This is a genomic window from Lactococcus sp. FSL W8-0209 (assembly GCF_038006585.1).
Lineage (GTDB): Bacteria > Bacillota > Bacilli > Lactobacillales > Streptococcaceae > Lactococcus > Lactococcus lactis.
Genome location: NZ_JBBOVN010000001.1, coordinates 922,247 through 1,152,932, shown reverse-complemented (window position 1 = coordinate 1,152,932; position 230,686 = coordinate 922,247). Strand labels below are relative to the sequence as shown.

Sequence of the window (230,686 nt, the reverse complement as noted above, 5' to 3'; positions counted from 1 at the left end):
TGTTGAATAAGATGTTCCGTAAACAGGGTCAGTATTTACTGTTAACATCAAATCACGCACACCACTTGCTGCATCATTAGAGACCGGATGTCCAACAACTTCTGCTTTAGAAGTCAAACTTGTTTTTGTATTCGGATCTACTACTTTGCTGACAATATGTGGCTCAAGCATTGTTCCATTTCCAGCAATAGCCGTCCAACCTCTAATCAATTGAAGTGGAGTAACCGCAACCCCTTGACCAAATGAAGATTGAATTTGCGAAACGGCATTTGATGAAGGAAGGGCTCCCGGATTTTCACCATCTAAACCGGCTCTTACTTTAAGACCAAATTTAAATTTATTAAGATAACTTCCCCATAAAGCATCTCCCATATTCATTTCAATTTTACTCATCCCAATATTTGAAGATAAAGCAAAACCTTGAGCATAGGTTACGGTTTCTGGCAAAGTATAACTTTTATTTTCTGTTACATCCCAGTCATTAATCGTTGTATCATAAACTTGAAGTTTCCGTTGGTAAGTTTCATTAAGATTTACTTTTCCACTATCAAGCGCTCCAGCCATCAAGAAAGTTTTAAATGTTGAACCCGGTTCAAAGGCTGATTGTGAGAGCAAACTGTTCCAAGTGAAATACTTTTGTTTCTCAGCATCATTGATCGTTGTTGCCGTATAGGTTGGACGTTGACTTGTTGCTAAAATCTCACCGGTATGAGCATCAACTAAAGTTCCTGAAAGTTGTTGTGCTCCAGTATCCGTAGCCGCCTTGTCCATATATCCTTCAAGATTTCTTTGAAGTTGTGCATCAAGTGTAGTATAAACGTCTTGACCATTTTTAACAGGTTCAATGACTTTAGTTGTTCCTGGAATTGGGCGACCATAGATATCTTTTTGATAAGTTTCTTTACCATTTTCACCACTCAAAACATTATTGAAGGCTTTTTCCAAGCCCATATCACCCTTGAGAGCTTGCGTCCCATTTTCATCTTTAGGACGAGCAATACCAATAAATTGAGAAGCAAAATTTCCAAAAGGATAAGAACGAGAAATATTTGCCGTGAAACCAAGTCCAACAATTTTTTCATTCTCAGCCGCTTTTTGAATATCCTTCATCTGTTCAAGAGTGATATCACTCCCTTTATTCCCAAATTGAACTTGTTTCAATTTAGAATTGAGCTGCTTTTTAATTAAATCACGGTCAATTTTAAGTTTACTATTCAAGAAATCTTCAACTTTGGTAAAATCTTTCTTATCAATATAAAGAGGATTTCCGTTTGAATCAACCTGTGTTTTATCAATTACAGCATAAATTGTATAGGTACTTGAGTCTACCGCAATGGCCGCACCTGTACGGTCATATATTGTCCCACGCTTCGCCTGAACCGTTACTGTGCTTTGATAGTTGCTCTTGGCCATCGTTGTAAGATTGGTTCCACCGACATGATTGACGGTAATTAGCCAGACAAAACGAAATATAAAAACCGTAAACAGCGCAATAGCTAGGAAAAACAGGCTCTTACCTACTCGTTTACGATTTCTTTCTGTACTCCAATTCGTTTTTCGGGCATTTCGTGATACTTTTCTAAAAGGAAAGAAAATTAGTTTTTTTAAAAATTTTATCATTTCGTTGCTTTCAATACATTAGAAGGATTTTGTTTTAAATCAGCTTTATTCGCCGTATCAAGCACTTTAGTACCTGATGTTAAATCTAAAATTTGTTGATCATACTCAGTTTTTCGGGTTGTTTCTTGAGAAATTTTTGAACGTAAGTCCATTGTATTCCCTTGAACTTCAAGTGTCTTAGTCTTAACATAAAGTAGACCAACAGCCAACACTAAAGCAGCAACTACCATTGTCAGATAGAATACCTTTTCAACACCAGAAAACTTTTTAAACTTACTTGCTAGAACTTCTGGCGCTAAAGTTTCTGTATCAATAAGATAACTATCTTTTTTCGCCGCAGTTTCTATATCGAAGTATTCTTTAGGCTGTGCTGCCATCTTTGCCTCCACTCGTTTATCTTACTAAAGAAATTCAACTTACTCTATTCACCATTGAAAAGAGAAAAGCTAAATATTGTTATTTCATTTATATAAGACATCCAAAAACAATCCTCAAGTGGGAAAACCCTCTTTATTAGACCAACTTGTTATTTGATTAATCTCTTTGTTTTTGCGCTACTCTTAATTTTGCACTATGAGCTCGATTATTAAATTCGAGTTCTTCTTCGCTTGCAAGAACTGGTTTGCGATTAATCAATTTTAGTTTAGCTTCCATATCTTTAGGAAGCATCGGTAATCCCTTAGGAACATTAACTGTACTATATTCTTTGAAAATTGTTTTTGTTAAACGATCTTCTAAAGAATGGAAAGTAATTACCGAGATTCGACCATCAACTTTTAATAAATCAATGGCTTGTTCGATTGATTCTTCCGCTGCTCCAAGTTCATCATTTACTTCAATACGAATCGCTTGGAAAATGCGTTTGGCTGGATGCCCTTTTTTCTTGAGTTCTTTTTGAGGCAATGCAGATTTTATTAAATCTGCAAGCTCAATTGTTGTCTCAATAGGTTTAATTTTTCTTGCTTGTTCAATCTTACGAGCAATTTGTTTAGAGAATTTATCTTCGCCGTAGCGGAAAAAAATGCGAACTAATGCTTCGTAAGGGTAATCATTTACAACTTCATAAGCAGAAAGAGTTTGATTTTGGTCCATCCGCATGTCTAATCTTGCCTCTTTTTTATAAGAGAAACCTCGTTGACTATCATCGAATTGTGGGCTGGAAACTCCTAAATCATAAAGAATTCCATCAATTTTCGTGACTCCTAATTCAGCTAAAGCTGATTTAAGATAGCGAAAATTACTTTTAATCAATGTTACTTTATCTTCTGCAAGTTGCTCACTTAAGCGTACCTTTGCGTTTTCATGAGCAGTTTCGTCCTGGTCAAATGAATAAAGATGACCATCAGTCAGTTTACTAAGAAGATACTCACTATGTCCTGCGCCACCTAGTGTCGCATCAACATAAATTCCATTTGGCTTTACTTCAAGCATATCTACGGTTTCATGTAGTAAGACTGTATCATGCTTAAATGCTATTGTTTTTGGCAAGAGCGCCGTCCTCCTTGTATACTTACAGTTTATTATATCACTTTTTTTCTATTTTTGTAGTAGTTTACATGATTATGTAAAGATTTTTTTAATGAAAAGGCTTACGCGAACTGCATTTGTATCTATTACTGACTTCTTTGATGTCAATTCAATTTACAAGTTGTGTAAACGTGACTTTTTATAGTTTAACAATTAATACTAAAAATAGACTGAAATTAATCAGTCTATTTTTTCAAATAAAGAATTTTTTTTATTTGTTTTTAATTCTCCTGTCGCCATTACTTCTACAAGAATTAAACTCAATACTGCAATCATTACTAGTAAAAATAAGAGATATTGAACTAATTGATAGTGACCAGTTGTATATGTTATTTTTAATGTCTTCGTGAACATTTGATAAAAAATTAATATTCCACTTGTTCCACCTAACAAAAGTGATAGTCCTAAATTACTCAAACCAGCATCTCTTAAGCGTCTTACATGAATCGTAAGTTGTGGGAAAAATGTTCCTAAGATAAATAGGAAAAATAATAAACGTAGTACCATACTACCAATAAAATTGTAGCCAAACATTATTTGTTCAAATTGATTGAAAAGATAGATTAAAAACAGAAAAATAATAACGGTCAGCCCCCAAAACAGTTGCATCCACCAAAAATTTCTTCTTGTCGTTCTTCCGCGAAATTCAAAGTAATTTTTAAAATAGTCCTTGAATATACCTGATAATGTCTTTGTCTCTGGTAAATTATTAAATTCTTGAGAAGAATTAATCTCGTATTCCTTGAATTTTAAAGCGCTAGGCGAACTTGGAAATAGGTTAAATATCAAGAGCACAAGAGTTCCTAGACCAAGGATAAAATTAAGAAAAATAAGTCCCCAAGGTAAATCTGCATCATTTAATCTCCGAACAGTTAGAGCAATGAAGGACAATAAACTTCCAAAGAAATATAGATTAAATATTAATTGAAAGAATGAAGCAAAAGTTTGCCATAAAGTCGTTAGTTGATAAAAATCTAGTAGATTAAAGAAATGATAAGCTTTAAACAAGATGACAAATATTATGATATGAGTTAATAAGGCTGACCAAAAATCTTTACGACTGGTTTTTTTATTGAAAGTGAAAGCTCCCAGCCAAAATTTTTTATAAGCTTGAACCATATTTTACCTCTCTATTTTTTTAATTATTCATAAGTTCTTGAATCATCTTCTTCGTCAATGCCATATTTGGTTGGAAAAAGGCAAAGAATATAAATAATGAAATTGATAAATCCAACAAAATAACCCATTTTTGCTAGAAGATCTTGATGAATAAACATTGTAACCAGCCCATAAATTGCAGCTACTCCAAAAACAAGAGCAATCCACCAAGGAAACCTAGCATCACGTAAACGACGAGCTGTCAAACTGATATTAGGAACAAGAATAGCTAGACCAATGAGAGCTGTAACAATAATTATTACTAATGCTCCACCCGTGGGCTTGGCATATAAGTCTGTCACCTGTTGAATAATTTCTTTTTGTGATAAAGTTGCAGATTGGCTCATTATTTTACCAGCTTTTGGGATTGTCACCATAAAGTTTAAAATGCTGAGAATCGCAAATATGATTGAATTAGTCAAGAAAACCCACCAATAATCCGAACGATTTGAATAAGATTTTAAATCTCCTGCTTTTTTCCAATATTTGATGTATGCTTTAATCATTGTTATTCCTCTTTACTTATAATATTATTTACTGACAGAAGGTCAGTTATTTATTCCAAACTTTTTTATTAAGTAAACTCATATTTTTATTAAAAGATTATTTAAACATTTTTTCAATATTTTTATCTGGAATCACCCACATTGAAAAAATTAAGGCTGAACCAACAAGCATGATTACTGGAGCTATAAAATAACCTAATAAAATGCTGACAATATTGAGCACAACACTTAGGATATTTTTTCTAATCGTTGTCTCAGACGTTTTACGATGTCCATTGATTTTCAATAATTCTCTTGTCAAAAGTAGATAAATAAAATTCCCGAAGAAAAAGATAATCACATAGCCTAATTCTGGGATAAATGAATTAGGATAGATTGATACCCAGTTAGAAAAAATAGGAATAAGTGATAAGACAAAAAGAAAACTAATATTTATCCATAGAACTTTTCCATTAATTCTTTTGATGCTTTGAAAAAGATGATGGTGATTGACCCAGTAAATAGCCAATATAAAAAAACTTACAAAATAGACACCCAGATGCGGAAGTAAAGCAATAAAACTTTGTAAGCTATCTGAATCTGGACGGACCAATTCTAAAACTAAGACAGTCATGATAATTGCGATGACAGCATCCGTAAATGCTTCTAAACGTGTTTTACTCATTTTTAACTCCTAAATTATAAAATACGACTTCAGTTTTTAAATTACAAACCTCTCCTTTCAGTACTATGGTTGATATCTCATTATAACATATTGAGTTTAATTCATAAAAGAACTTTAACAGAAGTTCTTAATGGTAAAAAATCTAATTTTACTTCATAATATCTCCTTTGGAGATAAAAAGCCCCAATAAATTGAGGCTTCAAATTTATAATAAAAACGCCCTTATCTTATATAGGAGAAGGCGTTTTTATCTATGGCTCTCTGACTTGGAAGTTGGCACATAGTATATAAAGATATTCTAGCCTTTTTCAAAAGGCTTGTCAGTAACATTTGCTAACAAATCAAAGAAATTTATCGAAAACTAGCTTTTTAAAATTTATTTTTTTATCTTTTGATTTCTAAGAATTTGGATCAGCATTTCGCATAACATACAGATTATTCCCGCACAGGCACCAACAATACCTACGAACAAGAAAAAATAATTTTGATTATAATGCCCATAAATTGAAAAAAACAAACAGACCAAAATGATTAAAAGCCAAATTTTATTTACTTTCACATATACTCCAATATTTTTAATAGTGTAACTACAATTTAATTTTAACATTTATTATTTTCGGTATATACACATTTGTGGTTGCAATTTTACACAAATTATGATTTTGTCATCTAAAAGATAAAAAGCCCTGATTAAAAATCAAGACTTTTTCTTAATAATATTCGATTTATTTGCTCAATAAACGTTTAGCCTGAGCTAAGGCTTCTTTAGTTAAATCTTCACCAGCAAGCATTTTCGCAATTTCATTTACTCTTTCTTCAGCGTTTAATTTTCTAACTGTGGAAGTAGTAATGTCATTGGTTGAAGCTTTTTCAATATAAAATTGTCTGTCGGCAATGGCCACAACTTGTGGAAGGTGAGAAATTGCAAGAACTTGTCCATGCCTAGCAATTTTATATATTTTATTAGCAATCGCTTGAGCAACACGACCAGAAACACCAGTATCGACCTCATCAAAAACAATGGCTGTTTTATTTTCCCGTCTTGAAAAGCTTGATTTTATGGCGAGCATTAAACGTGAAAGTTCACCACCCGAAGCTGTTTTTGCCAGTGGTTTAAATCCTTCTCCCGGATTGGTTTGAATAAAGAATTCAACATGCTCATTCCCGTTTGGCGAAAACTTTGCCCCTTCAAAACTAACTTTGAAATCAGCTTTTTCCATATAAAGCTCAGAAAGTTCGTGTTTAATATCTTTTTCAACTTCTTTGGCAATTTTATGGCGTGCTTCATTAAGTTTTTTACTTGCTTCAATGAGTTGAACTTGTGCAACTTTAACTGAATTTTCTAGATTTTCTGAGTCATTTTCTGAACCCGTCAGTTCTGAGAGTTCGAGTTGGACTTTCTCTAAATAGTTCATCACATCGGACAGTTCTGGGCCATATTTTTTTTTCAAAGTGGTCAAGGTCATAATCCGGTCTTCAATTTGTAAAAGTTCAGCTGGATTAAATTCTAAATCACTCATGATTCTTTGAATTTGATTAGCAACTTCTTCTAATACATAATAACTTTCAGCTGTCTTGTCAGCAAGTTCTTGATAGTCATTATCAAAATTACTAATTTTATCCAATTCTGTCATTGTTGTTCGGATATTATTAAGACTTGAATAATCATTATCTTCATCATCAAGCGCTAGATAAGCACTACTAAGCGAATCAGCAATATTTTTAATATTATTTAACTTTTCTCGGCGATTAACTAATTGTTCATCTTCTTCAAGATTAATTTCCGCCGCTTCAATTTCTTCAGCCTGAAATTGAAGAATTTCAATTCTTTGAGCAAATTCTTGCTCATTTTTTTGTCGTAGATTGAGCTGTTGACGCAAATTTTTGAAGTTTTCAAATTTGAGTTTGTAATTATTTTTTATCTGATCAAAGACTTCGTCACCAAATTCATCAAGTAAACGAAGATGGCTTTTCGGATTCATCAATTCTTGGCTATCGTGTTGACCATGAATATCAACTAATAATTCACCCACTTGTCTTAGCGTAGCTAAATTAACCATTTGACCATTGATTCGACAAACGGAACGACCATTAGCAAAAATCTCACGTCTTAAAATAATTTCAGAATCTACTTCTTCAAAGCCAAGTTCTAATAATACCGCCTTCAATTCTGGAGTTTTATCAAAGAAAAAGAGACCTTCTATTTCGGCTTTGTTTGCCCCATGTCGCACAAAATCACTCGAAGCACGCCCACCTAATAATAAAGACATTGCATCAATAATTATTGATTTTCCCGCACCAGTTTCCCCAGTTAAAATCGTCATTCCACTCTCAAAGGATAGATGAATTTCTTCAATAATTGCAAAATTTTTGATTGAAATCTCTTGTAACATCAAAATTTCCTTTCTCAAAAATAAATGACAAGGCTATCAGTAACCTAATAACCTTATCTTTCCTACTTTGATTCTTTTTTTACTGACAGCTATTAATTCGCTCAAAATATTCAGCAGAATTTTGTCACAATATTCTTGTCAGTAAATTATAAAGATTTTTAGCATCTTCTTCCATTTCAAAAATAACTAAAGCACTATCATCATCAATAATGATTGAAAAAATATCATCGCTATATTCTTCCAAAAGATAATTTTTCACAAGACTTGTTGTCCCTGGATTAGCAAGAATCCAGAGCATATTATCTTTGATTTTTGTTCCCGTAATTGCATCAAAAGCTAAGGCTTTATGAAGGCTTGACTGTAAAACTTCCTTGTTTTTTGGTAAATCATAACGATAACCACCAGATTCAGCTGGCACCTTGATTAGGGCAAGTGATTTAATATCGCGGGAAACGGTCGCTTGAGTAACGTCAATTCCATGAGTTAAGAGGGTATTCACAAGTTCTTCTTGCGTTTTAATTTCGTTTTCACGGATAAATTGAGCAATAAAGTTTAATCGGTCTTCTCTTTTCATAGTTCTTCACTTTCTTTTTGTAAAACTGATTCAATATTAACCTGCTGAGCAATTTCTGCTTTTCCATCTTTAAGTAAATGGACAAGAAATTCAACGTTTCCAGCCCCACCCTTGATTGGCGAAAAGGTCAAACCTTTTACTGAAAAACCAAGTTGAGTGGCTGTTTTTAAAACTTTTTCAATAGTCATTTGGTGAACTTTAGGGTCACGAATAATTCCATTTTTTCCGACTTGTTCACGTCCCGCTTCAAACTGCGGTTTAATAAGAGCTGCTACTTCGCCATTTTCCTCCAAAATTTCATAAAGTGGTGGTAGAATTAAATCTAAAGAAATAAAACTAACATCTATACTAGTAAATGACGGTCTTCCTTGTTCAAAGTCAGCTAAAACAGCATTTCGGAAATTAAATTGTTCCATAACGACAACGCGTTCATCTGAGCGAATTTTCCAAGCCAATTGATTGGTTCCAACATCTAAAGCATAGACTAATTTGGCACCATTTTGAAGCATTACATCAGTAAAACCACCAGTTGAAGAACCAATATCAAGACAAGTTTTTCCATTAATTTCTAAATGGAATTCTTTAAGAGCCTTTTCTAATTTTAACCCTCCTCGACTAACATATCTTAACTTTTCACCTTTAAGACGAAGTTCTGTTCCATCATCAATTTTCTGACCAGGTTTATCGTAACGTTCTCCTGATTTACTATCAACAACTAGACCAGCCATTACTCCTCTTTTGGCCTGCTCTCGTGTTTCAAACAAACCTTGATTCGTGGCAAGTACGTCAATTCTTTCTTTCATGTAGATCTTTCTTTATAGTAATTATACGTATTTTTCTTAGAAATGTAACTAATAATTTCTTTTTATATTTCTATTTTTTTATTTCACTTCCAATTGCTCAATAATTTTAAAAATTTCAGAGCTGTCAGTAACTGATAAGTCTGTCAGTAATTTTTTAACTTCTGACAAATTTCCTGTCAGTGATTTTTTTGCTCCCTCAAGTCCTAAATGAGCAACATATGTTGATTTCTCCTCTAAAATATCCTTACCTGGTGTTTTTCCAAGCTCAGCAAAAGTTGCTGTGACATCTAAAATATCGTCTCGAATTTGAAAAGCCAATCCCAAAATTTGCCCCACTTGACGAAGTTTTTCAACTTCATCCGTTGATTTTTGAGCAACAATTCCAGCAGCTACAAAAGGAAAAGTTAAAAGTCGCCCAGTTTTCAAGCGATGAATCTGCTCAATTTCAGCCAATATCAACTCTTTTCCTTCACCAGCCATATCCAAGATTTGACCCGCAACCATTCCATAAGAACCTGAAGCAAAGGCCAATTCACGCGTCAACGCTACTATTATTTCTGCGGATAAATCAGCAGTTGAAAGGATAAAGAAAGGGTCAAAAAATAAAGTATCACCAGCTAAAATTGCAGTTGCCTCGTCAAATTTCTTGTGATTAGTTAACTGCCCTCGACGATAATCATCATTATCCATTGCTGGTAAGTCATCATGGATTAAAGAACCCGTATGAATCATCTCAAGTGCGGCTGCCACATGATAATGAGCCTTACTCAATTCTAAATCAAAAGCCTCTAATAGGTTTAAAAAAAGGAGGGGGCGAATTCGTTTACCGCCTGCCAATAAAGAATATTTTGCTGATTCGGCTAAGCCAGTTGGAAATTCAGCGCTTTCATAAAATTCAGTTAAAAAGTCTTCTAACTTTAGTATCTTCGTATCCATTACCCTAATTATACCAAAATTCACGGCTAAAAACCGTGATGATTTGAGGAAATTTTTTTATTTTTTAAATCCATTCCATTTTTATAAGTGAGCCTTTTGCTCATTCATTGCTAATACTCTTGTAATATTTTCACTCGTTCGCTCAACGTTCTTTGCGCCGTCAGCCAAGGCATCTGACAAAGATTGTGCTTGACTCAAAACACCAAAAATAGCGGTCATTCCTTCGTCATAAAGAACATCTGCTCCATCCCCAATATATCCTGCCAAGGCAAAGCAAGGTTTTTTGTATTTTTTAGCAATTTTACAGACGCCATAGGGTGCTTTACCAAATTTTGTCTGATAATCCATTCCACCTTCACCTGTAAATACATAATCAGCTTCTTTAATTTTATCTTCTAAGTATATTGTTTGTGCAACAAGCTCAATTCCTAATTGCATTTTTGCATTGGTAAAAGCAAGCAAACCTGCTCCCAAACCACCTGCTGCACCAGCTCCCGGTTTATTTTTAACATCTTTCCCCAGTTCATTATGAACAATTTCTGCATAATGCTTCAAGTTTTCATCCAATACTTTGACCATTTCCTCAGTTGCTCCCTTTTGTGGTCCAAAAACATAAGAAGCGCCATTATTTCCGGTTAAAGGATTGGTAACATCAGTAGCAATTAATATTTCAATTTCTTCCACTCTTGGGTCAAAATCACTCATATCAATTGTTCTAACTTCTTTAAGGAAACCTCCACCAAGTGGAATCTCTTCTTGGTCTTTATTTAAAAATTTAGCTCCCAAAGCACGAGCCATTCCAGAGCCACCGTCATTAGTCGCACTTCCACCAATGCCAATGATGATTTTATCTACTCCTTCATCCATTGCAGCCTTAATTAATTGTCCTGTTCCATAGGTTGATGTAATCAATGGATTTCTATCTTCCAAAGCAACCAATTCCAGACCATTTGCCTTTGCCATCTCAATGACCGCCGTATTTGAGTTTCCCAAAATACCAAAATAGGCCTCTACATTTGTATTTGCAAATGAACCTTGTACTTTTTTATATACCCGTCGTCCACCCGTTGCATCAATCAAAGCATCTGTTGTTCCCTCACCACCATCAGCCATTGGCATAGAAATTATTTCAGCCTTAGGAAATACTTTTTTAATTCCTTTTTCCATTGCTTGACAAACTTCCAGCGCACTCAAACTTTCTTTGAAAGAATCTGGCGCTAATACAAATTTTTTCTTCATTTAATCTACTCTTTCTATAAAAGACTTGACCATAACTCTATCTACTATTAGTATATAATAAATAAGATTGATATTAGAATAATAGGCTTTTTTGTCAGTAAAATTTTGTTTAAAATAAAAAACCTTGAAAAATCAAAGGTTTTTTATTTTAGTAGTCTTTCTGTTCCGGAGAGAAATCACTCTCCTGATCATTTTTTCCAACTATTTTTACTAATGTTTCTTCCGCTTCATTGAGTGTTTTTTTCAAAGTTTCCGAAATTTTCATTCCTTTTTGAAATTCAGCAATAGCATCTTCCAACGCTACATCACCAGATTCTAACTTACGAACAATATTTTCTAACTCTACCAAATTATCTTCAAATTTTACATCTTCTTTTTTGGTTGCCATTATTTTACCTCCACTATTACTTTTCCGTCAGTCAATTCAACATCTAAAGTCTGACCTTTTTTCACATCACTTACGGATTTAATAATCTTTCCCTTTTCGTCAGTAACGAGGGAAAAACCACGCGCTTTTATTTTCGAGATATCTAATAAAAGTAAAGACTGATAAAGTTGCTCTGTCTTATTCTTTTTAGCTTCAACTATCTTTCCGTAAGTCGGAATTAATTTCCCAGCTGACAGCTCATAACGGTGTTTCATATTTGCAACTTTATTTTCCGTCAGCACTGACAAACGTTCACACAGACGGTCAAGTTTTTGTAAGTGTCCATCGTACAAGCGTTCTGGCTGTCTAAAAACTACTGACTGGCTTAATTTATCTACTCGTTCACGCCTTATTTTAATTAAATGTGTTAAGCGGTTAAAAAGTCGTTTTTCCTGCTCATTCGTCCAATTTATTAAATCAACCTTCGTATTTGGTGTTGCTAATTCGGCTGCTGCAGTTGGAGTCGCTGCACGACTATCAGCAACAAAATCGGCTAAAGTCACATCTGTTTCATGCCCAACCGATGAAATAATTGGAATACGTGATTCAAAAATTGCTCGAACCACAATTTCTTCATTAAATCCCCATAAATCTTCGATAGAACCGCCACCACGACCAATAATCATGACATCAAAATCACCACGTTCATTAGCTCGACGGATATTTCCAGCAATTTCTTCAGCCGAACCTTGTCCTTGAACTTTTGTCGGATAAAGAATGATTTGACTCATCGGAAAACGACGTTGAACCGTCGTAATAATATCTCGAATGACCGCTCCTGACGGGCTAGTTACCACAGCTATTTTCTTAGAAAATTGTGGCAAAGTTTGTTTCCAACGTTGTTCAAATAGCCCTTCAGCAGTCAGCTTTTTCTTCAACTGTTCAAACTTAACCGCAAGAGCTCCAACGCCATCTGGAACTAAACTTTCAATATTTATAGAATAAGAGCCAGAAGGTGGATAAATACTGATTCGACCAACAGCCAAAACTTTCATCCCCTCTTCTAATTCAAAGTCTAATTTGCGAAATTGTCCCGCCCACATCGTAGCTTGAATCACAGCGCCCTCATCTTTAAGTGCAAAATATTGATGATTTGGTCTTCTTCTAAAATTTGAAATTTCTCCTGTCAAATAAACCCGTTCAAGATATGGATCACGGTCAAATTTCGCTTTTAAATATTTTGTTAAGGTTGATACTGATAAATATTCTGTCATTCCCTCACTCTTTAGTTCTCAATTAATCTTTTTACTAATTATTCTGTTAATAAAATTTCTACTGCTAAAATCGAAAAAAAGTAAAAAGTTTATCTTCAAAAAACTTCTAACTTAAAAATAAGTCCTTAGAAATTACTATAAACTTAGTTACTCTTTTATTAATTAACTATTTATTTTCATTCATTTTTCTACTTGCTGCACGAACTGTCTGTTCCATGAGCATTGTAATCGTCATCGGACCAACTCCACCAGGAACAGGGGTAATCAAACTTGCAACATCTTTTACTTCATCAAAATCAACATCGCCATGAAGTTTTCCATCTTCATCACGGTTCATCCCAACATCAATTACAACTGCACCTTCTTTGACATCCTCAGCTTTAATCATCCGGTCACGGCCAATAGCAACCACCAAAATATCAGCTTCCTTAGTCAATTCGCGCAAGTTTTCTGTTTTTGAATGAGCAATTGTCACAGTAGCATCAGCCATCATTAATAATTGCGCCATTGGTTTTCCGACGATATTTGAACGACCAATCACAACTGCACGTTTACCAGAAAGTTCCACATTATATTCACGGAACATTTCCATAATACCGGCTGGAGTTGAGGGAATCATCAAAGGATTCCCAGACCACAAACGTCCCATATTCATTGGGTGAAAACCATCCACATCTTTTTCTGGATCAATAGCTAGTAAAACCTTTTCTTCAGAAATATGTTCTGGCAATGGCAATTGTACCAAAATACCATGCCATTGTTCTGACTGATTATACTGTTCAATTAAATCTAACAGTTCTTGTTCTGACACAGTTTCTGGTAGACGAACCACACTAGAATTTAAACCAATTGCTGTGGCTTGTCGTGCTTTATTTCGGACATAAATTTGACTCGCAGGATCTTCGCCCACAAGAATAACGGCAAGACCTGGAACATTGTCCGCTTCTTTTAATTTATCGACTTTAACTTTCAACTCAGCTTGCATTTTAGCAGCAAGTGCTTTTCCATCTATCAAGTTCATAGAACTATTATACCATAAGCTAACTTTCAACCTCTAATCATCATCATTCATTTTTCTTTATTTATTTTAAATTGTTCGTAATTTTTAATAAATGAAGAATTTCCAAATTAAAAAGAAACTTCTTTCCAAAGAAAAGAAGTCCTTAATTAAAATATACTACTCAAAACCTTTTTTTATATTTAACTTTTCCAATAGTTAACGTTGCCACTAAGCCTATTCCCAACTCTGCTAATACTAAACAGCACCTGTTTTGGGAAGCTCTTCTTTCGTTACAGTTGGTACAATTTGCAAGCTCGTTGCGCTTAATGAACTTGAAAGACTTGGACTACTTGATACCTTAGAAATTAAAGTCGAAACTTTTGCTTCATTCGAAGGTAAATTTGAATCACTCAAGTTATTTAGTTTCATTTCTGAAGTATACGAACTATTTGAAGTTAGACTTGAGCCATTTTTATCATTAGATTGTAAATTTGGATTAGTCAACATACTTGAAGATGTTGTTGAACCACTTGACTCAGATGAAGTCAAACTTGCACTACTTGATTCATTTGAACTCAGACTCGATTGACTTGAATTTTCAGAAGATGAACTTGTAGTACTAGTTTGACCAGTGTTTGAATTTGAATCACTTGTCCCACCAGAACTTGTCATACTACTTTCGCTTGAACTTAAGCTTGAAGCACTTGAACCTTCTGAGGTTGAACTTGAGCCATTTACTCCAGCTGAACTTGATTGACTTGAGTCCACCGAAGATGAACTGGCAATACTACTTTCACTGGAATTTGAATTATTTACTCTAGCTGAACTTGTTTGACTTGAGTCTACCGAAGACGAACTAGCAATGCTACTTTCACTAGAATTCGAACTTAAAGCGCTTGAGCCCTCTGAGGTTGAACTTGAGCCATTTACTCCAGCTGAACTCGATTGACTTGAGTCCACCGAAGATGAACTAGCAATGCTACTTTCACTAGAATTTGAACTAAAAACGCTTGAACTCTCTGAGCTTGAACTTGAGCCATTTACCCCAGCTGAACTCGATTGACTTGAGTCTACCGAAGATGAACTAGCAATACTACTTTCACTGGAATTTGAACTCGAAATGCTTGAAGCTTCTGAGCTTGAATTTGAACTATTTACCCCAGCTGAACTCGATTGATTTGAGTCTACCGAGGATGAACTTGTGGCACTACTTTCGCTGGAATTTGAACTTGAAGAACTTGAACCCTCTGAGCTTGAGCTTGAAGCATTAGAAGTCGAACTTGAAGTATTTACTTCACTAGAATTAGAACTCGTGTTGCTTGATACATTTGAAGATGAAGTTGAACTACTAGCTGCACTTGATGAAGAACTGGCACTACTGCTTGATTGGCTACTATTAGCACTAGAATTTGGATTAACTGTTGAAGCACCAACACTTGGAGTTAAAGAATTGATAATTGTCGTTATTCCATTAAGTGCATTATTAACGAAATTATTAATATTATTTTGTATTTGACTAATAGTGTTCGAAAGACCATTTTCGATAGCTCCAAGACCTGGTAAATTATTTACAATCCCCGTCGCACTTTCAACAATATTATTGATAGCATTTTGCAATTGATTGAGCACTTGGTTAAGAATATCCGAAGCACCAGCAGGAAGATTACCAAGTGAGTTTAGACTATTTTGGACTTTGTTCTCAATAGTGGCTAAGGCTGTTGAACCAAGGCTTGTAAGATTACCCAAACTATTATTTACTTGGTCAAGAAGGCTGGAAACTCCCGTTAAATTCGCAACTTCACCCAAAGATGCTCCAGTAAGATTATTTAATATTGGGCTTAAAACATTATTAACTGTAGTACCTACAAGAGGAATATTACTAATAGTTGGAGATAATTGACTCCAAGCAATTTGACCTACTCGATTAATCGCTGAATTAACTACTAAACCAGCCAAGTAGTTGACAAGATCATTTCCTTGAAGAGAGACAAGTGTGTCTAAATCAAAATTAACACCACCCAAGGCATTGGAAGTTGTCGTATTAAGTTGATTAACAATCCCACTTGTTACAGTACTTATTGCGCTAAGTACTGGACTTAGTACTAGACTTGCCCCCGGAATACTTGAAAGTCCTGGAATTGTTGGATTTTCAAGAAAAGTAAGCATAGCAGCAGGGCTCATTGATGGGATAGCATTAAATGCTGCCACAATCTGCCCTCCAACTAATGGAATTTGGCTAACATCTAAACCTGCAGATTTCATTCCACTTAATAGAAAGGCTCCAGGATTAGCAGCTGCTTCCTGGATATTTCCAACAATATTGACGATTTGTTCAACACCATTAAGAGCTGCCGCAGCTGTAGTCATTCCTGGAATATTAAAAGTTCCAAGTGTGCTAAAAATATTTGCTAAACCACTAATTCCTACTGTTGAAATTGCTTGATTTACAAGATCTCCGAGTGTTGTGTTAAGAATAGCTGAACTACTTGTTGTAGCAGGCGCTGCTGCAGCTAGTGCCTGAGTAAGTATTGGTAGTACCATAAACGAATTAGTCGCTAGAATAGCCGTAAAAGAAGCAACAGCAGCACTTGAAGCATTAGCACTACTATTTCCCGCAAGATTCATTTCCGAACTTTGAGAAGTTGATCCAATACCACTATCAATTGCTGAACTTTCACTCAAAATTACTGATGAACTTGTTGAACTTTGAGAGACAGCTGCCGAATCAACGCTGTCTGCAGCATTAGAAGAACTTAATATAGAATTGCTGCCATTATCATTTGATGAGCTTGAATCTGCAAGCGATACGATATTGTTTGTAGGAGTTTGAATAACCGCTGTACTTGTCGTATTTTGGCTTTCATTAATTGAATTGCTACTATCTGACACATTTGAAGTTATTCCCTCAGTATCAGTTTCTACTGTGTTAGCCAGTGAATTATTAGAACTTTGGTCACTAGCTTGTTCATAAGCAACTTGATTTTGACTAGCAGCTACATCACTATTTGTCGATGAAGCTAGTGCTGAATAACTTGTTACCTCAGTAATACCACTAATTTGCTGACTACTGTCAACTGCTGTGTCCGCTTTTACATTTTGGTCAGTAATCGTTCCTGAAACGATAATTATAGCTAATGCTGAAGTAGCAAATAACCAACTTTTCCCTGATTTCCAAGTTCGAAAATGAGACTTGGAGGTAACCGTAGTCACTTCTGGCCGTATTTTTTTCATTTATTCTCTCCTTGCCGATACTTTTTTATTGAGTATCGCTATAAATATATATTATAATATCACATTTAGGTCACAAAGATAACCTTTTAGTTATTGTTTTGTAATATTTATAGAATACAGCTTTTCCCTTGACTTTGATAGTTTACAATTGTAAACTGTATATAGATAGAAAATTCAAAGCATTCATTTAGGAGGAAAATATGTCAAATAAAACTCATTCGTCTAATCACGATGAAATGATGTCTGAGCATCATCATAGTCATGAAATGATGGATATGGAGCACGAAAACCATGAGATGCACAATATGGATAATATGCATGATATGGACAATATGGATATGATGAATCATGGAGGACACATGATGCATATGGGTGATATGAGTAAAAAGCTCAAAGTTGCCATTATTCTAATGATTCCGCTTCTACTCATTTCACCAATCGCGGGCTTTACAATCCTTAAATTTCCTGGAAGTGAAATTTTGCAACTCATCCTTGGTACAATTATCTTCTTTTACTCTGGGACTCCTTTTTTTAGCGGAGCAAAAGGTGAATTAAAAAGCCGTAAGCCAGCCATGATGATGCTGATTACAATGGGAATTACCGTTGCCTATGCTTATTCTGTTTATGCCACAATCATGAGTCTTAACGGACATATGGGCATGAACTTCTGGTTTGAACTGGCAACTTTAATTGTCATTATGTTGATTGGTCACCTGATTGAGATGAAAGCAATCATGGGTGCTGGCGATGCATTGAAAGATTTAGCAAGCCTTGTTCCCAAAAAAGCTCACTTAAAAAGTGGGAAGGATGTGGAGCTTTCAGAACTAAAAGTTGGCGATTTACTTTTAGTGAAAGAAAATGAGAAAATACCTGCAGATGGCCTTATATTAAGTCAAGCGCTCGTTGATGAGTCAATGATTACTGGTGAAAGCCGAGCAGTCAATAAAAAAACAAATGACCTTGTTTATGGAGGTTCCCTCAATCAAAACCAACCATTTGAGATGAAAGTCACAACCCTTGGAAAAGATTCATTTCTCAATCAAGTGGCCGAATTAGTCAAGAAAGCCCAAGCTCAAAAATCTAATTTGGAAAATATGGCAGATAGAGTAGCTGGTTACCTTTTCTATGCCGCACTTATTGTCGGTATCTTCTCATTAATTTTTTGGACAATTAGTTCTAACTTTAGTTTTGCTCTACTTCTTGCGGTTTCTGTTTTTGTAATTGCATGTCCACACGCTTTAGGTCTTGCGGTTCCACTTGTTGTTTCTCGCCTAACCAGTATTTCTGCTAAAAATGGTTTATTAATTCAAAACAGAACTTCTCTAGAAAAAATAAATACAATTAAATATGCCTTAATGGATAAAACGGGAACATTAACTGACGGTAAGTTTATTGTTCGTAATGTTGTTGATTTTACTGATGAAACAGACATTCTCCAAATCATGGCAGCACTTGAAGGAAGCTCCACTCACCCGATTGCTCAATCAATCGTTGCAGCTGCTAAACCTCTTGAAAATCTAAAAGTTGAAGCGGTTGAAAATATTCCAGGAGTTGGAATTAAAGGGCAAGTTAATCAAAACTTTTATCAAATTGTTAACTATAAATATCTTCGTGAAAATCAACTTTCTTATGATGAACAAAAGATTGCTCAATATTTAGATTTAGGTTTAACTGTATCTTTCCTAATCAATGAACAACAAGATGTTTTAGGATTTATTGCCTTAGGAGATTCTCCTAAAGCAGACGCGAAAGCCTTTATTAATGGTTTATTAGCCCAAGGAATTACCCCTGTTATGCTCACGGGTGATAATAAAGAAACTGCTCAAAAAATTGCTAGTGCACTAAATATTCCCGAATTTAGAGCGGAATTAAAACCTGAAGATAAAGCAGAAATTGTGAAAGAGTACCAAAAGAAAGCCGGCGTGCTTTTCATTGGTGATGGTGTCAATGATTCCCCAGCTCTTGCAACTGCTACGATTGGTTTTGCGATTGGAGCAGGAACTTCGGTTGCTATCAGTACCGCTGATGTCGTCCTAGTTAACTCCAATCCAAGTGACGTCTTGGATATGATTAATATCTCCAAACGCATGCTTAGAAAAATGAAACAAAACCTCTGGTTTGGAGCAGGCTATAACATTATTGCTATTCCTGTTGCAGCGGGTATTCTTTATCCATTTACAGGAATTTATATTGACCCTCTCATTGCAGCAGTCCTGATGTCAATCTCAACCGTGATTGTCTCAATCAACGCGATGGGATTGAGGTATGATAAAAAATAGAAGAGCCTATGCTCTTCTATTTTTTTCATATTCATTATAAATCTTTTATCACTTAAATATACTTAAAGATTAAGTATGTTATCACACAAATACTAATGATTGTAATGATATTTTTTAAATATGGTTTATTTTTAAATGATTTTAGAATCTTTCGTTCATAATCATTTAATTGACTCCCTTTATGAACTAAAAAATAAATATTACCTCTAAGATAACGATTAGCATCAAAAACATCAAAGACTCCTTGAAGTAAATAATCTTTAGTATCTTGAAGCAGTTTTTTTATTTCTAATCTAACCTCATTAGAATCAAGATAAATATCTATATTTTCCATAAACACTTGATAGCTTTTTCCTCTTTTAATTTTTCTTGGCTTTTGTTTAGTAAGGCTTTCAAATCTAACGAGTCCATTTCTTTCATAGTGAACTTCATTCTTCTGTTCTTCGTTCCATCTCTTTCCAGGCTCTTGCATCTTTTTAAGATTATCCACAATTTGATTGGTTTCCCTTGCTTTTTCTTCACTGCTCCTTTCTTTATTTGCTTTAGGTTTATTTTTATCTTTGATTAAAAATATATCGTCTAAATTTTCTGAGCTATCATTGTACGCGATTTTCTCATTTTTTCTATCCTTCATTTATTTTTTTAGAAACTCTTTTCCAATTCTTTTCATGTGTCTTCTCTTTTTTTCTTTCTTTTTCCCCTTATTTTTTGCTCGCTTTCTATTTTCCTTTTTCCTCCTATCCTCTGATTCAAAGCTAATTTTATTAAAATCTATATATTCATAAATCATTTTATCTGCTAAATCATTGTTTAATTCACTATTGAACTCCCTGTCTTCTTGCCAATCTACATAATCATAGAGAAAGAGCGTTAAATATTGTAGCCAATCACAGACCGCATTTTCTTTTCCTCTACGAGATATTGTCCTAAAAATATCTCCAAGCGGAAAATAAAGTGACGGAATAATTGATTTATCAAAAGGTCCGAAAAAGTTTCCTTCTCTTTTTCTAGCACTAGAATCGTAAACAAATTTAGCATTTGTAAGAAAGATATTTATTTCTCCATCAAAAATTTCTTTTTTTATTATCCAATCCAAATATTGAGATATTTCTTTAACAAGCCACTTTGTATTTGTTGGTTTAGTCCATAGTTTTGGCTCAAACATCTTATTTTCCTCCGTTATGTTTCTTACTTGGTGTATGTTTTTTCATTGCTCGGTTAGAATTCTTGTTGGGATTTCCCTTCCACTTTGGATCATTTTTCTTTTCTTCATTTAGTTCCCTTCCTTGCTTCTTTCTATTTGGTTTATTTATAGGACCTTCTCTATCACTAAATAACCAAATTCCTCCTGCAACTACCAAAGATACCAGAGCAACGACTCCAAGTCCAATCGCTACAGGTGGCACTTCTAAACTTTCTCCCGCATCTTCGGCTGTCAATAGTCCAAAACCTAATGCTGGCGCCCAAGCTGCACCCTTATTCCCGGTTTTTGGCAGTGAGTATGTACTGGCTCCACTATAATAATTTTCTTCTGATACAAGTTGAGCTTCTTTAGAATAATAAGCAAATTGTGGAACATAAGTCGGATAGTAAGCACCACTAGAATTACTATATCCTCCTCCTGATGAATAACCATTACCGCCTGAGTAAGAAGTGCCTCCACCGTAATAGCCATAAGTTGGTGCATAATAAACAACTGGCGCAATGTAATTCGGTACATATTCATAACCATTGACATAGTAAGTCGTCGCATAAGGATTGCTTGTATTATAATAAACGATTGGTGGGACGTATTTATAGTAAACATTAAGCGTTTCATCGTATTTTGGATAAAATCCTGACCGTGTCGTGCTTCCTTCGATATAGTAATTGCCAAATCGATAAGGCACATTGACCGAATATGGCTTGTTATAAAGTCCCGTGGTTAATTGTTGTCCTAGATAGGTACCGTCCGTACCATAGTAATCATAAGTGACGGTACTTTGGATGTGATAATAATCACCGACTATTATTGTGTTCCCATTTCTATGCTGACTTTCTTGCCCATAAGCATAATGTGGGAATTTACTGGCTGGAACATTCCAAGAAACATTTGGAAACCAGATAAATTGATGTTGGGGAACGATAAGCTGATTGTTTTCGTCCGCATCATAATAGTTAAGATAAACAATATCACGAACTTGTGTGGTTAAATGCGCTTGAAGCGCCGAACCAAAGAGGTCATAGCGAACCCCTTGCGAATATTGATAAGAATCTCCACTACGTACTGGTGCTGGGCTGTAAAAATCATAGTCAAAGTTTGACAGAAAACCGACACCCAGATAACCGCCATAAGGGAGACTAGCTTGACCATTCAAGTCGGTATCAGGGCTTGTCGTATCATAAATAACACCACTTGAATCGGTCGCAAGATTAGTGGTCTTTGGAATGACCGTTAAAAGGTTGGCAAGATTGGTCTTGAATCCTTGTGCCATATCAATATCCGTTGTGATAAAAGAGGCGAGAACAGGGATTTGAAAATTCGTGTTATGGGCGACGATTTGATAATTGAGGTTGACATTATTTGCCCCGTAGTAGAGGGCGACAATCGAGTTTCCGTCGGAGTTGGCAATGTTTTGTTCGCCTGTAAAAGCCAATCCAATCGGACAGTCAGACGTACTTTCTTTGGGGGCTTGCCAGCTTGATTCATCTGTTGAAATGACTTTGTAGATCAAATCTAGATTGGTTCCGGCTAGGGTCCTTCCAACATTAGTAATTCGTCCAGAATCTCCTGCATTCATAGTATAAGTGGTCGCAGGTATGGTCGGGCCATCCGTTTGTCCAAAGTTTTCAGTACTGATTTGATCTGTTACCTGACCTGTGATTGGAATAACCTCTGTATTTGCCGACCAATGAAGACCATCAGGCGTTAAAAAGTTATTTGGCACAAGGTTGTTAGCCTTGATTGTAATACTGACATCATCCAGTGTGGACGGACCCGTAATATCATTGGCGACTGAACCTGTCGCAGAAATCGAGCTTATGACAGGGTCTTGACCATTGGCTTGGCTGGCAATTGAACCATTTGTGAGAGCAGGACTTATGATTTTTCCGCTCGCCGATAGGCTTGAAGCAATTGTGACATTTGCTTTTGATGAATCAAGAGGAACACTTGGGGCTTTTGAAGTTAAGGCCTTTGAACTCAATGAAGCTGAAACCTCTGAAGAATTAGAGCTTGCTTCTACACTTGAAGTCTGAGCCGAACTGGTTGAAGATGATGAAACTGAACTGGCATTTGGAGCGGTGCTTGCCTGTGAAGTGATTGAGCTTGCCGCTTTAGTTTGCATTTCTGCCTGTGAACTTTCTGTATTTCCTTCGGTTGTCGAATCAGACACGGCAAGAGAAGAATTTACAGTTGGATTGGTGACAGCTTCTGTTTGGTTTGGTGGGGTAACAGCCGAATTTTCATCAGCCTTTACTGCTAAAGGGTGACTAATCACTAACAAACTTAAAAGAATTCCAGTGCTAAGTAACCCAAATTTACTTGATGACTTCATCTGAAAGTGCTTTTTCTGATTTTCCAATGCAAAACCTCCTTTTAGTGAATATTTTTTGTTTTCTGATTATTTAATATTATACGCTTAATTAGAAACTTTGGTAAAAATAAAGTAATCATTTTAACTTAATTTAAAAACAATACTTTTAGAATACAAAAAAAGCCTACAAAAGTGGTAGGCTACTATTTCACTAAAGCACCAAAACATCATATTCTTGCACTTTTACACGCGCTTTTAGATTTTCTTATCATCTAAAGCAAAAAAGCCATTATAAAATGACTTTTTCTTTTAAATCAATCCTTTAGCTTTCAAATATCTTTCTGCTACTTTTGCAGCATCTTCTTGTTTGACATTAACATCATAATTCATCTCAATCATCTCTTGGTCAGTAATTTTTCCTGACAGTTTATTGAGAATCTTTTTGAGTTCAGGATATTTTTTTAATAAACTTTCTTTCATCAATGGTGCTGCTTGGTAAGGTGGGAAAAGATTTTTATCATCTTTCAGGACAGTCAGATTATATTGCTTGATTTGACTATCAGTAGAATAAACCTCAGCGACATTCACAGCACCAGAATTTAGTGCTTTATAAATTAAACTATTTTGCATGGTTTTGACATTTAAATCAAGACCATAAAGTTTTCTCAAACCAATATTTCCATCTGAACGATTAGCAAACTCAACGTCAAAGCCTGCAGTTAAACCTGAAACATTCGCTAAATCAGAAATTTTGGTGAGCTGATGCTCTTTAGCAAAATCAGATTTGACGGCAATTGCATATGTATCTTGAAATTTCATTGGGGACAGATATGTAAATTGATTAAGTTTTTTTATTCCTTCTTCTGCCTTTTGCCAAACGACATTAGGATCAGTTGAACTCACTGGATCTTTCAAAAATGTTGAAGTAATGGTTCCTGTGAATTCAGGATATAAATCAATTTTTCCAGCTTTCAAAGCATTATATAAGAAAGTGGTATCACCAAAATTAGATTTTAAGTTCACGCGAATATTACTATCTTTTTCAATCATTAGTTTATACATGTTAATCAAAACATCAGGTTCTGCTCCCAATTTACCAGCAATTGTAATTTGTGGATGATTAGAAGTTTGAGGTCGATAATAAGAGCCTCCAAGAACGAGTAAGCCAATGAAAAAACTGATGAGAATTGTTTTTATCTTGGCTTTTTCTAAAAATTTTAAAAGACTACTGAAAATAATCGCTAAAAGTGCTGATGAAATTGCTCCAATTAAAATCAATGAAACATCATTCATATTGATTCCGAGCAGAATAAAGTTCCCTAAGCCTCCAGCACCAATCAAAGCAGCTAGTGTTGCGGTACCAATGACCATAACTGTACTCGTCCGAATTCCTGCCATGATAAAGGGCATCGCTAATGAGAGCTCAAATTTCATCAATCGTTCTCTTCGATTCATCCCAAATGCTGTTGCAGCTTCGATTAAAGAAGGTTCAATTTGCTCTAAACCAGTATAAGTATTTTGAACAATAGGGAAAATCGCATAAACAACAAGAGCGACAATTGCTGGTAAACTTCCGATTCCGATGAATGGAATCAAGAGTCCTAGCAGTGCCAAACTAGGTATAGTTTGAAAAATTCCAGTGACTTGCAAAACTGGTTCAGCAATTTTGGGAAGACGTCGTAACAATAAAGCTAAAGGAATCGAAATCAGAATTGCAATAAAAATTGAAATTAATGAAATCTGGATATGTTCTAAAAGCGCCTGCCAAAATTGGCCTTGCTGGCTTTGAAAAGTTGAAATTAGCTGATTCATTTGTCACCTCCTGCGATATAGCATATAATATCATCTGAGGAAATTGACTTGCCCTTGTATTTTAAAACTTCCTTATCAGAAAGACGATTAATTATTTCCGAAATAGCCGTATTGTCAGCAACTTCTTGCGCTTCTGGATTTACTGACAGCTCTGTCAGTAATAAATTTTCAACAGAAACCGTTGATAAATTCTGACGGTATTCTTTAAAAAATGTTTTAACAAAATCATTTGCCGGATGTTGATAGATATCTGCTGGTTCAGCAATTTGTTGGATTAATCCATCATTCATTACAGCGACTCTGTCAGCTAAATAGAGCGCTTCATCTAAGTCATGTGTCACAAAGACCACTGTTAAATTCATTTTTTTCTGTAAGTCTTTGATAAATATTTGTAACTGACGTCGTGAAATTGGGTCAAGTGCTGAAAAAGGTTCATCCATTAAGACAATTTTGGGATTTGCGGCAATGGCCCGTAAAATTCCTACCCTCTGTTGCTCACCCCCTGATAATTCACTAGGTTGGCGTTGAGCGTAATCTTTAGGATTCAAACCAACTAAATCAAGTAGCTCATTGGTTCTATCAGCAATTTTTGCTTTATCCCACCCCTTCATTTCAGGAATTAAAGCAATATTTTCTGAGACAGTCAAATTAGGAAAGAGAGCGATTTGCTGCAGCACATAGCCCACAGATAAGCGCAATTTTCGTAAATTTGCCGTTGATATTTCTTCATTATTGATTAATATTTTTCCCTCACTGTGAGTGACTAATTGATTAATCATTTTTAAAGTGGTCGTTTTCCCACTTCCACTCGGCCCCACTAACACAAAAAACTCTTGGTCTTTAATTGTAAAATTAGCATGATCAAGAATTTTTTTGTTAGCAAAAGCCTTGGACACATTCTGGAATTCAATCATGAATGTCCTCATTTCTATCAGTAAAATTTACTGACAGCTTGAAAATAAAGTCTGTCAGTAAAAAATTTATTCTGCCGTAACTTATTGTTTCTACTATTATAATGTCGGTAGTAATTTATTTTCTGTCAGTAAAAATATTCTAAGTCACTAGCCACTGTTGGATAAGTGAAAATCATTTTTTCAACATCCGCCAAAGTCATTTTTTGTTGAATTAAAATATTAATTAAATTAATCACTTCATCAGCCACTGAACTCACCGTTGATGCCCCCACGATTTCTCGCTTTTCATTGAGTGCAACTTTTAATTTTGCCAAGGGGTCATTAATTCTTTTATAAGTATACCAAGAACTTAAATCTAAAGTCTTAGTATGAATCCCCTCATCTGCCAAATGGCCAACCTCAGCCAGTTTTGCCGTTCCAAAAATGATTGTAGGAATTGCTGGATAAGCAATTTTTTGCGGTTCATCCTTAACTAAAGTTTCACCTAAATAAGCTCCTTCAAAAGAAGAAACAGGCGTCAAATGAGGTTGATTTTTAGAAAGTACATCTCCCATCGCATAAATTTTAGAATTGCTTGTTTGTAAATATTCGTTTACCTTAATGCCTTTAGCATCCGTTTCGACACCTACTTTTTCTAAATTTAGCTTATCACTATTTGGCTGACGGCCTACTCCCGCAATCACTAAGTCTGTTTTATGTTCAAAATCAGTCCCGTCAGTCAGTATAAATCCGTCAGCAACTTTTTCGACTTTATCTACAGAAATATCCTCGATAAATTTAATACCTTGAGCTTTGAGGTAATTAATAAATTCTTGCCCCATTTCTTCATCAAAATGAGCAACTTTCGCTTTTTTACGTGAAATAATAGTAACATCGCTTCCAGCCGCTTTAGCAATTTGAGCCAGTTCTAATGAAATTGGCCCACTCCCTAAAAAGCTGATTTGAGCGGGAAATTCTTCAAGCGCTAAAAAATCATTACTTGTTTTTAAAAATTCTTTTCCAGCAATATCTAAAAGACGTGGACGGCTTCCTGTTGCGATAATGTAAGTTTTAGCTTGATAAGTTTTCCCTTCAACTTCAAGCTCTCCTTGGTCATTAAAAGCGGCACTGCCATATATTGTTTCTATCCCAGCATTTTTCAAACCAGCAAAAGTTGATTTTTCATAAGGGTCAGTAATATTTAGTTTACGACTTTTCAGCCCTTTCCAATCAATGTTTAATTCACCAGAAATACCCTGCCCTTTTAACTGTTCGACACGACTTTTGGCTTCGACAACTGCCATCATCATTTTTGTTGGGTCACAACCATAGTTTGGACAAGTTCCTCCCCATTTATCATTCTCAATAATTCCGATTTTGTTATCTTTAGTTTTTAAACGATAAGCTAATCCTAGTCCACCAGGTCCGGCACCAATAATAATATAATCAAACATTCTTTAGCCTCCTAATTATTAATAAATCTTTAAAATGTACTCATGATACAACACTTTAGCTTAATTCTACTTTTTTTCTCTAAAATAATAAACTATTTTGCTTTATATCGAAAAAATTCAGTAGCCTAACTACTGAATTATCCTTCATGAAATTGTTCTTCAATGTCCAAATTATAAGAAGCTTCTGTTGCGACTTTAATTTGAATCTCTCTCTTTTTTCTTGGTAAAAATTTTCTAATTTCATCATCATTGTAACCAACTTGTAGTCGCTTATGATCGACAATTAAAGGTCGACGTAAGAGCGTTGGATTTTCTTCAATTATTTGAATCAAATCATTTAATTTAATCGTTTCAAAATCAATATTTAATCGTTGATAAGCTTGACTTCTTCTAGAAATGATATCTCCAGTCCCTTCCTCAGTCAATGCTAAAATTTCTAATATATCTTCCTTACAAATTTGACTCGTAACCAAATTTATTTCTTGGTAAGCAAGATTTTGTTTCTCCAACCATTCTTTTGCTTTTTTACAAGAGCTACAAGATGCTACTGTGTATATTTTTATCATAGTGTTCACCTCATTTTTTTCTTATGGCTTTCTCATTTATATCTTAATTATATTTTACCATAAAAAGACAATTTGTAAAGGGTATCATGAGGAAAAGATTAGGGATTAATTTATTTTTAACCCAAATGAAAAAAACTGCAAAAATACAGTTTCTTTCATTTTATTTATAAATTCGTTTGATTCTATCAGAAAGTAAACAAAGCACTTCATAATTTATCGTTCCACGCCAATCAGCAACATCTGTCGTCGTGATTTCATTAGTCTTATCACGACCAATCAAGGTAACTTTTGTTCCTAGAGGATAAGATTTATCAAGTTTTATCATCATTTGATCCATACAAACTCGACCAACAATCTCACAAAATTCTCCATTTACCAACACTTTGAAGCCTTGCATTTGACGAGTCCAACCATCAGCATAACCAATTGGAACAGTTCCAATCCATGTTTCTTCACTTGTTTCATAAGTTGCACCGTAACCAACTGTTTCGCCTGCCGTTATTTTTTTAATATGAGTCAATTCAGAAACTAAAGAGAGAGCAGGTTCGATTTCGAAAGGAAGTTCCAAAGTTTTACCACTTGGATTCAAGCCGTACATTGAAATACCTAAGCGTTCAATAGCTTGAACCTGTTCCTTATGCCATAATGCGGCGGCCGTATTAGTTGAGTGAACAAATTTTGGTATACGTGATAAGCCGGCCATAATTTTGTTAAATCTTGCCTGTTGATCTTTAAATTTTGTATCATCAGCCATATCGGCGGTCGCAAAGTGAGTGAAAATCCCTTCAAAATTAATCGCATATTTATCAGCAAGTTCAATCATCTGATTCGCTTCTTCAACATCCCGAATCCCAATCCGCCCCATACCAGAATCTACACCAATATGAATTTTTAAATCTGAAAGTTCTGCTTCTTCTTGAACAACCAATTTTAACCATTCTAAACTTGGGGCAGTAAGACTGATATTAAGAGCAGCTGCAATATCAACATCTTCTGGAACAATTCCTGATAAAACTAAAATTGGTTTAGTTACCAAATGATTCCGTAATTCAATTGCCTCATCAAGGTTTGATACACAAAAACCGCCTACCAAATCGCTCACCGCTTTAGAAACCTCAACCGAGCCATGACCATAAGCATCTGCTTTCACTGCTGGCCAAATCTCCGCGTTAGGGTGAATATGCTTTTTAAATTTTTCAATATTATTTCTAATCGCCTTTAAGTCAACAATGGCTGACGTATTGCGATGTGGAGAAGTTTTCATCTTTTAAACCTTCCTCTAGTTTAAGCAAAAATTTTTATTACTTCTTAATTCTTTTCCAAAACAACAAAAGCAACAGCTTCTAAATTACTATGCGAGATAGATAAATGAACCTGTCCATCAAAAGGATGTTTAGTAAAAAAGGGTTTTCCTAATTCATCATTTTTGATTTCAAGGTCATGCATGCCCAAAGCCTTACCAAATCCCGTACCGTAAGCTTTAGAAAAAGCTTCTTTTGCTGCCCAACGTCCCGCAAGAAATTCAGTTTTACGAGCGGTAGATTGAAAACTATTATATTTTTCTAATTCCACTGCCGTAAGAACCTGTTCCACAAAACGTTCAGAACGTGTCAGTGCTTTTTGAATTCGAGAAAGCTCTACATTATCAACACCTGTTCCAAAAACCATTTTTCCACCTCTATTTATGGAATAAAAGGTTAAAATCTGGCAAATTATGCCAGATTTTTAAACCCTTAAAAGTTTAGTAACTAAACTCTTTAATTTTATAAATTACTTTGTAAGTTCATAAATTGCTTCAGCATAAATTACTGCCGCTTTATAAATATTTTCAACAGGTTTCATTTCATTAGCTTGGTGCATTGAATCAGGCTCCCCTTCAAACATCGCACCATAAGCAACACCACGTTCTAAAAGACGACCAAAAGTTCCACCACCAATGATTGTTTCATAACCTTTGAGGTCTGTGTGTTTTTCATAAACATCAATCAATGTTGATACAAGTGGGTCTGACATTGGAACATAATGTGGAACATGAAGATGTTTTGAAAGTTCAACTTCAACAACACCATCAAGTTTAGCAAGAATTTCTTGCATACGTTCTGGACTATTTCCTTGTGGGAAACGGAAGTTAAGCGCGATTTTACCTTCAGAATTCTCATCAAATGACCAAACACCAGCGTTCATTGAAGTATTACCCATTAATTCATCAACATAAGCTGTTCCCAATTTTTCACCTTCATGGTCTTCAAGAAGTTTTTCAGCTCCAACTTTAATGAAAGCAGCAGCACCATCAGCAAAATTAAATTGGTTCAAGAATAAAGTAAGGTAAGTTGCTCCATTTACACCTTTTTCTGGCATCGCACCATGTGCTGATTTACCATAAAGTGTAATTGTCGCTTTTCCAGCACTTTCTTCAAGGTCAAAACGAAGATTTTTGCTTGCATGTTCAGCTACGAATTTTTCAAGTGCAGTTTGTAAATCTTTAGCACCTGAAATTATTGCAGTTGCAGATTCTGGAACCATATTTTCGGCAAGACCAGCTTTAAAACTGTGAAGAACAACTTCTCCAGCATTTTTACCTGCAAAATGGAGATATTCTGTAATATTTCCTTTTTCACCATTGATAATTGGGAATTCAGCATCAGGTGAGAAACCAAAGTCAGGCAATGGCAATTCACAATGTTCAAAATAGTAATCCATATCTGCCCAACCAGTTTCTTCGTTTGTTCCAACGATAAAACGGATTTTTTTGCTTAATGGAAGATTGAGTTCTTTCAAGATTTTAAGGGCATAGTAACATGCAACAGTTGGACCTTTATCATCAGATGCTCCACGAGCATAAAGATTTCCATTACGAATTTCTGGTTCAAATGGATTTGAGTCCCAACCAGAACCTGCAGGAACAACGTCTAAGTGACCGATAATTCCAAGAACTTCTGCATCATCGCTTGCACCATTTTCGTATTCAAAATGTCCAACATAATTATCATAATTTTTAGTTGTATAACCATCACGTTCAGCAATCTTCAAGAATGCATCCAATGCTTTTCTTGGACCAGGACCAAATGGATTTTCAGCATCTGCATGTTCCATATCCATTGCAGAATCAATGCGCAAAAGGCTAAATAAATCTTCCATCAAAGCGTCTTTACGCTTTTCAACTTCGGCTTTAAAATCAATAGTTGTCATAATCTTCTCCTTGAAGTAGTATATTTATCTATTATACCAAAAATTTGGTTTCGATGGTTACTCCACTATTTTAGCAGATCAATTTTCTTATTCTTCTTATCTAAAATCTCAAACATCTTCACTTGTGGCCCAGCAAGTGGAATTTGTGAACGACTTACTTTTGGTTGGCCATTTTCTGTCAGTACTTTTGAATCAAAATGAACCCACATTTTGTCTTCTGATAATAATTCGTCAGCAACTTCAAAAGTCTCTTCTGGTTTTAATTTAATGATTGCCAAATGCCATTTTTGATGAGAAAAAATGTGAGTAAAATTAGCTACATATTCCATTTTTGAAATACTTTCCGGAAGTTCTGGAATGACAATATTTTTACTGACAGAGCCGTCAGTAACCATTTTTTCAAAATCTGCTGCTGGTAATTCTGTCAGTGGAAATGTCCACATGTCTGCTAACAAGCCTTTTGATGGACGCTTTTCTAAATAATATTCACCTAATGAATTTTCTAAGGCAAAGGCTGTAAAATACAAATCTTTTTGTTTTATCTTTTTTGTTTTTACTGGATAATTTAATTGTTTTCCTGACGCTGCTGCTGCACAATAGTTTAGTAAGGGACAAACTTCACATTTTGGACTCTTTGGGCTACAAACTAAAGAACCTAAATCCATCAACGCCTGATTGAAATCACCTGGTCTTTTTTTACTGATGAGCTTTCTTAGATAGCCATCAAAAATTTTCCTTGAACTGCTTTTAGAAATATCACAATCTAATTCAAAAACTCTACTGGTCACGCGCATTAGATTTCCATCAATTGCAGGCTCAGCGAGTCCAAAAGAAATTGAAGCAATTGCAGCGGCTGTATAAGGTCCAATTCCTTTTAATGATAATATATCGGCTAGATTGTCAGGAAATTTTCCATCATATTTATCAACAACTTCTTGCGCTGCGATTTTTAGATTACGAGCGCGAGAATAATAGCCCAAGCCTTCCCAAAGTTTTAGCAGTTCAGCATCATCAGCTTGAGCTAAAGTTTCAATCGTCGGATATTTTTTCATGAAACGTTCATAATATGGCATGACAGTTTCAACCTGTGTTTGTTGGGACATGATTTCTGAAATCCATATTTTGTAAGGTTCAGTTGTTTTTCGCCAAGGGAGTGGCTTTTTATTATCATCATACCAAGAAAGTAAATCTTGCTGAAATTCCTTTATTTGATTCTTAGACCAGTCCATCGATTCTCCAATTACTTTCTTAATTCCTAGTTTGTCAGTAAATATTTACTGACAGATTTTCAATAACTACTTTATTTTACTGACAGAATTTCTGTCAGTAATTTTTATGTTTTTTCAAGAATCAAAAGAACTGACAGATTTACTGACAATTCTTTTGATTACTTTATTTTTTACCTTCTAAAAGAGGAACATTATCCTTGAGTGATTCCCAATTTTCATTTTCTTGAATTGGTCCAGACAAAGTTGTTTTCACACGTTCTGCTACTTCATAAGGAATGCCAGCTTCTGCCACTTCTTGTACACTTGCCTCTTCAATTGCTTTCAAATTTTTGAAAGTTGTCAGTAACTTTTGTTTTCGTTTTGGACCAAGTCCAACAATACCGTCCAATTTACTTGAAAATGTATTTTTACCACGTAGTTGTCTATGGAATGTAATCGCAAAACGGTGAACCTCATCTTGAATTCTTGTCAGCAAAAAGAATTCTTGAGATTGTCTCGACAAGGGAACCACGTCTAAAGGGTCACCAAAAAGTAATTCTGACGTTTGGTGCTTATCATTTTTTTGCATCCCAGCAACCGGAATCGATAGCCCAAGCTCTTTTAAAACTTGCTTGGCAATGTTAACTTGACCAGCTCCACCATCCATTGCAATCAAATCAGGAAGAGCTGTTTCTTCTTTTAAAGCTCGTGAATAACGTCTCGTCATCACCTCGCGCATTGAAGCATAGTCATCAGCACCAACCACTGTTTTAATTTTATATTTCCGATAATCTTTTTTTGAAGGTTTTCCATCAATAAAAACAACCATTGCAGATACTGGTGAAGTCCCCATAATATTTGAATTATCAAAAGACTCAATTCTTACAGGTTTTGGTATTCCCAAAATTTTACCCAAGTTTTCAACTGCTTTAGTCGTTTTCAAAATATCACGCTCAGCCACATCAAATTTCAATTGTAATTGACTTTGAGCATTCTTAGTTGCCATATTAACCAATTGCTTTTTCTCACCACGACTTGGTTGAACAATCTGTGTTTTAGCTAAAAGTGATGATAAACGTTTTTCGGCTGATAATTCTTTATCAAGTTTAACAATTGATTGCTCAACATCTTTTTGATCAGAAAATTTAAGCGTCTTGGCCGTAAAAACTTTTGCATCGACTTCTTTAGCTTGAGCTTTAGTTAATAAATTTCCCTCTTGGCTAGCTGCAACTACTGCTTCCACAGATTCCTTATCGATGTCTTGCGGAATAAAAATTTCCCTTGGCATCATATGATTATTATCTTGATAGAATTGTCCAATGTAAGTTAAAAAATCCTCTTCAGCATCATTGTAGTAAGGAAACATATTCACATCACGCTGAATCAATTTTCCTTGGCGCACAAAAAATACTTGGACACACATCCAGCCTTTATCAACATAATATCCAAAAACATCGCGGTCTTTCAAATCTTGATTCATCACCCGTTGTTTTGTTCTTAAAGTTCCAATTGCCTTAATCACATCCCGATACTCAGCAGCTTGCTCAAATTCCATATTATCAGAAGAAATCATCATTTTTGCTTCAAGTTCTTTAACAATTTTTTTATCAGAACCTGTCAGAAATTCCTTCACTTCTTGAGTCATATCCTTATAAACTTGAGGATCAACATGATTAACTACTGGACATAAGCACTGATGAATATGAAAATAGAAACATACTTTTTTCTCGTGTAAGCCACATTTTCTAAATGGAAAAATTCGGTCTAAAAGGCGTTTAACTTCATTGGCAGCTTTGACATCTGGATAAGGTCCAAAATAAGTCGCACCATCTTTTTGAACTTTACGGACGACCAACAAACGAGGATATTTTTCATTTGTTATTTTTAGGAAAGGATAATATTTATCATCCTTAAGCATAATATTATATTTAGGCTTATAACGTTGAATGAGATTGATTTCCAAAACTAAGGATTCAATATTTGAACCTACAACAATCCATTCCAAATCTTCAATTTCAGAAACTAGTAATTCTGTCTTGGTATTATGAGAACCATGAAAATAAGAGCGCACTCGATTTTTAAGATTCTTTGCCTTTCCGACATAAATAACTGTCCCATTTTTATCTTTATGTAAATAACAGCCAGGACTATCTGGTAATAGTTCTAACTTTGCTTTTATCGTTTGATTCATATTGTTTATTATAGCAAAAAAATGTAGGAGCTGCTCTTGTTTTGGACGTTTATAAAACAAAAAATGACCCATTTACTTGAGTCATTTTCACTTGTTATTTAGTTCCACCTTCATTATCAGCTTCACCACTTGCCCAAACTCGATTAGCGTAGATTGCATTGAAGAGCAGGGCTCCTTGTAAGGCAACCTGCGATAAATACATTCCTAACTGCCCTTGGGTGTTTACTCCCATAATAAATTGTACCGTTAAAATTGTCCAATAAATTACTGCTGCCGTGTTAACCACAATCCACAGCGACCAATTTTCTTTATATTTCAAAATATACAATACTTGTGCAATGAGTGGAATAATTAAATTTAGAGCATCAAAATAAGGAAGTTGCCCATTTAATAGGGCATCTATGCCCCAAACGACCAACCAAGCAATAAAAGCACCTAGAAAAATTAGACGACGAGTTTTTGGTCTAAATTCATGGATAGCATCATCCTGTCCCCAAAAAAACCACCCCACAGGTTGAGATAAAACATAAAAAATTCCCATAACAAAACTCATCCATGAGTGAGTCTGATAAGCAATTAAAGTCATCGCTAAGGTCTGAACTAAACCAAATGCAAAATTAATTTTACGACCTTTCATCCCATAAATGAGACAAAGTACACCAAATACACCAGATATCATTCCAATGAAAGAATCAGGGGCAATGATATAAACAATCACTTGTAAGAACAATAAAATTAAGATATATGTGATTTCAAATTTCTTCCAATTTGCAAAAAGTTGCTTAAAAAGCCAAGAATCTTTTGTCATTTTTTCTCCTTTTTATCCTAACGCTTAAATGCAGTCAAGAATATCGCTTACCGCTTTATTAATTTAAAATATGATGGTAATTTCAGTTCTATTTTTCAACTCTAATCAATTTACAAGTAATATTTATATTAGCGATTTAAAACTTCTAGAGCAATCTCAATTGTCCGAAGCTCACCTTTATTAACTTTATCATTTCCTGAAACTAAATCATTGACTCCCGCTTGTAAATCTCCTCCGTAAGCAACAACATTATTCAAAATAGATAAAGTTTCTATTCCTCGTAAACGTCCGACTGTAAACAATGCACCAGATTCCATATCTTCGCCCACAATTCCAAATTTAGACCAATATGCTTGAGTTTCTTCATGATTATCCATATAAAAACCGTCATGAGAACGAATAATTCCATAAATAGCATCAGGAGCAATTTCTTTTGCTTTATTTAACAAATCAGTAGATGGAACTGCTGGATATTGTTCGGGTACATACATTTTTGTCAAACCGTCATCTCGTACTGCTCCTTCTCCAATAATTGGACTTCCTAAATCGATCCCTAACTGCAAAGCACCCGCAGAACCTACTCTGATAATTCTCTTAACTCCAATATTATGAAGCTCTTCAATCGCAATAGCAGCTGACGGTGCACCTACACCTGTTGACAAAACTAATAGTTCCTTACCTTTATAAGTTCCACAGATTGAGCGAAATTCTCGATTGTATTTTAAATTTTTTACATCGGTCAAAAATTTTGCGACCTGATCTATTCGAGCTGGATCACCGACAATAATTGCATCAAGTCTAGCATCATTTTTCTTTAATTGAATATGCGCTTGTCCTTTTTCCATTTTTTTATCCCTCTATTTATTTAAAAAGTTGAACCTTATCTATAAAACAATTAAATTATACCAAATATTCCGAACAATTTAAAGTCGACTTGACTGACTTTATGTACAAAAAAAGATCTAAATAGACCTTTTTAAATTATTAGCTAACTCCACTTTCATCTTCAAAATTAATATGAAAGATTGAACCTTCTGGAAGATTGTCAGTAATGAAAATTTTAGCTTTTATTATTTCTGCATATTGTTGAGCTATTGCTAAGCCAATACCATTTCCAGTATGGCTTCCCCTTGATTTATCTACTTGATAAAAACGATTGAAGACTTTTGTTTTTTCACTATCAGTAATCCCAACTCCTTCATCAATAATTTGAATTTCTTTTTTATTATATTTAATAAAAACTCTTGTTCTATCGGGAGAATATTTTATTGCATTTTCAATTAAAATGGTCAAAATTTCTCGAAGAGCAAATTTACTCGTTTTAATGTATAGCTCTCCACCTCCTTCAATATCTATCTCGTTAGACGAATCAAATTCAAAAGTAGCCTTAACTTCTAAGAGTAAACTCTCAATTGTGAAAATCTCTTCTTGATAATTAATCTGTCCATTTCTTGATAAAGTTAAAAAATCTTCTATTAGTTTTTTCAGTCTCTCCGATTCTTTTTCCAAATAATCCAGTGCATTTTCAACAATTTCTGGATGCTCAACTCTTCTTCTTTTGAGCAATGAAATATAGCCAGAAATTGCCATTACAGGTGTTCTTAATTCATGGGATAAATTTGTCGTAAATTCTTTTTCAGATTCAATTTTCTCTTGTAATCTTTCAACTAAGTCATTAAAATTTATTGCAAGTTCTCTTATTTCCATTGGTGAATCAGGAACTTCCAATAAATTATTATTCTGACTTGCCTCAAAAGCCAATTTTTGAATTGGCCCATTTATTTTCTTGGAATAATGACGTATTAGTAGTAAACCAATCAAATAATTTAAAAGTAGAATAACAAAGGCACTTGTCAATAAGGTTTCACCTTCTTCAAATATATCCTGAAGAGAAAGCCAAATTTCATAGGTGATTCCTTTTTCTTTTTTATAAACAGTATCATATAATTTTCCATTTGATACCGTAATTTTACCAAAATGAAAAGTCCGATTTTCTAAAAAACTATCAGTTCCTTTGCTCATTATTGTTTTTTTCGATTCTGAACTTACACGAATAAAATTATCTTCCTCATGGAAGCCACTTATATCTTGAAAGTTCATGTCACTAAGGTCCGAAACATTTTTCATTCCTGTCATAATAGCACTTGTCTCTCTATCACTTACTTGAAACAAGCTATAAGTAATAAAGGTCAACCCACTAAACGTTAATAATAAAAGAAAGATGCGCTGAAAAATTCTTCTAATTAATAATTCATTTGTATATATTTTCTTTTTTTTATTATTATTTATTTTTTTTAAGTCTATATCCTAAACCTCTTATTGTTTCTATCATATTTTTATCTAATTTTTTTCGTAAATAGCGTATGTAAGTATCCACAGTATTTAGCTGACCACCAAAGTTCATTCCCCAAACTTCATCAAGGATATCATCCCTTGAGATAATCTCCCCCTGATGTTCAAATAAAAAAAGTAATAGAGCAAACTCTCTCTGGCTTAAATTAATCGGTTTTCCACCATATTTAACAATATGTTCACTCTGACTAAGAGAAATCTCACCATAAGCATATTGCGTTGGTTGTGTATGTTTTCTAAAAATCACTCGCAACCGAGCCATGAGCTCCTCAATGCTAAAGGGTTTTGTTAAGTAATCATCAGCCCCTGCATCCAAACCTGCAACTTTATCTCCCACATAGTCTCTCGCAGTTACAAATATTACTGGAACTTCTTTATTAATTTTTTTCATACGTCGTAAAACTTCAAGACCATCAAGTTTTGGAATCATCCAGTCAAGTATAACCAGATCCAATTGTTCTTGTTCAAAAATTTTTAATCCTGAAATTCCATCAGCTGCAGTGTTAATTTCATATCCTTCAAAGGAAAGTTCAGTCTTTAATAAATTAGAGAGACTTTCTTCATCTTCAATTATTAGTATTCGTTGTTCCATATTCACAGTATATCAAAAAATATTAAAAAATATCAATTTTCTGACATTACATTTCATCTTCATAGCATAAAAGACTTAAAAAATATTTTTAAGTCTTTTCCTAAAACTAAACAAGTCTATGTCTTAAACTATTTTGTCGCATAAAATGCAATTCCTTCTGATTTCCAACCCGCTTTAACCAAACTATCTCGTTCATAGGAACTCATCGTCAAGAAATGGGCTCCCAGTTTTGCATTAGGATTGTAGAGACGATAAACTGGTTTTCCACTATTTGAATCAGAATAGAAAGCAACTCCTTCTGATTTCCAACCGTTTTGATGCACTAGGCTATTCATTTCATATGCTGATTCCGTATAAAGGTGTTCACCTGAGTTTGGATTATAAACTCTATATACATTATTGCCAGATTTTGGTGCTTTCCAAGCTACTCCTTCTCCTAACCAACTACTGTTCATTGTGTTGAGTGAGTTATACTCATAATTACTTGTGGTATAGAGATGCTCTCCACTCACTTTATTGTACAAACGATAGACAGATTGACTAGAAATCGTGCTTTGTTGTTTAGTTAAGTTTACATGTATCATTTTTGTAGCAACTGTTCTGCTTGTATTCGCCGTGCCTGAAGCATTGGCTGCATAAATTTTAACCGTTGCATCATAAATCTTTGTTCCATTTGCACGTAATAAATCAAGTAAATTTTGACCTGTTGCTCCATTTGTACCGGCTAAATCAACTTCATAGAAATATTTTCCAGATTCAAGACCTGAAATTGGTGATAGGGCAGGATTTTTTGCTGTTCCATTATCCGACCATGGTGCCTTGCTTGAGGAATTAAGTAAGAGACGAGTCAACATTCCGTCTCCCCCAAAAGCTTCAAAAGGAATAACCTGATTTACTCCTGCTGTAAATGGACCTGGCACTTTTGCATTGGTTAATTCTGATGCCGATACTGTAGTTGTAGTATTAATATTATCAGTCAAACCAGTCAAATTAACTTGTACCATTTTTGTAGCAACCGTTTTACTTGTGTCTGCCGTTCCTGAAGTATTAGCGGCATAAACTTTGACTGTTGCTTCATAACTCTTTGTTCCATTAGCACGTAATACATCAAGTAAATTTTGGCCTGTTGCCCCATTTGTACCGGCTAAATCAACTTCATAGAAATATTTTCCAGATTCAAGTCCTGAAATTGGCGATAAAGCTGCATTTTTAGCTGTTCCATTGTCCGACCATGGTGCTTTACTTGCGGAATTAAGTAAGAGACGAGTCAACATTCCGTCCCCTCCAAAAGCTTCAAAAGGAATAACCTGATTTACTCCAGCTGTAAATGGACCTGGAGCTGTTGCATTAGCCAATTGTGCTGCAGTAACAGTAGTTGTGGCATTAATATTTGCTTGCAGTCCCGTGGTAATCTCTGAAGTCGATGTCATTTGACTACTTTGCGTTCCTGTTGTATCAGCCAGAACTTTTATTTGATTGGCTGATATCCCTGAGCTCAGGAGTAAAGTTCCCAAGACTAATGATGAATAAAGCCATGTTTTACCAGACTTCCATGTCCGAAATGAATTTTTTGTTTTCATATTGTAGTTCTCCTTTACTTTTACATACTTATTATAAAAAAAGTTTTCCAAGAGAACTACTCATTTTTATGTTAGATTTCTGTGAATTTCCCATTTATCTCAAATGATTAATCTGATACATTTCTAAACAAAAAAAGACCCAGCGGGTCTTTTAGAGGATATTTTTGAATTTTTCTTACAAATCGTTAATATCGAAGTCTTCCCCGAGGAAATCAGCAAGTGAGAAGCCTTCTTGTGTTTCAGGCAAATCGTATGAAGGTTTAGCTGCTTTACGTGGTGCGCGTGGTTTGCGATCACGTTTTTCACCGTCGTTGTCGTTGTTACGAGCTGGACGAGCTGGAGCTTCTTCAAGCGCTTTGATTGAAAGTGAGATACGTTCTTCAGCAGGTTTCACGTCAAGAACTTTTACGTTCACAACTTGACCAACTTTAAGAACATCTTTTGGATTTTCAACACGTTCCCATGAAATTTGTGAAACGTGAACAAGTCCTTCAACACCTGGGTAAAGTTCAACAAAGGCACCGAAGTCTGTCAAACGTTTAACAGTTCCTTCAACAGTTGATCCAACTGGTGCTTTTTCTTCAACTTGTTCCCATGGTCCAGGTTGTGTAGCTTTAAGTGAAAGTGAAAGACGTCCAGCTTCTGGGTCGAGTTTCAAAATCTTAACGTTAACAACATCGCCAGGTTTTACTGCGTCTGATGGACGTTTGATACGGCTATGTGAAAGTTCAGAAACGTGAACCAATCCGTCAATACCACCAAGGTCAACGAATGCACCGAAGTTAGTTACGCGTGAAACTGTACCTTCAACGATATCGCCTTCTTGAAGTTGTGCAAAAGCTTCTTTACGCATTTCGATTGCTTCAGCTTCAACAACTGCACGACGGCTAAGGATGAAGCGGTTTTCTGAAGCGTTAACTTCGATAATTTTAGCTTCGATTTCTTCGCCAACAAATTTCTTAGTATCTTTAACAAAGTAAGTGTCAATCATAGATGCAGGGATAAATCCACGAACACCGTTATAGTCTACTGAAAGTCCGCCTTTAACGTCTTTAGTAACTTTAACTGTTACGATTTCGCCTTCTTTGCCTTCCAATTGAGTCCAAGCTTTACGAGCTTCAAGACGTTTCAATGAAAGGAGATATACGTTTGCACCTTCGGCTTCTTTACCAACGATTTGTTTGATAACAAGCAAATCAAGAACATCTCCAGGTTTAACGAATGTATTGATATCAGCATCTTTATCGTTAGTGATTTCGCGAAGTGTAAGGACACCCTCAACACCAGTTCCTACGATGGCAACAGTTGCTTGCCCGTTTTCAACTGAAAGGATTTCACCCTTAACGACGTCACGTACTTTAACGTCTTCAACGCTGTTTAATAATGTTTCAAATTCGTTCATTTGTAAAAAAAATTCCTCCAACAATTTGGCTGGTACACAGCCTTACAAAACATTATACCATAAAAAATCGCTTAGGGAAAGCATTTTTCTCGATTTATATTAAAAAAGTTATAAGTATTTTATTATGTACAGAAATATTATCAACAAGTTATGAAAACCATTTCTTTTTTGTTCAAAAAAACCTGTCAGAACTTTGACAGGTCAATATTTTATTGATATTGCATTACTTTTTGTGCTTTGTAGGCTACGTCAATCATCGCACCACCAAGGCACTCTTCTCCATCATAGAAAACAACTGCTTGTCCGGGAGTAATTGCTCGAACAGGTTCGTCGAAATCAACGGTTACTTTATCACCATTAACGTGAATAGTTACTCCTGTATCTTCTTGGCGATAACGGAATTTTGCTGTACAGTGAAGGTCAAAAGTTTCTGGAATTTCTCTGGTAAAGCTCAAATCGCTTGCGTCAAGACTTGTTGAATAAAGGTGTTCATGATGGAAACCTTGTCCAACATAAAGGGTATTAGTAGTTAAGTCTTTACCAACAACAAACCATGGGTCACTTGTTAATTGGCCGTGTTGTCCACCGATACCAAGACCACCACGTTGACCGATTGTATAATACATCAAACCGGCGTGATTTCCCATTTCGATACCGTCAAGTGTCATCATTTTACCTGGTTGAGCTGGTAAATATTCTCCAAGGAACTTTTTGAAATTCTTTTCACCAATGAAGCAGATTCCTGTTGAATCTTTCTTCTTAGCAGTTGCAAGTCCTGCTTTTTCAGCAATCTTACGTACTTCAGGCTTTTCCAAATGTCCCAATGGGAACATTGTTTTCTTGAGTTGTTCTTGGGTCAATTGACTTAAGAAATAAGTTTGGTCTTTGTTGTTGTCCGCACCACGTAACATATGAACGATACCATTTTCATCTGTACGAACTTGGGCATAATGACCTGTTGCGACGTAGTCTGCTCCTAATTCCATAGCATAATCTAGGAAAGCTTTAAATTTAATTTCCTTATTACACATGACATCAGGATTTGGGGTACGTCCAGCGCGATATTCAGCAAGGAAGTATTCAAAAACACGGTCCCAGTATTCTTTTTCAAAATTGACTGAGTAATAAGGAACGCCAATTTGATCAGCTACTGCAGCTACATCTTTGTAGTCTTCAGTGGCTGTACAGACACCATTTTCGTCGGTATCATCCCAGTTTTTCATGAAGACACCAATAACATCATAACCTTGTTCTTTAAGAAGCAAAGCTGTGACTGAGCTATCGACACCACCGGACATTCCGACAACGACACGTGTTTGTGCTGGACTCTTACCAGACATAAGTTGAGTATTTGTGTTATCCATTAATTTTTCACCATCTCTTTCTATTTTGATTTTGAAAAGAAATAAAAGTGCTGACGAAAAAAACTAGACGATTTCGTCAGTAAATTTTTTCTTTTCAAGTTAGACAAAATATCAGTTGAAGGCTGACTTTTGTAAATGTTGCAGTTGAAGGCTGAACATTAATAGGTAACTGGAATATTATAACACATTGCCTAAGTAAAAACTAGCCTTTGAATAAAAAAAGTAGTCAAAAAAAGTGGTATAATGTCATAATGATTAAACATAGTGAAAATCCTTTAGTTTTCAATACAGCTATTGGAACAAAAAAACGTAATGAAACAGTCGTACCTAAGGAAGTTCTTTGTCCTTTTTGTGATGTGGAAAATCTGACAGGTATTTTAAAAACTTCTGACCATAAAATTTGGTTAAAAAATAAATTTCCAACACTCAAAAATTCAATGATGACTGTGATTATTGAGTCTGATGGACATTTAGGTGATATTTCTACTTATGGTGTGGAAGAAAATCGTGAGGTTTTTTCTTTTGCTTTTGAATGTTGGGATGAAATGATTCAATCTGGCAAATATCAATCCGTTTTGATGTTCAAAAATTTTGGGCCTCGCTCTGGCGGAACATTGCGTCACCCTCATTTGCAAGTTGTTGGCTTAGAAGAAACTGACGGTTATGCTCAAATTGCAAAAGAAAATTTTGAAGGAGTCGAAATCAGAAAGAATGGTCTGACTGTCACTTTGTCTACTCGACCTATTATGGGCTTTGTGGAATTTAATGTTATTATTTCTGAACTTGAAAATGTTGAAAAATTGGCTGACAATGTTCACGGGATTACCTCTTATTTAATGACAGACTATATGAATGGGCGTTGTGATTCTTATAATCTCTTTTTCCATCATTTCGATGATAAATATATTTGTAAAATTGTTCCTCGCTTTATTACTTCTCCTTATTTTATTGGTTATAAAATCCCGCAAGTCAATGGAATTGAAGCATTAGAAGAAATTGCTGACGAGATTAGAAATCGTTTAGATAAAAAGTACTGACAGGTTTGTCAGTATTTTTTTAATACACTTAATATAAGTTTGATTTTTGTATCTTTGGTATAATAGAAATATGAAATTTATCAAGAAAAATAAATGGGCACTTCTTGCAAGTTTTTTTATTCCATTATTATTAATGGTTATCGTTCTTGCAATAACTGGGATTTATTGGGGGAGTTCACGGTCAATTTTGGCTGGGGATGCATATCATCAGTATGTCGCCATTCATTCTCTCTATCGTAATATTTTACATTCGGGCGGTTCTTCTGGTTTCTTATATACTTTTACCAGTGGTCTCGGCCTCAATCTTTATGCTTTTTCGGCTTACTACATGGGAAGTTTTCTCATGCCACTTACATTTTTCTTTGATGTAAAATCAATGCCTGATGCTTTATATTTACTGACCATACTAAAATTTGGCTTGATTGGTCTATCAGCATTTGTCAGTTTCAAAAACATGTATCAAAAACTTTCTAAATTGATTGTTTTGTCAATAAGTACTGCTTTCGCACTGATGAGTTTTTTAACCTCACAGCTTGAAATTACGATGTGGTTAGATGTTTTCATTCTCTTGCCTCTAATTATTTGGGGACTTCATCGCTTAATGGATGAACGAAAACGCTGGCTTTATTTCGTTAGTTTATTGATTCTATTTATCCAAAATTATTATTTTGGCTTTATGGTGGCTATTTTCTTAGTGCTCTATTTCTTGGCACGGATGACTTACGAAAAATGGTCTTGGACAAAAGTGCTTGATTTTGTGGTTTCTTCTGCTTTAGCTGGTCTGTCCAGCCTAATCATGCTCTTACCCATGTATCTTGATTTGAAGTCTAATAATTCCGATGCTCTTTCAACTTTGTCAGGTGTCTTTACAGAAAATTCTCATCTTTTTGACCTTTTCGCTAAGAATTTTGTTGGCACTTATGATACTACTCAATTCAATGCCATTCCAATGATTTATGTTGGAATGATGCCTTTAGCTTTGGCTATTCTCTTCTTTTTCACTAAAAGTATTCGTCTCAGAAGTAAATTTGCCTTTCTAGGAATCATTGCTTTCTTTGTTGCTTCATTTTATCTTCAAGCTTTAGATTTACTATGGCAAGGGATGCATTCACCAAATATGTTCTTGCACCGCTATGCTTTCTTATTTAGTTTGTTTCTTGTTTTAATGGCTTTGGAAACTCTATCTCGCTGGGAGGAAATAAAGACTTGGCATATTTTGACTATTAGTCTTTTTCTAATTACAGGTTTTCTTGCTACTTTAATTTTTGGACACTATAAATATGTAATGACTTCTCAAGTTATGTTGACTTTCTTATTCGGTCTTGCTTATTTAATCTTGTCTATTAATTCTGTTAGGAAATGGATTTCAGCTCATCTATTTGTTATTATCCTCTTTGTTTTCATGACTGTTGAATCTGGTGTTAATGCCCTTTATCAGGTTCAAGGAATACAAAAAGAGTGGAATTTTGCTAGTCGTGATTACTATAATACCCAAGTGAATTCTATAGAACCGATTGCCAAAAAGGTGAATGAGCTTACTGGTTCTGGTTTTGCCAGAATGGATAACACTGTTCCTGATACAGCAAACGATGGCATGAAGTACAATTTTAATGCACTTTCCCAATTTTCATCTGTTCGTAACAGCAACGCCAGTTCAATCATGCGTCAATTAGGATTTCACACTGACAGTACTTATTTGAATTTACGTTATCCGGGGAATACATTACTGATGGATTCGATTTTTGGAATTAAATATAATATAAGCCAAGCTCAACCTCCAAAATTTGGATTTTCACCAGTTTCCAATGCTCTCAGTAATTTGAGCAAAAACTCAAATGCGATGGGTCTTGGTGTCTTCGTTCCCAATGGATTTGAAGATGCTAAATTCACTGATAAAGCTCAAGCTAGCAGCTTTATTAATAATCAAACAGCTTTAGTTAACGCTTTGACAAAATCGAAAACTACATTCTTTACTCCATTTTACACGACCAGTGAAGAAACTGCTGATAAAATCACGGGTGCTGGCAATTCTGTTACTCTGACTCGGCCAAAAACTTCTACAGCTACTGATGTTTCAGTTACCTACGGAATTACCGTGGCGGCAAATAGTCAAATTTATTTATCTGTTCCCAATATTACTTATCTAAATAGTAATGCTGAGAATACATTGATTACTATTTCTGATGTTTCCAATCCAAAAATGACACGTTCTCTCAATAGTTATTACGTTGGTACAAACGATACTGGCTCCTTCTTGAATTTAGGAAGTTTCAGTAAGGAAACTAAGCTAAAAGTGACCTTAGCATTTCCTGAAAATTCACAAGTTACTTTTGATACCACTTCATTCTGGCGTCTGGACACTACAGCTTACCAAAAAGAAATGGCTCTTCTACAATCTCGTAGTCCTAAAACAGAAATGATTAAAAACGGGGTTCGCATGACTTATACGGAAAAAGAAAAGGGCGATATTTTCTTGACAATTCCTTATGATAAAGGCTGGTCAGCAAAAGTTGATGGAAAAAAAGTGGCTGTCAGTAAAGCTCAATCTGGTTTTATGAAAGTTAGCGTTCCTGCTGGCAGTCATCGTCTTGAACTAAAATTCTTCCCTAATGGACTAAAAGAAGGAATCATTTGCTTTATTTTAGGAATTCTGTTATTTATTGGTTACAACTATTTTACTAATAAACCTAAAAAATCTGGAGGAACAAAAAATGAAAGCTAAATCAATTATCCCCTTTACGCTCGGAATCCTAGTTGCTGTCAGCATCCCTGTTTCCTATTCTTTAAAGACCAAACATTTTGAAGTCAATTTCAAAAAAGGTGGCTTGCTTGACCCAGAATTGTATAAAAAATAAGGCAGATTGTCTTTAAAAAATTCTATCAGTAAATTCTAAATAAAAAAACGTTGATTATTCAACGTTTTTTATTTTTGTTTTTGTCAAAAGTAAGGAATTCAAAATAACAGAAACTGATGATAAACTCATTGCTGCTGCAGCGAGCATTGGATTGAGTAATCCAAAAGCTGCAAGCGGAATGCCAATGACATTATAAACGAAAGCCCAAAAATAATTTTGCTTAATTTTGGAAATTGTTTTTTTAGCTACTTCAAAGAAAGTGGAAATTTTATGAATCTGACCGCTAGTAACAGTCACATCACCAGCTTCCATAGCTATATCTGACCCAGTTGCCATTGCCAGCCCGACGGTTGCTGACGCTAAAGCAATAGCATCATTGATTCCATCACCAACCATCATTGAATTTGAGCTATTTTGCACAATTTCTGCTTTTTCTTCAGGTCTTAAACCACTTTTAACTTCATCTAAATGAACAAGTTTTTGAATTTTTGCTGCCGAATTTTGATTATCTCCTGTCAACATAACAGTCTTTAGACCACGTTTTTGCAAGGTCTGAATTGTCTTAAGCGCATCATCCTTTAGACTTGAACTAAAAACAGCCATCGCTAATAATTTTTCCTTATTTGCCAAATAAATGACCGTATCATCTGTTTCTGGGACTGACAGATTTAAGTCTGTCATTAATTTATCATTGCCAGCAAAATATTCCTGACCATTAATTTTAGCAGAAAGTCCACGACCCGCAAGTTCTGATAAATCTGTCAGTTCATATAAATCACCTTGAAATTTAAGAGATTTAGCCAAAGGGTGATTAGAGTGAGCTTCTAGACTAGCCAATAATTTAAACTCATCACTTGCCATTTTTTCTTCAATAGAATTAAAGCTGTCAGTAACTTTTTCACTTTCTGTCAGTAATTTAAAATCTGTCAGTTCAAATTCACCTGTTGTAATGGTCCCAGTTTTATCAAAAAATACTGTTTTAACTAATCCGGCAAGTTCCAAAGCATTGGCATTTTTAATCAACAAACCATTTTTAGCAGCCAAACCAGTCCCAGAAATAATGGCAGTTGGTGTAGCTAAACCAAGCGCACAAGGACAAGCAATGACCAAAACAGCTACTGAATGCATGATTGCTGTCAGTAAAATTCCACTGACAGCCCAAGTCGCAATGAAAGTTATCAGAGCAATAACTAACACAACTGGCACAAAAATCCCTGAAATCTTGTCAGCTAATTTTTGAATGTTTGGTTTTGAGCCTTGTGCTTCACTCATCATTTCAACCATTCTTGAAATTGTTGAATCATTTAAATCATGAACAACAACCGCTTTAACTTCACCATCTAAATTAATTGTTCCTTCAAAAATGACTTCATCATCCATTTTTACAACAGGTAAGGCTTCACCTGTCAAAATAGATTCATCAAAAGATGCTTTGCCAGAAAGAATCATCGCATCCAAAGGCACTTTCTCTCCTGGCAAAATGCGAATCACTTGTCCCATTTGAACTTCTTCAATCGCTAAATCAGTCGATTCCGTATGAACAAAAGTTGCTCGACTAGACATTAATCCAGTAATTGCTTGCGTTGTTTTCTCTTTTGCATTATGTTCTAAAAGTTTACCCATGACCACCAAAGTGATAATTACCATCGATGATTCAAAATTCAAAGCATTCGCTTGGCTCATAAAAACAGCCAAAATCAAACTCGAAAAGTATGCAACCGAAGTTCCTAAAGCCACTAAAACATCCATATTTGCCGATTTATTTCGCAAAGCATGATAAGCCCCAACATAAAAGCGCCAACCAATAATGAATTGTACTGGAGTTGCCAAAATCAATTGTACGATTGGTTCATGTAAAAACATGACCCAATTTGCATGTACTCCGAAGATATCAGCAAACATTGCAACTACTAAAGGTAAAGTCAAAATTAAAGCAATCCAAAAAGACAAAGCCAAATTTCTTGCTTTTTTTGCAGCTTGACGTGCAATTTTTTCCTGATGAGCTTTGTCATTAACAATGGCTCCATAACCCGCTTTTTCCACTAAGTTAATAATTTCTTGGTCAGAAATATTATCGTCAGCAACAATTTTGGCTTTCTCAGTCGCCAAATTTACCGTTGCTTCCATAATTTTATCTGACTGATTCAATGTTTTTGAAACTGTATTTACACAATTTGCACAGGTCATTCCTGTAATTACAAATGATTGACTCCGCATTTTTACCTCTTCTATATTTTATCTCTAAATATAGTTTACAATTGTAAACGAAAAAAGTCAAGAAAAAATCATCTTCATTTGGGGAATGAAGATGACCTGTTATTATTTAGTAAAACAATATTTGGGGTTTGCTTTACCAATTTCATTCTAGCAAATTTAAATTCAATTCACAAACGAAGTGTTTTTTAAATTACTTTATAACCAGCCTCTGCAACGGCAACAGCCATTTTATCCATATCTGCTGGGGCAGAAAATTTAACTAGTGCTTCTTTTTTTTTCAAAGAGACTTTCGCTTTTTCAACACCATCAATAGCTTCCAAAGCATTTGTCACATGCATTACACAGTGGTCACAAGTCATTCCCTCAATTTTTAAAGTTTCTTTCATTTTATATTCTCCTTTTTAAGCAGAAATCTGCTCATGTTCATGTTTACAAGCACAAAGTCCACTTGTTTCTAAGCAATTACAATGTTTTTGTCCTACCACTTCTTTGGCATTAAGTGATTCTTGCAAAAGTTCAATATCCCTTGCCGTCAAAGTCGATTTTTCAATCATCTCTTGCAAAACATTGACATGTTTCGTTTCACAAACTTTTTGGATCAGACCATCGGCCATTAAATTTATAGCCGTACATTCTTCCATCAATGGACGATAAACAAATTTTCTTCCTTCTTTTTCGGTAGAAAGCATTTCTTTTTTTACCAGTCGACCAAGTAAAGTCTTAACAGTGGCCAATGACCATTCTAATTCTTGGGGGATTTGCGCATAAATTTCATCAACTCGCGCTTCTCCTAGAGACCAAATTACACGCATAACGATTAATTCGGCATTTGATACATTAAATTCTACTTCGTTCATTTTTTCTCCTTTCCCTATTCATTTTCATAAGATAAGTTTACACGTGTAAACACTAAAAGTCAAGTATTCAACCTAAAAAATAAAATTCGAATTTTATCATTCGAATTTTTAAGTTTAATCTTAACCAAATAATTCTTCCATAATTTTACGTCCAGTGGGTGTTTGGGCCAAACCACCCTCAGCTGTTTCTCTAAAAGCAGCTGGTAGAGACCGTCCCACATTATACATGGTATTGACCACCTCATCAACTGGAATCACTGTTTTAACCCCTGCCAAAGCCATATCAGCTGAAATCATTGCTTGTGACGCCCCCATTGCATTACGGTGAACACAAGGGATTTCAACCAAACCAGCAACAGGGTCACAAATTAAGCCTAACATGTTTTGCAAGACAATAGCAATCGCATAGCCTGCTTGTTCTGCAGAGCCACCAGCAGCTAAAACGAGTGCAGCTGATGCCATTGCCGAAGCAGAACCGACCTCTGCTTGGCAACCACCCTCTGCTCCAGAAATCGTTGCATTATTTGCAATCGCAAGTCCAAAGGCTCCTGCTACAAATAAAAATTCCACTTGCTGTTCATGACTCAAGTCTAAAGTTTTAATAGCCGAAGTTAAAACACCTGGCAAACAGCCGGCTGATCCGGCAGTTGGTGTCGCACAAATGAGCCCCATTTGGGCATTCACTTCATTGACGGCAACCGCATCACGAGCTGCTCCTAAGATGAGCTCACCCGAAAGTGCTTTGCCTGATTTAATATAATCATCCATCAACTTTGCATCGCCACCAGTAAGACCTGTAAGTGATTTTTTACCAGCAAGCCCCTTTTTAACAGAATCAAGCATCGTTTCTAGGTTATGTTCCATCATTTCCCAAATTTGTTCACGATTTCGTCCAGTTTGTTCCATTTCAATGGCAATCATTAATTCTGTGACCGAGGAATAATTTTTAGAATCCTCGATTAATTCTTCTATATTTTTAAACATATTTATTCCTATACTGCTTTTAATTAAAGAAATTAACGGCGTGCAAACGAGGAATAAGTTTCATTTCCTCAATTACTTCCTTAACATTTGGTGTATCAACTTCTAAAATCATAATCGCTTTTTCACCCTTAGCTTCTCTGGTTACATTCATTTGTGCGATATTAATTTGATGTTCTGAAAGGACACTAGAAACTCTAGCAATCATCCCTGGAACGTCTTCATGAATGACCACAAATGTCGGAACACCAGCTGAAATTGCGATATCAAAGCCATTCAATTCCGTTACTTGAATCATTCCACCACCGATTGAAATTCCAGTCACGGTCATTGTTCGATCTCCTTTTTTGGCGATTAAACGTGCGGTATTGGGATGTTCTGCTTTTTCTTCTGGATGTGGAACATAAGAAATTTCCATTCCTTGTTCAAAAGCAAGCTGAGGCGCCATTGGCAGACGTTCATCATCTGTATCCATTCCTAAAACACCTGCAACAAGAGCAACATCTGTTCCATGACCCCGATAGGTTTTAGCAAAAGATTCATAAAGATGAATCTCCAATTTTTCTGGAAGTTCACCGAAAATAGAACGTACAATTTTACCAATTCGAGCAGCACCAGCTGTGTGCGAGCTTGAAGGTCCAATCATCACTGGACCAATGATGTCAAAGACACTTTTATATCTTAAATTATCCATTTAAACCTCAGTTCTTACAAAGATAGTTTTTAAACTATCTTTTATCTTCAAATATCATAACATAATTTTCAAGCTTTTTCAGGCAAAAAAAATAGCTCCGCAGAGCTATTTTCTATTGACGTCCTTTGTAAATTGAACGCGATTGACCATACCATATTTTGGTTAGCCATCTTTGAATCCAAGGTTGAACCCATTTATCTAAACCAAATGAACGACCTGAACCATTCATAAGTGCAATTGCCACTGGAATAAACCAAATGTTAACCCAGTAGAACATTCCTGAAAGTGAGAACATAACAGTCAATGCGGCTGTTGCTGCCGCTGCAATCCAAGTGAACAATCCAAAAATAAGGGCAAGTGCAAGGAAGATTTCAACAATTGACATGAATTTTTGCATAAACAATGCGACTTCACGGTTTGGAATCATAAACTTAAAGATAGGTTCCATCCAATGTGGCACTTTGTCAAAAACAGTCATTGGGTCATGACCGTAAGCGTACGAGAGGCCCCATTCAGTTGCTTTATGAGCAGCTTCACCACCACCACTTGAAGCGGCTGTTGTTGCTGCGCCTGTAGCACCTGCGGCTGCATCGGCTACACTAGAACTTGATGAAGCGGCTGTTGAAGCGCCTGCGGCTGCGTCAGCTGCTTTTGGTGCTTCTTGCAACCATGAGAATGGGAATTTAAGGTCATTTGTAAACCAAGAACCCTTACCAAACCAAGTCGTTGGGTTGAAGTATCGACCATCACCGACAATTTTCTTAATTGCTTCGGTAAACCAAACCACACCATAGAAAATACGAAGTGGAACAGCCCAAAGTACATTTCCTTGACGTGAAGTATGACCACGCATAAAGTTACGATTATCTTTTACGCGGAAGACTTCATCCAAGGCATAACGCCAGAAATAATGTGCTGAACGAATTTGCAAAGTATAGATAAAGTAAACAATATTCTTCATCAACATTGCCCAGAAACCAGTTAGACGCATGCTACCGATTTTGGCAACTCCCCAAGTTGAACCAATTGAAACCATTGTTCCTTGGTATTTACTTTCATGTTTATGTTTGCTTCCGCCATTGATGTCTGCAAGAATATTTGCCGCTGCTGTGTGTGCTGTTTGTTCCGCAGCTTCAACGATTTGTGGTGTTGGACGACCAGTATCTGGTTCAATATATCCTGAAACGTCACCAGCAACATAAATCCCTTTTCCTTCAAAACCAACAGCTTCCATGTATTCATTTGCTTGAAGACGATGTCCACGTTCTGTTTCATTAAGGTCTGTTTTTGCAGCTGTATTTCCTTGAACACCAGTTGTCCAAATTAATGTGTGAGTTGGAAGTTCTTTGGCAACTTTTTCTTCGTCACGCCCACCAACATTCACTTTGATATGATCTTTTGCTACTTCAACAATACCATGGTTTGTTAAAACATGAACATTTTTCTTTTCAAGATAAGCATGAGCTTTATCTGCTTGTTTACGGTCTAAAGTATTAAGGATTGTTGGCATCATTTCAACAACGTTGATTGTGATTTCTTCTTCAGGAATCTTCCAATCTGTTGAAACTTTTTTACGCCAATCAATCAATTCACCTGCCATTTCAATCCCAGTAAATCCTGATCCGGCAACTGAAATTGTTAAAAGAGCACGGCGTTTTTCATCATCAACTTCTGTTGATGCATATTGGACGATTTTTTCCAAATGACGTTTGATTCGCATTGCATCTTCAAGTGACCAAAGTGTAAACCCGTGTTCTTTAACACCAGGAACTCCAAAGTCATTTGGTTCGCCACCAAGGGCAACAATGACATAATCATAGCTATAACGACCATGTTTTGTGATTACTTGTTTGTTTTCTTTGTCAAGACTGACGACAGAGTCAGTGACAAGACTAACGTTTTTACGTTTTCCTAAAAGCTTTTGGAAATCATATTGTACAGTTGTGAATGGAACACGTCCTGCTGCAACTTCGTGAAGTTGAGTCATGGTTGTGTGGTAACTATGTTTGTCAATCAGTGTGATGTCAGCATCTGCTTTGAGCTTTTTAGAAAGCTCACGCGTCGCATGTACTCCTGCAACACCACCACCGATGACTACGATTTGTTTCTTAGTCATTTAGAATGGTTCTCCTACTAGTAATATAATAATAACGTCAGGCACTATTATATCCTTTTTAGAGCAATTTGTAAACTGTTACACAAGAAAAACTTTTCCAAATTTTTTTATGGAAAAGTTTTATATTTATATTTTGTTTTAACTTAAATTGCACCTTTGTGGAAAAGTTGGTCATTGATATATTTGAAGAAATAATGACCAGAACGAATTTCAAAGGTATAAACAAGATAAACCATGTGTTTCATGAATGTTGCTGAAAAACCACTTAATTTTGTTTTTCCAACTGTCCCAACCGCATAGCCTGAACCAATAGAAACCAGTGTTCCACGATAATTTCCAACAAATTTGGTTTTTTCGCCACCTTTAATATCTGCAATGATATTTTTAGCGGCCGTGCTTCCTGTTTGTTCTGCTGCTTCTACAATTTGAGGAGTAGGGCGACCATTTTCGGGAACAATATAACCTGATACATCTCCTGCAACATAGATGCCATGATTTTCTTCGCCAATCGCTTCCATGTATTCATTTGCTTGAAGACGATGACCACGTTCTGTTTCGGAAAGTTGACAAGCTTCTGCTTCTGTATTTCCTTGTACCCCTGTTGTCCAAATTAAGGTATTTCCTGGAATTTCTTTAACAACTTTTTCCTCGTCACGTCCACCAACATTAACAGTGATATGATCTTGTGCTACAGCTGTAATTCCATGATTTACAAGAACATTGATGTTTTTATTTTGAAGGTAAACGAGTGCTTTATCTGCTAAACTACGGTCTAAAATATTCATAATTGTTGGCATCATTTCAACAATATTGATTGTAAATTCAGATTCTGGAATGCCGTATTTTTTAGATGCTTTTTTACGCCAATCAATCAATTCTCCGGCCATTTCAATTCCAGTGAATCCTGAACCAGCCACGCTAAAGGTTAACAATTTTTTGCGTTTTTCTGAATCAGCTTCTTTAGCTGCTGCTTGAACCATTTCTTTCAAATGTGCTTTTATTTTCAAAGCATCTTCAAGTGACCAAAGTGTGAAGCCATATTCGTTAACACCTGGTACACCAAAGTCATTGGGTTCTCCACCCATTGAAACGACTAAATAATCATAGTCATAGCTATTTTTATCTGTAATCACCTTTTTGTTAGCTTTATCAAGTTCAACAAGTGACTCTTTTACCACTTTAACGTTATTAAATTTTCCAATTGTTCGATTCAAATGATATTGAACAGCATCTGCCTCAACACGACTTGCTGCAACTTCATGAAGTTGGGTCATTGAAGTTTGAAAATCATGTTTATCTATAACTGTAATTTCTGCATCATTTTTCAAATTTTTTGCAAGTAAGCGTGTGGCTGAAACTCCAGCAAATCCAGCACCTACAATAACGATTTTTTTCTTAGCCATTTCTCTTGGCCTCCTACTAATAATAATTCCAAAAAATATTATACCTCTTATCGAAATAAATATACATTTTTCTGTTTATAAATTTACTTTCTGTAATTTTTAAAATAAAAAACCGCAGTATACGGCTTTTTTAAATAATTTAATAATTTTTCATGGCTTGCCCTTCAGATACACCTAAACATTTCATGAAAGGAAGTATATAGTCAATGTCTTCAATATTTTTCTTTTGCATCAGTGAAATTCGGCTAATGCCTTGACTAACTTCTACTGTGACTTTATGGTCGTCGTTAATAAAAAGGTGAATACTATCACATGCTCCTTGATGAATACTGACGCCTAAAATTTTTCCTTTTTGAACTTCACAGGTTTGAGCGCCATGGAGATAGCTATCTACTACTAATTTCATTACGGTTGTTTCAATTTTAAAATTCTTTGGTTTTTGCTGATCATCAATTTTTGAATCTTGGGCAAATTCCATGTTGTTATTTTTCATGGTTTAGCTCCTTTCCATTTCTTAATTCTATTTTATCAAGTTTTATTATGAAAAAAAAATGATATAAAAATAAAATTTATTTAATACTTTTAAGACTATAATACTGCCTTTCTTACTAGTTTAAATTTTACTGACGGTCAGCAAAAAAGACTGACCACATCAGTCTTTTTTTATTTTGTTGAGAAAATCAATGACTGCTTGGTTGAATTTCTCAATTTCTTCTAAATGTAAGATATGCCCACATCCTTCAAAAATTTGAACTTCTGAATTTGGATTGTTTTGTAATTCACGCGCTGCTTGAGCATGAATTGCTGGAAAAATCGGAGATTTCTCGCCGGCAAAAAATAAATGTGGTTTTTTTTCTTGCCCAAGCTCAGGACGCCAATCTTGCAAAATAACATTTTGCAGTAAAGGACGATAGCGTTTGAAATCAAAAGGTTTCATTCCATGTCCCAGTGTTCGTTTTACACTATCTGACAACTTTTTTTGTGTCAAACGAGTTTTTGGAAAATCATCAATAAATACTGACAGCTCTGTCAGTGTTTTCCCATATTGACCATTGAGCCAATCTGCCGATTTGAAGAAAGTTGGGGCCTGATCTTCTGTAATTATTGCTGATACATTTTCGTCAGTAAATAATTCTTCATAAGCCATAATTGTTGCCGCACCCATCGAATGGCCAATTAAGACAACATTTTTTAATTGCAAATAGTCAATTAATTCTTTTAGGTCCATTGCCAAACGGTGTAAAGTCAAGCCATAATCTACTTGTTGTGAATCTCCATGTGAGCGATGATCATAAGTAATCACCCGATAACCAGCATTTACAAATGTTTCTATTTGGGCAAACCACGTAACTTCACTGGACGAATAGCCACCAATTAGAATCAGAGGTTGATTTAACTGAATACCATAATCATGAAAATTTATTTTTACTAAATCATTTGTTGTAAAAAAAGACATTTTTGTTTCCTCTCAAGCTTTTTCCAATGTTTTCATTGTAACAAAAATTCTGTCAGCACTGACCAATTATGATTTCTAGTAACTGATTATTCTTCAGCCAGATAAAAATACTGACAATAAGAAAAAAATTTCTGTCAGTAAAATTTTTTAATGATGAATTTAAAAACTGACAGCTTAGCTATCAGTTTAATCACGAGATATGAGTAAATCATAAGTTTTCTATCATTATTTCATTTTTATCACTGATTATTCTAATCCAAATGATCACCATTTGAAGCAAAAACATTTTTAAACCAATGAAATGATTTTTTAGGAATACGTTTATGACTTTTTGGATCCACATAAACAGCACCGTAACGTTTATCAATAGCACCAGACGACGCAGGAATATCAATCAATCCCCAACCAAGATAACCCATAACTTCTACCCCGTCAGTAAATATTGCCTTTTTCATGGCTTCAAGATGTTTCTGATGATAAGAAATTCTCAAGTCATCAGCAATTTCTGTTTGCACATCCCAGATTTCTGACTGACCAATGCCATTTTCAATAGGAAAAACAGGCAACCCAAATTCATTATATAATCTACTTATAATTCTTCTAAAGCCTTCTGGGTCAATGGACCAATCCCATTGATTATGTTCAAGCAACGGATTTAATTTCATCCCTTTAGTCAAATAAGAATTTGGTGCATCATTTTCTGTCAGCTGACTTGCATCAAGTAAAATTGAGCGATAATAAGAAAAAGAAATAAAGTCAGAAATTCCATTTTTTAAAATTTCTTCATCTCCTTTTTGAAAATCCATTTGGATGTTCTGATTTTTAACATAGGTCATAACCTCATGCGAATAATGACCAAAAGCATAAACATCACAGAGATTTCGATTATAAAATTCATCAAATTTTCTAAGATATAAATTATCTTTTGGTGAAAAAGTTGCGGGATATATTTCCGTAGTCGCCAACATTCCTCCTATTTTTGCTTCAAAATTTTCATGCAAAAATTGGGTTAATTCGCAATGAGCAAGCATGGTATGATGAAAAACAGTATACATATCAGAGAGTGTCAGCTCTTTTTTCAAAACTCCCGAATAATGCTCGAAACCGTCAGCAAAATAAAGATTATGCTCATTAAAAACAATCCAATATTTGACTTTGTCAGCAAATCTTTTCATCATTTCTTGTCCAAATCTTACAAATGCTTCTTTCACTTTTCGACTCAAAAATCCATTGTACTTTTCAGCCAGATTTAATGGCATATCGAAATGATAGAGACATATCATAGGCTCAATTCCACGAGCCAGCAAATCATCAATCAGATGATTATAAAAAGCAATTCCTTCCTCATTAAATTCACCATCGCCGTCAGGAACAATTCGTGACCAAGAAATTTGGAAACGATACATATTCATATTCATTTCTTTCATAAGATCTAGATCTTGTGAATAATGATGATAATTATCATTTGTTACTTGCCAATCTTTGGCAGAACGTCCAGCGGTATTCACATCATAGACAGAGGGCCCTTTTCCTCCTTCATTCCAGGCGCCTTCGGTTTGCATTGACGAAGTTGAATTCCCCCAGAAAAAATCTTTTGGCATTTTATTTTCCATTTTGTCCCCTTTTATCTTTAATTTTATAAAAAGAAATCCCGAAGAAAAAGTTTCTCCGGAGTTTCTAATCTCCTTATTCAATTACTAAGCAATAACTTCTTCAGCTTCAGCATTTGCTTCTTGTTCTAACAACATTTTGTCATATTTTTTAGCAAATGGAAGATAAATCAAAATTGATTCTAAAAGCGCAATAACTTGCAGCACAGCATATTGCCAACCTCCGATTAAAAAGCCAGAAATAATTGGTGGAGTGGTCCAAGGCGCGGCAACACCATTCATTGGCGGAACAATGTGAAAATAAATCGCTCCGTAAACCGTAGCCGAAACGACTACTGGAACAAGAAAGAATGGCAGAGCAAGAACTGGATTTAAAACAAGTGGCAATCCAAATAAGAAAGGTTCATTGATATTAAATAAACCTGGGACTAACTCTACTTTACCAATTGACTTCATCTGTTCTGAACGAGCAAAGAAAATCGTAAAGATAATTAATCCAAAAGTAATTCCTGAACCCGAAAGATTAATAAAGTTATTATAGAATTCATTGGTCACAATATGAGCACCATTAGCTAAACTCAATTTGTGAGATTGATAAAGGGATGCATTGGCAAAGGTATTTGGAATCAGAAAGGCAGAGGTAATTGCTCCCATGATAATTCCACCATGAACCCCAAAGAACCAGAAGAATGGAACTAAGAGTGAGATAATAATAATTCCACCAAATGAACCGCCTAAACCTTGTAGAGGGACAGATAACCAATGATAAATAAAGGTTACTGCATCGGTATGACCAATCTTATCAAATAAAGCATAGACAACCGTAGCAGCGACGACAATTACTCCTGTTGGAATCATTGAAGTGAATTGATTAGCAACATTTGATGGGACTTGTTCAGGAAGTGTAATCTTCCAGCCTGCTTTCATCATTGCTGAATAAGCCCAGCCTGATAGAATACCAATAATAATGGCCGCAATCATTCCTTGACCACCGTTCCAAGTTAAATTGAGCACTCCTGTCACTGGATTATTTAGAAATACTTGCATGGCATGAGGAAGCTTTTCAAAAGCAGCCGTTGCTTGTGTTCCTGTGAGATTCCCAATGCCTGAGGCTTCTTTCCCAGTAGCTAGTGCCGCTGTGATTGGATTTGCAATACTTAGAGATTGAACAATGAAAAATGCAGAGAGAGAAGTTAATCCTCCTTGTAAAGCAACATCACCAAATCCAGCTTCTTTGACATAAGAATAGCCAATACCGACTGCTGCCCAAATCGCTAAAATACCGAATGATACGTTAAATGCTTGGGTAAAAATTGCTGACCAGCCATTGTCTGATAACCATTTTGCCACAGGTGGAATTGGAATATTCGCCAGAATCAAGAAAATTGACCCAACAATGATAAATGGCATGGCAAAAAGCATTCCATTTTTCAAAGCAGTCATCGCTCGTGTATTCACGAATTTCATAATTGGCGGTAAGACTTTATTATTTATGAAGCCATTCATAAATAAACCTCCTTTAAGATGTGAGCCCGACTGTTCTGAAATGAAGAAAATTATCTTTTGTGCTGGCGTTTTGCCCCACCAACAAGTGCTTTAGCACTTAGCTGGAATGCTCAACGTATTTTATCTATCTACGCAGCAAGCTGCTACGCTGTCCATTCGCTCTAAGCGACTAAAGTCGCAAGTCGAATCGCATTTTCACTTATTTCAAGAAGGTCGAACTCAATTTGTTAAGACAGTTCAGATACTTTGAAGACTGTACTCTTTTAATTGAACCGCTTACAATATAATAATACCCCTTACAATTTTTTTTGCAAGGGGCTTTTCTATCTTTGTTACCTGTTACAGGATTAGTTACATTTATCAGCTTTTTCCATTGCCTGATGAGCTAGTATTTCAATAAAAGCAATGACTGGGAGCTGAGAAGTCAAATTTTCAAGTGGGTCATAGGCGGAATATTCCGTTTGGAATCCATAGGTTAAATTTATATTTGAAAGTTTGGATAAGGTCGTTTCTGGATGATTTGTAATTGAAATAATCTTTGCTGGTGCTTCCTCTCTTAGTTTGACAACTCGTTCAATAATCTTGTCTGTTTCGCCCGAAGCGGATAAGACAATGCTTAAAACATCTGGTGCACCTTTGCCTTTAACGGCTTGATAAGGATCAGAAATGGCATAAGATTCTAAACCAATATTTGTAAAATAGCGGGCACCATATTCAGCTAAAGCTCCTGAAGAACCTACTCCAATAAAAATAATATAACGAGCTTCTCGAATTAGTTTGACAGCTTCTTCTAATTTTCTTCCCGCTTCCTTAGAGGTTATTTTTCGTAAAAATAGGTCGAGTTGTAATAAATTTTCATAGTAATTAACTGGAATTTCTGTCAGTTGATTTTGGTTTTTAAGATAATATTTTAGTTCTACCCATCCCTCAAATCCAAGTTTTCTGGTCATGCGCATAACTGTTGCTGTGGAAACATGGACAGCTTGTGCAAGCTGTCTGACTGACATTTTATCAATACTTGATAAATTAGATAAGATAAAATTAAATGTCGCAGTTTCTAGTTCATTGAGCGTTCGAACTTGTTCGGGCAAGAAATCAATCATTTTTACTGACCCAACCTTTCTTATGTTGTTGATTATTTATTTGTTATCCTGAGCGAGCTTCATCAGTATCGACTTTTATTTAATAAATAAATTACTGACAGAATTTTTAAGCCGTACTCCGATTTAGTGACAGATAAATTGTTCCTTTTATTCACATTTTACTGACAGAATTTTGAGGGTCAACTCTAAACTCTTCTGTGACTTCCCCAAAAAAATAAGCTAGTCGACAAATTGTCAACCAGCTTATTTTACTTTTTATTCTTTAGCTCTCACTTTTTACTGACAGCTAATTATTATAAGATTTAACTGATAAATGTTCAGATTGTCATCTTTATTTTACAACAATATTAACTAATTTATTTGGAACAGCAATTACTTTGACCACGTTTTTACCTTCAAGAGCCTCAGCAACTGATTCACGACCAATTTTTTCAAGTTCTTCACGCGCTAAATCTTTAGCAATTTTAATTTTTGCTTTTAATTTACCATTAATTTGAACAACAATTTCAACTTCTGATTCAATTAATTTGCTTTCATCAAATGTTGGCCAAGCAACATAAGAAATTCCAGCTTCATTACCTAATTTTACCCAAAGTTCTTCAGCAATATGTGGAGCAAATGGCGCCAAAAGTTGGACAAAGCCATTAGCGTATTCTAACGGTAAAGCTTTTGCTTTATTAACTGCATTAACAAAAATCATTAATTGGGAAATTGCAGTGTTAAAGTACATCAAGTCCAAACGCTCAGTAACATTTTTCACTGTTTCATTGTAAACTTTGTCCAATTCTCCATTATTTTCAGCTTTAATCTCTGAATTTTCAATCATTCGAACAGCTCGGTCTAGGAATTTACGAGCCCCTTCAAGGCCTTCTTCTGACCATGGAATACTTGCATCAAGTGGACCCATGAACATTTCATAAACACGTAAAGTATCAGCTCCATAATGTTCAACAACATCATCAGGATTAACAACATTTTTAAGAGATTTAGACATTTTAGCTGGAGCTTGTTCAAGGGCTTCACCTGTTTCCATATGGTAAAAGCCACCATCACGTTTTTCAACCTTATCAGTTGCAACTAAGGCCCCACGATGATCACGATAAGAGGTTCCGAGAATCATTCCTTGGTTAAAGAGTTTTTGGAAAGGTTCTTTAGTTGGAACAACTCCTAAATCATAAAGCACTTTATGCCAGAAACGAGCGTAAAGTAAGTGAAGAACAGCATGTTCAGCCCCTCCCACATAGATATCAACTGGCAACCATTCTTTGAGAAGTTCTGGGTCTGCCAAAGCTTCGCTATTATTTGGGTCAATATAGCGAAGGTAATACCAACTTGAACCTGCCCATTGTGGCATTGTATTAGTTTCACGGCGACCTTTTAGGCCATCTGCGCGTGTGACTTCCAACCAATCTGTCAAGTTAGCCAAAGGAGACTCACCTGTTCCTGACGGTTTGATATCAGAGGTTACTGGTAAAACAAGAGGGAGTTCATCTTCTGAGAGCGCTGTTGATGTGCCATCTTCCCAATGAATAATTGGAATTGGTTCACCCCAATAACGTTGACGACTAAAGAGCCAGTCACGCAAGCGGTAAGTGATTTTCTTTTTCCCAATTTTCTTTTCTTCTAAAAATGCAATGGCTTTTTCAATCGCTTGCGCTTTATCAAGCCCATTGAGAAATTCAGAATTAATATGAGGACCATCTTCTGTATAAACAGCTTCTTCTACATTTCCACCTTCAACAACAGGCAAAATTTCAAGTCCATAGACCTTAGCAAATTCCCAGTCACGTTCGTCGTGAGCAGGAACTGCCATAACAGCACCATGTCCATAAGAAGCAAGAACATAATCTGCAACCCAAATTGGCATTTTACGGCCATTAATTGGGTTAATCGCGTAAGCTCCGGTAAATGCTCCAGTTTTTTCTTTAGAAAGGTCTGTACGGGCTAAATCAGATTTCAAGCTCGCTTTACGACGGTATTCAGCAACAGCTTCTTTTTGCTCAGCTGTCGTAATAGCATCAACTAAATCATGTTCAGGTGCAAGCACAGCATAAGTTGCCCCAAAAAGGGTATCAGGACGAGTCGTAAAGACTTCAAATGATTTGTCGGTTCCTGCAACTTCAAAAGTCACATCTGCTCCTACTGATTTCCCTATCCAATTCCGTTGCATTTCTTTGATTGATTCAGGCCAATCAACTTCTTCAAGGTCTTCAAGTAAACGTTCCGCATAAGCTGTAATTTTAAGCATCCATTGGCGCATTGGTTTACGAACAACAGGATAACCCCCGCGTTCAGAAGTTCCGTCTGGAAGCACTTCTTCATTAGCAATAGCCGTTCCGAGTTCTTCAACCCAGTTAACAGCTACTTCTGCTTCATAAGCTAACCCTTTTTCATAAAGTTTAGTAAAAATCCACTGTGTCCATTTATAAAAATTAGGGTCAGTTGTATTAACTTCACGTTCCCAGTCATAACTAAAACCTAAGCTATTGATTTGACGTTTAAAGTTAGCAATATTTTCAGCTGTAAATTCTGCTGGGTCATTTCCTGTATCCATTGCATATTGTTCAGCAGGTAAACCAAAGGCATCCCAGCCCATTGGATGAAGAACATTGAACCCTTGAGCGCGTTTGTAACGGCTCAAAATATCAGTTGCAGTATAACCTTCGGGGTGTCCAACGTGAAGTCCTGCACCAGATGGATAAGGGAACATGTCTAGAGCATAAAATTTTGGTTTATTTTTATCTGTTCCTGTACGGAAAGTTTTGTTATCCGCCCAGTATTTTTGCCATTTGGCTTCTATTTCTTGATGATTGTATTCCATATTAAAGATTTGAGTTCAATTTTATTAAACTCAGTTCCTTTCTCATAATATTGCTAATGTAAATTGTCTTTTATAATAAATTATAAGCGAGAGTTAGGTCACTTCCCGAAAGCTGTAAGCCATATTTTTGCTCATATTTTTTGATTTTATTAATCAGCGTATTTCGATGAACATAAAGTATTTTTGCTGCTTTCGTTTGATTGCTACTTGCTTTATACATTGCTTCAACTAGTTTTTGGTCTTCAGGATTTTCTAATAATTCTTTACGGATTTCTTGTAAAATTCTATTTTCTGATAGATTTAGACTTTCTGATAAAATGTATTCACTAAAAGTTTGCTGACTTTCAAAAATTTTGTATTCTTCAGAATATACTTCAGAGAGTTTATTTTTCTCGACAAAACGGCCAACATAAGCCGTCACCTCTTCACCCATATCTTGCGAAAGGGTTTGAAAAATATCAAAAAGTTCTGAGTTTGTGGGACTATCAGTTGAAAATGCTTCTATCACAATTTTTTCTTCCCCAATGCTTTTTACAAAATCAGGTAAAAGTAGCTTTAAAGTATTTTCCAATTCTTCAAAATTATTTCCTGAAAATTGTAAAATACGATAGCGGCCATTAGGAAGTTTATCAGTCTTCAATTTTCTGTCAGTAAAAATCAATTCTGTCAGTAACTTTTCTCGCTCTGTCAGTTGACTGGGGTCAACTTTCTCGTAAAGTTTTCTAATTTTTTCTAGTTCCATTTTTTAAAAAAGCGACCTCTGGTCGCTTGAAGTCTTATCCTAAATCCACTTTGAATTCCAACAATTACTAGTTTAGATTTGTTCTGAAGGAAGATGTAATTCAAAGAGTGGTGACAATGGACGGCGTTCGTGAATACGAATAATCGCATCAGCAAGCAAGTGAGCAATTGAAAGTTGAACAATTTTTTCACTTTGACGATCTTCTGGCATTTCAATAGTATCCAAAACAACGAGTTTAGTAATTGCTGAATTATTAATTCTCTCGATAGCTGGTCCTGAAAGTACGGCATGAGTACATGAAGCGTAGACTTCAGTTGCACCAAGTTCTTTAAGGGCATTGGCCGCTAAAGTAATTGTTCCGGCCGTATCAATCATGTCATCAATCAAGATACATTTTTTCCCTTGAACATCACCGATGATATTCATAATTTCTGCCACATTGGCACGAGGACGACGTTTATCAATGATAGCAAGTGGTGCTTTCAAGAAGTTTGCTAACTTGCGCGCACGTCCTACTCCACCATGGTCAGGCGAAACGACAACGATATCATCACCAGCAGAAACCAATTGACGACGGAAATATTCAGCAATCAATGGTGAACCCATAAGGTGGTCAACTGGAATGTTGAAGAATCCTTGAATTTGTGGTGCATGAAGGTCGAAAGTAATTAAACGGTCGGCACCAGCAATTTGAAGCATGTTTGCTACGAGTTTTGATGTGATTGGTTCACGAGCACGAGCTTTACGGTCTTGACGAGCATAACCATAGTAAGGTAAGACAATGTTAATTGATGCAGCAGAGGCACGACGCAATGCATCCATCATAATCAAGAGTTCCATCAAGTTATCATTGACAGGGTCACTTGTTGATTGAAGGATAAACACATGATCACCACGAACTGATTCGTCAATATGAACGACAGTTTCGCCATCCGAATGTGCACCAACACTTACTTTTCCAAGCTCAATTCCAATTTCTTTAGCCACTTTTTGGGCTAATTCGTGGTTAGAAGAGAGCGAAAACAACTTCAAATTTGAATACGACATGAAGAGCCTTTCTTTAATTCCTACAGAACATAGCAGTTCTATTTTATGTAATTCTATTTTACATTAAATTCTCAATTTTTTCAAACGCTCATCGGCTTTATTTTAATGGAACCGTTGACAAGTAAAAAAGCATTGCCCAAACTGAACAAAACTTTTTTACTTCTTATTTTATATTTTATAAAAGCTCTTTGAAAAGCCCTCTGACGAAAAATTCTTCATCAAAATCTTGTAAATCATTAAGCTTTTCGCCTAAACCAATCAATTTAACTGGAATTTTAAGACTTTGAACGATTGACAAGACAATCCCACCTTTTGCCGAACCATCAAGTTTAGTCAGAGCAATTCCTGTAATTGGAGTAACTGCTGAAAATTCTTTGGCTTGTTGAATGGCATTTTGGCCTGTTGTTGCATCAAGTGCCAAAATCGTTTCATGCGGAGCATCTGGAATTTCTCGTTTAATCACTTTACCAATTTTTTCCAGCTCTTTCATCAAATTATCTTTATTTTGCAAACGTCCTGCAGTATCCACAAGTAAAATATCATAATTTTCAGCTTTAGCTTTTGCGAGAGCGTCAAAAACGACTGCCGCTGGATCTGAACCAGCTGGTTTTGTGACTACTTCAACGCCTGAACGATTTCCCCATTCAACTAATTGGTCAATAGCACCTGCCCGGAAAGTATCCGCAGCTGCTAAGAGTACTTTTTTGCCTTCATTTTTATAACGAGCAGCTAATTTACCAATGGTCGTTGTTTTTCCAACACCATTTACCCCAACAAAAAGGAAAACACTTAATCCATCCGTTTGGATATCCAATTTTGTCGGTAATTTTTCACCGTCAAACTTATCAACAATTTTTTCAATAATCAATTGACGCAAGTCATCTGTTGATTTAGCATTAACTAATTTTGCTTCCTTGCGCAATTCTTCAGTCACTTCCATTGCCAAATCCACACCGACATCTGACATAATTAAAGTTTCTTCAAGTTCTTCAAAGAATTCTTCATCAACTGTCCGGAAGTTAGCAAAAAGTTCATTAAAGCCGTCAGAAAAAGTCTTACGAGTTAAAGTTAATGACTGTTCATATTTTTTCTCAGTTTCCTCACGTGATTGAGTGAAAATATTAGCCAGAGCATCAATATCAATGACAATCTCTTCTTCCTCATCTTCGTCAGTAACTTTTTTCTCAGTCACTTCTGTAGTTTCAGAGATTACTTTTTCGTCAGTAATTTTTTCTAATTTTTCATCATTTTCTGGTTTAACAATTTTTTCGTCAGTAACTTCTACTTCAACCTTTTCAGAAATAATAGGTTCATTTTCACTGACAGGTTCATCCGTAATTTCTGGCTCAACATCAATCATTTTACTGACAGACTCGTCAGTAACTTTTTCTACTTTTGCTGGCTCTTCATTTACCTCAGGCCGTTTAGTAGTTTCATTTTCTTTTTCATTTTTGACTGCTTCAGTGATTTCACTAGATAGCTTTTCACTGACAGGCACATCATGATTAGTTTCCTCTTGTTTCTTCTTTCCGAAGAGTCGGTCAAAAAGTCCCATTTTTTCTCCTTAATAAAATATCACATTTTGATGATAAAGTTCATTCATAAAATGAATGAAAGATTTTAATTTAATTTTTTTCTTAAAAATGCAAGCCCTAAAACAAGGACTCCAACGGCTGAAAAATCGATTACCTTTGAAAGCAAAACGAAAGCCGTGGTCTCTACAAAAAAGGCTAATAAAATGACTGACAAAGCATGAAAAATAAAAACCAAGCCCATAAAAAGAGTCATTATTACCATTTTTCTATGATTTTCACCCTCGCTAGCAAGCTCTAAAAGCGGTCGATTTAGAAGGACTGACAGTAAAAAAATCGTTCCAATAGCAGCCGTTAAAATCGGGTGCCAGAGCTTGAAAGCAAGATTATTTCCATGCGTCAAATAAACAGCTAAGAGTGAAATTAAAAAACCAATAATTGCCACTAAAGAAACAGGATTTAACTCTTTTTTTCTAATTAAAGACCAGAGCATATGAACAACTGGAAAGGCTGTTGCAATTCCTAAAGCTAAAGTGTCCGAATTCCCAAGCATTTTTAAAAACAAATAGGCAATAACTGGTAAAATAATCGCAAAAATTAAACTCGGCAAATACTTTTTTAGTTGAACTTCATCTTTCATTATTAGTCCTTAGAGTACATATTTTTCAATAATATGAGCAACAGCATGTTGGTCATTAGTTAAATCAGAAATAATTCTTGCTTCTTCTTTAACAGCTGGGACAGCATTCGCCATAGCAACACCATATCCTGCCCAAGAAATCATTGATAAATCGTTTGCTTCATCTCCCATGGCCATTACATTTTCTGGTTTTAAGTTTAACTGATTAATCAATTGTGTCAAACCATAAGCTTTATTAATTCCTTTTGGCATAAATTCTAAAAGCTTCGCTTGAGTTTTAAAAATCTCAAATTGGTCAAAATAAGATTCAGGAATTTTATCGAGACTAGCGTCCAACAATTCTTTTTCTGTACAAGAAACAATCTTATTATAAACCACATCAAGTGGAACTTGATCAAAATCAACTTTGATAAAAGTTAAAAGCTTATTTAAAGTGTCATATTGCGAGTCAATTTTACTTTTTGTCATATAAACTTTTTCTTCGCTCAAAACATCGCAAGGAATGCCAAGATTTGAAGTCAATTCTTTAATTTCTAAAATTTCATCATGTGAAAAACTTTTTTTAGATAAGATTTGACCCGTATTTCTTTGGACCAGACCACCATTAAAGGTAATTGAAAAATCTTCAAAATCAAGCATTTCTAACGTTTTGAGAAAGGGTTGAATTGCAATCAAAGGACGCCCCGTTGTTAAAACAACATGGACCCCTTTTTGTCTTGCTGCATTAATAGCCAGACGATTTTCTTTTGAAATTTCTTTTGAAGAATTGAGTAAGGTCCCATCCAAATCTAGGGCAATGAGTTTAATTTCTTTATTCATTGTTTAATTATAGCACACTGTATCAGTCAGGTTCAATAATGCTCACTAAGGTCGGATTGAGAATTAAACATTTACTAATATTTTTAGATTATTCATAAAAATATTTGACAAATCTAAATCTTTTGATTACACTTAGAATAATTAAAAAAACGAGGTCCAATAAATGACTTATTTACAAGCTTCTCTTAACTTGTTGTTGAAGGAGGGCTCACACTAGCTAATTTAAGCTAAATGTGTGAGTCCTCTTTGACGTTAGTCATTAACGAGGACGAAGAGACGTCCTCAGGACGTCTTTTTTTAATGTTTTATTATCAATTTAATAGTCAATAAAAGAGAGACGTCTCTGTTTATTGATTTAGAAAGCTAGGAATTATCGTTGGAAACTAATCAATCCTTAAAGAAAAAAATGGCCGCACGCCATATTACTATGATTGCTCTTGGTGGAGCAATTGGTGCTGGTCTTTTCAAAGGAAGCTCATCAGCCATTGCTGCCGCTGGTCCCTCTGTCTTAATCGCTTATTTTATCGGAGGAATCGTTCTTTATTTTGTAATGAAGAGTTTAGAAAAGCTTGTTCTAAGTTCAAAAGATCCACACGGCTTGTCTGGACTTGTTCAGCCTTATCTGGGCAATCATACGGCTGATTTTACTGACTGGGTTTATTGGTCAATGTGGATGATTAATATCATTGCTGAGGCTGTTGCTGCTGCAAGTTTTTTGCAACTCTGGTTTGCTAATGTTCCCACTTGGGTTTTTGTCTTGATTATTGCCCTTTTAACTTCCCTTATTAACTTATTCTCAGTTGCTCTCTTTGCTGAGACAGAATACTGGTTGGCATTTATTAAAATTAGTGTTGTTATTTTGTTGATTATTTTTGGTGTTTTTCTTGTGGCAAAACAAATTTTTGATACTAATCTAGTGACTACTTTCTCTGGAATGACCGCTCATGGTGGCTTTGCTCCTCATGGCTTTAAAGGAGTCATTAATTCTTTATTAATTGTTATCTATTCGTATGGTGGTTCTGAATTAATTGCAATTACAGTTAGTGAAACAGAAGATCCTAAAAGAGCCATTCCTAAAGCCATCCGCGGTGTAATCGGTCGAATTATTTCATTTTATATTATTCCGATGTTCTTACTTCTTGTGATTTATAATTGGCAAACATTGGCTACTTCTTCAATGAGCCCTTTTGTGATGGTCTTTAATAAAATGCATATTCCTTTTGCTGGCGATATTGTCAACTTGATTATCATTCTTGCCCTCTTCTCATCAATTAATTCTGGAATCTATGCTTCATCTCGCCTTTTGTATTTCCGTTTAAAAAATCGTCAAGGTAAAATGGCACAAAGTATGGCTCATTTAAATAAACATCATGTTCCTCAAAGAGCAGTAATTTTCTGTTCAGGTACACTCTATATCGGTGTTGTTCTTTCTTATTTTGTCGGTGATCGTTTGTTTAATTACTTGGCTGGTTCCCTTTCTTACACTGTTTTAGCCGTTTGGATTTTAATTAGTCTCGCTGGTTTTGGTCTCTCTCTTAAAACAAAATCATTATCCAGTAGAACAATGAGTCTCTTAGCACTGATTGCTCTCTTTCTCATTCTGATTGGTATTTTATTTACTAATCCAATCGGCGTGACTGTCTTCACAGCAATTCTTTATTTCATCATCTTTATCAGTTATCGAAAAAAGAATGATTCTGTCAGTAATTTAAACTAATAAAAAAGACTTGATAATTAATCAAGTCTTTTTGTTTTTACTGACAGAATTATCTGTCAGTATTTTTTTGCTCAAAAGATTTTTGAACAAAATAACCAGAAAGCCAAATTGCAAATAGAATCCCTAACATTCCTAAAAGCATGGCGGCAACTTCGGCCATTAGTAATTTTGAATTAAAAATATCCGCTAAGCGATAGTTTAAACGTACAAACCAGAGAATTAGACCGACAGTTGCTCCCAAAACTCCAAAAAAGAGGGTATTGACAGCCGTTCCCAAAATTTGTTGAGATATAATTTCTCTTTGATTTTTAAATTGGTCAAGACTCATGTTTTCGTCCTGCTCAACAACTTCCGAAAGGCTAGCTGCTAAAGCCATCGCTGATTCTGCTACCGCTCCAAGCATGGAAATAACCATGACCACAATGGCTACATTTGAAAAATTAAGTCCCACATTTAATGACAGATTTTCCAATTCATCAACATCTTCTGTAGCAAATCCCTGAAATTGACCAAAATGTTGAATGATTAAAGCAAGAATGAGCAAAGATAAAACAACAATGATACTCGTTTTAAAAGCAATCAATGTGACTTCACTTTCATCAGCAGACATAAAGATAGCAATTGCCAAAATAATTACTGACAGAACTATCAGAACTGCTATTGCATTAAATCCCCAAGAAATTAAAGTAATTAACACAAAAATAGCAATAAAATTAAAGGTCAAACCAATTAAATTTCGTAAGCCATCTTTTTTGGCAACGATAAGCATCAATACAATCAGTAAAATTAATAGGATCAAGAGTGCATTCATAAAGAACTCTCCTTTCCTTGATGATTTCTAGTCAAAGCAAAACTTGTGAAAACAGCGGTAATTGGCACAGCTAACACGATTCCAATGGCCGAAATAATTGTTTGTAATAACCCAAGATTAAGACCAACCGTTGCAATATAAGACCAAGAGTTTCCATTTCTCAATAATAAAAGCGTCATCGGCAAAGTTTCCGCCATGAAAATCATGAACAAAACATTTGTCAAAGTTCCAATGAGCTCTTGCCCAATTGAAATTCCCGATTTAATGTAATCTTTTCTGACCATATTTATTTTGTTCAATTTATTTTGTCTAGCCATACCAAAAAGGCCTGCAACAATATCACCTGTACCATCCATGATTGCCCCTAAAACTGAAATCATTGTCCCAACAAAGAAAAACTCTGATGGATTTTGGGTGACATAGTCCAAATATTCAAAATGAATACCCGAATTCCCTGTCATTTTTAGAACGAATAAAACAATTGAAAAAGTTAAAGCAGTGGTTAATACGGTAGTTATAAAAGTATAGAGCATCTGTTTTGTCGGTCCCAAGACAAATAAAAGGGAGGAAGCTGCAAAAATTACTGACAGAATCCCGAATAGCAAAATGACAGGCGGATTAAATTCAACGTTAAGGGCGATGACAATCACAAAGTAAAGAAGGTTTAAGACCAGAGATAAGAAAAGAAAAATTGAAGCCCTAAATCGTTCAAAACTAATGACAAAACCAATAAATAAAACGAGTAGTCCAACAATTAGTGCATCCCTTTTTAAGGTCACAATTTGATAATTTCCCGATATTTTCTTTAAGATTACTTGCTGACCAACACGATAAATTTGTCCTGTTGTTTGAGAGAGAGTTGTTGTATTTTTTAAATTTAAATTGCCAGGCTCTGCTCCTTTTGCATTGAGGACTTTTATTGACAATTCTTGCGTGACTTGACGGTCTTTATTTTGAAAATCATCACTCACTTCGTGACTACTTACCGTTTTGGCAACCGTAATTTTGCCAACTGGCGCCTCGTACAAAAATTGGTCATGACTCACAAGAAAAAATGCAACAATAGCAAAGATTATGGGAAGTAGCATTTTCTTGAATATCCATTTTATATTCATAACTTTCCTTTTTTCATCGACTAAAACAATGAATTTTAGTCCTATTTTTTTATGACAAATCAAAAGACGACAAAACTGCCGTCTTTTTTATTAGGCTTTTAAATCACTGACTTTATCAGAATGTTCTATCGTATCATGCAAAGTTGCTAAAGCTTCTTTAGACTTTCCAAAAGTGAAGAATTGATAACGTTTGCCAGCATAAGAAAATCCAAAACCAAATTTAGTTGTTTTTACGGCTGTGATATATTTCAATTCAATTGTTTTCATTCGCACTCGGGGGAAAGTTGTAAAGTGAAGCTCGTCATCAGCTATGAAGAAACGGTGTGGCCAAATCAAAGTGATAAAGATAATATATGAAACAATCGCCAAAATAGTCAAAAACCAGTTGCCTTCTTTATTAAATTCATAAAAAAGTGTTCGCTCAAAGCTTAAAATGATGATGCCCCAGAGCAAAACTAATCGATGATTAAGTGACACTGGCAGAAAATATCCTGTTTTCATTGGTTCCTCTCTTAATATAAAGTGCTGACCAGCCTCAAAATTAGATTAACTCATTTTGAAGCTTTCTGTCAGTAACTTATCTTATTTTTATTAATCTTTCACCTTTGGTGAATCTTGTCCTTTTTCAACTTCTGGAATTTCAACCGAATAATCTGGTAAAGTTGATTTTCCTTGATTTTGACTAAGTAAACTATTTGATCTAGCTGCTAAATCTTCATTTTCTTTCTTCAATTTCTTCTCGGTTGCCTTGACCGTATAGTTGTAATCTTTAGGGTCAACAGCTTTAAAGCCTTCTGGCGTATAGAACCTGAGGAGATTTTGATTATTTAATTTATCAGATGCTTTCAAGAGTTCCGAAACTTTTTGTTTGGTTTCTTTAACATATTGTTCTTGCTGAGCATTAAGTTTTTCAATCTGCAAGCCAGTTTGAGTATCATAATAGCTTCCATTCAAACTTGGTTGAGTAATGGTTGGAGTAACAAATCCACCATTTCTTAGAGCAACAAAATCTTGACGACCAGAAGCAAACATATCTTGACCAAACTGTACATATTTTTTCGTATCAATCCCAAGTAAATGCTCAAGCGTTGGCATAACATCAAGTTGACCAACATAAGTATTGATGATATGACCATTTGTTTGTCCAGGAATATCTACCATAAACGGTGTTCTTTGTAACATTGTACTATCGTAACTATTGAAAGTATCAGCATTATAGCCAACATAAGGCGCAAATGCCTTATTATCACTACCAGAAATTCCGTAGTGATCACCATATAACACAATAATTGATTTATCGTATAAGCCAGATTTCTTCAAATAATCATAAAATTGTTGAACTGCTTGGTCTAAGTAATGAGCCGTTTCAAAGTAACCGTCAACTAATTTATTCCCTGAATCAACAGTTGCAAAGTTCGGATCTTTGTCTTCATCATCCATTGTATATGTTAAGTGATTTGTAACTGTCAAATACTTAACATAGAAAGGTTGTTGCATTTGTTCAAGCAATGGTACAGAATCACGGAAGAGTAATTTATCTTTAATTCCCCAAGGACTCATATTTGATGCGGAATTATCAAAGAAACTTTGGTCAAAGAAGTTTTGATAACCCATTTGTTTGTATGTATTCAATCGATTATAGAAAGCACCAACGTTCCCATGAACCACAGCTGAACTATAACCATCGGTTTGATTCAAGATAGCTGGCATTGCTTGGAAAGTTTGGGTTGAACCATATTTGGCAAAAAGTGAGCCAGCTGGTAAACCAAATGTTGATGTTTCCAGTAGATTTTCGGCATCAGAAGTTTTTCCTTGTCCAACCTGATTGAAGAAATTACTGAATGAATAAGTCGAATTTGAATGATAGATTGAATTTAGGAAAGGCGTAACAACGTGTTCTTTTCCATCTGTTCCTTTAATTTTCAAATCAATCAATGCTTGTTGGAAAGATTCCAAGTGAATCTCAATAACATTGCGGTTTTTAGCAATTCCATACATTTTCAAGTTCGGTGCTAAATAACGATTTGAAGCAATGTATTTTTGAATTTCTTGCAAGCTTTCTTTGCTGGCATCTTTCCGTTGCGTATTTGCTAAATTCGTATAATAACCGTCTGTTAACATCCATGGGCCTAAGCCAAGATATCGAACAATATAAGTTTTATCTGATTGGGCCTTACGCAAAATCAATTGGTGTTTATTAAAATCTCCAAACCAGAAATTCAAACCAAACAAAGCCAAGCCCATTGAAAGATAAGTAAATGCTCTTTTCGCACCAACCGGTCGTTGGTCGAATTTCATTTTTTTAGCAATCAATAAAACAATAATGACTACAAGGTCAATCCAATAAACCCAGTCCATCAAATGAACAGGCACCGAGCCAAAATCAAAACCATGTTGGAACATTCCGGCCCCACCAGTCATCGTATCAATCGTGATGAAATCGGTGAATTCTCGATAATAGAGAATATTAAGATAGAGCAAAAAGTTTGCAGCTATCGTTAAGACCAGTGTCGCTAAATAGAAAAGCGAAGTTCTTCTAATAAAGAGTAAAACAGCAAAACAAATAGCTGTAAAACCAATTGGGTTAATAATCATCAGCAATAATTCTGCTGGACCAACTCCGCGAAGATTAAAAACTCCGAAGTAGGCAATCATCGATTTTACCCATACAAAAAATACAATAAAACTAAGCAAACCAACACGTGTGTTGAAAGCAGATAGTAATTTTTTCAATTTATTATCCCCAGAAAATATACTCATTCTTCCTTAATTTAAAGAAAAACTGCAGTCAATTCATTAATATAAAACTTATTAATGAATACGAAAAACGCCAATTTCATTATTTTTTTAATTAATAAAATTTTTTAAATTCATGTTTTTGTTGCTTAAATTATACGACTTTCCTTATTTTTAGGCAAATCATATACCAAGCCATAAATTAGGCAGTCCTTCAAAAATCAATTTATAGTGTAGCATTAATAGATTAAAACTATCTTAAATTTCAATTAATAGCCGAATCAAGTTTAACTGAAATCATCTTAGAAACCCCAGCATCAGCCATTGTAACACCATACATTGAACCTGCTGCCGCCATAGTTCCACGACGGTGTGTTACAACAATAAATTGATTACTATTATCAAAGTGATTCATGTAATCACCAAAACGCTTAACATTGGCTTCATCAAGTGCCGCTTCAACCTCATCAAGAACCACGAAAGGTACTGTTCGTACTCTTAAGATTGCAAAAATTAAAGCTAAAGCTGTCAGCGCTTTTTCTCCACCACTCATCAAATTTAAACTTGATAATTTTTTACCTGGCGGTTGTACTTTAATTTCAACCCCAGCTTCTAAAAGGTTGTCGCTTGTTAATTCTAAATCAGCAAGCCCACCAACAAACATTTGAGCAAAGGTCGTTTTGAAACTTTCACGAATCGCATCAAAACTTGTTTTAAACCTAATTTTAACTTCATCATTCATGTCATCGATTGTACTCAATAAAAGATTTTTAGCTTCTAATAAATCATCTTTTTGACTTGAAAGGAAAGTAAAGCGTTCATTGACTTCATCAAATTGAGCAATGGCATCCAAGTTAATTGGTCCTAATGCCTTGATTTGACGTTCTAGATTTTTGAGTTTTTGCTCAGCCTCCGCTAAATCATCCACTATTTTTGCAGTGGCTTGCGCCTCTTCAAAACTGATTTGATGTTCACTATTCAACGTTTCTTGAAGTGTCATCAATTGTCCTTCGATTTGTTCCAATTGCATTTCATAACGCGTTTTTTTCGTGTTAAGTTCTTGTGTTTGCTGGATAAAATCTTGATTGTGATGTTCTAAATCTTCCATTTGAGCTGCTAAATCTTCACGTTCAAATTTTAAACTAACCATTCGGACATTAATTTGACTCAAGCGTTCTTCTACTTCTGTCAGTTGTTTTGAGAAATTATTTCTTTCTGTTTCATCAAATTGGACAGGGTTTAAAAGTGCTGTCAGTTGATTTTTTTCTTCTGTCAAGGCTGACAAGTCTGTCAGTAAACGTTTTTCATCTGCTTTGGTGAATTTCAATTCACTGGCCACTTCTGATTGACGAAGTTGAGCCTGATTTAAAGCACTTGTTTTCTCTGATTGCAAGGCTTTATGCGCTTGACTATTCGTTTTAACTTCTTCAAGTTGCTTTTCAATTTCAGCTTTTCGCTCTGTAATTTTTGCAAGAACTTCTACTTTATGTTCATTTTCTTTAGTTATTTCAAGCAAATTACCTGTTGCTTCTTGATTTGCTGACAGATTAGTTAATTGTTCTAGCGCAACTTTTTGTTCTGTTAATTGTTCAATTTTCAAATTCAAAGATTGTTCAACAAAACGTTTTTCTCCCCCTTGAGTTTTCAAAAGTTCAATTTCTTTTAGCAATTCTTGACGAGCACTTTGGGCTTTTTGAACTTCTTTTTCTGAAATTTTTAACTGCTCTTCTGATAACTTAATTTGTTTTTCTAAATTACTTATTTCAACAGAAGTAAAAGTTGTTGAATTACGTTTCCCAGCTCCTCCTGCATAAGAACCGCCAGGGTTAATCTGTGTTCCGTCAAGCGTAACAATCCGAACATTATAATTCATTGCTCGAGCGATAGCAGTTGCATTTTCTCCAGAATCAACAATCACCGTTGTTCCTAAAAGTGAGCTCATCGCCTTATGCAACCGACTTTCGAAGCTTACAAGATTGATTGCTAAATCAACAAATCCTGTCATATTTTGAATACGATTTAAACCATTAAAGTCTCGTCCTTTAATCGTTGTCAACGGTAGAAAAGTCGCCCGTCCTAATCTTTTTTCACGTAGAAAAGCAATTGCTCTTTTAGCCGCATTTTCGTCTTCTGTGACTACATTTTGGCTCCCGCCACCTAGAGCAATATCAATGGCTGTTGTATATTTAGGGTCGAAGGTCAATAAATCAGAAACAACCCCAATCACGCCACCAATTTGCGAAGCATTTTGCATCACGGCACGGACACCAGCAAATAAATTACTATGACTCTCACGGATATTTTGCAAAGAAGTCAAACGGGCCTTATGTTGGTTAAGTTCTTGCAGATAATCATACATTTTATTTTGGGCTAAACGTTCTAATTCTGCCTGTTTTTTCTCTGCTTGATTTCCTTCTTCAAATTTCGCTAAAAGGGTCTCGATTTCTTTTTTAACAGTATTTAAATTTTCCTGAGCTTCAGATAAATCTTGACTGATTTTTTCAAATTTAGTCAAATTTTCTCTGACAGACTCATCCTGTTCAGATTGTCTACGGCTCAAATCTGTAATTTCAGCTTTATTTCTAACGATTTCATTTGAGATTTGGGCTTCTTCTTCAACTAATTGAACAAATTCATCACGTAACCGTTCCATGACCACTTCTGGTGATTCAGATAAGGTCGCTAAATCTGCTGACAGCTCTGTCAGTAATTTATCTAAGTCATTTTTTTCTGTCAGTAAAAGTTCTGATTTATTTTGAACTTCTGCCAAATTTTGTTGAGTGATTTCTAAACGACTTTTTAAGTTTTCTAAACGCTCTTCGCGTTCCGCAGCTGATTTTTCTGATGAATCTTTTTGAACATCAAATAATTCAATTTTTCTTGTTAAATCTGATTTTAGATTAGAAAAATTAAGTTGGTCAGCTTGCAATTTTTCTTGCTCGGCTTCTACTTTTTGACGTTCTGTACGTAATTGACTGACTTGCTCATCGTAAACTTTTTTACGAGTTGATAAACTCGCTAATTCCTGTGCCACTTGCGCCAAATCAAGTTCTGTTTGATCATATTTGGCTTTTTTAGATTCCAACTGACCAACCAGTACAGAAAGTGACAAGTCTGAACGTTCTGCTTCTAGTTCTTGAAAACGGAGTGCAGTATCTCTTTGCGATTGTAAGGGCACGAGCTGACTATTTAATTCAAAAATGATATCTTCTAAACGGTCAAGATTATCTTGGGTTGAATTTAATTTTGATTCAGTTTCATTTCGTCGATTTTTGTATTTTAAAACACCTGCCGCTTCTTCAAAAATGGCACGTCTTTCTTCCGGTTTAGAATTAAAAACAGATTCAATTCGTCCTTGGGAAATAATCGATAAAGAGTCACGACCAAGCCCAGTATCTGTAAATAAATCATGAATATCACGCAAACGACATTTACGACCATTCATCAAAAATTCGGAATCGCCATTTCGATATAAACGTCTGGTAATAACAACTTCTTCATTCTCATCTTGTCCTTGCAGGTAATGATCAGAGTTGTCAAAATGAGCAATAACCTCAGCATAATTAAGAGCACGTCTTTTTTCAGTTCCAGCAAAAATAACATCGGGCATTTTTCCACCACGAAGTGCTTTAGCCGATTGCTCGCCCAAAACCCAGCGCAATGCTTCAACAATATTTGATTTCCCAGAACCATTTGGACCGACAACTGCGGTTATCCCTTTATCAAATTCAACTTTAGTCTTATCGGCAAAAGATTTGAAGCCGACAATTTCCATTTTTTTAAGATACACGGTTTTGCCCTTTTATTGCATTTTCTGCTGCTTTTTGTTCTGCAACTTTTTTAGATTTTCCAAGCCCTCGCCCGAGTTCTTTACCATTGTTAAAAACCGCGGCCACAAAAGAACGGTCATGAGCTGGCCCTTCTTCTTTCAGAATCTTGTAGCTAATCGTTGTTTCTCCACCAATTTGTAACACTTCTTGAAGTTCTGTTTTATAGTCAATCACTTTAACATAGTCATCATTTTTAACGTGAGGAATAACTACATGTTGGATAAATTTACGAACTTCATCCATTCCTTGGTCAATAAAAAGCGCACCTAAAAAAGCCTCAAAAAGGTTCTCTAGTGTTGTTTCGCGGTCACGACCGCCCATTTTTTCTTCACCATGACCTAATCGCAAGAACTCACCAAAACCGCATGAGCGTGAAAAATTAGCAAGTGATTCTGTCCGAACAATGCTCGAGCGCATTTTGGAAAGTTCTCCCTCTAATTTCTCAGGATATGTCCGATAAAGATAATCAGAAATAACCAAAGATAGGGCAACGTCTCCCAAAAATTCCAAACGTTCATTGTTTGCAATCTTTGGGAGCCGTTCTTCATTTGTAAATGAAGAGTGTGTAAAAGCTGTTTTTAATAAATCTTCATCATTGAAGACTAATCCGTAATCATTTTTTAATTTTTTTTGAAGCTTGAGCATAAAAATCTCCTTCACTTAAAACTTCTCTTAATTTTTAGTTTTATCCCTTATTATACCAAAAAAAACCTTTTTTGTATGCCTTTCCCTGTGGAACGGGACTTTTGCGCCATAAAAAAGAGAAAAAACATTAAATCTGGGCTATTCCCCCTTAATTAACGTTTTTTCTCTCTTTTATATTTTAGGAATAAATAAATTCCCTAAAGTAGCCGCCATGACTGCTTTTATAGTATGCATTCGATTTTCAGCTTGTTCGAAAACGACCGAATTCTTTGAATTAAAAACTTCATCAGTAACCTCTAATTCATTAAGGTTATAATTTTCCTTAATTTCTTTCATCACTTCCGTGTTTAAATCATGAAAACTGGGTAAACAATGCATAAAAATAAAGTTTTTATTAATAATTTTTTCAACAACTTTTTGATTGATTTGATAGGATTTCAATAATTTAATTCGCTTGGCTGTTTGAGCTTCCTCACCCATACTGACCCAAACATCAGTATAAACAATATCAGCATTTTCAAGGCCATTTAAATCTGTTCGGATACTTATTTTACTGCGACTTTTCATGGCATATTTACGTGCCAGTTTTTGTATTTCTAAAGCGGGTTGCAAGGACTCGGGCGAAATAATTGTGATATTTACGCCTAAAATTGCTCCAGTCACCAATAGAGAATTTGCCACATTATTTCGTCCATCACCAACATAAGCGAGGGTTAAATCTTGTAAATGGCCAAAATGCTCCTTGATTGTCATAAAATCTGCCAGCATCTGTGTCGGATGCCAATCATCAGTCAATCCATTCCAAACGGGTCTACCTGAATCCTTGGCGAGAATTTCCACATCACTTTGCTTAAACCCACGAAACTCAATGCCATCAAACATTGAACCCAAAACTTTCGCCGTATCTGAAATAGATTCTTTTTTGCCCAACTGAATATCATTTGGCCCTAAAAATTCAGGATGTGCTCCCAAATCTACAGCAGCTGTTGTAAAAGCTGCTCTTGTTCTTGTAGAGGTTTTTTCAAAAATAAGGGCAATATTTTTATCTAATAAATATTTATGTTGAATATGTTCTTTTTTTAACTTTTTAAGATGAATTGCAAAATCAATCAGATATAACAATTCATCTTTACTAAAATCTATTTCTTTTAAAAAACTTCTTCCTTGAAACATTCTCTCTCCTCTTATTTGCTTAAATTATCAATGATTTATCATTGTCCCTTGCCCTTTGTCAGTAAATAATTCCAATAACAAGGCATGCGGAACACGGCCATCTAATAAAACAGCCTGACCCAATCCTTCAAACATGGCATATTTAATGGCTTCAATCTTTGGAATCATTCCGTCAGTAATTTTTTTCTCTTTGACTAACTTTTCTAGATTGGTCAGATTGATTTCATCAATAAATGACTCCTCGTCAGGAAAATTGCCATATAATCCACGAACATCGCTTAATAAAATAAATTGTTCAGCACTCAATGCACCGGCAATTCGACTGGCTGCGGTATCAGCATTGACATTATAAATTTCACCATCAAGACCAATGCCGGCCGAAGCAATGACGGGAACAGCATCCGTTTGATTGATACGCTCAATGATTTCCGGATGAATCGCTGTAATTTCTCCAACATAGCCTAAATCTTCAGAAATAGGTTTGGCTTCTATCAATTTACCATCAATTCCTGAAACGCCAATCGCATTGCCACCTAAACGAATGATATCTTGAACCAAACTTTTATTTACTTTTCCAGCTAAAGCTGTCAGTGCCAAGTGAGCTGTTTTCTTATCTGTCACGCGCAAACCTTGAACAAATTGGCTTTTTTGCTCATATTTTTCAAGTAATTCTCCAATCGCAGGTCCACCGCCATGAACCAAAACTACTTTAATTCCCACCGTTTTAAGTAATAAAATATCTTTTAGAATACTTTCTTTCACTTTTTCATCAATCATCGCATTGCCACCATATTTAATGACAACCGTTTGGTCACGATATTTCAGAAAATATTTGAGACTTTCGGTCAAAGTCTGAGCTGTGTTTTGTGAATCTCTCATAAAATTTTCTCCAATAGCTCTGCTCCTTTTTGCAGTTCTTCTTTCGTCATGACAAGCGGTGGGAGTAAGCGAATGACATCATGACCAGCTGACAAGGCTAAGAGACCATTTTCACGCAGTAAAGCAAGAACTTCTGGAATTTTTTTCTCGTCAGTTAATTGAATTCCAATCATCAATCCCAAACCTCTGATGGACTTAACCGTCGCTTTTACTGACAGCTTTTCTGTCAGTAATTTTAAGAAAAAAATGCCTTTGACAGTCACTTTTTCTAAAAAGTCACTGTCAATTTCTTTTAAAACTTCATTAGCCGAAGCCATGGCTAAAGGATTCCCACCAAATGTTGAGCCATGCTTTCCTGCTGAAAAATAACTGGCATATTTATTCTTAGCGAGCATCGCACCTGTAGGAATCCCATTCGCCAATGCTTTTGCCAAAGTAAAAATATCCGGCTCAAAATCAAAATGTTCAAAAGCAAATAATTTTCCAGTTCGACCAATTCCAGTTTGAACTTCATCAATAATCAGTAAAATTCCTTTTTGCTGACAAGTTTTTAGAGCTTCAACAAAATCTGGAGAAATTGGTAAAACGCCACCCTCACCCTGAATAATTTCAAAAATAATCGCGCCAATTTTTTCTTTTTCAAGGATTTGCTCAAGTGCTACCACATCATTAAAAGGACTAGCCACAAAATTTGGTAATAAAGGCGAAAATCCTGCTTGGATTTTTTCTTGCATGGTTGCACTCATAGCGCCAAAAGTACGACCATGAAAGCCATCTGTAAACGCCAAAATTTTCTGATCTTTTTTGATGAGATGAGTTAATTTTAAAGCTGCTTCATTAGCTTCAGTCCCAGAATTACAAAAAAAAGCTTTATAAGAATGATTTTGACTTAACTTTTCAGCCACATCTTCTTGCAAAGGATTTTGATAAAGATTTGAAAGATGAGACAGGCTGTCTAATTGAGCTTTCACCGCCACTTTTCCCTTTTCAAAACTATATCCTAAATTCATGACCCCAATTCCACTTGTGAAATCTAAATACTTATTTCCCCTGTCATCAAATAAATATTGATTTTCTCCTTTGATTAAGCTAAATGGTAGGCGACCATAATTTTCAAATAAATTTGTCATTTTTTCTCCTTCTTAACTTGTATATAAAGCATTAATTTCGACATATTTATAAGTCAAATCACAGCCCCAAGCCTGACCCAAGCCACTTCCAGCATTCAAGTCTGCAATAATTTCAATTTTATCTTCTTTTAATTTCTCAGAAAGAAAAGCTGCATCAAAGTCAACTGGTGTTGAATGATAAAGCACAAGTTCATCTTGGAGTTTTAATTCAATATCAGAAACTTCAAAATTAGCCACCTGACCAATTGACGAAATAATCCGCCCCCAGTTAGGGTCTGCACCAAAAATTGCCGTTTTAACTAAACTTGAACCCACAATTTTTTTGGCAATAAATCGCGCTGCTAAATCATTTGGCGCTCCTTTGACGGTCACTTCAATCAGTTTAGTTGCACCTTCACCATCAGCGGCGATTTGTTTGGCTAAGGACTGACAAACCTTTGCCAGCATTTCTTTAAACAAAAGATAGTCTGAACTTCCTTCTAAAATTTCATTATTTTTAGCTTGGCCATTTGCCATCAACAAAACAGTATCGTTCGTTGAAGTATCTCCATCCACTGTAATCTGATTAAATGTCGTTTCAATAATTTCTGATAATGTTTTTTGTAGTAAATCTTGAGCAATTTTTGCATCCGTCGTAATAAAAGCAAGCATGGTTGCCATATTTGGATGAATCATCCCCGATCCCTTACAAACCCCGGCCATATTCACGATTTGGCCCCCAATTTCAGCTTCAAAGTTAATTGTTTTAGTTTTAGTATCTGTTGTTAAAATAGCTTTGGCAAAATATGCTGCTGTCCCTTCATTTTTGGATAACTTTGAAATCCCTGTGGCAATTTTTTCCATCGGAAGCTGTACTCCAATGACCCCTGTTGAGCAAACCGCCACTTCCTCAGCTTTGAGTTCAAATTTTTCAGCAAGCAATTTTTGTGTTTTCAAAGCATTTGCATAACCCTGATCGCCTGTTACTGCATTGGCAACCGCCGAATTACAAATAATGGCCCGTGCTTGTCCATTTTTGACAATTTGACGGTCAATCAATACTGGCGCTGCACAAACCTTATTGGTTGTAAAAACGCCAGCAATCGCAGCTGGAACTTGACTTAGTATTAGCCCTAAATCTAAGTTTTTATATTTTAATTGTGCATGAACAGCATCTGCCAAAAATCCCTTTGGACTTGCAATTGTCCCTTTTATTTCTTTCATTTCTTCCTCTTCTAAAGACTTGGCATAAATTTCAAGCCTAAACTTTCATCGTAGCCAAATAACTGATTAAAATTTTGTACTGCTTGTCCGGCAGCACCTTTCATAAGATTGTCAATCACCGAAACAACTGACAAAACATTTGTCACTGGATTATAAGCTAATCCAATATCGCAAAAATTAGTCCCAATCACATCTGAGAGTTGGGGCATTTGTCGTCGAATTCTGACAAAGTTTTTTGTCGCATAGACCTGTTCATAAGCATTTTTTATCGTTTCAAAATCAAAATCAGCCGCAACTTTTGCATAGCTACTAACAAAAATCCCTCGACTCACAGGAATTAAAGAAGTTGAAAATTGCAAGGCTTGAAAATTTGAATTCCAAATCTTCAATTGTTGAGCAATTTCTGGAATATGTTGATGACTATTGATTTTATACATGGACATATTATCGACAACATTCACAAAATGGCTCGAGTCAGACAGACCTTTTCCGGCTCCCGAAAGTCCTGACTTGGCATCCACAATGATTGAGTCTAAATCAATCATCTTATTTTTAACTAACGGATAAAGTGCAAGTAGTGTGGCTGTTGCATAGCAACCTGGATTTGCGATATAGTTTGCTTTTGCTTGACCGATGTCTGCCAGATTATATTGAGCACTTAATAAATATTCATTTTTTAAATCTGTATTTTTATACCATTTATTGTATATTTTTAAATCAGCTAATCGAAAATCTCCTGATAAATCAATGACAGGAAAATTATTATCAATAAACGTTAAAGCTAATTTTTGACTAACACCCGCTGAGGTTGCAAAGAAAACCGCATCACATTCTTCCATAATTTCTTCTTCGTTAAATTCACTGATAGTCAAGTCAGTCAGGCCTTCAAGTTGCGGAAAGCGTTCTGATAATTTTTCTCCATAATGACTTGTTGCATATATTTTTGTTACTTCTACTTCTGGATGATAATAGAAAATTCGGAACAGTTCTAAGCCGCTATAACCTCTAATTCCGACAATTGCTACTTTTTTCATATTTACACACTTTCTATGTATTTTTATACACTATACTACTCTATTTTTTATTTGTCAAGAATTTTATGTATTATTATACTTTTTTAAACAAAAAAAGAGAAAGAAATTAATTTCTTTCTCTTTGATAATTCATTAATTTTTAGTTTTCATAAATTCCGATATGCTCATGTTGATGGCTACCATCCTCAATCATATTAAGCACAGCCTCGGCATAATCAGCATATGAAATTCGACTTTTACCTGCTTTATTATGTTCTAAAACATCGCCGGTAATTGTATAATTATTTGTCTGTGCTCCTTCTGGGTCAAAAAATTCTGCAGGAGAGAAGAAGGTCACATTAAGTTTTGAAGCTTCATAAATCAAGCTTGCTTTTGCCATCTCTAAAAGAGTTGGATAGTAAGGTAAATCTGTTGGTATCACATCAAGCAAGCGTTTTTCGTGACTTTCATCAAGATAGAGAGAGCTTGCTCCCCCAACAACAATTAAACGACTATCTATATTTTCAAGAAGTTTTATCATCACATGGGCTACTTTTGAATAATCTTCCTCATGACCTTCCGGTGCCCGATGCGCTAAAACGATTGCATCGAATCCCGCTAAATCTTCAGAAGTTAATTCAAAAATATCTTTTTCAAGAATAGTAGTCACTTCAACTTTTAATCGTGCTTTATTTCTAACAATGGCAGTCGCTTCATGACCGCGCCCAAATGCTTTTTGAGCGATTAAACCTCCTGCCTTACCAGAAGTAGCAATTACAGCGATTTTTTTCATAAAAAGCTCTCCAATCTCTTATTTATTTTAATTATAACAAATTAAGTAATTCTGACTTCTAAAAATGGTTCAAAAAAAACAGCCTGAGCTGCTTTTCATTTATTTAACGACTCAAATCAACTCTTTTACCTAATTTATCCATGATAAACGCCCCGATAAATAAGCTGGCAAATTCACCTAGAGCTAATGTCCCCCAGGTCAGCAAAAATGGTGTTCCAGCGACAAATTTTAATTCAAGAGCAATGGTGAACATACTTATCGAAAAGAAAATTGCAAAAAAGAAAAATGCTTTATTTAACTGACCATTCCAAAAGTAATCTTTTTTAAAGCGGTCAAACAAAAGGACACCAAGACTTAAGAATACTAAAGTTGACAAACCACCGACAATCACATCTACCCAAGTGAAAGATAAAAAGTTTGAAATCATACAACCAATTGTCACCGCAATAATATATTTTTTATTGAAGAAGGCTGTAAAATTCAACATTTCTGACACTCGAAATTGAATAGGTCCGTAAGAAATTGCGCTCAAACCCGGTGTCATCGTTAGAATAACATACAGGGCCGCAACAATTGCGATTGTAACAATATCATAAGTTTTTGATTTTTTCAAAAGGTTCTCCTTTGGCGACAAAATTCGCCTATAATATGCTTGAGCAAAGGGATGAAGGCTCAAGGGTTAACTCACTATTGAGCAACGTTTTTATTTTAGCAGATTTTTTGCGAAATGAAAAGGATTGACAAATATTTGCTTTCATCTAATTATTATTTGGGCATTATTTTCCCTAACGAAGGAATCATTCTTTGTACTCGATAGAAATTCTAGCAGGAGCATCAAAATATCCTGCCAACAAAAAGGCAAAAAACTACTGACAGAAATTTTTTCACAGAAAACAAGCAATTGAACAACTTGTCAGTAAAAATCAACAAGTCTGTCAGTACTTTTGTAGTTAATACAGACTTTCCCACAATAAATAAAAGACTTACCAACATGCTGATAAGTCTTTCAATATCTTTTATTTGATTGTCCAGCCACCATCAATCGGGACAATTGCTCCTGACATATAAGAGGCTTGTGGACTTGCTAAAAAGAGGGTCAAATCAGCCACTTCGCGAGGACTAGCCCATCGTTTAGCTGGTGTCTCATCAGCTACCCATTGGGCCATCTGACCATTATTTTCAGTGAAATCAGCCGCATTCATCGGTGTATTGATGGCACCTGGAGCGATGGCTGCTACTTGAATTCCGTGTTGTGCTTCATCCAAAGCTAACTGTTTTGTCAACCCAACAATGGCATGTTTACTGGCCGTATAAGCGACGCCACCTCCACCGGCAACCAAGCCAGCAACCGAAGCCATATTAATAATGACTCCTGATTTTTGAGATTTCATTTTTGGCAAGAATGCTGAAATCATCAAATACATTGAATTGAGATTCGTTGATAAAATACTTTGCCAAAGTGAGAAATCAGTTTCTTCCAAAGTTTTATAAGCATCCAAAACACCCGCTGTATTGAGTAAAACATCAATACTTCCCACTTCGTCAGCCAATTTTTCAACTGATTGAGCATCGGAAACATCAAGAATTTTTACTGACAGATTTTTTGAATTAATGACAGATTCGTCAGTAAATTCTTGTAAGTCCACAGCGACAACCTCTGCGCCTTCGGCTAAAAATACTTTTGTTTGAGCCAAGCCAATACCACTGGCAGCACCTGTAATTAGCACTTTTTTCCCAGAAAATTTCATTTTGTAGCCTATCTATCTATTCAACCAAGGCCCAATCATCAGCCAAAACGTCGCAAGGCGTTGGGGCCCACATTGAAAAACCTTCACCCTCTCCTGAGACATTAATCAAGAAATAAGGGGTAACTTCCAACTTCTCACCAGATTCTAAAACAATCGAATCATAGAGTTTAACATAATTTTCGGCACCAGACCAGCCTTGTGTTCTGACTACTTTTTTCCCAGCTTTAAGTAAAGCTAATGCTTCTTCAAAAGTCATTTTTTCCTCCATATTGTTTAAAACATACTGAATTTATTATAACAAAGTTCGAGAGGTTTTTGATAAATGAAAACTAGTTTTAACTATCCGATAGATTCAACTAATAAATAGTCCTCAAAAATTATACTCTATTTGTTCCCTTTAAAATTTTGTGCTATAATAAGTTCAACAAAGTGCAACACGCGAAAAAAACGGTCTGCGCTAACAGACCGCGTGTTCAAACTTGGTTATGGTGGGACTAATCGCTAATTGCGATTAGTTTTTTTAATTTCAAGCCAGAGCCTGACTAGATTAATTACGAAGTTCAGAACTTCGATAATCATCCCAAGTACCGCTAGCATGAAATCCTCTCCATAACCAAGGAAATACCTTGTCTTCATAGGCACCTCCTCCATCTAGAATTTGTCAGGGCGCATGAAATCAAGTGAACATTAAGAGCTTTCTCTCCTGATATACTATACGTAAAAAAACGTGAAAGATAACAAATCTTTCACATTTTTTATTGTCTAATTAATTTTACCCAATCAATGAACCAGCAGGAACATCATCATCAACGGTCAAGACACGCAATTTTCCATCAAATTCGGCTGACAAAATCATTCCTTGTGAAACGTATTTTTTCATCATTTTACGTGGTTTCAAATTGGCTACGATTTGTAATTTTTTACCTACTAATTCTTGTTCATTTGGATAGAATTGTGCAATTCCTGACAAGATTTGACGTGGTTCAGAATCACCAGCATCCAATTTAAATCTCAACAATTTATCAGAACCTTCAACAGGTTCTACTTCAAGCACTTCGGCAACTTTTAGTTCAATTTTTTCAAAATCATCAAATTTAATTTGTGGTAAAGTTAAATTCAATTCAACTTCTTCAGGGACCCACTCTTTTTCTGGCAATACGCCACCAGCCATTTGTAATTTAATATAAGCAACCTCTTCTTCCACATCAAGACGTGGGAAAATAGGTTGACCTTTTGCTACTACAGGATGAGTAAATGAATATCCAAAAGAAAGATTTTCAAGTGAAAATGATCTTTCATCCATTCCCAATTGCTCAAAGATTTTACCTGATGTTGCACGCATAAATGGTTGTAAAAGGCTACCAGCAATTCGTAAATTTTCTGCCAAATGATACAAAACATTATTCAATTTTGCTTTGTCGTCTTCTGATTTTGCAAGGACCCAAGGTGCTGTTTCATCAATATATTTATTTGTTCTTGAAATCAATGTCCAAACATCAGCCAAAGCTACGTTGAATTCAAATTTATCCATTGCTTTATGGAAATGACTGATTGTTTCTTCAACCACTTCTTCCAAACTTGCATCAAATTCAGTCGAAACTCCAGTTGCTTCGATTTTTCCGTCATTATATTTGTTAATCATTGAAACGGTACGATTCAACAAATTCCCCAAATCATTGGCCAAATCAAAATTAATACGTCCAACAAAGTCTTCTGGAGTGAAAATTCCATCTTGTCCAAAAGAAATCGCACGCATCAAATAATAACGAACCGCATCAAGGCCATAACGTTCAATCAACATCTCAGGATAAACAACATTTCCTTTTGATTTAGACATTTTTCCGTCTTTCATCAAGAGCCATCCATGTCCGAAAATCTTTTTAGGAGCAGGTAAACCTAGAGCATGAAGCATAATTGGCCAGTAAATCGTATGGAAACGAACAATTTCTTTACCAACCATATTAATTCCAGGCCAGTATTTTTTAAAATTACTGTCATTGTCAGAATTATAGCCGAGCGCTGTAATATAGTTCAATAAAGCATCAAACCACACGTAGACCACATGCTTAGGATTAGAAGGGACAGGAATTCCCCAAGTAAAACTTGTCCGTGTCAAAGCCAAATCTTCTAGACCTGGCTTGATGAAATTATTGACCATTTCATTTTTACGAACCTCAGGTTGAATAAAATCTGGATGTTCATCATAATATTGTAAAAGCCAGTCAGCATATTTTCCCATGCGGAAGAAATAAGTTTCTTCTTCAACCCATTCCACTTCATGACCAGAAGGTGCAATGCCACCAGTAATATTTCCAGATTCATCTCGGAAAATTTCTTCAAGTTGTGTTTCAGTGAAAAACTCTTCATCAGAAACAGAATACCAACCCGCATATTTTCCCAAATAAATATCATCTTGTTCCAATAACTGTTCAAAAGCCTTCGCTACGGCTTCCTCATGATAAGTGTCTGTAGTACGGATAAATTTATCATAAGAAATATCCAATTTTTTCCATAATTCTTGAACATCAGCCGCCATTGGGTCCAAGTATTCTTTAGGAGTCATTCCCAATTCTTCGGCTTTTCGTTGAATTTTCATTCCGTGTTCATCAAGCCCTGTTAAATAAAAAGTATCAAAGCCCATCAAACGTTTGTAACGAGCAAGCACGTCACAAGCAATAGTTGTGTAAGAACTACCAAGATGCAACTTACCTGATGGATAATAAATTGGGGTTGTAATGTAAAAAGTTTTGTTTTCTGTCATATTTTCCTCTTTCCGAGCAAATGAGGCTCGATATTTGAGAAGATTCTCATCTAAATATTATACCAAAAAACCTCTAAAATCGCATTGTCTGATTAAGTTTGTTATAATTATCATAGAAAAGTTAAGAATTCCTTTAAGTCACAGCTCTTTGGAAATTCTTTTAAAAAATAAAGGAACGATTATGAACTATAAATTTATCTCATGGAATATTGACTCACTTAATGCTGCATTAACTGGAACCTCAGAACGTGCTGCCCTTTCTCTTGCTGTTGTTAAAAATCTCGCTCAAGCACAACCAGACGTTTTAGCCATTCAAGAAACCAAACTTCCTTCTACTGGACCTAAAAAAGCTCATTTGGAAGTTTTGGAAAATCTGTTTAAAGGTTATAAAATCGTCTGGCGTTCATCAGTAGAACCTGCTCGAAAAGGATATTCTGGAACAATGATTCTTTATAAAGAAACTCTACCAGAACCAGTCATCACTTTTCCTGAAATTGATGCTCCTGAACCTATGGATGCCGAAGGTCGAATCATCACCCTTGAATTTCCCGACTTCTTTGTCACTACGGTTTATACACCAAATGCGCAAGAAGGCCTGACACGACTTGATTTACGTGGAATTTGGGATGATAACTATCGTGACTATCTCACAAGCCTTGATGCTCAAAAACCTGTCTTTGCTTGTGGAGATTTCAATGCGGCCTATACAGAAATTGACTTAGCCAATCCCCGTGGTAATCACAACTCAGCTGGATTTACAGACCAAGAACGTGAAAAATTTGGTCAACTTTTAGAGGCTGGATTCACTGATACATTTCGTCAACTCCATGGTCAGGTTGAGAAATTTTATGAAGAAGGACGTAGTATTTATACTTGGTTTGCCCAACGTGCCAAAACTTCAAAACTAAATAATTCAGGTTGGAGAATTGACTACTGGCTGGTTTCCAATCGTCTTGCCCAAGCAGTTAAAGTTTCTGAACCCCTTGATTCTGGTGAACGTTTAGACCACGTCCCCATTCTCTTAGAATTTGAACTCTAAAATAAAAGAACCTTAAAGGTTCTTTTTTATTGTCAATAAAACAAATAGAGACTATAATTGAATAAAAATAGTTGAGGAGAACATGTTTATGGTTAATATAAATTTAGTTTTAGCAGAGCATCAGACCTTAGAAACTGAACGCTTGATTCTTAGAAAATTACAACTTGAGGATGCCCCAGAAATGTTTAACTATGCTTCTAATCCTGAAGTTGCTCGTTTTACTAGCTTTGAACCACATGATTCTATAGAAACAACTAAAGCCACAATTGCCAAGTTTTTTCTGCCTAACAGCCTCTATCATTGGGGGATTGTTGAAAAAACTTCTGGTCAGCTCATTGGTGAAATTTTTCTTAATCCTATCAATGAAAAAACAGTCGAACTGGGTTGGATTTTAAATCAAGACCATTGGGGAAAAGGACTTATGCCAGAAGCTGCTGAATGTCTTTTGGCGCTTTCTTTCGATAAATTAGAAGTTAAAGTTATTCAAGCTAAACATTTTACAGAAAATGCAAAGTCTGGTCGGGTCATGGAGAAGTTAGGAATGAAAAACTTAGGAAAGGTATATTCTTACTTTCCTAAGTTTAAAAGTCCTCTTCTTACAGACTATTGGGCAATTACTAAAGATGAGTATGACTTACTTCATTGACTTACGAACGAAAGGATTTCTAATAAAAAGGTTTATTTTTTTAGATTTTTGTGGTAGTCTTAAAATATAAAAAAAGATGACGAAAGGCTACTAAATGTCCCGTTCTGACGAAATCATTCGTATTGTGAGTGATTATAAAAAAATTGAAGTCAATCAACTTTCACAACTCCTTAATGTTTCAAACGTTACGATTCGAAAAGACCTTGATAAACTTGAAGAGAAAGGAATTATTAATCGCCAGCACGGTTTTGCTTTGATTAATAATACAGATGATATCAATTTCCGTTTAGCTAAAAACTATGATTTAAAGCGAAAAATTGCTGTCAAAGCTGCTGAAAATATTCTTGATGGGGATACAGTAATGATTGAATCTGGTTCTACTTGCGCTTTGCTTGCTGAAGAGTTAGCCTTTAATCGAAAAAATATCACTATCATCACTAACTCTGTTTTTATTGCCAATTATATTCGTAAATCCGACTCGGTAAAGGTAATTTTATTAGGAGGAGAATATCAAAATAATTCACAGGTCAACGTTGGACCTCTGATAAAAAAGGTGGTTGATGAATTTTACGTTGATAAATTATTTATCGGTATTGATGGTTTTGACCCCGTCCGCGGTTTTAGAAGTAATGATCTCGCTCGTAGTGAAGCCATTCATGTCATGGCTGCTGCGGCTAAAGAGGTTGTCATTTTAACTGATGCTTCTAAATTCAACCAAAATGGAACAGTCACCTGTTTTTCATTCCCTGAAATTTCCCAAGTTTTTACTGACAAGTCAATCAACGCAGAAAGTCAAAAAATTCTCGATTTGAAAAAAATAAAGGTTACTACTATCTAATTAAAAATGGACGATGTCCATTTTTTTATTGACAGATTTTCTAAAATATGATATATTTTCTTCATAAGAAAGAATTATACTTTCGTTTGAAAGTTTTGCTTTTTTTGGAATCTCCAAAGATTTAAATATTATTACATAAAAAAATGAGTCTAACCAACTCATTTTTTTATATTTTTTCGTAAGATGATTCTTTAAAACCAATCTGTTGAACTTGACCATTTTTTACTAGTAATGGACGTTTGATAAGCATTCCATTTGACGAAAGAAGTTCTGCCATTTCTTTTTCAGATAATGTTGCTAGCTTATCTTTAAGATTTAAGTCGCGATAAACTAAACCACTTGTATTGAAAAACTTTTTGATGGGAAAATCTGCTTCTTTAAACCATTTCTCAAAGTTTTTTTGACTCGGTGGGGTTTCCTTCAAATCAATCGCTTGATAATCTATTCCAAGTTCATCTAACTTTGCTTTAGCTTTTCTACAAGTTGAACACTTTGGATACCAATAAAAATCGTACATCTTATCCTCCTTATACTTTAATTTTATTATAGCATATTAAAAAGGGATTTTTTGGTCCAATTTTCTATGAAAAATCTATTTTTTAATGATTAATTTTATAGCTTGTTCGAGTTTTTCTTCCTTGTCAGTCACTTCTTTGTCCAGTAAAAGTTCTTTGAGATTCTCAGCTACGATTAGACCAATCAGGCTATCTAAGCTAGAGCGAACAGCGGTTAATTGAGTCACAACATCAATACATTCCTCTCCAGATTCCATCATCTTAAGTATTCCTGTGAGTTGTCCTGTCGCTCGTTTCAAGCGATTTTCCATTTTTTTGTCATATTTTTTCATCAGTCATCCTTTTCTTGTTTCGCTCCCTAATCAAGTAATTCCTTGGTAACTTTGCTGTATAATCCAAAGGCACCATCCAAATTTTTCACTTTGTAGCCCTCTTGTTTTAGAATACGTTCTGCATTGTAAGAGCGAAGTCCTGACTGGCAGCTAACAATATATTCAGTCTTTTTATCGAGTTCATTTAGCCGCTCACGTAAGTCATCAAGCGGAATATTTTGAGAATTTTTAAATTTCCCTTTCGCCAACTCATTTGGATTTCTCACATCAAGTAAGACTTTCCCTTTTGCTAATTCAGCTGCAAGTTCATGCCACTGAATATTTTCTGATTGCCCTAAGAGAAGGTTTGTTGCGGCATAGCCAGCCATATTTACTGGGTCCTTGGCTGAACCAAAAGGAGGGGCATAGGTCAATTCCAATTCTGGTAAATCAAAAACGGTTAGTTTTGCTTTGATAGCCGTAGATAAAATATCAATTCTTTTATCTACTCCTTCTTTACCAATTGCTTGCGCACCAAATATTTGTCCACTTTCTGGTTCAAAAATTAATTTCAAAACAATAGAAGTTGCATCTGGATAATATCCCGCATGATTATTTGCTGTGACATGAACAATTTTATGATTAATCTTTAAACCTCTAAGCTGAAACTCAGAAAGGCCTGTACTTGCCACTTGCAAATCAAAAACACGGACAATCGCCGTTCCAAGTGAACCGCGATTTTTAACTGGTAATCCACTAATGATATCAGCTACCTGACGCCCTTGACGATTAGCTGGAGAAGCCAATGAAATTAAAGCATCCTGCCCTAATTGATTTTTGACAACAATGGCATCGCCTACTGCGTAAATATCCTTAACCGATGTTTCATAATGTTCGTCAACAAGAATTGCATTTCTTAGTCCTAATTTGATGCCCGCACTTTTAGCTAGACTTGTTTCTGGCTGAATTCCCACAGAAAGAATCGTTAAATCCGATTGCAGACTTTCACCATTATCTAGCAAAATTTGGTCATTTTTAAATTCGACAGCTCCTCTATTTGTCATTACTGAAAGATTATTTTTAATTAATTCTTCATTGACAAAAGCTGCCATTTCGCGATCAATGGTTGGTAAAACATGTGGTGCTTTTTCGACGATTGTGACACTTAACCCTCGTTTAGCAAGATTTTCAGCCATTTCTAAGCCGATAAAACCAGCACCAATAATTGTCGCACTTTGAGGAGCTTTGGCTTTCAAATAGGCCATTATTTTATCCACATCAGGAATATTTCGTAAGCTAAAAACATTTGTCACTTGGTCTAAACCTTTGATTTGTGGAATTAAGGGTTTGGCCCCTGGTGAAAGAATCAGTTTATCATAGCTTTCAACATAGCTTTCACCATTTGAAACTACAGTCATTTTCTTTCCTTCACTATCAATCGCAGTAACTTTGGAATTTTCGCGCACCTCTAAGTTAAAACGTTTTTTTAGAACTTGAGCAGATTGAACAATTAACTTTTCTCGCTCTGCAATTTCTCCCCCCACATAGTAAGGTAAGCCACAATTGGCAAATGAAACGTAAGGACCTTTTTCAAAAACGATAATTTCTGCATTTTCGTTAAGACGTCGCAAACGGGTTGCAGCTGACATTCCACCCGCAACACCGCCAACAATTAATATTTTTTCTGTCATTTTTTAATTTTTCCTCTCCAAGCTCGCATTCCTCCATTTACGTTTGTTACATCATAATTAGCTTTGTTTAATATTTTGTAGGCCATTTTTGACCGCATTCCCGACTGACAAATCAATAAATACTTTTTGTTTTTGGCTAGAACATGTTCTCCCAATTTACTTAAAGGGATATTTCGAGCACCTCTTATATGTCCATTTTGAAATTCATGAGCTTCTCTTACATCAATTAATTGTGTTCCTTTTTTTAATTCAGTACTTACTTCTGCTGGACTGATACTTTTTATTTTCTTAAAAAATTCAAACATTGTTCTCTCTCTAAAATCTGTCAGTAAATTCTAAGGGGCCATTCCAAGCAATGGTACCGTCTGAAATATTTATAGTATCAATTCCTTTTGTCGAAAGATACTGACAGGCCCTAGCTGAACGAGCACCTGACTGACAGATGAGATAAGTTCCGTCAGTAATTTCTGCATATCTTTCTTCTAGTTGACTCAATGGAATATTTTTGGCATTAGGAACATGACCACTATTATATTCAAAATCTTCTCTTACATCTACAATTACTGGATTTTCACTTTCTGTCAGTAATTCTAATTCACTTATGTCAATTGTTTGCATTTTTCACCTCTTGATTATTTGATTTATAATAATTATATACCCCCAAGGGTATATAAGTCAAGTTTATTATTTCCAAATGAAAAAACCTAAGTTTTAAATCACTTAGGTTTTGCTTAATTTTGAGAAATTCAATTATTTCTCGTTTTTATGTTTGACAGAGTCAACCGTATCATTAAATTTTTCTGCAACATCTTCAGCTAGGTCAGAAGCTTTGTCTTTAATATTTTCCAAGCCTTCTTTAGCTTTTCCCATAAGTCCTTCTGTTTTACCTTTAGCTTCTAGTTTTTCATCACCAGTTACTTTACCTGTGGTTTCTTTAACTTTTCCACTTACTTTATCTTTTGTTGCATCAAGTTTGTCATTTAAAGCCATTTTAAATCCTCCTAGTAATTGCGATTTTTTCTTTTATTATCATGAAAGTTTCATGATAATTTGTTAGAAAAACTAAATCAGTTAAATTTGTCAATCATTGACTGACAAAAGCGAATCTACGATTTCCCCTCCTTTGTTCTCTTCTTAATCTATTCTCATTCTAACATCCGTAGCAAAAAAAGTACAGAAAACTGCTCATAAGACTAAAAAAACTTGGAAAATTCCAAGTTTTAATAATCATAGAGTTCTGTTGAAAGATAGCGCTCACCATTGTCAGCACAAAGAGCGAGAACTTTTTTACCTTTACTAAGTTTTTTTGCCAATTCATAAGCTGCCCAAATTGCTGCGCCAGAAGATATACCTACTAAAAACCCTTCACTTTTGCCAATTTTTCGTGCGGTATCTAAAGCATCATCACTTGTCACATCAATTACTCCATCATAAGCTTCCGTATCTAAATTTGGTGACATAAATGGAATACCAATTCCTTGAATGCGGTGTGGGCCGCTCTCACCTCCTGTTAAAATTGGTGATTCTGCCGGTTCGACAACAAAAGTTTTGATTTTAGAATTTTGACTTTTAAGATAGTGAGAAACACCAGAAATTGTCCCCCCAGTGCCTGCACAAGCAACAAATGCGTCCAGTCCATTTTCACCAAATGCTTCAATTATCTCTGGACCAGTCGTTAATTCATGGGCTTTTAAATTAGCTGGATTTTCAAATTGCATTGGCATAAACCAACCATTTTCTTCAACTAATTTTTGACCTAAATCAATGGCAGCTTTGATGCCATCAGCTGCTGGAGTCAAAATCAATTCTGCTCCATAAGCTTGAATAAGCTGACGACGCTCTTTTGAATAACTATCAGGCATGATAATAACCACATTATAGCCTAAAGCTGCACCAGCCATGGCAAGTCCAATTCCTGTGTTCCCAGAGGTAGGTTCAACAATCGTTCCTCCCTTTTTTAAGCGACCATCTGCTTCGGCTTGCCGAATCATTTGTAAAGCAATCCGGTCTTTAACTGAACCTCCAGGATTAAAATATTCAAGTTTTAGATAAATTTCTGCTCCATTTTCTGGACCATTTTTTAGTTTGATAATTGGACTATTTCCAACTAATTCAGTAATATTTTCAACAATTTTTACCATAATTAATTCCTAAATTACTGACAGCTTTGTGTCAGTTCAAGTCAACCAAATGAGCGCTTGAGGCGGGAGATAGATGAATTGTATGCACTTCTGTCAGTAAATTACTTTCAATTTCTACTGTCTAATTTTTCTGTCAGTTCAACAGGACCAATGTGAGCTGTTAAAGCGAGGGAGAAAGGAGTCGTAAGCTTTGCTTACAAGTCTGTCAGTAAAATTATTTTTTTTCAAATGCATTTTCGATATCTGTCAGTAAATCTTCAATTGCTTCAGCCCCTACTGATAGACGAATTAGGCCATCCTTAATCCCAATTTCTTCACGAAGTTCTTTTGGAATAGAAGCATGAGTCATCACTGCTGGCACTTCAATTAAAGATTCAACGCCACCTAGTGATTCAGCCAACGTAAAATAGCTCAAGTTTTCAACAAAATCTTTGACGGCATTTTCATCCGTTAATTCAAATGAAATCATCCCTCCAAAGGCAGACATTTGTTTTTTAGCAATTTCATGCCCCGGGTGGCTATTAAGACCCGGATAATAAACTTTTGAGACGGCTTTAGAAGTTTCTAAAAACTCAGCAATTTTTTGAGCATTTGCCGAATGAGCCTCCATCCGAAGCGCAAGTGTTTTAATACCTCTTTGCACTAACCAGCTGTCTTGTGGTCCAAGAACTGCTCCAATTGAATTTTGTAAAAAGCCAATTTCGCTGGCGAGTTCTTTTGAATTGGTTGTGACTAGTCCTGCTACTACATCTGAATGTCCACCTAAATATTTCGTTGCGGAATGCAAAACAATATCAGCTCCTAAAGCAATTGGTTGTTGTAAATATGGTGTCGCAAAGGTATTATCCACCAGTGTTAAGGCATCATGAGCTTTAGCAATTGCTGAAATTTCCTTAATGTCCAAAACTTTTAATAAAGGATTTGAAGGAGTTTCAAAATAAACAGCTTTCGTTTCTTCCTTAAAAGCTGCTTTCAAGTCATCAAGATTACTCAAATCAACTAAATCATAAATAATCCCTGTCTTTGTCAGCACTTTATCCATCAAACGGAAAGTTCCACCATAAACATCATCAGCTAAAATGATATGATCTCCTGCAGAAAAAAGCGAAAGAACCGCATGAATTCCAGCAAGTCCTGAACTAAATGCAAATCCTTGAACACCACCTTCTAAATCTGCAATTAATTCTTCCAAGGCATGACGCGTTGGATTTCCAGAACGTGAATATTCGTATTCTTTAGGTTGTCCAAGTCCGTTTTGTTTATAAGTTGACGTTTGATAAATCGGAACAGATACTGCTCCTGTTGTCTTGTCTGTTGAAATACCACCATGAATTACTTTCGTTTTTAAACTTGTCATTGGCCCTTTTCTTTCTATTTTATTTTCTCTAATACAAAAATAACATGAAAGTTAAAAAGTCGCCATAAGAATATCCTATGGCAGACTTAATATTTTTTATGATAGCCTGAAATTTACTGACTACTTAAAAAGTTAAGAAAATGACTAATTCCGCTTTCTAGATTAGACAAAGTTTCATAAGTTGCTTCTTTTTTAACAAGTTCTGAGGCATTCCCCATCGCCACCGAATAATGAACCTGCCCAAACATTTCAAGGTCATTCATTCCATCACCAAAGGCCACTGTATCTTTTTTATTCACTGCATAATAATCTTGTAAAGCCGAAATAGCTGTCGCTTTTGTGACTGATTTGGGAGTCAATTCAAGATTATTTAGAGCCGATGAAGAAACTGACAAATTTTTTGAGGCTCTCAATTCATGTTTTATTTCTGCTAAAACTTCAAAATTATCCTCGGAAATAATGATTCCATTAATAATTCGATTGGAAAAATTCTGTAAATCATTTAGACTAGAAATTTTGATAAATTCTCTTTCTCCTTCTGAAACTAATCTTCCTTTATCTTCATTTTTGAAGTAATCCGGCAAATCTTTGCTATAAAAAGTTTCTGATAAACCAAAGAAAAATAAGGAAAGATTTTTTCTCTGACAAATTTCAAATGCTTCAATTAAGGCTTCAAGATTCAATGGATTTTTTATTAAATTCTGGTCACAATCATAAACGCAACCGTTTGAAGCGATCACTTTTACCTCTGGATGCAGACTTTCTGCAACAACTCTTGCTGGCTCATATTTTCTCCCTGTAGCAAGATATACAAGCGTCCCCTGGTCAATCACTTGATGAATACTTCTTTTATCAAAGTCTGATATTTTCATCTCTGAATCCACCAAAGTTCCATCAATATCCATAAAAATCATTCGTGGAATAATAATTCTCCCTAATCTTTTTATTACTAATTTTCTGTAAGACCTGTGTCTTTTTGCGCCAGTTTGTTAGAGAAGACAACAAATGGCATATAAACTAAAACACCAAGCACAATAATGATAAATTGCACAATTGAACCACGAATGTCACCAGCAGTTGCTAAATAACCAGAAATCAAAGGAGGAGTCACCCAAGGAATTGAAATATAAGTTGGTGAAACAAAATGCAGACTCGTTGCAAAATAGGCGATCACTGTCGATAACAAAGGAACCAGACAAAACGGAATTGCATAAACTGGATTAAACACAATTGGTAAACCAAACATCATTGGTTCACTGATATTAAACAAACTTGCAACGCCACCAATTTCTGCCATTGTTCGTTCATCTTTACGTTTTGAGAAAATAAAGAGGGCAATCACAAGACAAATCATTGTACCACCGCCACCCATATAAACATAGGCATCAAGGAAAGGTTGAGTAACAATATTAGGTGCTGTATGACCAGCTTGAATTGCATCAATATTTTGTTGCAAACTTGTCAATAAAACAGGGCCAGAAATTGCTCCAAAAACATAAGCACCATGAATTCCGAGAACAAATACAAAAGTTGATAATAAAACATAGAGTAGAATTCCAGGAAGCGATTGGAAACCACCAACTAAAGGGGCTTGCAAGAATTTCACAATAAGTTCTGGTACAGAAGAACCACTCAAACTACTGATTGTTTCTTCAACAATTGCAAAAATCGTTATGACTAGAATTGCCGGAATCAGTTTATTAAATGAATTTTCAATTGCTGACGGAACGCTTTCGGGCATTTTAATCTTTAATTTTTGATTTTGTGAGAACTTACAAAGTAAAGTCACACCCACTAGAGCCGCAATAATTCCTAAAAGCATTGTTGTCGCACTTGTGTATGTTTGGGTCAATGTTCCTGTGGCCTGAAAAGTTTTCCCACCCACACTCAAAACACTGACAGAGTTTGGAATTAATGTAATATAGCAAGCAATGGCCACAATTCCTTCTAAAGCCCCATCTGTACCATAAGTCTTTGCCAAATGATAACCAATTTGGAAAGTTATCATTAAGCCTAAAATCCCTAAAGTCCCATTGTAGCCCTGAATACAGACATTTGAAATAAAATCTCTACCAGGAATTCCTCTCAATAGACCTGTTGTTTTCTCCAATAGTAGATTATTGATTAATACAAAGATTGCGGCGGTAATCGTAATAGGAATTGTAGAAGCAAATGCATCACGAATCGCTGCAATATAACGATTTGCTGAAATTTTTCCAGCAAGTTGACTTAATTGTTCAACCGATAACTTTTTCATATTCTTCCTCTTCAAGTAATTTTGATACTAAAGTAAACCATTTTCCAGCTAAACCAACCCAAACTTCCTTATAGGTTGCATTATTAAACTGAGGCCAATAAGGAGCATCTTCATTCTCAAAGGTCTGTACTCCTACAGGCATTTCGCCAACTATTTCTCCTGATGATACGGTATACATTTCAGGAAATTGATGTCCCTCACCAAACATCATGGATTGTCCAAATGGATTTTTTCCTATCAACCACTCCATTTGCTGATAGGCGATTTCTGTCAGTGATTTATCTGCCAATATTTTTCCTAATATAGCAGCACTTTCAGCCATTGACAATACTATTGCATTATTTCCTCTAAATGAGAACCAAACTGGAAATCGCTTAATATAATAATTTTCTGCAATTTGCTCGCCCGCCACCAATTGCTCCTGAAACTCAATTTTTGCTTCTGGGCCCACTAGTAAATGTTGCTTATCAAAAGATTCCTTATCTTGCCACTCATTTTTTTCATAAATACCACTAGCAATCATTGGATAAGGAGCCGTGAAGTTCATTAGATATTTCAGGTAATCACCATAATTACTGATAGCAGCTAGTAATTTTACTGACAGACTTTTGTCAGTCACTATTTTTTGTGCTTCTGCCAAAGCATAAGCATAAAGATGTTCTCTTGCCTGATGATTGAAATGTTGAAAAACTTTTTTCTCTTCATCCCGGTAAAACATCCCTTTTAGTAAACTTCCGTCAAAAAGTGAAATCCCCTCATTTTCCTGACAATCTAACAAATCTTCAAGCTTTTGCTCAACAAAAAGCTGATAATCAACTTTGTCAGTAATTTGATAAAGTAATGCAGCCGTCCATATCATAGTCGCTAAATAAGTACTTTTAGAGGTTGAATAAGTATGCTCCCAGCTGATGGGCTCATGTTTAAATGGAGCTTTTTCAAATTCTGTCAGTGCATCTTCGTAATCTATTTCTAAAATTGAAGAAATTTTTTCTCTCAAGTCAGCTTCTGCTGATAAAGCTAGATATATTTTTGCTAAAATGCCTGTAATCAGAAAATTATCATAAGGACTATTATGCACGCGCGCTCTAGCATCATCCATTGAACCAATTTGATTATCCGTCCAACGACTGACACCAGCACTTGTCACACGATAGCCATTTCCCAGTCTAGTTTTAAAAATTAAAAATAAAATCTAAACCCCATTCTCCTTCTTCTAAAAGTCTGGCATGTAAGACTGGGTCACTTTTTTTACTTTTGCTGCTAATTCGAAAATTCCTAAAGTTACTTCTGCTGACTGAACCAGTTGCTGTGAAAGGTCTCCCGCATCATGCCAACCTCCATTGAAAATAATTTTTCTGTCATTAAATTCAGAAAAAACATCTTGATGACAAGTCCCATGAATGCCAGAAACAGGACAACCACAGCGTTCACAAAAGACAAAATTCAAACTTTTCCATAAAGAAGTTTTTAATAAATTTTCATAATCATCAATTTTGAATATTTTTGTTTTTAAATCTCCAACTTGTAGAAAATATTGACCTTTTATTTTGTAATCTGAAAAATCTGCAACCGCATAAGTTCCAACAGTCTTATCAAACTTTTGAAAATGTCCTTTATAAATAACTTCGGAATTTTTTTCATCAATGAGAAGAAATTTTTCACCTATCAATTCACTATGAGCAATGACTGTTTTAGTCGATTCCTTTGGATATCCAATATGAGAATAACTTAAATTATTTTTTAAAATCTGCCAACCTTTTACATTTGAGTTTTCTTGATTAGTTTCTAAAAAGATCTTTTCAACAACTATATCCCAGTCAGCCGGTAAATCCATGTAAGAACCATTGGCATTAAATGTAATTTCAAGTTTACTTATGGCATCTCTTGAAAGATTACTTATATCCAATCGATACTCTCTGGTCTGTTTATTTTCTAAATTGATGACATGATGACCTTCTCGGTCATATTTATCTGGAACTTTTATTTTTCCATCATTAGTAAAACTAACCGTGATTGATGGATTGATAATATTTTTACAATGACTAGTCACCACTAATTTTAATTGATTAAAAGTTTCCCAGTTCTCATTTACAAAAGTTCTTTTAGCACCAATCATTCCAAATGATGTATAATCACCGTCTTGTGGCCAATCTGCCGGATAAGTTTCAAATCGTGCCGGACTTTTTAAATGAATCAAAGAACTATCTTTGACAAAATTCCCTCGACCTACTTGCTCCCACTCTCCTAAAATCGGAACTTGTTGAAGAATCTTTTCTTTTTTTAGACTCTCACTTTCAAAACTCTCTTCTTTATTGACAGCTAAGGGCTTGTGGAGATTATGACTTGCCAATAAATCTTGATAAAACTTTTTCATATTTACCTCATTATTTTCCTATTAATGAATTTATTTAGCTTCTTTTGCAACTCTCTTTTGAAAAGCATGAACCGCACAACCTTTTAGAGCAATCAAGGCTGGGTCAATTTCTGTTTGCCGAACTCCTTGCGTCACAAAACGCATTGTATTAGCATTGAGTTTTTCAATCACTAACTTAAAAAACAAATCATTGTTAATCAATCCTCCACCTAAAACCACCGCCTCTGGGTCCGAAGTTCTGACCAAATTCATAATAAGTTCAGCAACTCCTTTAGTAGCTTGTTGAACGACTTGGCTGGCTAGTGGGTCATTTTTTTGAAAAGCATTTATTATCTCTTCTCCACTTACACGTTCATGATCGGTAATTTTCAATTGACTTGGAAATTGTTTTTTCAAACGATGGACTTCTTTACTCATACCTAGACCTGAAGCAAATGTTTCCACACAATCAATTCGACCACAGACACATCTTACATTATTATTTATTCCAACCAAACTATGACCAATTTCTCCAGCATTAAAATGTCCACCTTTTAGCAATTGACCAGCAGCAATTACTCGACCAGCAATTCCAGTTCCAATATTCAAATAAATAAAATCCTTTGTTTTTTTACCAATTCCCAAATTCATTTCTGCAAGGCTGGCACTTGAAACATCATTATTAATGACGACTGGCAACTTAAATTGTTGACTAATTACGTCTGCTAAGGGAATTTCGTTCGCATTTTCTGGGTGGATTTCATACCAAATTCCTTTTTCGGAATCAACTCGTCCCACTAAATCAATGCTGATGGCTATCAGTTCTCCTTGCAAAGTTTCATTTTCTAAATATGAGCCAATCACTTCTTTTATTTGTTCAAGAGCTTCAACTTGAGAAGCCACCTTTGAAGGATAAACTTTACTTTCCAAAATATTTCCTTCTTGGTCCAGTTCTCCAATGAGAATCTTAGTTCCACCAAGGTCCACCCCTAAGACCGTTTCTTTTTTCATTATTTCCCCTTTATTTTGACTAAGCGTAATCGCCAGCCTTAGTTTTACTCTTCATCGCCAGACCAAAATCAGTATAAATTCTCTGACCTAAATTATTTCCCTTCATCTCAGCAATGTGATGTGCCAAAATTTGAAAAGGAATAATCATAAAAAGCCCCGCTTTATACTCATCAATTTCTAGCTCTAATCCAAGTTCACGGTCATCATGACTTTTATTTAAGCTAATCGTATAAACTTGTCCAACATATTTTTCTTCATAATCTCTTAAGTTAAAGAGCCTTTGATTCATTGGCGAATTACTGTCAATATAAAATTGTTGATGATTTGAATTAACTTCAAAATAAGGACCGTGCATAAAAACTTCAATATCCATTCCTTGACTAGGAAGGCGAATAGTTTCAGAAAATTTTGTTTGCATTTCCATCGCAGTTCCAATCAAAGCCCCTGTACATAAAGAGGTGAAACGCTGAGCCTTCATCAACTCATTTGACCATTTTTCAAAAAAGTTTTCTGTTTTTTCAATGATTTCAGAAATCTTATCAATCGCTTTTGCAAAAGTCGTCAATTCTTTTTCTTCTTCTTGGTCACTGATTAGCCCTCTAGCTTTGGCAGTTTTTAGAGCAGTCAACATCAATTTAAAGACCGTTGCGCTAAAACCTTTAGTGACATAGCCAACACGTTCTATTCCATTTTCAATATCAATCACTTCATCAACCACTTGGGCAAGCTCACTTTCCCTTTTGCTCGTTAATCCATAAATCGTAAGCTCAGGTTTCATCTTTTCTATCGCTTTTAGAGCATCAATGGTTGAAGTGCTTTCGCCACTTTGAGAAATACCGATAACGTTATCAGTTTCTTCTTTTAATTTTTCATAATAATGAAATTTAAATGGTTCTTCTATTCTTAAATAAACGTCTAAGATATTTTCAATATAATATTTTGCACTGTAAGCTGCATTAATACTTGAACCAGTAGCCAAAACCAACCAATCATTGCCCTTGATAACTGGACAATTATCAGGATAGTTTTTTAGTATGTTGGATAATACCTCTTGTTCTTCCATGATATAGGTCATCATTGACGGTTTATTCTCTTCCACTCGCTAACCCCTTTTTTAATTTTTATTTTCGGTAACGTTTCCATAAATTTATTATAATTCATCTTAAAGAGGATGTCAAGGATTTTTTGTAAACGTTTTTATTTTAATGAATTGACTAATCCAATAAAATAATTGATAATAGAGAATAGATAATAAAAGTGATAAAAAGATTGGTCAATAAATGAAAAAAATAACGATTAAAGATATTGCCAAAATGGCTGGTGTTTCTGTCAGTACAGTTTCCAGAGCGATAAATAATGATAGTGAAGTTTCCGAAAAAACAAAGAAAAAAATTGATAAAATTGTCTTAGAAACTAATTATCACCCAAGTATGTTAGCACGGGGGATGGTTTCTAAAAAAACCAATATGCTGGCAATACTTGTTTCAGATATAACCAATCCTTATTTCAATCAACTCGTCGCTGAGCTTGATAGTCAGCTTATTGACAAAGGTTATACTCTTTCTTTATTTGACACTCAAACTGCAAATCGTATTCAGGACAAAAAAAATAGACTGACCGAGGTCAGTATTTTTAAGCAAATTCAAGAAAACAATTTTGATGCAGTCTTAATTTTAGGAGGGTTATTGGATGAAAGCAATATTAATCCTGACTATCAAGCTGATCTTACCAATTTAGCCAAAGAAATCCCTCTTATTCTGCTTGGTCGTGATTTAACTCATCTGTCAGACAATATTTTCTCTCTAAAACGGGACCAGCGAACACCTACTCAGCTCCTTGTTTCTCATATGATTCAAAAAGGTTATCAGAAATTAGCTTTCATTGGTGGCTCAGTCAGCACATGGATGACTCACGAAAGAACAGATAGTTTTCGAGAAATTTTAGCTGAAAATCATTTACCTATTGATGAAAAAAGAATTATTAATAATAATTTTTATGCTAAAGATGGATATGAAGCTGTGACTCGGTTAATTAATTCAAAAGTTGATTTTGATGGAATTGTGGCAATTAATGACCGTGTCGCTCAGGGTGCACTCCGGGCGTTGAAAGATTTTTCAATTAGTCCACAGTTAAAAGGGGTCGCTTCTTGTGAATATTTCCCAGATAGCGACTTTCACATCCCACGAATTACTTCTGTTGACCATAAAATTCCTGAACTTGGCGAAAAAGCAGTTCATTTACTCTTTGAAGTCTTGGATAATGAGTCAATTAATAGTGAGAATCTAGCTTTTCCCATTCCTAAATTAATTATTGGTGAATCTTGTTAATTGAAAAATAAAAAAAACGAAGGACATCCTTCGTTTTTTAATATTTTCTAAATCTTTCGTAGCGTTGTTCTGCCAATTCTGTTTCTGTCAGTAATGACAATTCACTAAGTGATTCTGTCAGTTGTCTCTTGAGGTTATCAATCAGATTCTCCTCAGAAATAACAGCATCAACAAGCCCCATTTCCAAAAGATGTGGCGCTGTAATTTTCATCAATTCAGCCGCTTCATCACGACGTGAACCATCTTTCCAGAGAATCGTCGCAAAACCTTCTGGAGAAAGTACTGAATAAACAGCATTTTCTAAAATATATACTTTATTGGCAAGTGCAAGAGCTAATGCTCCTCCTGAACCACCTTCACCTGTGATGAAAGCAATAATCGGAACTTTAAGGTCAGACATTTCCAAAAGGTTTCTAGCAATTGCTTCACCTTGTCCACGTTCTTCTGCTTCAATTCCTGGATAAGCACCAGCTGTATTGATAAACGTAATGACTGGACGCCCAAACTTTTCAGCTTGCTTCATCAGTCTTAAGGCTTTACGATAGCCATTCGGACTTGGTTGTCCAAAATTAGTAGCTAAATTTTCAGCAAGGTTACGTCCTTTTTGAATTCCAATAACGGTCACAGCTTGATTATTGAAGCGAGCAATTCCGCCGACAATCGCTTCGTCATCTGTTAACTGACGGTCGCCGTGTAATTCAAAGAAATCAGTGAAAACTTTGTCAATAATATCTCTTGCCGAAATTCTGTCAGCCGCTCGTGCTTCATTAATAATGTCAGCAATATTTTTTTGTGAAACTTCACCTGTCAGTGAATCAATTGTTTCAGACATTTTCCACCTCCGTATGAAGTTCTAAAAGAAGTGCCAATTTTTGACGTAATTCAGTCCGCTTAACAATCGCATCAACAAAACCATGATTCAAAAGAAATTCAGCTTTTTGGAAATCATCAGGTAAAGTTTGACGGACGGTTTGTTCGATGACACGACGTCCAGCAAAACCAATTAAAGATTGGGGTTCAGCTAAAATAATATCTCCCAGACTGGCGAATGAAGCTGTCACTCCTCCAGTTGTTGGGTCAGTTAAAACTGTAATATAAAAAAGTCCTGCATTTGAATGACGTTTCACAGCAGCCGAAGTTTTGGCCATTTGCATCAATGACATAATTCCTTCTTGCATTCTTGCACCACCTGATGCCGTAAAAACAATAATCGGCAATTTTTCGGTAGTTGCATATTCAAATAAGCGTGTCAATTTTTCACCAACAACAGTTCCCATTGAAGCCATGATAAAAGTCGAATCCATAATTGCCAAAGCCGTTTTTTTCCCTTTAATTGTGGCCGTCCCAGTCATAACTGCCTCATCAAGACCAGTCCGTGCTTTTGTTGCCGCCAATTTTTCAGGATAACCTGGAAAATCCAAGGGATTTTTGCTTTCGATTCCAGTGAACATTTCAACAAAAGAATCTTTGTCAGCAACAATTGCTAACCGTTCTTTGGCTGTAATTCGGAAATTGTAATCACAATTAGGACAAACTTTATTTTTTCCTAAATCTTTTTGATAAATCGTATGTTTACAAGCAGGACATTTGGCAAAAAGTTCATCAGGAACTTCTGGCTGCTCGGCTTGCTTTTCAATAATGGAACGATTTGGATTAATTTTAATGTATTTTTTCTTTTGGAAAAGAGCCATCTTTGCATCCTTTTCTCATTTTTTTATAAATTTTACTGACAGATGAATTGTAAGCCATCTGACAATTCTGTCACTAATCTATTGATTAATCTTCTTTTTGATATTCTGGTAAGAAAACATTTCCTAAGAAGCTTGTATCATAATCTCCTGCCACAACATGTGGGTCAGAAATTAATTCTAGTTGGAAATCAACATTTGTAATGACCCCTTCAACGTCAAATTCAAGAAGGGCGCGTTGCATTTTCATCAGTGCTTCAAAACGATTTTCACCATGAACAATGACTTTAGCAATCATACTATCATAATATGGCGGAATGCTGTAACCACTGTACATAGCGCTATCAACCCGCAAACCAACTCCACCACTTGGCAAGAAAAGATTAGTAATTTTTCCTGGACTTGGTGCAAAATTAAATTTAGGATTTTCAGCATTAATTCGACATTCAATCGCATGTCCACTAAAAGTCACATCTTCTTGCTTGACAGACAATTCATTGCCATTGGCTACACGAATCTGTTCTTTTACAATATCAACACCTGATACAAACTCTGTGACCGGATGTTCAACTTGAACACGTGTGTTCATTTCCATGAAATAAAACTTACCAGAAGATTCATCAAGTAAGAACTCAATGGTTCCCGCATTCTCATAAGAAACATGCTGAGCTGCTTTAACAGCCGCAGCTGTTATTTCATTTCGTAAAGTGTGTCCAATTGCAACTGACGGAGATTCTTCAAGAACTTTTTGATTATTTCTTTGCAATGAACAATCACGTTCACCAAGATGAATCACATTTCCTTGACTATCTCCTAAGATTTGAACCTCAATATGACGCGCTGGGAAAATCATTCGTTCGATGAACATGGCTCCATTACCGAAAGCAGCTTGTGCTTCCGCTTGTGCTGCCTCAAATGCTGGAACAAGTTCCTCAACATTATTAACCTTACGAATTCCTTTACCACCACCACCAGCTGATGCTTTAAGCATGATTGGATAGCCAATTTCTTCAGCAATTTTTACTGCTTCATCAGTGGTATGAACTTCACCCTCAGAACCCGGTGTTACAGGAACACCAGCTTTAATCATTTCTGCACGAGCATTGATTTTATCACCCATCATATCCATAACTTTTGCTGACGGACCGATAAATTTAATATTCATTTCTTCACAAAGACGAGCAAATTTTGAATTCTCAGAAAGGAATCCAAAACCTGGGTGAATCGCTTGTGCGCCTGTTGCCACAGCAGCTGACAGAATGTTATTCATATTAAGATAAGACTCGGTACTTCTAGCTGGGCCCACACAAATTGCTTCGTCAGCTAAATGAACATGTAAAGCATCGCGGTCTGCAGTTGAATAAATGGCAACTGTACCCACTCCTAATTCACGAGCTGCACGAATAATTCTTACAGCAATTTCGCCACGATTGGCAATCAAAATTTTATTAAACATAGATGTTCTCCATATGGGAAAATACCCCGAGCTTTTGCTCAATGGGTGTTTTGAAAGGAATGATAAAAAAGAAAGTCATTCCCAACAAAACAATTTTTTGATAAATAAAAATAAGTCCGAATTTACCATAAGTAAAAAATCTTATGGTTAAAATAAATTTTTGTTTCTTAATCATAAAAAATATGATTATTTTTAAATGAAGATGAGCTATTTACCTAAGGCAGGACACAACCTGACATCTTCGATATCAGGTCACCTTGACCGTCTTTAATCCATACTCGCTACATCGCTAAAGCGATTAGTCGTAATGGTTATAAGCCTATCTCCACTTCGTTTCGCTGTCCGTTTTCTCTACTTGCTAAAGCAAGTGATAAAAAGGCAAGTACTAAAGCACTAACGCCCTAAGGCAAAAGTCAAAGTTCCTTTAGCTGCCAATTTTCCATCAACAGTTGCTTCTGCTTCAACAACTGCAATTGGACCACGACGTTTGATAAATTTAGCATGTAAGACCAATTGATCTCCGGGAGTGACTTGTTTTTTGTACTTAACATTGTCCATTCCCGCATAAAAAACAAGTTTTCCTTTGTTTTCAGGTTTAGATAATTCTAAAACACCAGCCGCTTGTGCGAGAGCTTCCATAATCAAAACCCCTGGCATTACTGGATATTGTGGAAAATGTCCTTGGAAAAATTCTTCATTAATCGTCACATTTTTAATTGCTGTAATTTCATCCTCAGCAATATCAATCACACGATCGACTAATAGAAATGGATAACGATGAGGCAAAGCCTCCATAATTTCAGTTACATTAATGTTTACTTCAGTCATTTATTCTCACTTTTCTTTTAGAGATTCACTGACAGAACTTGTCAGTAAATTCTCTGGCACCTAAACCAGAGCTGTCAGTAACTTTTACATCAAAGATAAACTGACAGAGCTTTGTCAGTAATTTTTTTATTTGATTCTCATCAAATCTTGACCAAATTCAACGACATCTTCTCCAGAAACCATAATTTCCGTGATAACTCCATCTTTTGGTGCAGGAATTTCATTCATTACTTTCATTGCTTCAATAATAAGCAAAGTTTGACCTTTTTTAACTGAATCACCAACTTTGGCAAATTCAGCCTTATCTGGTGAAGGTTTAAGATAGGCCACACCCACTAATGGAGAAGTAACTGCTTCACCCTCAGCTTCAACAGCCGCTTCACTTGCTACGGGCACTTCGGTACTTTCTACAACTGGCGTTGCTTGTTGAGCTGTAAATGCAGCTGCAGTAGGTGCAGTACTTTGAGCTCCAACAAGGGCTTGACCTTCATTTTTAGAAAATGATAATTCACCATCAGCATTTTTCCAAGAAAATTCACGTAAAGTAGAACCATTGAATTGGTTCATCAAATCTTTTACTTCTGAAATGTTCATTTTTATTTACTCTCCAGTCCATTTCTTGAATGCCAATACAGCATTGTGTCCACCGAAACCAAAGTCTTGCGACAATGCAAGATTAATATCAGCAGGTTTACCTTCACCAAGAACAACATTAATTGTCATTCCTTCATCAAGTTCAGTTGTTCCAGCATTTACTGGTGCATATTGATTCAAAAGTGCTTGAACAGTCGCCACTGCTTCAATTGCACCTGTTGCACCAAGTGCATGTCCGTGCAATGCTTTTGTAGATGAAACATAAGCTTTATCGCCAATTACATTGTGAATTGCTTTGCTTTCAGTTTCTTCATTGGCATGTGTTGAAGTTCCGTGTGCATTAACGTAATCAACATCAGCTGGACTTGCACCAGCTTCTTCCAAAGCCAATTTAATCGCATTTTCAGCACCCACTCCTGAAGGAGTTGTCATATGGAAAGCATCATTTGTATTTCCGTATCCAACAATCTCAGCCAAGATATTAGCGCCACGAGCTTGTGCATGTTCAAGGCTTTCCAAAATCAATACACCAGAACCTTCACCCATTACAAATCCAGAACGATTTTTATCAAATGGAATACATGCTTTTTCAGGGTCAGTTTCTTTAGTCAAAGCAGTCAAGTTAGCAAAACCTGCAATTCCAAGTTCACAAATAGCCGCTTCAGCACCACCAGCAATCATTGCATCAGCGTAACCATGTTTGATTTCACGGAAAGCTGAACCAATTGAATTAGCACCAGCCGCACAAGCCGTTACTTCAGCACGCGAAACCCCACGAGCACCTGTACGTAAAGCAACGTTACCAGTTGCCATATTAGCAATAGCAAGTGGAACGTAGAGTGGTGCTACCCCTTTACGAGGTCCTTTAGCGACAATTGCTTGTGAATTTTTTTGTGATTGTTCAAGTCCACCAATCCCAGAAGCCATGATACAGCCCAAACGGTCAAAATTAGTATTTTCTTCTGTAATACCAGACATTTCCATTGCATCAAGTGCTGCATAAACCGCATAAAGTGAGAAAGTATCCATGCGTCGTGCATCTTTTTTCTGGAAATATTTATCAAATGGAAATTCTTTTACTTCTGCTGCAACAGAAATCCCTGTTGCTTCAGCATCAAAGTGAGTGATTGGACCAATTCCAGTTTTACCAGCTTTAAGATTGTTCCAAAATTCTTCTGGGCTATTTCCAATTGCACTAACTACACCATAACCAGTGATAACAACTCTATTTGTCATATTTTTATCCTCTTAATTTTAAAATTTATCAATGAATAATTTACATTGAAACTCCACCATCAATGGTAAGTACTTGTCCAGTCATATATTCTTGTTCAGCCAAGAATTGAGTTGCTGTTGCAATTTCTTCAGGCATTCCAAAACGTTTCATTGGAATTTGCCCTTTCATTGCATCTTTAACTTTATCAGAAAGAACTTCAGTCATATCTGATTCTATAAATCCTGGAGCCACAGCATTGACACGAACATTTCGTGCCGCAACTTCTCTAGCAATTGATTTTGTCAAACCAATAAGTCCTGCTTTTGAAGCGGCATAATTTGCTTGCCCAGCATTTCCCATAAGTCCAACAACTGATGAGATATTAATAATTGCTCCAGAACGAGCTCTGGTCATCGGTTTCAATACAGCCTGTGTCATATTGAAAGCCCCAGTCAAGTTGATTTTAAGAACAGACTCAAAATCTTCTTCTGACATTTTCAAAGATAAACCATCACGAGTAATCCCTGCATTGTTTACCAAAATATCTACTGAACCAAGAGTTTCAATCGCTTCTGCAACCATTCGTTTTGCATCTTCTGATTTTGAAATATCACCAGAAATACCAATTGCTTTAACCCCATAGGCTGTAAATTCAGCTAATAATTCTTCTGAAATTGCTGAACGACCATTAATAATTAGATTAGAACCCGCTTTAGCAAATTGAAGCGCAATTGCTTTACCAATTCCACGTGTTGAACCAGTCACAAAGACATTTTTATTTTTAATTTCCATTATTTAAGATATGAACCTGCCTAAGAAGTTTTAGCACTTTAGTACTAAGATTTCAAAAGGACAAACTCAATTCCTTTCTTCAATTTTACTGATTAATCAAAGCTTCAAATGAAGCTAAATTTTCAACATTAGCAATTTCTGCATTTTTATCAATTTTTTTAATGAAACCTGAAAGTACTCTCCCAGGACCAACTTCAATAAAGCGAGTCGCCCCTAGTTTTTGCATTGTTTCAACAGATTCATAAAAACGAACTGGTTCCATGACTTGACGCGTCAAAAGTCCTTTGACTTCATCATTTTCCATTACTTTAGCACTCGTATTTGAGATTAATGGTAATTCAAAAGGTCTAAAATTAATTTTATCAAGTTCCAAAGCCAATTTTTCAGATGCTGGTTTTAAAATTGCTGTATGGAAAGGTCCTGAAACTTTTAATTCAATAAGTTTACGAACTCCGGCTTCTTTAAGTAATTCAACAGCATAGTCAACCGCCTCAACTTCACCACCAATAACAATTTGTGCGGGCGTGTTATAATTTGCTGGACTCACAATACCGCCTTTAAATTCGGCCGCTTTCTGGCAAATTTCTTCAATCAAGGCTGGGTCTGTGTTCATTACAGCGACCATTTTACCAGAACCAGTCGGTGCAGCTTCTGTCATATATTGACCACGTTTAGCTACAAGCTTAACTGCTTCTTGAAAATCAATGATTCCTGATGCTACCAAGGCAGAATATTCACCAAGACTAAGACCAGCAACAAGGTCAGGTTTAATTCCATTCTCACTTAACAAACGTAAAATAGCAACAGAGGTTGTTAAAATTGCAGGTTGAGTGTACTTTGTTTCATTTAGTTTTTCTTCATCATTATCAATCAAAGCTCGCAAATCATATCCTAAAGCTTGACTTGCTTCATCAAAAGTTGCTTTAACTGTTTCATATTGGTCATATAAGTCACGTGCCATTCCAAGCTTTTGTGCCCCTTGACCTGAGAATAAAAATGCTGTTTTAGTCATAATATATAGTAATCAACCTTTTGAATCAATGATTCAAAATCAGTCAATTTGAATTCCTCGTATTTTCTTTTATAAAGTTAATTATTAGTATTGTAAAATGTTTTTTACCTTAAAAAAAATGACATTCTTCAATATGAAAATTATAGGACAAGCTCAGTATATCATTACTGAGCCCCCTATACTAGAATTCTATTTTGAAAATAGAACTAGTCCAACGAAAAGAAGGGGCGAAATTCGCAAAAGAATCAACTCCTTTGCTCGCTTCACCCCCATCCCGAATTATTTGTTGTTTTCTACGTATTTAACGAGGTCAGCAACTGTTTTCATATCTGCTTCTGTATCAACTTCAACGTCGAATTCGTCTTCGATGTCATTGATGATTTGGAAAAGGTCAAGTGAATCAGCGTCGAGCTCTTCAAATGAAGTTTCGAGTGTTACTTCTTCTTTTTCTTTACCGAGTTCGTCAACGATAATATCTTGTACTTTTTCAAATACTGCCATAATTTTTTCTCCTTTAATTGAGTGAAAATATTTATATTATATCCGCAAAGCGGTTTATAACCATTAGTTAGTGAAGATTTTTTAAAATCTTATTGTGAGTCAAAGTTAGATGATAATGTGTTCTTATATAGACAACTTAAGAAAAACTTGCTAAACTTTGGACTCTTATAAATTAATAATTGTTGTACCCCAAGTGAGGCCACCGCCAAATCCTGTCAAGACGACTTTTGTTTGACCGTCCAAACTAAATATACCATTTTTTACGGATTCTGACAACAATATAGGGATACTTGCTGCCGATGTGTTACCATATTCTTGCATATTTTGAAGGAACTTTTGGCGCGTTACACCAAGCTTTTTAGCCATTTTATCAAGGATTCTTGAATTTGCTTGATGAAGGAGATAATAATCTACTTCTTCAGCAGACAAATTAGCTTTTTCTAAAGTTGCCTGGATATTTTTAGGAACATCACGTACGGCAAAATCAAAAATTGCTCGCCCTTCCATACTCAAGTTTGAACTTTCGTATGAAACAGAGGCAAATGGAGTTTGGATGTCAGCATAACTAGAAAGTAAACTGTTCCCACGACTTCCATCTGTTTGCATTTTTTCAGCAATAATCAGAGGTTGACTCGCGCCAGCTTCAATAAGCACACCAGCAGCTCCATCTCCGAAAAGAACAGCAGTTGATCGGTCTGACCAATCAATTACTTTTGAAAAGACTTCTGCGCCAATGACAAGCCCTCGTTGATATGCTCCTGAGGAAATTAATTTTTCCGCTGTTGATAGAGCAAAGACAAAGCCTGAACAAGCCGCAGTCAAATCGTAAGCAAAAGCATTAACTGCTCCTACTTGAGCTTGAACTCGTGCTGCGGTTGAAGGCATCAATGAGTCCGGAGTTACTGTAGCAACAATGATGAAGTCAATCGTTTCTGGGCTTAAATTTGAATCGCTAATCAACTGCTTAGCAACTTTAGCTGCTAAGTCTGAGGTGTTCTCTCCAGTTGAAATATGGCGATTTTTAATCCCTGTCCGACTGTAAATCCATTCATCATTTGTATCCATTATTTTGGATAAGTCATCATTAGATACCACATTTTCAGGCACATAGTGTGCCACTTGCGTAATTTTCGCAAAAGTCATTATTTCATATTCTCCAAAGAATCGTGTAAGGTTGCAAGTTCACCAGCCAATTTATTTTCAGTAGTTCCATAAACGCTATCAAATAGATTATCTGTAATCGTATGGAAAAATTCACGGTGAGTTGCACAAAGCTCATCACCCTTCGATGTCAGTATAATGTGAGTCACTCGTCTGTCCGCTGTAGAACGCTTGCGTTCGATATATCCCTTATCTTCTAATCGATTGAGGGTAATTGTAATTGTTGACAAGGCCAATTTTTGATTTTTGGCAATATCTGTCGCACGGCAAGTTCCTAGCGTATGAACCAGTGTCAAAATTTGTAATTCTTTTACTGTTACATCTGAATAAGCTGAGTCCTTTAAAAATTGCTCCTCTAATATCATAAAATCATGAAAGAGTTGAATCAGCCATTCATTTACCTTATCAAAATCTGTTTTCATCTGTCATCCTCTTCATTATTTAGATGTGAGTCCGACTTTAGACATTACGAAAAAAAAGAAATCGAAATCAATAAAATCCCTTATGAAATTTTATTATTACATTTAGATAGGGGATAAACTGATGCAAAAAAACATCATCAACTTACCCCCTGATTTATTATTCTATTTTTTCTTTCTCGCAAGATGAACTCAATTTGTTTTTATATTGCAAATGGTTTTCTGTATCAAATTATATTATTTTTTAGAATGATTTGCAAGTAATAATTTTTAGAAAACGTCATCATTGCTCAATTTTTATAAAAAATATTAGTTTCTGTCAGCAAAATTTGCCTTCCCAAACTACTGACAGAAATAATTTCAACAAAAAAAGTTACTGACAGAAAATTTAAAGTTTTCATCAGTAACTTTTGAATTCATTAGGCAGGATTGCTGGCAATAATTTCTAATTGACCAGACAAATTCCATTTTTCAATGTTGCTTGGTAAGATGAAATGAGCTCCTTTTTCAACTGGATATTCATACCCATCAACTATTAATTTTCCTTGACCATCAAGTACAGAAACTAAAGTGTAATCTGCAACTTTGGTAAATTCATGGTCACCATGAATTTGCCATTTATAAACATCAAAGAAATCTGATTTCACAAGAGTTGTAATTTCTGCATCAGCAAATTTTTCAGTTTTAACTTGATTTTCAGGAACTTTGTCGCCCGGAATATTCAATACATCAATTGATTGTTGAATATGTAATTCACGTAGATTTCCTTGGTCATCTTTACGGTCAAAATCATAAACACGGTAAGTTGTATCAGAAGATTGTTGTGTTTCAAGAATAACAATTCCAGCACCAATTGCGTGCATTGTTCCTGACGGAACATGGAAGAAATCTCCTGTTTTCACTTTTACCTTACGTAACAAATGATCCCAATCACCAGATTTAATCATTTCTGCTAATTCTTCACGTGATTTAGCATTATGTCCATAGATAATCTCAGCGCCTGGTTCAGCTGAAATAATGTACCAACATTCAGTTTTTCCAAGTTCACCTTCATGTTTTTGTCCATATTCATCATCTGGATGAACTTGCACAGAAAGCCAGTCATTGGCATCTAAAATTTTAGTTAGTAAGGGAAAAACTTCTTTTTTACTATCACCAAACAATTCGCGGTGACTTGCGTATAATTGGTCAAGTTTTTGACCTTTAAATTCGCCATTAGCAATTGTTGACACACCATGTGGATGAGCAGAAATAGCCCAATATTCACCAACTTTGTCTGATGGCAAATCATAGCCAAACTCTTTCAAATGGTCGCCGCCCCAGATTTTTTCTTGCAAAACTGAGTTCAAAAACAATGGTTCTTTCATAATTTCCTCCAAATGAGCAGATTTTATTCGCTTTCATTTCACAATGTCTATTATATCACAAAATTTATCTAGAACAATTCTGTCAGTATTTTTATGACAAAAAAAGTTACTGACAGAACTGTCAGAATGTATTCAACCTAAAGAATACACTCAATTTTTTTGTCAGTAACTTTTTTAATTAATATTCTGATTTATTGTTAAGCCCACGAAGAAGCTCATCAATTTTTGAACCATATTCAACAGATTCATCTTTTGCAAAAGTTAAATCTGGAATTTTGAAAATGGTCATGCGTTTTGCCAATTCACTTTTGAATAGTCCGGTTGCTTTTTTCAAAGCAGTTGCGGCTTTTTCATTATCAGAGGCAAGATTTGACAAGAGACTATAATAAACAGTCGCTTGACTCAAATCACCAGTCAATTGAACATCAGTGATATTTACATCTTGAACACGTGGATCACGTACTTTATTTCGTAAAATATCATTGATTTCGCGTTGAATTTCTACAGCGACACGGTCGCTACGAAAAGAATTTCCCATTTTCTCCTCCTATTTTTTCGTTTAAAATGTAGATAAATGATTTTTAAATCACTTTTCCACTCCCACATTTAAAATGAGTAAAAGCTCCCAGAAACAATAAACTTAAATAAAATTCATCATTTTTAACCAGTCGCCCTCACCTTTTATTTAATTGAGTTCACCTTCTTAGAAGTCTGTGAAAATAGACAAAATAGAACCTACACTACGCGTAGAACCACATTTTCTATCTACGCTGTCCATTCTCGCTAAACTGCTAAACCAGTTAGTCGAAGTAGCAATTATCATAACTTCTGGACAGTCGAGCTCACCTCTTATTATTTACGTTCGATTTCAACCATTTTGTAAACTTCAAATGTATCATCAATTTCAACATCGTTGAAGTCTTCAACCATCAAACCACCTTCTTGAGCATTTCCGACTTCTTTAACGTCATCTTTGAAATGTTTAAGACTGGCAATAGCTCCATCATGAATCACGACACCTTCACGAATGACACGGACAGAAGCATCACGGGCAACTTTACCACGAATAACCATAAATCCGGCAATTGTACCAACTTTAGAAACGTTGAATGTTTCGCGAACAATTGCTTCACCAATGATTTCTTCTTTGAACTCAGGATCAAGCATTCCACGCATTGCTGTTTCAACTTCTTCAATTACTTTATAAATAATGCTGTGCAAACGAATATCAACTTCTTCTTGAGCCGCTTGTTCACGTGCAAGACCAGTTGGACGAACATTGAAACCAATGATAATCGCATTTGATGCTGCTGCAAGTGAAATATCAGACTCTGAAATTGCCCCAACAGCTGAATGGACGATATCTACTTTCACACCTTCAACTTCAATTTTTTGAAGTGAAGCAGCAAGCGCTTCTGCAGAACCTTGAACATCCGCTTTGATGATAATGTTAACAGATTTAGTTTGACCTTCTTTAAGAGTATCAAAGAGATTGTCCAAGTTAACACGGCGTGTATTTTGACGTTTGATCAATTGAGCACGTTTAGCACGTTCTTCCCCAGCCGCACGAGCTGCTTTTTCATCTTCAAATACTGCGAAGTGATCACCAGCTCGTGGTACGTCAGAAAGACCAGTTAATTCAATTGGAGTTGACGGACCAGCTTCTTTAATCCGACGTCCGAGGTCATTTGTCATTGTACGAACACGACCATATGTGTTTCCGACAACAATTGGATCTTGAACATGAAGTGTTCCTTGTTGTACCAAGAGAGTTGCAATTGCCCCTTTACCTTGGTCAAGACGTGCTTCAACAACAGTACCAATGGCACGAACAGTTGGGTCAGCCTTAAGTTCTTGCACTTCTGCCACAAGAAGAACTGTATCTAACAATTCATCAAGATTTTGGTTAAATTTAGCCGAAATTTCAACGAATTCTGAACCATTTTCTGGATCCCAAGCGACTGGGAATACACCATGTTCAGTAAGTTCTTGTGTTACACGTTGTGGATTTGCACCTGGTTTATCAATTTTGTTGATTGCAACAATAATTGGCACCCCAGCAGCTTTAGAGTGGTTGATTGCTTCAATTGTTTGTGGCATTACGCCATCATCAGCAGCAACTACAAGGATTGTAATATCTGTGACAGAAGCACCACGAGCACGCATAGAAGTGAAGGCTTCGTGACCTGGTGTATCAAGGAAAGTAATTTTCTTACCATTCGCTTTGATTTGGTAAGCACCAATATGTTGAGTGATACCACCTGCTTCTCCCTCAGTCACACGAGATTCGCGGAAACGGTCAAGCAAGGTTGTTTTACCATGGTCAACGTGTCCCATAATTGTTACAACGGCTGGACGTTCAACCATGTTTTCTTCTTTAAGATATCCATCTTCAACAAACAAACGTTCAATATCTGATTTGTCTTCTTCAACTTTTTTGACTGGTGTTACACCATAATCCATGAGAATCAACTCAATTGTATCTTCATCAAGTGATTGGTTTTGATTGACCATTGTTCCCATCATGAAGAGTTTTTTGATAATTTCAGCTGGTTCGCGTTTGATTGATTTAGCAATATCTTGAACATTCATTCCTACTTCATATTCAAGACTTTCTGGTAATTCATGGAATTTACGTTGAGTTGCTGGAACACTTGAAGATTGGTTGTTTTGGTGACGACCACGACCACCTTTTTGATTCCAGTTTGAGTTACGCGCATTACGAACTTGATTACGATTATCATTTACGCGAAGTGGACCACCTTTACGGTTACCATCTTTTGTATTATCGCGGTTATTATCAGATTTTTTACGGTCACGGTCACGACGGTTTGTTTTACCAGAAGTAGCTGGTGCAAATGAATCTGTTGCTGGTGCGCTACCTGATGAAGCGAATTTGTCACGTTTTTGACCTTGATTTTGTCCTTGACCAGATGAACGGTTCTTATCATAATGGTTTCCACCTTGACCATTCCCATTTTGGTTAGGACGGCGATTATCATTACGATTATTTCGGTCATTACGATTTTTGTCGAATTTTTTCTTTTCAGGACGAGCTGCCGCTTGTTCTTTTTTGATATCTTCGGCACGTTTAATAACTTTGATTTGAATTCTTGGTTTTTGAGTCAATGATTTTTTCTTTTCTTCAGTAACAACTGGTTCTTTTTTATCAGCAACATTTTCTGGTTTTACTTCAGCTTTTGACGTTGCTGTGTTATCTTTTGTTTCTACTTTTTCAACTTTTGGCTCAGATTTAGCTTCAACTTTTGGTTCAGCTTTTTTAACTGGTTCACTAGCTTTAGGTTTTTCTGTAACCACAGGATGTTCAGTTGATGCAACTTCTACTTTTGCTGCTTTTTCAGCTTCTTCTTTAGCTTTAATTCTTGCTAAAATTGCTGGGTCCTCAACAACTGCTTTTCCAGCAAATGTGCGTGGATGGTCTTCCTTGTTTTTCTTTGCTGACTCAGCAGCTTTTGGTTGACTTTTTTTAACAGGTTTTTCAGCAACTTTAGCAGTTTGGTCAGTGCCTGTTTTTGCACTTTGAATGATTTTTTCTGCTTGTTCTGCTGTTACAGAACTTGAATGTGATTTCACTTCAAAACCGAGAGTTTGTGCTGCCGAAACAAGTTCAGCATTTGTTAATCCAGTTTCCTTAGCAATTTGGTTTATACGTTTTTTATCAGACAATCTTTGTCCTCCTTATATCATCAATTGTTCATGAGGCTCTCCATTTTCTTTGCAAATCCATCGTCCACAAGTGCAATAACCTTGCGATTTTGTCCTATGGCGTGCGATAATTCTATTTCTGTAAAGAGTGTTGAGACAGCAATCTCATAATAATTTGATTTATCAGTAATTCTTTTACTCAAATTTTCTGCGGCATCATTGGCAAGAAAAACTAATGTAGCTTTACTGCTTTGAATTGATTTAATCACCAATTCTTCACCACTAATAATTTTTCCAGCTCGTTTTGCAATCCCTAGTAAATTTGAAATTTGTTGTTTTTTATCCATCTTTAGTCGTAGTCCGGCGCTAAATCAGCGGAATAGGTTGCAGATTCAAGTTCTCGTCGAGCAACAAGGTGTTCAACATAAGTGATTAACTCATCATAGAACTCATCAGCAATTTTAGTTTGAAAAGCTCGGTCAAAAACACGTTTTTTCTTAGCTTCTCTTGCTTCTTTATTCAAAATAGCAATATAAGCTCCGCGTCCATGTGCTTTACCAGAAGGGTCAATTGAAATTTCTCCCTCTTTATTATAAGCAATCCGTAACAAATCCTTTTTGGGAAATTGTTCATTCGAGACTAAAGATTTTCTCATTGGAGTTTTTTTCTGTTTCATCGAAAATCCTCAAAATTTCTGTTGAAAAAATGACTGACAGCCAATTTTTTGACCACTAGAATATCAGCCATTTTAATGACAGACCTATAAAAAAGAAATTATCAGCACCTTTGTGCTTTTCCTAATCTTTTATTTTCTGTCAGTAAATTTTCAAGCTTTTAAAATTTATTCTTCACTTTCGCTAACTTCAGGTGTTTCAACAACTTCTTCAACTACAAAAGTTTCGTCAACTTCAGTTGTTGGAATTTCTTCCCCATCTTCACCCACGAATTCATAATCATCCATATTGAATTCATCAGCCGCTTTAATATCAATTTTACTGTTTGTAACGTGTGCAGCAAGACGAACATTTTGACCACGTTTACCAATGGCAAGTGACAATTGGTCGCGCGCAACAACTGCTAAACTTGAACCATCAGCAGTAATCAAAACTTGTTCAATACGAGCAGGTTTTAAAGCATTAGCAACAAGTGTTGCTTTATCTTCTGACCATTCAATGATATCCATTTTTTCACCCGCAAGTTCGCGAATGATTCCTTGGATACGTGAACCTTTAGCCCCAACCATTGTACCAATTGCATCAACATTTTCATCATGACTTTGAACGATGACTTTAGCACGGTCTCCAGCATCACGAGCAATTGATTTGATTTCAACAGTTCCATCAAAAACTTCAGGAATTTCTTTTTCAAACATACGTTTAAGCATATCAGGCGCAGTACGTGAAATGAAGACACGAGTTCCTTTTGGAGTCAAGACAACATCAGTAACATAAACTTTTACACGGTCTCCCACATGGAAGTTTTCCTGTGGAATTTGGTCTTTCTTAGTCAAAAGAGCATCAACACGGCCAAGATTTACATAAACGGCACGAGCATCAACTTTTTCAACAGTTCCTTGGATGATTTCATCTTTGTAACGGCTATATTCGTTATAAATAATTGTGCGTTCTTCTTCACGCATTTTTTGCATGATAACTTGTTTAGCAGCTCCAGCAGCAGTACGAGCAAAATCTTTTGGTTTTTCTTCAAACATAATTTTGTCGCCAATTTCATAGTGAGGATTTAATTCATGCGCATCCTCAAGTGAAATTTCAAGACGACTATCGAAAACTTCATCCACGACTTCACGAGTCGAATAAACATTGAAGTTTCCTTTCTTTTCATCAAAGATAACTTTAACATTTTGTGCTTGACCATATTGACGCTTGTAAGCTGCTGTGATAGCTTGCTCAATTGCTTCAATAACAATCTCAGATTTGATTCCTTTTTGCTCTTCTAACATTGCAAAGGCGTTCAGCATTTCTTTGCTCATTTTTTTCTCTCTTTCTTTTTATAAGAAAATTTCATTTTTAATATAAGCTAAGTTCGACTACCTTGAATCAAGGAAGTTTTACATTTTCGCCTAACTCAAGGAAATCGAACTCAGCTTCTAATTATTGACTCTCTTTAGAAAAATCAATAAATCCTGTCATATCTTTAAAATTTAACCATCGTTTGTGCTTTTGCAACAGCAGATAAAGGAATTTCAATATTTTTATGACGGGTCTTATCCAAGACATCTACCACTAAAGTTTCTCCATCAAAGCTTACCAAATCACCAGTAATTTCTTTTTCATTATTGATTTTTTGATAAAGTTTAACGAAAATATACTCACCAACTGCACCCGCAAAATGCTCATCTTTACGCAAAGGACGTTCAGCTCCTGGACTTGCAACCTCTAGTAGATAACCTTCTGTTGGAAACGGGTCTGGACTAATGGTATCAAGCAAAGGTGAAATGATTTCACTCAACTCAGCCGTCTCATCAATTTCGATTCCGCCTTCTTTATCCACCAGAATTGAAAGCATCATATCTCCACCAAATTTTTCCCATTCAACTGCAAACAGTTCAAAAGGTTGAGGAATATGAGGTCTAATGAAATCTTCTACAATTTTAACAACATCATTCATAGGCAATTCTCCTTTCATAAAATACAAAGTTAAAGTCAACTTCTATTTTAAAAACACAAGAGAAGGAGCGCCCTTACGAACGCTCCTTTCTAATAGTTTATTTATATTTATTATAACACGTTTCAAGTAAAAGTCAAGCACACATTTTAAATTTTTTATTAAGCCATTTTCATTAGTCTAAAGCCAGTTTATCCTTGAAAAAGCCTATCTCGAAGAGTACAATAAAAATTGTTGTAAAAATTATCCGTTATTAACTTAGGGAGTTAACAAATATGAAAATTTACCTGCAATTATTAATCATTTTTGGCTTTTCTTTTATTGGAAATGTCATTTCAAACGTCTTTCGTTTACCAGTTCCAGGCTCTATTCTAGGAATGATACTACTTTTCCTCACATTACAATTCAAAATTCTTGAATTTCGTCATGTTGATGAAGCCGGAAGCTTTCTTATCAATAATATGACCATTTTATTTTTGCCAGCCGGTGTTGGAATTATGGCCAAATGGAATTTGATTAGCCACTTTTGGGCACAAATCCTCTTGATTGTTGTTGGAGCACTCATTATAAATATGCTCATCTTAGGAAAATTAGTTGAATGGATTAAAGTTAAATTTGAAGGCGATTATGTCGCTTTAAAACCAGATACTACCGTCACTTCTTCCACTGAAGACCAATAATTTGGAGCATATAAAATCATGAATATTATCACTACCGACCCTCTCTTTGGCTTTGTCCTTACCGTTCTTGTCTTTATGATTGGAGTACGAATTAATGAAAACTTTCGTAAACCTTGGACAAACCCACTTCTTTTTGCGACTGTCGTAATAATCCTAATTCTCTCACTAGCTCATATCCCTTATAAAAACTATTATATCGGGGGTTCAATTATCAATGACCTTATTGGACCTAGTACCGTTGCTCTTGGCATTCCACTCTATAAAACTTTCCACTTGATGAAACATCACGCGCGCTCAATTGTTACCTCAATTGCTATTGCGGCTCTAGTCAACTGTATTTTTACCGCCCTTTGTGCTAAGTTTTTCAGCCTTAGTAAACTCGCTTCTCTTTCAATTTTCCCTAAATCAGTAACCACTGCAATGGCTATGGGAATTTCAGATAAAATGCATGGTGTTGAACAAATTACCGTTGTTGTCGTTGTTGCTACAGGAATCCTTACAAGCGTGCTAGGTGGCCCTCTTTTAAAACTCTTTAGAATTACTGACCCAGTTGCTCAAGGGATTGCCCTCGGAGGAACTGGACATGCTGTCGGAACCGGAACAGCGATTGAACTTGGAAAAACCCAAGGTGCAATGGCAGCTCTTAGTATCGGAGTGACTGGTATTATGTATGTGATATTTGCTCCAATCATTGCCAAAATCATTCTTGGCTATTAAAAAACTCCTATATAAATAAAAAAGGTTGAACACTTATTGTCCAACCTTTTTTATTTAGCTAAATTTAATCATTTTATTTAACTTCTTCTTCTTTTTTTCTGCGTTTTTTTAAGCAGATAATAATCAGAAATAAAACAAAACCATAAGAAGTTAATAAAAGAGAACTAGCTACACCAGTTTTTGGTAATAATCCAAAAACTTTTTTTGATGAATCATCCTTACTTTTAGGGGCTTTAGGAACTTCAATTGGTTTAGGAGCAGGCTCAGGTTTGTTTGGAGGTCCGGTTTTTTCCTTATCAACACTAGATTTAGGATAAATATAAACCTCATTTAATCCTGAAACTGGAGCCTTGATTACCAAAGGTAAAGCTGCTTTCAGCAAACCTTTCTGAGGATTAGTTTGTTCTTCAATCAAATAATAACCATCAGCCACAGATAAACTAGCTACTCCATTCGAGTCAGTCGCCAAATCAGCAACCTCTTTTAAAACTGTATAACTTGATGGCGGTGGATTTGTTGCCTTAAGTTCTGAACCATCCCCAGTAGGTGAAATTTCATAAACTAAATAATGAATTCCAGAAAGAACTGACAGTTCGTTTCCTAAATTATCCAAGGGGAGGTTATTAATCTGTAGTCCATCATTTGTCGTCTGATTCTCACTAAAGCCTGTCGCTCCAGGGCTTAGCCCATATTTTACAATAATTAAGCGACTATCAGCAAAAGCTTTTTGACTGACAAGTCCCAAAAACAAAAGCAAAGTGACTATTAAGAGCCCCATTAACTTGCTACTTTTTGTCAATTATCCCTCCCCCTTTCTTTAATTTATTAATATTCAAGCATTTTATATATTTTATATATCCCAATGCTTCTTCTGTTTTCAAAACATACTGCATTATTTTCTTATCACTAGTAAAAACAGGACCTATGACAAGCGCATGTTTTTCATCCCCATAACCTTGTTTCTCATTAATATAATTTTGCCAGTTTTCCGTTTTATCTTTAAATATCCAGCGGGACAACTTTTTAATTCTTTTTAATCGATAAACATTTAAGAAAAGCTCTACTGAGTTCAGCTTTTCTTTTTGAGCAAATTCATCTAACCACTGAAACGCTAGTTTCTTAGAATCAGTTAAATAAAAACCTTCACCAAAATCTCCTACCAATTGTCCATCAGAAAGAACAGGTTTTTCAATTTTTCTAGCAGCAACATGATATAAGTTCCGCTTTCTCCCAAAGAGTAACCATAAAAGATAGACTAATCCCAGAAACATTAAGAAAGCAGACCCAAACATCACCCAAAAATTATAACCAAACTGATTGCGTTGAATATCTTCTTGTGGCGTAACCTTTGATAATGCTGTTCTTTCACCAGTAACTAGTAATCTTTTGTTATTAATACCTGTTGGATAACAAGTGACTAAAGTCACCAAATCTCGTCCTTTTTCAATACTCAAAGATGAAACTTGATTGGGAGCAACGATGCGAATATCATTAATCTTGTATTTTAGAGTGAGATTCAAAACATGAAGATAAAAGATATCACCATTTTTGAGTTTATCTAGATTAGTAAATAAAGTATCATTCACTCGCCCAGAATGAGCAGGTAAGACAGCATGACTATTGATTCCTCCAATTGGCAAAGAGGATTGAGGCACATGTCCAACCCCTAGTCCCAAAATTTTTTCAGAATCTCCATGATAGATTGGAATATCATTGACTTTAATCTGAGGAATCGTGATGAAACCCATCATTCCCGTAGTATCAATTTTTAAGACATTGTTATAGTTAGGAATTGGCTTATTCCAAGCAATATGCTGACTTGCATCATAGATATATTCATTGTAAAGTTGCGCGTTATAAAGCTGTGCTTGACTAAGCAATTCCTTTACTTTAGCACTTCCTATATTTGAAAGATTTTCATCGTATTTCTGAACGGATTTGATATTTTGCTGTCCTGCCAAATAGTTAACAACAATCGGGTAGAACAACAATCCAATAGCAATTATCCCAAGAATAATACTCAGTAAATTTCGGAAACTGAAGCCCTTTTTACGGGAGGTTTTTGATTTTCTCTTCGCCATCATCCCCTCCTAATCTACAATATCAATTTGGCTAGTTTACCACTTCCATTAAAGATAAAGTTTTTTATTTCACAACTTCTTCTTCGTTATCTTTACGACGTTTAATAGCAAAAGCAATCACCCCTGAAACAGTTGCAATAGCAATGATTCCCGCTAAACCTTGTCCACCTGTAAATGGTAATGCAAATGGTTTATTATTGGTAATTGTAGTATCAGTAGCAGCTGGTGCTGTGCTTGCGGTGACGACACCAGTCAGGGTAGCTGCTGTAGTAACACTAGGAAGTTGATAACCTGTTGGAGCGGCAACTTCGACAAGATAGTAATTCGTAGTGTTACTGCCATCTGTGTTATTATCAACCAAGTTCAAGCCGTTAAAGGTTGCAATCCCATCTTTACCCGTAGTGAATGTGACTGGTGCAGTTGCACTTGTAGTTGCATTTCCTGAAGTATCCCCAGTGACAAAAGCCGCTTTACTTGAAGTTAGATTTGTTACTGTTCCACCTGAGGCTGAGTTATTAAAATAAGCTGCATTCGCTTCAACAAAATCTTGGGCATCCTCTTTATTATCAGCACGTACAACAGTAAAAGTTGCTCCTGCCAAAGCTACATTAGTTGAAGCATCTGTTTTAGTCATTTCAAGACCACCCACATTAAGTGTTGATTTAACTGCTGTCGTCGTTGAAAGATCTGCTCCATAAGCGTTAGTGATTGTCGTAGTGGCTGAATCTGTCGCACTACCAATGGCGCTTTTAACCGTTGATGGAATGATAATATTTAAAGCACCATCTGCGTTACCAAGCAAACTTGCTGCGTGTTGTTGGCCAGCCGTGGTCAAAGTAACCACGATTTTTCCATTGCCATCGTTTGTGATTGTATAGTCAGTTGTCGGAGTCAAAGTACCCACTTTTGTTCCACTTCCATTTGTAACATTTACAATCACCGTACTTGCTGTTACTGTCGAGCTGTTTACCAGATTATTAGGCAATTGGTCGGTAACAATATATGTACCTGTGACTCCTGTAGCCCCGTTTCCGTTGTTTGTTTGTGAAGAATCAAAAACTGTATTCACATTCCAATTCACTGTATTTCCAGCTGCCGCAGTTGTTGTATTTTGATTATCAGACCCATTTGTCCATGTTCCATTAGCCAAATTTTCATTACCAGCGTTATTGTCTGTATTTGTGAGCGTTTGGTCAGAATTTCCCGTTGCATTTGGATTAGCAATTTGATTTGGTGTTTGACCATTGAAATTATCATCCGCATTTGTTGTCGCACTCGTTCCTAAACCTGCTGAACTTGACATATCTAGTTTTGGATAAACGTTAACAATACCCGCTTGGCTATCTTCGTGGCTGACTTGGACGATAAAATCTCCAACAGTTGTAATCCCATTGACTGTTGTCACTTGATGAAACAGATAATAACGATCGGTCAAACCAGTGAAATCAGCAAGACCAGATGCATCTGTAGTGACTGGAGCTACAGAAGTTGTATCTGTAAATGAAGGATCAGTCACACCAGTCGGAACACCCGTCCCTACATATTTTGTTGCTGAAAAAGTCACATTTGCCATTGTGCTTGGAGTTGAACCTTCAAGAGTTGTTTGTTGGCTACCATCATTTTTGGTGCTTCCAGTATTTCCTGCTTGTCCTCCTGTTTGATTATTAGCAATCCCACTATCATTAACAGGATTGCCATCGGAATCTACAAGTCCGTTATTTTGCGTCGGATTTTGATTCCCAGCTGCTGATTGAGCATAAATAGTCACTTCACCATTGGATACTTGGTCGGTGACACTTGTTGTTTTGGCATTAACATTTAATAGTCCACTAAAACCAGCAAGTGTACTAAGGGCAAGAAGATTAATACTTGCCAGTGCAATTTTTTTATTAAGTGAATTAAGTTTCATTTGTTTTTCTCCATTTTTATTTGATTAATTTACTATTTTTAAAGCTAATCCTACTTTGTTCTCAAGTTTTAAAAATTGATTAAGTAGAATTTTCTCCTATTTTATTATTCAACATGATTTCCCCTTTCGCTGTAACTGTGCCAGATGAGCACGATTTTTTGTGTGAAATAGTTTTTGATATGGTCGCGTTCTCCGATTTTGTTGGAAAGTCTTTGATTTATTTCTCTTAGTCTTTCGTAATGCCACTGAATTATCAACTTTTAAAAGAGTCTCTTCTTCTGACTTTTTACGTTTTCTAAGAAAGACTCCTCCCATTCCAGTAAGAGCAGCTAAGCTCACTACCCCAGCAATTCCTTCGCCACCTGTAAAGGGTAAACTGAAAGGTTCCGCAACATTAATTGTATCTGATACAGTCGCCGTGCCCCCACCAGTATAACTATAAGTCACACTGATAGTATAAATTCCTTGATGAAGTTTTCCCTGAGCAATCGTCACATTTCCTTGATTATCAAGTTCAATATCGTTTACTGTAATATCAACTGTCTTACTATTGCCTTCATAGTCTGTATAACTGATATTCGTTACACTTTCGCTAATTGGTGTAAGAGAACCATTAAGACCAAGATTGAGGGTATTCGTCAAGCTTGCAGAACCAATAAGTGGCACATTTGTTGTCGTTCCATTGATGAGATTAACGTAAGCAAGAGCTGTTGTTTGTGTCCCATTAATTGGGTCAGTATATTGATAGGTCACTTGATAGAGTCCCGCAGGCTGACTAGACAGTTGACTAGCTTGAAGATTAGCACCCGTACCCACATTAGTAAGATTTGAAATCGTCATGTTAGTTGCTGCCGCAGCTGAACCGTCACTATTGGTCGAACTTGATTTAAGAGCAGCTGTCAAAAGAGCAGAAATGCTTGGATTCGTACTCGGCATATTCCCCACTGTGTAGGTCAAATTATTGACATTAACTGTTGCGGGAAGTGGCTGATAAAGAACAGCAAATTGGTCTATTGCGGCATTGGTTGTCGTATTTGTCGTGAAATTATTGACATTCGGTGGAAAATTGTAATAAGCGTTATTTCCAGCAAGAGCCGCTTCCATTGAGCTAAAGTTTGTCGTTGCTGTCAAACCTGATGTTGTAATTCCAGTGGTTTGACTAATATCACCCGTATTATTACTATGACGAACACTTACGATTTTATATCCAGGGATGGCAAGTGTCGCATTTGTGGTTGGAAACTTGTTGGTTCCACTGACTCCCTGCAAGCTAGAGTATGCTTGTCCTTGGGAAGCAATAAATTGTGTCGGAGCATTCACCGTATTTGATGTCGGAGCGGTTGTCGTTAATCCGATTCCTGTGTACATTTTATAGGTATTCAAACCGCTTGTGACTCCCAAAGTTGTTGTTCCAGTAGGTGTCGTTGTTTCCAATAACACCTTTGGTTGAGCAGCATTTATCGCAACTACACCATTTGTCGATGTTGTTCCTGCTGCATTTGACATTTTCCAAATACTATCAGTATAAGCAGTTGTTGAAGGAGTTAAATCAAGTGTTCCATCAGATTTATAGTGAGCTCCTGAAAAAGGGGCTAGATAAAACTGAATCGTATTATTGCTTTGGCTAGTAGCGGTGAAAGTAGCTCCTCCAGAGCTATATGATGTAAAAGCTTGAGGAATCTGTCCTGCATAGCTATAACCTACAATATAGTATCCTGATGGAGCTGTAAATGTAAGAGGACTTGTAATAGTTGTAGAGTTGATGGTAACCGAAGAGGTAAGCACATTTGCACCCGCTGTAGTGGATAAACTTGTTCCTCTGGCAATCGTAATGACATCTCCAACATTTGCCGTAATTGTCGCTGTCGTCCCTGTGCCATTCAAAGTCAGATTTCCTGTTGGTCCAGCAATTCCAGCTGTATTGGTAAAACCAGGTGTCCCATCAACGAAAGTAAAACTCCCTGCAATATTGGCAGGATTTGCCGTTAAAGTCACAGTATAATTATTGTTGGTACTCGTCGCTGAAACCGTTGGATTAGCTGCTGTGAAAGCAGCAAGTGTTTGAGCGGTTGTCGTTCCTACATAGGTTGCAGCCCCATTGCTAATTGATGTGATATTGTATCCGGCAGGTACGGCGTTTGTAAGAGCTGTTGCATAATTAGATAGCAAAGTGGTATTTGTGAAAGGATTATCGGTAACAACCGATGTGTCCGTTGTTACACCTGTTCCTGCTGCACCATATGCAAGATTAGTTGGAAGAGTTGCAAGTGTTGTTCCCGTCGCTTTCGCCCAGTTGAACGAAACGGTTTGTTGACTGGGTGTATAACTCACATTTAGTGCATTAGGGTTGGTTGTTCCTACAATAAAGTTAGAAACAGTTGTGGCTGAAGTATTCGTTGTGGATGCTGGGTTTGCTGCAAGAACTGTCGTTGTTGTTGCAGAATTAGCTTGATAACCTGTTGGAGCTGCTGGAACAACGTAGGTATAAGTATTATTATCTGGGTTTGTTGAACTTGGAGCAGTTAAGGCTGCACCAATCGTATCACTGACATTTGCCGTAATTGAACTTTGTGCCATAGATGGAATCGGCTGCCCTGTAACTTTATTGAGATAGTTTATAGGTACAGGTTCTGTTCCTTTTGAGCCAGTAATCGTTGCTCCATTTAAAGAAACAGAAAGATTACCATAATTCTTCCCTGTCCCGCCAACAAAACCAACTGTTAATGAATTTTGTAGATTAGTATGAGTTGTTAAGGTATAACCACCCGTTCCTCCATTGACAGCACTTGCTCCAATTAATGCGCCATTACTTGTTGTTTGAGCAATCAAATTAAATGTTAAAGTCCCTGAAGTATAACCTGTGCTTGCAGTATTTGTTGCATCAGGAGTCCAAGTGACTGTAACAGGTTCTTGTACGGACGAGGTAATAGGAGAGGCAACACCTAATGCATAGCTTGTGTCGGTTGCAAAGGTGTAGGCTGTCCCATTTTGAGTGTTGGTCACGGGACTATAGGGAGCAGCACTACCTAGTGAAGGATAATTAGCAGCTTGTAAAGTTCCACTACTATCCGTATTGCGAATTGCCATTACAACTCCTGGACCATCTGTCCAACCATTTACAGTTGCAGATCCGTCAATTCCTGTCAACGAACCGTTTGAGACGCTGGATAAATTAGAATAAAGATCGCGGCCGAGGAAAACTGTGTTAGGCAGACCTCTAATTCCAAGCCCATCATTTGTCGCCTGAGAAGATTGAGCATTTGCTGCTAACTGTGCCTTTGATGCCCCTGTTAAAATAACCCCGATGGCATCTCCTGATTTTGTGAAATCAGTCAGAGAACTTCCTGAATCAACTTTAATTGTTGACTTCAAGGTAAAACCTGTTGTTGCTGAAATAGCTGAAACTGATCCATTAAATATTCCTAAACCAACACTATTAGCTGTTGATGAAACAAGATTAATCCAATTACTTGCTACAACTGCTTTACCATATAAAGCATAGTTTGAAGAATTAGCAAATTCAGTTCCAGAGTAGGTATGTCCTCCTGTATCATAACTTGTATTTCCTGGAACCAAAGTTCCAGAAGAGCTTGTTGCTGCATGTGCATTTTCAGTCTTGGGAATAAAAGCTAGATTTCCCAATGGAAGTAAAGAACTAACTGTAAGAGTTATTAAAGTTAATCCGTAGAGCCATTTTTTCTTTGATTTCCAAGTTCGGAATTTTCTTTTTGGTGTTTTATGACTTATTCTATAGCCATTTTGATGCTTAGAATGATACATCTATTTATTCCTCACTTTCTTTATCTTTAATAAATTTTCATTTAAAATAGAGGATTTTAAGAATATAATTTTCAATTGATTATCTTGCTATCATTTTAACATTGCAATTTTATTTCATCAAGTTAAACGAAAGAAAAATATTTAATGTAATCAAAATCTTTCTAACTGTGTAACAGTACTTATGAGCTTGAAAAATTAAAAATTATTATAAAATGACTTTTAATAAAGGCTTACAAAGCCTTGTATTATTTAGATTAAAATAAAAAAAAAAAAAACGTTTCGTTTTACGAACGGTTTATATATGACATTTTCTATGTAATCTTTCAGTAATCATTATCTTAATCAAAAAAATCTTGTGAGAAATTATAGATTCTCACAAGATTTGTCAACTTAGAAAATTAACTACCTTAAGGTGCAGTTGCTAATGCCCATGTAACTTCACCTTGATAATTGGCTTTAGGAACTTGCAAATTATTTTGGGCTGTTAATTTGAAAAACTTACTATCAGAATTGAGTACCTCTGTCACCTTACCTGTACTTGAATTATTATCAGACCCGACTAAAATCGGAGAATTCAAGGTCATTACGGTTCCGTTATAAGCCATCAGGCTGTCCATAAAGGAGAGACCAAGTGAACTACTTGTAATTTGTTGAGTTTGCTCAACATTAAGCGTCCAAGAAAGATTTCCATAGATATTCTTCCTTTCTTGAAGAAATTTATTATATTTTGCTTGCTCTTTTTTTAAAATAGAGCAAAGTTGACAAGCTAATCAGAAGTGTCTCTGTAGGAATTAGGTTATTTGTAACTTTACCTGTTTTAGGAAGACTTCCTGTTGGTTGAGATGTATCTAGATTTCCCTCGCCCCCAGGAACGGTAGGTTTGGGAATATTTGGATTGGTAACAAAAGTTATCGTTGTATCACTCGTTACTTTATCTGCACTTTGGGCATCTGCTCGTGGTGGATGTCCAACCAAGAATAAGAATAGAATCACAGTAATTAACTTTTTCACTTAAGTTTCTCCTTTCTTTTAAATTGATTTATCTTCATCTTCATTAGTCTTATCTTCTTGTTCTTCTTTTTTCCGACGCTTTATGAATAAAAAGATAAGAGCAATTAATAATAGAATAATCACGATTAAACCAATTATTAGTAGCCAATCAAGTCCAGAATTTTGATTTACAGTTGCATCTTTGGCATTTAAAGCTGTGGCTCTTTCTCCAGTGATTGTAAAGTCTTTATCAAAGGTCCATTTATAATCATATTTTGTGACTTGGCCATTTACCATGGTTTGATGTGTTCCATTTGTATCCTTACTTCCATAAACCGTCATCTTTATATGGTATTTACCTGGTTTAAGTGGTTCTAATGTTTTGCCATTTAACACACCTTGTATTGAAACAGGGATGGTTAAATTAAAATTTGAATTTGGAGCCATTTCCATTGCTGCATTATTATATGAATAGTTGACGGATTTATCATCTAACTTGGTTACAGTCGCACTAGTGTTCATCTGCATGAGATAAGCAGGGGCACTATTCGTTAGATTTGCTGTAATTACATTTCGACCATTCACTTGGTCTGGACCAACTTTACCTAGGTTGAGGGTTGGGTCAACTTTGGCTGTATCATTTTGCAGGACAAGTCCAATCACATAACGATAGCGGTTGGTGATAGAAACGCCACTACTTTTTTGAGTGCTTTCTGAAGTGCTAGCATCTTCAAAGTTAAATCCTCCAGCAATTACTCCTTTGATGTTTTCATCAGGCATTGTTACTGTGGCGGTTACAGTTGTTGCACTTTTGGGTTTTATTGTCAGCGTCTGAGGAAGTTTAACATAGTCTTTTAAATTTATTTTTAATGATGGGTCTGGCTTGACTAAGTCTGGGGTGTAACCTACATTTCCTGATTGACTTGTGAAGGCTGTTCCAAAACTTGTTTTCACTTTAATCGTCTGATTTGAATTATTATTTAAGGTAAACTCTACATTTTGAGTTTGCTTTGGTTTCAAAAGAAGATTGAAGTAGCCAAGATTTTGTCCAACTTGATTTTCACCTATTTTGGGTGTGACTGAAAAATTTGCAGAATCTGCATGAACGGTCTGAGTCGCAATCATTAAAACTGAAAGACTGACTAAACTTACTAGGATATTTTTTTATTTTTCATTGTTTCCTCCTTCTCTTCCTCTTGTTTACAAACACATTATAGCATTGCATAAACATTTCTTAAATAGATATAATTGGCACTTTTGGGTTTTGTAATTGTACTTAATTTTTTAAAAATCAAATTATTTTTTGAAAATCCTTTCACAAAAATGGCTTAACCATGTGTATTTTTAGGATTTCAAAACAAAAAACGTTCATTATTCAGAACGATTTTTCTTTGTTATTCTCTTGTCATATTGCATTTTTAAGGTATTGCGAAAGTCTATGGCACCGATTTTCTTCAAAAATCTTAGTGTATCTTGCAATTGATTCTTCCCCTTTTTTTCATCAATATAATAATAACAGTAAAATGATTGAGCATAATTGATAATAACGCGACTCATCACATCTCCAGGCATAAAAAATTGCTTAGAAATTTCAAGAATTTCTTGAGCATTTTCTTTTTTCCCTGTATCAACATAGTTGAGAATTACTTTGTAGAGAAAACGATAGATGAGTACTCGATAATATAAAACATTCTCATAATAGGATTTATTATATAGAAAATCTTCTAATATATTATCAATTAAAGTATCATTGAGTTTATCTCCAATATTTGCCAGAATTGAAAGTTCAAATAATCCCCAAAATTGGATTCCTTTAATATAATCTTCAAGTTCATCAATTTCTTGCGAAAGTAGATGTTGATAAAGTCCTTTAGCTGAATATGCTACTAGTTTTTGTTCTTTGCTCCCACTTCTATTTTCTTGATAAATTTCTTGGAGGTGTTTAATATCTCTTTGATAGTAGGCTTGTTCAATCTCATCAAATATGGAAATATAACTATCTTGTTCACCATTATTAATCATTAGACTATAGTCTAATGGAGAAACATTCATTTTTTGAAGTGCAAAATCAAGTCGGTCAAAGGAGAGCATGCTTTTACCATTTTCAAAATTGGAGAGGGTTGACTTTGCAATACCCAGTTCTTCAAAGGCTGAAAGCGAAAACCCATGTTGAATTCTAAGGTCATGGAAGGCTTTCCCGTATTTAAAATATACCATTTAATCTTCTTTCAATTAAATTAATTTTTTTAATAGTATATTTCAAATTTAGAAATTTTGCAATTATTTTGCATAAAAAAACACTGATAAAATCAGTGAATTTTTTTATTTACGTTTACGTGCAATCAAATGAACTGGTGTTCCTTCAAAAACAAAGGCTTTACGGATTTGATTTTCAAGGAAACGAAGATATGAGAAGTGCATGAGTTCTTCTTCATTGACAAAAACAACAAAAGTTGGTGGTTTAATCGCTACTTGTGTTGCATAGAAAATCTTCAAACGTTTTCCTTTGTCCGTCGGAGTTGGATTAATCGCTACAGCATCCATAATGACATCATTCAAAACAGAACTTGAAATACGTAAGTTTTGTGCATGGTGAATTTCTTTAATCATATCTGGGAGTTTATTCAGACGTTGTCCTGTCTTAGCAGATACATAAACGATTGGTGCATAATCAAGGAATTTGAACTTTGTCCGAATTTCTAATTCAAAGTTTTTCATTGTATCGTTATCTTTTTCAAGGGTATCCCATTTATTGACAACAATCAAAATTCCTTTACCAGCTTCGTGAGCAAATCCAGCGATACGCATATCATATTCGCGAATACCTTCTTCAGCGTTAATCACCATCAAAACGATATCTGAACGGTCAATCGCACGCATGGCACGCATGACTGAGTATTTTTCAGTATTTTCATAAATTTTTCCTGATTTACGCATTCCGGCGGTATCAATCATAACAAATTCTTGGTCTTCAGAATCGACAAAGTGTGTGTCAATCGCATCACGAGTTGTTCCTGCAATTGGACTAGCAATTACGCGGTCTTCGCCAAGAATAGCATTAATAAGAGATGATTTCCCAACGTTTGGGCGGCCAATCAAGCTGAACTTGATGACATTCTCATTTTCTTCTTCAATTTCATTAGGAAGATTTTGAACGATTGCATCAAGGACATCCCCTGTCCCAATCCCGTGGACGGCTGAAACAGGATAAGGATCGCCAAGTCCAAGTGAGTAGAAATCAAAGATTTCCATTCGACGTTCTGGGTTATCGACTTTATTGACAACAAGAATAACTGGTTTATCTGTACGATAAAGAATATTAGCAACGGCTTCATCGGCATCTGTAATACCTGTTTCTCCGTCAACAACAGCGATGATAACATCTGCTTCGGTCATGGCAATTTCGGCTTGCGCACGAATTTCAGTCATGAAAGGTTCATCTGAAAGTTCAATCCCACCTGTATCAATGATATTGAATTTACGGGTTAACCATTCTCCTGTGGCATAGATACGGTCACGAGTTACACCTGGAATGTCTTCGACAATTGAGATGCGTTCTCCTGCAATACGGTTGAATATCGTTGATTTTCCGACATTTGGACGGCCAACGATGGCTACTGTAGGTAAGCTCATATTTTTATTTCTTTCTTTGTTTACTTATTGGATAAAAAATTATAATAGCGAAGGAGTTTGTAATCCATAGACTATATAATTTTAGACTTGGGTTTCGAGGTTCATTTTAGATAATTTCAATGCCAAATAGGCTAGTAAAAAATGGGGCTTGACTAAGACTTATCTTCATATTTTTAGCGAGTTGAGGTGTAACTTCCATGCGTTCAAATTGATTCGTAGAAAAATCAATTCCTGCAAGTGCTGTTTCCCAAAAATTTGCTGCTTCTAATTGATTTTTTAAAAGCTCCACATTCTTAAAATTACAGGCAGTAAAGAAGGTTTCTCTAGCTTCATTTTCTAAAAAGCGGACTGACTTTAAGGTAGAACCTGAAAAATTTGCATAAGTCATTAGATTTTCTGTAAACTGAAGGTCTTGTAAGTGACTTTCAGTAAAATCAGTTCCTAGCAATTTGCAGGATTTAAAGATTGAGCGATAAATGCCAATTTTATTGAAGTTTAAATTGGAAAAATCACATTTTTCAAAAAGGCAATCTGTAAATTCACTGATCGTATTGTCAGTAAATTCAAAGGTTGTGTTTTTGAAAGAACATCCTGAAAAAATAGTTCTTTGATTGATTGTCAAAGTTTCATCTATAAATTCTGCTTGATAGATTTCTCCATCAATAAAATCTTGACTTGTGGCTACTTGATAGGTGGCTGGAAGTTTTGGTTCTAAGATTTTCTTTAATTTCACAGTAATTTTTTCGCCTTTAAATTTTCTGTTGAAGCTGAAATTTCTGGTTGGCCCCACTGGTCTACAATCCGTTCAGACCATTTGTTTAAGCGTCTATTTCCAGCATATTCTTCTTGAACTTGGTCATATTTTTCAATGGTTTCAGACGTTTGCTCAACATATTTTTCTTTAAAAGCTGTTGCTTCCAAAGGAAGACGTGGTTTTACTTTGTTCAAACGAGCGGCTTTACCGAGTGCAATGCCAAAAATAGGATAAGTATAATCTGGCAAGTTCAAGACTTTAGAAATTTCTGAGGATTGGTCTCGAATTAAGCCAACCATCACCCCGTTGTAGCCTAAAGATTCCGCTGCAAGAAGCGCATTTTGTCCAGCTGTTGCGGCATCAACTGATGTAATCAATAAGCTTTCAATTCCTTGCGGTTGGAAATTGCCTTGATGCAATTCGACTGCCTTTTGGGCACGATTTAAATCGCCAACAAAAACTAAATATGCTGCACAATTTTTGATTGATTTTTGTGGTTGAAATTCATAAATCGCATCTTTTTGAGCTTGTGATTCTACAACAATCACAGAATATGATTGGAAATTTTTCCATGTTGATGCCATTTGAGCAGCTTTTAAGATTTTTTCCAAATCTTTAGGCTCAATTGCTTCTTCTGTAAAATTTCTGACCGAAGTGTGATTCATCATTAAATCAATCGTTTCATTTGTTTCAGTCATGACGTCTATTCGTCCCCTCTAATCGCATTTCTTCTGCCAAATATTTCACGCGTTCCATAACACGTTTTGCTGGCCAAATTTCATCAGCTCGCTTGGTTTCGGCTAAATGCTGTTCTAATTCTTCCATTCTTAAATTTGAAGTGAAGAAAGTCGGGAGATTTTCTTGCATGCGATGTTGTAAAATGACTTGTAAAATACTGTCACGAACCCAAGCGTTGTTTTGCTCTGCCCCAATATCATCCAAAACTAAAACTTGGCTGGCTTTTATTTCATTGACCCAGACTTTGGCATTGTCAAAATCTAAATCAGAAATGAAAGTGGGATAATGAAGTAAAGTTGTTGAAATTCCTTTTTTGGCTAATTCGTTTGCCATTGCCGCAAGCATGAAAGATTTCCCAACACCAAAATCTCCATAAAGATAAAGTCCTTTTTTCTTGGGAAAATTAGTAATAAAATCAACTAGGGCTTGGTATGGTTTGATTCTTTGAACATCATCAAGGGCAATATCTGCCAAAGTGACTTGTTTTAAATCTTTTGGAAGTCCAATAATATTCACACGTCGCAAAAGGTTTTGAGCTGCTTGTTGCTGCGCCAATTCATTTGTCGTTTGATATGAAACATCAGCATAGCCATGATTCATGATTAAAACAGGTTCATAACCGTCAGCTGCCCGTTTTTCACCTTTTTCAAATTTTTCATGCTCACGAACGTATTCATAAAACTTGGAGTAAGAGCGTTGAATTTCGTCAGAAGTCATTTGATGTTGGGCAATAAAAGCTTGCACATCAGCATTTTTTAATACTTCTGCGACTAATTTTTCAAAATTTTCACGGATGTCTTGACGTTTTCCTAAGATGTCTCCGATAGATTCCATTAATTTTGCTCTCCTTTCAGTTTTTTGAGAGAGTCAAGCCTTATTTTCTCAAGTTTTGCAAGTTCTTCTTGGCTTGTCTTATTTTCATAATCTGGATTTGACCATTTTGGTGCTTCTTTTTTGATTTTCATTGGTCGTTTTTCAGCTCCAGTTTTTGCTTTAACAGCAGCTAATTCTTCTCGTTCCAAAATTCGTTTTACCGCTGTTTCAGCTGTAAATACTTCATTTCTCATCCAGTCGTTGGCTAATGCATTTACAAAATTTGGATTTAACGACGCATTTTTTTGCTGTACTAAAACATAGTGAATCAAAATATTTTGGACTTCTGCTGGCAAATTTTGGCGACTTAAATTAGTTAAAAGCTTATGTTCTTCCGAACTGACAAAGCCTCCAGCTTGCGCTTTTATCTGTCGGATGAAATCATCTGGTTCATGAGATTTACTGATGACAATCAAATCGGCAAATGCTTTAGGAAAAGCTGAAAGTGCTGGTTGCGGTTGGCTAGCTCCTGAAAGACTTCTCATCAAATTATTCATGTTCAAAGTTTTATCAGCATTGGCTGTTTTTTCTGCTTGCTTGAATAATTCGTACCAATTGAGTTCAAATTTTTCTGCTAGTGAATAGAGTGTTAAGGAGTCTTGATTTTCATTGTTTAAATGATAGCCTTGACGTTCCATAATACTTTTAAAGGCCCCCATATCAAAACGCTCATTTGTATTTGAGTGGTTTTGTTGAGCTTGCGAGTCAAAACTAACTTTATAAACTTCATGAAATTTCTTGGAAACTTCTTTTCCTTTTGGTTCCATTCTTTTAGCTAAAGCAGCTACTCGATTTTCACCAATTCTTGAAATCAAAAGTTGTCTATAAAAATCATCTGCAAGAAAATTTTCAAAATTTAGCGGACTTTTTACTTCAAAATAAAGACTGGTATGATCATCATAAACGCGAACTAATGATAAGCCAGATAATTTATCTAATGCTTCAATAAAAGGATTAAGACCGAGATTTAGATATTCCAAAAAGTGAGAAATTCTTCCAGTAGAAAAACTTAGCATTAACTGATAAAGCGCAAAGGCATCCGTGCCAATGATTGGTAAATAGAGCAGACGAAAAGCCTCAGCGTCAAAGCTGGTCTTTCCTCGATTAAGCATTGTAAATGAATCTCCTGCTCTCATTTTTTTCCTCACTTTTTACTGACAGAAAGTTCAGCAAGCTGATCTTTCTTTTATTTGCCGATAAAATGCTCCCTATTCAGTCGCTTTTAATGACAGAAAGTTCAGCGAGCTGATCTTTCTTTTATTTGCCGATAAAATGCTCCCTATTCAGTCGCATTTTACTGACGGATTTATTTTTTGGTAATATTTTTAAGGAGCTCTTCTAATTCACTGACATCTTTGAATGAACGATAGACGCTGGCAAATCTGATATAGGTGATATCATCCAATTCAGCTAGTTCTTGCATCACAAATTCACCAATGACATCTGATTCAACTTCATTACTGTCTAGTTGACGAATTTTTCTTTCAACATTTGCAACTGTTGTTTCAATATCTTCACTTGATACTGGGCGTTTGTATGCTGAACGAACTAAACCACGAACAATTTTTTCACGATTAAAGGGTTCACGTTTGTCATCTTTTTTGATGACTAAAAGGGGCATTTCTTCGATACGTTCAAAGGTTGTGAAGCGAAAACCACATGATTCACAAACACGACGACGGCGAATAGCATCTTCGGCTTGTCTTGAATCAACAACTTTTGATTCTTCAGAAGAACACTTTGGACATCTCATTTTATTCTCCTTAATAGATAATAAATTCTTATTAATTTTACTGACAGAAAATTGGTTTAGACTTTCTTATTCTGTCAGTAATTTTTTTCATTAGTTTTAATGACAGAAAGCAACTTATTTACTTCTTGGGCAAAAATTTTGCTTCTAATCGATAAATTACTTGACCTTTTTGTGAGAATTTTTGCTCATACTCGGTCATTACATTTTGAGGTGCAAATTCTTCGTCTTGGTGTAAATCTAACCAAACTTTTTTAAGTTCCATGCCATAGTTAGCTAAAGAAACTAAAGAATATTCAAACAATCCACGATTATCAGTTTTGAAATGAATTTCACCTTCAGGACGTAAAATCTTTTCATAAGTTGCAAGAAAAGATTTATAAGTCAAACGACGTTTTTCATGACGTCCTTTTGGCCAAGGGTCAGAAAAGTTCAAATAGACTTGGTCAATTTCACCATCAGCAAAATATTCACTCAAAGCAGCTCCATCAACAAGCATCATTTGTACGTTTGGCAAATCTGCTTCAATTGCTTTATCTAAAGCATAAGATAAAACTGATAATTGCATATCAATTGCAATGTAATTTATTTCTGGATGAAGAGCTGCCATTCCTGTGATGAAAGCTCCTTTTCCACAACCAACTTCAATATGAATCGGATGATCATTTCCAAAACGTTCTGACCAACGTCCTTTAAAGTCCGCTGGATTTTCAACTACGATATGTGCGTTTTCAGCAAGCATTTCGCCTGCCCCTTTACGATTTCTGACGCGCATTTTTACCTCAATTTTTTAATTTTTGATAGAAAATCAGCAAAAGTGATCTTCTGTTTCTTTATTTTTATTATTCAATTATAAGCCAAAAAATAGGAAGGTCCAAACCCTAGCCTATTTTTACTAAAATAATTCACAAAATTTACGAAGTCCCAAGATTTCTTGATTTACTTCTTTCATTTTTCCTCTAGAAAGATATTCAGAGATTTGGCGAAGAAAAGAAAGTTTTCCATACCAAGCCACTTTATCCATAATATCTGAACGAGGTCTAACACCAGATGTCATCAACCACAAAGACCAGTTATTTGGTTTAATATAATGTGATAAAACATGTGCCATATCAACCATTGAATCTGATAAAAAGACGGTATCCCAATCTACTAAATAAATTTTTCCTGAATTATCATCCACTAACCAATTTTTATGATTGACATCGCCATGAACGACTACGACCTCTTCATTTTTGATTTCGGGAACTTGTTGACGCATTTCTTCAATGATTCCTGACAAAAAATGATTTGTTCGTAAAGCCTCAGTATTTTGGACACAATCCTCTAATAATTGTTCAGGAAGAATAATTTGACTTCCCAACTTCTTATAAGATTCAACCAATTTTTTTGAGTCATGCAAATGTGCTAAAATATGATTAATTTGGCGGTCTTCCATATCCTCAGGACTTAGTGTATGACCGTCAATCCAAGGTTGAGCAGATAAGGTATCGCCTTCAGCCGTACGTTTTGTCCATAAGACTTTTGGCGTGATTCCCTCAAGATAAATACTCGGCAAAAATGGACTGCCGTTTTTTTTAATAAAAACGCGTTCCTGATCACTTTTCCCAAAAAATGCATTGCCAGAGCCACCTTTAACAGGCGTCATATCCCAATCGGCTTTCATCATCCTTATCTCCTCCTTTCCTTTAAAAATCTATTAATCATTATTTGAACCATTTACTTTATTCCTCAAACTTATGCGTTTGGATAGTGAATTAAAATAGTTTGAGTCAAAATGTCAGCATATTGATATGACTCAGTTGTTTTAGGACCACGAGCCGGAATATTTTCAATAATGAAATGTGTTGCATAGGCTTCAATCAAGTTCACTTTATGACGATTTTCGCGTTTACGACCAAATTGTGAAGTAATTTCAATCGTTTCACCCAAGTGTGCTTGAACTTTTTCACGAATGTCAACGATTTTTCCTATTTCTTGATTTTGGTTATCCATTTTTTCCTCCAAATAAGACGTAAAAGTCGGATTTCTCCGAACGCTTACCTTATAAATCTAATTTTATCCTTGATTATATCTCTCTTTTTTGATTAAAAGAATCAAATTTTATAATGTATTCTTTATCGTTCATTTTTATTAATAAAGAGAATTAGACAATTACTCATATTATAACACGAATTAGCCAAAAAAATCTAGTCGCCATATCGGTTATCAATACTTGCGAATTTATTATGCTCTTTAATAAAGAGTAATTCGACTGTTCCACGGCTTCCTGAACGATTTTTTTCAATAATAACTTCAACTTTATTATCTTCCAGAATCTCTTCACCGTCTTCATCTTCACCAGTTCCACGTTCATAATAGTCATCTCGATAAAGAAATGCGACAATATCGGCATCTTGCTCGATTGACCCAGATTCACGGATATCAGACAAAACTGGTCGTTTATCTTGACGTTGTTCCACTCCACGTGAGAGCTGTGAAAGGGCAATAACAGGAACTTTTAATTCTTTAGCTAAAATTTTTAACTGACGAGAAATTTCAGAAACTTCTTGTTGACGATTTTCTCGACCAGTTCCAGAAATCAATTGTAAGTAGTCAATAACAATCAAACCAAGATTTCCTGTTTCTTGGGCTAATTTTCTTGAACGCGCCCGAATTTCAGAAATCTTTATCCCTGGTGTGTCATCAATATAAATACTTGCTCTTGATAAAGTCCCTGTTGCCATGAAATAATCATTCCATTCTTGGTCATTTAATTGTCCAGTACGTAAGCTGTGTGAATCAATTGAACCTTCGGCAGCAATCATCCGGCTGACAAGACTTTCTGCCCCCATTTCAAGAGAGAAAATTGCAACGGTCCGGTCTTGCTTTGTCCCAATATTTTGAGCAATATTTAAGGCAAAAGCTGTTTTACCAACCGCTGGACGAGCCGCAAGAATAATCAATTCTTCTTCATGAAGACCTGTTGTCATGTTATCTAAAGCGGGATAACCTGTTGCGATACCTGTAATATTAGACTTTTGTTGAGCTTTTTGCTCAAGGTCATCCATATGAATCGCTAGGACATCAGAAATTTTCTTAAAGCCATTTGTATTACGTCCTTGTTGGACGTCAATTAAACTTTTTTCTGCTTGAGCTAAAATATCGTCCGCTGGTGAATCTTGTTCATAAGCTTTTTCGACTGATTCAGTTAGACGATTTATCAGTTGACGGAGTAATGATTTTTCAGCAACAATCTTGGCATAATAGGCCGCATTTGCTGCGGTGGGGGTTGCGGTGGCAAGTTCTGCAATATAAGCAATCCCCCCAATTGCCTCCAGCTCCCCTTGATTTTCAAGATGTGAACGAATGGTTAAGACGTCAATTGCTTCACGAGCATCAGATAATTTTTCCATTGTCCGAAAAATTATCTTGTGAGCATTTTTATAGAAATCATCTGAACTTAAAAATTCTTTAATTTCGACTAAGCGTTCGCTATCTAAAAAAACAGCCCCAAGAACGGCCTGCTCAGCGGTTAGGTCTTGAGGCGGGGCTTTTATTAAATCAATTTCGGGCATTTAGTTTAGGCCTCGCTAATTTTGACTTTAACCACGGCTGTCACATCACGGTGAAGTTTAACTGGTACATCTTTTGTTCCCAAAGCTTGAATTTTGTTAATCAATTGAATTTTGCGTTTATCTAACTTGAGATTAAATTGACTTTTAAGGGCTTTTGCGATATCTGCTTTATCTACAGCACCAAAAGTGTGACCTGTTTGTCCAACTTTCATTTTGATTTCAACAACAGTGTCTTCTTTTTCAAGAACTTCTTTAAGGGCTTTTGCTTCTGCTAAAAGTTCTGCTTCTTCTTTTTCCTTAGCTTTGGCTTGACCTTTCACTTCAGAAAGAGCAGCTGCTGTAGCAACTTTTGCCAAATTTTTCTTAATTAAAAAGTTTTGAGCATAACCTGTTGGTACTTCTTTAATTTGACCTTTTTTTCCTTGTCCTTTAACGTCTTCTAAGAATACAACTTTCATTTTTCGTTTTCTCTTTCTTTTAGTATTTCAATTAAATCTTCTTGCACTTCATCGATATATTTTTCATATATTTGGGTTGCAGCATTATTAAAATGTCCACCCCCACCCATTTGCTCCATAATCGTTTGAACATTAAAACCATTTCGAGAACGAGCAGAAATAGAAATATAGCCATTAGTATGTTGTGTAATTGCAAATGCAGCAGTAATCCCTGCCATATCTAGGAGAGTGTCAGCAGCTTTTGCTGTTGCTATATTATCATATTTTTGATGTTTAAGTCCAACACCTAAAGCAATTCCTGGTAAAACCATTTTTGCATTAAGAACAATTTCATTGGCCTTCTTATATTTATCAAAGTCAGTAGCCATAATCATTTTAATTAAATCGTTATCAGCTCCACGAGAGCGTAGATAAGCTGCTGCTTCAAATGTTCTTTCGGTCGTTGTTTTTGTAAAGTTTTTAGTGTCTAATTCAATACCCGCAAGAACAATACTAGCTTCAATGGTTGACATTTTTCTTTGATTGTTATCATGGAATTGAAGAATTTCGACAGTTAATTCACTAGCAGAGCTTGCTGATGATTCAATATATGACAGAAGTGCATGTTCTGGAAAATCATCATCACGTCTGTGGTGGTCAATGACTACTAATTTCTCAAATGATTTATAGAATTCAAGATTTAAGGTTTGACTTGTTTTTGAATGGTCAACCATGATAAGTAATGAATCTTTTTTCTTCAGTTTTTGGGCAGTTTCTAACTGGACAATATGCGTAAAACCATCAGAAGACTCATTCATTTTATTAATTGCACGCTCAACATCTGGCAATAACTGTTCAGGATCATAAACGACAAAGGCTTCTTTTCCAGACATATTAGCAAATGCCTTCATAGCCACCGCTGCTCCAAGCGCATCCATATCTGTAAAGCGATGTCCTACAATAAAGACATCTTCTGCTTCGGCAATAATTGTCCGAAGTGCTGTTGAAATGGCCCGTGCTCTTGTTCTGCTTTTTTGCGTTCTACTTTCGGAATTACCGCCGAAATAAACAGGACGAGCTTGAGGAGTATTTTCTCTCAGTACAACTTGATCTCCACCACGGACTTGGGCTAATTCAAGATTATTTAGAGCAACTTTACCAATAACTGGAAAATCATTCCAACCATAAGCCACACCAACTGAAAGAGTCAAAGGAATTTCTTTTTGAGATGAAAGTTCTCGAAATTCTTTTAGAACAGAAAATTTATCGTTAATCATTTTTTCAAGAATACGATAATCACAGAAAAAATAATGGCGACTGCTATTAATACGGCGAAGATAAACTCCATATTTGTCAGCAAATTCTTCTAAAAATGAAGCGATAAAACTATTAATAGCTGTTCGACCACTGTCAGTAATTAAATCTGTAGCATCATCATAATTGTCAACAGAAATCGCACCAATAACCGCACGACTGTCATTAAATTCTGATTTAAAAGCAACTTCTTTTGTGGCATCAATTAAATAAATAAGATTCTTATCAGAATCAAGTTCTGCGACATATTTTTGCTTACCAAGGGTGATATATTGGTCATCGCTCGCATTTTTCAATATCTTTTTAATATCGTCACGATTGATAACTTTGTCATTTCCCTTAAAAATCATATCAATGAATGGATTAAACCATTCAGGTTCAAAGGTTTCACTATTAAAACGGATGACCCCAATTGGCATATTATCCAAGGTAGCATTGAGCGAATTTTCTGCTTCATCATTAATTTTACGAATAAAATCTTGACGACGCAATTGATAGTTTTGAGTTTGTGATAGTAAAATGAGTGTAATCGCTATGTTCAAAATCAACAAATAAATCCAAATTGACCAACGTGTTGCTGAAACATGAACAACAACAGTCTCAATGATTTGAACAATAACCATTATGATAATAATAGCAAGCGGTGAAAACCGACGGACAAAATTCATAATATTACTCCTATATTCCTCTATTTTAACATAGGACAGAAAAAACTTAAAGAATCACCGATTTGTCAGTGATTTTTTCTTTTAAAATGTTTATTAAGCCTTTATCATCTATAGTGATGATTCTGTCAGTAATTTTTGAATAGCTGTCAGTGAATCTACCTTTAAGTCAGCCTTCTCTTGATTCATGCCAAAGCGTTTGTCTTCAATTGCCCAAACGGTCGCACCAGCTGCTTCTCCAGCTTGAATTCCTTTTTCAGAATCCTCAATAATTAAAGTTTCAAAAGGTGTTATGCCCAATTTCTTCATTGTTGATTGATAAATTTCTGGATTTGGTTTCGTTTGTTTAAAGTCATTTCCTGAAACCACTACTTCAAAATAAGAATTCAATTGATGAATATCTAACATTTGTTTGATATCAAACATTGACGAACTTGAAGCAAGTGCAATTTTTACTTCTTTTTGACGCAAAAATTCTAAAATATCAGGCACATCAGAAAATAAAAGTTCTGCATAAGGCATCGGATGATTTTCTTTGAATTGCTCATAGTCTTCTTGCAATTCACTCGCTTTTTCTTCATCAAAAGACCCTTGCAAAATTCGTGGCCAAATATCTTTCATATTTCCACCAATAAAATCACTAGGCGTCAAGTGGCTAATAGAAATTCCATGACCGCCAAAAAATTCTTCTCTTCTTTGTAAATAATAACGTTCGGTGTCAACAAGAACACCATCCATATCAAAAATCACTGCTTTAAATTTCATAGAACCATTATAGCACAGTATCTAAGCATGGTTCAATAGACTTCATTATAAAAGTATTTTTATTTTCCATGAAAATTAGTTGATAAGACAACTAATTTGAGATATATTATATTCGACGGAGGAATTTATGGAAGACAATCAATATGAATATCAAGGAATCCAATTTATTGGGAAGCTTTCTTCTGAAATTTATAGAAGAGGTTATATTTATTTCACAAAACGCTTAGTGCCTTTTGACATCAATTATATTCAATTGCTTTGTTTGATTTCTTTATATATCAAAGACAATCAAAGCCAAGAGCAAATTACTGATGATTTAAGTATCGATAAATCTAGTGTTCATCGAGCAATTAAAGGCCTGATTGAAAAAGAATACGTTAGCAGAGTCCGCGATGAAAAAGATAAACGCGTTTATCGTGTCTCATTGACTCAAAAAGCAAGAGACATCCAAACTCAAATTGAAGAAATGACAAAAGAGAGAGAAAACTTGCTATCAGACGGAATTGATCCCCAAGAAAAAGCAATTGCATTTAAAGTATTGAATCAAATGACTCAAAATGCAAATCAAATTTATGAAGAGGAAAAGAAGAAAAATGACAAATAATTTAAAAAGAGCGGTTGTATTAGGCGGTGGCGGACATTTTGGTATCGCTTGGGAACTTGGATATCTTAGAGGTCTAGAAGAAGCTGGGCTGCCCATTAGAGAGGCCGATATTTTTGTTGGAACTTCTGCTGGTTCACAAGCAAGCGTAATTGTTAGCTCAGATAAAGATTGGGATTTAATCTGGAAGGAACAGATTGAAAAAGAGATTAGTGAAATCACTCCCATCTCCGATGAAAAAATGGGAGAGCTTTTCAAAACATTTGAAAACATTGCTAAAAATTCTCATTCAGCCAAAGACTGGATTGCGGCGGAAACTGAAATTTCTAAGAAAACCCAACCTTTTATCTCTAAGGAGGAACGATTAGCTATGCTTAAAGAACGTTATGGTTCAGGTCAAGCCCGCTGGAACAGCAAATTACGAATCGTTGCAACCAATATTGAGGATATTGAGCGTCAAGTTTTTGATGAAAATTCAAATGTTGATATTCTAGTGGCTTTACAAGCAAGTGGAGCCCTTCAAGGCGTCTGGCCTTCAGTTGAAATCAATGGAAAACATTTTTTTGATGGTGGTTCTTTTTCAATGGAAAATCCAGATGTCGTTGTTGATGCCGACAAGATGCTTGTTCTTTCAACTGGACTGCCTGTCGATGTTCCATATAAATTAGAAGATTTACTCGCTCAATTAGAGAAAAAAGGGACAGAAACCAGCCTGGTTCTTCCCTCTGAAAAAACAATGAATATTTTAAAAGATTTTAACTATAATACGGTGGAAGCAAAAATTCGTCCCTTTGTTGCTCAAGCAGGTCGTGAACAAGGACAAGCTGAGGCTGCTCTGATAAAAGAACGCTGGTTATAATTCATTTCTTTTGAAGACACTAACTTTCAAATTGTCTCTTATCAAATCAAAACTTACATTAACTACTTTTAATGTAAGTTTTTTAAGTATTATCATCAAAATAATTATTTATTGAATACTGCAGAAAGAAAATAGGCTATAAATGAGTTATTTATTGAAAATTATCTGAAAATTAGCTATAATAAATCAATTTATAATTTAATTTAATCTTGAAGGAAGGTAATATTTAGTGAAAGTTGCAAAATTTGGAGGTTCGTCTCTCGCATCAGCTTCGCAAATCAAAAAAGTTTTTGATATTGTTCAAGCCGATAAACAAAGAAAATTTATTGTGGTTTCTGCACCAGGCAAACGTTCGGGGGCTGATACTAAAGTTACCGATGCTTTGATTGCTTATTATAAAGCTTATAAATCAGCTGATGAAAAAGGAATTCACTATTATCAGAATTGGATTATTGAAAGATTTCGAGAAATCTATGATGAACTTGGCTTAAAAAGTCCAGTCATTAATCAAATCGCAGAAAATATCAACCATTTAGCCCAGTTAGATTTAGATAATGTTTTTACTTATGATACTTTTTTAGCCGCTGGTGAAAATAATAATGCTAAATTAGTCGCAGATTTTTTCAATCATTCTGGCTTACCAAGTCGCTATGTTCATCCCTCAGATGCTGGAATTATGGTTTCATCTGATCCTGGAAATGCTCGATTGCTTGGTGGAGCTTGTGAACATATTAAATATCTTAATGAACTTGAAGAAACATTAATCATCCCTGGTTTTTTTGGAATCACAAAAGAGGGGGAGGTTTGCACTTTTTCCCGTGGTGGTTCTGATATTACTGGCTCAATTATTGCTGCTGGTGTGCGAGCTGAACTCTATGAAAACTTTACTGATGTGAATGGAATTTTCGCTGCTCACCCTGGCATCGTTAAGAATCCAGCTTATATCTCTGAATTAACTTACCGTGAAATGCGAGAACTTGCTTATTCTGGTTTTTCTGTTTTACATGACGAAGCACTCGTTCCTGCCTATCGTGCCCATGTTCCTTTGGTCATCAAGAATACAAATAACCCTGATCATCCCGGAACAAAAATTGTTGTTCAAAGAGAGACTAAAGGCTCACCTGTCGTTGGAATTGCTTCATCTAGTGCCTTCTCTTCTCTTTATGTCAGTAAATATCTGATGAACCGTGAAGTTGGATTCGGCCGAAAAGTCCTTTCTGTATTGGAAAATTTAGGAGTTCGTTTTGAGCATATGCCAACTGGTATTGATGACATGTCTATCATTATTCGCAGCCGCTATCTAACTCAACCTATTTCAAAAGCCCTTATTTCTAATCTTACAGAATCGCTCCATCCGGATGAAGTCTATATTGACCGTGATTTCTCTATTATCACCATTGTTGGTGAAGATATGAAAGAACACGTTGGGGTTACCGCTAGAGCAACGGCAGCACTTTCTAAACAGGGCATTTCAATCGCTATGCTTTCGCAAGGTTCAAGCGAAGTTTCCGTCATGTTTATTGTCAAAGAAAAATACGAAAAAGAAGCTCTAAAAGCGATTTATTCAGCCTTTTTTGACTAAAATATGTTAATAAAAAACAGCTCTAAGAGCTGTTTTTTATTCTTCTATTTTTTCGACTTTTTCAAGTGTCTCATTGGAATTACCACGACTGCTAAAATTATTTAATAAGTCAGGGACGTCAATTCCCATTGTTCCTAAGACATCAAGGCCTTGTTTAAGGCTTTCTTGTGACATTCCGAGAATTTTTGACGAGCCTTCTCCACCATAAATATTAATAGAATCAACAGCTTGAAGATTACTTGATACACTAGCAACAACTTCTGGCAGAATTTCAAGTGCCATGTTCAATTTAGCCGCATCATTCATTTTTTGCATTGCTTCGGCTTTTTTATCAATTGCTTCGGCTTCGGCAAGCCCTTTAAGGCGAATCGCTTCGGCTTCAGCTTTACCAGTTGCTTCAATAGCTGTAGCTTCGGCCATTGCTGTTACTTCACGTTGTTTAGCAGTGGCTTTGGCTGTAGCTTCAATAGCGGCTGCTTCAGCCTGTGCTCTCACTTCGCGTTCACGCGCATCGGCTTCGGCTTTAGCAATTTGTGCAGCCTTGGCAGCTTCAGCAGCTTTTACGACATTGGCTTCATTTTCTTGTGCTTTACGGAGAACTTCTTGGGTTTCTAAGTCAGTTTCTCTTTGCTTTTTAATCAATTCAACTTGCATTTCAGCTTCAGTTGTTTCTTTTTTAGAAATTGCTTCTTGAATCGCGTAAGCTTGGTCAGCAGAGGCTTGGGCTTGGTCAGCTTGAGCTTTTGCTTCAGCAGCAGCAATTGATTGTTCTTGCTCATAGTGAGCTAAACTGATTGCTTTTTCCTTTTGGGCATTGGCAACTTGAGTTGCGGCAAGTGCTTCAGCTTTTTGGGCATCTTGATCAGCCGCTGCTTTTTGAATACGTGTTTCCTTGTCGGCATTTGCAACAGCAATCGCTGCTTCTTGTTGAACACGCGCTACTTCTTTAGCACCTAATGCTTTGATGTAGTTTTGGTCATCACGAATGTCATTAATAACGAATGAAACGATTGAAAGTCCCATTTTTGAGAGGTCAGTCCCTGCTTGACCTTGAACTTCAGCTGAAAACTTATTACGGTCTTCGATTAGTTCAGATACTGTCATTGTTCCAACAATCGCCCGAAGATGTCCACGAAGCACTTGGTCAGCCATTGCGTCACGTTGTTCATCTCTTTTACCTAAAAATTGCTCAGCAGCTGTCGCAATATCTTGCAAAGTAGAACCTACTTTAATCATAGCTGTGGCTTCAACCGTTACTGGAATTTTATCTTTCGAGAGAACTTTTTCCGTTTTAATATCGATTGCAGCAGATTGTAAGCTGAGGTATCTCGCATTTTGGAAGATTGGTAAAACAAAGGTACCAGAACCACGAACCACTTTTAATCGATTCCCTTGTGAGTCTTTATTGACACCTTTTGAACCTAGGCCTGAACCATAAACGATAAGGGCCGCTTGAGGTCCTGATTTTTTGTAGTTTGCAGCGATAATTCCTAATAGAATTAAGATGATAACAATCACCACAATTGCCAAAATATAAAGTAGTGGCATAATGTCTCCTTTGTATAATAAATTTTATTTATTTGAGCAATTTTTAGGTTCTCTATTGCTAATAAATCGTTTGTTGATAAGGAATAACGTAAGCAATTCCTGCTTTACTCTCAATAATCAGAACTTGTGCTCCTGATTCAATTTGCTCGATATTGTCCTTATTTGGTAGATAAATTTTTGCAGGCATTGTTTTACGTGATTCATTGACAAAGGTCGTCATAACTTCACCAGTCGCCTCTTTTGAACTGATGGCTGTTGTCAAAATTCCTGTCAATAAATCTTTTTCATCCGCATTATACTTTTGATCGGACATTTTGTTAAAAAATGCCATTCCTGGGAGTAATAAGATTGTTAAAAAGATGATGAGTACAATGATAATCAAAGTAATGATAATAAATAGCATCCCCTATTCTCCTTGAAAGCCTTTTGTTACGCTTTCTTAATATTATACCATTTTATGAAGAAGCTTATCAGTAAAAAATTGTTATTTTCTTATTTATTTTCGTGTTTTTTAGCGGCTACTCTTTTTTGTCGTTCTAGTTCTTTTTTTATTTTTCCTTCTGGAGCAAATTTTTCTTCCCAATCTTCTGGTTTTAAGACTTTGTGTGTAATCGGGTCAAAGTGTGGACGTCCATCTGGAAAAATTTTCCCCATATTTGCTCGATGAACAGCATTGAAAATTTCATAAGGATCAATTCCTGAAAGGACAAGCGAGCCATAAGTGAAATAGAGCAAATCAATCATAGCATCTACTTGGCCAGTCAAGCTGTCTTCATTATGCTCTTTTAAAGTCACTTTATTTGCTGCCTTATCGACGGCTTGGTGTAAATTATTCACAAGTTCTGTAAATTTCTCTTGGTTACCGTCGGCAGAGGCGTAAAGAAATTCGACAATTTCTTCGACTTTGAAATCAGCCCGGAAACTTGCTTCTGTTGGCGAAAAGGCTTTAGGAATTTCTTGTGTTTTTCCGTCCATTAATCGGTGGAAATCTTTTACTTTATTGAAGTTTTGGTCTTTAGAAACAAAGTCCTTTTCAACAGAATAATGAATTAAGCCATAGTAAGCTAATGCTTTGGCGATTCCATCTTGATTATTGGTATCTGTAATATAAGTCGCAATCTTTTTCACTTCTGGTACAGCATTGCCCATCGCAATCCCATAACCAACTCCAGAAATCATCGTCAAATCATTTTCCGAATCGCCAAAACACATGACTTGGTCTAAAATAAAGCCATAGTGTTCTCCTAATCTTTGAATTCCTGGTAATTTTCCTCCTGATTTTGAAATTAAGTCAACAGAATAAGGATTGCTTCGTGTCACCAGTAATTCTGGAAATGCCTCCTGTAGGCGAGCCGTTTCGTTTCTTGTTGCAACCATCATCGCCTGATAAATTACTTCTTCTTCATTATCAGCTAAATTTGAATTTTGCGGTAAAACTCTGCGAATAATGTGTTTAAAACTGTTTCTTGCCACCCCGGAAGTACCTGAGGGCAAAACGCCTGACAAAAAACTGGCTAAACGTGTCTCGCCAAATTTTAAAAGGCCAGAGCCATTTACACCGTGGGCTGTTCCCAAAGAGATGTCAGAATGGTTTTCAGTGGCATAATTTATCAGGTTTTTTAAGGATTTTTGTTCTAAAGGATTTTGGAAAATCACTTCTTTTGGTGTGAAAATATACTGACCGTTGTAACTTACAGCAAAGTCTAAATCTAAATCTTCTAATAATGGCATGACAAAAGCTGGGCCTCGCCCGGTGGCAATCCCGACAAAAATATCTTTTTGACGTAGCTCTTGTATTGCTTTACGAGTACTTGTTGCTACTCCTCGTGTTGAAGTAAACAGGGTTCCATCTAAATCAAAAAATACTGCTTTTATATCCATCTCTCAAATCTTTTCTAGCTTTGGCAAAGCTTTCATTTATTAACTAAATTATACAGTAATTTTAATTCTATTTCATTTATTAGTTATTTTTTTCTGGACTAAATTTTGATATAATGCTAATGCTGGCTTTTATTCGGAGTCTTTAAATTTAAATATTTAATTATTGTTTATTATAGATAGATAAGGAAATAATGATGAAAAAAATCTTAATTCTCCACACTGGTGGAACAATTTCGATGGCGGAAGATGAAAATGGTCATGTTTCCCCAAATGCAGTCAATCCAATGAATGCTGTGAGCATGCAGTTTGATGAAGTAAACTTAGTGACAGAGGATATTTTTAACTTACCTAGTCCACATGTCACTTTATCAGATATGTTGGTTTTGAAAAATCGAATCAAAACAGCTTTTATTGCTGAGGATTTTGATGGAGTGGTCATTACACATGGAACTGACACACTTGAAGAAACAGCTTTTTTCCTTGACACTACTCTTTCGCGTGGTAAACCAATTGTTTTAACTGGTGCCATGCGCTCAAGTAATGAATTAGGAACTGACGGAATTTATAATTTACTGACAGCTATTCGCGTCGCTGCTGACAGTAATTCAAGTGACCGTGGCGTACTTGTTGTTATGAATGACGAGATTCATTCTGCTCGTTATGTCACTAAAACACACACGACTAATGTTTCAACTTTTCAAACACCTACACATGGTCCTGTCGGTTTACTGACAAAAAATAAAATTATTTATTTCCATAAAGATAGTGAAAATCAACATTTAGATGTTGCAACTGTTCATGGAAAAGTGCCAATTGTCAAAGCATTTGCTGGGATGACTGGGGAAATTTTAGATTTACTCAATTTGGAACAACTAGACGGTCTTGTCATTGAAGCATTAGGTGCGGGAAATCTCCCACCTATTGCTAGTCAATCGCTTCAAAGATTACTAGATGCTAAGGTTCCTGTCGTTCTTGTTTCTCGTTGTTTTAACGGAATTGCTGAACCTGTCTATTCCTATCAAGGCGGTGGTTCACAACTTTATGAAGCAGGCGTGATGTTTGCTGATGAAGTCAATTCTCAAAAAGCGCGTATTAAATTGATTATTGCATTGAATGCTGGCTTGAAAGATTTATCAGAATTACGACCTTTCTTGGAGAATTAAAAAAAATTACTGACAAAAAAGAATCATCAGCTGACTGATGATTCTTTCTTTTACTGATTTAAAGCTCATTAATCAATCGCTACTGACAGAATTATCAGCTGACTGACAATTCCTTTATTTACCGATTTAAAGCTCATTAGACAATCGCTTTAAACTGTCGGTATTTTTTGTTTTTGACTGAGAAATTATTTTCGTCAGTAAATTTATTTTAAATTATCTTGCAATTCTTGCCAAATTTGTTGATTTTCTTCTAAAGAATAAGAATTAGCTCCGGAAGCTAGTGCATGGCCTCCGCCATCATGTCTTTTAGCAATTTCATTAATTGGCTTTACTTTTGAACGCATTCTTACTCGGAAATGTCCATCGGCTTGTTCCACAAATATTGCCCAAGATTCAATTCCTCGAATATTTCCCGGTGTAGAAACAATACTTGAAGTTTCTGCGTCACGTAAATCAAATTTTTTCAAAATTTCTTGAGTTAATAAAACACGTGCAGCTCCTTTTTCTGAAACTTCCATATTTTCATAAACAAATCCTTGTAAGCGAGCAACTTTCATATCAAATGACGACATTTCTCGTCCTAAAGCTGGACGGTCAAATGGAAATTCTGCTAATTTTGAAGCTACTTTTAAGGTATTCGGCGAAGTGGCTGGATACAAGAAACGTCCAGTATCTCCAATAATTCCCGCATAAAGGAGGCGGGCGGCTTCTGCATTCAATTTAAGACCTGTTTCAAAGGCAAAATCGGCAACAATTTCTGATGCTGAGCTACGTTCAGGCTCCACTAGCAACAAATCTCCATAAGCATCATCATTTGGATGGTGGTCAATTTTAATTAGAAAATCAGCATTTTTGTAGCGGTCATCGTCAATTCGTGGTGTGTTTGCTGTGTCACAAACAATAGAAAGATATTTTTCATCTTCTCTAAGTTCGACCAAATCCATTTCAGCTAAATAGGTTAAGGTTGGTTCGTCATAACCAACTGCATAAATTCTTTTTTCGGGGAAATTTTCTCTCAAAATTGCTCGAAGTCCTGCTTGAGAACCAATGGCGTCTGGGTCTGGATTTTTATGTCTGTGAATGAGAATAAGCTCATAGGCTTTTATTTTTTCTAAAATTTCGTTCATTTTTTCCTCTTCTATTTTTTATGTTAATTGTACATTGACTAGAACTTTAGCTACGATGTTATTGACATGATAAATTTCACAATCAACCATTGCACCAATTCGTGTTTCTCCAATCACCTTTGGATAAATCTCTAGCACATTGTCAATAGCGGCAGCTCCCATCATATGCATATTTAATGCTTCAATGATGATATTCCGTCGTCTTTTTTTAGCAAAAACACGTTGAACAACTTGCGTAATAAGTTCTGCAAAAACACCATTAGCGATTGTTCCCACGCTATTTATCATAAATGGTTCGACCGTCACGGTGTAGGCTGAGCCTTTTTCTACCAAAGAATTAGCAATATTATCACTGAAAGTGTGAGCCACCTGACTTTCTTCCTGTGCTTTTTGTAAGCTTTGGAGAAGGTCTGATTTGGTAATAATTCCTGCGTAAGTATAATTTTCGTAAACGACAGGCATCATATCATAGCCTTCATAAATCATCTTTTGTGAAACGCTCGCCACTGTCATACTCGCTCTTGCAACATTAGCTCTTGTCATTACTTTATTGAGCGGAGTATCGTTTTTCTTATTTGTAACATCCCGCATGGCAACTACACCCACAACAACATTGTAAGTGTTGACGACGGCAAAACGACTGTCATTCGTTTTTTTAACTAAATCTAAAAAATCTTTGACTGTATCTTCTTCCCGTAAGGTTGCCCTTTTTTGATGAAAGACATCTCCGACCGTAATAATATCTTTTTTGATAAGTTCATTGGCCAAAGCGTGACTAATACGATTGGCAACGGTAAAGGTATCATAGGATGTCCGTAAAAGAGGAATTCCTAATTGATTAGCATAGTTGACAACTTCTTGGTCCACGTCAAAGCCCCCAGTAACTAAAACAGCATTCTGCTCTCTGAGGGCTAGATTTTGAATCTCTTTTCGGTCACCAACGATAACTAGACCATTGGGCGAGAGGTAGCGCTTGAAGGATTCTCTTTGCATGGCTGAAATGACAAATTTGCTGAATTCGACTTCTAATCCAGCAAGTCCACCTAAAACATCAGCATTAGCTATTTCTGCAAGTTTACCAAAGGTTAATCGATTGGCTACTTTTTGTCCTTTAACTGCCACTCTAACGGTTCCAGAACGGTCATTTACGGCTACCAAACCTAGTATTTCTGCTTCTTTGATTGCGCGATATGCCGTTCCGTCAGCGACTTTCATTCGATTGGCAATCCCACGTACACTGACTTGTTTACCAATTTCCAAACCTTCAATATAATTTAATATTTCTTCGTGCTTTGACATAAAACTTCAAATTTCCCCAATCTCTGAATTTTTTTGATAAATTTCATCGTCACTTTTTCCAAGTTCATATTGTTCAAAATCTCTAATTTTTTTGCTGTATTGATTCGTCCCTTTAAATTTTTTAACTAAGTGATAGCCTGATTTAAGGGCAACTTTTTTAGACGGAACATTTTCTTTATCAATCAATAAAATCAACTTTTTAAGTCCAAATTGTTCAAAAGAAAATTCTGTCAGTACTTTTAATGCTTCTGTCAGTAACCCTTGATTCCAATAATTTTGATTTAAAACATAACCAATTTCCGCAGACTGAATTTTATCAGAAATTTTCACAAAATGAATATCTCCAATCAGCCGATGTTCAGATTTCAACTCAATTGCCCATTTCCCTAAAGGACTTTTCATATAATCGTTAGCAATTGAAAAACGTGTTTCTGAAAGTGACAGATGCGGGGCAAAAACAAATTTTAGATTTTCAGGATTACCTGAATAGTCAAACATGTCCTCAGCGTCTTTTAAATCAAAGGGACGCAAAAGCAATCGCTTTGTTTCAATAATGCTAAACTCAGCTAATTTGACATAAATATTCATGGCACTCCTTTTTGAATGTTTTCATGATTTTAATTATATCATAGTTTTTAACACTAAATTTAATCATTAAGACCTGATAAAAATACAAGCCTATCTGTAAGTGCTAAAGCGCAAACAGCTACGCTTTGACGAAGCGAGTCTTCGCAACTACATCGCTGGCATGGCAGTGAAGATACGAACAATGAGGATTATGACCGAACGAAGCGGGAACGATAATTTTCCGCTGAGTGAGTAATAAGGTATCTAGGAAGGGCACCATAGTGGCTTCTGTCTGCGCGTTCACGCTTTAGCGTGTTATAAGCAGTGATACTTATATCAGAAAGTCTATGAAAAATGAATGAAGATTTGTAATTTTAGGGCTCATTATTCCTCTACTATGCTGAGCTATGTTATAATTTTTATGGTAGAAAAAATGAATTATATAAAAATCAATTTAAAATTAAATAACCCCTTAGCTTTCTGGGCAAACTTTTCAGAAAGTGAGCGTTTTTTTTGGTTTGAACCTCAAAAAGAAACTTTTGTTATTGGCTGTGAGCGTTTGAAAGCCATTGACCTTGAACATGATAAGTTTTCTGACTATCCCTATCTCTTTCATAGTCAGACTTTTTTTGATGACATTAAAGGAGAACTTTGGGAAAATTTCGGTGGCGAAACCATTGCTTTTAAACATTATTTCGTTGTCAATAAGGAAAATTCTTACACCCTCACTTGTGATAGCCCACGAGAAATTCCTGAAATCACTATTCCAAAATTTAAGCATCAACTCACTGAAAAAGCTTCTGATTTTTCGGCTTGGCAAGAACTTTTTTATGCCATTCAAAAAAATTTTGCTGACGGAAAAAGTCGAAAAATTGTCGCTTCAAGAGAACTTGAATTTACAAGTCAAACCTCTTTTCAACTCGAAAGTATCATCCAAAATTTATTAGATAATAATCCAAATGCTTTTATTTTTGCTTATCAAAAAGGAAAAAGAATTTTCCTTGGAGCATCGCCCGAAATTTTAGTTCAAAAAGAAAATGACCAACTCCTTAGTTATGCCTTAGCTGGAACTTTTCCAAAAACAATGGAAAATGCGGGGCAAAAATTGCTGACAGACCCCAAAAATCTTTTAGAGCATGATATTGTTGTCCAAAAAATAAAAAGAAATCTGCTTGAAAAAGCTGAGACAGTAACGGTTGGAACAACCGAATTAATGGAGTTGAAAAATGTTTATCATCTTCGGACAATTTTAAGTGCTAAAAATTCTGAGCTTTCACTTATTGATTGGACAAAACAGCTTCATCCAACACCTGCTCTTGGAGGAGAGCCTCGTCATGAGGCCCTCGAATTCCTCAGAAAGCATGAAAATCATGAGCGAGGACTATATGCTGCACCTCTTGGCTTAATTGACAGCAAAGGAAATGGCACAATGATTGTCGGGATTCGTTCGGCTTTGATTGTGGACAAGAAACTTTATGCTTATGCAGGGTGTGGAATTATCCCTTCTTCCGATGCTTTAGAAGAATTTAGAGAAACCAAGGTAAAATTAAAAACCATTTTAGAAGCTTTGTAACTTTTTAAAATATTTTACGATTTTAGATTTTTAAATTAGAAATGGAGATAGTCATGACCAATGAATATTTAGCTCCCTTTGTTGATGAACTTTTCAATTTAGGGGTACGTGAAGCTGTTTTTAGTCCAGGTTCACGTTCAACGGCTTTAGCCATGCTCTTTGAGGAATACAAAAAATACGATACTTATGTCAACATTGATGAACGTTCGGCTGCTTTTTTTGCTCTGGGAATTGCTAAAGCGAAAAAACTTCCTGTTGTTTTAGTTTGTACTTCAGGTTCTGCTGCGGCTCATCATTTCCCAGCTGTCCTTGAAGCAAAAATGAGTCGAGTTCCCCTTATTATTTTAACGGCGGACAGACCGGCTGAGCTTCAATTCGTTGGAGCTCCTCAAACAGTCGACCAGACCAGATTTTTTGGAAATTTTGTTAATCATTTTGAAAATCTTGAAGCTCCACATATTCAAAAGCAGTCTCAAACAGAAAACTTTTGGACCTATCCACGTAAAGTCGCACAACGAGCTGTCTTATCAGCTATTTCCCCTCTTTCGGGTCCTGTGCAAATCAATGTTCCCTTGCGTGATCCTTTAGTTCCAGAATTAAAAAGTGAAAATTATGAAAAAGGACGTTCTAAACATGCCTTTAAATTCTATAAGGGACAAGCACAAGTAATACTTCCATTTGATGAAGCATTGCTTTCTGGAAAAACATTAATTTTAGCCGGTGCCAATTTTGACAAAGATTATTCTGAAGCACTTTTAAAACTTGCGGAACAATTAAAAGCTCCAATTTTAGCGGATCCACTTTCTAATCTGCGTAATCATAATCATCCTTTGGTCATAGACTCTTATGATGCTTTTTTAGCAAATAATGATTTAAAAACTCAATTAAAAGCGGATGCTATTCTGCTTTTTGGACAAATGCCTGTTTCTAAACGTTTGCAACAATTCGTTGCTTTCAATAACGAAGCTGAATTTATTCAAGTTGACCCTGCTCTTGATTATCGCAACCCTAGTTTGACAACGACAACGATGGTTCAGTCTGATGTTCTCCCTTTTGCTTCTTCAATTAAAAAAGTAAATTCTGATAGTTCTTATTTGGAAAAATGGCAAAATGCTCAAGAAAAAATGCGACAACTTCTTGAAAAAGTGACTTATGAAGAAAGTCCTTTTGAAGGACGTTATGTCCAAGAACTACAAAAACATTTGGAAGTACTGGATGCTCAACTTCTTGTTTCAAATAGTATGGAAATCAGAGATATTGACTATTGGTGGAAAAAAGCGGATGCCAAAGTTAGAATTCTAGGAAATCGTGGTGTGAATGGCATTGACGGGACTGAATCAACTGCACTCGGAATTGCTACAACGGGTAAACCGACAGTTTTATTGACTGGGGATTTGTCAATGCTACACGATTTAAATGGTTTAATTGTTGGTAAAACACATGAACTTAATCTAACTATTGTATTATTTAATAATGACGGTGGTGGGATTTTTCATCATTTAGCTCAAAAAGGCGTACCGAATTTTGATTATCTTTTTTCAACTCCTCATGGTTTAAATTTTGCTGGACTGGCTGAGTTGACTGGTTTAGATTATCATTTGATCAGTGGCTATGCTGATTTTGGTCAGCAATTTGAAGCTTCTCTTCATCAATCTGGCATTCATCTTTTGGAAATTAAAACGGATAAAGATTTAAGTCTTGCTTTACATCAAAAATATACAACTTATGAAAATTGATAAAAAAATAATTACTATTGATGGTTTTGATTATGCTGTCCGTATTTGGGGGACTGGAGAGGTCCTATTTGCACTGCATGGTTTTTCTGAAAGTTCTAATACCTGGCGAAATCTTCATTTGGCCGGCTACAAAATTGTTGCTATCGATTTGTTAGGTCACGGTTCATCAGCAAAACCAAAGGAACTTGCCCCTTATAAACTTGAGGCGATTTTGAAAAATCTGCACTTGCTATTTGCGCAATTTACTGACGGAAATACTTTTTCACTTCTTGGTTATTCAATGGGCGGACGATTGGCGCTTCGTTATTGCCTTGCTTATCCGTCAGCTCCTGTTAAATATTTAATTTTAGAGTCAACTGGTCCTGGGCTTTTATCTAGTGAAGACCGCAAAAAAAGACGACTGGCTGACGAAGAATTAGGACAGAAGATTTTGTTAAATGGGTCTGCTTGGTTTGCTGACTTTTGGGCTAATATTTCACTTTTTGAATCACAAAAAAAGCTGTCAGTAAAAATTCAACAGGAAATTTGGGAAAGCCGTGCAAGCAATTCACCCTTAGCTCTTGCCCAAACTTTGAATGGAACAGGTCAAGGCCAGCTTTTCTATGTTGGCGATAAAATTTCTTTAATAAAATCCAACATTCTCTATTTATCTGGTGATTTAGACGAAAAATATTCAAAAATTGCTAAAGAAATTTTTGCTCCAAATCCGAATGTCACTTGGATTTCTGTTGCTGCTTCTGGTCATAATATTCATCTAGAAAATCCGGTCACCTATCAAAAAATACTAGAGGAATTTTTACCTTAGTCAAAATGCTTTATGATATAATTGAAAAGTAATGACTATATCACTTCTGTCAGTAAAACTGATGAATTAGTTTTACTGACAGAAATAAATACAATAAAAGTATTTTTTCTAAGTGGACTTATGAAGGTTAATGAAAATAATAGAATTTCATAACTTCTAAACACTCAACGACAATCTGACATCAAAAATATCAGTTTGTTGCTGACCCTGAAGTCTAAGCGCTAAAGTGTAAAGACCCTAGGGCCCCTCACATCTTAATTTTAATTGAGTTCGGACTCGCAGAAGTTGATGAAAATAGATAAAATGGAACTTGGGCTATGCCCAGAACCGCATTTTTCTAATTTCCACAACTTCTAGCGCTCGTCCTCACATCTTAAAGGAGAATCATGTCAAAATTTAACTGGGTTGCTCTCAACCGTAACTACGAAGATATTATTTATGAAACTTACAATGGGATTGCCAAAATCACGATCAATCGTCCTGAAGTCCGCAATGCTTTCCGTCCCAAAACTGTCGTTGAAATGATTGATGCTTTTAGTGTCGCTCGTGATGATACCAATGTCGGCGTGATTATTTTGACTGGTGCAAATCATGGAAAAGGTGAAGATAAAGAAGCCTTTTGTTCTGGTGGTGACCAAAAAGTACGTGGAAATGGTGGATATGTTGGTGAAGACCAAATTCCTCGTTTGAACGTTTTAGATTTGCAACATTTGATTCGGATTACACCAAAACCTGTCATTGCCATGGTGAATGGTTTTGCCATTGGTGGAGGTCACGTGTTACATATCGTTTGTGATTTGACTATCGCTTCTGAAAACGCAAAATTTGGGCAAACTGGTCCGCGTGTTGGTTCTTTTGATGCTGGTTATGGTGCTGGTTTACTTGCCGCTATGGTTGGGCAAAAGAAAGCACGTGAAATATGGTTCCTCTGCCGTCAATATACTGCCCAAGAAGCAATGGACATGGGAATGGTTAATACTGTTGTTCCATTTGACCGTCTGGAAGAAGAAACCGTTCAATGGGCCCAAGAAATGCTTGCCCTCTCACCAATGGCGCTTCGTATGCTCAAAGGTTCAATGAATGCTGCAACTGACGGACTTGCTGGACTGCAACAATTTGCAGGAGATGCAACACTTATGTTCTATACTACGGATGAAGCCAAAGAAGGACGCGATGCTTTCAAAGAAAAACGCAAACCTGATTTTGACCAATTTCCAAAATTCCCATAAAAATTTCCAAAATTGCTGACAAAGCGTCTTTTTGACGCTTTTTGTGATTTAAAAGTTACTGACAGGATTTCTGTCAGTAAAAAATACACAGAAAGGAGAAAATCGAGTTCGCTCACATCTTAAAATATGAAATGGTTAAAAAAACAGGCGGAACTTTATCCTCAAAAACAATTTTTAAATGACTATACTTTTGCCCAAATCAATCAGGAAGTCAATAAGATGGCTGAACATTTGGCTCCTCTTATTGACAATCAATCACGGGTTGCGCTCCTTTCAGAAAACTCTGTTGAAATGGCAGTCGTTTTGTTTGCCTTGCTCGGTTTGTCAAAAGAAGTTCTTCTATTAAATACACACTTGACCGAATATGAACTAGCTGACCAAATCAAGGAACTCGAGATTGAGACAGTCTTCACATCGGATTCACTGACAGAAAAAATTACTGACAGCATTTCTTTTTCAGAAATTTGGACTAGTAACCCTTGCCCTGTAAGTCTGTCAGCAGATTTTTCTGATGAAAAAATTGCGGTCATCATGAACACTTCCGCTACTACCGGAAAATTTAAATCTGTCCCTATTACTTGGGGCATGATTTCAAATCACGTCAAAGCCTCAAAGGAAACGCTTGGCGCTTATGACAATGATAATTGGCTTGTCATCTTACCCATGTTTCATGTCTCTGGGCTTTCCATTATTATGCGTACTTTATATAATGTAACATCAGCGACCGTTGTTGATAAATTTGATGAAAACCAACTTCTTGAAATGATCAATTCTGGGAAAATCAACATGGTTTCACTCGTCCCAACCCTCCTTACAAGAATTGCTGACAAATTGCATAGCAATAACTTACGTTTAATTCTACTTGGTGGTGAATTTATTCCCCAACCATTAATCAAAAAATGCCAAGAATTAGGGCTTCCTATTTACAAAACTTATGGAATGACTGAAAGTTTTTCACAATCTGTCACTTTTAATATTTTAGATTTCCCTGATAAAACAAGCTCTGTCGGGCGGCCTTTACCAGGTGTTGAAATTGAGATTCGTCAAGCTGACCTTGCTGGCGTTGGTGAAATTTGGTTAAAATCTCCGATGTTGATGAAAGCTTACCTAGGCCAAAAGCCTTACGGCACAGCTTTTGAAACAGGCGATATTGGTTATCTTGACGCGGACGGTTTTCTCTATCTGCTCAATCGCAGAAAAGATATCATTATTTCTGGCGGTGAAAATATTTACCCCAAAGAAATCGAAGATTTAGTTTATTCTCTTCCTGAAATCAAGGAATGTGCACTTGTTGCTAAGCCAGATGCCAAGTGGGGACAAGTGCCAATTCTCTTCGTTTCAGGCAATATTTCCCAAGAAAAATTAGAAAACTTTCTCACTGAAAAACTGGCAAAATACAAACGACCACAATCCATCACTTTCATGGATGAATTGCCCAAAAATGCTTCTGGAAAAATCTTGAGAAAAGAGCTTAAAGGATGATAATTGAAAAAATTACAATGTTTCATGTTCAACTCCCTATGAAATTTAATTTTAAGACCGCCAAAGGTTCCTTAAATCTCCGAGATACAATTATTATAAAAGTTGAAAGTCCTAACGGACTTTCGGGATTTGGTGAAGTTGTTGCTTTCACGACTCCTTTTTATACTTCAGAAACTTTTGCTGATTCTTGGAAAATCTTGGAAGAAACTTACCTGCCAGAAATTTTGCAAAAAGAATTCTCACACCCTTTTGAAATACATGAATTTTTTAGAAATCCCTTACCAATGGCACTGGCCGGACTAGAAAATGCACTTCTAGATTTGTATTTTAAAGAAAGAAATAAAAATTTGATTGCTGGTCTTTTCCAAGAAAAATTAGCTGATAAAATCCCACGTGGTGCGGTGCTTGGACAAATGTCTGACGAGCAAACCATTAAGGAAATTGGCCAACTTATTAACAGTGGCGTCAAAAGAATTAAATTAAAAATTAGTCCACAAATTGGGACTGACTTGATTAAAAAGCTGGTAAAAAGATATCCACAAATTACATTTGCTCTTGATGCCAATCGAAGTTTTCAACTGACAGACTGGCCAGTCATCAAAGAGCTAGACGAACTTGGTCTGGCTTGTATCGAAGAACCTTTTGATATCAAAGATTTATCCGAATTAAAATTACTGACAGAAAACTTCTTAACACCAATTTGCTTTGACGAATCCGTTCAAGATTTAGAAAGTCTAAAAATACTGACAGAACTTCCTTTTCAAACGATGCTCAATGTAAAAATAGGTCGTTTAGGTGGACTTTATCAAACGCAAAAAGCTATCGAATTTTGCAGACAGCATCAGATTGGCTTTTGGATTGGCAGTATGGTTGAGTCTGGTATCTCAAAAATACTCCATGTCCAACTCGCTGCGCTTTCTGGAAATGCTATGGCCGGTGATTTATCCGATTCTAAGCATTATTTTGACATAGACCTCATTCAACCAGAAATTGCATTTCCAAACGGTTGGATGACCGTCCCGACTGGAATTGGTATCGGTCTGTCAGTTAATGAAACGCTACTCAAAGGTTATACTGTAAATAAATTAATTATGACCTACTTTAGATGAACGAAAAAGAAAAAAACTGGAACCTCTACTTACAGGTGAATTTTACTTCGCAAATTTCATCCACAACCTTGAAGCTCTGCTTCAAGCAGAACCACTTTTTTCCTACATCCGCTCCGTTGTCTCTTTTGGCAATGTCGCTAGCTACGTTATCGGTTCCAGCTAAGTACTGTTCTTCGCTACGCTCGAATGTCCATGCTAAAGCGCAACGAGAATCGCAAGTACTTGCTGGCAGGGCAAGCGTCAGCCAAAAAGGCATTTTTCATCATTTCAAGACAGTCAGCGACAAACTTGCTTGTCGCTGTCCCCGAAGCTCGTGCACTAAAGTGCTAAGGCCCTAGGGCGGTCTCACATCTTATTAAGGAGATTTTCCAATGAACATGATTGACCAACTCAATATCACAGATTTTCAAGTTTTTACTGACGAGAATTCTGACAAGTTTGTCAGTAAAATTTATAAATTCTCAAGTAAAATGATTCTCAGCGATTTTCATGCTCAACCACAAGGCTTTTTAAATGGAGGTGCAAGTCTTGCTCTCGCTGAAATCACAGCTGGTATGGCAAGTAATGCAATCGGCTCCGGTCAATACTTTGCCTTTGGTCAAAGCATTAACGCCAACCATCTCAATCCAAAAAAATGCGAAGGTTTCGTAAATGCCCGCGGTCTTCTCCTCAAAAATGGCAAACGCAACCATGTCTGGGAAATCAAAATCACTGACGAAAATGAAACGCTCATTTCTCAAATCACAGTGGTCAATGCTTTGGTACCACAAAAAAACTCTGACAAATAGTCAGAGTTTTTTTAGACGGCGTAAGTTAACCATTTTCTCTTATAAAATAAACCTCAAATTCATCAGCAACCTTATCACTTCCTGAAGGAAGAATTCTCGTTTTTACTTTATTTTTATTAATAACTTTATAACGGAAAAAAGCTTCTTCTCCTCTTTTATTAATATTTATTTTCACTGGTCGAAAACCATCTTTGTCGAGTTCATTCAATGGGCGATAAACAGAATTTTCTCTTACAAATTCCCCATCAATATTCCCTCGACCATTTTTCAATTCTCTAAATATTAACTCCACTTGTTCTTTACCATATTTAAAATGAGACTCATTATCCAAATTGGCTCGATAAAATTGTACCTTGAGCTCTTTAGACATTGGTAATCTTACATCTGAAATCCAAGCGCCATGCAAAAAATGAATTGAATCTTTTTTATTTTTCTTCTCATTTTGACTTTTAGTCAAACTCTGACAAGATTTAAAAATTACTAAAGGAATCAAAATTACCACTAAAACTAAAATTACCCATTTCATATTTTTCCAATTTTCATTTTTCATAAACTCCTCCTTTGTCATCTTTATAATGATACTTTACCATAAATAAGGATACAAAAAAAGAGCACATAAGCTCCATACTTAGTGCTGCTACCGTCAGGTCCTGACACGCTTCGTAAGAAACTTATTGCTCCGAAAACTATTATAACACAATTTATTTTTTTCGTCTATTTTTAAAGAAATCTTGCATGATTTTTGCACACTCGTCTTCTAAAATCCCCGATTCTACTTGGACTCGATGGTTCAGTCGCTTGTCTTCTAAAATCTGATAAAGACTGACCGTTCCTCCAAATTTAGGATTTGTCGCTCCAAAGTAAACTTGTGGAATCCGCGCTAACCCAATTGCTCCGGCACACATGACACAAGGTTCAATGGTGACAAAGAGGGCGCAATCAAGAAGTCTCCAATTTCCCACTGCCTGATTTGCCGCTTCAATCGCGCAAACTTCAGCATGATGTGTCGCCCGACCATCAAGCTCTCGCCTATTGAAATCACGCGCAATAATTTCGCCGTCTTTGACGATGACAACTCCAATCGGAACTTCCTCATTTTCAGCTGCTTTCTGCGCTTCTTTGAGTGCTTCCTTCATAAAAAATTCTTTTTCTTCTTCTGTAAAATTCATTTATCCTAAAAATTTCTCTTGTTCAAGACAATATATTTTGACTGGAACTGCTTCAAATTGTTCTAATGTCCCATTGACAACTGTATTATCTAAACAAATATAGTTTCGATGTTTCCCAAATAAAAAACCACTCACATGACCAACAAAGACCTGAACATCAGTGTTTGGTACACCCACAGCTTTAGCAACACTATTTCGCCGTTCAAAAGAATCACCTGGCAAATGTTCCCAAAACAAATCTTTTGTCTTCTCTTTTTCATAAGAAAGGCACATTTTTGCACTATGAGAGAGTACCACCCACTTATTTCCAATTTTTTCAATCAACTGTTCTGGCTGACCAAAGTTATTTTTCATTTCTGTCAGTAAAAATTGTCTGTCAGTAACTGACAACTTTTTCCAGTTTTCAATTGAATACTGCCAGCCATTTGGTGGAGCCCCTTCATAAATATAAATCGTTCCAATTGCATTTGAAAGTTGCTCTTCATCCGTTTTACCGTCACTTGCAAGCTCTGACCACATTTGCTCATGATTTCCCATCATGACTGTCACATGATAACCAGCATCTGGCAAAGTTTTCAACAAATAAAGTAAAGCATCAAAGCCAAAACGGCCATGATCAATGCTATCTCCCAAGACAAAAAGCCGGTCATTTTTACTAAAATGAATCTCTGTCAGCGTTTTTTTCAAGCCAGATAAGCGTCCATGAATGTCAGAAACAAATAAATTACGCTGATAGTGCTTATCATCACTGACAAACCTCGTTTTAGAACTGTCAGCACTTTTTTTAACCAATTGTTCAATCTGACTTTTCGTTTTTGGTGGATTGTAATTAAGCACACAATTTTGGATACTGACAAAACCAAAGAAAATTCCTGTCAGTAAAATGATAAATGAAATGAGGAAAATTAGCTTTTTAAAAGGGCTTATCAAAGTTGCCATTTTTTATGCGGAACTGCTAAATCAGTAATGACAGCATCCCCTGCTGCTTCTTTTGCTTCTGTCAGTAAAATATCCAAATCACCAAATTGTGGCAGATGAGTCAAAATTAATTTTTTAACCTTTGCATCCTTAGCAATTTGACCGGCTTCAATTGATGATAAGTGATTAGGCATTTTTGCTTTATCTTTAAAGAAATAAACATCAGCAAGAAGAAGGTCAGCCTCTTTGGCAAAGTCAGTCAATTCATCAAAATAACCCGTATCTCCAGTATAAATCAAAACTTGTCCCGTTCTGCGTTCAACAATGCGCATGGCATAATTCACCACAGGATGAACTGTTTTTAGAAAAGTAATATCAAAAGGACCAACTTTTGTTCCATTTTCGACATCATAAAGATGACCTTCCGAAACCTTATCCAAAGTTAATTTAGAAAATTCATATTCATTTTCCCCATGGCCATAAATAGGCAACATCATTCCATCCCAACCATCTTGACCCAATGGATAAAGCTGACGATATTGGCGAAGAGCACCCAAATCTGCAATATGGTCTTCATGATAATGACTCAAAATAACTGCATCAAGTTGAGTTGGTTGCAATTCATGTTCAAGTTCTGTCACCGCGCGTGAACCACAATCTAAAAGCATGTTAAAGCCTGATTCTGATTGTAAAAGATAAGAGGTTGTTCCGGCATCGCGCGTAGGATATCCGCCCCAAACACCTAGTGCTGTTAATTTCATATTTTTTTCTCGCTTTCTTTATTTTTTGCTTAAGTCTATTATAACAAAGCAAAGCTAATTTAGCTTATGCGCCATTTAATCTTTACTGACAAACAAAAAAAGTGGTAGAATCCACCACTTTTACTTTATTTCCAAATTTTATCCACAATCTTTTTAATATGTGCTAATTTAGCCCATTCTTCTTCCTCAGTCAAATCGTTTCCTTCTTCTGTAGAAGCAAATCCACATTGTGTTGAAAGTGCCAAATTTTCAAGTGGAATCGATTCAAGCGCCTCGTCTAAGCGAGCTTTAATGTCTTCATACTTTTCAAGTTCTGGATGTTTAGAAGTGAAAAGTCCTAACACAAGCAAGACATCTTTTCTTTGATTCCAAATTTCTGCTAAGGGAGCAAAAGAACCTGAGCGAGCATCATCGTATTCTAAAAAGAAAGTATCATAATTAAGCTGACCTAAGTATTTTGCCACAGGCTCATAAGAACCCTCAAATAAATAAGTTGATTTGAAATTTCCTCGACAAATATGAGTTGAAACTCTCAAGTCCTCAGGCAAATCCTTCAAGAGCTTATTAACAAGATAGACAATGTCTTCACACATCTTAACATATTTTTCATGGTTTTCTGGATCATCTATTAATCTGGCAATAAGATAAGCCCAAGTCGTATCGTCCAGTTGAATATAACGCGCACCCAATTCATAAAAATGGAGCAAAGTTTCATGATAAGCTTGAGCCAAATCATCTAAGAATTCTTCCCAACTTCCATAAAATTCTGGCCAACGGTCTGAACGACCATCACGATTAGGAATTAACGAAGGTGAAGGAATAGTAACTTTAGGTTCAACTCCTTCTGGTAAAAGACTTTTTAAATAGTTAAAATCCGCAAAAAAGGGATGTTCTGGGTTAAAAGCTACTTTACCAGTCAATTCAATATTAGTTGTCCTTGTTTTTGCACCATGGAATTTATAAGAATCCTCTTGTTCATAAGTCCCAACTCCATTAAGCCCCCAGAGGAAATCTAAGTGCCACCACGAACGATTAAATTCTCCATCTGTCACCGCTTTAAGGCCAACGTTCACTTCTTCTTTCACTAATCTCTTAATTTCAGATTCTTGAATTTTTTTAAAGTCACTTAATGGAAGTTGCCCTTCTGAATAAGCGAAACGTGCTTCTTTTAAAGTTTGGGGACGGAGAAAACTTCCAACGTGGTCAAAATGATAATGCTTATAAGTTTTTGTCATGAAATTACCTAGATTCTATTAGTTTAACTCATTCCATTGTAGCAAAGCGTCATTTCTTTGGTCTTAGAAATTTTTAATGACATGATGTAAATATTTAATATTAAATTCAAGTGATTGACTTAGGAGTCAGACTGGTATAAACTTTTACTTATAAGAGAGGTAGAGAGATGAAAGCAATTGGAACTATTGATTCTAGCAAAAATTTTATTGACTTTGAAATAGAAAAGCCAATCTTAAGACCCCATGATTTATTGATAAAAGTCGAGGCAATCTCAATCAATCCAGTTGATACAAAGGTTAGAAAAGGGATTAAAGGAAATTTAGCAGAACCAAAAATTCTAGGTTGGGATGGTTTAGGAACTGTCGTCGAACTTGGGAGTGAAACTAAGCTTTTTAAGGTTGGGGATAAAGTGTTTTGGGCCGGTGATGTTACTCGTTCAGGTTCAAATGCTGAATTTCAAGCCGTTGATGAACGAATTGTTGGTTTTGCTCCCAAAAATTTGACCAAAGAAAAAGCAGTCGCTATGCCTCTAACAAGTTTGACTGCCTATGAACTTCTCTTTGAAAAACTAGAAGTGACTGATAAATCTAAAGGAAAATCACTCCTCATTATTAATGGTGCAGGTGGTGTTGGCTCAGTAGCAATCCAAATGGCCAAAAATGCTGGATTGACAGTAATTGCTACGGCATCAAATCCCCAAGCCATTGAATGGGTCAAAAATTTTGGCGCCGATTATACCGTCAATCATCATGAAAATTTGGTTCCTCAAGTTCATGAACTTGGCTTTAAGTTTGTAGATTATATTTTAATTTTAAATGCCGTTGTTGAACATATGCCAGCAGTAAATGAGTTAATTGCGCCACAAGGTTCGATTGCAAATATTGTTGAACCAGGGCAAGCTATTAATTTAGATCAACTAGCTCATAAATCTGCACGTTTTAACTTTGAATGGATGTTTACAAAAGTCGTCTCAAATACATCTGATTTACAAAGTCAACATGATATTTTAAATAAAGTTTCTGAATGGCTAGATAATGACGTTCTAAAAAGTACAATGACTCAGAATCTCGGACCAATTACTGCTGAGAATGTGAAAAAAGCTCATGAACTCATTGAAGAAAATCATACAATAGGGAAAATTATCCTATCTTAACGCTTAAAAAAATCCTCTTATTTGAGGATTTTTATATTTCATCAAAACGAACAATTAGATAAACGACCCCTATCATGAAAGTAGAGCCCATCATCGTCCAACTTCCAAACCAATTTCCAGCAAGTGTTGCAATAGCTGCTCCAGCAAAGAAAATACTGATAAGCGCGGCATATATACCAACTGACCGGAGTTTTTGTTTATCTTTGGTAATGATATACTGAGCAAGATTTGCCGACATGGACTTCATATTACCTGTCATAAAGATACTTCCGTAAGCACGACCATGAACTTTTGTAAAAGTATCATATTGAATCGCCATAAAGTAAGAGAAAATCCCAACATAAAAGGAAACAGGAATCTTCAAGCCCAAACCATAAGCCAAGGCAAAAATTGTCACCCCTGACCATTGAACCAATAACAAATAAGAGGCATCAAAACGGCGACGTTTCATCAAATAGTGAGAATAAAAGCCTCGAGTCATTACTCCTAATATAAAGAAGATAATCGGAATTGCAAAATCCCAAAACCTAGCAAAATCTCCTTTAGCAATATTAATCCCCGCCTGAATAACATTCCCTGATTGTGCACCAATAAAACGGTCATTAAAATGAAAGAATGAGAAACCATCCATAAAACCTGCATTTAATGCAAAAATTAATGCAATACGCAGTTTTTCTTTAACTTGTCTATCCATAATTAGAATTATATCACAAAGATTATTTTCATTGTTTTTCAATAATGGTTTGAATTTCACTTTTTTATTTATTATTCTAGATTTAAGTAATATATTAAATAGTGAAGCGGATTCAAAAGACTAAAAGAATCAACTTTTTTGAGTTATAATGGATTTAAATAATTAAGAAGACAAGCGATTTTTCACTTTACTAACGAGGAGGAGTTAAAATGAACGGCTATCAACAACAATACACTTGTATCAAATGTGGCAATCATAATTTTGAAGAAGATCAACTTCAAGCAACCGGTGGAAATTTTTCAAAGATTTTTGATGTTCAAAATAAGAAATTTATTACTATTTCTTGTTCTCAATGTGGTTATACAGAACTCTACAAAGCACAAACGAGTACGGGAATGAATATTTTAGATTTTTTACTGAACGGTTAGCTTAGGTAGTCAATAAATTTGAAAATAAGACTTAGGTCTTATTTTTATTTAAGAAAATTAAGTTATAATGTAAAGTACATACTTTAAGAAAAGGAAGAGAGTCTTTATGGCCGTTTTGGAATTAAAAAATATTAGGAAATCCTATTTTCTTGGAAAAGAAGAATTTCCTGTCCTCAAAGGAATCAACCTCGAGTTTGAACGTGGTGATTTCGTCAGTCTCCTAGGAGAATCCGGGGGAGGTAAGTCAACTTTGATGAATATCATCGGAGGACTTGACCGTAAATATGAGGGGGATGTCATCGTTGACGGCCTTGCTCAAAAAACAAAAAAAGAAAAAGATATGGATGCTTACCGTCGAGATACTATCGGTTTCATCTTCCAATCTTTCAATCTTGTTAGCTATTTGAGTGTATTAGATAACATTTTAATCAGCCTTAAAATGACAAGCTTATCTGATAAAGAGCGTCATGAAAGAGCGATTGAGCTCACAAAACAAGTTGGTCTTTATGGACACCGTAAGAAAAATCCATCACAACTTTCTGGAGGACAAAAACAAAGAGTCGCAATCGCGCGTGCCCTAGCTTCTGACCCTGAAATTATTCTTGCTGATGAACCTACTGGTGCTCTTGACTCACAAAACACGAAAGAAGTTTTAGCGCTCTTACGTCAAATTGCTCAATCTGGTAAAACAGTAATCGTCGTTACTCACTCACAAGAAGTTGCTGATTACGGTACAAGAATTATCCGTTTGGCCGATGGACAAATCACAGGTGACGAACGTCTAAAAGAACCCTATCCTGTTGAATCACATCAACGGATGAACTCAAAAGCATTGTCATATCGTGATACTTTCAGAACAGCCTTTAAACACTTTACTCACTCTTGGAAAATTAATTTATTAATTGCAATCGGAACAGCAATCGGCCTGTTCTCAGTCATCTTTTTCTTAGGACTAGGAAATGGTGCAACCAAATATATGAATGACACCATTACTTCAAGTGTCAATCCGAATGTGGTTACCATCTTCAAGCGAACAACAACTGATAATAAATTAGGAAATGAGCAAGCACTCCAACAAACGCAACAAGAACTTGGAAATGCTGCTACTAACCTTGACAGTACTCATCTTTCAAAATTGAAAAAAGTTGATAACGTCAAAAAAGTTGAGCCAACTTATTCAATTTCTGGCTTAGGAACACTTACTGCCAGTGATAAATCTAAATCTGGTTTAATGACTCTTGATACTTGGACTCAATCAAATATCAATGATGATTACGTTGCCGGTTCAAAACCTGCTGATGGCGAAATCGCAATCTATGCTAGTGATGCTAAAGAATTAAATAAAGATTATAAATCATTAGTTGGTAAGAAAATTACTTTAAAAATTCCAGCTAAAACAGCTGCTGGAGCAAGTGTTGAAGTTACAAAAGAATTCACTGTATCTGGTATTTTGAAAAATCCTCAAGGCCCAGCAAGCTCTTCTAGCAGCCTAATTGCCACTTACAATACTGTCAAAGCTGCTCTTGAATCTGCTAATGCAGATAGTGATGCCACTTTTGCAGTAGTTACAGTTAATAAAGTAGATAATGTCAAATCAACAACTTCTGACATTCAAAACTTGAAAATTGATGGAACAAAAGCATTTGTTACATATAGTGTTACTTCATTCCTCGATGTCATCACTAATATTACAAATATCGTCAGCTATGTTCTTGCCGCTATTGCCGGAATCAGTTTGATTGTCTCAATCTTTATGATTGTTGTTACTACTTACATGTCTGTTGCTGAACGGACAAAAGAAATTGGTGTTATCCGCGCACTCGGTGGACGTAAGAAAGATATTTCTCGTCTCTTCACCGCTGAAAGCTTGATTCTTGGTCTGTCATCAGCCGCTATCGCTATTGGATTTGCCTACCTCGGACAATTCCTCATCAATAAAGCTCTAAGTAGTTTCCTTGACGGGGCAAGTATCGTTCAAATTTCTGGTGGACACATTATCTTTGCGATTATCGTTGCTGTATTAATTGCTCTCCTCGCAAGTTTAGCTCCAAGTGGACGTGCAGCACGTTTGAACACAATTGAAGCCCTCGCTTCTGAATAACATACAAATTCTTCTGTCAGTAATTTCAAATGACTGACAGAACTTGTAGATGAAGTTTATCTACTGACAGCCTCTGTCAGTAAACCTATGATTTCAAAAAATAGACCTTGCCAAAAGACAAAGCCTATTTTTTGTACTTTATATTGTTTGGTGGCCTTCCAGCCTTATGTTAGAATTAAAGTAATAGACAAATAAAAGGAGTATTAATGCAAGAAATAATTATCCAAGTCATGAACCAATTTGGCTACTTTGGTGTTGCCTTTCTCATTATGATTGAGAACATCTTCCCACCAATTCCTTCCGAAGTAATCTTAACTTTCGGTGGTTTCATGACTACTTATAGCGAACTGGGGATTATCGGCATGATTATCGCAGCCACTATTGGTTCTGTGCTTGGTGCATTGATACTCTACTTCGTCGGTCGTCTTTTAAGCGTTGAACGCTTAGAAAAATTAGTTTCTGGACGTTTAGGAAAAGTACTTCGTCTTAAACCAGAGGACATCACAAAAGCTGAAAAATGGTTTTTAAAGAGAGGATATGCAACAATCTTCTTCTGTCGATTCATTCCTTTAATTAGAAGTCTAATTTCAATCCCTGCTGGTTCTGCTAAAATGAAACTCCCAAGTTTTCTTATTTTAACAACCTTGGGAACACTTATTTGGAACATTGTTCTAGTGTGCCTTGGAGCCGCTCTTGGTGATAACTGGGAGATGATTGCTGGAATTCTTGATTCTTACTCTTCAGTTGTGGTTGTGATTTTAGGGATTATTTTCATCCTTGCGATTCTTATCTTTGTCAAGAAACGATTTTTCCCAAAAAATAAAAACTATTCATCTGATACAGAAAAATAAGCTTTAATGCTTATTTTTTTTATAAAATTTCATTAACTTTTGTTATAATTGGTAATACAAAGGAGATTTTATGGTATCTAAAGGGCGTTTAGCCGGTTTTATTGATGCAATTATTGCAGTAATAATGACTATTATGTTATTAGAATTCGAATTACCTAAAACAGGTGGAATTCTTGATTTTTTGAAAGATAATCTCGTCTATCTGATTGCTTACCTTTTGAGTTTTATCCATGTTACAACTTCTTGGTTTAATCAACAATATATGCTTTCACAGGCTGAGAAAATCACTCGTCGAATCTATCATAGTTGCATGATTTGGGTACTCTCATTATCAATGCTTCCTGTACTTTCTGCTTGGGCTGGACGCACAATGGACTTCTTTCATGATTTCGGAATCCACTCACCAAAAGCACCTGCCCTACTCTTTATCGTGATGATTTATATTTGGGGATTTGCATATAGTTATATGACCGATTGTTTTATTGCTGACAATCCTAAAGAAAAGGCTGAACTAATCGCTCAAATGGAAGTTTATCACTATTTACGGAATCCTTTTTGGAAGATTGGAATGGTCATTAGCTTCATTATCACTTTCTTCTATCCCCCTTTTGTATTCATTTATACAGCAGGAGAAATGATTATTGCAACAATAAGAAGTCAAAATAAAAAAAGCTCAACTTAAATCGTTGAGCTTTTTAGTTTATTGACCAACAGTCAATTGTTCTGAAACATACTTAGCATAGAGTGGATGTGTGGCAACAAGTTCATTATGTTTGCCACTCCCTGTGATTTGACCTTTTTCAATGAAGTAAATCTTATCCGCATCAACAATTGTTGAAAGTCTATGCGCAATTACGAGCGTTGTGCGACCTTTCATCAAACTATCTAAAGCCTTTTGAACCATTGATTCTGATTCACTATCCAAACTAGCCGTTGCTTCATCAAGCATCAGGATTTTTGGATTTCTCAAGAAAGCACGAGCAATTGCTAAACGTTGTCTTTGACCACCAGATATTTTCACACCTCGTTCACCAACTTCCGTATTAAGTTGATCAGGCATATTTTCAACAAAGCTTCTTGCAAAAGCTAAGTCAAGAACTTGCCAAAGGTCTTCATCTGTATAGTCTCCTTCAAGTCCATAAGTTAAATTTTCACGAATGGTTCCAGCCATAATTGCTGAATCTTGACTGACAAAACCAATTTGACTCCGCCAATTTTCCAAAGAAATATTATCAATCGGTTGACCATCAATTGTAATTTCTCCTGCCGTTGGTTGATAAAAACGTTCTAAAAGAGAGAAAATTGTTGATTTACCACCACCTGAAGGTCCGGCAAAGGCAATAATTGAATTAGGTTGAGCTTCAAAAGAGATATCACGTAAAATTTGTTCAGAATCATCATAAGCAAAGTCAACATGGCGAGCTGAGAGGGTTTTTCCTTCCAAATCAAGACTTTCTCCTTGATGAAGTACTTCTTGTTCTTCATCAAGTAATTCGGTCAAACGACCTGTTGATCCTGAAGCTTTAGCAAGTTCTGTAAAGAAAGTCGCCACAGTTGGTACGGCTCCGATTAAGTTCATCAAATACATCATCATTCCAAGCAAAGTCCCAAGACTCATGACTCCTGTTGAGATGAGATAAATTCCGTAAGCAAGAAGTCCAAAGATCATCAGCATCATTGATAACATCATAACTGGTGACATCAAACCATCAAAGATGGCTTCTTTTACCCCAATTTTATAAAGGGCATTGACATCATTTTCTGCTTTTTTAGAGGCTTGTTTTTCAGCATTTGAAGATTTTACTAAGCGAATTTCTGATAATGATTCACTAGCAATCCCTTGGAAATTTGCTAAAGAATCTTGTCTAGTTCGCCCAATTTTTTGGCCAAAAGTCATAATCGGGAACATAATGAGCATAACTACTGGAACAGCAATAATCATGGCAAGGGTCAAACGCCATTGCATCTGAAGCATGAAGACAATTGAACCAACCAAAAGTAAAATAGACGTAAAAGCTTGTGGAATACTGTTTGCAATTAAATTTTTAACTTGGGTGGTATCGTTGGCTAAACGAGAACTCATTTCTCCTGTTTTAACTTCATCAAAATATTTTACTGGCAGATGAATCATTTTATCCCAGACACGCGTCCTTAGATTTTTTACAACTGATTCACCAAATATCCCAAGGACAATTGCTGCAATAGCCGAAACAGCAGCTGAACCAATATAAAGAGCGATAACTAAGGCAACTTTGCCACCGTTTACTCCATGTCCAAAACTATTAACAAGTGGTTGAACCATTTTGGGGACTTGTAATTGAATTAGTGTTCCAACGATTCCTGCTAGAATCCCAATGATAAAGAAAAGATAACGTGGCTTTGCAGTACGAATCAATTTGACGAAATGTTTAATGGATGTTTTGTCAACCGCTTTTCCTTCGATACGATTGGCCATTTGTGGACCTCTTTCCATTGTTTGCTTACTTCCTTTTTCTAATTATTGAATTTCAAGACGAAAAGAAATGATTTCAATTACTTTTCGTCTTGAATTATTTTTTATTCTTCCAAATAAACTTTGAGGTTTTCTAAGACAAGTTGATAGCCCGCTGGATTTAGATGCGCTCCATCAAAAGTTAATTCTTTTTTCAAATTGCCATTTTCATCAGATAAACCATCATTAACATCAATAAAGTGAAAATGATGGTTATCTGCAAGTTTTTTTATTTTATCTGAAGCTTTTTGAAACTTTTCATTACTTCTCGTTTCAAATAAAGTTTTTTCATCTGAGTCTTGACCAAAATCAACCGTATTAATCGGATAGTAGCGCATCACATAAACTTGCGTTTGAGGTAATTTACTTTCTATTTGAGAAAGAATTTGATCATAGTTATTCAAAAACTCTTCTTCTGGAATCTCAAAACCGATATCATTCGTTCCAATATTAATAAAGATTTTTGAAGGTTCCAAATTAAAAATTTGACTCTCTATGTGTTCTAATAAAAATGAGGTCGTCGTGGCTCTAACCGCCCGATTGTAGATATAGTGTGAAAAAGTAACTTCTCCAGCTTCCTCTCACTTCTCAATAGGAAATATCTCCATTAATGATGAGCCAACAAATAAAGTTTGTCCCTTTTTTGCTGATAGGTTTGCCTTGTCATAGTTTTTAAGAAGTTCTTCTTGAAAAGCTGCAAGCTGAGGGTTTATCGTAAGAGCTTTGGTTTCTTTTGACATTATCTTCTCCTATAAATTTAGCTATTTTAAATCCACTCTACTTTGTTTAATTGAGCCACAAACTGTTTCTCAGCTTCTGGTAAAAACTCAATCGGGTGTTTTTTAGACTCTAGCTTTATCATTGATTTTGCAATAATTTTATCGTGCCAGTTAAAAGGGGTCAAATTATTTACCTCCCCTCCAAAGTTTGCGATAGCTACAGCTTTTTTGCGCAAAGGTTCGGCGATTTCTTTTTTAATCACTTTCGTAAAACTATCATATTCAACCATTGTAACGAATGCCGCAAAAGGTTTCGTTTGCAAAATTTCTTGATATTTTTTTAAGATACTGCCTACTGAACGTTCAAATTTATGACTATAAACAGGGCTGGCAACAATCACAGCATCAAAATCTTTAGGATTTACTACTTCAGCATTTAAATCCACAAGTGTGACCTGATTTAAATGTATCGCTAGCTTTCTAGCGCACTTGGCAGTATTTCCTGTCTTACCAGCGTAAGCGATGAGTGTTCTCATTTTCCGCTCCTTATCTATTCAATCCTTAGAAATCATCCCAGTTTTCTGGTTTTTTAGGTTCTTTATTTTTGTCTGTCTTTGGTTTAGAATCAAAATCTGGACGACGGTTTCCGTCAAAATCACCAAAACGATTTTTCATTTCATCTGAAAAGTGATCCCAATGTTCATTAAAATCGGCTTGATCTCTCCCACCAAAATTATTTTTAAAGCTATCTTTGAGCTGCTTACCAAAGGCTTTCCAATCTTCACCAAACGGAGCTTGTGAGCGTTCGTCACGACGCATACGATTTTGTCCACGTTTCATTTCTTGAGATGAACGACGCATTTCACGTTGCCAATTTTGCATTTCACGGCGCATGTGATTCCCAAATGCATGACGGTCATGAGCATTCATCATATTTTCCATAAATGGATTTCCGAAAAATTGTGCCATTCGTTGGAAATCTTGATCATTACTTGCGTCGTTATTTTCTACTAATTTTTCCATTAGAAAGGCTAATTGTTCTTGTTCTTCATCTGTTAGATTGCCAAAAATTCTTTCTGAAATATCATTATGCATTGTATCACGTGTTTCTTGAGCTTCACGACCTTTATCAGTCAAGAAAATGCGGCTGACACGTTTATCATTCTCATCTTGTTTACGAATAACCATTTCCGCTTCTTCTAATTGTTTAACCTGAGCTGTTACACTTGAAGGTTTAATATCAAGAAGTTCGGCAATTTCTGCATTGGTTAGACCATCTTTATTCCATAATTCAACGAGTAAACCTTGAGCTCCATTGCGGTTACCGCGATTTTTCATTTGTTTTGAAATCCCATCTGCTCTTAAAGCAAAAAGGATGTTTGGATTGTGCAATAGTTTTGAAAATAGATTCAATAAGTTGTTTGTTTGTTCTGACATTATGTATTCTCCTTATATCAAATTCTTTGTAATTCGTCATCAAAAGCATAGATTAGTCGTTCATCTGGGCCTTCAATAAGTCTGATGAACCAATTCAATTTTTGAATTATTATTTTTATCATCTTAATCATTGGTTCTCCTTTACTATCTTTTAATTTCTTGAAAAGTTTAAATTAATTAGTTAGTTTATTTTTTATTTACCTAACAAAAAAGATTATAAAACATTTAATTAGTTTTGTCAACACAAAAACTAACTAAATTAAAAAAATCAGCCCATAGACTGATTTTTTATATTATTCATTTCCTAAATCAAGTTGATAAAGTTCCTTAAATGTTGGATTATTCTCCAGTAATGACGCGGGTTTCCCATCAAATTTAATCGAGCCATTTTCTAAAAATAGAACTCGGTCCATATGATGAACACCTAATAAATGATGAGTAATAAAAATAATTGATTTATCACGGAGCTGTTCAAAAAAGAGACTTAAGAGTTGATTTTCTGTGATTGGGTCAAGTGATACAGTTGGTTCATCAAGAATTACAACATCAACATCTGATAAAAGAACCCGTGCCAAGGCTAAGCGTTGACGTTCTCCACCAGAGAATCGTTCTCCCGCTTCATCTACTGGTGTCAGAAGTTTTTGAGGTAATGATTCAACCATTTTACGGAGGCCAACTAATTCAAGAGCTTCCCAAATTTCAGCATCACTGGCATTGAGTTTCGCCAAAGTCAAATTAGAACGAAGGCTTGTCGCAAAAAGATAAGGGGATTGATTAATGACACCAATTTTTTCTTCAACATTTTTAGCTTTAGATGGCTCAACACCAGAAAATTGAATACTTCCACTTTGGGGAACTAAATCTCCTCTGATTAATCCGGCAAGTGTTGATTTACCCACACCTGAACGTCCCAATAGAGCGATATGTTCTCCTTGTTTAACTTCTAAATTAAAATTATCAAAGATTTTTTTATTTTCTTCAAATGAAAATTGGAGATTATTGATGACTAAATCTGTAGAAACAATTTCCTCAGTCCTTACTTCTTCGTCTTGGTCTGGTAAGTCATTTAAACGATTGATTGAATCGCCATAACGTTGCGTTTCAACCACCGCATCAGACAAAGGAGAAAAAGCATCAAATAAAGGGAAGGCAGCAAGACTAACTGCCGCAATATAATTAGGCGCGTCTCCCAATCTTAAGGCACCAGAAGACCAAATCATCAAATAGATCACTAATGCGCCATAGACAACTTGTAAAAATAAATTTCTTCTACGTCCGAAAGCTAATAGTTTGGCTTGAATTTTTCTAGCAGATAATTCAGAACCTCGATAAGCTGTCAGAAAATCTTCTTTTCGTCCTGAAAGCACCCAATCTTGTAATCCTAAAATATCATCTGTCAAATGAGAAAAAAGTTGATTGCGATAAATTTTGAGTTCTTCATCTAATTTTACTGTAAATTTCAAAGAAATTAATGGCAAGATAACAATCAAAAATCCTAAGAAGAGCGCTAAACCTAAAGCAAACCAAAGTGAGAAAAATCCTCCAGCAATAATTAGAGCAATCGATAAACTTCCAGCAATTAAAACTGGAAATAATGTTCTCAAAAAGAGGTCTTGTAGATTTCCAATATCTTCATTAAGAACACCCAATAAGTCACCTAAACGGTAACGATCTGCTAATGTAACGGCCGTTTTTTCCAGTCGCAAATAGAGTTTTTTTCGTAAGAGACTTGTGATTTTTAAAATCCAATTATGAGAAGTTAATCTTTCGACATAATGCATCACTGGTCGTCCAATCCCAAAAATACGTACAAAGAGAACTGGAACATAAATCATTAAAATATTTTCTGGTTTTGTTGCTGATTTAGAAATGACATATCCTGAGCTGAACATCAAAAGTCCCGCCATCGAAATTGTAATCGTTCCTAAGAAAATAGATAGAATAAAGCCTGAACGATTTTTTTTCAAAAATGGAGAAATCCAGTCATTACCGAACAAAATATTTTTTAATTTCATTATTTCTGACCCCCATTATCTGACGAAGCTTGGCTGACAGAGCTGTCAGTAGATTTATCATTTACTGACGAAAAGTTTGACCTCTCAGATTCTTTTTCTTCTTGGTCCTTTACTGATTCGCTCGTTTCATTGTCTAATAAATTTTTGTCATCATCAACCCCACGCATCTGACTAAGTAATTTTTGATAGTAAGTATTTTCAGATAATAGTTGTTCAGGAGTTCCAATTCCTGCGACCTGTCCCTCGTTTAATACAATGACCAAATCCATTGATGTAAGCCAATGAAGACGATGAGTAGCAATGAAAACAAGTTTATTTTCAAGTAAAGGTAAAATATTTGCTTTAATTTCTAATTCGGTTTCAATGTCCAGATGAGCTGTCGGTTCATCAAGAAACAAAATATTGCGGGTATGACTTAAAAATGCTCTGGCTAATGCAACACGTTGAGCCTGTCCCCCTGAAATTGTACGGCCACTGGCCCCAATTTGTCCATCAAGACCAATTTCATCGATAAGACTTTCTAAACCAGCAAGTTTTGCTGCTGCTTTGATTTCGTCATCAGTAGAATCAGGTTCGTAAAAAGCTAAATTTTCACGAAAAGTTCCTGCAAAAATATAAGTCTTTTGTGGAATGAATTGAACTGACTGACGATAGTTTTCGTCAGTTAAAGAAGTCAAACTTTGCTCATTTAGTTTAATTTCACCAGCTGTTGGTTTTAGAAATCCAGCCAGCATTGAAAGCAATGTTGATTTACCAGAACCTGAATTTCCGACAATGGCAATTTTTTTAAAGCCATTTACTGACAGATTAACATTTGAGATTCCACGCCCTGTGTCATAAATTTTTCCTAACTCTGTCAGTTGAAGTTGTGAATTTGCACTCCAAGTTACTTTTTCTGTAAGTACTGACAAAGTATTTTCCTCAGTTGATAGAACTTCATTAACAGCTGCCAAAGCATTTTTTCCATTAAGCGTCGCATGATAATCACTTGCAAAATCACGCAGTGGAAGGAAATATTCTGGCGCTAAAATTAGAGCCGCTAAAGCTGGAAAAAGTAAAATATCACCGCTCATTAACCGAAGTCCCAAAAAAAGTGCGACAACAGCAACCGAAAGACTTGCAAAAAAATCAAGGGCAAAGGTTGAAAGCATAGCAATTCTCAATGCGCCCATCGTTTCTTTACGAAAGTCTTCAGAAGTTTTATAAATTGAATTTGAGTAATCTTTAGACAATCCAAAATATTTCAATGTAGAAATTCCACGCAATGAATCTAAAAAGTGATTTGATAAATATTGGAAAGTTTTATATTGACGTTCAGCACGTCCTTGTGCTGCGTATCCCAATAGAATCATAAAAATAATTGCAAAAGGAAATGTCAAAGTTAACACAATTCCACTTTGCCAATCAAGAAAATACACTGGAATCAAAATTAACATTGGGATGATCATCATATTTAAGACTTTGGATAGGACCAATTTAATATAATTTTCAACCTGATCAATTCCTGTGATTACTGTTGTTGCAGCTGAGCCCGAACCTAAATTAGCAATAGCAACTGGACCAAGTCGGAAAAATTTATCCAACATATCCCCCCGCAATTTTGTTGCTAATTGGTAAGCAAGTTTATCCAGAGCCTTTGAACGACCAAAATTAATAATTTCACGGCTCAAAAAGCAAGCAAAAAAGCCCAAAACCCAAGGAATGGTATGAGAAAATAATTGTCCTTGCCAAAGCTTAGTAATCGCAGTAGCTAGAAATAAAGCTTGACCAGCAATTGCAATGAATTGAAAAACTGCCAGAATCCCCAATATCGGAAACATTCTTCTTACACCTGGCAGTTCAAAAAGAGATTTATCAATCATGTTTAAAGTTACTGATGAGATAATATTTTACTGACAGAACTTACCAACAAAGCTGACAGTTCCTAAAATCTGCTCATAGAATTTCTGTCAGTAAAATAAAATTCCTCAGTTCCTTTCTAAAAAATTTAGGTCAGAAAAATTTTCCTGACCATAATATGTAGTTGTCTTAATTAATTATATCAATTTACAAACTAATCTGAAAATAACTGGTTCAACCAGTTATTTTCATGTTTTATTTTTTAAGTCTTTTTCTGAAAATGAAATAGGTCCAGCCCATATAGATGAGTACAAATGGTAAGATAACCAGAGTAATGATCGTCATTGTTTTCAAAGTATAGCCTGTTGAACTAGCATTTTTAATCAAAATACTGTGAGCAGGGTTAGTTGCAATCATTACACGTGGGAAAATCCCTTGGAAAATCAATGCAACAAGGGCAATGAAAGTCAAACCTGAAGCCAAGAAAGCAGACATTTCTTTTCCTGCACGAACAGATAAATGTGCCACAAGAGTTAGAATAACAATCAAAGCAAGTAAAACTAAAGTTCCAATAAAATGTTTTTCAAAGAAATCAGTGAAAATAGCTAGCAATACAGCAAATACAACTTCACCAGCATAAAGAACAAAATAGAGGATATTAGCTATCTTTGCAGCTCTCTCACGCAAAGCTCCCTCTGTTTTCAAAGCTAAATAATTTAAGCCATGAAGCCAAGCTAAGAGCGTTACAGCAACACCACCAACGACTGACAAAAAGTTAACGTAAGTAGTAAAAGTAGCAGTCACATTTCCTTTAGCATCCATTGGAACGCCTTGAATCATACTTGTAAACATCAATCCAAAGAGAAATGGAATAGCAAAACTTGCAACGCCCAAAACTTTTGTCCAGAGCATTTTTCCTTTTTCCGTATGTGAGTGATGACGAAATTCAAATGTTACTCCCCGGAAAATCAAACCTACTAAAATCAAAAATAGAATAAGATAGAAACCAGAGAACAATGAAGCATACCAATAAGGGAATGAAGCAAACATTGCCCCACCGGCAGTTAATAACCAAACTTCATTCAAATCCCAAACTGGGCCAATTGATCCGATAGCTTGTTCAACCTCACGTTTGTCCTTGGCAATTGTGATTGCACTCATTCCTACACCGTAGTCAAAACCTTCGAGGAAGAAAAAGCCACTAAATAATACTCCAACAATAATAAACCAAAAAAGTTGTAATCCAGTCATTATTTATCCACCCCTTTCTCATCAGTTTCTTTTTGAATTTCACTATCTTCTTTTGATGAAGAAGCAAAATTTTCTTGACTAAATGAATCTAAAGAAACATAAGCTGTTTCCGCTCCTTCTACTCCTTGTTTCATTCTTTGAAGCGTAAAGTAAACCATTACAGCACCAAGGAAACAGAACAGGAAGAAATAGACGATATTTGAGAATAAAAGTGAACCGACAGAAACATTTGGTGAAACTGAATCTTTGATTGTAAATAAACCATAAACTGTCCAAGGATAACGACCAAGTTCAGTAACTAACCAACCTGAGGTAATCGCAAGGAAAGGTGCAAATAGCATCCAACGATAAACTTGTAAGCCAAATTTATTTTCATATAGACTTGGTTTTTTCTTTCTAGTCCAAAATAGCCCCAGAGCAGAAAGTAAAATCATTAACATTGATAGACCGGCCATAATCCGGAAAGTCCAGAAGAGAAACGTTACTGGTGGGAAGAAATTTCCGCCAATTTCTTTAGCTACATCAGGATATTTCTTTTGAAGTTGAGCGTTAATTTCATTCATCCCTTCAACCGAACCGCTTGGACGGTGATAAGTCAGAATTGAAAGCATATAAGGAATTTGAATTCCAAATACTTCTTTGTGGTCAGCTTCATTAAAGAAGGCAACCATATCCCAAGCCGCAGGGTCAGGTGTTGTTTCATAAACCCCTTCAGTTGCAGCAAATTTCATAGGTTGAGAGTTTTTAACTTCAATCATTTGTTGGTCACCAGCAACAAAGTTACCAACTGCACCGATTAGAGCTACTAAAAGTCCTAAACGTAAAACTGGTTTAAACATATCAATTTCACGATTTTTAAGAATTTGATAAGCTGAAATACCAGCAACCACAAAACCACCAGTTACAAGGAAACCTGTTGCCACGTGGCTAAATTCCAAAATAGTTTGAGGATTTGTCAAAAGGGCAGAGAAACTTGTTAATGTTGCTCGTCCACCTTTAACTTCATATCCCACTGGATTTTGCATCCATGAGTTTGCCGCTAAAATCCATAAAGATGATAAGAAGGTCCCAACAAATACAATCCAAAGTGTTGCATTGTGCAATTTCTTACCCAATTTATCCCAACCAAACATCCATACTCCAAGGAATGTAGATTCCAAGAAGAAGGCAAGTAAGGCCTCAACGGCTAAAGGTGCGCCAAATATATCACCAACATAGCGGGAATAATCTGACCAGTTCATTCCAAATTGAAATTCTTGGATAATACCAGTTACGACCCCTACTGCAAAGGATAAGAGCATAATTGATCCAAAAAATTTCGTCCGTTTTTTCCATTTTTCATCACCAGTTTTCACATAGATAGTTTCCATGATCGCTGTCATGAGAACCATTCCGACAGAAAGTGGTACAAAGAAAAAGTGGAAGATTGTCGTCATCGCAAACTGAAAGCGTGCGAGAGTTTCAATGGTAAACATTGTTTATCTCCTTATTTTTTATTTACTATATATCAAATAGATATAGACTAATTTTAAAAATATTTTTATCTAAGACTAATTTTGTCCTTGGTTTAATAAAAAAATTTATTTTATTAATAAATAAAATGAGAGAATTTTTAAAGTTAACAAGATTTTTCAATAATAATTAATAATTAAAAATATCAGTTCTAATCGTAAATCTATAACTTTTCACTATTTCTTATCAATTTATTTATTAATTTAGCAACAGAAAAACAATAATTATTTTTTCTACAGGCCTCTTCTCAGTATCTTTTCAAACACAAAATGTTCAAAGTTTTTAGTAAACTCATATTTCTTAGTCAACCACTTTTAATGGATGACCGTGCTTGAGTATCCTTACTTTGAATTTTATATTTTTAATAACAGAGTAACTGCGAGTTTTAGAATAAAAATGGCTTTGCTTCTCACCTCTATCCTCTATAAGTTTTATTTGTAAATAAGTGATTTCATACTTTATTTTAGCATTTGTGAATGTCTTTGGCCTTTTAACCAAAGGCACTAACATCTGCAAATAATTTAAAATCACGTTACACTATATTTTATCATAATGTAAGCGCAGATAAAAACGATTGATTTGTAAAAGACTTTTAACAAGTGTAACTTTTCAGACACTTCTATAGTTTTTAAAACACAAAAAACCTATCATTAAAGATAGGTTTTATTAATTACTAATTAACGAACATCTCCCATTAATTTCAAAATAGGTTTTTTGACAATAAGGAGGATAATTCCCACGATAATACCAATAATACCAGTAATCGCAAAGAAGTGAACTTCTGTTGCTGCTTTAAAGAGTGGTGTAATTTGAGCATTGATTGCTTGTGAAGTTGAATCTGCCAAGAACCACATCGCCATCATTTGTGATTGGAAAGCAACTGGAGCTAATTTTGTTGAAACTGATAATCCAACTGGTGAAACAAGTAATTCACCTGCCATTTGGACAGCAAACATCAATACTAACCAAAGAGCACTTGCACGACCAGAAGTTCCGTTCAAGAGACCTGGAAGTGTCATAATCAAATAAGAAATCCCTGTCAACATCAAACCAAGACCAAATTTTACAATTGTTGAAGGTTGACGTTCACCCAATTTATTCCAAAGACGAACAAAGATAGGTGACAAGAGAACGATGAAGAGCGGGTTCAATAATTGATACCAAGAAGGGTCAATATGGAAAGTAATTCCAAACCAAGTTGGGTCCAAATTAGAACGTGATTCTCCCCAAACCGCAATAATTGTAGAACTTTGTTCTTCAATTGCCCAAAAGACAATAGCAGAAAGGAACAAAGGAATATATGCTGTTAATTTACGACGTTCATCTGATTCTACCTTTTTAGAGGTAAACATCATTACGAAATAAATAATTGGAACAACAATACCGATAATTGATAAAACATTAATGAAGTTATTAATGAAATTAGCTGGACTTGCTTGATAAAGTAAGAAGAAACCAATAATTGCGACAATAACAACAATTGTCAATGTAATAAGAAAATTACGTCTTGCTTTTGAATCCATTGGATTTGAAGGCTCGCGTCCAATTTCTGGGAAGTGACGAAGACGTCCATACCAATAAGCAAATAATGCAAAAATCATACCGATAGCTGCAAGTGAGAATCCTAAGTGATAATTCACGCCTTGTCCAACTGTCCCAACAATCAATGGAGCAATCAGAGAACCCATGTTAATTCCGACAACAAAGATATTGAATCCAGTGTCACGACGTGAGTCATCTTTAGAATAAAGATGTCCAACCATATTTGAAATATTCGGTTTAAGCATCCCTGTTCCCAAGATAATTAAGAATAATGCCACGAACAGTGAAGATAAACCAAATGGTGTTGCTAAAGCGATGTGTCCCAAAGTGATTAAAATTCCACCAAGGAAGATTGTGCGCGAAGCGCCCAACAAGCGGTCAGCAACCCACCCTCCAACAATTGTTGAAAGATAGACAAGTGCACCATAGATACTTACAATCGCCATTGCTTGAGCTTTAGGAAGTCCTAAACCTGCGTTGTCAGCAGTTGTCAATGCATAGAGGTAATAAACCAGAATGGCACGCATCCCATAGTAAGAAAAACGCTCCCAGAACTCAGTCTGAAAAAGCGTCAATAGGCCGCGAGGTTGACCGAAAAATGTTTTTTCTGTTTTGTTTAAGTTTTGCATAGATTATATTATAAAGTTTTCTATACAACTTGTCAAGTTGTCAAACAATTTTGCCTATACAGATTCTTTGAAAAACGCGGGAAAAAGAGGGACAATAACAAAATTTCATAGATATTTATTTATATTTTCTTCTTTTCTAAAATAAGATTTAGCTAAAAAATATAGTTTTTATCATTTTTTACTGACAAATAAATCTGTCAGTAAAAAAACTTGCATCAGCAAGTTTTAAATTTTCATCTTTAATTCTAAATTTGTTTTTCCACTAATCACTTTTTCTGTCAGTAATTTTTTTAATTCTGGTAAGAATTTCAGATTTTGTAAAAAAGTAATTTCTTGAACTTCTATATTAAGCTCATCTTCACTCGGATTAATGAGTTCAACAAAAACTTCTGAATCTGTATATCGCAATATTCCTAACAACCTGTCAGTAAAAAAAGTTGAAAACTCTCCATATTTCAAGCTATTTTCTGACAGACGTTTTTGCGTCCAACTTTTATAAACATTGTAAACATTGGGTGAAATGTTATCCCAAGGAAAATATTTACGATTGTCAGGGTCTTTTCCACCTGACAATCCTGCTTCATCTCCATAGTAAATACAAGGAATTCCTGGTAATACAAAAAGCATTGCTAACGCTACTGACAAATTCTTTTCTCCAATCATTGTCAAAATTCGTTCAGTATCATGAGTCCCTAGATTGTTTAAATTATTATAAAAAATATCTTTAGGATAATTCTCTTGCAAAGTCATCAATTGATGAGCGACATCTTGACTAGAACGATGACCATTTAATAAATTAATAATTAAATCACGAAACGGATAATTCATAGCAGCTTGCAAACTTCCACCAAGAATATAATTTCTTCTTTTTCCATAAGAAATTTTGTTGGAAGCATCTTCCCAAATTTCACCAATCAATATCTTATCTGAATAAGAGTCAAGATTTTCTCGAATTCCTTTAATAAATGAATCAGGGAGTTCATCAGCAACATCCAGACGCCAACCATCAATACCCAAGTCATTCCATTTAGCTAAAACAGAATTTTTCTCACCATAAATAAAATTGCGAAAAGAATCATTATCTTTGTCTATTTCAGGCAAATCTTTAATTCCCCACCAAGATTTATACTCAAAAGGATAATTTTCAAATTTAAACCAATCAAAATAAGGTGAATCAGGATTTTTAGCTGCTCCCTCATCATCGCCATAATCACCATTAATATTGAAATAAAGCGAGTTTTTTCCTACATGAGAAAAAACACCATCCAAAATCAAATGCATTTTTTCTTGATGAAGCAACTGAATCAATTCTTCAAAATCTTCCTGCCTACCTAGCATTGAATCAATTTTTAGGTAATCATTCGTATCATAGCGATGGTTACTTGTACCGGAAAAAATGGGATTAAGATAAATCGCATTGATTCCCAGTTCTTTTAAGTAAGGAATTTTTTTAATAATTCCTCTTAAATTTCCACCGAAAAAATCCCAACGTGCAATATCACCATTTTCTTCTTTAACATAAAAAGGACTATCCGTTTTTCTTCCATAGATAAAAGAATTGGGTTTTGGATGATTGATTTGACCATTTTCATTTCCATTATAGAAACGATCTGGGAAAATTTGATAGAAAACTGCTTCACGATACCAGCTGGGAGCTTGGTCTTCTTTTTCAAATACAGTCAGCTGATAAGGTTTAACATCATTTTCATCAGTATATAGAAGTCCCTCTCCTCCTATGCCAGAACAACCATAAAATCGCCTAGTTTCTCCCAAATCCGAAGACTCGACTATTTCAAAATGATAAAAGTAAAGTCCTGACTCTTCATCAAAAGGAATGGTAACTCTAAAATTCCCGCCTGAATCTTTGGTCATAGAAAATTCATAACGTTTTCCAAAATCACGTCGAATTACACATGTCACAAGTACAGAAGGTCGGTCAGTTGTAAAACTCAAGTTCATTGAGTTTCCAACCTTGATGGCCCCAAAAGGTTGTTTATAATCTAAATTCCACGGATTATAATAATACATCTAATTCTCATTTCCTTTATTAACACTTAAGGCTAAAGGCTCCTAAAATTTACTCTGTCAGTAACAAAAATTTCTGTCAGTAAATTTCTTCATTCTTTTTTAGCCTTTATATACCAAATGTCATCAGCATATTCCCTAACTGTTCGGTCAGAACTAAAACGTCCCACATTGGCAATATGCATTAAACTTGCTTGAGTCCATGCTTTTTGGTCACGGTAAAGTTTTTCAAGTTCAGCTTGTGCCCGAACATAATCATTAAAATCACGAAGTACAAAATATTCATCATTATAAACGGTGAGCGAATCAAAAATTTCGCAACCTTCACTTTTAATATTTGGCACCGTTCCGTCAATTAAGGCATTCAAAATTCGATTAACTACTGGATTTTGCTCATAAATATCACGCGCATTATAATTACCATTGCGATAATATTCATAAACTTCATCCTTAGTCAGCCCAAAAACAAAATTATTTCCATCCCCTGCCGCTTCAAAAATTTCAATATTTGCGCCATCAAGTGTTCCAATGGTTAAAGCACCATTTAGCATAAACTTCATATTTGAAGTTCCAGATGCTTCTTTAGAGGCCAAAGAAATTTGTTCTCCAACATTGGCTGCTGGGATAATCACTTCCGCCAAACTTACATTATAATTTTCCATAAAGACAACTTTGAGTTTATCTTTAATCGTTTGATCATTATTAATCATATTTGCTATTTCGTTAATTACTTTAATGATAGATTTAGCATAATGATATGAAGGAGCCGCTTTTGCCCCGAAAATAAATACTCGAGGAACCATATCTAATTCCGGATTATCTTTCAAATCAAAATATAATTTTAGAATATGCAAAGCATTTAACAATTGTCGCTTATAAGCATGCAGCCGTTTTACTTGAACATCAAAAATCGCATCAGGATTAACCGTAATTCCATTTTGTTCTTTAATCACCGCAGCCAATCGTAGCTTGTCATCAAATTTAGCTTTTTGAAGTTGTTCAAGTGTTTTTTCATCATTTTTAAAATTTTTCAGCAGCTTCAATTCATCTAAATCATGACGCCATGATTTACCAATTGTTTCATCAATAATTCCAGACAAGCGTTCATTTGCAATCTGAATCCAACGACGGTCAGCAATTCCATTTGTCTTATTATTAAAACGTTCAGGATAAATTTCATAGAAATCATGAAGTTCAACATCCTTTAATAAATCAGAATGCAATTTGGCTACGCCATTGGTTGAATGTGAACCAATGATTGACAAGTTGGCCATATGAATTTGTCCATCTTTGATAATTCTCGTATTATGCACCAGCGTTGCACCCACCTTAGGAAGCAACTCAGCCGTACGTCTCCGGTCAATCTCCACAATAATTTGATAAATTCGGGGCAAAAGTTGTTTAATCATCTCTTCTGGCCACTTTTCCAAAGCTTCCGATAAAATTGTATGATTGGTATAAGACATTACCTTAAGGGTTGTATCCCAAGCTCGATTCCAGCCCACTCCATATTCATCAACTAAAAGGCGCATGAATTCTGGAACACAAAGTGCAGGATGCGTATCATTAATATGGACAGCAATATAATCCCCAATTTTTCGAATATCTTTTTTTTGTGTTCCTTTATAGTGGTGCAAAATTCGTTGAAGTCCAGCAGAAACAAAGAAATATTCTTGCTTCAAACGTAAAAGTCGCCCATCATAATTAGAATCATCTGGATAAAGTTCAGCAGAGAGCATCGAAGTTTGTCGCATATAATCCAAATTTTGAAATTTAGGGTCTAATTCCTCTGGCACTTCTGAGCGCCACAGACACATATTATTGACCGTTGTATTTTCAAAACCAACCATGGGCGTATCATATGGAACAGCTAGAACACGTTCCTGGTCCTTATAATGAGGAATAAGATTTCCTTTTCCATCATCTTCTAACCAAACTTCACCACCAAATGTTACTTCAACTGCTTTGTCTGCTCTACGTACTTCCCAAGGATTCCCATTATTTAGCCAAGAATCAGGTAATTCTACTTGGTAACCATCTACTATTTTTTGTTTGAATAATCCATACCGATAGCGAATGCCATTTCCATTTCCTGGAAGCCCCGTTGAAGCTAAAGAATCCATGAAACAGCTAGCTAAGCGCCCCAAACCTCCATTTCCAATGGCCATATCAGGTTCTATCTTAGCAACCTCATCCAGTTCAATTCCAAAATCATTTAACCCTTCTCGAACGGTATTTAAAATACCTAAGTTAAGTAAATTTGATTTAAGCATTTTTCCTGGTAAAAATTCAATCGAAAAATAATATGCTTGTTTTTTTCCAGTTTCATCCTTATATTGATTATCGGCTACCCAAATATTAGCATAGTAATGTTTCACAACAGATGCCAATGCATCATAAATTTCTTGATAACCTGCTTTTGTCAGGTCAGTCGCAAATTTTGAAGTTAGACGCTCTTCGAAATCTTGCTTAAATTGTTTTTTAGAAAGTTTCAATCGTCGCTCCTTTATTATTCTCAAACATCTTTTATTTTAAAATGAATTCTACCACAATTTAATCGCAAGCGCAATCGTTTGCGAGATTTTATAATTCTTGATAGAGTTCAATGTATTGTTGAGCCTTCGTTCCCCAAGAAAAATCTTTACTCATTGCTGATAAAACCATTTTATTTAAGACTTCTGGTTCTTTTCCATAAACTTCAAGTGCACGATTAATCGTCTCCAATAAAATCTGTCCTTCAAAATCAACAAAACCAAATCCTGTTCCTTCTTTGCTAATAGGATTAAATGGAATCACAGTATCTTTCAAACCACCAATTTCATGAACGATTGGTAAAGTTCCATATCTCATTGCAATCATCTGTGATAGGCCACAAGGTTCAAAAGCAGATGGCATCAAGAAGAAATCAGAACCAGCATAAATTTCCTGAGCAAATTGAAGGTCAAATGCAATATTTGCTGACAACTTATCTGGATATTTTTGAGAAAAATCTCTAAAACCTTCTTCAATTTCAGGGAAACCTGTTCCTAGTAGGACAATTTGAACATTTTCTTCCAATACTTTTTCCAACTGACTCAAAACTAAATCAAATCCTTTTTGATTCGTTAAACGGGAGACCATCCCAATCAATGGAACATTTGGATTCAATGGTAATCCTGTTCGCTTTTGGAGTTCTGCTTTCATTTGACCTTTACCAGAAAGCTCTTCCTCGCTGAAATGGTAAGGAATTAATATATCATTTTCAGGATTATAGATATCATAATCTATCCCATTTAAAATTCCAGAAACTTTTCCATCTACATATTGCAAAATCGATTCTAAACCACAACCAAATTCTGAGGTCTGGATTTCCTTAGCGTAAGTTGGCGAAACTGTATTAACCCGATCCGCATATAAAATTCCTGTTTTGAGCATATTTAGCATACCATTATGACGGACCACTCCTTCAAAATAGCGCTCCATTCCCATACCAAAAAGCTCACTTAAAGCATCTCCATGCATCAAGCCTTGAAATTCAATATTATGAATGGTTAGTACTGTTTTAATTTTTTCATAGGCCTTAATCCAGTTGTATTTTTCTTTAAGTAAAAAGGGAACCATTGCAGTCTGCCAATCATTGACATGCAAAACATCTGGAATGAAATCTAACTTTTCTAAGAGTTGGCAAAGAGCCAAGTCAAAAAAGGCAAAGCGCTCTCCATCATCGCCATAACCATAGAGTTGTCCCCTACCAAAATAATGTTCATTATCTAGAAAATAATACTTCACACCCTCTTTTTCTAGACTTTTAACTCCAACATATTCGTGTCGCCAACCAACATCAACAAAATCATAAAATTCATCTTTTAAAAGTGAACGATATTCTTCTTTCATTTCATTCTTAAAATAAGGAAGGATCACAGCAACTGAATCTATCTCACTTTTTTTAGCCAATTCTTTGGGCAGTGCTCCAGCTACATCTCCAAGTCCTCCCGTCTTAAAAAAGGGGGCACATTCACTTGATGCAAATAAAACTTTCATTTTTCTCTCTTTCATTTCCTCTTTAAAATATAATTCTTTTTTTGAATTTTATTCAAGAACGCCGATAAATATTATCAGCGTCATTTGTCTTCTATAAGATATCTGCGGTAACAACTGTTCCTTTAGGAATCACTACTGGTTTTTCTGAACTACCAATAATTTTGACATTATTTTCGACAACCACTCCTTTATCAATGATGGCAAATTTAACTTGAGCGCCACTTTTAACTTCAGAGTTGGTAAAAACTAATGATTCTTCAATTAAGGCATCATCTTGAATCTTAACTCCACGAGAAATGAGAGAATTTTTTACTTTACCATTGATAATACAACCAGAACCTAATTGACTATTCTCCACTTTACTATTCTCAGAAAAATAAGTGGGAACTTCATTTTTAATCTTAGTATAAACAGGTTGGCTACTATATAAAAGAGATGTAAAATTTTGGGGGTCGAGCATGACCATATTGGCATCATAAAATGACTTAATATTAGTGATATTACTCATATAACCTGTGTATTCATAAGTATTCACATCATAGTTCTTCATATAAACACGAATGAGACGGGCAATTGAAGTCAATTCTCCTATATCTTGCATCTCTTTTATAAAATTAATCAACCAATCGGTGTTCACGATAAAGAGATTCAAACAAAGGGCTTCTTTTTCTTGGGGATTTTCTAATTGATTAACATAACAGTTACTCATTTTCCCTGATTCATCAAAACGAAGAATAGTATCATACTCACTTGCTAAATCTGGAGAAACTTTTTTATAAACGGTGGTTATTTCCTTACCTGCCAATTTATGTATTTTAAGAACAGCCGTTAAATCGACATTACAAATAAATTTACTGCCCAAAAGAACTGTATATGGTGCTTTAGATTTACGCAAAAAATTTAACTGTTGAGCAAAATAATCCTTACCTTGTTCCCTTAAACGGTCAAAATCTTGTTGAATATAGACAAAGTAACGACTATTAAAGCCATCCAAGCCCCATTCGCCACCTGAACCTAGATGGTCAAAAACAGATTGCGTTTCTCCTTCATTAAAGGTCATAAAAATATTATCTACATGGGCATTTGATAATGATGACAATGGAAAATCAATCAAACGATATTTACAATCAAAAGGAAGAGTAGCGATTGGACGAACCTCTGTTAGGGGGCTTAAGTGTTTGCTTGAAGAAATATTTGAGAGGATTGCTGCCATTTTATTACTATTGTTCATTTTTATTTTCTCCTTTAATTTCTCCGTGACCAATCACTGCGACTTCATTTTCACCGATTATTTCTACATTATCACCAATTTTTGCATTTTCACCAATGATTGCATTTTTGATTGTAACGTTTTCCCCAATAAATGTCCCAGACATAATGAAACTGTCCTCTATCACTGTTCCTTCTTGAACATGGACATTCTGTGAAAGGATTGAATGAACAACTGTTCCATCAACGTAACAGCCATCACCAACAAGTGCATTTTTTACATTGGATTTTTCTGTGATAAACTGTGGAGCTGAAATATCATTATGTGAATAAATCCGCCAAGATTTATCTGTAATATTTAGTTCATTATTTAAATCAAGAAATTCCATACTGGATTGATGAAGAGAATCAATGGTTCCAACGTCTTTCCAATATCCCTTAAAGCGGTAAGCGAACACATTTTCCCCAGCTTCAATATAGGCCGGGATAACATCTCCACCGAAATCTTCCATTGGATTTCCTTTCGAGTAACCATTCACAAGAACTTCACGAAGCCTTTTCCAATTGAAAATATAGATTCCCATTGAAGCAAGATTTGATTTTGGTTCTTTAGGTTTTTCTTCAAATTCAATAATTCGGTCATTATCATCGGTGTTCATGATTCCAAAACGGCTTGCTTCTTCAAGTGGAACTTCCATCACCGAAACTGTTAAACTAGCTTCACGTTCTTTATGGCTTTCTAACATGGCTTCATAGTCCATTTTATAAATATGATCTCCCGAGAGAATGAGAACATATTCTGGATTTTGCTGGTCAATATAAGAGATATTTTGATAAACAGCGTGAGAGGTTCCTTCAAACCATTTAGAACCTTCTTGTGAAGAATAGGGTTGGAGAATAGTGACTCCACTATTGATTCCATTTAACCCCCATGGTGCTCCATTTCCAATATGAGCATTTAGAGTTAAAGGTTGGTACTGAGTAATGACGCCAACATTTTTTACATTGGAATTTGCACAATTTGATAAGGCAAAATCAATGATACGATAACGACCTCCAAAAGGAACAGCAGGTTTTGCAACATCTTTTGTCAATTTACCTAAACGCGTCCCTTGACCACCAGCAAGAATAAGACCAAGCATTTCAATTGCCATAATGAAACCTCCATTTTTTTCACAAAATTTTTGTTTTTTTACATATTTATTATTATTTTATAATTTATACTTTCTAATTCAAAATGATTTACTTTGAAATTTAATAGGCCCTTTTACTTTCTTTGATAAATTTCTTTAAAAATTCAGTCCAATCCTGATTATCAATCAATGTTTCAAGTTGACAATGCAATCGGTAATTCCAGTAATGGTATGGATTTGCTGGAATATTAATTTGTTCGGATTTTGCATCTTCTTTTCGCAATTGTTCACTCATTGCTAACCAATCTTGAATAGGTAAGATAACCATCATCGCATTGGAGTTTAAATGCCTTTTAACTATCTCTTGGATAATTTCTGCACTTGCATAATAAGGAGCTCCGCCATACCAACCCATGACTTCATTGTAGTAACGTTGAATTTCCTCATGATTTTCTTCCCACCAAGCTCTTAGTGGACTTGTATCGTGACTTGAAGTCGTTAGGACCGATAAATAGGGAACTTCGTTTAAAGGACTGACAAATCGATTATCTGAAGGCATTCTCTCAATTATCAAACGTAGAATATTAAGATGATTCATGACATCTGGTACATTGGCGGGAACCATTCCTAAATCTTCACCACAAGCCAACATATTCGTAGCATCTTTTAAAACTGGTAATTTTTCATAGGCCTTTTCTTTCCAAAATTCATAATTCCTTCCATAAAAATAGTCATTATAAAGTTTTTCAAGCCGTCCTTTATAGTCATCACCAAATTCTCGAAAGCTGATTGTTTGTATTAAAGAAATACGTGGATGATATTTCTCTGGATTCTCATCATCTTTTAATAATATTATATTTTCATGTAATTTATAAAGTCCTTCTCGCACCCAATCTTCTAATTGAGCTTTTTCTACTTTTTTCTGGTTATTATACTCATTTTGAAATGTATAATTTCCATTACCTATATAATCCAGAAATGTTTGAATAATCCAATCTCGATTATCTCGGCCAAAAATTTCATCAATTACCCAATCCTTGATGAAAGGATTAATAAACCGCTCGAGGCCCCATTGCCTTAATGGAATACCATAGTTATTTTCAATTTCTTCTGCTGACAAGGCAATAGCTGGTGAAAATTGGCCCAATAAACCTCTTACGGAATCCTCTGGCATCTGCCATATTCTAAAGAAACCAAGAATATGGTCCAGCCGATAAGCATCAAAATAATTAGACATGGCTGTTAACCGTTTTTTCCACCATGCATAACCATCTTCGGCCATTTTTTTCCAATTGTAGGTTGGAAAGCCCCAATTTTGTCCATTTACAGCAAAAATATCAGGAGGAGCGCCAGCTTGTTTATCAAGATGAAAAAGTTCTGGATGAGTCCAAGCGTCTACGGAATCATGAGCAATTCCAATTGCGATATCTCCTTTTAGTGCAATTCCTAATTGATGACAATAGTCAACGGCTTCTGAAAGTTGATAATGCAAAAGGTATTGCACAAAGATATACAAATCCAATTGATTACTTTCTGAAGTTAACTTTTCAAAGAAATCTTCACTATAAGTGGCATACTTTCCCCAATTCATAAAATTAGCACTTTGATTGATATCTCTTAAATACGAAAATGCCGCATAGGCCTTTAACCAATCCTCATTTTGCTGATAAAATTGCTGATAATCTTTGCTTGCTTTAAATTTATGAGCTGAGTTTTGATAAATAATTTCAGCATATTCCCATTTTAAGGCTAATGCTTTTTCATAATCTATTTTTTCTAAAGCATTTAATTCTAATTCCGCGATGAGAAGCTTTTCTTGTTGAATTTTTGTGTAAGAATCCCAAAAGATGTGAATATCTAAATAAATTGGATGCAATGCAAAAACAGAAATGGCACGATAAGGATATGAATCACGCCAGTCCATAAAAGTACTGGTATCATTAATTGGTAATAATTGAATGATGTCCATCCCAGAACGGTGGGCAAAATCGGCTAACTCTTTCAAATCTGAAAATTGCCCTACCCCACTTGAGTTTTCAGTTCTTAGTGAAAAAACTGGAACTGCTATCCCTGTATGGTAAGCTTTTTTTCCGTAAGGTTCAATTGAAAAATTATTGGTGAGCATTTTTACTCCTTAATTCTCTAAAAATAGTGTAGAATCGCAAAAGAAAACGTTTTCTTTTATTATATATCTTTTAAAAAAAATATACCAATATTTAGTGTGATTTTTCAGAAAATTAATAAGTAATGTTAAATAAGATAACTCATTAATTACAAAAGCTAGAAAAACGTAATAAAAAAAAGCTACAGATAAAATTATCGGTAACTTTTTTATTAATTTTATTTTAAGAAGTTAGTTAATACACCATTAATGAATCGGCTTGATTTTTCATCACTAAAGTCTTTTGAAAGCTCAACTGCTTCATTGACCGCAACAACATCAGGTGTTTCTGTATATAATATTTCATAACTAGAAACTTGAAGGATTGCTTGTTCAACAAGAGTCAAACGTGAAAATGACCAAGTTTTTGCCAAATATTTAGAAACATTTGCTTCCAAATCTTCTTTTTTATCTAAAACTCCATCAACAAGTTGTGTAAAGTATTCAGGAGCTTCAAGATCTTCTGGACGATCATTGTCATAATTGAGAACAAAGCGTTTTGTATTTTTCAAAAGCTCTGACAATTGTGATTGAGCATTATTTTCTGCTTGTGCTAATTGTTCATCAAGTTCTTCTTTTAAAGTGCTTGGAGTGAATAAATCACTTGTATATTTTTCAAGAACATTTTCATGAAGGAATGAGAAGGTTTTTTGGAAAGTTTCAAGAGATTGTTCAGCTGTCGCATTATCTGGAAGATTTTTGAAAAATTCTAGAACTTTTGGCGCAACAGGTTCTTCATCAAGTTCAATTTGGAACAAACGAATCAATTTCAAATTTGCCATGACACCAACAAATAAATTTGTTGCTTCATATTCATTCATTTTCTTAGCGTAACCACCAAAATCTCGCATGAAAGCAAGAGCTTTAGCAACCGTTGTTTTCTCGATATCTTTAAGTCCAAGAATTTCATAAATTTCATAAATGGCTTCTAAAGGTTGAGAAAGTCCTTTTGGAAATTTACGAACAGTAATTCGTTCATCACGAAAATCAACATCAAAACGAATAGTTTGAGAAAGTTCTTCTTCTAATTTCTCGACGTTTTCTCTAAAAGAGCTTACGACATTTGTTGCCATTTCTTTTTGGACAGCATAAGAAAATAAGACCTGGACCGCTCGTTGACGAATCTGGTGTTGAGTGAGCGTCTTAGGCATCAAAAAATCCCTCATCAAACAAGTCTTCAAGCGCTGGTTTTGGTTGTTTTTCAGTCATAATTCCGACAACGTGGATATTGACTTCATCAACAATAATCTCAGTAGCTTGGGCAACTGCTTCTTTCACTTCTTTTTGGATTTTTGTAGCAACGGCTGGTAGGCTTACACCGTAAGTAAGGTACACATATATATCAACAGCTACTTTATCATCTTTTGAGTCAATATAAACACCACGGCCTTCATTTTTCTTACCAAGGCGGTCTGAAAAACGTTTGTTACGAAGGGCGTGTACCCCATCGATTTTGGCTGTTGTAATACCGATAATTACTTCAAGAACTTCAGGGGCAATGACGATATCCCCAAGTTCTTCAGAATGTACAGTTTTTTCTGCCATTTTGATTTCTCCTTTTGTCTTTGCAAATTTTTCCAATTGGAAAAATTTCACTTACAAAATGAATTTTCTTTACTGACGAAGTCTTTAAACTTCATAAAGTTACTGACAAAAGGCTGTCAGTAACTTTTTTCAGTAATCGTACTTAATTAAGCACGTTTCAAGTATTCACCTGTTTGTGTGTTGATTTCAAGTTTTGTTCCAGCTTCAACGAAATCAGGAACGTTAACAACAAGACCAGTTTCCATAGTTGCTGGTTTACCAGAACCTGTTACTGTTGCACCTTTAATAGATGGTTGTGTTTCAGTAACTTCAAGAACAACTGTTGTTGGAAGTTGAATACCAATTACTTCTGTACCGTAGAATTGAATTTTAACATCTGTATTTTCAAGAACATAAAGAAGTTCATCTTTAACTTGTTCTACTGGAATTTCATATTGTTCGTAAGTTTCATTGTTCATGAAATTAGCAATACCATCCATTGAGTAGAGGTATTGTGCTGTTACAGTTTCAATAACAGCTTGTTCAAACTTATCTTCAGGACGGTAAGTGTCATCAAAAGTTGAACCTGAGCGTACGTCTTTAAGTTTCATACGCATGATTGTATTCCCTTTACCTGGTTTGTGATGACTTGCTTCCATAACGCGGAGAAGTTTTTCCCCATTCAAAAATGTCATGCCTGATTTAAGGTCTTTTGCTAAAACCATGTTTATGTTTCTCCTAGTATTTATAAATTTAGATATTCTGTCATTTTTCTTTTGTCAGCAATTTTTCTGTACACAAAAGAAGTGAAATGACAGGATTTAACATCTTATTTTATCACAAGTTATTGCTTTTTTCAAATAACGATAAGCTCTTTTGGGGCTTTTGTTAAGACTTCACAGCCATTTTCTGTCACTAATAAGTCATCTTCAATTCTGACTCCACCAAATTCAGGAATATAAATTCCTGGCTCATCTGTAATAACCATCCCAGCTTCCAAGTGATTTTCTGTCATTGATTGATTAAAATAAGGAATTTCATGAACATCTAAACCAAGTCCATGTCCAATTCCATGCGTAAAATACTGACCAAAATTGGCTTCTTCAATGACGGTACGCGGAACCTTATCATATTCGGCATAAGTCATTCCCGCTTTGACTTCTTTGATAAGTGCTTCATTAGCCTTACGCACGGTTTCATAAATTGTTCGCATCTTGTCGTCTACAGAACCCACGAAAATTGTTCTGGTCATATCGCTAGCATAATGTTCATAATAACAACCAAAATCAATGGTCACTGGATCACCAAATTGAATCATTTTACTGGTCGCAACGCCATGAGGCAAGCTACTTCTCTTGCCTGAGGCAACAATGGTTTCGAAGGAAATTCCGCTCGCCTCTAAATCACGCATTTTGAAATCAAGAAAATTAGCAACTTCAATTTCAGTTCGGCCCGGCTCAATGAATTTTAAAGCTGACATAAACGCTTCATCAGCAATTGCACAGGCTTTTTTTATCAAATCAATCTCTGTGTCATCTTTAAATTGGCGCAATTCCAAAACAAAATTACTTGTGGCTAAAAGTTCTAATCCTGGAGTGGCGTCAGAAAGTCTTTTAAAGAAAGCATAGTCAACTGTTTCTTCAAAAGCTATATTTTTAATTGATTCACTTGCTGACAGGTCTGTCAGTAAACTTATTGGATCTCTTGTTTCGATAATTTCAAAATCACTAATCAATCCACGCGCCATTTCACTATAACGGCTGTCTGTCATAAAAATATTTCGCTTCGCTGTCAAAAAAACTGTGCCCGCGGTTCCAGAAAATCCTGTCAGATAAAAGATATTCTTCATATCAGTAATCAATAAACTATCAATATTTTCTGTCAGCATTTTTGCTTTTAATTTTTCAATTCTCATTTTATTCTCCTTTAAATTAAGAATTAAACTTTAAAATATTTCTTCATTTTCTTACATGATAACACAAAAACGCTAACATGAGTTAACGTTTCCTTTTAATTTATTTTTTAAGCGGAAGTAGGGCATCAGCTAATTTAGCAAATTCTTCAATAGATAAGGCTTCACCACGAATTGTTGGAGATATTTCTGCTTGTGCCAATAATTTTTCAATTTCAGGTTTACTTTCTTTACCAAAAGCTGCTTGTAAATTATTCATCAATGTTTTACGACGATGAACAAAACTGCTGTGCATCGTTTTAAAGAACCATTCTTCATCTTCTACTTCAACCAATGGTGCTTCACGACGAACCATTTTCAAAATAGCTGAATCAACATTTGGTGCTGGAATAAAGACAGTTCGAGGTACAATAAAGGCTACACTTGCTTCCATATAATATTGAACAGCAATTGATAATGAGCCGTAAGCTTTCGTTTTAGGACTTGCAGCAATTCGGTCTGCCACTTCTTTTTGCATCATCACCACAAATTCTGAAAATGGAATTTTGCTTTCAATCAAATGCATCAAAATCGGTGTTGTGATGTAATAAGGTAAATTCGCAACCACTTTGATTGGTAAATTTGGATTTTTAAATTTTTGAATTTCTGAAAGTAAATCAACTTTCAAAATATCTGCCGAAACCAAGGTAAAATTATCGTAAGGTGCCATCGTTTCTTCTAAAATTGGAATCAAAGATTTGTCAATTTCAAAAGCCATCACTTCAGCTGCTTCTTCCAATAAATATTGGGTCAACGAACCAATACCTGGGCCAATTTCAATGACATTTACTTCTTTTGAAAGTACAGCGGTTTGAGTAATTTTTGTCAGAATATTATGGTCTGTCAGGAAATTTTGTCCAAATTTTTTCTTAAAATTAAAATCATGGCGACGTAAAATGTCCTGAGTACGGATAATATTGGAAATGCGGTCTATGTTATTTTCTGTCATTTTTTCTTTCTTTTACTTTTTATGTATTTTAAAACTGATATTCAGTTTTTGTCAGTAAATTTTACTGACAGAAACCATTGATGTATTCTATCGGCGATATTTATCTTCTGTCAGTAATTCTTCATTACATTTTCAATTTGTTCTTTTGTAATTTTAAACATGTTAAGTCGTTTCTTAATTTGTTTTCCATTCGCATAACCAATTCTGAGTTGCTCACAAAGAAATTCTCGACGTTTTCTACTGTCAGCGGCCATAACTAAGCCAAAGCTCATTAAATCAGTTTGTGTCAGTTCTGTCAGCACTTCTTTTTTACTGACAGAACTTCTGTCAGAGGATAGTCCTTGCGTTTTAGCACTTCCAAATTCATCAGTAACTTTTTCTCCACCAAATACTTCTGCCAAAGCCTGATTCAGTGCTTCAAAATTTGCATGCTCAACTCCTAAAGAACCTTTTCCTTTAGGTCTTGCCTCATCACGATTTAAAAACGCATGTTTAGCATTTGGAACGGCTTGCATTATGATTTTACGAATTCTTTCTCCTTGGAAATCTGGATCAGTAAAAACAATAATTCCTCGCTTATCTTCTAACCTCTTTAGTCGTTCTAAATCTCTGTCATCAATAGATGAACCTCCTGTTTCATAGGTCTCACAGTCAAAATAACGCTTAAGATTGGCTGTGTCATCTCGTCCCTCTACCACAATTACTTCATTAATTTTTTGCTTTTCTACCATAATTTGCTAAATATTTCTCTTTATCTTTTCGATTTTTAAGGATAATCACTTTACTTTCAGCATTAAATTCTTTTATTTTTTGCTCAATCTGTGGAAACTCTTTTTCAGGAAAGGTCCAAACAAATTTCAAAAATTCCAGATATTCTTTGTCCCATTTTTCTTTAAACTCTTCAGCAATATCTGGGCGATTTTTACCAAAAACACGACTCTTAATCGAGCGCTTAATCACCCGAAACGTTGTTTTTAAACGGGGTGTCTTCAACCAGATTACTTCATCAGCAAAAGGTAATCGCTCATCTAAAGTTGAACCGTAATTTCCATCAATAATCACATTTTCATTTTGGAAAATAAAAATTCTTGTCGCCTCACGTAACTTTTCTCTGGCAATTTCACTTGGATATTTATGAAAAACCTTATCTAAATGCAAAATAGGATAATTTGTAATTTTTCCTAGTTCTCTTGCAAAAGTTGATTTACCACTTCCTGAACTACCAATAATCATAATTTTCATAAAAATAGCTCCTATCCAAATCAAAATAAATACGAATTTATTTTTTCAAGCCAAAAATCCTCAAGGCATTTTCTGTTGTCATTTTAGCCACTTCATCAGCAGAAATTTCACGTAATTCAGCAATTTTCTCAACAATAAATTTTGTGTAAGCTGGTCTATTTTCTTTTCCACGATATGGCGTTGGTGTTAAATAAGGCGCATCAGTTTCCACTAAAATTTTATCCAAGGGAACTGTAGCCGCAGCCTCCTGAACATCAAGAGCCTTCTTAAAAGTGACCACACCTGAAAAAGAAATCATCATTCCAAGTTCCACAAATTTCAACGCCTCATCAGCTGTCCCAGAAAACGAATGCATAATCGCACCAGCAGAACCAACACCTTCTGATTTAATAATTTCATAAGTATCATCAAGAGCATCACGTGTATGAACTTGAAAAGGCAGACCCATTTCCTTAGAAATCTGAATTTGTCTTCTAAAAACTCGTTCTTGTTCTTCTTTCGGACGGACCATCCAGTGATAATCCAAACCAATTTCTCCAAGAGCAATAACTTTTTTTGCTGACAGCTTGGTCAGTAAATAATTTTCAGCTTGATCATCAAATTCAGCAGCATCATCAGGATGCCAGCCAATTGTTGCGTAACATTCTTCAAACTTATCAGCCAGCAAAAGTGCTGCATCATTTAATTCATAATTACTTCCAACATTATTAATTCTTGTCACTCCAAATGTTTGAGCTTGGACTAATTCGTCTTGAATTCGTCCTTCAAATTCACTAGTATTTAGATGTGTATGGGTATCAAAAATTTCCATTATATTTTTATTTATACTTCCTTATTCTTCCTCAAAAGTCTCTAACAATAGTTTTTAGAAGAATTTCAAAAATTGATATTCCCTAATCTTCCTTATGATTCTCTTTGCTTTGGTTAGTTCTTGGTTAGTCTCTTGGTTAGTTATTTTAGAGATTAATCTGGTTCAATTTTTGACTAATTTCATTTTTAATTGTACCACTTATATGAGAATAAATCCTCAGAGTAATTGATTCGTCTCTATGACCAACCCGTTCCATAATTGCTTTAATTGGCACTCCAAGTTCCACGAGTAATGATACATGAGAATGTCTCAATAAATGAATACCATATTTTCTTTCACTCCCTAATACTTTTTGACAATTATCACAAATAAACTTATAAAATACAGGTTGTCTGAAAATTCCACCAACCGCATTTACAAAAACAAACTTATCATCTAAACAGTTTTTTTGGAAATAATCAATAATTTCCAAGCAACGATTACTTAAACTAATAGTGCGGATTGAACCTACCGTTTTAGGTGTTTGAATAACTCGATCATCATATTTTGCAACACGATATTCTAAAGTGTGGTCAATTCTTAGTAACTTATTTTTGAAATCAATATCTTGATAACGAATAGAAGCAAATTCACCGAATCTACATCCTGTTAGAAAAATAAATTCCATAGCTAAAGTGTACCTTATATCTTTTTTATAAGATTTTCAAAATATCAAAACGGAACTCATTTCTTCTTTACTTAAAAATTTTTCATTTGCCCGTTCTAATGTTTCAATTTCTAACCTTACTTTAGGTAATACTACTTTGTCAGCTGGATTTGAATCAATATACCCGATGTTTTCAGCATATCTGAACAAAATTCGAATGTAAATTCTACGATTTTTTCTTGTTGAATTTGCAATATCTAATTCCATCAAATAGCTTTGTATATCTGCAGTCCTTACTTCTGAGACTTTATATTTTGAAAATTTTTCGATAAATCCTCTTAAAGAAATTTGCTCCGCTACAAAACTCGCTGGCTTAACGTCTTGTTTTCTAATTACAATCCACTCTTCATAAATTTCTTCTACCGTCTTATTTTGAACGATTTGTTTCTGAAGCTCGTTTGCAGTTGGTACTTTTTTTGATTGTTCAATTTTTCTTGCTAATCTATTTTTAGCTTCTGATTGAGCAACCCTTGATTTTGATTTTAAAGTGACCGTTACTTGTCGCCATTTATTCCTCTTTTCATCAAAGTATTTTTCAAAGTATCTATATTTTCCACTATCAAGTTGCTTATAAAACATATTTCCTCCTTTTACCAAAGATAAAAGAAAGCTATACAGCACTTATATTATATCATATCTGTATATTACTTTTATATTTTTTTTAAATTGTACTTTCTCTTAATTTTTGCTTATATTCAAGAAAAGATTTATAACCCTTGACATTTATATAAACACGTTTATGACTTGGTCGTAATATATAAACATTAAACTCTGTCCGTCTCATTTCAGTTAAATCATTATTAAGTGTTTTGGAGCTATACTATAAAAGTGGACAGAAAATTGTGTGTTATAATCTGTCTATTAAGACACAAAAATGAAAGGACTTTTATGCCAGGTTTTAAACGTTACGACGAGGATTTCAAACAATCGCTCGTTAATCTCTATCAAACTGGTAAAACACAAACTGAACTCTGTAAAGATTATGGGGTATCTTCTTCTGCACTTGCAAAATGGATTAAGCAGTACTCTCAAGTGCGTCTTGAAGATAATACGGTGTTGACTGCTAAACAGATTCAAGAATTACAAAAAAGGAATGCCCAACTAGAGGAAGAAAATCTGATCTTAAAAAAAGCGAGTGCCATATTCATGCAAAACTCCAAGTAAGATTGAAAGCCATCTATAGACTCCGATTTGAACACACGACAGTTATGCTCTGTCGTGTTTTACATGTCAATCGTTCCACCTACTATAACTTCATAAACAAGAGGCCTTCGAAGCGTGAAGTAGAAAATCAACGCTTGAGAAAATTACTCCTTGAGATTTATATGAAAGCCAAGAAAAGAATTGGAACGAGAGCTTTTAAAATCATTCTTCTGCGTGATTATGGCGTTAATATTTCTGAAGGCCGTATCTTAAGACTTCTCAAGTCTATGACACTCCCTAAAATGTCAACCATCAAACCTCGTTTTAAATCAAATAAATCTCCTGTATTTTCTTCTGATAATCTGCTTAAACAAGAATTTAACCCGAACTCCCCAAATCAAGTTTGGACAACAGATTTCACTTATATCTCTATAGGACCTAAGCGACATGTTTATCTCTGTGCTATTCTTGACCTCTACTCAAGGAAATGTATTGCGTGGAAAGTAAGTGATAGGATTGATGCCAAACTCGCCTGTGACACCTTAGAAATAGCTATAAATAAGAGGAAACCTAAGGAACCAATTATTTTTCATTCGGATCAAGGAAGCCAATTTAAATCAGCTTCCTTTAGAAAGTTATTAGATGAGCATCAATTGCTTGCTTCTTACTCCAAGCCTGGATATCCTTATGATAATGCCGTCACTGAGGTCTTTTTCAAGTATCTTAAACAACGAGAAATTAATCGCAGAACTTATCACTCCATTCAAGAAGTTCAACTCTCTTGCTTTGAATACATCGAACAATTTTATAACAATTATAATCCTCATTCCGCCAACAATGGTTTAACTCCAAATCAGAAAGAAGAAAATTATTTTAAGAAAATGGAAAGGTTATAATAAACTAGACACAAAGTTAAGAGAAATCGTGGAAAGGTTTATTATGGCAAGAAGAAAATTCGATAAACAATTTAAAAATTCTGCAGTAAAACTCATTCTTGAAGAGGGTTACTCTGTTAAAGAAGTCAGCCAAGAGCTTGAGGTTCATGCCAATAGTCTTTATCGCTGGGTTCAAGAAGTTGAAGAATATGGAGAAAGTGCTTTTCCAGGCAATGGGACAGCCCTAGCTAATGCCCAACATAAGATTAAATTGTTAGAGAAAGAAAATCGTTATCTTCAGGAGGAACTTGAACTTCTAAAAAAGTTCCGGGTCTTCTTGAAGCGAAGCAAGTAAAACGTTTTGAATTTCTCTTGAAACATCATGGGAAGATAAAAATTAAGCATGCAGTAAAAGTTCTTAAGGTTTCTCGCTCAGGTTTCTATGAATACATGCATCGTCGTCCTTCAAAACAACAAGTGGAGAGAGAAATTCTCTCAGAGAAGATAAAAGCTGTCTTTCATGAGCATAAGGGACGCTATGGTGCGGTTAGAATTACCAAGGTACTTCATAATACTGGTATTATGACCAACACGAAACGTGTTGGAAAACTGATGCACTTGATGGGACTTTATGCCAAGGGAAGCCGTTATAAATATAAACATTACAACAGAAAAGGAGCTTCGCTTTCAAGACCCAATTTAATTAATCAGATCTTTAAAGCAACAGCTCCTAATAAAGTATGGCTGGGAGACATGACCTATATCCCTACCAAAGAAGGCACCTTATACTTAGCCGTGAATATCGACGTTTTTTCACGTAAGATTGTAGGCTGGTCAATGTCTTCACGGATGCAAGATAAACTGGTGAGGGATTGCTTCTTACAAGCTTGTGGGAAAGAACATCCTCAGCCTGGCTTGATTGTCCATACTGATCAAGGGAGTCAATATACAAGCTCTCGTTATCAATCTACTCTTCGTCAAGTCGGTGCTCAATCTAGCATGAGTCGTAAAGGAAATCCCTATGACAATGCAATGATGGAGTCTTTTTATAAGACGCTAAAGAGGGAGCTTATTAATGATGCTCATTTTGAGACAAGAGCTGAGGCTACTCAAGAAATATTTAAATACATTGAGACCTATTACAATACAAAAAGGATGCATTCAGGTCTTGATTACAAGTCTCCAAAAGACTTTGAAAAATATAATTCTTAAATTCTCTTAACTCCGTGTCTAGTTTTTCGTTGACTTTCCAAAAATATAGCTCATTTTGTGTCTAAATATTTGACATTAGTCCAGGTTAAGTAATTCTAAAGCATTAGAGCTTGTTTTGAAACTCAGAGATAACGATTATAAAACTACTATTGAAATTAAACATCTTGTTAATAATAAAAATAATCAACGTAGAAAATGCAAGAATATATTAATAAAAATAAGTCGTGGACTTGTTATCGATCAAAACGCTTGCGTTTCTTTTTTAAAGAATTTATCCATAAATGAATTAATCAATGAGCTAGAATATGCCCATTCAACTAAAAACTTTACCTTAGAGCAATTAGTCATGAATGAATATTATCAGAAACAACAATAATTCTTATTTGAACTTATAAAAAACTGCTAGACTTCAATAGTTTAGTAGTTTTTTTATTTTTATTTGACATTAAAAAAAACTTTTATACTTTAGAACTTGACATAATAATCAAAACGATATATACTTAGTTACATAACCAACCAACCAATTAACGAAAGGAGAAATATGAACTTTAATTTTGATAGTGATATTACTTTGTATCAACAAGTAGCCGAAGAAATTTCTGAAGGCATATTTAATGGTTCCTACGCAGAAGGAACTCAAATTCCTTCTACTACTGAAATTTCAAAGAATTACAAAATCAATCCCGCAACGATATTAAAAGGCATGAATCAATTAGTAGAAGAAAAACTAATCGAAAAGAAAAGAGGATTAGGAATGTTTGTTACAATTGGCGCACAACAAAAAGTTTTAAATCAAAGAAAAGATAATTTTATAAATAAAGAACTACTTAAAGTCCTTGATGAAGCAAAAAAATTAAATATTAGTCAAGAACAACTAATAGAATTAGTAGAAAGAGGGTATGAAAAATGAGTTTAAATATTGAAAATCTTTATAAGACATATGGTAAAAAACATGTCTTAAATAATATTTCTGTTAATTTTCAAGCAGGAAAAATTTATGGGCTGTTGGGCAATAATGGTGCGGGTAAAAGTACATTATTGAACATTATTAATAATAGAATTTTTGATACCAAAGGTAAAATAACTCTTGATGGTGGACTTGTTGCTGAAAATGAAAAATCATTAAATAATATCCATCTAATGAGCGAGGATGACCTTTACCCATCAAAACTTAAAATAAAATCTTTATTTCATCTAATGGAGGGTTTTTATGGTGATTTTGATTGGAGACTCGCTAATGAAATGTTATCAGAGTTTGAGTTGGAACCTACTAAAAGAATGAATAAGCTTTCAACAGGTTATAGAAGCATAGCTAAACTCATCATTGCACTATGTGTTCCCTGTGAGTATATTTTCCTAGACGAGCCAGTTCTTGGTCTAGATGCTAATCATCGTGAATTATTTTATAACTATTTAATAGAAACATACCAAGAAAACCCACGAACCTTTGTTATTTCAACACACTTAATTGAAGAGATATCAAATCTACTTGAGAAAGTAATCATTTTAGATAAAGGCAAAATTATCGAAGACGATAGTGTCGAAAATATATTAGAAAACACCTATATAGTCACGGGATCTATTGAAGAGGTGGAAACTTTCACAGACCAACTACAAATCTTAGAAAAAACAACTCTGGGAGGCTCTCTTACTGCTTTTGTAAAAGGGGAGTTACCTCAGAACAAATTGGGTAACATAAAAGTAGAATCTATGAGTTTACAAGATTACTTTATGAAAATTGCAAGTAAAAAGAAAGGAAATTAATATGAAATTTCAAGTAGCAACTCGATATATCCTCATCCACCAATTAATCTCTTTAGGTATTTTCTTTATCTGGTGGATTTTATTTGGAATCCTTTTTCCAGTTTTTGGACTATACGTTTCTGGAAGTACCGAACCAGTTTCATCTGATGTGCTCATACCGATAGTATTTTTCTCAATTATTATTTCTTTCCTAAGTATGAACTCAGATTTCAAATTTTTTATTCAATGCGGTCTTAAACGTTTTTCAATTTTTATCGTTAATTTATCTGCGATAGCTATTTCTTCACTTCTGAGTTCTATCATTGCATTATTACTATCAAAAATCTCAGTCGATAAATTTAATCTAACAATTTTCTTAATCTCTAAAGATGCCTACCATTCAGATAACTTTTTACTTTCTCTTCTCTTAGTGTTTATTCTACTATTTTTCTTTTCATCATTAGGATTAGTACTAGGAACTTTTAATGATATTTTTTCTGGATTTAAAAAAATTATTATTTTACTTTTAGTAATGAGTATTCCTATTGTACTTTCAATTCTTATACAACTTGGAAATTCAGCAATGAAAAATAAGTGGTTCAACTTTCTAAAATCAATCATTGGTTACTCAAGGGAAAAAGGATTCTCTCCCCTTCCATTTATTACTACACTATTTATTGGTTCCATTGTTTTACTATTCCTATTCTACTTCATGAACCGTTCTCATGAAGTTCGGCGTAAAGGCGTATAATCGATCAATTAAAATACACAAGAAAACTACTAAACTAATCCTGTTTAGTAGTTTTTTTGATTTCATTTCAGAAAATATTGTGCCATCTCTTACTCATAAGAGAATATATTTTTATAACTTATTATCTGATTTATCTCTCAATTGAAATAAAGCATAATACAATAGACTAAACAAGAAAATAAGTCCAAATATGGAAGTCATAACATATCCCGAGCCATAAAAAGCCCAAAATCTTGAAAGCCCTCCATAAGTACTATTAATCTCAAAAGGCTTCACAAAAATAAATGATAAGGGTATTCTTATGATAAATTTATAATAAACAAAATGTTATTAGCTGATTTAAGGATAATTAATTGAAACTGGCACATTTAGTAATACTAAGATTATCATAACTATCGGAATTATAAACAGAATGAGAAATATTATTCTACCAATAGGATGTTTAGGATTTATATAGACCCCACCCATACGAGGTCTTGTCAATTTTGAAGAACCTTTAAATATAAAAATAGACATTTTATTGGCAAAAAACAGTAGTACGATAATTAACGATAAAACTATTATATTAAAAACCTTTGTTACCATTGGATTAGGATTTTTTCCAAATAACGTATGAATTGAAAATACACAAATAAGTAGTAGTAAAACTAAATATATTCCAACATGTACTCGTTCATATGTCAAAATGTTTTTTGGGAACTTTTTGTTTTGAACAATGTTTTTAATGAGCTTTTTCATATATACTCCAACTAAGTAAAATTCAAACTTCATAGACGATTGTGAAATAATTATCAATCTATTTTTATAATATACTATATTTATAAAAAATCAAAAATTTTATTAGTCAAATATACTTTACACCAAAAATATTTATCTATAATTTTTAGCGTATAAGACACATTAAAACTATGAGAAATTTACTAAATAAAAAATCACTAGTTATTATTACCAGTGATTTTTTATATACACTTTTTCTTTACTTGGTTAGTTTTTTAGTTAGTTTTATTTTATCAAACTTCAAAATCACTTATTTTAAGCATTCCAAGCATTTTCTTACTTTAATACCACAATAAAAAACAATAAATTTATAACGTCATCTAATACACCATTATTTAGGTAAAGAACTATCTTTATATTTTGTGGCTTTCTACACTTGGTATGATAGTATATAATTTAAAAAATCAAAATATAAAATATCATTTATTAAGAGGTTTAACCTTTTCAATAAAACGGGAACAATCTTCACTAAAGATATTCTCACTCAAAATCTTACTTAATTCTTGACTCACATTTCGATAGATGAGTGATGGAGTATTAGGAACAACATAATAGTATTTTCCATCATTTTCATAGATAGGGTCATCCATACTAGTAAAATGCGTTCCTTCAATTGTATTTCCGGCATCAGCTGCTACATCAATAATAAATGTCCCTTTTTTCAATGATTTTTGTTCTGATAAACTTAAAATTGGGTCATCATCTTTCCCAATTTCAATTCCATTGATAATGATGTCGTACTTTGTATAATTTTCTTTGAAAATTGACATTGTTTTTCGATAATACATTCGGATGTTTGAGGAATATTTTGAAATACTACTAAAGGCACCCTGCGCAACATTTCCAGAACCTAAAATAGCTATTTTTGTCTCTTCAGTTGGAATAAATCCATATTGCAACAAAGCGTCTATAACCTCTGCATAGCCTGCGTAAAAACTATTTTTATATAATAGACCCTTCGGAATACCTGATTCAAATATCTCATTTTCATAATAAATGCAAGGTGAGTTACTATCTAAGTCTACTACAATTAACTTTTTAGGCAGAGCTTGGTCTTTCATGAACGATTGCCCTGAACCAAAAGGGTGTGTCCAGCCTATAATCATCTGTCCCTCTCTAAGATGGGAATAGTCAGTAGGCTGGATGAGTTTTAGTGAGAAGATTGCTTCTGATTCCGCAAAAATTTCAGCTCTTGATAAAATGTGACATCCTTTGTCAATGTATTCTTGATCATCAATATCAAGAAATTTTCCAAACCCCTCCTCTACCAATATTTCATTTTTAAAATCTTTAATATCTTTTGGTAGAAGTGGGACTCGTCTTTCTCCAGGGAAGTTTGCTTTTACTAGGCCAATTTTCATAGTTTTTCCTTCTTTTCTTTATAATTTTATAAATTTTTCTAAAGAGATTTTTTCTTTTTTAACCAGTACCAAACTAATAGACTGATTAGAAGTGAAATAACAATTACAAGTAACGAACCATAAGGGATACCTTGAAAAGGCAACTTGAGATTTATTCCCCAAAACCCATAAGTAATTGTTGGTATTGTTAAGACAACTGTAAGCTCAGTTAACGTTTTCATAATATTGTTCAACTGAAACGAACTATTATTATTTATAATTGTATCCAAGCTAGAAAGGTACTTATTATAAGCTCTTACCAAAGACTTTAAGGTGTCCATCCTCTCTTCAAGAAGAGTTACTTCATTTTGCATATGAATTTCTTTAATATTTTCCATTTGTTCTCTTTTTATAAAGCTTAATATTTTTCTATCGGAATCAATGATAAAATCTAACAAGATAAGATATTTTTTCAGTCGCAAAATTTCATCAAATATTGTTCCTGAAGGTCCTAAACTTTGTATTTGTGTTTCCAATAAACTAATTTCTTCTCTTTTCTCTTTAACATCTTTAATTACTTTTTGGATGCTCACATTCAAAAGCTGGATAAAATTTACCTCACTTCTTTCAACATTTTCTCCTGTATTTTTAAAAAAATCAGAAATGAAGTCTTCTTTCTCACTCGTTACAATAATGAGCTTTTCCTCTAGTTTTAAGATAACTAAAGCCTTTATTTTCCGATTCAAATCATTTTTCAAGTTTTGGTGAGGTAAAATAAAAAGTATCTTTAATTCTTCTTTACCTGTCTTTGTATAAGATATCTCGTGGATCACTTCCTCTTCTTCATACAAAAGGTTTTCTAAATCAAGCTGATACTCTTCTTTAAAAAAATCGTAGATTTTATCTTTAGGGTTAAAAAGATATACCACTGAGTGTAAAGAATTACTGTTTGAACAGTTAAGTTCCTTTAAATTACTATTTCCCCCGTCCACTTCAATATAATCTATCATGAAAGATCTCCTTAGCCTTATTTGACTCGATACTTCTATCTAAATAAAAAACTATATAATTGAACTCACTTACTAAAAAAGCCTCATAATAGAGGCTTTTATTTCTCACGATTTATCTAGAAATTTATTTAACTCTAGCTTCTTTATCTGTATTGTCTTCTACTTTGTCTTTTACTTTATCAACTTGTTCAGAGGTGAATTTTCCAGTTGTTTGAGCCGCGCTAGTCACTCTATCTTGAATACTTACATCATCTTCTTTTTGTTGCTCTTTCGTTTTAATATCTGTGACTGTTACGTTAACTTCAACAACTTCCAATTCTGTCATTGCCGCAACCTCTTTACGAATGACTTCTTTAATTTTTTCATAAATATCAGGCACATTCTTACGATATTCTGTAACTACTTTCAAGTCTACTGCAACTTGTGTTTTCCCAACTTCTACGTCAACACCTGTTGTAACATCATCAGTATTAATAAGTTTTCCTGTTAAGTTTGAGAAGAACCCACCTTCTACAGAAAGAAGTCCATCTACTGATTCTAATGCTAGTCCTACAATCTTTTGCACAACTTTATCTTCATAAGTCAAAGTTCCCTTAATTTCTGGTTGGGTTTCCTTTGTTTTAGGAGTTTCTTTTTCTGCCATTGTTCCAAATGCTTTCATGTTTTCTTGTACCATAATATTCTCCTTTTATAATGTTATTTACGATCTATAAATTGATCAATGATTCCTGATTTTTTTAAGAATAGACCAATATAAATTCCTAATCCAATTAAAAATAAAACCAAAATCATTTTCCAAAATCCAATAGTGAAGATACACACAGCAATGAGTGCACCTACGATTCCCCCTATAATCGGGTATCGATTTTTTTCGAAATAATCCATTGATACCTCCTACATGACACGTTGGCGTTTAGGGTTATCATCTTTACTTAATGTATTGACTTTTACTTTAAGTTTAACCTTATGTTCCAATCCAAAGAAACTTTTTAACCCTTCAATGATTTCCTGTTCCAGAATTTGGGCTTTTTGTGCCACTTCAACTCGAGGAATAATCTCACCCTTTATATCAATTTTTATCTTATTTTTAAAAAGTGAAACAGCGATTTTTGAGTTTTTAAGGTAATCATTTTCTTTTACTTTTTCACCTACAAATCCTTCAATGGCCGACTTCTTCAAAGTTAAATCTCCATTATTTGAAGTGAGTTGTACATCCATATAGGTTCGAGGGTAAAAAAGAATTACAATCAAGGCGAGAATTAATATGACCGTTAAAACGATGTTCCCCCAAAATAAATAGTCTGTCATATATTTACCTATGAAGGGAATGTTACTAGAGGTCGTTGTCATCCAATCATATTCCATGAAACTGTAATAATCCCAAGTCATTGGTAGAACAAGCGTAAGTAGAATGAGATCAAGGATAATTAGTATTATTTTCTTTCCAGTTGCCAAAATTCCTCCTTTCTTGATCTTAAGATATTAAGATCTAGTGATTCATTCTAGATAAGAAGAAAGAAACTACAGCAACCACAATTACTGCACCAACAATGGATGGTATTAATGCCATGCCAGCAAGCGATGGCCCCCAGGTCCCAAGTAAAGCTTGACCTACGAAAGACCCAACTAACCCTGCTAAGATATTAGCAATCCAGCCCATTGAACTTCCCTTATTTGTAATCGCACCAGCGATTAAACCGATTAATGCACCAACAATTAATGACCAAATCATAAGCCACCTCTTTCTAAAGATTATAATATGTTTCTTACTTTAATTTAGCATATTTAGAAAGCGTATTCAAGAGATGTGATTCATTTTTTTAATTTACTAACCCAATAATTATAGCACTTCAAATAACTAAGAAAATAAAAAAAGCCAGCATTTGCTGGCACTTATGTTTAAGGTACTCTATTATAACACATCTCTCTATTTTTGACCTTAAGACTATCTATATGGTATTATTAATTTGTATGTTTTAAATATTAACTTCTTAATCTATGAACATGCACCAAAAACTGCTTATCATTATGTGCTGTGATATGTGGTTTTTTATATAAATCTTTTAAATATTAATTTTAATTAATAAACATTGAAAAAACCACTCTATATTAGAGTGGCCCTAATTTATGCACGGAAAGTGTGAGTTTCCTCTTGCCGGCTAAGTATATCATATTATCTCATAATTGCAACTGAATATAAAAAAACCGAAGTAATGACTTCAGTTTTTGCACGATTTTCAGATATAATTATGCTTTTGTGATATTAACTGCTTGAGGTCCACGTTGACCTTCTTCAACATCAAATTCAACTTTTTGACCTTCGTCAAGTGATTTGAATCCATCAGATTGGATTGCTGAGAAGTGAGCGAACAAATCTTGACCATCTTCAGAGGTAATAAAACCAAATCCTTTAGTAGCGTTAAACCATTTTACTGTTCCATTTGCCATAATATATTTATTTCCTTTCGACAAAATTGTAAATCTTATTTTGCGAAAAGTGAATCTATAAAACATTTTACTCATGACAAAATCTACTTCTTCATAGTAACACTAATTATACTCAATGTCAAACTACTCTCTCATTAATAAAATCCATATCGTAGTGACATGGATTTTATGAACTGTAGGGAAAGCAACTAATCTTTCCCTCACTCAGTATAACATTTTAATTCGTTTTTGCAATAGCAATAAATAAAAAAGCAAAGGACACCCCATGCTTTAACTCATTTATCTTTTATGTACGTTTGAAGCATAACGACCACGAGACGTCATTTTGATATCAAAAGTAACCTTTTGACCTTCATCGTATTTTTTAAAATCATTTCCTTGAATAGACAAGAGGTAAGCAAACACATCTTGCATATCATCTGCCATAATAAAACCATAGCCTTTGTCAGCGTTAAACCAATTTATTGTTCCTTTATTCATATAATACATCCTTTCGCATCATCTGTAAATCCTATTTTGCGAAAAAGTGCATTCCTAAAACATTTAAACTCGAGACAAAACCTACCTCTTAATAGTAACACCTATTCTTACCAAAGTCAAATTGGTCTATTTAAAACTTATTGATCTTCTTATGATTCCCAAGATTTTCGTGAGGATTTGCTTTAGCAAGTGTCAAGGTTTCTCTATCCACAACTCTGACATCATGGTTTTCTAATTCTACAATTAATGCATTCTTATAGAGATTAATATCTCCAGAAACGACTGTTGCTTGTTCCCCATTAGATAATGTAATTTTATCTCCTGTTTTCATTTTTCACTTCCATTCTAGGCTCCGCCTATTTAACGAAAAAATTTCACTTTAGGGTGAGTTTTTTATAAGAAAAATAAGGGCTCCCTAAAGCCCTTAAAATATTGCGGGAATAGGATTTGAACCTATGACCTTCGGGTTATGAGCCCGACGAGCTACCTAACTGCTCCATCCCGCTTCGCAAGTATAACACTAATATCAGTTAAAGTCAATTTAAGCCTTAAACTTCGATAATTATTTAACTAAAAAATGTTCTTGTGAACAGAACTCAAAATTTTTCTCACATCAGAAAACTTATTACTAGGTATATAACTAATATACTTACTACAAACCCAAAAAATAGTAAGCTTATAATCGCTTTTTTCTCTTTATTCTTATTCGTTAGACATTCCTCACTCTTATTAGCAACTTAATTCTTTACCACTACACATTATTTTAAAAAGCTACTCACAATTGAGCAGCTAATGATGAAGGTGTGGTGCTTTCGCTAAACCACCCATGAGCTAAGTATATCACTTTAATTCCAAATTACAATAGTAATCAAAAATAGAAACCAATTTTGGTTTCTATTCTACAACAGAGACTGTGATCTCATAAAATTAAGTATAGCACCTTGTTAAGCTCAATACTGATTATTAGTTTACAAAGAGAAAAACATATAGCTTAACAAAATAAAAAGTCATTAGTTCAATTCTTAATGACTCTTTAGTTTATTTTTTGTTGAAATCTTCTAAAATAATATACTTAGTTCCTTAACTTTATAAACTCAAAAATTCAATGAGATTAAATCGTAGCTATGATTTTATACCATAATTGCCCCAAATTTGTCCCATTTTATTTTTCAATTTAAGAGGTTTTCTATGAAACAGGTTTATAAAGGCTTATAGAACCTGAATTTAACTTTGAGAGCGACCTAAATAATCCCCTCTTCTCCTTACAATATATATCTTTTTTTATAACTATTTTGTATTTTTATAATTTTACACTTGTTTTTTAAGTAAATATAAAATTATTAAGAGTTTTTCTAGTATCGATTTATTCGGTAAATTTTATTTTAATTTTTATAATACACTGTTACAAAGGCAGTCATGAATATTCCCATATTTGAAATAAACGCTCAACGCGTTTGCTTAATATTAAAACACATAAAATAAAAAGTCACTAAAGTTTAGTGGCTCTTTATTTTATAAGTTTTCTATTGTTTTCAATAATGTCTAGTTGATTTATATATTTTAAATTTTACCCACTATTTGCCCACTAAATTTTATTTTAGTTTCTATAATGCATTGCTACACAGGCATCCAATAATATTCCCATATTTGAAATAATTTTGGGCATTTCAACTTTTCTTATTCTAAATAAGATAATACATAATTTGTGAAATACTGCCTTCCAAAGTAAGACCTAGAAATTTACTTTTCTCATACTTAAATTATTAGGTATTTAGCATCACTAAAAGAACTTTCGATTGTGTTGCAAAAAGTTAAAAGATAACAAAGAAATGAAACTTTTTATAGTTGTAATATTGCCTTAATATTTACAATTACCATTATATTTTGTTGAACTACATGCTAGAAATATATAGATTTTATATTATTATTCTTTTGTAAATAAAGAATATGCTAAATAGAAATTTCCTAACGTTGCTGAACCATTTTCTTTGACAGTTGGTAAGCGAATATACTTTTCTACAGAACAAGGCAGATCTATATAATTATTAAGCATAGAAATGAATTGTTTTTGTATAAGTGATATCATATTTGGTTTTTCCATTACACCACCTCCCAAAATTATACACTCGGGAGCTAATGTCAATGTTGCATTAATAGCCGCTTGAGCAATATAATAGCTTAAGATATCCCAGATAGGATCATTTGAAGAAATTTTTTCCCCAAGTATTCCTGTTCTAGCTTCAAGACTCGGACCCGCCGCAACTCCTTCAAGACAATCACCATGGAAGGGACAGATTCCTTCAAAAGTAAGATCATCTCTATGACGATTTATTCTTTGGTGCCCCATTTCCGAATGCCCAATGCCACCAATAAAATATCCATTTTGAATTGCTCCCCCTCCAATACCTGTACCGATTGTTAAATAAACAAGATTTTTTATTCCTGTATTTTTCATTTCACCATAGGCTGAGGCGTTTACATCAGTAGTAAAATATATTGGAATATCAAGTGCTTCTTTTAATTGGCCAACTAAATTTATATTTTTCCAACCAACTTTTGGCGTCGAAGTAATGTAACCATACGTTTTACTTGAAAGGTTTAGATCAATAGGCCCAAATGATCCTAAACCAATGGCAGAAACTCGGTTTTCTTTAAAATATTTAATCGTCTTACTTATAGTTTCTTGTGGCGTAGTAGTAGCAAATTTGAATTTTTTTATAATATTAAAATGTTCATCTGCAATAGCAAGTACAAATTTTGTACCACCAGCCTCAATTGATCCATAGTATACGGACATAGTTCGCTCCCTCTAGTTCAATAATAGAATTTTTTCTCCAACTTTGATATCAACATTTTCACTCAATGGCAAAATCTCATTGTAACTTGCTGAATTTGTAATAACAATAATTACAGTATCATCGAATCCACTCTTCTTGATTTCTTCTTTATCAAAAGATCCTAGTAAATCCCCTGCTTTTACTTTCTGGCCAACTTTAACATTTTGTATGAATCCATTACCATTCATTGAAACAGTATCTATTCCAATATGTAAAAGAACTTCACCTCCATTTTTTGTTTTTATACCATAAGCGTGACCTGTTTCATAAGCAATAATAATTTCTCCGTCGGCTGGTGAGAAAAGTTCTCCAGATTTAGGCTTGATTGCAATACCTTTTCCCATAATTTCTTTTGAGAAAACAGGGTCACTTACATCAGACAGAGGAATCACAAATCCATTTATCGGAGCAAGGAGTTCGCCACTTTTAACTGGATCGATAATAACTTTCTCAGGTTGGTATTGAGTTGTTGCATTCTGTTTATTTTTTTCTTTCGTAATAGATTTAGCTTCCATCCGCCGACCATAGATTGAGGTAACACCAAAAGCAATAAGAAAGCTAATAAATATCGAAATCATAAATTGTAAGTTATACCCAGCTTTAATAGAGATAAAGCCAATTAATCCTGCGGATCCCAGACTAACCGCAAGGACATGGAATAATCCCATAAATAATGAACCAATTGCTGAAGCCCCAAGAGCAATAAAGAACGGATATTTTAGTTTTAGATTAATCCCAAATAACGCAGGTTCTGTAATACCTAGAATAGCAGATACACCAGCTGGAGCTGCAAGAGCTTTTGTCTTAATGTTTTTAGTAACAAATAAAATTGCAAAAGTTGCACCAGCTTGAGCCATATTTGCGCAGGCCGCAACTGGAAAAATAAAGTCTCCACCAATACCACTGTGTTGATAGTTTGTGATTAACATTGTTTCAATGGCCGGAAAACTCTGATGTAATCCAGTTACTACTATTGCCGAGTAGAAGCCTCCAAACACAAGCATTCCTAGTGCCCCTAATGTGTTATAAAGTCCAACCAAACCATCTGTCAAGCCATTTGATACAAAACGAAGCGCTGGTCCCACAATAGTGAATGTGAGAAATCCAGTTATGATGACTGAAAGTAACGGAGTAAATGTGAAGTCTATAGCATCGTTAAGGTATTTATGAAAGAATCTCTCAAGTTTAGCAAGGATAAAAGCCACTCCAATTACAGGAAGAACTTGTCCTTGATATCCAGCCTGGGCAACTTTAAAACCAAAAATATCCCAATAAGTCATTGTATGATTAGAGATTGCTTCAGCAACATTATATCCATTAATAAGCCCAGGCATTACCATAATCATACCTATAACAGCACCTAAATATGGGTTTCCACCAAACCTTTTTGTGGCAGAATATCCTATTAAAATTGGCATGAATGTAAATGGTGCGGCACTCATAGTATTAACAATATCAGCAAATCCTTTCCACATAGGAAACATTTCAACAAGTGATTTCGTCGCGAAAAGATGTTCAGCTGTTAGCGCATTATTAAGAGCCATTAACAGACCACCAGCTACAAGAGCTGGTATCAAAGGAACAAAAATATCAGAAAGCAGCTTTACAAGTGCCATTACTGGATTTTGTTTTTTTTGACTTCCTGCAATCTCTTTGAGATCTGCAGTTGATGCCTCACTTATTCCTGTAAGTTTAATAAATTCTTCGTATACAGTGTTAACATCACCTGGCCCTACAATAATTTGATATTGACCAGCTGCTTCAAAAGTCCCCTTAAGATCTGGGTCATTATCTAGAGCATCTTGATCAATAACGCCAGTATCTTTTAGGACTAAACGTAGTCGTGTCGCACAATGTGCAGCTCCTTGAATGTTATCACGCCCAACTGCATTTAAAATGCGTTCAGCTACCTGCTTATGATTCATAATTTTCTCCTCAAATAAAATGATTTCGCTTACAGAAGTTATTTTATCATTTTTCTGATATATGTCAAGCGTTTGCCATATTTTTTTATTTTTTATTTTTCCGTGCTTGTTTATATTGATTTTTTTATAAAAAACGTTTATCATAAATATATATAATTTAGTAAATGAGGAAAAAAAATGAAATGGTCTACCAAACAACGATATCGTACCTACGATAGTTATTCTGAAAATGATTTAGAGAGTTTACGCAAACTGGCACTAAAATCTCCTTGGAAATCAAATTTTCATATTGAACCAGAAACTGGACTTCTTAATGATCCAAATGGATTCTCTTATTTCAATGAAAAATGGCATTTGTTCTACCAACATTTTCCTTTTGGGCCAGTACATGGTTTAAAATCATGGGTACATCTAGTCTCAGATGATCTCGTCCACTTTGAGAAAACAGGGCTAGTCCTTTATCCAGATACAAAATATGATAATGCTGGAGCTTATTCTGGGTCTGCTTTAGCTTTTGAAAACTCCTTATTTTTAATATATACGGGTAATCACAGAGGCAAAGATTGGGTTAGAACTCCATATCAACTCGGAGCAAAAGTTGACAAAAATAATCAGTTAGTCAAATTCACTGAACCACTAATTTTTCCTGATTTTTCTCAAACAACCGACCATTTTCGAGATCCCCAAATTTTTTCATTTAAAGGACAAATTTATTGCTTAATTGGTGCTCAAAGCTCTCAACAAAATGGTATAATCAAACTTTATAAAGCAATAGAAAATAATTTAACTGATTGGAAAGATTTGGGAAACTTAGATTTTTCAAAAGAAAAAATGGGTTATATGATTGAATGTCCGAACCTTATATTTGTCAATGGTAGATCAGTATTAGTTTTTTGTCCACAAGGACTAGATAAATCGATTGTTAAATATGATAATATATATCCTAATATGTATGTTATTGCGGATGACTTTACTACTGGTTCAAAAAATCAGCTAAAAAATGCAGGACAACTAATTAATTTGGATGAAGGTTTTGACTGTTATGCTACGCAGTCATTTAATGCACCTGATGGCTCTGCTTATGCCATTTCATGGCTAGGTTTACCTGAGACATCATACCCCACTGATAAATACAATGTTCAAGGTGTCTTGTCCATGGTTAAGAAGCTTTCAATAAAAGACAACAAATTGTATCAATATCCAGTTGAAAAAATGAAAGAATTAAGACAAAAGGAACATGATCTCTTACTAGCAGATAATAACATTATTACATCTAACTCTTATGAACTTGAGGTCGATTTTCGTCAGCAAAACTCTACACTTCTATCTTTAATGACAAATGAAAAAGGGGTTAGTGCACTTAAAGTTGAGATAGATAAAGAAAATAACACTATTACACTTATAAGAAATTATGAAAAACGTTTGGCACATGTTAAAATAGAAAAAATGAATGTATTTATTGATCAATCAATTTTTGAAATTTTTATTAATGATGGTGAAAAAGTATTATCAGGTCGTGTATTTCCAAATAAAAATCAGTATTCGATTAGAAGTCAAAATCCGATAAAAATAAAATTATGGGAGCTAAAAAAGTGATTAAACTTGAAGATGTTGCAAATAAAGCTGGGGTTAGTGTAACGACAGTTTCGCGTGTTATAAATCGTAAAGGATATTTGAGTGACGCAACAATATCAAAAGTAGAAAAAGCAATGCAAGACTTGCATTATATTCCAAACGCAGCCGCACGTTCTTTGCAAGGAAAGTCTTTAAAATTAATTGGCCTAGTATTTCCAACTATAAAAAATATTTTTTATGCAGAATTGATTGAAAAAATTGAGCAAGCTCTTTTCAAACGAGGTTACAAAGCTATGTTAGCAACAACAGAACATGATGAACAAAAAGAGCGAGACTATCTTGCCTTACTACTTTCTAACCAAGTTGATGGAATTATTTATGGGAGTCATAATTTAAAAGCACATGATTATATAGCAATTGAAGCACCTATTGTTGCTTTTGACCGTTTATTAACCCCTGAAACAACTGTTGTTAGCTCTGATAATTTTGAGGGAGGAATCCTAGCTACTAAAGCTTTGATTAACTCTGGAAGTAAAAAAATCGCCATATTTACTGGGAACGATAATACCAATTCTCCTACATATTTAAGGCGTGATGGTTATCTTCTTGAGCTGGAAAGAAATCAATTAAAGCCACATATAATAAAAATTCCTTCTCAATGGACTCTTCTTCGCAAAAAAGTTGAGATCAAAAAAATACTAGAAAACAACGATTTTGATGGTATATTTTGTACAGATGATTTAACAGCTATATTAGTAAAAGATCTCGCCTCAAATTTAAAAAAATCACTTAATGTGGTAGGTTTTGATGGAACTGAATTTATAGAAAACTACTATCCTAACCTAACAACGATAAAGCAACCAATAAATGATTTAGCGGAACTCTTAGTTGATTTAATCATACGAAAAATTGATGGAGATAACATTGACATTACATATCAACTTCCTGTTCAGCTACATTATGGTATAGATTAAAAATATATTTTACTTCTTCAAAAAGACACTGCTTTAATTCTGCAGTGCCTTTTATTTTATATACTTTTCTATTTTTTATGTCAACATGATACATACTATTTCTTTTTTAATATGAAATGGCCTTTGAAAATATCGAATAGTAACTTTCCAATATTGTTACCCTTCTCTTCTCGAATAGGTAATTCACTTGACGCTACTGCATATGTTTGAGTAATGACGTTAAGTCAATTTATTAGAGTCAAAAACGTATAATTTTAATGTATTTATTTTAAGCGATTTCTTTTTCAAATTGATTAGGCGTAAGATACCCTAAACTTTGATGGATTCGTTTTGAATTATAAAAGGCTTCAATATACCAGAAAATACTCTGATAGGCTTCTTCAAAGTTCTTATATTTAAATTGATAGACCCACTCTCTTTTTAAATGTCCATGCCAAGATTCAAGACTGGCATTATGATAAGGATAGCCCTTACGACTGAAGGAGTGAGTCATTCCAGAGTTTTTTATTGTCTCTTCATACTCATGACTCTTATACTGACTTCCTTGGTCAGAATGAAGCATCACAGCTTCTGGATAATTTTGTGATTCCATTGCCTTATTCAAAGTCCTTTGCACTAATTCTACAGTCATTCGCTTTCCTAAATCCCAAGCAATGACTTTTTTAGTATAACGATCCATAATGGTTGAGAGATAAACCCAGCCTTGTTGAGTAGGAATATAAGTAATATCAGTTGCCCAAACCTTATTTATCTTTTTAGGCTCATTTTGTATAAGGTTCTTTCTGTTAATACCATCACTTACGGAGTGTCCGGGTTTAAATTTTTTAAGGACGACGGACTTGAGCTGAAGTTGTTTCATAATTTTTTGTACGAGCTTTATCCCTACTTTTTCCCCTTGATTGAGTAAGAGGTGATGAATCTTAGGTGCCCCATAGATTCCCCGATTCGCCTTGAAAAGTTAGTCAATCTTCAGTGCAAAGTGTTGTCTTCTTAATTGAGTTTTGGATGGCCGTCGATTGATTCTCTCATAATAACTTGCTTCAGGAACACCAAGCAGTTGGCAACTGAGTCTGACATTGAGTGCTAAAGTTTTAATCGTTTGAGTCATATCCGCAGCACTCACATCTTTTTCTCGGCGAATATGGTCAATACTTTTTTTAAGATGTCTTGTTCTTCCTTAACTTTAGCCAGCTGTCTTTTTAATTCTAGAAAATCAGCTTTAGAGACTGAGCTTTCGTTAGACTTAGAATAGAGGTCGATCCATTTATAAATCGTTGCAGGAGCCACGCCGTATTCTTTAGAAAGCTGTGTGACGGATTGCCTAGAATGATAGAAGTCGAGAAGGGTGTCTTTAAATTCTTGTGAGTAGCGTTTTTGCATGTTTTTATCCTTTGTCTAAATTATACAATAGTGACTCTAAGATTTAAGGATAACATCAGTTTTGCTTTGGTTCATTTTATTATTATCAACGATACATCTTTTAATTCTAGGTTAAAATGCACTTTATATGTCTATCAAAAATAATGAAAAATCCAAGTATTTATACTTGGATTTTTTATTGTTTAATTTTCTCTTTTATATAGAAACTCATATTCTTAACAAATAATTGGCATATCGGTTTAAAAATGTTATATGCTTAAAAGAATCTCTCATGAGCTTGACACCAATAACTCCAAAAGAAAAAGTGTAAGTCGATAGGAAACCTCTTTATAAAAAATTACTGAGAAAAGAAAACTAACGACGAAAACATTATTCTTAGAGTAAGAACTGTCACATATTGATAGAAATTTTATTCAAACTTATGAGTCTAAAGGTACTTTGAATAAATTACTATAGACAGAAATAAGAGATAAATAGCAAAAACATATTAGGTCGAATTACCATAAGGAAAAATACTTTATCTAATCTTTTTTTTAGATAATGCCACAAGAATTATTGTGGATAAAACAATCCACCCTACGGCAGCTATCAGATAAGCACCCCGCCCAGTTATCATAAAATTAACAGGTAAAGCAATAGGACACCAATAAGCTGCTAATAAAACTTTATTACTGGCAAAAATAATGAGTAATATTTCAATAATCGCGATAATCATGCTCCCTCCTCGATTGATTATAAAGGTCAATAAAAGATGAAAATGATTAAGAAAAATTGCCATCAACCAGCTAGCTGTTGCGATCATCATTCCTTGTTGCCCTACTCCCTGTGAAACTCCCGTAATTATCCAGATCATTGCTGATGGAAAGAACAAAAGGAAATCCACTACTATTAGCTTTGATAACCAAATTCTGCTACTTTTTTTATTTACATTTATTTCTTGGAAATGATTGGCCAGACTCTCCTGTTCAAAGATTAGAATAGACAAAATTGTAACCAGTAACGGAAAAAACAAAAAAATCATGAGCGACAAATCAGTCATTGAAACATGACTTCTTCCAAAAGCTAAATAAATAGGAACCGTTAAAAGCTCTAATAAAGTAAAGAGAAAAACTAAATAAAACCCTAAGCTATTTTTTAATTTGAGACATTCACTTCTTATCATGTTCTATCACTCCTTTAAGTAAATAAGAAACTCCTATCGTTACAACTATGGAAAGTCCAACTGGTAATAAAACTTCCCAAATACTGAAATTTATCTTCCCTGTTAACAAATCTCCTGATGCTTTGATATTTAACAAACTTTCTGTAACTTTATAGTGATAAGTGTATGGTAGCAAGAACCATACTGGAGTTTGTGCAACAAAAGGGGCAACAATTAAACAAATCAAGGTATTCGCAGCTAACAATACGTAGGTATTAATCCACTTGAAAATCAAGTATATAAAGGGTAAATTCCAAGAAGCTGCTAGTAATATAGCAATCAATGCCACACTTACTTTCATAAAATCCACCACTACAATACCTTGAAACACAAAAGCAACCAAATAAAGCAAAATAATCAAGACTATGCTCGCTAGTATACCTCTTAGCCAAATCAACAACATTTTGGCCAAATGAATTTTCCAACTCAGCTTTTTCCATTTCAAATTTTGAAAATTTCCAGCTTGCTCCTCTGATTTTTTATCATAGAGAAAAAGCAAACTCATCAAAAGGAATAAAAAACCAGCTTCCCACCAATAAATTGAAAAAACACTAAAAATCTGTATTCCACCCATAAGAAATGCTATAAATAGAGTCACAAAAGGGATAATTAATACCAATCTAAGAGTTCCTGATTTTTTTAATTTTATTGCTTCTGAGGCTATTATTCTTTTCATATCACATTCCTCCATGCACAATCTTAAAGAATAACTGTTCAATGTCGTCTTCTTTATTGTTCGCATGATTATAACGAATCTTACCTTTGTTCAAAATAATAATTTGACTAGCTACTTTACTTATTTCGTGCAACTGATGACTAGAAATCAAGATTGTCACACCTTTAGCTTTAAGTTTTAAGATTAAGTTTAACAACTCCGCAATACCATCAGGATCCAAACCATTAGTAGGTTCATCAAGAATTAAAAATTGAGGTTCTGTAAGAATAGCCATACCAATTCCCAAACGTTGTTTCATCCCTAAAGAGAATTTTCCTGCTCTTTTCTTTCCTGTTTCTGCCAAACCAATCACTTCTAGAGTTTCATGAATTCTCTTATCTGAAATTCCAAAAAGCAAAGCCTTAGTTTTAAGATTATCGAAAGCAGATAAATTCATATATATTGCTGGAGCCTCGATTAAGGCTCCAAGTTGATTATTTGTCTTTTCTTGTCCATCAAAAAAAATTTTTCCAGTATCTGCAGAAATTAAACCAAACAAAATTTTCATCAAAGTTGATTTTCCTGCACCGTTA

General features: G+C 35.1%; 203 protein-coding genes, 1 tRNA gene, 1 other RNA gene, 8 pseudogenes and 1 riboswitch (2 of these 214 cut by a window edge). Of the genes and pseudogenes, 35 read left to right on the top strand and 178 right to left on the bottom strand.

The features are described 5' to 3' along the window. The 15 genes from MKX45_RS05740 to MKX45_RS05670 all read right to left on the bottom strand — a co-directional run. Positions 1-1,620 carry the 5' portion of a penicillin-binding protein gene (locus MKX45_RS05740; RefSeq protein ID WP_015426166.1) on the bottom strand. 672 nt of this gene lie to the left of the window's left edge, so the window shows 1,620 of its 2,292 coding nt (coding positions 1-1,620); its start codon is at positions 1,618-1,620; its stop codon lies off the left edge, out of view. Beyond that, positions 1,617-1,997 (bottom strand): cell division protein FtsL, encoded by a 381-nt coding sequence (ftsL2, locus tag MKX45_RS05735; RefSeq protein WP_003131357.1) that lies wholly within the window; start codon positions 1,995-1,997, stop codon positions 1,617-1,619. Before ftsL2 ends, MKX45_RS05740 begins: the two co-directional genes overlap by 4 nt. Positions 1,998-2,154: 157 nt before the next feature. Continuing rightward, positions 2,155-3,108 carry a 16S rRNA (cytosine(1402)-N(4))-methyltransferase RsmH gene (gene rsmH / locus MKX45_RS05730; RefSeq protein WP_081037498.1) on the bottom strand — a complete coding sequence of 318 codons (954 nt, stop codon included), beginning with the start codon at positions 3,106-3,108 and terminating at the stop codon, positions 2,155-2,157. A 219-nt stretch (positions 3,109-3,327) separates the two neighbouring features. After that, entirely contained in the window at positions 3,328-4,266 is a 939-nt protein-coding gene (locus MKX45_RS05725) for a DUF805 domain-containing protein (RefSeq protein WP_340816897.1), read from the bottom strand. A 23-nt stretch (positions 4,267-4,289) separates the two neighbouring features. Next, positions 4,290-4,811, bottom strand: a complete 522-nt coding sequence (locus MKX45_RS05720; protein WP_015426163.1) for a DUF805 domain-containing protein — start codon at positions 4,809-4,811, stop codon at positions 4,290-4,292. Between the two features lie 97 nt (positions 4,812-4,908). Beyond that, complete coding sequence (locus tag MKX45_RS05715) at positions 4,909-5,475, bottom strand: TMEM175 family protein (protein ID WP_003131353.1); 567 nt, start codon at positions 5,473-5,475, stop codon at positions 4,909-4,911. A 725-nt stretch (positions 5,476-6,200) separates the two neighbouring features. Further along, positions 6,201-7,868 (bottom strand): DNA repair protein RecN, encoded by a 1,668-nt coding sequence (recN, locus tag MKX45_RS05710; protein ID WP_057720909.1) that lies wholly within the window; start codon positions 7,866-7,868, stop codon positions 6,201-6,203. A gap of 124 nt (positions 7,869-7,992) precedes the next feature. Continuing rightward, positions 7,993-8,442: an arginine repressor gene (locus MKX45_RS05705; RefSeq protein WP_057720910.1), complete on the bottom strand. Its 450-nt coding sequence runs from the start codon at positions 8,440-8,442 to the stop codon at positions 7,993-7,995. Next, a complete protein-coding gene (locus tag MKX45_RS05700; RefSeq protein WP_015426159.1) occupies positions 8,439-9,245 on the bottom strand; it encodes a TlyA family RNA methyltransferase in 807 nt (268 codons plus the stop codon). The genes MKX45_RS05705 and MKX45_RS05700 overlap by 4 nt, the downstream gene beginning before the upstream one ends. 78 nt (positions 9,246-9,323) lie before the next feature. Further along, a complete protein-coding gene (locus tag MKX45_RS05695; RefSeq protein WP_340816896.1) occupies positions 9,324-10,181 on the bottom strand; it encodes a polyprenyl synthetase family protein in 858 nt (285 codons plus the stop codon). Positions 10,182-10,262: 81 nt separating this feature from the next. Continuing rightward, positions 10,263-11,420 (bottom strand): glycerate kinase family protein, encoded by a 1,158-nt coding sequence (locus MKX45_RS05690; protein WP_128268122.1) that lies wholly within the window; start codon positions 11,418-11,420, stop codon positions 10,263-10,265. 148 nt (positions 11,421-11,568) lie between these two features. Next, complete coding sequence (locus MKX45_RS05685; protein ID WP_015426156.1) at positions 11,569-11,808, bottom strand: exodeoxyribonuclease VII small subunit; 240 nt, start codon at positions 11,806-11,808, stop codon at positions 11,569-11,571. Further along, positions 11,808-13,061, bottom strand: coding sequence for an exodeoxyribonuclease VII large subunit (gene xseA, locus MKX45_RS05680; protein WP_015426155.1), 1,254 nt, complete (start codon positions 13,059-13,061; stop codon positions 11,808-11,810). Before xseA ends, MKX45_RS05685 begins: the two co-directional genes overlap by 1 nt. Positions 13,062-13,227: 166 nt before the next feature. After that, positions 13,228-14,082 (bottom strand): bifunctional methylenetetrahydrofolate dehydrogenase/methenyltetrahydrofolate cyclohydrolase, encoded by an 855-nt coding sequence (locus MKX45_RS05675; RefSeq protein WP_015426154.1) that lies wholly within the window; start codon positions 14,080-14,082, stop codon positions 13,228-13,230. Between the two features lie 234 nt (positions 14,083-14,316). Then, entirely contained in the window at positions 14,317-17,292 is a 2,976-nt protein-coding gene (locus tag MKX45_RS05670) for a KxYKxGKxW signal peptide domain-containing protein (protein WP_340816895.1), read from the bottom strand. A gap of 200 nt (positions 17,293-17,492) precedes the next feature. On the opposite strand from MKX45_RS05670, the gene MKX45_RS05665 reads away from it, so the two are divergent. After that, positions 17,493-19,571: a heavy metal translocating P-type ATPase gene (locus MKX45_RS05665; RefSeq protein WP_340816894.1), complete on the top strand. Its 2,079-nt coding sequence runs from the start codon at positions 17,493-17,495 to the stop codon at positions 19,569-19,571. Positions 19,572-19,623: 52 nt separating this feature from the next. Here MKX45_RS05665 and MKX45_RS05660 read toward each other — a convergent pair whose 3' ends face one another. From MKX45_RS05660 to mnmA, 20 genes and pseudogenes are all read right to left on the bottom strand, one after another. After that, the gene (locus MKX45_RS05660) at positions 19,624-20,205 is read right to left on the bottom strand and encodes a DNA repair protein (RefSeq protein WP_218976161.1); all 582 of its coding nucleotides are present in this window, start codon (positions 20,203-20,205) and stop codon (positions 19,624-19,626) included. Continuing rightward, entirely contained in the window at positions 20,206-20,736 is a 531-nt protein-coding gene (locus MKX45_RS05655) for a hypothetical protein (RefSeq protein WP_128268119.1), read from the bottom strand. Between the two features lies 1 nt (position 20,737). Next, on the bottom strand, positions 20,738-23,134 hold the full coding sequence (locus MKX45_RS05650) for a cell wall anchor protein (protein WP_254255467.1): 2,397 nt from the start codon (positions 23,132-23,134) through the stop codon (positions 20,738-20,740). Between the two features lie 261 nt (positions 23,135-23,395). After that, a complete protein-coding gene (locus tag MKX45_RS05645; protein WP_023189035.1) occupies positions 23,396-24,898 on the bottom strand; it encodes an ABC transporter permease/substrate-binding protein in 1,503 nt (500 codons plus the stop codon). Further along, the gene (locus MKX45_RS05640; protein ID WP_010905586.1) at positions 24,895-25,812 is read right to left on the bottom strand and encodes an ABC transporter ATP-binding protein; all 918 of its coding nucleotides are present in this window, start codon (positions 25,810-25,812) and stop codon (positions 24,895-24,897) included. The genes MKX45_RS05645 and MKX45_RS05640 overlap by 4 nt, the downstream gene beginning before the upstream one ends. 125 nt (positions 25,813-25,937) lie before the next feature. Continuing rightward, positions 25,938-27,245, bottom strand: coding sequence for a dihydrolipoyl dehydrogenase family protein (locus MKX45_RS05635; RefSeq protein WP_340816893.1), 1,308 nt, complete (start codon positions 27,243-27,245; stop codon positions 25,938-25,940). A gap of 137 nt (positions 27,246-27,382) precedes the next feature. After that, entirely contained in the window at positions 27,383-27,811 is a 429-nt protein-coding gene (locus MKX45_RS05630; protein ID WP_242327357.1) for a Spx/MgsR family RNA polymerase-binding regulatory protein, read from the bottom strand. A 160-nt stretch (positions 27,812-27,971) separates the two neighbouring features. After that, positions 27,972-29,075, bottom strand: a complete 1,104-nt coding sequence (gene alr / locus MKX45_RS05625; RefSeq protein ID WP_057720424.1) for an alanine racemase — start codon at positions 29,073-29,075, stop codon at positions 27,972-27,974. 44 nt (positions 29,076-29,119) lie between these two features. Next, positions 29,120-29,479 carry a holo-ACP synthase gene (gene acpS / locus MKX45_RS05620; protein WP_003132600.1) on the bottom strand — a complete coding sequence of 120 codons (360 nt, stop codon included), beginning with the start codon at positions 29,477-29,479 and terminating at the stop codon, positions 29,120-29,122. Between the two features lie 102 nt (positions 29,480-29,581). Further along, positions 29,582-31,000, bottom strand: coding sequence for a dipeptidase PepV (gene pepV, locus MKX45_RS05615; RefSeq protein WP_057720425.1), 1,419 nt, complete (start codon positions 30,998-31,000; stop codon positions 29,582-29,584). A gap of 65 nt (positions 31,001-31,065) precedes the next feature. After that, positions 31,066-32,229 (bottom strand): A/G-specific adenine glycosylase, encoded by a 1,164-nt coding sequence (gene mutY, locus MKX45_RS05610; protein ID WP_057720426.1) that lies wholly within the window; start codon positions 32,227-32,229, stop codon positions 31,066-31,068. Positions 32,230-32,392: 163 nt separating this feature from the next. Next, positions 32,393-33,451, bottom strand: a complete 1,059-nt coding sequence (locus MKX45_RS12535; RefSeq protein ID WP_371866430.1) for a hypothetical protein — start codon at positions 33,449-33,451, stop codon at positions 32,393-32,395. Further along, a pseudogene (gene uvrC / locus MKX45_RS12530) lies at positions 33,437-34,399 on the bottom strand (excinuclease ABC subunit UvrC); the annotation flags it as partial. The gene MKX45_RS12535 and the pseudogene uvrC, both read right to left, overlap by 15 nt. Before the next feature lie 94 nt (positions 34,400-34,493). After that, positions 34,494-35,207, bottom strand: coding sequence for a nicotinamide riboside transporter PnuC (gene pnuC, locus MKX45_RS05600; RefSeq protein WP_012897492.1), 714 nt, complete (start codon positions 35,205-35,207; stop codon positions 34,494-34,496). A gap of 128 nt (positions 35,208-35,335) precedes the next feature. Then, positions 35,336-36,052 (bottom strand): nucleoside phosphorylase, encoded by a 717-nt coding sequence (locus MKX45_RS05595; RefSeq protein ID WP_057720427.1) that lies wholly within the window; start codon positions 36,050-36,052, stop codon positions 35,336-35,338. A 139-nt stretch (positions 36,053-36,191) separates the two neighbouring features. Further along, the gene (locus MKX45_RS05590; protein ID WP_057720428.1) at positions 36,192-37,343 is read right to left on the bottom strand and encodes a sensor histidine kinase; all 1,152 of its coding nucleotides are present in this window, start codon (positions 37,341-37,343) and stop codon (positions 36,192-36,194) included. A gap of 145 nt (positions 37,344-37,488) precedes the next feature. Then, the gene (locus MKX45_RS05585; protein WP_042230203.1) at positions 37,489-38,151 is read right to left on the bottom strand and encodes a response regulator transcription factor; all 663 of its coding nucleotides are present in this window, start codon (positions 38,149-38,151) and stop codon (positions 37,489-37,491) included. A gap of 128 nt (positions 38,152-38,279) precedes the next feature. Further along, positions 38,280-39,731, bottom strand: a complete 1,452-nt coding sequence (locus MKX45_RS05580; protein ID WP_340816892.1) for an SSURE domain-containing protein — start codon at positions 39,729-39,731, stop codon at positions 38,280-38,282. A 175-nt stretch (positions 39,732-39,906) separates the two neighbouring features. Beyond that, complete coding sequence (rpsA, locus tag MKX45_RS05575) at positions 39,907-41,133, bottom strand: 30S ribosomal protein S1 (protein ID WP_003132594.1); 1,227 nt, start codon at positions 41,131-41,133, stop codon at positions 39,907-39,909. Between the two features lie 209 nt (positions 41,134-41,342). Then, positions 41,343-42,473 carry a tRNA 2-thiouridine(34) synthase MnmA gene (mnmA, locus tag MKX45_RS05570; RefSeq protein ID WP_260317970.1) on the bottom strand — a complete coding sequence of 377 codons (1,131 nt, stop codon included), beginning with the start codon at positions 42,471-42,473 and terminating at the stop codon, positions 41,343-41,345. A 275-nt stretch (positions 42,474-42,748) separates the two neighbouring features. Between mnmA and MKX45_RS05565 the strand changes: the two genes are divergently transcribed. The 3 genes from MKX45_RS05565 (at position 42,749) to MKX45_RS05555 (ending at position 46,389) form a co-directional block, all read left to right on the top strand. After that, positions 42,749-43,534, top strand: a complete 786-nt coding sequence (locus MKX45_RS05565; RefSeq protein ID WP_057720430.1) for a DUF4931 domain-containing protein — start codon at positions 42,749-42,751, stop codon at positions 43,532-43,534. Positions 43,535-43,604: 70 nt separating this feature from the next. After that, positions 43,605-46,256, top strand: coding sequence for a YfhO family protein (locus tag MKX45_RS05560; RefSeq protein ID WP_340816891.1), 2,652 nt, complete (start codon positions 43,605-43,607; stop codon positions 46,254-46,256). Beyond that, positions 46,246-46,389 (top strand): hypothetical protein, encoded by a 144-nt coding sequence (locus MKX45_RS05555; protein WP_003132587.1) that lies wholly within the window; start codon positions 46,246-46,248, stop codon positions 46,387-46,389. Before MKX45_RS05560 ends, MKX45_RS05555 begins: the two co-directional genes overlap by 11 nt. Positions 46,390-46,443: 54 nt before the next feature. Here the strand turns inward: MKX45_RS05555 and MKX45_RS05550 are convergent, their stop codons facing one another. The 18 genes and pseudogenes from MKX45_RS05550 to MKX45_RS05465 form a co-directional block, all read right to left on the bottom strand. Then, the gene (locus MKX45_RS05550) at positions 46,444-48,606 is read right to left on the bottom strand and encodes a heavy metal translocating P-type ATPase (RefSeq protein ID WP_057720432.1); all 2,163 of its coding nucleotides are present in this window, start codon (positions 48,604-48,606) and stop codon (positions 46,444-46,446) included. Positions 48,607-48,791: 185 nt separating this feature from the next. Continuing rightward, a complete protein-coding gene (locus MKX45_RS05545; RefSeq protein WP_057720433.1) occupies positions 48,792-48,992 on the bottom strand; it encodes a heavy-metal-associated domain-containing protein in 201 nt (66 codons plus the stop codon). Between the two features lie 15 nt (positions 48,993-49,007). After that, a complete protein-coding gene (locus MKX45_RS05540) occupies positions 49,008-49,463 on the bottom strand; it encodes a CopY/TcrY family copper transport repressor (RefSeq protein WP_340816890.1) in 456 nt (151 codons plus the stop codon). Positions 49,464-49,583: 120 nt separating this feature from the next. Then, a complete protein-coding gene (gene sdaAA, locus MKX45_RS05535) occupies positions 49,584-50,447 on the bottom strand; it encodes an L-serine ammonia-lyase, iron-sulfur-dependent, subunit alpha (RefSeq protein WP_012897488.1) in 864 nt (287 codons plus the stop codon). A gap of 19 nt (positions 50,448-50,466) precedes the next feature. Beyond that, the gene (gene sdaAB / locus MKX45_RS05530) at positions 50,467-51,138 is read right to left on the bottom strand and encodes an L-serine ammonia-lyase, iron-sulfur-dependent subunit beta (protein ID WP_012897487.1); all 672 of its coding nucleotides are present in this window, start codon (positions 51,136-51,138) and stop codon (positions 50,467-50,469) included. Positions 51,139-51,250: 112 nt separating this feature from the next. After that, a complete protein-coding gene (locus tag MKX45_RS05525) occupies positions 51,251-53,254 on the bottom strand; it encodes an NAD(P)/FAD-dependent oxidoreductase (RefSeq protein ID WP_340816889.1) in 2,004 nt (667 codons plus the stop codon). A gap of 161 nt (positions 53,255-53,415) precedes the next feature. Next, positions 53,416-54,657, bottom strand: a pseudogene (locus tag MKX45_RS05520) (NAD(P)/FAD-dependent oxidoreductase); the annotation flags it as partial. A 139-nt stretch (positions 54,658-54,796) separates the two neighbouring features. Further along, positions 54,797-55,150, bottom strand: a complete 354-nt coding sequence (locus MKX45_RS05515) for a hypothetical protein (RefSeq protein WP_340816888.1) — start codon at positions 55,148-55,150, stop codon at positions 54,797-54,799. 159 nt (positions 55,151-55,309) lie between these two features. Further along, positions 55,310-56,113 (bottom strand): alpha/beta fold hydrolase, encoded by an 804-nt coding sequence (locus MKX45_RS05510; RefSeq protein ID WP_057720437.1) that lies wholly within the window; start codon positions 56,111-56,113, stop codon positions 55,310-55,312. A gap of 251 nt (positions 56,114-56,364) precedes the next feature. Beyond that, positions 56,365-57,726 carry a glycoside hydrolase family 1 protein gene (locus MKX45_RS05505; protein ID WP_057720438.1) on the bottom strand — a complete coding sequence of 454 codons (1,362 nt, stop codon included), beginning with the start codon at positions 57,724-57,726 and terminating at the stop codon, positions 56,365-56,367. An 84-nt stretch (positions 57,727-57,810) separates the two neighbouring features. Then, positions 57,811-59,229: a PTS sugar transporter subunit IIC gene (locus tag MKX45_RS05500; protein ID WP_015426130.1), complete on the bottom strand. Its 1,419-nt coding sequence runs from the start codon at positions 59,227-59,229 to the stop codon at positions 57,811-57,813. A gap of 347 nt (positions 59,230-59,576) precedes the next feature. Next, a complete protein-coding gene (locus MKX45_RS05495; protein ID WP_003132572.1) occupies positions 59,577-60,332 on the bottom strand; it encodes a MurR/RpiR family transcriptional regulator in 756 nt (251 codons plus the stop codon). 331 nt (positions 60,333-60,663) lie between these two features. After that, a complete protein-coding gene (gene leuS, locus MKX45_RS05490; RefSeq protein WP_057720439.1) occupies positions 60,664-63,153 on the bottom strand; it encodes a leucine--tRNA ligase in 2,490 nt (829 codons plus the stop codon). A 70-nt stretch (positions 63,154-63,223) separates the two neighbouring features. Further along, complete coding sequence (locus MKX45_RS05485) at positions 63,224-63,895, bottom strand: helix-turn-helix domain-containing protein (protein ID WP_003132570.1); 672 nt, start codon at positions 63,893-63,895, stop codon at positions 63,224-63,226. A gap of 72 nt (positions 63,896-63,967) precedes the next feature. Continuing rightward, positions 63,968-64,942: a ribose-phosphate diphosphokinase gene (locus tag MKX45_RS05480; protein ID WP_015426128.1), complete on the bottom strand. Its 975-nt coding sequence runs from the start codon at positions 64,940-64,942 to the stop codon at positions 63,968-63,970. A gap of 175 nt (positions 64,943-65,117) precedes the next feature. Further along, positions 65,118-66,497 carry a signal recognition particle-docking protein FtsY gene (gene ftsY, locus MKX45_RS05475; RefSeq protein WP_057720440.1) on the bottom strand — a complete coding sequence of 460 codons (1,380 nt, stop codon included), beginning with the start codon at positions 66,495-66,497 and terminating at the stop codon, positions 65,118-65,120. Between the two features lie 65 nt (positions 66,498-66,562). After that, entirely contained in the window at positions 66,563-67,114 is a 552-nt protein-coding gene (locus MKX45_RS05470) for a hypothetical protein (RefSeq protein WP_015426126.1), read from the bottom strand. Between the two features lie 9 nt (positions 67,115-67,123). Further along, positions 67,124-67,933, bottom strand: coding sequence for a Cof-type HAD-IIB family hydrolase (locus MKX45_RS05465; protein WP_011835534.1), 810 nt, complete (start codon positions 67,931-67,933; stop codon positions 67,124-67,126). Between the two features lie 376 nt (positions 67,934-68,309). Between MKX45_RS05465 and MKX45_RS05460 the strand changes: the two genes are divergently transcribed. Continuing rightward, the gene (locus tag MKX45_RS05460) at positions 68,310-69,650 is read left to right on the top strand and encodes an amino acid permease (protein WP_057720441.1); all 1,341 of its coding nucleotides are present in this window, start codon (positions 68,310-68,312) and stop codon (positions 69,648-69,650) included. Positions 69,651-69,699: 49 nt separating this feature from the next. Here MKX45_RS05460 and MKX45_RS05455 read toward each other — a convergent pair whose 3' ends face one another. From MKX45_RS05455 to metG, 17 genes and pseudogenes are all read right to left on the bottom strand, one after another. Next, the gene (locus MKX45_RS05455; RefSeq protein WP_003132559.1) at positions 69,700-70,461 is read right to left on the bottom strand and encodes a YibE/F family protein; all 762 of its coding nucleotides are present in this window, start codon (positions 70,459-70,461) and stop codon (positions 69,700-69,702) included. After that, positions 70,458-71,576, bottom strand: coding sequence for a YibE/F family protein (locus MKX45_RS05450; protein ID WP_057720442.1), 1,119 nt, complete (start codon positions 71,574-71,576; stop codon positions 70,458-70,460). The genes MKX45_RS05455 and MKX45_RS05450 overlap by 4 nt, the downstream gene beginning before the upstream one ends. A gap of 90 nt (positions 71,577-71,666) precedes the next feature. Then, the gene (locus MKX45_RS05445) at positions 71,667-72,077 is read right to left on the bottom strand and encodes an EbsA family protein (protein WP_003132556.1); all 411 of its coding nucleotides are present in this window, start codon (positions 72,075-72,077) and stop codon (positions 71,667-71,669) included. Positions 72,078-72,167: 90 nt separating this feature from the next. Beyond that, positions 72,168-74,336: an LTA synthase family protein gene (locus MKX45_RS05440; protein ID WP_015426121.1), complete on the bottom strand. Its 2,169-nt coding sequence runs from the start codon at positions 74,334-74,336 to the stop codon at positions 72,168-72,170. 241 nt (positions 74,337-74,577) lie between these two features. After that, positions 74,578-78,102, bottom strand: a complete 3,525-nt coding sequence (gene smc, locus MKX45_RS05435; protein WP_340816887.1) for a chromosome segregation protein SMC — start codon at positions 78,100-78,102, stop codon at positions 74,578-74,580. Beyond that, positions 78,092-78,787 (bottom strand): ribonuclease III, encoded by a 696-nt coding sequence (gene rnc / locus MKX45_RS05430; RefSeq protein WP_340816886.1) that lies wholly within the window; start codon positions 78,785-78,787, stop codon positions 78,092-78,094. Before rnc ends, smc begins: the two co-directional genes overlap by 11 nt. 171 nt (positions 78,788-78,958) lie before the next feature. Next, on the bottom strand, positions 78,959-79,960 hold the full coding sequence (gene argF, locus MKX45_RS05425; protein ID WP_011835541.1) for an ornithine carbamoyltransferase: 1,002 nt from the start codon (positions 79,958-79,960) through the stop codon (positions 78,959-78,961). Between the two features lie 27 nt (positions 79,961-79,987). Continuing rightward, complete coding sequence (gene argB, locus MKX45_RS05420; RefSeq protein ID WP_015426118.1) at positions 79,988-80,839, bottom strand: acetylglutamate kinase; 852 nt, start codon at positions 80,837-80,839, stop codon at positions 79,988-79,990. Then, positions 80,836-81,969, bottom strand: coding sequence for an acetylornithine transaminase (locus MKX45_RS05415; RefSeq protein ID WP_057720444.1), 1,134 nt, complete (start codon positions 81,967-81,969; stop codon positions 80,836-80,838). The genes argB and MKX45_RS05415 overlap by 4 nt, the downstream gene beginning before the upstream one ends. A gap of 12 nt (positions 81,970-81,981) precedes the next feature. Continuing rightward, positions 81,982-83,172: a bifunctional glutamate N-acetyltransferase/amino-acid acetyltransferase ArgJ gene (gene argJ / locus MKX45_RS05410; protein ID WP_128267716.1), complete on the bottom strand. Its 1,191-nt coding sequence runs from the start codon at positions 83,170-83,172 to the stop codon at positions 81,982-81,984. 11 nt (positions 83,173-83,183) lie between these two features. Further along, positions 83,184-84,206, bottom strand: coding sequence for an N-acetyl-gamma-glutamyl-phosphate reductase (gene argC / locus MKX45_RS05405; RefSeq protein WP_057720446.1), 1,023 nt, complete (start codon positions 84,204-84,206; stop codon positions 83,184-83,186). Between the two features lie 139 nt (positions 84,207-84,345). After that, positions 84,346-84,978, bottom strand: a complete 633-nt coding sequence (locus tag MKX45_RS05400; RefSeq protein ID WP_057720447.1) for an NAD(P)-dependent oxidoreductase — start codon at positions 84,976-84,978, stop codon at positions 84,346-84,348. Positions 84,979-85,081: 103 nt separating this feature from the next. Continuing rightward, complete coding sequence (locus MKX45_RS05395) at positions 85,082-85,591, bottom strand: QueT transporter family protein (RefSeq protein ID WP_042230196.1); 510 nt, start codon at positions 85,589-85,591, stop codon at positions 85,082-85,084. Continuing rightward, positions 85,589-85,694, bottom strand: a riboswitch (PreQ1 riboswitch). Its footprint overlaps the gene before it by 3 nt. A gap of 300 nt (positions 85,695-85,994) precedes the next feature. After that, positions 85,995-86,726, bottom strand: a complete 732-nt coding sequence (locus MKX45_RS05390) for a 3-oxoacyl-ACP reductase (RefSeq protein ID WP_340816885.1) — start codon at positions 86,724-86,726, stop codon at positions 85,995-85,997. 16 nt (positions 86,727-86,742) lie between these two features. Further along, positions 86,743-86,982 carry a DUF2829 domain-containing protein gene (locus MKX45_RS05385; RefSeq protein WP_011835550.1) on the bottom strand — a complete coding sequence of 80 codons (240 nt, stop codon included), beginning with the start codon at positions 86,980-86,982 and terminating at the stop codon, positions 86,743-86,745. A 245-nt stretch (positions 86,983-87,227) separates the two neighbouring features. Continuing rightward, positions 87,228-87,362 carry a hypothetical protein gene (locus MKX45_RS05380; protein WP_255457164.1) on the bottom strand — a complete coding sequence of 45 codons (135 nt, stop codon included), beginning with the start codon at positions 87,360-87,362 and terminating at the stop codon, positions 87,228-87,230. A 136-nt stretch (positions 87,363-87,498) separates the two neighbouring features. After that, positions 87,499-89,496 (bottom strand): annotated as a pseudogene (metG, locus tag MKX45_RS05375) (methionine--tRNA ligase); the annotation flags it as partial. Between the two features lie 172 nt (positions 89,497-89,668). Here metG and MKX45_RS05370 point away from each other — a divergent pair. From MKX45_RS05370 to MKX45_RS05360, 3 genes are all read left to right on the top strand, one after another. After that, entirely contained in the window at positions 89,669-90,526 is an 858-nt protein-coding gene (locus tag MKX45_RS05370) for an exodeoxyribonuclease III (RefSeq protein WP_057720450.1), read from the top strand. An 82-nt stretch (positions 90,527-90,608) separates the two neighbouring features. After that, positions 90,609-91,172: a GNAT family N-acetyltransferase gene (locus MKX45_RS05365; protein WP_057720451.1), complete on the top strand. Its 564-nt coding sequence runs from the start codon at positions 90,609-90,611 to the stop codon at positions 91,170-91,172. A gap of 94 nt (positions 91,173-91,266) precedes the next feature. Further along, positions 91,267-92,010, top strand: coding sequence for a DeoR/GlpR family DNA-binding transcription regulator (locus MKX45_RS05360; protein ID WP_015426105.1), 744 nt, complete (start codon positions 91,267-91,269; stop codon positions 92,008-92,010). Between the two features lie 166 nt (positions 92,011-92,176). On the opposite strand, the gene MKX45_RS05355 is transcribed toward MKX45_RS05360, so the two are convergent. From MKX45_RS05355 to MKX45_RS05290, 14 genes are all read right to left on the bottom strand, one after another. Next, complete coding sequence (locus MKX45_RS05355) at positions 92,177-92,527, bottom strand: arsenate reductase family protein (protein WP_003132532.1); 351 nt, start codon at positions 92,525-92,527, stop codon at positions 92,177-92,179. A gap of 75 nt (positions 92,528-92,602) precedes the next feature. Then, positions 92,603-92,857: a metal-sensitive transcriptional regulator gene (locus MKX45_RS05350; protein WP_011835555.1), complete on the bottom strand. Its 255-nt coding sequence runs from the start codon at positions 92,855-92,857 to the stop codon at positions 92,603-92,605. 26 nt (positions 92,858-92,883) lie between these two features. Continuing rightward, positions 92,884-94,527: an FAD-dependent oxidoreductase gene (locus tag MKX45_RS05345; protein WP_128267713.1), complete on the bottom strand. Its 1,644-nt coding sequence runs from the start codon at positions 94,525-94,527 to the stop codon at positions 92,884-92,886. Then, complete coding sequence (locus MKX45_RS05340; protein WP_057720453.1) at positions 94,524-94,832, bottom strand: rhodanese-like domain-containing protein; 309 nt, start codon at positions 94,830-94,832, stop codon at positions 94,524-94,526. Before MKX45_RS05340 ends, MKX45_RS05345 begins: the two co-directional genes overlap by 4 nt. A 10-nt stretch (positions 94,833-94,842) precedes the next feature. After that, positions 94,843-95,145, bottom strand: a complete 303-nt coding sequence (locus MKX45_RS05335; protein WP_015426101.1) for a rhodanese-like domain-containing protein — start codon at positions 95,143-95,145, stop codon at positions 94,843-94,845. A gap of 132 nt (positions 95,146-95,277) precedes the next feature. Further along, positions 95,278-95,517 (bottom strand): CsbD family protein, encoded by a 240-nt coding sequence (locus MKX45_RS05330; protein WP_003132523.1) that lies wholly within the window; start codon positions 95,515-95,517, stop codon positions 95,278-95,280. Positions 95,518-95,747: 230 nt separating this feature from the next. Further along, positions 95,748-96,668, bottom strand: coding sequence for a cysteine synthase A (gene cysK / locus MKX45_RS05325; protein ID WP_057720454.1), 921 nt, complete (start codon positions 96,666-96,668; stop codon positions 95,748-95,750). A 214-nt stretch (positions 96,669-96,882) separates the two neighbouring features. After that, positions 96,883-98,025 (bottom strand): cystathionine gamma-synthase, encoded by a 1,143-nt coding sequence (locus tag MKX45_RS05320; protein WP_057720455.1) that lies wholly within the window; start codon positions 98,023-98,025, stop codon positions 96,883-96,885. A gap of 113 nt (positions 98,026-98,138) precedes the next feature. Then, positions 98,139-98,930: a Cof-type HAD-IIB family hydrolase gene (locus MKX45_RS05315; RefSeq protein WP_340816884.1), complete on the bottom strand. Its 792-nt coding sequence runs from the start codon at positions 98,928-98,930 to the stop codon at positions 98,139-98,141. Between the two features lie 44 nt (positions 98,931-98,974). After that, complete coding sequence (locus tag MKX45_RS05310; RefSeq protein WP_057720457.1) at positions 98,975-100,282, bottom strand: PTS sugar transporter subunit IIC; 1,308 nt, start codon at positions 100,280-100,282, stop codon at positions 98,975-98,977. Beyond that, positions 100,263-101,429, bottom strand: a complete 1,167-nt coding sequence (locus MKX45_RS05305) for a glycoside hydrolase family 9 protein (RefSeq protein ID WP_227149816.1) — start codon at positions 101,427-101,429, stop codon at positions 100,263-100,265. The genes MKX45_RS05310 and MKX45_RS05305 overlap by 20 nt, the downstream gene beginning before the upstream one ends. A gap of 66 nt (positions 101,430-101,495) precedes the next feature. Next, positions 101,496-102,656: a cellulase N-terminal Ig-like domain-containing protein gene (locus MKX45_RS05300; RefSeq protein WP_340816883.1), complete on the bottom strand. Its 1,161-nt coding sequence runs from the start codon at positions 102,654-102,656 to the stop codon at positions 101,496-101,498. 30 nt (positions 102,657-102,686) lie between these two features. After that, complete coding sequence (locus MKX45_RS05295; RefSeq protein ID WP_057720458.1) at positions 102,687-103,646, bottom strand: ROK family protein; 960 nt, start codon at positions 103,644-103,646, stop codon at positions 102,687-102,689. Positions 103,647-103,665: 19 nt separating this feature from the next. Beyond that, complete coding sequence (locus tag MKX45_RS05290) at positions 103,666-104,745, bottom strand: SIS domain-containing protein (RefSeq protein ID WP_015426093.1); 1,080 nt, start codon at positions 104,743-104,745, stop codon at positions 103,666-103,668. Positions 104,746-104,926: 181 nt separating this feature from the next. Between MKX45_RS05290 and MKX45_RS05285 the strand changes: the two genes are divergently transcribed. Next, complete coding sequence (locus MKX45_RS05285; RefSeq protein WP_057720459.1) at positions 104,927-105,973, top strand: LacI family DNA-binding transcriptional regulator; 1,047 nt, start codon at positions 104,927-104,929, stop codon at positions 105,971-105,973. A 37-nt stretch (positions 105,974-106,010) separates the two neighbouring features. Here the strand turns inward: MKX45_RS05285 and accA are convergent, their stop codons facing one another. The 18 genes from accA to rimP form a co-directional block, all read right to left on the bottom strand. Beyond that, entirely contained in the window at positions 106,011-106,805 is a 795-nt protein-coding gene (accA, locus tag MKX45_RS05280; RefSeq protein WP_057720460.1) for an acetyl-CoA carboxylase carboxyl transferase subunit alpha, read from the bottom strand. Then, positions 106,798-107,664 carry an acetyl-CoA carboxylase, carboxyltransferase subunit beta gene (gene accD, locus MKX45_RS05275; RefSeq protein ID WP_023188861.1) on the bottom strand — a complete coding sequence of 289 codons (867 nt, stop codon included), beginning with the start codon at positions 107,662-107,664 and terminating at the stop codon, positions 106,798-106,800. Before accD ends, accA begins: the two co-directional genes overlap by 8 nt. An 85-nt stretch (positions 107,665-107,749) precedes the next feature. Beyond that, a complete protein-coding gene (accC, locus tag MKX45_RS05270) occupies positions 107,750-109,117 on the bottom strand; it encodes an acetyl-CoA carboxylase biotin carboxylase subunit (protein ID WP_003132515.1) in 1,368 nt (455 codons plus the stop codon). A 393-nt stretch (positions 109,118-109,510) separates the two neighbouring features. Further along, positions 109,511-109,945: a 3-hydroxyacyl-ACP dehydratase FabZ gene (gene fabZ, locus MKX45_RS05265; protein ID WP_003132511.1), complete on the bottom strand. Its 435-nt coding sequence runs from the start codon at positions 109,943-109,945 to the stop codon at positions 109,511-109,513. Between the two features lie 126 nt (positions 109,946-110,071). Continuing rightward, positions 110,072-110,539 (bottom strand): acetyl-CoA carboxylase biotin carboxyl carrier protein, encoded by a 468-nt coding sequence (accB, locus tag MKX45_RS05260; RefSeq protein WP_057720461.1) that lies wholly within the window; start codon positions 110,537-110,539, stop codon positions 110,072-110,074. A gap of 6 nt (positions 110,540-110,545) precedes the next feature. Then, positions 110,546-111,775 carry a beta-ketoacyl-ACP synthase II gene (gene fabF / locus MKX45_RS05255; protein WP_011835565.1) on the bottom strand — a complete coding sequence of 410 codons (1,230 nt, stop codon included), beginning with the start codon at positions 111,773-111,775 and terminating at the stop codon, positions 110,546-110,548. Between the two features lie 40 nt (positions 111,776-111,815). Beyond that, positions 111,816-112,547, bottom strand: a complete 732-nt coding sequence (fabG, locus tag MKX45_RS05250) for a 3-oxoacyl-[acyl-carrier-protein] reductase (RefSeq protein ID WP_012897456.1) — start codon at positions 112,545-112,547, stop codon at positions 111,816-111,818. A gap of 85 nt (positions 112,548-112,632) precedes the next feature. Beyond that, a complete protein-coding gene (fabD, locus tag MKX45_RS05245; RefSeq protein ID WP_128267709.1) occupies positions 112,633-113,559 on the bottom strand; it encodes an ACP S-malonyltransferase in 927 nt (308 codons plus the stop codon). Between the two features lie 279 nt (positions 113,560-113,838). Further along, positions 113,839-114,060 carry an acyl carrier protein gene (locus tag MKX45_RS05240; protein WP_003132501.1) on the bottom strand — a complete coding sequence of 74 codons (222 nt, stop codon included), beginning with the start codon at positions 114,058-114,060 and terminating at the stop codon, positions 113,839-113,841. A 165-nt stretch (positions 114,061-114,225) separates the two neighbouring features. Beyond that, entirely contained in the window at positions 114,226-115,203 is a 978-nt protein-coding gene (locus tag MKX45_RS05235; RefSeq protein ID WP_340816882.1) for a beta-ketoacyl-ACP synthase III, read from the bottom strand. Further along, on the bottom strand, positions 115,203-115,643 hold the full coding sequence (locus MKX45_RS05230) for a MarR family winged helix-turn-helix transcriptional regulator (RefSeq protein WP_003132498.1): 441 nt from the start codon (positions 115,641-115,643) through the stop codon (positions 115,203-115,205). The genes MKX45_RS05235 and MKX45_RS05230 overlap by 1 nt, the downstream gene beginning before the upstream one ends. A gap of 416 nt (positions 115,644-116,059) precedes the next feature. Then, the gene (gene manA / locus MKX45_RS05225; protein WP_340816881.1) at positions 116,060-117,007 is read right to left on the bottom strand and encodes a mannose-6-phosphate isomerase, class I; all 948 of its coding nucleotides are present in this window, start codon (positions 117,005-117,007) and stop codon (positions 116,060-116,062) included. 178 nt (positions 117,008-117,185) lie between these two features. Further along, on the bottom strand, positions 117,186-117,545 hold the full coding sequence (gene rbfA / locus MKX45_RS05220; RefSeq protein WP_003132494.1) for a 30S ribosome-binding factor RbfA: 360 nt from the start codon (positions 117,543-117,545) through the stop codon (positions 117,186-117,188). Positions 117,546-117,859: 314 nt separating this feature from the next. Beyond that, positions 117,860-120,694 carry a translation initiation factor IF-2 gene (gene infB / locus MKX45_RS05215; protein WP_340816880.1) on the bottom strand — a complete coding sequence of 945 codons (2,835 nt, stop codon included), beginning with the start codon at positions 120,692-120,694 and terminating at the stop codon, positions 117,860-117,862. Positions 120,695-120,714: 20 nt separating this feature from the next. Then, positions 120,715-121,020, bottom strand: a complete 306-nt coding sequence (locus MKX45_RS05210; RefSeq protein ID WP_057720464.1) for a YlxQ-related RNA-binding protein — start codon at positions 121,018-121,020, stop codon at positions 120,715-120,717. A 2-nt stretch (positions 121,021-121,022) separates the two neighbouring features. Beyond that, positions 121,023-121,349, bottom strand: a complete 327-nt coding sequence (rnpM, locus tag MKX45_RS05205; RefSeq protein WP_003132489.1) for an RNase P modulator RnpM — start codon at positions 121,347-121,349, stop codon at positions 121,023-121,025. A 165-nt stretch (positions 121,350-121,514) separates the two neighbouring features. After that, positions 121,515-122,663, bottom strand: coding sequence for a transcription termination factor NusA (nusA, locus tag MKX45_RS05200; RefSeq protein ID WP_139008607.1), 1,149 nt, complete (start codon positions 122,661-122,663; stop codon positions 121,515-121,517). A gap of 164 nt (positions 122,664-122,827) precedes the next feature. Next, positions 122,828-123,301 (bottom strand): ribosome maturation factor RimP, encoded by a 474-nt coding sequence (rimP, locus tag MKX45_RS05195; RefSeq protein WP_057720466.1) that lies wholly within the window; start codon positions 123,299-123,301, stop codon positions 122,828-122,830. 272 nt (positions 123,302-123,573) lie between these two features. On the opposite strand from rimP, the gene MKX45_RS05190 reads away from it, so the two are divergent. Together MKX45_RS05190 and MKX45_RS05185 are read left to right on the top strand one after the other, a co-directional pair. Then, the gene (locus tag MKX45_RS05190) at positions 123,574-123,978 is read left to right on the top strand and encodes a CidA/LrgA family protein (protein ID WP_340816879.1); all 405 of its coding nucleotides are present in this window, start codon (positions 123,574-123,576) and stop codon (positions 123,976-123,978) included. 18 nt (positions 123,979-123,996) lie between these two features. Continuing rightward, positions 123,997-124,695, top strand: a complete 699-nt coding sequence (locus MKX45_RS05185; RefSeq protein ID WP_057720467.1) for an LrgB family protein — start codon at positions 123,997-123,999, stop codon at positions 124,693-124,695. Positions 124,696-124,768: 73 nt separating this feature from the next. Here the strand turns inward: MKX45_RS05185 and MKX45_RS05180 are convergent, their stop codons facing one another. The 21 genes from MKX45_RS05180 to MKX45_RS05080 form a co-directional block, all read right to left on the bottom strand. Continuing rightward, positions 124,769-125,494: a pilin N-terminal domain-containing protein gene (locus MKX45_RS05180; RefSeq protein ID WP_128267706.1), complete on the bottom strand. Its 726-nt coding sequence runs from the start codon at positions 125,492-125,494 to the stop codon at positions 124,769-124,771. Next, positions 125,481-126,776: a class C sortase gene (locus tag MKX45_RS05175; protein WP_227149801.1), complete on the bottom strand. Its 1,296-nt coding sequence runs from the start codon at positions 126,774-126,776 to the stop codon at positions 125,481-125,483. Before MKX45_RS05175 ends, MKX45_RS05180 begins: the two co-directional genes overlap by 14 nt. A 64-nt stretch (positions 126,777-126,840) precedes the next feature. Next, entirely contained in the window at positions 126,841-128,685 is a 1,845-nt protein-coding gene (locus tag MKX45_RS05170; RefSeq protein WP_340816878.1) for a SpaH/EbpB family LPXTG-anchored major pilin, read from the bottom strand. Positions 128,686-128,793: 108 nt separating this feature from the next. Then, entirely contained in the window at positions 128,794-132,465 is a 3,672-nt protein-coding gene (locus MKX45_RS05165; protein WP_340816877.1) for a beta strand repeat-containing protein, read from the bottom strand. A 407-nt stretch (positions 132,466-132,872) separates the two neighbouring features. After that, complete coding sequence (locus MKX45_RS05160; protein WP_057720673.1) at positions 132,873-133,070, bottom strand: hypothetical protein; 198 nt, start codon at positions 133,068-133,070, stop codon at positions 132,873-132,875. A 115-nt stretch (positions 133,071-133,185) separates the two neighbouring features. Beyond that, positions 133,186-133,476, bottom strand: coding sequence for an LPXTG cell wall anchor domain-containing protein (locus MKX45_RS05155; RefSeq protein WP_057720674.1), 291 nt, complete (start codon positions 133,474-133,476; stop codon positions 133,186-133,188). An 18-nt stretch (positions 133,477-133,494) separates the two neighbouring features. Continuing rightward, positions 133,495-134,580, bottom strand: coding sequence for a DUF916 and DUF3324 domain-containing protein (locus tag MKX45_RS05150; protein ID WP_340816876.1), 1,086 nt, complete (start codon positions 134,578-134,580; stop codon positions 133,495-133,497). Positions 134,581-134,826: 246 nt separating this feature from the next. Beyond that, the gene (locus MKX45_RS05145) at positions 134,827-135,672 is read right to left on the bottom strand and encodes an Rgg/GadR/MutR family transcriptional regulator (RefSeq protein WP_015426076.1); all 846 of its coding nucleotides are present in this window, start codon (positions 135,670-135,672) and stop codon (positions 134,827-134,829) included. Positions 135,673-135,777: 105 nt separating this feature from the next. Continuing rightward, positions 135,778-137,088, bottom strand: coding sequence for a ribosome biogenesis GTPase Der (der, locus tag MKX45_RS05140; protein WP_003132476.1), 1,311 nt, complete (start codon positions 137,086-137,088; stop codon positions 135,778-135,780). Between the two features lie 106 nt (positions 137,089-137,194). Further along, a complete protein-coding gene (locus MKX45_RS05135; protein WP_057720676.1) occupies positions 137,195-137,821 on the bottom strand; it encodes a pentapeptide repeat-containing protein in 627 nt (208 codons plus the stop codon). After that, the gene (locus MKX45_RS05130) at positions 137,818-138,540 is read right to left on the bottom strand and encodes an NADPH-dependent oxidoreductase (protein ID WP_003132474.1); all 723 of its coding nucleotides are present in this window, start codon (positions 138,538-138,540) and stop codon (positions 137,818-137,820) included. The genes MKX45_RS05135 and MKX45_RS05130 overlap by 4 nt, the downstream gene beginning before the upstream one ends. After that, the gene (dnaI, locus tag MKX45_RS05125; protein WP_015426075.1) at positions 138,533-139,414 is read right to left on the bottom strand and encodes a primosomal protein DnaI; all 882 of its coding nucleotides are present in this window, start codon (positions 139,412-139,414) and stop codon (positions 138,533-138,535) included. The genes MKX45_RS05130 and dnaI overlap by 8 nt, the downstream gene beginning before the upstream one ends. Next, positions 139,414-140,589 (bottom strand): replication initiation and membrane attachment family protein, encoded by a 1,176-nt coding sequence (locus tag MKX45_RS05120; RefSeq protein ID WP_340816875.1) that lies wholly within the window; start codon positions 140,587-140,589, stop codon positions 139,414-139,416. The genes dnaI and MKX45_RS05120 overlap by 1 nt, the downstream gene beginning before the upstream one ends. A 170-nt stretch (positions 140,590-140,759) precedes the next feature. Continuing rightward, positions 140,760-141,206, bottom strand: coding sequence for a transcriptional regulator NrdR (gene nrdR, locus MKX45_RS05115; protein ID WP_003132469.1), 447 nt, complete (start codon positions 141,204-141,206; stop codon positions 140,760-140,762). 118 nt (positions 141,207-141,324) lie between these two features. Next, entirely contained in the window at positions 141,325-141,978 is a 654-nt protein-coding gene (trmB, locus tag MKX45_RS05110; RefSeq protein WP_003132468.1) for a tRNA (guanosine(46)-N7)-methyltransferase TrmB, read from the bottom strand. Positions 141,979-142,098: 120 nt separating this feature from the next. Beyond that, positions 142,099-142,872: a phosphotransferase family protein gene (locus MKX45_RS05105; RefSeq protein ID WP_003132467.1), complete on the bottom strand. Its 774-nt coding sequence runs from the start codon at positions 142,870-142,872 to the stop codon at positions 142,099-142,101. Between the two features lie 68 nt (positions 142,873-142,940). Beyond that, positions 142,941-143,198 (bottom strand): Veg family protein, encoded by a 258-nt coding sequence (locus MKX45_RS05100; RefSeq protein WP_010905542.1) that lies wholly within the window; start codon positions 143,196-143,198, stop codon positions 142,941-142,943. Positions 143,199-143,392: 194 nt separating this feature from the next. Further along, positions 143,393-144,760 carry a replicative DNA helicase gene (dnaB, locus tag MKX45_RS05095; RefSeq protein WP_340816874.1) on the bottom strand — a complete coding sequence of 456 codons (1,368 nt, stop codon included), beginning with the start codon at positions 144,758-144,760 and terminating at the stop codon, positions 143,393-143,395. 5 nt (positions 144,761-144,765) lie between these two features. Then, a complete protein-coding gene (gene rplI / locus MKX45_RS05090) occupies positions 144,766-145,218 on the bottom strand; it encodes a 50S ribosomal protein L9 (RefSeq protein WP_003132464.1) in 453 nt (150 codons plus the stop codon). Further along, positions 145,215-147,179: a DHH family phosphoesterase gene (locus MKX45_RS05085; RefSeq protein WP_003132463.1), complete on the bottom strand. Its 1,965-nt coding sequence runs from the start codon at positions 147,177-147,179 to the stop codon at positions 145,215-145,217. The genes rplI and MKX45_RS05085 overlap by 4 nt, the downstream gene beginning before the upstream one ends. A gap of 108 nt (positions 147,180-147,287) precedes the next feature. Next, the gene (locus tag MKX45_RS05080) at positions 147,288-147,941 is read right to left on the bottom strand and encodes an HAD family hydrolase (protein WP_340816873.1); all 654 of its coding nucleotides are present in this window, start codon (positions 147,939-147,941) and stop codon (positions 147,288-147,290) included. Between the two features lie 127 nt (positions 147,942-148,068). Between MKX45_RS05080 and MKX45_RS05075 the strand changes: the two genes are divergently transcribed. From MKX45_RS05075 to MKX45_RS05065, 3 genes are all read left to right on the top strand, one after another. Next, positions 148,069-148,545, top strand: coding sequence for a MarR family winged helix-turn-helix transcriptional regulator (locus MKX45_RS05075; RefSeq protein ID WP_025016742.1), 477 nt, complete (start codon positions 148,069-148,071; stop codon positions 148,543-148,545). Next, positions 148,535-149,401: a patatin-like phospholipase family protein gene (locus MKX45_RS05070; RefSeq protein WP_340816872.1), complete on the top strand. Its 867-nt coding sequence runs from the start codon at positions 148,535-148,537 to the stop codon at positions 149,399-149,401. Before MKX45_RS05075 ends, MKX45_RS05070 begins: the two co-directional genes overlap by 11 nt. Before the next feature lie 229 nt (positions 149,402-149,630). Beyond that, positions 149,631-150,983 (top strand): aspartate kinase, encoded by a 1,353-nt coding sequence (locus MKX45_RS05065; protein ID WP_340816871.1) that lies wholly within the window; start codon positions 149,631-149,633, stop codon positions 150,981-150,983. 36 nt (positions 150,984-151,019) lie between these two features. Here MKX45_RS05065 and MKX45_RS05060 read toward each other — a convergent pair whose 3' ends face one another. From MKX45_RS05060 to MKX45_RS05050, 3 genes are all read right to left on the bottom strand, one after another. Further along, a complete protein-coding gene (locus MKX45_RS05060; protein WP_010905537.1) occupies positions 151,020-152,531 on the bottom strand; it encodes a flotillin family protein in 1,512 nt (503 codons plus the stop codon). Between the two features lie 58 nt (positions 152,532-152,589). Then, positions 152,590-152,934, bottom strand: a complete 345-nt coding sequence (locus MKX45_RS05055; RefSeq protein ID WP_003132455.1) for a hypothetical protein — start codon at positions 152,932-152,934, stop codon at positions 152,590-152,592. Between the two features lie 89 nt (positions 152,935-153,023). Then, positions 153,024-154,412 carry a Cof-type HAD-IIB family hydrolase gene (locus tag MKX45_RS05050; RefSeq protein ID WP_278216301.1) on the bottom strand — a complete coding sequence of 463 codons (1,389 nt, stop codon included), beginning with the start codon at positions 154,410-154,412 and terminating at the stop codon, positions 153,024-153,026. Positions 154,413-154,606: 194 nt separating this feature from the next. Between MKX45_RS05050 and MKX45_RS05045 the strand changes: the two genes are divergently transcribed. Then, on the top strand, positions 154,607-155,575 hold the full coding sequence (locus tag MKX45_RS05045) for an asparaginase (protein ID WP_026138879.1): 969 nt from the start codon (positions 154,607-154,609) through the stop codon (positions 155,573-155,575). A gap of 203 nt (positions 155,576-155,778) precedes the next feature. Here MKX45_RS05045 and MKX45_RS05040 read toward each other — a convergent pair whose 3' ends face one another. From MKX45_RS05040 to MKX45_RS05030, 3 genes are read right to left on the bottom strand one after another with little or no spacing between them, the layout of a single operon-like run. Beyond that, entirely contained in the window at positions 155,779-156,702 is a 924-nt protein-coding gene (locus MKX45_RS05040) for a DHH family phosphoesterase (RefSeq protein WP_023188883.1), read from the bottom strand. A gap of 18 nt (positions 156,703-156,720) precedes the next feature. Further along, complete coding sequence (locus MKX45_RS05035; protein ID WP_003132450.1) at positions 156,721-158,001, bottom strand: DRTGG domain-containing protein; 1,281 nt, start codon at positions 157,999-158,001, stop codon at positions 156,721-156,723. Positions 158,002-158,007: 6 nt separating this feature from the next. Then, on the bottom strand, positions 158,008-158,589 hold the full coding sequence (locus MKX45_RS05030; RefSeq protein ID WP_340816870.1) for a GNAT family N-acetyltransferase: 582 nt from the start codon (positions 158,587-158,589) through the stop codon (positions 158,008-158,010). A 412-nt stretch (positions 158,590-159,001) separates the two neighbouring features. Here MKX45_RS05030 and MKX45_RS05025 point away from each other — a divergent pair, with 412 nt between their 5' ends. The 7 genes from MKX45_RS05025 to MKX45_RS04995 all read left to right on the top strand — a co-directional run bounded on the left by MKX45_RS05025 (position 159,002) and on the right by MKX45_RS04995 (position 167,290). Beyond that, the gene (locus MKX45_RS05025; protein ID WP_340816869.1) at positions 159,002-160,141 is read left to right on the top strand and encodes an isochorismate synthase MenF; all 1,140 of its coding nucleotides are present in this window, start codon (positions 159,002-159,004) and stop codon (positions 160,139-160,141) included. 53 nt (positions 160,142-160,194) lie between these two features. Continuing rightward, complete coding sequence (menD, locus tag MKX45_RS05020; protein ID WP_340816868.1) at positions 160,195-161,877, top strand: 2-succinyl-5-enolpyruvyl-6-hydroxy-3-cyclohexene-1-carboxylic-acid synthase; 1,683 nt, start codon at positions 160,195-160,197, stop codon at positions 161,875-161,877. After that, the gene (gene menH / locus MKX45_RS05015) at positions 161,867-162,682 is read left to right on the top strand and encodes a 2-succinyl-6-hydroxy-2,4-cyclohexadiene-1-carboxylate synthase (protein WP_058224507.1); all 816 of its coding nucleotides are present in this window, start codon (positions 161,867-161,869) and stop codon (positions 162,680-162,682) included. Before menD ends, menH begins: the two co-directional genes overlap by 11 nt. Before the next feature lie 386 nt (positions 162,683-163,068). Continuing rightward, positions 163,069-163,911 (top strand): 1,4-dihydroxy-2-naphthoyl-CoA synthase, encoded by an 843-nt coding sequence (gene menB, locus MKX45_RS05010; RefSeq protein ID WP_023188888.1) that lies wholly within the window; start codon positions 163,069-163,071, stop codon positions 163,909-163,911. Between the two features lie 126 nt (positions 163,912-164,037). Further along, positions 164,038-165,393, top strand: a complete 1,356-nt coding sequence (gene menE, locus MKX45_RS05005) for an o-succinylbenzoate--CoA ligase (RefSeq protein WP_340816867.1) — start codon at positions 164,038-164,040, stop codon at positions 165,391-165,393. Then, positions 165,390-166,502 carry an o-succinylbenzoate synthase gene (gene menC / locus MKX45_RS05000; RefSeq protein ID WP_023188890.1) on the top strand — a complete coding sequence of 371 codons (1,113 nt, stop codon included), beginning with the start codon at positions 165,390-165,392 and terminating at the stop codon, positions 166,500-166,502. The genes menE and menC overlap by 4 nt, the downstream gene beginning before the upstream one ends. A gap of 371 nt (positions 166,503-166,873) precedes the next feature. Beyond that, positions 166,874-167,290 (top strand): PaaI family thioesterase, encoded by a 417-nt coding sequence (locus tag MKX45_RS04995; protein ID WP_023188891.1) that lies wholly within the window; start codon positions 166,874-166,876, stop codon positions 167,288-167,290. 25 nt (positions 167,291-167,315) lie between these two features. Here the strand turns inward: MKX45_RS04995 and MKX45_RS04990 are convergent, their stop codons facing one another. From MKX45_RS04990 to MKX45_RS04965, 6 genes are all read right to left on the bottom strand, one after another. After that, positions 167,316-167,840 carry a hypothetical protein gene (locus MKX45_RS04990; protein ID WP_025016749.1) on the bottom strand — a complete coding sequence of 175 codons (525 nt, stop codon included), beginning with the start codon at positions 167,838-167,840 and terminating at the stop codon, positions 167,316-167,318. A gap of 50 nt (positions 167,841-167,890) precedes the next feature. Further along, an RNA gene (gene ffs, locus MKX45_RS04985) (signal recognition particle sRNA small type) lies at positions 167,891-167,976 on the bottom strand. A 15-nt stretch (positions 167,977-167,991) separates the two neighbouring features. Further along, positions 167,992-168,459, bottom strand: a complete 468-nt coding sequence (gene tadA, locus MKX45_RS04980) for a tRNA adenosine(34) deaminase TadA (protein ID WP_003129664.1) — start codon at positions 168,457-168,459, stop codon at positions 167,992-167,994. Beyond that, positions 168,460-169,398: a metallophosphoesterase gene (locus MKX45_RS04975; RefSeq protein WP_023188894.1), complete on the bottom strand. Its 939-nt coding sequence runs from the start codon at positions 169,396-169,398 to the stop codon at positions 168,460-168,462. It abuts the gene before it with no gap. Continuing rightward, a complete protein-coding gene (locus MKX45_RS04970) occupies positions 169,386-170,138 on the bottom strand; it encodes an MBL fold metallo-hydrolase (RefSeq protein WP_017864291.1) in 753 nt (250 codons plus the stop codon). The genes MKX45_RS04975 and MKX45_RS04970 overlap by 13 nt, the downstream gene beginning before the upstream one ends. Before the next feature lie 125 nt (positions 170,139-170,263). Further along, a complete protein-coding gene (locus MKX45_RS04965) occupies positions 170,264-171,373 on the bottom strand; it encodes a vitamin B12 independent methionine synthase (RefSeq protein ID WP_340816866.1) in 1,110 nt (369 codons plus the stop codon). Between the two features lie 167 nt (positions 171,374-171,540). Here MKX45_RS04965 and MKX45_RS04960 point away from each other — a divergent pair, with 167 nt between their 5' ends. Next, on the top strand, positions 171,541-172,527 hold the full coding sequence (locus MKX45_RS04960; protein ID WP_017864290.1) for a zinc-binding alcohol dehydrogenase family protein: 987 nt from the start codon (positions 171,541-171,543) through the stop codon (positions 172,525-172,527). A 31-nt stretch (positions 172,528-172,558) separates the two neighbouring features. On the opposite strand, the gene MKX45_RS04955 is transcribed toward MKX45_RS04960, so the two are convergent. Further along, on the bottom strand, positions 172,559-173,221 hold the full coding sequence (locus tag MKX45_RS04955; RefSeq protein WP_017864289.1) for a YoaK family protein: 663 nt from the start codon (positions 173,219-173,221) through the stop codon (positions 172,559-172,561). 209 nt (positions 173,222-173,430) lie between these two features. On the opposite strand from MKX45_RS04955, the gene MKX45_RS04950 reads away from it, so the two are divergent. The 4 genes from MKX45_RS04950 to MKX45_RS04935 all read left to right on the top strand — a co-directional run bounded on the left by MKX45_RS04950 (position 173,431) and on the right by MKX45_RS04935 (position 177,283). Further along, positions 173,431-173,649, top strand: coding sequence for a zinc ribbon domain-containing protein (locus tag MKX45_RS04950; protein ID WP_003129656.1), 219 nt, complete (start codon positions 173,431-173,433; stop codon positions 173,647-173,649). A 106-nt stretch (positions 173,650-173,755) separates the two neighbouring features. After that, positions 173,756-175,750 carry an ABC transporter ATP-binding protein/permease gene (locus MKX45_RS04945; RefSeq protein WP_340816865.1) on the top strand — a complete coding sequence of 665 codons (1,995 nt, stop codon included), beginning with the start codon at positions 173,756-173,758 and terminating at the stop codon, positions 175,748-175,750. Positions 175,751-175,956: 206 nt separating this feature from the next. Then, positions 175,957-176,601: a DedA family protein gene (locus MKX45_RS04940; protein ID WP_010905527.1), complete on the top strand. Its 645-nt coding sequence runs from the start codon at positions 175,957-175,959 to the stop codon at positions 176,599-176,601. A 70-nt stretch (positions 176,602-176,671) separates the two neighbouring features. After that, positions 176,672-177,283 carry a TMEM175 family protein gene (locus MKX45_RS04935; protein WP_340816864.1) on the top strand — a complete coding sequence of 204 codons (612 nt, stop codon included), beginning with the start codon at positions 176,672-176,674 and terminating at the stop codon, positions 177,281-177,283. Between the two features lie 18 nt (positions 177,284-177,301). Here MKX45_RS04935 and lmrA read toward each other — a convergent pair whose 3' ends face one another. The 25 genes and pseudogenes from lmrA to MKX45_RS04810 form a co-directional block, all read right to left on the bottom strand. Further along, positions 177,302-179,056, bottom strand: a complete 1,755-nt coding sequence (lmrA, locus tag MKX45_RS04930) for a multidrug efflux ABC transporter LmrA (RefSeq protein ID WP_340817264.1) — start codon at positions 179,054-179,056, stop codon at positions 177,302-177,304. Positions 179,057-179,157: 101 nt separating this feature from the next. Further along, positions 179,158-179,832 (bottom strand): annotated as a pseudogene (locus MKX45_RS04925) (SGNH/GDSL hydrolase family protein). Positions 179,833-179,858: 26 nt separating this feature from the next. Beyond that, the gene (locus MKX45_RS04920; protein ID WP_278216304.1) at positions 179,859-180,347 is read right to left on the bottom strand and encodes a flavodoxin domain-containing protein; all 489 of its coding nucleotides are present in this window, start codon (positions 180,345-180,347) and stop codon (positions 179,859-179,861) included. A gap of 25 nt (positions 180,348-180,372) precedes the next feature. Then, positions 180,373-181,248 carry a MarR family winged helix-turn-helix transcriptional regulator gene (locus tag MKX45_RS04915; protein WP_340816863.1) on the bottom strand — a complete coding sequence of 292 codons (876 nt, stop codon included), beginning with the start codon at positions 181,246-181,248 and terminating at the stop codon, positions 180,373-180,375. Between the two features lie 293 nt (positions 181,249-181,541). After that, complete coding sequence (gene cydC, locus MKX45_RS04910) at positions 181,542-183,263, bottom strand: thiol reductant ABC exporter subunit CydC (protein WP_003129642.1); 1,722 nt, start codon at positions 183,261-183,263, stop codon at positions 181,542-181,544. Continuing rightward, on the bottom strand, positions 183,263-185,125 hold the full coding sequence (cydD, locus tag MKX45_RS04905; protein ID WP_340816862.1) for a thiol reductant ABC exporter subunit CydD: 1,863 nt from the start codon (positions 185,123-185,125) through the stop codon (positions 183,263-183,265). Before cydD ends, cydC begins: the two co-directional genes overlap by 1 nt. A gap of 232 nt (positions 185,126-185,357) precedes the next feature. Continuing rightward, on the bottom strand, positions 185,358-186,353 hold the full coding sequence (gene cydB / locus MKX45_RS04900) for a cytochrome d ubiquinol oxidase subunit II (RefSeq protein ID WP_340816861.1): 996 nt from the start codon (positions 186,351-186,353) through the stop codon (positions 185,358-185,360). Further along, a complete protein-coding gene (locus tag MKX45_RS04895; protein WP_340816860.1) occupies positions 186,353-187,828 on the bottom strand; it encodes a cytochrome ubiquinol oxidase subunit I in 1,476 nt (491 codons plus the stop codon). The genes cydB and MKX45_RS04895 overlap by 1 nt, the downstream gene beginning before the upstream one ends. A gap of 714 nt (positions 187,829-188,542) precedes the next feature. Continuing rightward, positions 188,543-190,036: a peptide MFS transporter gene (locus MKX45_RS04890; RefSeq protein WP_010905519.1), complete on the bottom strand. Its 1,494-nt coding sequence runs from the start codon at positions 190,034-190,036 to the stop codon at positions 188,543-188,545. 225 nt (positions 190,037-190,261) lie between these two features. Beyond that, on the bottom strand, positions 190,262-192,064 hold the full coding sequence (locus tag MKX45_RS04885) for a glycoside hydrolase family 13 protein (protein WP_039114875.1): 1,803 nt from the start codon (positions 192,062-192,064) through the stop codon (positions 190,262-190,264). 89 nt (positions 192,065-192,153) lie between these two features. Then, complete coding sequence (locus tag MKX45_RS04880) at positions 192,154-194,556, bottom strand: glycogen/starch/alpha-glucan phosphorylase (RefSeq protein ID WP_340816859.1); 2,403 nt, start codon at positions 194,554-194,556, stop codon at positions 192,154-192,156. Positions 194,557-194,644: 88 nt separating this feature from the next. Beyond that, the gene (glgA, locus tag MKX45_RS04875; protein WP_025016851.1) at positions 194,645-196,081 is read right to left on the bottom strand and encodes a glycogen synthase GlgA; all 1,437 of its coding nucleotides are present in this window, start codon (positions 196,079-196,081) and stop codon (positions 194,645-194,647) included. A 91-nt stretch (positions 196,082-196,172) separates the two neighbouring features. Next, positions 196,173-197,312 (bottom strand): glucose-1-phosphate adenylyltransferase subunit GlgD, encoded by a 1,140-nt coding sequence (gene glgD, locus MKX45_RS04870; protein ID WP_014570453.1) that lies wholly within the window; start codon positions 197,310-197,312, stop codon positions 196,173-196,175. Then, positions 197,302-198,444, bottom strand: coding sequence for a glucose-1-phosphate adenylyltransferase (locus tag MKX45_RS04865; protein WP_012897406.1), 1,143 nt, complete (start codon positions 198,442-198,444; stop codon positions 197,302-197,304). Before MKX45_RS04865 ends, glgD begins: the two co-directional genes overlap by 11 nt. Positions 198,445-198,544: 100 nt before the next feature. After that, positions 198,545-200,548: a 4-alpha-glucanotransferase gene (locus MKX45_RS04860; RefSeq protein WP_340816858.1), complete on the bottom strand. Its 2,004-nt coding sequence runs from the start codon at positions 200,546-200,548 to the stop codon at positions 198,545-198,547. A 215-nt stretch (positions 200,549-200,763) separates the two neighbouring features. After that, positions 200,764-201,735: a transcription antitermination factor NusB gene (nusB, locus tag MKX45_RS04855; protein WP_017864275.1), complete on the bottom strand. Its 972-nt coding sequence runs from the start codon at positions 201,733-201,735 to the stop codon at positions 200,764-200,766. After that, on the bottom strand, positions 201,728-202,129 hold the full coding sequence (locus tag MKX45_RS04850) for an Asp23/Gls24 family envelope stress response protein (protein ID WP_021722362.1): 402 nt from the start codon (positions 202,127-202,129) through the stop codon (positions 201,728-201,730). Before MKX45_RS04850 ends, nusB begins: the two co-directional genes overlap by 8 nt. Positions 202,130-202,275: 146 nt before the next feature. Then, a complete protein-coding gene (gene efp, locus MKX45_RS04845) occupies positions 202,276-202,833 on the bottom strand; it encodes an elongation factor P (RefSeq protein WP_003129623.1) in 558 nt (185 codons plus the stop codon). 131 nt (positions 202,834-202,964) lie between these two features. Continuing rightward, positions 202,965-204,023 carry an aminopeptidase P family protein gene (locus tag MKX45_RS04840; protein WP_003129622.1) on the bottom strand — a complete coding sequence of 353 codons (1,059 nt, stop codon included), beginning with the start codon at positions 204,021-204,023 and terminating at the stop codon, positions 202,965-202,967. Between the two features lie 100 nt (positions 204,024-204,123). Then, positions 204,124-205,008, bottom strand: coding sequence for a 16S rRNA (adenine(1518)-N(6)/adenine(1519)-N(6))-dimethyltransferase RsmA (gene rsmA / locus MKX45_RS04835; protein ID WP_023188909.1), 885 nt, complete (start codon positions 205,006-205,008; stop codon positions 204,124-204,126). A 110-nt stretch (positions 205,009-205,118) separates the two neighbouring features. After that, positions 205,119-205,739 carry a ribonuclease M5 gene (rnmV, locus tag MKX45_RS04830; protein WP_017864273.1) on the bottom strand — a complete coding sequence of 207 codons (621 nt, stop codon included), beginning with the start codon at positions 205,737-205,739 and terminating at the stop codon, positions 205,119-205,121. Beyond that, positions 205,717-206,250: a DNA topology modulation protein gene (locus MKX45_RS04825; protein ID WP_023188911.1), complete on the bottom strand. Its 534-nt coding sequence runs from the start codon at positions 206,248-206,250 to the stop codon at positions 205,717-205,719. The genes rnmV and MKX45_RS04825 overlap by 23 nt, the downstream gene beginning before the upstream one ends. A gap of 37 nt (positions 206,251-206,287) precedes the next feature. Continuing rightward, positions 206,288-207,061 (bottom strand): TatD family hydrolase, encoded by a 774-nt coding sequence (locus tag MKX45_RS04820; RefSeq protein ID WP_023188912.1) that lies wholly within the window; start codon positions 207,059-207,061, stop codon positions 206,288-206,290. A gap of 145 nt (positions 207,062-207,206) precedes the next feature. Beyond that, a pseudogene (locus tag MKX45_RS04815) lies at positions 207,207-208,346 on the bottom strand (tyrosine-type recombinase/integrase). 82 nt (positions 208,347-208,428) lie between these two features. After that, a pseudogene (locus MKX45_RS04810) lies at positions 208,429-208,578 on the bottom strand (DNA-binding protein); the annotation flags it as partial. 77 nt (positions 208,579-208,655) lie between these two features. On the opposite strand from MKX45_RS04810, the pseudogene MKX45_RS04805 reads away from it, so the two are divergent. The 6 genes and pseudogenes from MKX45_RS04805 to MKX45_RS04780 form a co-directional block, all read left to right on the top strand. Further along, positions 208,656-209,804, top strand: a pseudogene (locus tag MKX45_RS04805) (IS3 family transposase); the annotation flags it as partial. Between the two features lie 45 nt (positions 209,805-209,849). Continuing rightward, positions 209,850-210,997 (top strand): IS3 family transposase gene (locus MKX45_RS04800; protein WP_095559415.1). Its coding sequence is split into 2 segments (ribosomal slippage): positions 209,850-210,102 and positions 210,102-210,997, totalling 1,149 coding nucleotides; the frame shifts between segments, so codons are not numbered across the junction. A 115-nt stretch (positions 210,998-211,112) separates the two neighbouring features. Further along, on the top strand, positions 211,113-211,373 hold the full coding sequence (locus MKX45_RS04795) for a hypothetical protein (RefSeq protein ID WP_340816857.1): 261 nt from the start codon (positions 211,113-211,115) through the stop codon (positions 211,371-211,373). A 165-nt stretch (positions 211,374-211,538) separates the two neighbouring features. Further along, on the top strand, positions 211,539-211,907 hold the full coding sequence (locus MKX45_RS04790) for a GntR family transcriptional regulator (protein ID WP_340816856.1): 369 nt from the start codon (positions 211,539-211,541) through the stop codon (positions 211,905-211,907). Continuing rightward, positions 211,904-212,761, top strand: coding sequence for an ATP-binding cassette domain-containing protein (locus tag MKX45_RS04785; RefSeq protein WP_064973762.1), 858 nt, complete (start codon positions 211,904-211,906; stop codon positions 212,759-212,761). Before MKX45_RS04790 ends, MKX45_RS04785 begins: the two co-directional genes overlap by 4 nt. A gap of 1 nt (position 212,762) precedes the next feature. Continuing rightward, a complete protein-coding gene (locus MKX45_RS04780; RefSeq protein ID WP_251921159.1) occupies positions 212,763-213,491 on the top strand; it encodes an ABC transporter permease in 729 nt (242 codons plus the stop codon). A 339-nt stretch (positions 213,492-213,830) separates the two neighbouring features. Here the strand turns inward: MKX45_RS04780 and MKX45_RS04775 are convergent, their stop codons facing one another. The 13 genes from MKX45_RS04775 to MKX45_RS04715 all read right to left on the bottom strand — a co-directional run bounded on the left by MKX45_RS04775 (position 213,831) and on the right by MKX45_RS04715 (position 224,308). Next, positions 213,831-214,229, bottom strand: coding sequence for an XRE family transcriptional regulator (locus MKX45_RS04775; protein ID WP_253287787.1), 399 nt, complete (start codon positions 214,227-214,229; stop codon positions 213,831-213,833). Between the two features lie 458 nt (positions 214,230-214,687). Continuing rightward, positions 214,688-215,629 (bottom strand): N(5)-(carboxyethyl)ornithine synthase, encoded by a 942-nt coding sequence (locus tag MKX45_RS04770; RefSeq protein ID WP_340816855.1) that lies wholly within the window; start codon positions 215,627-215,629, stop codon positions 214,688-214,690. Between the two features lie 38 nt (positions 215,630-215,667). Further along, on the bottom strand, positions 215,668-216,618 hold the full coding sequence (locus MKX45_RS04765; protein WP_148669248.1) for a CorA family divalent cation transporter: 951 nt from the start codon (positions 216,616-216,618) through the stop codon (positions 215,668-215,670). A 124-nt stretch (positions 216,619-216,742) separates the two neighbouring features. After that, positions 216,743-217,294 (bottom strand): Asp23/Gls24 family envelope stress response protein, encoded by a 552-nt coding sequence (locus MKX45_RS04760; protein WP_015425998.1) that lies wholly within the window; start codon positions 217,292-217,294, stop codon positions 216,743-216,745. A gap of 20 nt (positions 217,295-217,314) precedes the next feature. After that, a complete protein-coding gene (locus MKX45_RS04755; RefSeq protein ID WP_011835142.1) occupies positions 217,315-217,503 on the bottom strand; it encodes a DUF2273 domain-containing protein in 189 nt (62 codons plus the stop codon). Positions 217,504-217,512: 9 nt separating this feature from the next. Continuing rightward, entirely contained in the window at positions 217,513-218,073 is a 561-nt protein-coding gene (gene amaP, locus MKX45_RS04750; RefSeq protein ID WP_012897096.1) for an alkaline shock response membrane anchor protein AmaP, read from the bottom strand. 34 nt (positions 218,074-218,107) lie between these two features. Continuing rightward, a complete protein-coding gene (locus MKX45_RS04745; RefSeq protein WP_003131025.1) occupies positions 218,108-218,350 on the bottom strand; it encodes a GlsB/YeaQ/YmgE family stress response membrane protein in 243 nt (80 codons plus the stop codon). Between the two features lie 515 nt (positions 218,351-218,865). Next, positions 218,866-219,066: a cold-shock protein gene (locus MKX45_RS04740; protein WP_011835124.1), complete on the bottom strand. Its 201-nt coding sequence runs from the start codon at positions 219,064-219,066 to the stop codon at positions 218,866-218,868. A 279-nt stretch (positions 219,067-219,345) separates the two neighbouring features. Beyond that, on the bottom strand, positions 219,346-219,546 hold the full coding sequence (locus tag MKX45_RS04735; RefSeq protein WP_003132324.1) for a cold-shock protein: 201 nt from the start codon (positions 219,544-219,546) through the stop codon (positions 219,346-219,348). Between the two features lie 130 nt (positions 219,547-219,676). After that, on the bottom strand, positions 219,677-219,877 hold the full coding sequence (locus MKX45_RS04730) for a hypothetical protein (protein WP_023189247.1): 201 nt from the start codon (positions 219,875-219,877) through the stop codon (positions 219,677-219,679). A gap of 101 nt (positions 219,878-219,978) precedes the next feature. Beyond that, positions 219,979-220,052, bottom strand: a tRNA-Met gene (locus tag MKX45_RS04725). Positions 220,053-221,470: 1,418 nt separating this feature from the next. Beyond that, entirely contained in the window at positions 221,471-222,343 is an 873-nt protein-coding gene (gene scrK, locus MKX45_RS04720; RefSeq protein WP_340816854.1) for a fructokinase ScrK, read from the bottom strand. Positions 222,344-222,355: 12 nt separating this feature from the next. Then, complete coding sequence (locus MKX45_RS04715; RefSeq protein ID WP_340816853.1) at positions 222,356-224,308, bottom strand: sucrose-specific PTS transporter subunit IIBC; 1,953 nt, start codon at positions 224,306-224,308, stop codon at positions 222,356-222,358. A 177-nt stretch (positions 224,309-224,485) separates the two neighbouring features. Here MKX45_RS04715 and MKX45_RS04710 point away from each other — a divergent pair, with 177 nt between their 5' ends. After that, complete coding sequence (locus MKX45_RS04710; RefSeq protein ID WP_340816852.1) at positions 224,486-225,904, top strand: sucrose-6-phosphate hydrolase; 1,419 nt, start codon at positions 224,486-224,488, stop codon at positions 225,902-225,904. Further along, on the top strand, positions 225,886-226,857 hold the full coding sequence (locus tag MKX45_RS04705) for a LacI family DNA-binding transcriptional regulator (RefSeq protein WP_063280457.1): 972 nt from the start codon (positions 225,886-225,888) through the stop codon (positions 226,855-226,857). Before MKX45_RS04710 ends, MKX45_RS04705 begins: the two co-directional genes overlap by 19 nt. A gap of 268 nt (positions 226,858-227,125) precedes the next feature. On the opposite strand, the pseudogene MKX45_RS04700 reads toward MKX45_RS04705, so the two are convergent. The 4 genes and pseudogenes from MKX45_RS04700 to MKX45_RS04685 form a co-directional block, all read right to left on the bottom strand. Then, positions 227,126-228,237: pseudogene (locus MKX45_RS04700) on the bottom strand (IS3 family transposase). Positions 228,238-228,754: 517 nt separating this feature from the next. Further along, positions 228,755-229,399, bottom strand: coding sequence for a hypothetical protein (locus tag MKX45_RS04695; RefSeq protein WP_063280249.1), 645 nt, complete (start codon positions 229,397-229,399; stop codon positions 228,755-228,757). Further along, positions 229,386-230,114 (bottom strand): lantibiotic ABC transporter permease, encoded by a 729-nt coding sequence (locus tag MKX45_RS04690; RefSeq protein ID WP_216528269.1) that lies wholly within the window; start codon positions 230,112-230,114, stop codon positions 229,386-229,388. Before MKX45_RS04690 ends, MKX45_RS04695 begins: the two co-directional genes overlap by 14 nt. Before the next feature lies 1 nt (position 230,115). Continuing rightward, on the bottom strand, positions 230,116-230,686 hold the 3' portion of the coding sequence (locus MKX45_RS04685; protein ID WP_015425986.1) for an ABC transporter ATP-binding protein. The gene runs 107 nt beyond the window's last position; only the last 571 of its 678 coding nucleotides appear in the window; its start codon lies off the right edge, out of view — the gene reads right to left on this strand; it ends in the stop codon at positions 230,116-230,118.

What these genes read in the sequence shown, in the direction of transcription:
- ftsL2 (WP_003131357.1), bottom strand. Translation starts at nt 1,997, where the DNA reads ATGGCAGCACAGCCTAAAGAATACTTCGATATAGAAACTGCGGCGAAA.
- MKX45_RS05725 (WP_340816897.1), bottom strand. Translation starts at nt 4,266, where the DNA reads ATGGTTCAAGCTTATAAAAAATTTTGGCTGGGAGCTTTCACTTTCAAT.
- MKX45_RS05720 (WP_015426163.1), bottom strand. Translation starts at nt 4,811, where the DNA reads ATGATTAAAGCATACATCAAATATTGGAAAAAAGCAGGAGATTTAAAA.
- MKX45_RS05715 (WP_003131353.1), bottom strand. Translation starts at nt 5,475, where the DNA reads ATGAGTAAAACACGTTTAGAAGCATTTACGGATGCTGTCATCGCAATT.
- recN (WP_057720909.1), bottom strand. Translation starts at nt 7,868, where the DNA reads ATGTTACAAGAGATTTCAATCAAAAATTTTGCAATTATTGAAGAAATT.
- MKX45_RS05705 (WP_057720910.1), bottom strand. Translation starts at nt 8,442, where the DNA reads ATGAAAAGAGAAGACCGATTAAACTTTATTGCTCAATTTATCCGTGAA.
- MKX45_RS05700 (WP_015426159.1), bottom strand. Translation starts at nt 9,245, where the DNA reads ATGAAAGAAAGAATTGACGTACTTGCCACGAATCAAGGTTTGTTTGAA.
- MKX45_RS05695 (WP_340816896.1), bottom strand. Translation starts at nt 10,181, where the DNA reads ATGGATACGAAGATACTAAAGTTAGAAGACTTTTTAACTGAATTTTAT.
- MKX45_RS05690 (WP_128268122.1), bottom strand. Translation starts at nt 11,420, where the DNA reads ATGAAGAAAAAATTTGTATTAGCGCCAGATTCTTTCAAAGAAAGTTTG.
- MKX45_RS05685 (WP_015426156.1), bottom strand. Translation starts at nt 11,808, where the DNA reads ATGGCAACCAAAAAAGAAGATGTAAAATTTGAAGATAATTTGGTAGAG.
- xseA (WP_015426155.1), bottom strand. Translation starts at nt 13,061, where the DNA reads ATGACAGAATATTTATCAGTATCAACCTTAACAAAATATTTAAAAGCG.
- MKX45_RS05675 (WP_015426154.1), bottom strand. Translation starts at nt 14,082, where the DNA reads ATGAACTTGATAGATGGAAAAGCACTTGCTGCTAAAATGCAAGCTGAG.
- MKX45_RS05670 (WP_340816895.1), bottom strand. Translation starts at nt 17,292, where the DNA reads ATGAAAAAAATACGGCCAGAAGTGACTACGGTTACCTCCAAGTCTCAT.
- MKX45_RS05665 (WP_340816894.1), top strand. Translation starts at nt 17,493, where the DNA reads ATGTCAAATAAAACTCATTCGTCTAATCACGATGAAATGATGTCTGAG.
- MKX45_RS05660 (WP_218976161.1), bottom strand. Translation starts at nt 20,205, where the DNA reads ATGAAGGATAGAAAAAATGAGAAAATCGCGTACAATGATAGCTCAGAA.
- MKX45_RS05655 (WP_128268119.1), bottom strand. Translation starts at nt 20,736, where the DNA reads ATGTTTGAGCCAAAACTATGGACTAAACCAACAAATACAAAGTGGCTT.
- MKX45_RS05645 (WP_023189035.1), bottom strand. Translation starts at nt 24,898, where the DNA reads ATGAATCAGCTAATTTCAACTTTTCAAAGCCAGCAAGGCCAATTTTGG.
- MKX45_RS05640 (WP_010905586.1), bottom strand. Translation starts at nt 25,812, where the DNA reads ATGATTGAATTCCAGAATGTGTCCAAGGCTTTTGCTAACAAAAAAATT.
- MKX45_RS05635 (WP_340816893.1), bottom strand. Translation starts at nt 27,245, where the DNA reads ATGTTTGATTATATTATTATTGGTGCCGGACCTGGTGGACTAGGATTA.
- MKX45_RS05630 (WP_242327357.1), bottom strand. Translation starts at nt 27,811, where the DNA reads ATGATAAAAATATACACAGTAGCATCTTGTAGCTCTTGTAAAAAAGCA.
- alr (WP_057720424.1), bottom strand. Translation starts at nt 29,075, where the DNA reads ATGAAAACTTCTCCACATCGCAATACGTCAGCCATTGTTGACTTAAAG.
- acpS (WP_003132600.1), bottom strand. Translation starts at nt 29,479, where the DNA reads ATGGTTTTTGGAACAGGTGTTGATAATGTAGAGCTTTCTCGAATTCAA.
- pepV (WP_057720425.1), bottom strand. Translation starts at nt 31,000, where the DNA reads ATGACAACTATTGATTTTAAAGCCGAAGTTGAAAAGCGTAAAGACGCT.
- mutY (WP_057720426.1), bottom strand. Translation starts at nt 32,229, where the DNA reads ATGGACTGGTCTAAGAATCAAATAAAGGAATTTCAGCAAGATTTACTT.
- pnuC (WP_012897492.1), bottom strand. Translation starts at nt 35,207, where the DNA reads ATGACAAAAGATTCTTGGCTTTTTAAGCAACTTTTTGCAAATTGGAAG.
- MKX45_RS05595 (WP_057720427.1), bottom strand. Translation starts at nt 36,052, where the DNA reads ATGGAAAAAGGACAAGCGCATATTCAATTAAAGAAAAATGATGCTAGA.
- MKX45_RS05590 (WP_057720428.1), bottom strand. Translation starts at nt 37,343, where the DNA reads ATGACAGGAATGAAAAATGTTTCGGACCTTAGTGACATGAACTTTCAA.
- MKX45_RS05585 (WP_042230203.1), bottom strand. Translation starts at nt 38,151, where the DNA reads ATGGAACAACGAATACTAATAATTGAAGATGAAGAAAGTCTCTCTAAT.
- MKX45_RS05580 (WP_340816892.1), bottom strand. Translation starts at nt 39,731, where the DNA reads ATGAAAACAAAAAATTCATTTCGGACATGGAAGTCTGGTAAAACATGG.
- rpsA (WP_003132594.1), bottom strand. Translation starts at nt 41,133, where the DNA reads ATGAACGAATTTGAAACATTATTAAACAGCGTTGAAGACGTTAAAGTA.
- mnmA (WP_260317970.1), bottom strand. Translation starts at nt 42,473, where the DNA reads ATGTCTGGTAAGAGTCCAGCACAAACACGTGTCGTTGTCGGAATGTCC.
- MKX45_RS05565 (WP_057720430.1), top strand. Translation starts at nt 42,749, where the DNA reads ATGATTAAACATAGTGAAAATCCTTTAGTTTTCAATACAGCTATTGGA.
- MKX45_RS05560 (WP_340816891.1), top strand. Translation starts at nt 43,605, where the DNA reads ATGAAATTTATCAAGAAAAATAAATGGGCACTTCTTGCAAGTTTTTTT.
- MKX45_RS05555 (WP_003132587.1), top strand. Translation starts at nt 46,246, where the DNA reads ATGAAAGCTAAATCAATTATCCCCTTTACGCTCGGAATCCTAGTTGCT.
- MKX45_RS05550 (WP_057720432.1), bottom strand. Translation starts at nt 48,606, where the DNA reads ATGCGGAGTCAATCATTTGTAATTACAGGAATGACCTGTGCAAATTGT.
- MKX45_RS05545 (WP_057720433.1), bottom strand. Translation starts at nt 48,992, where the DNA reads ATGAAAGAAACTTTAAAAATTGAGGGAATGACTTGTGACCACTGTGTA.
- MKX45_RS05540 (WP_340816890.1), bottom strand. Translation starts at nt 49,463, where the DNA reads ATGAACGAAGTAGAATTTAATGTATCAAATGCCGAATTAATCGTTATG.
- sdaAA (WP_012897488.1), bottom strand. Translation starts at nt 50,447, where the DNA reads ATGTTTAAAAATATAGAAGAATTAATCGAGGATTCTAAAAATTATTCC.
- sdaAB (WP_012897487.1), bottom strand. Translation starts at nt 51,138, where the DNA reads ATGGATAATTTAAGATATAAAAGTGTCTTTGACATCATTGGTCCAGTG.
- MKX45_RS05525 (WP_340816889.1), bottom strand. Translation starts at nt 53,254, where the DNA reads ATGACTAAGAAACAAATCGTAGTCATCGGTGGTGGTGTTGCAGGAGTA.
- MKX45_RS05515 (WP_340816888.1), bottom strand. Translation starts at nt 55,150, where the DNA reads ATGAAAAATAACAACATGGAATTTGCCCAAGATTCAAAAATTGATGAT.
- MKX45_RS05510 (WP_057720437.1), bottom strand. Translation starts at nt 56,113, where the DNA reads ATGTCTTTTTTTACAACAAATGATTTAGTAAAAATAAATTTTCATGAT.
- MKX45_RS05505 (WP_057720438.1), bottom strand. Translation starts at nt 57,726, where the DNA reads ATGGAAAATAAAATGCCAAAAGATTTTTTCTGGGGGAATTCAACTTCG.
- MKX45_RS05500 (WP_015426130.1), bottom strand. Translation starts at nt 59,229, where the DNA reads ATGAATGGCTTCATAAATAATAAAGTCTTACCGCCAATTATGAAATTC.
- MKX45_RS05495 (WP_003132572.1), bottom strand. Translation starts at nt 60,332, where the DNA reads ATGATTGATTTCTTGCCCGAACAAGTTCGAACGCTCAATGAACTAGAA.
- leuS (WP_057720439.1), bottom strand. Translation starts at nt 63,153, where the DNA reads ATGGAATACAATCATCAAGAAATAGAAGCCAAATGGCAAAAATACTGG.
- MKX45_RS05485 (WP_003132570.1), bottom strand. Translation starts at nt 63,895, where the DNA reads ATGGAACTAGAAAAAATTAGAAAACTTTACGAGAAAGTTGACCCCAGT.
- MKX45_RS05480 (WP_015426128.1), bottom strand. Translation starts at nt 64,942, where the DNA reads ATGTCGTATTCAAATTTGAAGTTGTTTTCGCTCTCTTCTAACCACGAA.
- ftsY (WP_057720440.1), bottom strand. Translation starts at nt 66,497, where the DNA reads ATGGGACTTTTTGACCGACTCTTCGGAAAGAAGAAACAAGAGGAAACT.
- MKX45_RS05470 (WP_015426126.1), bottom strand. Translation starts at nt 67,114, where the DNA reads ATGAAAGATGAAGTTCAACTAAAAAAGTATTTGCCGAGTTTAATTTTT.
- MKX45_RS05465 (WP_011835534.1), bottom strand. Translation starts at nt 67,933, where the DNA reads ATGAATAAAGAAATTAAACTCATTGCCCTAGATTTGGATGGGACCTTA.
- MKX45_RS05455 (WP_003132559.1), bottom strand. Translation starts at nt 70,461, where the DNA reads ATGAATGCACTCTTGATCCTATTAATTTTACTGATTGTATTGATGCTT.
- MKX45_RS05450 (WP_057720442.1), bottom strand. Translation starts at nt 71,576, where the DNA reads ATGAATATAAAATGGATATTCAAGAAAATGCTACTTCCCATAATCTTT.
- MKX45_RS05445 (WP_003132556.1), bottom strand. Translation starts at nt 72,077, where the DNA reads ATGAAAACAGGATATTTTCTGCCAGTGTCACTTAATCATCGATTAGTT.
- MKX45_RS05440 (WP_015426121.1), bottom strand. Translation starts at nt 74,336, where the DNA reads ATGAGTATATTTTCTGGGGATAATAAATTGAAAAAATTACTATCTGCT.
- rnc (WP_340816886.1), bottom strand. Translation starts at nt 78,787, where the DNA reads ATGCTCAAGCTTCAAAAAAAATTAAAAAATGATTACGGATTAGTCTTC.
- argF (WP_011835541.1), bottom strand. Translation starts at nt 79,960, where the DNA reads ATGTTTCAAGGAAGAAGTTTTTTAAAAGAAATAGATTTTAGTAAAGAT.
- argB (WP_015426118.1), bottom strand. Translation starts at nt 80,839, where the DNA reads ATGAGAGATTCACAAAACACAGCTCAGACTTTGACCGAAAGTCTCAAA.
- MKX45_RS05415 (WP_057720444.1), bottom strand. Translation starts at nt 81,969, where the DNA reads ATGACAAATTTATTTGAAAATTATGGTCGCCTACCATTTAGCTTAATC.
- argJ (WP_128267716.1), bottom strand. Translation starts at nt 83,172, where the DNA reads ATGAAAGAAATAAAAGGGACAATTGCAAGTCCAAAGGGATTTTTGGCA.
- argC (WP_057720446.1), bottom strand. Translation starts at nt 84,206, where the DNA reads ATGAAAAAAGTAGCAATTGTCGGAATTAGAGGTTATAGCGGCTTAGAA.
- MKX45_RS05400 (WP_057720447.1), bottom strand. Translation starts at nt 84,978, where the DNA reads ATGAAAAAAATCGCTGTAATTGCTACTTCTGGTAAGGCAGGAGGTTTA.
- MKX45_RS05390 (WP_340816885.1), bottom strand. Translation starts at nt 86,726, where the DNA reads ATGAAATTTTCTGGGAAAAAAGTGCTAATTACAGGTGCTGCCAGTGGT.
- MKX45_RS05385 (WP_011835550.1), bottom strand. Translation starts at nt 86,982, where the DNA reads ATGACTTTTGAAGAAGCATTAGCTTTACTTAAAGCTGGGAAAAAAGTA.
- MKX45_RS05380 (WP_255457164.1), bottom strand. Translation starts at nt 87,362, where the DNA reads ATGAAGACAAGGTATTTCCTTGGTTATGGAGAGGATTTCATGCTAGCG.
- MKX45_RS05370 (WP_057720450.1), top strand. Translation starts at nt 89,669, where the DNA reads ATGAACTATAAATTTATCTCATGGAATATTGACTCACTTAATGCTGCA.
- MKX45_RS05365 (WP_057720451.1), top strand. Translation starts at nt 90,609, where the DNA reads ATGTTTATGGTTAATATAAATTTAGTTTTAGCAGAGCATCAGACCTTA.
- MKX45_RS05360 (WP_015426105.1), top strand. Translation starts at nt 91,267, where the DNA reads ATGTCCCGTTCTGACGAAATCATTCGTATTGTGAGTGATTATAAAAAA.
- MKX45_RS05355 (WP_003132532.1), bottom strand. Translation starts at nt 92,527, where the DNA reads ATGTACGATTTTTATTGGTATCCAAAGTGTTCAACTTGTAGAAAAGCT.
- MKX45_RS05350 (WP_011835555.1), bottom strand. Translation starts at nt 92,857, where the DNA reads ATGAAAAAATATGACAAAAAAATGGAAAATCGCTTGAAACGAGCGACA.
- MKX45_RS05345 (WP_128267713.1), bottom strand. Translation starts at nt 94,527, where the DNA reads ATGACAGAAAAAATATTAATTGTTGGCGGTGTTGCGGGTGGAATGTCA.
- MKX45_RS05340 (WP_057720453.1), bottom strand. Translation starts at nt 94,832, where the DNA reads ATGTTTGAATTTTTTAAGAAAATAAAAAGTATCAGTCCAGCAGAAGTA.
- MKX45_RS05335 (WP_015426101.1), bottom strand. Translation starts at nt 95,145, where the DNA reads ATGCAAACAATTGACATAAGTGAATTAGAATTACTGACAGAAAGTGAA.
- MKX45_RS05330 (WP_003132523.1), bottom strand. Translation starts at nt 95,517, where the DNA reads ATGGCTTTAAATGACAAACTTGATGCAACAAAAGATAAAGTAAGTGGA.
- cysK (WP_057720454.1), bottom strand. Translation starts at nt 96,668, where the DNA reads ATGGTAAAAATTGTTGAAAATATTACTGAATTAGTTGGAAATAGTCCA.
- MKX45_RS05320 (WP_057720455.1), bottom strand. Translation starts at nt 98,025, where the DNA reads ATGACAAGTTTAAAAACGAAAGTAATTCATGGTGGTATTTCAACAGAC.
- MKX45_RS05315 (WP_340816884.1), bottom strand. Translation starts at nt 98,930, where the DNA reads ATGGATATTGATGGAACTTTGGTGGATTCAGAGATGAAAATATCAGAC.
- MKX45_RS05310 (WP_057720457.1), bottom strand. Translation starts at nt 100,282, where the DNA reads ATGAAAAAGTTATCGGTTGAACAATTAAGTCAACTTGCTGGAAAAATT.
- MKX45_RS05300 (WP_340816883.1), bottom strand. Translation starts at nt 102,656, where the DNA reads ATGAAAAAGTTTTATCAAGATTTATTGGCAAGTCATAATCTCCACAAG.
- MKX45_RS05295 (WP_057720458.1), bottom strand. Translation starts at nt 103,646, where the DNA reads ATGAAAAAAGAAACGGTCTTAGGGGTGGACCTTGGTGGAACTAAGATT.
- MKX45_RS05285 (WP_057720459.1), top strand. Translation starts at nt 104,927, where the DNA reads ATGAAAAAAATAACGATTAAAGATATTGCCAAAATGGCTGGTGTTTCT.
- accA (WP_057720460.1), bottom strand. Translation starts at nt 106,805, where the DNA reads ATGTCTGAAACAATTGATTCACTGACAGGTGAAGTTTCACAAAAAAAT.
- accD (WP_023188861.1), bottom strand. Translation starts at nt 107,664, where the DNA reads ATGGCTCTTTTCCAAAAGAAAAAATACATTAAAATTAATCCAAATCGT.
- accC (WP_003132515.1), bottom strand. Translation starts at nt 109,117, where the DNA reads ATGTTTAATAAAATTTTGATTGCCAATCGTGGCGAAATTGCTGTAAGA.
- fabZ (WP_003132511.1), bottom strand. Translation starts at nt 109,945, where the DNA reads ATGACTGAAGTAAACATTAATGTAACTGAAATTATGGAGGCTTTGCCT.
- accB (WP_057720461.1), bottom strand. Translation starts at nt 110,539, where the DNA reads ATGAACATTTCAGAAGTAAAAGATTTGATGAACCAATTCAATGGTTCT.
- fabF (WP_011835565.1), bottom strand. Translation starts at nt 111,775, where the DNA reads ATGACAAATAGAGTTGTTATCACTGGTTATGGTGTAGTTAGTGCAATT.
- fabG (WP_012897456.1), bottom strand. Translation starts at nt 112,547, where the DNA reads ATGGAAATTAAAAATAAAAATGTCTTTGTGACTGGTTCAACACGTGGA.
- fabD (WP_128267709.1), bottom strand. Translation starts at nt 113,559, where the DNA reads ATGACTAAAACAGCATTTTTATTCTCAGGTCAAGGGGCACAAAAGCTT.
- MKX45_RS05240 (WP_003132501.1), bottom strand. Translation starts at nt 114,060, where the DNA reads ATGGCAGTATTTGAAAAAGTACAAGATATTATCGTTGACGAACTCGGT.
- MKX45_RS05235 (WP_340816882.1), bottom strand. Translation starts at nt 115,203, where the DNA reads ATGACTTTTGCGAAAATTACGCAAGTGGCACACTATGTGCCTGAAAAT.
- MKX45_RS05230 (WP_003132498.1), bottom strand. Translation starts at nt 115,643, where the DNA reads ATGAAAACAGATTTTGATAAGGTAAATGAATGGCTGATTCAACTCTTT.
- manA (WP_340816881.1), bottom strand. Translation starts at nt 117,007, where the DNA reads ATGAAAGAACCATTGTTTTTGAACTCAGTTTTGCAAGAAAAAATCTGG.
- rbfA (WP_003132494.1), bottom strand. Translation starts at nt 117,545, where the DNA reads ATGGGAAATTCTTTTCGTAGCGACCGTGTCGCTGTAGAAATTCAACGC.
- MKX45_RS05210 (WP_057720464.1), bottom strand. Translation starts at nt 121,020, where the DNA reads ATGGATAAAAAACAACAAATTTCAAATTTACTAGGGATTGCAAAACGA.
- rnpM (WP_003132489.1), bottom strand. Translation starts at nt 121,349, where the DNA reads ATGAAACAGAAAAAAACTCCAATGAGAAAATCTTTAGTCTCGAATGAA.
- nusA (WP_139008607.1), bottom strand. Translation starts at nt 122,663, where the DNA reads ATGAGCAAAGAAATGCTGAACGCCTTTGCAATGTTAGAAGAGCAAAAA.
- rimP (WP_057720466.1), bottom strand. Translation starts at nt 123,301, where the DNA reads ATGAATGATGTTGTTAAAATTGTAGAAGATTTCATTAGACCTCATATT.
- MKX45_RS05190 (WP_340816879.1), top strand. Translation starts at nt 123,574, where the DNA reads ATGAAAATTTACCTGCAATTATTAATCATTTTTGGCTTTTCTTTTATT.
- MKX45_RS05185 (WP_057720467.1), top strand. Translation starts at nt 123,997, where the DNA reads ATGAATATTATCACTACCGACCCTCTCTTTGGCTTTGTCCTTACCGTT.
- MKX45_RS05175 (WP_227149801.1), bottom strand. Translation starts at nt 126,776, where the DNA reads ATGGCGAAGAGAAAATCAAAAACCTCCCGTAAAAAGGGCTTCAGTTTC.
- MKX45_RS05170 (WP_340816878.1), bottom strand. Translation starts at nt 128,685, where the DNA reads ATGAAACTTAATTCACTTAATAAAAAAATTGCACTGGCAAGTATTAAT.
- MKX45_RS05165 (WP_340816877.1), bottom strand. Translation starts at nt 132,465, where the DNA reads ATGTATCATTCTAAGCATCAAAATGGCTATAGAATAAGTCATAAAACA.
- MKX45_RS05160 (WP_057720673.1), bottom strand. Translation starts at nt 133,070, where the DNA reads ATGGCTTATAACGGAACCGTAATGACCTTGAATTCTCCGATTTTAGTC.
- MKX45_RS05150 (WP_340816876.1), bottom strand. Translation starts at nt 134,580, where the DNA reads ATGATTGCGACTCAGACCGTTCATGCAGATTCTGCAAATTTTTCAGTC.
- MKX45_RS05145 (WP_015426076.1), bottom strand. Translation starts at nt 135,672, where the DNA reads ATGGTATATTTTAAATACGGGAAAGCCTTCCATGACCTTAGAATTCAA.
- der (WP_003132476.1), bottom strand. Translation starts at nt 137,088, where the DNA reads ATGAGCTTACCTACAGTAGCCATCGTTGGCCGTCCAAATGTCGGAAAA.
- MKX45_RS05130 (WP_003132474.1), bottom strand. Translation starts at nt 138,540, where the DNA reads ATGACTGAAACAAATGAAACGATTGATTTAATGATGAATCACACTTCG.
- dnaI (WP_015426075.1), bottom strand. Translation starts at nt 139,414, where the DNA reads ATGGAATCTATCGGAGACATCTTAGGAAAACGTCAAGACATCCGTGAA.
- MKX45_RS05120 (WP_340816875.1), bottom strand. Translation starts at nt 140,589, where the DNA reads ATGAGAGCAGGAGATTCATTTACAATGCTTAATCGAGGAAAGACCAGC.
- nrdR (WP_003132469.1), bottom strand. Translation starts at nt 141,206, where the DNA reads ATGAGATGTCCAAAGTGTTCTTCTGAAGAATCAAAAGTTGTTGATTCA.
- trmB (WP_003132468.1), bottom strand. Translation starts at nt 141,978, where the DNA reads ATGCGCGTCAGAAATCGTAAAGGGGCAGGCGAAATGCTTGCTGAAAAC.
- MKX45_RS05105 (WP_003132467.1), bottom strand. Translation starts at nt 142,872, where the DNA reads ATGATGAAAGCCGATTGGGATATGACGCCTGTTAAAGGTGGCTCTGGC.
- MKX45_RS05100 (WP_010905542.1), bottom strand. Translation starts at nt 143,198, where the DNA reads ATGGATAACCAAAATCAAGAAATAGGAAAAATCGTTGACATTCGTGAA.
- dnaB (WP_340816874.1), bottom strand. Translation starts at nt 144,760, where the DNA reads ATGCCCGAAATTGATTTAATAAAAGCCCCGCCTCAAGACCTAACCGCT.
- rplI (WP_003132464.1), bottom strand. Translation starts at nt 145,218, where the DNA reads ATGAAAGTTGTATTCTTAGAAGACGTTAAAGGACAAGGAAAAAAAGGT.
- MKX45_RS05085 (WP_003132463.1), bottom strand. Translation starts at nt 147,179, where the DNA reads ATGAATTTTGTCCGTCGGTTTTCACCGCTTGCTATTATTATCATAATG.
- MKX45_RS05080 (WP_340816873.1), bottom strand. Translation starts at nt 147,941, where the DNA reads ATGAAATTTAAAGCAGTGATTTTTGATATGGATGGTGTTCTTGTTGAC.
- MKX45_RS05075 (WP_025016742.1), top strand. Translation starts at nt 148,069, where the DNA reads ATGGAAGACAATCAATATGAATATCAAGGAATCCAATTTATTGGGAAG.
- MKX45_RS05070 (WP_340816872.1), top strand. Translation starts at nt 148,535, where the DNA reads ATGACAAATAATTTAAAAAGAGCGGTTGTATTAGGCGGTGGCGGACAT.
- MKX45_RS05060 (WP_010905537.1), bottom strand. Translation starts at nt 152,531, where the DNA reads ATGCCACTACTTTATATTTTGGCAATTGTGGTGATTGTTATCATCTTA.
- MKX45_RS05055 (WP_003132455.1), bottom strand. Translation starts at nt 152,934, where the DNA reads ATGCTATTTATTATCATTACTTTGATTATCATTGTACTCATCATCTTT.
- MKX45_RS05050 (WP_278216301.1), bottom strand. Translation starts at nt 154,412, where the DNA reads ATGGATATAAAAGCAGTATTTTTTGATTTAGATGGAACCCTGTTTACT.
- MKX45_RS05045 (WP_026138879.1), top strand. Translation starts at nt 154,607, where the DNA reads ATGAAAAAAATCTTAATTCTCCACACTGGTGGAACAATTTCGATGGCG.
- MKX45_RS05040 (WP_023188883.1), bottom strand. Translation starts at nt 156,702, where the DNA reads ATGAACGAAATTTTAGAAAAAATAAAAGCCTATGAGCTTATTCTCATT.
- MKX45_RS05035 (WP_003132450.1), bottom strand. Translation starts at nt 158,001, where the DNA reads ATGTCAAAGCACGAAGAAATATTAAATTATATTGAAGGTTTGGAAATT.
- MKX45_RS05030 (WP_340816870.1), bottom strand. Translation starts at nt 158,589, where the DNA reads ATGAATATTTATGTCAAATTAGCTGAGTTTAGCATTATTGAAACAAAG.
- MKX45_RS05025 (WP_340816869.1), top strand. Translation starts at nt 159,002, where the DNA reads ATGAATTATATAAAAATCAATTTAAAATTAAATAACCCCTTAGCTTTC.
- menD (WP_340816868.1), top strand. Translation starts at nt 160,195, where the DNA reads ATGACCAATGAATATTTAGCTCCCTTTGTTGATGAACTTTTCAATTTA.
- menH (WP_058224507.1), top strand. Translation starts at nt 161,867, where the DNA reads ATGAAAATTGATAAAAAAATAATTACTATTGATGGTTTTGATTATGCT.
- menB (WP_023188888.1), top strand. Translation starts at nt 163,069, where the DNA reads ATGTCAAAATTTAACTGGGTTGCTCTCAACCGTAACTACGAAGATATT.
- menE (WP_340816867.1), top strand. Translation starts at nt 164,038, where the DNA reads ATGAAATGGTTAAAAAAACAGGCGGAACTTTATCCTCAAAAACAATTT.
- menC (WP_023188890.1), top strand. Translation starts at nt 165,390, where the DNA reads ATGATAATTGAAAAAATTACAATGTTTCATGTTCAACTCCCTATGAAA.
- MKX45_RS04995 (WP_023188891.1), top strand. Translation starts at nt 166,874, where the DNA reads ATGAACATGATTGACCAACTCAATATCACAGATTTTCAAGTTTTTACT.
- MKX45_RS04990 (WP_025016749.1), bottom strand. Translation starts at nt 167,840, where the DNA reads ATGAAAAATGAAAATTGGAAAAATATGAAATGGGTAATTTTAGTTTTA.
- tadA (WP_003129664.1), bottom strand. Translation starts at nt 168,459, where the DNA reads ATGAATTTTACAGAAGAAGAAAAAGAATTTTTTATGAAGGAAGCACTC.
- MKX45_RS04975 (WP_023188894.1), bottom strand. Translation starts at nt 169,398, where the DNA reads ATGGCAACTTTGATAAGCCCTTTTAAAAAGCTAATTTTCCTCATTTCA.
- MKX45_RS04970 (WP_017864291.1), bottom strand. Translation starts at nt 170,138, where the DNA reads ATGAAATTAACAGCACTAGGTGTTTGGGGCGGATATCCTACGCGCGAT.
- MKX45_RS04965 (WP_340816866.1), bottom strand. Translation starts at nt 171,373, where the DNA reads ATGACAAAAACTTATAAGCATTATCATTTTGACCACGTTGGAAGTTTT.
- MKX45_RS04960 (WP_017864290.1), top strand. Translation starts at nt 171,541, where the DNA reads ATGAAAGCAATTGGAACTATTGATTCTAGCAAAAATTTTATTGACTTT.
- MKX45_RS04955 (WP_017864289.1), bottom strand. Translation starts at nt 173,221, where the DNA reads ATGGATAGACAAGTTAAAGAAAAACTGCGTATTGCATTAATTTTTGCA.
- MKX45_RS04950 (WP_003129656.1), top strand. Translation starts at nt 173,431, where the DNA reads ATGAACGGCTATCAACAACAATACACTTGTATCAAATGTGGCAATCAT.
- MKX45_RS04945 (WP_340816865.1), top strand. Translation starts at nt 173,756, where the DNA reads ATGGCCGTTTTGGAATTAAAAAATATTAGGAAATCCTATTTTCTTGGA.
- MKX45_RS04940 (WP_010905527.1), top strand. Translation starts at nt 175,957, where the DNA reads ATGCAAGAAATAATTATCCAAGTCATGAACCAATTTGGCTACTTTGGT.
- MKX45_RS04935 (WP_340816864.1), top strand. Translation starts at nt 176,672, where the DNA reads ATGGTATCTAAAGGGCGTTTAGCCGGTTTTATTGATGCAATTATTGCA.
- lmrA (WP_340817264.1), bottom strand. Translation starts at nt 179,056, where the DNA reads ATGGCCAATCGTATCGAAGGAAAAGCGGTTGACAAAACATCCATTAAA.
- MKX45_RS04920 (WP_278216304.1), bottom strand. Translation starts at nt 180,347, where the DNA reads ATGAGAACACTCATCGCTTACGCTGGTAAGACAGGAAATACTGCCAAG.
- MKX45_RS04915 (WP_340816863.1), bottom strand. Translation starts at nt 181,248, where the DNA reads ATGTCAGAACAAACAAACAACTTATTGAATCTATTTTCAAAACTATTG.
- cydC (WP_003129642.1), bottom strand. Translation starts at nt 183,263, where the DNA reads ATGAAATTAAAAAATATTTTGTTCGGTAATGACTGGATTTCTCCATTT.
- cydD (WP_340816862.1), bottom strand. Translation starts at nt 185,125, where the DNA reads ATGATTGATAAATCTCTTTTTGAACTGCCAGGTGTAAGAAGAATGTTT.
- cydB (WP_340816861.1), bottom strand. Translation starts at nt 186,353, where the DNA reads ATGACTGGATTACAACTTTTTTGGTTTATTATTGTTGGAGTATTATTT.
- MKX45_RS04895 (WP_340816860.1), bottom strand. Translation starts at nt 187,828, where the DNA reads ATGTTTACCATTGAAACTCTCGCACGCTTTCAGTTTGCGATGACGACA.
- MKX45_RS04890 (WP_010905519.1), bottom strand. Translation starts at nt 190,036, where the DNA reads ATGCAAAACTTAAACAAAACAGAAAAAACATTTTTCGGTCAACCTCGC.
- MKX45_RS04885 (WP_039114875.1), bottom strand. Translation starts at nt 192,064, where the DNA reads ATGTATTATTATAATCCGTGGAATTTAGATTATAAACAACCTTTTGGG.
- glgA (WP_025016851.1), bottom strand. Translation starts at nt 196,081, where the DNA reads ATGAAAGTTTTATTTGCATCAAGTGAATGTGCCCCCTTTTTTAAGACG.
- glgD (WP_014570453.1), bottom strand. Translation starts at nt 197,312, where the DNA reads ATGAACAATAGTAATAAAATGGCAGCAATCCTCTCAAATATTTCTTCA.
- MKX45_RS04865 (WP_012897406.1), bottom strand. Translation starts at nt 198,444, where the DNA reads ATGGCAATTGAAATGCTTGGTCTTATTCTTGCTGGTGGTCAAGGGACG.
- MKX45_RS04860 (WP_340816858.1), bottom strand. Translation starts at nt 200,548, where the DNA reads ATGCTCACCAATAATTTTTCAATTGAACCTTACGGAAAAAAAGCTTAC.
- nusB (WP_017864275.1), bottom strand. Translation starts at nt 201,735, where the DNA reads ATGCCTAAGACGCTCACTCAACACCAGATTCGTCAACGAGCGGTCCAG.
- MKX45_RS04850 (WP_021722362.1), bottom strand. Translation starts at nt 202,129, where the DNA reads ATGGCAGAAAAAACTGTACATTCTGAAGAACTTGGGGATATCGTCATT.
- efp (WP_003129623.1), bottom strand. Translation starts at nt 202,833, where the DNA reads ATGGTTTTAGCAAAAGACCTTAAATCAGGCATGACATTTTTGAATGGG.
- MKX45_RS04840 (WP_003129622.1), bottom strand. Translation starts at nt 204,023, where the DNA reads ATGAGAATTGAAAAATTAAAAGCAAAAATGCTGACAGAAAATATTGAT.
- rsmA (WP_023188909.1), bottom strand. Translation starts at nt 205,008, where the DNA reads ATGACAGAAAATAACATAGACCGCATTTCCAATATTATCCGTACTCAG.
- rnmV (WP_017864273.1), bottom strand. Translation starts at nt 205,739, where the DNA reads ATGGTAGAAAAGCAAAAAATTAATGAAGTAATTGTGGTAGAGGGACGA.
- MKX45_RS04825 (WP_023188911.1), bottom strand. Translation starts at nt 206,250, where the DNA reads ATGAAAATTATGATTATTGGTAGTTCAGGAAGTGGTAAATCAACTTTT.
- MKX45_RS04820 (WP_023188912.1), bottom strand. Translation starts at nt 207,061, where the DNA reads ATGGAAATTTTTGATACCCATACACATCTAAATACTAGTGAATTTGAA.
- MKX45_RS04790 (WP_340816856.1), top strand. Translation starts at nt 211,539, where the DNA reads ATGAACTTTAATTTTGATAGTGATATTACTTTGTATCAACAAGTAGCC.
- MKX45_RS04785 (WP_064973762.1), top strand. Translation starts at nt 211,904, where the DNA reads ATGAGTTTAAATATTGAAAATCTTTATAAGACATATGGTAAAAAACAT.
- MKX45_RS04780 (WP_251921159.1), top strand. Translation starts at nt 212,763, where the DNA reads ATGAAATTTCAAGTAGCAACTCGATATATCCTCATCCACCAATTAATC.
- MKX45_RS04775 (WP_253287787.1), bottom strand. Translation starts at nt 214,229, where the DNA reads ATGAAAAAGCTCATTAAAAACATTGTTCAAAACAAAAAGTTCCCAAAA.
- MKX45_RS04770 (WP_340816855.1), bottom strand. Translation starts at nt 215,629, where the DNA reads ATGAAAATTGGCCTAGTAAAAGCAAACTTCCCTGGAGAAAGACGAGTC.
- MKX45_RS04765 (WP_148669248.1), bottom strand. Translation starts at nt 216,618, where the DNA reads ATGATAGATTATATTGAAGTGGACGGGGGAAATAGTAATTTAAAGGAA.
- MKX45_RS04760 (WP_015425998.1), bottom strand. Translation starts at nt 217,294, where the DNA reads ATGGTACAAGAAAACATGAAAGCATTTGGAACAATGGCAGAAAAAGAA.
- MKX45_RS04755 (WP_011835142.1), bottom strand. Translation starts at nt 217,503, where the DNA reads ATGGATTATTTCGAAAAAAATCGATACCCGATTATAGGGGGAATCGTA.
- MKX45_RS04745 (WP_003131025.1), bottom strand. Translation starts at nt 218,350, where the DNA reads ATGATTTGGTCATTAATTGTTGGTGCATTAATCGGTTTAATCGCTGGT.
- MKX45_RS04740 (WP_011835124.1), bottom strand. Translation starts at nt 219,066, where the DNA reads ATGGCAAATGGAACAGTAAAATGGTTTAACGCTACTAAAGGATTTGGT.
- MKX45_RS04735 (WP_003132324.1), bottom strand. Translation starts at nt 219,546, where the DNA reads ATGAATAAAGGAACAATAAATTGGTTTAACGCTGACAAAGGCTATGGT.
- MKX45_RS04730 (WP_023189247.1), bottom strand. Translation starts at nt 219,877, where the DNA reads ATGAAAACAGGAGATAAAATTACATTATCTAATGGGGAACAAGCAACA.
- scrK (WP_340816854.1), bottom strand. Translation starts at nt 222,343, where the DNA reads ATGTCCGTATACTATGGATCAATTGAGGCTGGTGGTACAAAATTTGTA.
- MKX45_RS04715 (WP_340816853.1), bottom strand. Translation starts at nt 224,308, where the DNA reads ATGAATCATAAGCAGGTAGCTGAACGCATTTTAAATGCAGTTGGGCGT.
- MKX45_RS04710 (WP_340816852.1), top strand. Translation starts at nt 224,486, where the DNA reads ATGAAATGGTCTACCAAACAACGATATCGTACCTACGATAGTTATTCT.
- MKX45_RS04705 (WP_063280457.1), top strand. Translation starts at nt 225,886, where the DNA reads ATGGGAGCTAAAAAAGTGATTAAACTTGAAGATGTTGCAAATAAAGCT.
- MKX45_RS04695 (WP_063280249.1), bottom strand. Translation starts at nt 229,399, where the DNA reads ATGATAAGAAGTGAATGTCTCAAATTAAAAAATAGCTTAGGGTTTTAT.
- MKX45_RS04690 (WP_216528269.1), bottom strand. Translation starts at nt 230,114, where the DNA reads ATGAAAAGAATAATAGCCTCAGAAGCAATAAAATTAAAAAAATCAGGA.